We start from the raw sequence: 228,096 nt of genomic DNA, 5'->3' as shown, positions 1-228,096 counted from the left end.
CTCAGCGGCGAGCCGCTATCGCGCTTTTTCGGCCTCAGCACCTGCGCCAATCTCGCGGCACGCCCCGGCGTTTCCATCGAAGCCGATCTCATGGTCGGTGACCACAAATCCATCCCGGTGGAAGTCATCCTGCGGCAGGTCGATTTCGGCGGCCGTCCGCATCACGCCATCGCCGTGCGCGATCTCAGCGCCCGTCGCCTGGCCGAGCAGCACATCCGCTTTCTGGCCCATCACGACGCACTGACCGGCCTGCCCAACCGCGCCAGCTTTGGTCGCCAACTCGATAGCGAGATTGCCCACGCCGCCCGCCAGGGCCAGAGCTTTGCCGTACTCTGCCTCGATCTCGACCGCTTCAAGGAGGTCAACGACCTGTTCGGCCATCCGGTCGGCGACGTGTTGCTGCAACGCGTGGCGCAGTCGCTGCAAAAATCCCTGGCCCCCGATTGCATCGCGGCTCGCCTCGGTGGCGATGAATTCGCCGTCATCATTCCCGACACCGGCAGCCCGGAACGGGCCGGTCGGGTCGCCGAAACCATCCTCGATGGCTTCCGCATTGCCAACAATGAGAGCCCCGAAAGCGCCGCCATCTCGGCCAGCATCGGCATCGCGCTCTATCCCGACGATGCGCTCGACGCCCAGCATTTGATGACCCATGCCGATACCGCGCTCTACCGCGCCAAGCATGACGGCCGCGGCATCTACCGCTTCTTCGAGGCCGAAATGGGCGTCAAGATCCGCGAGCGCCGCCTGCTGGAAAACGACCTGCGTCACGCCATTTCGCGCAACCAGTTGCGGCTGGTCTATCAGCCCCAGATCGACATCAAGAGCGGCGAAGTCAGCGGCTTCGAAGCCCTGGTGCGCTGGGAGCATCCGGTCAATGGCGACATCCCGCCCAGCGACTTCATTCCGATCGCCGAGGAAAGCGGGCTGATCCTGCAGATCGGCGAATGGGTCATGCGCAAGGCCTGTGCCGACGCAGCCCTATGGACGAACCCGCTCTCCATCGCCGTTAACGTCTCCGCCGTGCAGATGCAGAATGCCGGCCTGCCCGACATGATCATGCAGACGCTGCTTCAGACCGGCCTGTCGCCGGCGCGGCTCGAGATCGAGATCACCGAGACGGCCCTGGTGCGCGACATCAAGCGCGCCATCCATAGTCTGCGCCAGATCAAGGCGCTCGGCGTGCGGGTCGCCATGGATGATTTCGGCACCGGCTATTCGTCGCTGGCCAATCTGCGGGCGTTTGCGTTCGACAAGATCAAGATCGACCGTTCATTTATCAAGTCGGTCGACAGCAACGAACAATCGGCCGCTATCGTCCGCGCCGTGCTGGGTCTTGGCGCCGGGCTCAACCTGCCGGTGGTGGCCGAAGGCATTGAACGGATCGAGGAATTGGACTTCCTGCGCGGCGAAACCTGTGCCGAGGCCCAGGGCTTCCTGCTCAGCCGCCCGGCCGATATCGACACCTTCTTGGCCATCACCAGCGGCGAAATCAGGAGCCTGCCCAGCGGTGATCCGCTGCTGCTCGATTTCAAGCGCGTCAGCTGACCAACGAAAAAGGGCCCCGCGATTGCGGGGCCCTTTTCCGTTATTGATGCTTCAACGCTTACTTGCCCAGCGTGCTGGGCCAGGTGCCGTGCAAATCGGTGCCGCGACCGACGATCTCGAAGCCATGCGCGCCGAAGAAGTCGCGCTGGCCCTGAATCAGATTGGCCGTGCCCTGGGCCTGGCGGTAGCTGTCGAAATAGCTCAGCGCAGCGGACAGACAGATCATCGGGAATTCGCCGACGGCGGCGGCAGCCACCACCTTGCGCAAGCTCGGATGGGCATCCTTCATCAGCGTCACGAAGTCCGGCACCACCAGCAGGTTGACATTGCCGCCCTTGGCATAGGCGGCCGACATCTGGTCGAGGAAGCGCGAGCGGATGATGCAGCCGGCGCGCCAGATCTTGGCGATGGTCGCCAGCGGCAGCGCCCAGCCATTTTCTTCCGAAGCCTTGGCGATCACCGCAAAGCCCTGTGCGTAGGACACGATCTTGCCGGCCAGCAGGGCCTTCTCGAGATCGGCCAGCGTCACATCGGTCTTGGCGCGGTTGGGCTTGCCATAGATGGCCTCAGCCGCCACGCGCTCATCCTTGCGCGACGAGATCGACCGGGCAGCGACGGCCCCTTCGATGGCCGTTGCCGGCACGCCCATCTGCTGCGCCACGATGGCGGACCAGACGCCAGTGCCCTTTTGCCCGGCCTTGTCGAGGATCAGGTCGACCAGCGGCTTGCCGCTCTGGTCATCGACGGCGGCCAGCACGTGGCCGGTGATTTCGATCAGATAGGAATTGAGCGGACCCTTGTTCCACTCCTTGAACACTTCGGCGCAAGCCGTCGGGTTCATGCCCAGGCCGTCGCGCATCACGCCATAGACTTCGGCGATCATCTGCATGTCGCCATATTCGATGCCGTTATGAATGGTCTTGACGAAGTGGCCAGCGCCGCCCTCGCCCAGATAGGCGCAGCAGCTTTCGCCGTCGAATTTGGCGGCGATGGCGGTCAGCACCGCTTCGGCATTGTGCCACTGTTCCTTGGAGCCGCCGACCATGATCGACGGACCATGGCGCGCGCCCTCTTCACCACCGGACACGCCGGCACCGAGATAGCCGATGCCCTTGGGGGTGAGGTAGTCGAAGCGCCTCTGGGTATCGGTGAACAGCGAATTGCCGCACTCGATGATGGCGTCGCCCTGTTCCAGATGCGGCAGCAGCTGCTCGATCATGTCGTCGACCGGCTTGCCGGCCTTGACCATGATGATGATCGAGCGCGGTGCCTTCACCGCAGCAACGAAATCGGCCAGCTCGTATTTGGGGATGGTCTTGCCGTCGAGACCCTGGGCCTTGGCTTCGGCCACGAATTCATCGATGCGGCCGGCAGAGCGATTATGGACCGCGATAGTATAGCCTTTTTCGGCAATGTTCAGGGCCAGATTGGAACCCATCACCGCCAGGCCGATCAGGCCGATATCCGCAGTCGACATACAAACGTCCTTCCGAGAATTCTATCGTCTTGTCCATGTCCGCAGTGCATGGCTTACGGTGGCGAACTGACCACAAACCTGACCACTACGGAAGTCGTATTTCGGGAATTTTTGGCCCGATGCAGCGCCTTGTATGGTAGTATGACTTGTCTGGGCAAGCCCCGCTGCGTAGGGTCCCGCCCAAAGTGGAGACTCGCGTGACGCCCCCCAACCCTTTCGATCTCACCGGCAAGCGCGCCCTGGTCACCGGCTCCAGCCGTGGCCTCGGCTATGCAATGGCCGAAGCCCTCGCTGCCGCTGGCGCCGCCGTCATTCTCAATGCGCGTGACACCGAGGCTTTGGGCGCCGCGGCACAGCGTCTTGCCGCCACGGGCGCCACGGTCAATGCCGTCGCCTTTGACGTCACCAGCCGCGACAGTATCAACGAGGCTGTGACCTATATAGAAGACGCCATCGGCCCGATCGACATTCTGGTCAACAATGCGGGCATGCAGTTTCGCTCTAGCCTGGAAGGTTTTCCGCCGGAAAAATTCGACCAGATCATCACCACCAATCTGACCTCGGTGTTTAATGTCAGCCAACCGGTGGCGCGGCATATGATTTCGCGCGGCGCCGGCAAGATCATCAATATCTGCTCGCTGATGTCCGAACTTTCCCGCACATCCATCGCCCCCTATGCAGCGACCAAGGCGGCGGTGGCCAATCTCACGCGCGGCATGGCCGTCGACTGGGCCAAGCACGGTCTCAACATCAACGGCATCGCACCCGGCTTTTTCGCCACCGAACTCAACGAGGCCCTGTTCAAGGACGACAAGTTCAACGCCTGGATCGAAACCAGGACCCCAATGGGTCGCTGGGGCCAGCCCGAGGAACTCGGCGGCGCGGCAGTATTCCTGGCCTCAGAGGCCGCAAGATTTGTGAATGGACACATCCTCTATGTCGACGGCGCCTTCACCGCGACGGTTTGAAGCCGCGCGCATCATCATCGTGATGGGCGTCAGCTCATCGGGCAAATCCACTATCGGCCAGTCCGTGGCGCGGCGGCTGCATGTGCCGTTTCTCGATGGCGATGGCTATCACCCGCCAGCCAATGTCGAAAAAATGCGCGCCGGTACGCCGCTGACCGACGAGGACCGCTGGCCGTGGCTGGAGCGGCTGGCGCAAGCCCTACATGAAGCCGCCGACCGCAAGGGTGCGGCCGTGGGCGCCTGTTCGGCGCTGAAACGGGCTTATCGCGATTATCTCGTTGAACAGGCCGGCGAGCCGATCCTGTTCGTCTATCTGCATGGCGACAAGTCGGTGATCGCCGAGCGCATGGCCAAGCGCCACCACGAATATATGCCGGCCAGCCTGCTCGACAGCCAGTTTGCGACGCTGGAAGTGCCCGATCCCGAGAGCGAGAATGTGCTGGTGCTGCCGGTGACCGACAGCGTCGAAAAGCTGACCATGAGCGTGGTCAAGGGCCTCGACCACCTCAAGAGCTTCAAGCGCTGGCAGTAGACAACTATTCCGCCGGTTTGAGCCGCACGGCGCGCCGCCCCTGGCCATAGGTCACCACGGCGGCGGCGCCCACCACGACGAGCGCCCCGCTGACCGCCCAGGCATCGAGCACGATGCCCAATAGGGCAAAGTCGAACAGGAATGCCCAGATGATGCCGGTATATTCATAGCCGGCCAGCAGTGACACCGGAGCGCGGGCCACCGCTTCGGTGATCAGCACATGGCCAACACCACCGAACAGGCCGGCGCCAATCAGCAGCGCGTAGGTATATGTATCCAGTTGGGCCCAGCCGAACAGCGCCGTCACCAGTCCCACCAGGCTCGCCACCACCGCGAAGGACAGCGCGATGCTGGCGGGCGGGTCCGTGCGGGTCAGATCCTTGACCTGTACGCGCGACAGCGCATTGGTCGCCGCCATGGCGACGCCAGCGAGCACGCCGATCAACGTGCCGTCGCGCAATTCGGCCCCCACCAGCGCCGGGAACAGCATCAGCACGATACCGAGCAGGCCCACCACCACGCCCGTGACCACGGTGGCCCCCGGCCGTTCGCGCAGGAAGACCATCGCTGCGCCGATGGAGAGGATGGGCGTCAGATAGGTGATCGCGGTGGCAATGCCGACCGACAGATAGGCCAGCGAAATGAAGCTGCAGACCATTACGGTCGAGCCAAGAATGCCGCGAATAAGATGCTTGTGGGGGTATTTTGTCCGCATGGAAGTGCGCAACTCGCCGCGCACCCACAGGTAAATCAGGATCGGCCCGAGCGCGACGAAGCTGCGCCAGAATACCAATTGCCCCACCGGCGCGACCTTTGCCGCCTCGTGAATCGTGGCGCTCATCGCGGCCATGATGATGAGCGCGAAGGTGTAGAGCCACAGGGCGGTGACAGAGTTGCTGCGGCGAGTCGAGAGGTGCGGAGCGGTCATGCGCCAGCCATAGCGTTAGAGTGCCGGCCTGTCACGCCGGCGCCTAGCCTGGAATGGTCTCGGCCCGCGACAGGCTGGCGTTGTTGTAGCGGTCGTCGTAGGTGACCTCGGCGCCAACCCAGGCCGGCAGCGGCACCGACTGGTTCTCGTCGCTCAGTTCCACCTCGGCGATGATCAGGCCACGATGCCGGCCGGCAAATTCATCGACCTCCCAGATGAGCCCACCAAACGGCACCAGATAGCGCCGCTTCTCGATGACATGCGGCTCGGCCAGCATCAGCAGTTCGCGCGCCTCATCGATCGGGATTTCATACTCATATTCCGCCCGCGAAATCCCCTCCATGGCCCCTTTGAGGGTCAGCACCGCCCGCGCATCGTCCTTGCTGCGCACCCGCACAGTCGCCTTGGCGTTAGACGACAGATAGCCCTGCCGCAGCAAGGCGCTGCCGGTGGCGGCGGAGCGCCACGCATCCGAGGTCACCAGGAATTTGCGCTCAATCTCGAGACCCATGCCTAAAATCCGAAATTCATCTGGCCCGCCGGCGTGCCGACCGCAACGCCTTCGAGGGCCAGCATTTTCACCTTGGAGATAGCGCCACCCGGCGCCGAGAATCCGCCCGGCTTGCCATCGCCGGCCAGCACCCGATGGCAGGGAATGATCAGCGGAATGGGATTGGCACCCATCGCCGCCCCAACGGCCCGCGACAGCGTCACATCGCCCAGCTGCCGGGCCAGTGCGCCATAGCTGGTGGTCTGGCCCCAGCCGATGGTGCATAGCAAGGCATAAGCCCGCTGATGGAATGCCGGCAGTCCGGTGAGATCGAGCGCAACAGCCGTGAAATCCACCGCCTCACCCTCGGCATAGTCTTCGATGCTATTGATCACGGCTTCGATCACCCGGGTCGGTTCACCGGGTTGTGCCCCATCGCGATTGATCCGCTGCAGCAGCTCGGGGCGCTCCAGCCCCGGCAATTGGACGCGCGCGATCCCGACATCGGTCCAGCCGATGCCGAATTCGCCCAGCGCCGTATCGAAAATTGCCGTTTCCATTGCCTGACCCTGCCCCAATCCTGCTGACACGTCCTGTCATCATCGCGCTCTATTGCCGATGGCACCGCCAACACAGGAGCACCACCATGGCCAGAATCGTTGGCTATATTGCCACCAGTCTCGATGGCTTCATTGCCACGCCGGACGAGAATCTCGACTGGCTGACCCAGCAGCCGGACCTCAACCTTGGTGAGCATGACTATCACAATTTCATCAAGACCATTGCCACCGTGGTCATGGGCCGCGCGACCTATGACTGGCTCGCGCGTTATCCCGGCGCGTGGGAATATGACGGCAAGCGGGTGATCGTCGTCACCTCACGCCCCATCGACAACCCCAAGGGACCTTTGGAGACCCGCACCGATATCGACAGTCTCATCACCGAATTGCGGGCGCTGGACGATGGCGACGTCTGGATGCTCGGCGGCGGCAAGTTGCAGATGGCGTTCATGGAACGCGGCGCGCTCGACGAAATCGAGATCTATGTCATGTCGGAAATCATCGGGAGCGGCATTCCGCTATTTCCCGCCACTGGCCTGCGCGCTTCGCCAAAGCTGATCTCGGCCAAGATGCTGCATCCGGTTTGTGCCCGCCTGCATTATCGCTTCTGAACAGGCAAAGGGCCGCCCGGCAGGACGGCCCTTTCGTTCAGCCGGAAGTGTTGGCTCAGCGCTTAAGCGCGTCGCGGCCGGCATCTTTGACTTCGCCGACCTTCTGCTGAATTTTGCCAGCAGCCTTGTCGAGCTTGCCCTCGGCCTGCAGCTTCTCATTGCCGGTCAGGCCGCCGACGGCATCCTTGACAGCGCCTTTAACCTGTTTGCCAACGCCTTTGACTTCATCTTTGTGCATGGGAAGTTCCTCTAAGTTGCAGACCAACAACGGACCCGCCGAGCAGTCGTTCCGCCAACCGCCGATCACATTGGCGCAACCGAGCTGTCCGCTTGCCGGTGTTGGTCAAATGGCTCCCGTCTGCTACACGGCGCGCCATGCCCGGTCCCATGCCCACATTGCTCGACTATTTCCCGCCGCTTGAGCCCTATCTGAACGTGCTGCACGTCGATGACGACATTCTGGTCGTCGACAAGCAGAGCGGTCTGTTGAGTGTTCCGGGCAAGGACCCGTCCCTGTGGGACTGCATCGAGCATCGCGCCCGCCAGCAATGGGCCACGGCCGGCATGTGCCACCGGCTCGACAAGGATACGTCGGGGGTTCTGGTGCTGGCGCTGAACAAGCGCGCCCATGGCCGCATCGGCAGCCAGTTCGAGCATCGCAAGACCACCAAATCCTATATTGCCCGCGTCGCCGGCATCATCGAGGCCGATACCGGCCTGGTCGATCTGCCATTGGCGACCGATTGGGAGAACAAGCCGCGTCAGCGTGTCGATCACGAGAATGGGCGGCCATCGCAGACCGAATGGACCGTGCTGGAGCGCGAGGCCAACGCTACTCGGGTGCGGCTGCATCCGCTCACTGGGCGCACGCATCAGCTCAGAGTTCACATGAAGGCTATCGGCCATGTGATTCTGGGAGATGCGTTTTATGCCGATGCAGAAACTTTTGCTGCGGCTGATCGGCTGCAACTGCACGCCGCCGAACTGGGCTTCACTCACCCCACCACCGACGAGTTCATGACCTTCGTGGCCCCGACGCCATTCTAAAGCGCCTGACGTTCTGATTGCATCAGAACGTGCGCTTTAGTTCTTTGTTTGCGCATCGGATTCGTCCGAAAACCGCTGCGCACTTTTCGGTCCGATGCTATTCGGGCAGCTCGCCGAGATAGCTGACTTCGATGCGCTGGAACAAATGCCCCGGCTTCATCGTGTCGAGCCATTTGCGGAAGTCGGCGACGTCGCGAAAGCCAGCACGCTGCGCCTCGGCGTCAGTCACATCGTCGGGGCTGATATCGTCAATCGCCCCGATCGACAGCAGGCCAACCTTGGTCTTGAGCGTGCCACCGGCTTTAACGCTCGGGCGGCTCCAGCGACGGAACACCAGATCGACCTTGCCGGCCTTGATGTCTTCGAGCAGGTCGCGCTTGAGCAGCATCAGTCCAACACCCCCTGCGCGGTGATCTCGATGCGCAGGCCCTTGGCCAGCAATTCCTTGACCACCACCGTCGCTCGCACCGGATAGGGCTGCTGGGTAAAGAACTCGCGATAGACCGTGTTCATGCCTTTGGCATCGGCGCTGTCGATGAGGAAAATCTGCAGCATCACCAGATTGGCCAGCGAACCACCGGCGGCCTTGATGCCGATCTCGAGATTCTGGATGCAGCGCCGTGCCTGCGCCTCGATGCCGCCTTCGACGATCTCGCCGGTCACCGGATCTTCGGCAATCGCCACCAGCCAGACCTGCTTGCCCGCCCGCACCGCATCATTGATGGGGGAGGATGAGGGGGCAATGCCGGTTTCGATTTTCTCGATCATCTGGTCTCCGGGGAAGAATTGCGGCGCGCAATTGTCTTGTCCGCCGCCTTGTGACAAACACGATCCGCAAGCGGGCGTGGTGGAATGGTAGACACAAGGGACTTAAAATCCCTCGGCGCTAGCCGTGCGGGTTCGAGTCCCGCCGCCCGCACCAGGACTTCTCCTCAGTCCGTGCCGCCGGAAATCGGGGCGGCATAGGCCACGTCGAGGTCCCACGGGAAGAAAATCCAGGTGTCCTGGCTAACTTCGGTGATGAAGGTGTCGACCATCTCGCGGCCCTTGGGTTTGGCATAGACGGTGGCGAAATGGGCGCCGGGCAGCATTTCGCGGACCACGCGGGCGGTCGAGCCGGTGTCGACCAGATCATCGACGATCAGCACCTTGCCACCATTCCGCGCCATATCGAGGATCGGCTGGCTGATGGTCTTGAGCACCTGAATGCCGCTCTGGCTCTGATGGTCATAGCTCTTGACCGCTACGGTTTCGACCGTGCGGATATTGAGTTCGCGGGCCACGATGGCCGCCGGCACCAGCCCGCCACGGGCAATGGCGATCACGGCATCGAAGGTGCCCATCCCGGCCAGGCGCCAGGCCAGGGCGCGGCTGTCGCGGTGAAACTGGTCCCAGGAGACCGGGAACGACTTCTGGTTCGGGTTGTTCAATTCATGTCTCCTGCGCCGGCGCTGTGCATTGCCGCGGAAAATTCAGAGGATCGTGCTTAGCAAACAAGGACGGCGGAGCCAACAACTCAGCGTGATTATGCCCAGCCTGCGCATGGCCTCAATAGACCTCCTGCTCGGGCATGGCGACTCCGGCCCGGTTGTGGACCTCCGTTACCATCGCCCGCACCTTGCCGGCGGCCTCCTGCAGCCGGTCGGCATCGGACGAGCGCAGCACCAGTTCGGTCATGATCCGGTCATTGCCCATCTGTGGGTAGCTGCCCATTTTCACGTCCGGAAATTGCTCCTGCAAGGCGCCGAGCGGGCCGCCAATGGTCCCCTCGCCCACCGCCGCCTTGATGGTGACCGACATGATCTTCTTGCCGCTCTTGAGCACCGGCACCAGCGCCTCGAGCATGGCCCGCATGATGAGCGGTACCCCGGCCATCACATGCACATTGCCGATGCGGAAGCCGGGCGCAGCGCTGACCGAGTTGACGATCAGCGTCGCGCCTTCGGGAATGCGCGCCATGCGCAGGCGGGCCTCGTTGACCTCGGTGCCGGTCTGCTTCCAGCGCGTCTCCAGCATGGCGCGGGCTTCCGGATTGATCGGCAGCTTTACGCCGAAGGCCTTGGCAATGGCGTCGGCGGTAATGTCGTCATGCGTCGGCCCGATGCCGCCGGTGGTGAACACATAGGTGTAGCGGGCGCGCAGCGCGTTGACGGCGGCGACGATATCGTCGGTTTCGTCGCTCACGACGCGGACTTCCTGCAGCTCGATCCCCAGATCGGTGCAGAAATCGGCGGTGGCGCCAATATTGACGTCCTTGGTCCGGCCCGAAAGGATTTCGTCGCCGATGACGAGGAGTGCGGCGGTGATGGTATCAGGGCTGGACATGAGGCGATTCCGTGGCTTGCTCTCTGCCAGCAATGCCCCCGCAGGATATCGGCGTCAAGCGAACCGCCTTGCCCTTCCAATCCCGGTCCCAAGCGACTAATTTGACTGTAGTTCTCCGGAGTCCTGCATGATTACCTTCGTCGATGCCCCCGCCAAAGCCCGCCGCACCCCCGGTGTCATCCCGCTGCATGGCAGCGAGGGTTTTGCCGGCATGCGCAAAGCCGGCGCGTTGACGGCCAAGGCGCTCGACATTCTCACCGAATATGTCGAGCCGGGCGTGCCCACCTCGACCCTCGACAAGATTGCCTATGAGTTCGCCCGTGATAATGGCGCGGTGCCGGCGACGATCTTCTACAAGGGCTATCGCCACTCGCTCTGCACCTCGATCAACCATGTCGTCTGCCACGGCATTCCCGATGAGCGCCCGATGCGCGAAGGCGATATCGTCAATATCGACCTGACGCTGGTGGTCGATGGCTGGCACGGCGATTCGAGCCGGATGTATCCGGTCGGCGAAATTTCCCGCAAGGCCGAGCGGCTGATCGAAGTGACCTATGCCAGCCTCGAAGCCGGCCTCGCCGTGGCCAAGCCCGGCAACACCACCGGCGATATCGGCGCTGCCATCCAGACGCTGGCCGAGAACGAGCGGATGAGCGTGGTGCGTGACTTCGTCGGGCATGGGCTGGGTCAATTGTTCCATGACGAACCCAATATTCTCCATTTCGGCACGGCCGGCACCGGCGTACCGCTGAAGCCGGGGATGATTTTCACCATCGAGCCGATGATCAATCTCGGCCGTCCGCATGTGAAAATCCTCTCCGATGGCTGGACCGCCGTCACCCGCGACCGGACGCTGTCGGCGCAGTGCGAGCATTCCATCGGCATCACCGAAACCGGCTGCGAAATCTTCACCCTCTCGCCCGGAGGCCTGTTCAATCCCATGGCCGCACGGGTTGCCTGATGGCGGACCAGCCCGAGGAATCACCGGGCAGCCTGGCAGAAGAGGCCTTCGCGCCGCTGCGGCCAGCCCCTGACGATCGGGCCGGACACCGCCAGCGGGTGCGCGAGCGCTTCCTCAAAATCGGCGGCGACGCGCTGGAAGACTACGAACTGCTCGAGCTGGCGTTGCAGTTGGCGATTCCCCGTCGCGACACCAAGGCGCTGGCGAAAACCCTGCTGCGCGAATTCGGCTCGTTCTCCGGCGTGTTCAACGCCAGCCAGGCGCGGCTGGAAAAAATCGACGGGCTGGGGCCAACCTCGGTCGCCCATATCAAGGTGATCCAATCGGTCGCCGCCCGCTTCGGGCGTGGCCGGATCGACCGGGAGAAGCCGATCCTCGGCTCGTGGAACCAGTTGATCGACTATTGCCGCAGCCAGATGGCGTTCGAATCGATCGAGCAGTTCCGCATTCTGTTTCTCGACAAAAAGAACCGGTTGATCGCCGACGAGGTGCAGCAGACCGGCACCGTCGACCATACGCCGGTCTATCCACGCGAAGTCATCCGGCGCACGCTTGAGCTGTCGGCCACGGCGCTGATCCTGGTGCATAACCATCCCTCGGGCGACCCTGCCCCGTCATCGGCAGACGTGCGGATGACCAAGGAAATATCGGACATCGCCAAGCCCCTGGGGATAACTTTGCACGATCACATCATTATCGGGAAATCCAGCCACGCCTCGCTGCGTGCCCTCAAGCTACTCTGAGCGCTCTGGCGCCGCCGGCTGCCCGACTCGAAGTGCCCGGTTCATAGCCTGCTGCAGGCCGCGCACCGCCGCCTTGAGCTGCTTGTTGCCCTTGATCGCTGCCCGCGTCTTCTGGAACGCCTGATGCGCTTTGACGATCACCGCGCCCCGCAGCGTCAGGGCGATATAGTGCTGGCGCAACGGCGTCTGCACATTGCACCAATGCCGCTTTTCGTCGGTGAAGCCGCTGCCCATGTCGAAAATGCGGATGCCGTCATCGAACACGGTCTGCATCACCCGCAGCAGGCACTGCTTGCCGGGCGAGCCCCCCTGGATCGCCGGATCGTCGCTCATCGAGGAAATCAGGCAGAACATGCGGTCGTGATGCACGATATTGTAGCGCACCGCGACGATGTCGCCATTGAGCCGCAGGATGTGGAGCCGTACATCGACGCCCGAACCGGCTTCGGCCATGCTTTGATAGAAGCCGACCAGCCGGTCGAGGATGAAGCTGTCGCGGATGCCCATCACCTTGAAGCGGGCGGAGCGCTGCCGAAACATGATCTCGATGGCGCAGCTGGTGTCGCCGCCATTGCGGATTTCTTCGAAGTCGACCGCGCCCAGCGCCGTCAGCCGGTCGCCTTGCTGGCGGTCATGCTTGCGCCGCGACTTGCTGCGTTGCAGCGTGTCACATTCGGCCCAACTGGAATATTGCGAGCGATGGATTGCCTCGACGGCTAGCGTGCTGCCCAAGCTATCGAACAGGCCGGCATGCCCCCCGACCTCGATGGGTATCGAGCGCAGATAGATCAGATCGGCGCCGCCCAGCTCTCGCGACATCGCCGCCCACAAGGCGTCGCGCTGTTCGGGACTGAGCGCGGCCAGCGCGTCATGATCGGCGATGGGAGCGTAGCAACCGGCGTTGGAGCCGGGAAACCAGGTGAGCACCGGCAAGCCATAGACGCGCTTGCGATGGAGCGGCAACAGGACGATGGCCCGGCCATCGACCCGCCCGACGACATAGCATTGCTGCGCCGGCGGGATTTTGCGGTCGGCGATCCACAGCCGGATGAAATCATAGCCCTGGCCGGGAGATTCGATGCTGGTGGCGGTCAGCGTCCGCCATAGCGCTTCGACATCTTCGATCCGACTGGTCACGGTTGCGCTGAGCTCGCCGTGTGTTCCGGCGAGCGCGCTGGACCGGTAAGGGCCTGTGTCCGCCGTGTCGAGTGTCAGCATCGTTCCCTCGTATCGCAGCCACACTGTGCCGCGGCGGGGTAAACCAGTGCTGAATTTCGGCGTGATGATGCTGGCAAACTCGATGCAGGGTTAAGTCCTGCTTACTTGTCAGCCGAAATTGGCCAGCACGGGGAAGGTTTCGAGGAACCAGTAGGACAGCCGGGTGAAATTGCCGGTGAGGAACAACACGCCGGTTACCACCAGCAGCCCGCCCATGACGCGCTCGACAGTCTGCAAATGCTTCTTGAAGCCCTGGAAGAAGGCGAGGAACGGCCCGATGGCAATGCCGGCGAGGAAGAACGGCACGCCCAGCCCCAGCGAATAAATGCCGAGCAGGCCAGCGCCTTCCCAGGCGGTATTCTTGCTGGCGGAGACCGAGAGCACGGCGGCCAGCACCGGCCCGATGCAGGGGGTCCAGCCAATGGCGAAGGCCAGGCCAAGCAGGAACCCGCCCAGCGGCCCACTGGCCATGCCCGGCCCCTGATGCCGCACCTGCCGGTCGAGCAGGCCGATGCGATAGACCCCAAGGAAATGCAGGCCCATGGCAATGATCATCACGCCGGCAATCGGCGTCAGGATCGGCAGCGCCTGCCGGAACGCCTGGCCGAACGCCGTGGCGGTGGCGCCCAGGGTGATGAACACCGCGGAAAAGCCGAGGATGAAGAACAGCGAGGTGACGGCCACGCGCCGCTGCAACGCCGCCGCGCCTTTGTCATCGGCCCGCAACTGTTCGAAACTCGCCCCGCTCATATAGGTGAGATAGGGCGGTACCAGCGGCAGCACGCAGGGTGACAGAAAACTGAGCACGCCCGCGCCGAACACCAATAGCCAAGAAAATTCCAACTGACTGACGCTCCTTGTTGGGTCCGGTTCTAGCCGCTCGGCCCGGCAAAGCAATGCGCAGGGTGTCGCATCGCCGGTTTGTGATGGGCGTGACCATGCGCCGCCGGGCGCGGTTTCGAAAGAACAGGCGGAAGCCCCGAGGCGACTGCCGCCTCTGAAGTAGAGTAGTAAAAAGTGAGGTGATAGTCGCCTCGGGGCGCCGGGATTTATTGGGAAGGCGAAACCTAAGCCATGAGATTTCAGCCGAAGCATCCCAACTCATGTTCTCCGCGCAGCCCGGAGGGGAGCGCGACCTCCCCTCCCTCCGACAGTCCCTCCGGACACTGGTCGCTGCAGCGCCGCCTGTATCCCGGAGAGATGGGGAGACAATACAGGAGGTTTTGGGGGCGGGGATAAGATGGATAAGTTTTGGCACTTTACCTCCTCCACTAAGCGTCACCCTCGGGCTTGACCCGAGGGTGACGCTTAGTGGAGGGTGAGATTGGTTTGAGCAGGAAGGTGGATCACCGGGACAAGCCCGGTGATGACGGTGGGGAGGGATCGGATACCCTCCAATCGTCATTGCCCGGCTTGTCCGGGCAATCCATCTGTCGCAGTGCTGGCGCTGAGCGCAAGCGCTTGCCCCACGGGCGCTCCCGCCCTATAGCAGCCTCACCCCCTCCGGCTGAGGTGCCTCATCCATGACCGCCCGTCCTATCCGCATCGCCCCATCGATCCTGTCGGCCGATTTTTCGCGCCTTGGCGCAGAAATCACCGCCATCGACGCGGCGGGCGCCGATTACATCCATGTCGACGTCATGGATGGCCATTTCGTGCCCAATATCAGTTTTGGCCCGCTGGTGATGGCCTCGGTGCGCAAGCTCACCACCAAGCTGTTTGATGTGCATCTGATGATCGCGCCGGTGGACCCCTATATTTCGGCCTTTGCCAAGGCCGGCGCCGATATCATCACCGTGCATGCCGAGGCCGGGCCGCATCTGCATCGCACGCTGCAGGCCATTCGCGCCGAGGGCAAGAAGGCCGGGGTGGCGCTCAATCCGGCGACGCCGGTGTCGGCGCTGGAACATGTGATCGGCGATATCGATCTGTTGCTGGTGATGTCGGTCAATCCCGGCTTTGGCGGCCAGAGTTTCATTCCCGAAGCGCTGGTCAAGCTGGCGCAGGCCAAGGCGCTGATCGGTGATCGCGATATCGACCTTGAGGTCGATGGTGGCGTCACCGCCGACAATATCGGCGCCATCGCCAAGGCCGGCTGCAATGTGTTCGTCGCCGGCTCCTCCGTCTATGGTGGCAATGATGCCGCCACCTATGCTCCCCGGATTGCGGCGCTGCGCGCTGCTGCATCCGCCTGAATCAAAATCTGAACCCGAAAGCCTAAACCCATGATCCCGCGTTATTCTCGCCCCGAAATGGTCTCCATCTGGTCGGCCGAGACCCGCTTCGCCATCTGGTTCGAGATCGAGGCGCACGCCACCACCAAGCTGGGTGAACTCGGTGTGGTGCCCAAGGAAGCCGCCCAGAATATTTGGGACGTGATGAATGCCCGCAAAGCCGCCACCGGCGACTATGGCTTCGACGTGGCGCGGATCGACGAAATCGAGCGCACCACCAAGCATGACGTCATCGCCTTCCTGACGCACCTCAGCGAAATCGTCGGCCCCGACGCCCGCTTCATGCATCAGGGCATGACCAGCTCGGACATTCTCGACACCACGCTGTCGGTGCAGATGGCCCGTGCCGCTGATTTGCTGATCGCCGATGTCGATGCCCTGCTCGCCGCGCTCAAGCGCCGCGCCTATGAGCACAAGGACACCATCACCATCGGCCGCAGCCATGGCATCCATGCCGAGCCGACCACCTTTGGCGTCAAGCTGGCCGAAGCCTATGCCGAGTTCACCCGCAACCGCGCGCGTCTTGTGGCAGCACGGGCCGAGATTACCACCGCCGCGATTTCCGGCGCCATTGGCAGCTTTGCCAATATCGACCCGCAGGTTGAAGAATATGTCGCCGAAAAGCTCGGCCTGGCCATCGAGCCGGTGTCGACGCAGGTGATCCCGCGCGACCGTCACGCCATGTTCTTCGCCACGCTGGGCGTCGTCGCCAGCTCGATCGAGCGGGTCGCCGTCGAAATCCGCCATTTGCAGCGCACCGAGGTTCTGGAAGCCGAGGAGTTCTTCTCCCCCGGCCAGAAGGGCTCTTCGGCCATGCCGCATAAGCGCAACCCGGTGCTCACCGAAAACCTCACCGGTCTGGCCCGGCTGGTGCGCGGCATGGTGGTGCCGGCGCTGGAAAACGTGGCGCTGTGGCATGAGCGCGATATTTCGCACTCGTCAGTGGAACGCATGATCGGCCCCGACGCCACCGTGACGCTGGACTTCGCTCTGGCGCGCCTCACCGGCGTCATCGACAAGCTGGTGGTCTATCCCGAGAACATGCGCAAGAATCTCGACCTGCTGGGCGGGCTGCATAATTCGCAGCGCGTGCTGCTGGCGCTGACCCAGGCCGGCTATAGCCGCGAGGACAGCTATGCCGCCGTGCAGCGCAATGCCATGAAGGTGTGGGAACATCGCGGCGACCGCGCCGGGCTGTTTGCCCAGAACCTCAAATCCGACCCCGAAGTGACTCTGTCGGATGAACAAATCGACGCCATGTTCGATGATGGCTATCATCTCAAGCATGTCGACACGATCTTCCAGCGCGTCTTCGACGCCTGACGCCATGATCACCTACGCACGCGAAACCAGCCTTAGTGCTGCTGACTATGTCGCCTGCGTCGGTGCCACCACGCTTGGCCAGGGACGCCCCCTGGCCAATCCAGAGCGGCTGCAGGCCATGCTGGATCACTCCGATCTGCTGGTGACCGCGCGCGACGAGACCGGCGCCCTGCTCGGCCTGTTCCGCGCCATCACCGACTGGCACTGGGTCTGCTATTGCATTGATCTGGCGGTTGTCGAAGGACAGCAGGGCAACCATATCGGCCAGACCCTGCTCGACACAGCGGCGGAACTGCTCGGCCCCAAGGTCAGCATCGTGCTGCTCTCCAAGCCCAACGCCGAGGGCTTTTATCGCCACATCGGCATGACGGAGCCGATGGCGGCCTTCATGCGCCCAAGGACGGACCGCACATGAAAATCTCGGAATGCGACCTGCTGATCCTGCCCGATCTGGGCGACTGCCTGCCCGGCCACTGGCAATTGCGCTGGGCTGACCGCATCGCCAGCGCTGCCATTGTCGACCAGGCCGATTGGCACGAGCCCGACCTCGATGACTGGGCCGAGACCATCAATCAGGCGGCAAGGCTGACCACGCGCCCGGTGGTGCTGGTGGCCCATTCGCTGGCGGTGATTGCGCTGGTGCATGCCGCGCCGCGCCTGCCCGACAATGTGCGCGGCGCCTTTCTCGTGGCGGCGCCCGATATCGAACTCAACCCGGATGCGCCCGAAGCCAGTTTCGGTTTCCGGCCGATTCCGCGCGATCCCCTGCCCTTCCCCTCCATGCTGGTGGCGTCGAGCAATGACCCGCTCTGTTCGCTCGACCGCGCGGTGGAATTTGCCACCTGCTGGGGTTCGGACTTCCATCAGGCCGGTGAGGCCGGGCGCATCGATCTCGCCTCGGGCCACGGTCCCTGGCCCGAGGGTCTGCTGATGTTTACCCGGCTGATGCAGCGACTGCAGGCTTAGTTGATCCGCCGCACGGTGAAGCGCGTCGGCGCTTCCGAACCGGCTACCGGTCGATAATTGCAGGTAAGGCTGGACAGGAATGGCCGCTCCGGATTGAGGATCAGGCCGAGCAGACCCAGCAGCAGATTGGGCCGGCAGGTCATGGTGTCGGCGCTCCAGGCGACGCCATTGCCGCAGGAGGTGCGTCGCAATTGCACGCTGACCTCGGCGCCGCGTCCGCTCCAGTCCAGTCGACCGGCGCAACGCACGCCGCCGCCGGAAACGGCATAGCTGCCGCGCTGCTGCAGGCAGAACTCGAAGCGATATTTGCCGTAGATGTGCCCGGTGCTGCGATAGCAGCCGGAAACGATGGCCCCGCCGGGCAGGTCGGGCACGATCACCCGCGTGTCATTGCCCTGGGCAAAGGCCGTGCCGCCTATCAACATGCCGCCCAGAATGGCGACGATCAGACCAAGATACCGAATAGCGCCGCGCATGTGTCCCCCCCTGCTGGCGCGATACTATGTACCCGGAACGGCACAAAGCAAAGGGGAGCCGATCATGCGATCAGCTCCCCCTGGCAAACTGGTTAGACTGGCTGCGCTTAGCCTTCGGCGGCGATCTGCTCGTTGGCGACCTGCACCAGCTGCGCCATCTTCTGGCGAATCACGTCTTCGCCAATGTCGATATTCTTGGCCTTGAGGTCGCCCGCGACCTTGCGGAACACGTCCTCGTCGCCGGCTTCCTCGAAATCGGCAGCCACCACTTCGGCGGCATAGGCATTGGCAGCATCGCCGGTGAGGCCCAGCAGCTCGGCGGCCCAGATGCCGACCAGCTTGTTGCGGCGGGCTTCCGCCTTGAACTTCTTTTCGGCGTCGAAGGCGAACTTGGCCTCCTGGCCCTTCTGCCGATCGTCGAAATTACTCATGTAACTCTCCCGCTGCGCATAGACATTACCGCCGCTCCGGCGCGTGTCCCTCGACATAAGTGGTTCGGCCTGCCAAATCAACTTGCGCGGATGCTGCGACCTTATGCAGGGGGCGCGCAGCCGCCATCCCCAGCCATAATGCAAAAGGGCTTGCCTTTGCGCCATGATCTGGCGCATGAAGCGGCCAAATCTCCCCCCTCCTGCCAATGGTTGGATTTGCCAATGAACCGTCGTCGCAAAATCTACGAGGGCAAGGCCAAGATCCTTTTTGAAGGTCCTGAGCCGGGCACTCTGGTGCAGTATTTCAAGGACGACACGACCGCCGGTGACGGCGCGCGCCACGAGATCATCGATGGCAAGGGCGTGCTGAACAACCGAATCTCGGAATTTGTGTTCACCAAGCTCAACGGCCTGGGTATCCCGACTCACTTCATCAAGCGCATCAACATGCGCGAGCAGCTGATCAAGGAAGTGGAAATCATCCCACTCGAGATCATCGTGCGCAATTATGCGGCCGGCTCGCTGGTCAAGCGCCTCGGGCTCGAGCCCGGCACCCAGCTGCCGCGTTCGATCATCGAATTCTGCTACAAGGACGATGCTTTGCATGACCCGATGGTCAGCGAAGAGCACATCACCGCTTTCGGCTGGGCAACCCCTGCCGAACTCGACGACATCATGAGCCTCGCCATCCGAGTCAACGACTTCCTGACCGGTCTGTTCATGGGCGTTGGCATCCAGCTCGTCGATTTCAAGATCGAATGCGGGCGCCTGTATGAAGGCGACCTGATGCGCATCGTGCTGGCTGACGAAATCAGCCCGGACAGCTGCCGTCTGTGGGACATCAAGACCCGCAACAAGATGGACAAGGACCGCTTCCGCGAAAACCTTGGCGGGCTGATCGAGAATTACCGCGAAGTCGCCCAGCGGCTTGGCATTCTGGTCGAAACGGACAATGCGCTGACCACTGGTCCGCGTCTGGTTCAATAGGCATAGCATTAGGGTATTGAGATGAAAGCGCGTGTCACCGTCACCCTCAAGGCCGGCGTCCTGGATCCCCAGGGCCAGGCCATTGAAGGCTCGCTGAAGAGCCTCGGCTTTGACGGAGTGTCCTCCGTGCGGCAGGGCAAGGTCTTCGATCTGGTGCTGGAGGGAACCGACGTGGAAGCGGCGCGTTCTGCGCTTACCAGCATGTGTGAAAAGCTGTTGGCCAACACCGTGATCGAAAACTACGCGGTCGAAATCTCAAATTAACGCCTTCAGGCGCTTACTCTTTCCGCGCCGCCTCTTGGCGCAGGACCATTTTGCCATGCTCAAAACCATTTCGCTGTCGGTCATGTTCGTCGCCACCATGGGCCTGCTATTCGCAGCCTATGCCTCGGTGCCGCTGTAAATTTAGCCGCCCTGCCGGATCGACTGACGGCATTTAGCTAAATGCTTACCAGTTCACCATTTGGCTTAATCCTGTCGGCAAGTCGTAACCTCTCAGCATCGCCCCTGGCCGTATAATGCGCCGCAATAATTGCGGAGGGCGGCAGATGGCCGAAACTGACAAGCGACTCGATTGGGTCGACATGGCTAAGGGCCTGTCGATTTTCCTCGTCGTCATGATGTATGCGGCGTCGAGCGTCGGCGAGGATACCGGCGGCGTCGGCGTGCTGCATTGGGCCATCGCCTTTGCCACCCCGTTCCGGATGCCGGAATTCTTCCTGATTTCCGGGCTGTTTCTGTCCCGAGTCATCGACCGCCCCTGGCGCGCCTATGCCGATCGCCGCGTGGTGCATTATCTGTATTTTTACGCGCTGTGGGCGCTGATCCACATCATCTTCAAGGTCGGCCTGCCGAGTACCGATCCGGTCGGCGCCGCCGAGCAGATCGCCTGGGCGGTGATCCAGCCCTATGGCGTGCTGTGGTTCATCTACATGCTGGCCGTGGTCAGCGCCGCCACCAAGCTGCTGCGCGATCTGCGCGCCCCGGTCTGGGCGGTGTTTGCCGTAACGGCGATCCTGCAGATGGCCAACATCCATACCGGCAGCTATCTGGTCGACCAGTTCGCCGAATATTTCGTGTTCTTCTATGCCGGCTTCGTGCTGGCGCCAAAACTGTTCGAGCTGGTCGGCCGCGCTGTGGAGCGTCCGCTGCTGGCGGTCGCGGGGCTGGTCGTCTGGGCCGTGCTCAATGCGGCACTGGTATTCTCGCCGGGCTTCGAGATGCACCCGATCCATCCGGTGATGGGGCTGGCCGGCCTTCCCGGCCTGCATCTGGCGCTGGCGCTGGTGGGCACGGCGGCGCTCTGCGTCTTGGCTGCCCTGTTGGCCCGCTTGCCCTTTATGGACTGGCTGCGCTGGATGGGTTCCAAATCGCTGGTGGTCTATGTGGCCTTCGTGCTGCCGATGGGGATTGCGCGCACCCTGCTGATCAAGCTGGGCGTCGATGACGCAAGTGTGTTGAGTGTGGCCATCATGGCGATTTCCATCGTCTCGCCGCTGGTGCTGCTGTGGATCGTCGAGCGGATCGGCTTTGGCAAGTTCCTGTTCGAGCGTCCCGCCTGGGCCCATCTGCCGGGCACGCAGGGCGCGCGCCGGGGCCGCGATGGCGCCGTGGTGACGCCCGCCGAGTAGCGCCAAAGCGCCATTCCCCCAACGGGGCCGGGATATGCAGTTCCGGCCCTTGCCTTTTCCTGCAAGACTCATCACAAGGGCCTCGCTACCCCCATTTTAGCGAGGACCAGCCGATGAAATCCGCAGTCATCGTCTTCCCCGGTCTCAATCGCGACCGCGACATGATCGCGGCGCTGACCAAGGTTTCCGGTACCGCCCCCCAGACGGTCTGGCATCAGGACGCCGAGCTTCCCGATGTCGATCTGATCGTCATTCCGGGCGGTTTTTCCTACGGCGATTACCTGCGCTGTGGCGCTATCGCCGCGCGCTCCCCGATCATGGACAAGGTGCGCGAACGCGCCGCCAAGGGCGTCAAGGTGCTTGGCGTCTGCAATGGCTTCCAGATCCTGATCGAAGCCGGGCTGCTGCCCGGTGCGCTGATGCGCAATATGAGCCTGAAATTCGTCTGCCGCGAGGTCAAGCTCGAGGTCGCCAATGCGAGCACCGAGTTCACTCGTGGCTATACGCAGGGCCAGATCATCCGCTGCCCGGTAGCCCATCACGACGGCAATTACTTTGCCGATGCCGAGACCGTGGCCCAGATCGAAGGCAATGGCCAGGTGGCGTTCCGCTATGCGGAAGGCACCAACCCCAATGGCTCGATCAACAACATCGCCGGCATTTTTAACGAGCAGAAGAACGTGCTCGGGCTGATGCCGCACCCGGAAAACCTCATCGAAGCCGCGCATGGCGGCAATGATGGACGGGCCCTGTTCTCGGGGCTGCTGGGTCAGGCCGCCTGATGAATGTGCGTGCGCCAATCGCCCCAGCCCGCTTGCTGCTGGGGCTTGGCCTGATATTTGGTGTGGGCGGGCTGGGGCTGCAATTCAGCCTGTCCATGTCGAACATGCTGAGCAGTGGCCGCGACCTGCCCGGCTCGCTCGGCAGCTTCTTTTCGTATTATACGATCCTCACCAACATCGCGCTGGTGCTGATCTATCTCTCCGAAATCCTGCCCGCCCGCTGGCTGGAGCTGTTCCGCAGCCCGCTGCTGCGCGGCTTGATGGCCGCCAATATCGCGCTGGTCAGTATTTTCGTATTCTTCGTGCTGCGGCATTTGTCGGTGCTGACCGACCTCTGGCTGCTGGCCGACAATCTGCTGCATTACCTCTGCCCTCTGCTCTATCTGCTGTGGTGGGGCGTGGCGCAGCGCCATGGCCGGCTGGTCTGGCGCAATCTGCCGCTGATGCTGGTGCCGACGCTGGTGTATTTCGTCTACGCCATGGCGCGCGGCGCCTGGGTGCAGGAATATCCCTATCCCATTCTGAACGCGATTAAGCTGGGCTATCCCCAGGTCGCGCTTAATGCCGTTTACATGACAGCGCTGCTCGCGGTGCTGTGCCTCATCATCATTGGTCTCGACCAATGGCTTGCCCGCCCCTCTCGGACAATTCGCTCATGACCCCCTATCAGAACGACATCACCATCACCCCCCAGCTCGTCGCCGACCATGGCCTCAAGCCGGACGAGTTCGACAAGATCGTGGCGCTGATCGGCCGGCAGCCGACCTATACCGAGCTGGGTATTTTCTCGGCGATGTGGAACGAGCACTGTTCCTACAAGTCGTCCAAGAAGTGGCTCAAGACGCTGCCGACCACCGGGCCGCGCGTCATCCAGGGCCCGGGCGAAAATGCCGGCGTGGTCGATATTGGCGACGGCCAGGCCATCGTCTTCAAGATGGAATCGCACAACCACCCCAGCTTCATCGAGCCCTATCAGGGCGCGGGCACCGGCATGGGCGGCATTCTGCGCGACGTCTTCACCATGGGCGCCCGCCCGGTGGCGGCGATGAACGCCCTGCGCTTTGGTTCGCCCGACCATGAAAAGACCCGCCATCTGGTGTCGGGCGTCGTCTCCGGCATCGGCGGCTATGCCAATGCGTTCGGCGTGCCCACCGTGGGCGGCGAGGTCGAATTCGACGAGCGCTATAACGGCAATATCCTGGTCAACGCCTTCGCGGCGGGCCTGGCCGATACCGACAAGATTTTCTATTCCAAGGCCGAAGGCGTCGGCCTGCCCGTCGTCTATCTCGGGGCCAAGACCGGCCGCGACGGCGTCGGTGGTGCCACCATGGCCTCGGCCGAATTTGGCGACGATATCGAGGAAAAGCGCCCCACCGTTCAGGTTGGCGACCCATTCACCGAAAAGCGCCTGCTCGAAGCCTGCCTCGAACTGATGGCCACCGGTGCGGTGATCGCCATTCAGGATATGGGCGCGGCGGGGCTGACCTGCTCGGCCGTCGAAATGGGCGCCAAGGGCGACCTCGGCATCGAGCTGAACCTCGACATGGTGCCGGTGCGCGAAACCCACATGACGCCTTACGAGATGATGCTGAGCGAAAGCCAGGAGCGCATGCTCATGGTGCTGCATCCGGCCAAGGAAGCCGAAGCCCGCGCCGTGTTCGTGAAGTGGGAACTCGATTTCGCCACGGTCGGCAAGACCACCGACGATCTGCGCTTCCGCGTGATGTGGCAGGGCGAAGAAGTCGCCAATCTGCCGATCAAGGATCTCGGTGACGAAGCCCCCGAATATGACCGCCCCTGGATCGCGCCGACCACGCCAGCCCCGCTGGCGGCCGATGACGTGCCGCAGATGGATGTGGCCGATGCGCTGCTCAAGCTGATGGGTGGCCATCAGGTGGCCTCGCGGCGTTGGGTCTATGAGCAATATGATACGCTGATCCAGGGCAATTCGCTGCAGCGCCCCGGTGGCGATGCCGGCGTGATCCGCGTCGAAGGCCATCCCACCAAGGGCCTGGCCTTCACCTCCGACGTGACGCCGCGCTATTGCGAAGCCGACCCCTATGAGGGCGGCAAGCAGGCCGTGGCCGAAGCCTGGCGCAATCTGACGGCAACCGGCGCCGAGCCGCTGGCCGCCACCGACAACCTCAATTTCGGCAATCCCGAACGCCCCGAAATCATGGGCCAGCTGGTCCATGCCATCAAGGGCATCGGCGAGGCCTGCACGGCACTGGAGTTCCCGATCGTTTCGGGCAACGTCTCGCTCTACAACGAAACCAATGGCCGCGGCATTCTGCCGACCCCGACCATTGGCGGCGTCGGCCTGCTGCCCGATTGGAGCCAGATGGCCCGCATCGGCTTTGCCGCCGAAAATCAGGTGATCCTGCTGGTCGGCGCGCCGCCGAGCCGCGGCACGCATCTGGGCCAGTCGATCTATCTGCGCGACCTGTTCGGCCGCAAGGATGGCCCCGCACCCCATGTCGACCTTGCCCATGAGAAGCGCACTGGCGATTTCGTCCGCAAGCTGATCCGCTCGGGCGTCGCCACCGCCTGCCACGATCTGTCGGATGGCGGGTTGGCGGTTGGCCTGGCCGAAATGGCGGTTGCCTCGGGCATTGGCGCCACCGTGACCGATCTCGAGGATCAGAACCCGGTGCTGCAGTATTTCGGCGAGGATCAGGGTCGCTATCTGCTGACGGTCAAGCTCGACCCGCAGGGCGACGAACTGGCGGCGCTGTGGAAAGAAGCCGAAGCCCTGGGCGAGTTCGCGCCCTGGATCGGCACCACCGGCGGCAGCGATCTGGTGCTTGGCGCCGCCAAGCCAGTCGCCGTGGCCGCACTCAAAGCGGCGCATGAAGGCTGGTTCCCCAGCTTCATGGACGGCGCGGCTGCATAATCAGCGCCTCTGCCTTATGATCGCCGCTCTTTGGAGTGCTTTGCTCCAGGGCGGCGTTCTTTTTTTTCTGGAGATTACGATGCGTTTAAGCCCGGCAATCGGCTGCCTTGCAGCCATTTTCGTTAGCCTCGTGCCGGTGTCCGCCTTTGCTCAGAATCTCACCGTCACCGGCTCGCCGCTGCCGGACCAGCCCTATACGCTGATCTATCCCGAGATGATGGTGGCGAGTGGCGAACCAGGCGGCCCGCTGACCATCAACCACCCCGGCGCGCCGCTGCAATGCGTGCTGACCGTGGTGCCCGTGGAAGACACCGGCTGGACCGCCGAAGGCGCCCTGGCGGCGCTGGACGAGGCCACCGTGACCGCCGGCTGGAGCGACACCTTCCCCGGCTTTGTGCTCGGCGCCCGCTCGATCACCAATTACCAGAGCAATGCCGCCCTGATGTATGAGGGCACCAGCACCGAGTCGCCGCAAGGCGGGCCGCTGACCCTGGTCCACACCGAAACCGTGGCCAACGATAACGGCTATACGCTGGACTGCATTTTCGCCACCGAGGTCGCCGGCGAGGCGCGCCCGATGGTCGATTCCATCATCGCCAACTTCTCCACCGAGCAGGACGCAACCCCGCTCGGCGCCCAATAGCCGCGCCGTATTGAAGGTGCCGCACCCCCATGCCATATCATGGGGGTCGCCGGCCCGTTTGCCGGCCTGTTTGCAGGAGCAAGAGCCATGGCCATGGATGCCAGCGAAATTGAACGCCGGATCAAGGCAGCTCTGCCCGATGCTCAAATCGAGATCCGTGACCTCGCCGGAGACGGCGATCACTATGCTGCCACGGTGATTTCCGAGCAGTTCCGCGGCAAGTCGCGGGTGCAGCAGCATCAACTCGTCTATGCCGCCCTGCAGGGCGACATGGGCGGCGCCCTGCACGCGCTGGCGTTGCAGACCAGCGTACCGGACTAAGCGAGCGTGTCGCTCCGCGATTCTCTCGATTTGATCCGCACCGTCCGGCCAGATGCCGGCACGGCGGCAATCGAGCATGAGATTCTCGCGGAGCGCGCCTCCTCGCTCAGCGCGGCGGAACGCAAGGTGATCGCCACCATTGCGGCTTTGGCCACGGCCGACACTGACCGCGCCGAACGGCTGACCCAAGCCCGCAGCGCCGTCTGGGCCTATTTCGTGCAGCGCGAACTGATCGGCTTTCGGCGGCACACTGATGTGATTCAGGAATTGAGTATTCCCGGCGAAGTCCTTGTCGGGCTTGGCGCAATGCCGGCGCGACGGTGACCCGCGCGGTATTTTTCGATGTCGACGGCGTGCTGGTGCATGGCTATCACGCGCGGCCCGAATTGCAGCGCCACTGGGATGCCAATTTGCTGGCCGACCTCGGGGTCGATCCCGAGCGGTTCCGCGCCGAATTCATCTTCGATATCTTCATCAAGAAGGTGGTGGTCGGCGAGATGTCGCTGATCGAGGCACTGGACCGCCGCCTGCCCGCGCTTGGCTATCGGGGCTCGACCATGGTCTTCGCCCAGTATTGGCTGAGCCGGGACAGCGTGTTGAACCAGCCGCTGCTCGATATCGTGCGCCAACTCAAGGCGCGTGATGATTTGCGGCTCTATATCGCCACCAACCAGGACCATATGCGGGCGCTCTGGCTGTGGCAGTCGCTGGGGCTGAGCGAATTGTTCGAGGACATTTTCTATTCGGCGCGTGCCGGCGTGCGGAAGCCCGAAAAGGGATTCTTTGATTTTATCGAGCACCGCATCGGCCCGCAGTCCGAACCGCCCTTGTTGTTTGACGATACGCCGAAGGTGATCGACGGCGCGCGGCGGCATGGCTGGGAGGCAGTGCAGTTCGACACAATCGAGGATTGCGTCGCTCACCCCTGGATCGCGCAGCGGCTACGCTGACCGGCGCATTTTTCTTGACCAATCCATAGCTGCGCAGCTATACATCAATTCATAGCCAACGAGGTATGGATCGTGATGTTGAACACCCATGATGTGATCTTTCGTTCGCTTGCCGATCCGACTCGCCGGGCGCTGTTCGAGCGGCTGTGCCGCGAAGGGGAGAAGACAGTCGGGGCGCTGACGGCACGCGCCGGGGTGTCGCAGCCCGTGGTGTCCCGCCATCTGGGCGTGCTGAAGCAGGCTGGGCTGGTGCGGGACCGGCAGGACGGCCGGCAGACGCATTACAGCGCCCAGCCCGACGCCCTCGCCCCACTGGTCGACTGGACCAGCCAGATGGCCGGGTTCTGGGAAACCCGGATCGACCACCTCGAAGACCTACTCAAAAGGATGGACCAATGAGCACCACCGCCACCGAGACCCGCACTATTATTGTCGAACGTGAGGTCGCCTTCCCGCCGGAGAAAATCTGGCGCGCTTTGACCCAGCCAGAGCTGATCGCAGAATGGCTGATGCAGAGCGATTTCAAGCCCGTCGCCGGCCACAGCTTCAAGTTCACTGCCGATTGGGGCGGGGTCGACTGCCAGGTCCAGGAGGTCGAGCCGAACAAGATGCTGTCATATAAATGGGACGCCTTTGGCCTTGAAAGCGTCGTCACCTGGACGCTCACCGCCACCAGCACCGGCACCCGCCTGCGTCTGGAACAGTCCGGCTTCCGCCCGGATCAGGAACAGGCCTACCAGGGCGCCATGCAGGCCTGGCCGGAATACTTCGCCGCGATGGAAAAGGTACTCGCCGGCCTCGCGTAAAATCTGCCGGCGCGACGCAGTAACGCGCCGGCGACCATCTCGACAGCGCCCTTTGGCTGTCCTATTTAAGGGGCAGCAGCAACCGGGCCTTGACCCCGGCTATCGAAAGGCTCTTCCCATGACCGACATCAACGCCTTCATCGACGACAAGGTAAAGAACAACGACATCTTCCTGTTCATGAAGGGCTCGCCGGATTTTCCGCAATGCGGCTTTTCCGGCCAGGTCGTGCAGATCCTGAGCTATCTCGGGGTCGAGTATGGCAGCGCCAATGTGCTGGAAAGCGAAGAGCTGCGTGACGGCATCAAGGCCTACAGCAACTGGCCGACCATTCCCCAGCTCTACATCAAGGGCGAATTCGTCGGCGGCGCCGACATCGTGCGCGAGATGTTCCAGGCGGGCGAATTGCAGACCCATCTGCAGACCGCCGGCATCGCGGTCAAGCAGACCGCCTGATCCAACGCCAGCAAAACGACAGCAGCGCCGGGCCTCGTGCCCGGCGTTGCTGTTACTGGGGTCATCACCAGCATTGATGGCGCCCATTCAGCAATATCGCTTTGCGTGATGGCGGCGCAGGGGTAGACAAGGCGTCCACTCTGGATGCGCCTCATGAACTCGTCCGCTCTCCGCCCTGCGGTTCCGCTGCTCGTACTGATCATCGCCGGCTGCGTCATTGCCGCCGTCGGCAATGGCATTCGCAGCAGTTTTGGCCTGTTCACCCTGCCGATGACCGCCGATCTGGGCCTCACGCGCGAACAGTGGGGCATGGCCATGGCCATCCAGAACCTCGCCTGGGGCATCGCCCAGCCCTTCGCCGGCGCCTATGCCGACCGTGTCGGCACCGGACGAACCGTGGCCTTGGGTGGCGTCATCTTTGCGCTCGGCATGCTGGGCATGGCTTTCTCGCCGGACGCCGGCTGGATGATCATCACTGCCGGCGTCATCACCGGTGTCGGTATCGCCATCTGCTCGTTCAGCGTGGTCATGGCGGCCTTTGGCCGCTCGGTGCCTCAGGAAAAGCGCCCGATGATCTTCGGCATCGCCACTGCCGCATCGTCTTTCGGCCAATTCGCCTTCGCCCCGATCAGCCAGGGCTTCATCAATGCCTTTGGCTGGCAGTCGGCATTGATCTATCTGGGCATGGCGCTGCTGCTGATCATTCCGCTGAGCTACGCCCTGCGTGGCCGCACCGAGAACCCGGTGGGCCATGCCGACCTGCCCTTCATGGAAGCGCTGTCGCGGGCCTGGGGCCACGGCTCCTATCGGCTGCTGGTGATCGGCTTTTTCGTCTGCGGCTTCCATCTGGCGTTCATCAACGTCCACATGCCGGCCTATCTGGTGCAATGCGGGTTGTCGCCGGAAGTGGGCAGCTGGACCATCGCCGTCATTGGCCTGTTCAACATCGTCGGCTCGCTACTGGCCGGCTATTTCGGCGGCCGCCTGCCCAAGCAGTTGCTGCTGGCGACCATCTATTTCCTGCGCGCGCTGGCCATCGGGCTGTTCATGCTGTTCCCGGTCACCGAACTGACCGCCTATACCTTCGCCGCTGTCATGGGCCTGCTCTGGCTGTCGACGGTGCCGCTGACCGCCGGCCTCGTTACCCTGTTCTTCGGCGCGCGCTATATGGGCATGCTCTATGGCGTGGCATTTTTCAGCCACCAGCTCGGCTCCTTCATGGGCGTCTGGCTGGGTGGTGCCGTGTTCGACCTGACCGGGCATTATGATCTGGTCTGGTATCTCGGCATCCTGCTCGGCCTGGCATCAGCCGCCATTCACCTGCCGATCAACGAGCGCTCGGTCAGCAATTTCGCCCTCAAGCCGGCCTGAATTCGATCCATCGGCTATTACCGATAAAGTCTTGCAAATGACGCTCTGCAGGTTCATGGTCCCGAGCCATATTGCTGGTGCCCGCCGCTGACGGCGCCCCTATTCCAGGTTCCACTGATGTCCGATCATTTCACGCGGGTGCTTTCGCGCCCCGAATTTATTGCTCTCATCGCCGCGTTAATGGCCCTCAACGCCCTGGCCATCGACGTCATGCTGCCCGCCCTGCCCTATATGGGCGAGGCGCTCGGCGTGGCGAGCGAGAACGAGCGGCAATTCGTCATTACCGCCTATATGCTGGGCATGGGCATCGCCGTGCTGGGCTTTGGCCCGCTGACCGACCGCTTCGGCCGCCGCGCGCCGCTGCTGGTAGGCATGGCTATCTATATCGTCGCCGCCATCGCCGCCATTTTTGCTCCCAATTTCGTCGTGCTGCTGCTGCTGCGCTTCATCCAGGGCATGGGCGCCGCCAGCGTGCGCGTCATCGCCACCGCCGTCGTGCGCGACCGGTATTCGGGCCGCGAGATGGCCGAAGTGATGTCGCTGACCTTCATGGTGTTCATGGCGATCCCGATCATCGCCCCGGGCATCGGCCAGATTCTGCTGCTGACCGGACCGTGGCAGACCATCTTCATCTTCATGGGCCTGCTGGCCGCCGCCTTCTGGCTGTGGACCTATTTCCGCCTGCCCGAGACGCTGCCGCTCAGCGCGCGGCGTCCATTGAGCTTCAGGGCCGTATTCAGCGGCTTCGCCATCGTCTTCACCAACCGCATGGCGATTTCCTATGGCCTGGCCGGCATGTTCCTGTTCGGCGCGCTTTTTGGTTTCATCAGCTCGTCGCAGCAGATCTTCGTCGATGTCTATGGCCTGGGCGTGTATTTTCCCGTTGCCTTCGCCACGATGGCCGGGCTGATGGCGGTCTCCTCCTTCACCAACTCGCAGATCGTGCGTCGCTTCGGCATGCGCCGGCTGTCGCATGGCGCCATGCTGGTATTCTCCAGCGTCAGCGGCATCTGGGTCATCTTCGCGCTGACCGGATTTTTGCCGCTGTGGCTGTTCTTCGTCCTGCTGTTGATCATCATGTTCAGCTTTGGCTGGGCCGCCTCCAACATGAACTCGCTGTCCATGGAGCCGCTCGGCGCTGTGGCCGGCACGGCCTCGGCGGTGTTCGGCTTCATCCAGACCGTGGGCGGCGCGCTGATCGGCAGCTATACCGGCCAGATGTTCAACGGCACCACGCTGCCGACAGCGGTCGGCTATTTCGCCATGGGCACGCTGGCGCTGATCTGCATTCTGGTGGCGGAAAAGGGCCGGCTATTCGGCGTCGGCGAGCAATATGCCCATGAGGGCGCAGTGGTAGAGGTCGGGCACTGAGGGCTCGCTTCATCCACGGATTCCCCTTCTCCCCTTGAGGGAGAAGGTGCCCGAAGGGCGGATGAGGGGTCTCTTTCTTTCAACTCAAAAGCATGGGCGAGCGCAGCACCCCTCACCCTGACCTGCCGCTGAACGCGTCAGGTCTGTCCCTCTCCCTCAAGGGGAGAGGGTGGGCCCGGTGGATGGGGCCATTTCTCTAAAACGTAAACACTTCCCGGCGTAGCTCGTCCCAGCTGGCGCGGTCGGTGGCGACCAGCAACCCGCCTGCGGTGTGGCTGGGCAGATAGGGTGAGCCATCGATACGGGCGGCGTAGGCGCCGGCTTCCTGGCTGATCAGCACACCGGCCAGATGGTCCCAGGGCATCAGCTTGTTGAAGCAGACGAACTGGGTGTGGCCGGAGGCGAAGCTGCGGTATTCGTGGCCGGCGACGCGGAAATTGGCGACCATGCGGGTCTTGTCGAAATTGGCCAGCACCTGAGCCCGCGACGCCTTCGGCATGAAGGCGACCGAGGCAGTACCCACCATCTCGGCCAGCGGCAGCGGCGCAGCGACATGCAGGCGCACGGATTCGCCATTGGGCCGGCGCAGCCAGGCGCCACCGCCCTTTTCCGCCATCACCCAATCATCGCCCATCGGATCATAGATGATGCCGGCAATGGTCTCGCCCTTGGAGACCACGGCAGCCATGGTGGCGAACAGCGGCAGGCCGGCAGCGTAATTGGCGGTGCCGTCGATGGGATCGACCACCACGGCCAGGTCAGCCGTCGCCAGACGCGTCAGCAGCGCCGGATCGGCCGCGACCGATTCCTCGCCGACGAACAGCGCCTCGGGCATCCAGGTGGCCATGCGCGCCTTGATGACGTTCTCGGTGGCGATATCGGCCTCGGTCACCAGATCGATCGCTTCGGTCTTGACGTGAACCATCGAACTGTCGAGCCGGCGAAAGCGCGGCAAGGCTTCGGCTCGCGCCGCATCGCGCAGAATATTGGCCAGTTCCATCACGTCGAAAGTCACGATTCAGTCCTCCTGTCGAACAAGCCGGCGAAGTCGAACAGCTTGGTATCCAGCATGTGGCTGGCGTTGATATTGCCCAAGGCGCGGATCATCACATCCTTGCGGCCGGGCATGCGCTTCTCGATATCGCTGAGCATCGCCTTCATGGCGTTGCGCTCCAGCCCATCCTGGCTGCCGCACAAATCGCAGGGGATGATCGGGAAAGCCATGGCGTCGGAGAATCGCTGCAGATCTTCCTCGGCGCAATAGATCAGCGGGCGCAGCACTTCCATGTCGCCCTCGTCATTGAGCAGGCGCGGTGGCATGGCGGCCAGCCGCCCGCCATGGAACATGTTCATGAAGAAGGTTTCGAGGCTGTCGTCGCGATGGTGGCCCAGCACCAGCGCGGTGCAGCCTTCTTCGCGGGCGATGCGATAGAGATTGCCCCGGCGCAGGCGCGAGCAGAGCGAGCAATAGGTCGCTCCGGCCGGCAGCTTGTCGGTGACGATAGAATAGGTGTCCTTGTATTCGATGCGATGGGGGATGCCGAGATTGCTGAGGAATTCGGGCAGGATGTGCTTGGGGAAATTGGGCTGGCCCTGATCGAGATTGCAGGCCAGCAGTTCCACCGGCAGCATGCCGCGCCATTTGAGGTCCAGCAGCAGCGCCAGCAGGCTATAGCTGTCCTTGCCGCCCGACAGCGCCACCAGCCACTTCTCGCCGGGTCGCACCATGTCGAATTTGTCGAGCGCTTCGCGGGTCTGGCGGATCAGCCGCTTGCGCAGCTTGTTGAACTCGCCACTGCGCGGGGCATTGGCATAGATCGAATGGCCGCCGCTCTCGGCGTCGGCCTGTTCGACATCGATGGGCAGGGCTTCGTTCATCATCGGCCTCAAATGGAAAAGGGGGCGTCGCCGCCCCCTCTTAACGCAGGTGCTCGCTTCGCGCCACTAAACCGGTAGCGGGCTGGTTTCCTGTGCCGTGGCGGCCACGTCATGGCCGATATCATAACGGTCCAGATTATCCTCGAACTCGTGCAGACGCTTCCAGATGGAGCGCAGCTCGGTCAGCGTGGTCCAGTTATTGAGCACCACCGAGAAGGCGCCATCGACCTGCCCATAGGCATTGCTGACCTGGAACAGCAGGCCGACCGAAACCGCCCCGGTAAACATCGCCGGTCCGATCATCAGCAGCGGCGTCATCGAGGTGATCTGGCCATAGGCGTTGGACCACAGGTTGAAATAGCCATAATGCAGGTAGAGGCGGAAATAATTGGTCCGCAGCCCCGTGAACAGGCTGAACAGGGTCTCCGGCTGGGCATGATGAATTTTGTCATCCTCGCCCAGCACCAATTCCTTGCGGAATGCCGCTTCGACCTTCTGGTTCTTGTATTCCAGCCCCGGCAGGAACCAGCCGACGAACCAGGAAATGGCCATGCCACCGACGCTGACCAGCAGGGCGGCCCAGACCAGCGAGCCGGGAATATCGCGAAGCACCGGCAGATCAACCTGCCCGCTCAGCGTCCACAGGATCGGCAGAAAAGCAATCAACGTCAGCAGCGCCCGCAGCAACTGCAGGCCGAGACTTTCCACGATACGGGCGAAGCGGTTCGCGTCTTCCTGAATACGCTGCGAAGCGCCTTCGATTTCGTGTTCAACATGGCGCCAGCGCGGAATGTAGTTTTCGGTAATGGCCTGGCGCCAGCGAAAGCCGTAATGCGAAACGAGGAACGAGCCAAGCGTGCCGGTCAATACGATCGGGACGGCAATCCAGATAAACGTGGTCGGGACCAGCATCGGCACCACGAAGAAGATGTGCCCCCATTGCCATTCCCAGCCAAAGAGCGAGTGCCAGAACTCGGCGACGTCGTGCTCGGACGCTGTCTGCAACAGGTCGTAGAAGCCGCGATACCAGGTATTGACCTGCACCGACAGGTCGACCTGCATCCAGATGATCAGGACAATCAATGTGCCCATGCCATAGGCCCATGGCGCCCAGCGGCGGCTCTTGAAGAAGGCGTGAATCATAACTGCACCCGTTGGGATCGTTCCCGTATGGAACCAGACCAGTCACGGAAACTTGGGCATCAACAAGTCCTAGTTTCGAACCTTAACAAGAATTAATTTCTACCGTGGACGCAAACAAAAAAGGGCCGCTCCAATGGAGCGGCCCTTTCTTAATTCTGGAATTCGGTTTCGCTTAGCGCGAGTAGAATTCGACGACCAGGTTCGGTTCCATCTGGACCGGATACGGCACGTCCGACAGCGTGGGAACGCGGATGAAGGTGGCGGTCATCTTGTTGTGGTCGACTTCGACGTAATCAGGAACGTCGCGCTCGGCCAGCTGGGTGGCTTCGATCAGCACGGTGAGCTGCTTGGAGCGGTCACGCACTTCGACCTTGTCGCCGACCTTGACCTGGTAGGACGGGATGTTGACCCGCTTGCCGTTGATCAGGATGTGGCCATGCGACACGAACTGGCGCGCAGCAAACACGGTGGCGACGAACTTGGCGCGGTAAACAATCGCGTCAAGACGGCTCTCGAGCAGGCCGATCAGGTTCTCGCCGGTGTCGCCCTTGACGCGAGCGGCTTCGCTATAGAGGCGCTTGAAGCTCTTCTCGGTGATCGAACCGTAATAGCCCTTGAGCTTCTGCTTGGCGCGGAGCTGCAGACCGTAGTCCGAGAGCTTGCCCTTGCGGCGCTGGCCATGCTGGCCGGGGCCATAGGCGCGGGCGTTGAGCGGGGACTTCGGACGACCCCAGATGTTTTCGCCGAGACGGCGATCAATTTTGTACTTGGCTGAATGACGCTTCGACATCGCGTATCCTTCTTAACAGTTGAATGGATCGCGCCCTCCTCTGCCATCCTTGCGGAAGGCCGACAGACTCCTAAAATTCAGGAAATCCCGGGTGCGCCTATAGGCCCAAAGGCCTGAATAGGTTCGCGGTTATTATCGGCGGCACGGAAATATGTCAAGCGCAGCGGGCGATCAGGCCATCTTCTTGTCGAGGCTGCGCTGGTCGCGCAGGCTGGGGAAGATGCGGCTCCACAGAATGGCAATGCCGATGGCGCCAATGCCGCCCACGGCCACGGCAGCGACCGGGCCGATAAAATGGGCCACCGTGCCAGCCCGGAACTCGCCCAGCTCGTTGGAGGCGCCAACAAACACGGAGTTGACGGCGTTGACGCGGCCACGGACCTCCTCGGGAGTCCACAGCTGCATGATGGTTTCGCGGATGGTGACGCTGACCATATCGGCCGCTCCCACCAGCGCCAGCGCCGGCACCGAAATCCACACCGTGGTGGAAAGGCCAAACACCAGGGTGAACAGGCCAAACAGCCCGACAAACAGGAACAGCAGCTTGCCGGCATGATCGCGAATCGGGAATCGGGTCAGATACAGCGCCATGCAGATGGCGCCGATGCCCGGCGCGGCGCGCAGCAGGCCCAGCTCCTGCGGCCCGGCATGCAGGATATCCTTGGCATAGACCGGCAACAGCGCCACCGCCCCGCCCATCAATACGGCGAACATGTCGAGCGAGATGGCGCCCAGCACCACCTTGTTGGAGAAAATATAGCGGAAGCCGCCGAAAATGGTCTCGATATTGGTCGCCTGATGCGACTGGCGCTGAGCCGGACGGGGAATCAGCAGCACGCTGACCACGGCCAGCAGCAGCAATGCCGCGCCGGTGCCGAAGGCCACGGTCGGGGCCACCCCATAGAGCAAGCCACCGGCAGCCGGCCCCATGATCGAGGCGAACTGCCAGGCCGAGGCATTGACGGTGATGGCGTTGGACAGCGCCTCGGGCGGCACCAGATTGGGCGCCAGCGACTGTGCGGCCGGGCCCCAGAAGGCGCGAGCGGTGCCGAGCACCACCAGAATGCCAAAAATCGGCCAGACCTCATGCGCCTCGGCATTGACGAAGGCGAGGAAGCCCAGCGCACAGAACAGTTCCACCACCAGACAGATCGCCATGATGCCGCGCCGGTTGAAGCGGTCGGCGGCGAGGCCGGTGACCAGAATCAGCAGCAGCGCCGGCAGGAACAGGCTGAGCCCGACCAGACCGAGCAGGAACACATTGCCGGTCACGTCATAGATCTGCCAGGCGATCGACACCGACATGATCTGCACCGCGAAGCTGACCAGCAAGGTGGTCAGCCAGAAGAAGCGGAAACCGACATAGGTAAAGGCGAGGCGGGACTTGTCTGCTGGGGCCGAGGTGCTCATGCCGAGGAGGTTGCATGACGCCCGATGGCAGTCAAAGGCGGAATGGCGGCAAACCGTTCGGGCGGGATGAAATATGGGGTTTGACGGGCTCGCATTGCTTGGGCGCCCCGATCTGTCCCCTCCCCCTTGAGGGGAGGGTTAGGGTGGGGGTGTCGTGGCCACCAAATATGCCGAGCTGGGGGAGAGCACGACACCCCCACCCCGGCCCTCCCCTCAAGGGGGAGGGAGCGCATCCGGGCTCGCTGACTTCAGCGGCCTACGCCTCGTCCTGGTCCTGCTTTTTCTGCCGGTTGGGGTTGGGGCGCTGGTGGCGGCGGTCGATGGAGGAGATGACGCCGCGCAGGGTGCGGATTTCCTGGCTGGTGAACTTGCCGCGCTCCAGCATGGTGCGCAGATTATTGACCACCGTGGGGCGCTTGTCCTGCGAGGTGAAGAAGCCCGAGCCGTCCAGCGTGGTTTCCAGATGCCCGAACAACCCGACCAGTTCTTCGCGCGGCGCTACTGCGGCCATGGCATGATCAAACGGCAGCTGGGTGCCGAGTTCGCTGTGCCGGCGCCATTCATAGGCCATCAGCAGCACCGCCTGGGCGATGTTGAGCGAGGCGAAGGCCGGTTCTACCGGCAGGGTGACGATGCTATCGGCTAGCGCCACCTCCTCATTGAGCAGGCCCCACTTCTCGCGGCCGAACAACAGGCCGACGCCCTTGCCGGCACCGATCTGCGCCGCCATCTGTTCGGCGGCTTCGTCGGGACCGATCACCGGCTTTTGCAGATCGCGCGAGCGCGCCGTGGTGGCCAGTACCAGCGTCAGATCGGCAATGGCCTCGTCCAGCGTGTCGAACACCCGCACCCGATCAATGACGTGATCGGCGCGCGAGGCGGCGGCGACGGCCCGCTCATTGGGCCAGCCATCGCGCGGGCGCACCAGACGCAGATCCCACAGCCCGAAATTGGCCATGGCCCGGGCGGCGGTGCCGATATTCTCGCCGAGCTGCGGCTCGCACAGAATCACCGCCGGCGATGGCTTCAGCTCGATTTTGATAGAAGTGTCGGTTCCGGCCATGGCGCCCAATCCAGATAGATCAGGCGCTCATAGACCCATTTGCCGGCCCGAGGCAATTCATGCCACGCGATGGCGCGGCAGCAAATCCTTGACCTTGGCCGAACGCTGCCACTCGCGGTCGAGAATGGCGAAGTGCAATTCCTCGTCCCATTCGCCCTGAAACAGCGCGTGTTCGCGGTAATGCGCTTCCAGCCGCATGCCCAATTGCTGCATCAGCTTGATCGAATGGTGATTGCGGCCATCGCTGCGCGCAAAGACACGGTGAATGTGGAAATACTCGAAGGCCAGATCGAACATCGCGCTCACCGCCTCGGTGGCGTAGCCCTGCCCGGCATAGGTCGGATTGATGAGAAAGCGCAGCTCGCCCTGCCCCGCCGTCGCGTCGGCCCAAAGCAGCGAGACATGCCCCAGCAGCGCCCGGTCGCCCTTGCGGACCATAGCCAGCGTCAGCGTATCGCCCGGCCGCTGCAGGCTGACATGGCCACGCATGATATTGAGCGCATCAGCCACCTCGGCCGCATCGCGGGTCCGACTGAAGACATAGCGCTGCATCGAGGGCAGAGCATGATAGGCGCAAAGGCCCTCAACATCGCTGCGTTCAAAACTGCGCAGAATGAGCCGATCGGTCTCGATAGGCAAAGCGAGTGCTGACATAGAAAATTGCTCCCTGAACCGTGTGATGACCCGAAGGCACAACGCGACCGGATTCAGGGTAGTTCCTGCACTGCTCTGGAAAAATCTTCCTCATGAGCGCCAGCGGCCAAACGCTATTGCGGCGCGGTTTCCGCCCGCAAGGCCCGCCATTCCTGCCGCAGGATGGCGTAGACGAACTCCTCGTCCCAACGGCCCTTGAACAAAGCGTGTTCGCGGAAATGGGCTTCGCGCCGCATGCCGAGCCGCTCCATCAGCCGCCAGGAGGATTCGTTGCGGATGTCGCAACGGGCCGCAACCCGGTGGATGTCGCCTTGCCCGAAGGCCAGATCGAGTACCCCATTGGCCGCCTCGGTGGCGTAGCCATGGCCCTGATAATCGGGATCGAAAATCCAGCCGATCTCACCCTGCCGCGCATCGAGCTGGCGCAGGATCAGCGACACCTCGCCGATCAGCCGACCGGTCTGCTGCAGCTCGACGGCAAGGATGATCTTGTCGCCCTCGGCCGCCAGCGCCACCTGGCCGATGCGCTGCTGCACGGCCAAAGCACATTCCTCGCGGCTGAGCGCCACGTCGAACAAATAGCGCGCCACATCCTCGCGCTGCCGATAGCCATAGACGGCGTCGACATCGCCGCGCCGGAACGGGCGCAGCGACAGTCGTTCCGTTGCTATCGGATAGTTTGGATAGAGCGGCATGCCTCCCCCCGCTGCAGCGGCCGCACTTTCGCTAGTGGCGCGGCCGAAGGCAAGGGTGAGGTCGCGTTGCGCTATGCCGGAGCCCGCCCGAACACCAGCGCCGCATTGACGCCGCCGAAACCGAAGGAATTCGACAGGGCGTAATCGATGGCCTTGGGCTTGGCCGTATTGGCCACCAGATCGAACACATCGGCCGCCTCGACCGGATCATCGAGATTGATGGTCGGTGGCAGCAGGCCTTCGCGCAGCGCCTGGATGGAGATGATGGCTTCGAGCGCGCCGGCGGCGCCGAGCAGATGGCCGGTCGCCGACTTGGTGGACGACACCGCCAGATCCTTGCCGCGGCCGGGGAAGACGGCGGCGATGCCGGCGATTTCGGCGTTGTCGCCAACTTCGGTGGAGGTGGCGTGAGCATTGACATAGCCGATCTGGCTCTGGTCGACGCCGGCCATGGTCAGCGCATTGCGCATCGCTACCTGCGCACCGGCCCCATCAGGCGAACCGGCGGTCAGATGATAGGCATCGGCCGAGGTGCCATAGCCGGCCAGAACCGCCAGCGGCGTGGCGCCACGGGCATGGGCATGGCTGAGCTTTTCGATGACCAGCACCGCAGCGCCTTCGGACAGCACGAAGCCGTCATGGCCCTTGTCGAACGGGCGCGACGCCTTGTGCGGCGCATCATCATGGCTGGCGGTCAGCGCGCGCGACGCGCCAAACCCACCCAGCGAAATCGGATCGACCGAGCCTTCGGCCCCGCCAACCACCGCGACTTCAGCCTCGCCAGTCATGATCAGGCGCATGCCATCGCCAATGGCCTGGGCCGAAGCCGCGCAGGCGGTCACCGGCGTGCCGATCGGACCCCGGAAACTGTGCAGGATCGACAGCCAGCCGGCGGCCAGATTGGCGAGGAAGGACGGCACGGTGAAGGGCGAGAGCCGGCGCGGCCCCTTGGTCTGGATGATCTCGACGGCGCGCGCCATCACCGGCGAACCGCCGACGCCTGAGCCGATAATGGTGGCGGTGGCCAGTTGATCTTCCAGCGCGGTCGGGTGCCAGTTGGCCTGGTTCAGCGCTTCGGTGGCGGCACCGATGGCATACTGGATGAACAGGTCCATCTTCTTGATCTCTTTGCCGTCGATAAAATCGGCAGGATCAAAGCCATCGGGATTGGACGCCTTGGACGGCACCAGGCCGGCAATGTGGCTGACGAAGTCAGTGGTATCGAAGCGGTCATTCTGGACGATGCCGCTGCGGCCGGCGACGAGGCCGTTCCACAAGGCGGGCACGCCAACGCCGAGCGGGCTAACGGCGCCCATGCCGGTGACGACGATGGGATCGGCGGGATCTGGCTTCAGCATGGTGTTCCTGTGGGGTCGGCGCAAAGGGAGGGACTGCGCCAGAGGTAGGTGCGCCCATCCGCAGCGTCAACTGGCATGACCCCTTGCCGTTTGGTGCCTTTGCGCTTTTGCCCGCCAATGCTATAGGGCTCGGCGAAGCTGGCCAGAGGGCCAATATGCGGAATTCAGGGAGATTTTTCCGATGAGCAAGATCAAAGTCGCCAACCCGGTCGTCGATCTCGACGGCGACGAAATGACCCGGATTATCTGGCAGGCGATCAAGGACAAGCTCATCCATCCCTATCTCGACCTGCCGGTCGAGTATTACGACCTGAGCGTTGAAAGCCGCGACGCCACCAACGACCAGATCACGGTCGATGCTGCCCATGCCATCCAGAAATATGGCGTCGGCATCAAATGCGCCACCATCACCCCCGATGAGCAGCGCGTCGAGGAATTCGGCCTCAAGAAGATGTGGAAGTCGCCCAACGGCACCATCCGCAACATTCTGGGCGGCGTGATCTTCCGCGAACCCATCATCTGCAAGAACGTGCCGCGTCTGGTGCCCGGCTGGACCCAGCCGATCATCGTCGGCCGTCACGCTTTCGGCGACCAGTACCGCGCCACCGACTTCACCTTCCCCGGCAAGGGCACGCTGACGATCAAGTTCACCGGCGAAGATGGCAAGGTCATCGAGCACGAGGTGTACCAGGCGCCGGGCGCTGGCGTGGCCATGGCCATGTACAACCTCGACGATTCGATCCGCGACTTCGCCTATTCGAGCTTCAACTACGGCCTCGCCCGCGGCGTGCCGGTGTATCTCTCCACCAAGAACACCATCCTCAAGGTCTATGACGGCCGCTTCAAGGATATCTTCCAGGAGATCTACGAAGCCGAGTTCAAGGAAAAGTTCGAAGCTGCCAAGATCTGGTACGAGCACCGCCTGATCGACGACATGGTCGCTTCCGCCCTCAAGTGGTCCGGCGGCTACGTCTGGGCCTGCAAGAACTATGACGGCGACGTGCAGTCCGACATCGTGGCGCAGGGTTTTGGCTCGCTCGGCCTGATGACCTCGGTGCTGGCCACGCCCGATGGCAAGATCGTCGAATCCGAAGCCGCCCACGGCACGGTGACCCGTCACTACCGCCAGCATCAGCAGGGCAAGGAAACCTCCACCAACTCGACCGCGTCGATCTTCGCCTGGACGCGTGGCCTCGCCCACCGCGCCAAGCTGGACGACAACGAGGCGCTGGCCAAGTTTGCCCTGACTCTCGAGAAGGTCGTCGTCGACACCATCGAAGAAGGCAAGATGACCAAGGATCTGTCGCTGCTGGTCGGCCCGGATCAGCCGTGGCTGTCGACCATCGGCTTCCTCGACGCCATCGACCTGAACCTGCAGAAGGCCATGTCGGCCTAAGCCCGTCTGGCTGCCGAGAATTTAAAGGCCGGGTCCATGTGACCCGGCCTTTTTGTTTACTCCGCCCCACTCTTGCGCCAGCGCAGCAGGCCGACGAAGAACAGCCCGCCAATGACGCCGGTGAGCACGCCGATGGGCATGTCCTGCGGCGGCATCAGCGTGCGGGCGGCGATGTCGGCGAGGACGAGGAAGATGGCCCCAACCAGCGCCGAGAGCGGCAGCACCCGGCGATAGTCGCCGCCGACGCCCATGCGCACGATATGAGGGATCATCAGCCCGACAAAGGCGATGACGCCCGAGAAGGCCACGGCCGAGCCGGTCAGCAGGGCGCAGACGACAAAGACGATGAGCCGGAAGCGACCTGCCGCCAGGCCCAGCGTGGTGGCGCTTTCATCACCCAGCGTCATGGCATTGAGATCGCGGGCGCGGAACAGCAGATAGCCGCCGCACACTACCAGCGCCGCCAGCGGGAATGGCAATTGCGGCCATTGGGCGAGGCCTAGCCCGCCCAGCATCCAGAATACTACGGTATGGGCAGCGCGCGGGTCGCCGAGGAAGATGAACAGATTCCCCGCCGAGGTGATGATGAAGCTGACGGCGACCCCGGCCAGCACCAGCCGGCCGGCGCTTTGCGACCGGGTGAGATTGGACACGGCCAACACCAGGCCAGTGGCCACTAGCGCCCCGACAAAGGCGAAGAGCGGCACGGTGATCAGCCCGAGGAACATGCCGGTATGCAGCAGCACGATGATCGCCCCGAAGGCCGCGCCGGAGGAAATGCCGAGCAGATGCGGATCGGCCAGCGGATTGCGGGTCACCGATTGCAGCGCCGCACCGACCACGGCCAGACTCGCCCCGACAATGGCGCCGAGCACGATACGCGGCAGGCGCACCTCCCAGACGATATTCTCGCGGCCCGAAGTCCAGTCAGGGACGACGCTGCCCGGCATGATTTTCGAGGCGATGATGCGCCAGACGGTTTCGACGGGAATGGGCACCGCCCCTGCCCCGACCGCCACCGACATGGTGAGGATGAGCAGGAGGACCAGCCCCACGATGAGGGCTGGCATCCAGTGGATCGCCGCATGGCGGCGGCCGGTGACGAGATGGCGGTGCGACACGACCTACTCCCGGAACGCGGTGGCGAGCCGCTTGATGGCCGCGATATTGCGGGGGCCCGGCGTGGCCTCGACATATTCGAGCACCACGAAGCGGTTATTGGCGACCGCAGGAATGGCGGCGAAGGCCGGATTGGACTGCATGAAGGCGATCTTCTGCTCGGCACTCACCTCGCCATAATTGACGATGACGATGACTTCGGGATTGCGCTCGATCACCGGCTCCCAGCCGATCTCGACCCAGTTTGAGGCCACATCAGCCATGATATTGCTACCGCCCGCCGCTTCGATCAGCGCCGTGGGCATGCCATAGCGGCCAGCGGTGAAGGGCTTGTCCTCGCCCGAGTCATAGACGAACACCGATACCGGGGCCGCGAGCGCCGGCAGGCTGGCCTGGAAATCGACCAATTCCTGCTTGTAGCCGGTGACCAGCCCGGCAGCGCGATCGGCAACGTCGAAGATGGTGCCGAGATTGAGCAGGTCGGCGTAGAAATCATCCATCGACGCCTTGGGCTTCTCCATGATGTGGATGCAGCTCTCGGTGAGTTCGTAAACGGCGATACCGAACGGAGCCAAGGTCTCCGGGGTCACTTCGCCGCCGACCCGCATGCCGTAATTCCAGCCGGCGAAGAGGAAGTCGGTATCGGCGCCGAGCAGCACTTCCCGGCTCGGATATTCCGGCGCCAGTTCGGGCAATTCGGCCACGCCCTCGCGCAGGCTGGCGTCCAGCGTCTTCCAGCCGGACACGCCGGTATAGCCGACCATATGGTCGGTGAGGCCGAGCGCCAGCATCATCTCGGTGAGGTTGACGTCGTTGGAAACGGCGCGCTGCGGCGCGGCCTCAAAGGTCACGTCGCGATTGCAGCTTTGCACCGTCACGGGATAGCCGACAGCAAGGGCCGGCGTGCTGGCGGCGGCAAGCGCGGCGAAGGCAAGGACAAGACGCATCAGAGTCACTCCTGGAGCTGGTTGGGAAGGTAGAAGCTGAGCCGCGGCCGGCCGGTGGCCGGGTGGGCGTCGAGCAGGGTTTCGACGGCGAAGGCCGCGCGAATGGTGGATTGGCTGAGCACCTCGGTCGGCGCGCCGATGGCGGCGACTTGGCCGTGGTCGAGCAGCAGCACCCGATCGGCATGCGACGAGGCCAGCGCGAGATCATGCAGCGAGACGATAACGGTGCAGTCCAGCCGGCTCAGCAGCGCGAGCACTTCGAGCTGGTGGCGGATATCGAGGTGATTGGTCGGCTCGTCCAGAATCAGAAGATCAGGCTGTTGCAGTAAGGCACGGGCAATCATCACTCTTTGGCGTTCACCACCCGACAGCGTGGCCAGATCGCGCGGCGCGAGATGCGTCAGTTCCATCAGCGCCAGCACGGCCTCGACGGCTTCATAATCGCCGTGATCGGTGCCCCAACCGCCGCGATGCGGCGACAGGCCCAGCTCGACAATTTCCGCGACGGTCAGGCCAAAATCACTGGCCGGTTCCTGCAGCACGGTGGCGACACGACGCGCCACGCCCTTGGCCGGCAGCGACCAGATGTCGGCACCATCAAGCCGAACGATCCCGCTGCTTGGCCGGTGATAGCGATAGAGGCAGCGCAGCAGGCTCGATTTGCCGGCGCCATTGGGACCGACCAGCGCCAGCATTTCGCCGGCCCCGACCGTCAGCGACAGCGGGCCGATGATGGGCTGGCCATGGACCGCGCCCCAAATGAGATTATCGATGTCGAGACGGGCCGGCTGCTTGCCAGTGAAGCGCTCAGCCGAAATATCGCCGGATGCCATGGGCAACCTCCGCCAAACGGCAAAGGGGCACGGGCGATCCGAGCAGTGGGCAAGCAGCGATTTTGCAGCAACTGGTCATCATCATCTCCCGCGGCACACCCCGGCCGGGTTGAAAGGAAATGATGACGGCAGGTCTCCTGGCTCGCGGGTCACTGCGGCGCCGGACCTTCCCAGCCTTACGGCCAGTGGTATTCCCGGTGTCGCTATCCGCTCACAGTTGCGGGGGCAGCCACGGTCTTGCGCCCTAATGGGTACGTCGCACCGTGTTCCCTTTTAATCCCATTGCCGGTGAAGGCAGCGGGAACCATCGCGGCCAGTGATGCGGGATTCGCCGGGACGTGGCAAGGTGCCTCAATTCAACCCCAATAGCTGCCAAGGGTGCAGCGGGGCTTTCGAGGGACAGTTTGGATGGGTTGGTTGCGGCGTATTCTGCTGGCTTTGCTGGTGCTGGCAGCGGCGATCTATGTGTTCAACGCCAGTTGGCGCGTCGCCCCGCGCTGCTGACCTGATCGACGGGCTGGCGGTGTGGTCGCGCAAGGGGCTGGTCGATTGTCTGGCGCAATATGTCGGGCTGGGCTGGAGCGGCTATATGCCCCCTGCCTGCCGCGACACCAAGGTGATGGTGCCGCTCAACGCCGCGCCATTCCTCTGGGGCTGGCCCAATCTGTTCCTTGAGCGCATCCGCGATGCCGGCAGCGAGGTGATCCTGCTCGGGCCCTATGCGGCCGGCGATCCCGGCACGGCCGGCATCGACACGCTGGAGCAGCTGGCCCAGCTGCCCGCCAGCTTTGCCGGCTATGTGTGGACCAACCGTATCGAAACCATCGGCCCGGCCTTCGCCGCGCGTTAGTGCCGCTTGCCGCCTATCGTGCCCATCTAGATCAGCGAAATACACCGCCTGAAATATAGTTCAGCCAGAGGCTCCCACCGCGTCGACGGACTCGGAAATGCTTTGTATGGTAGAATGTACTGCCTGAATATTTTCTCTTATTTTGGATGTTGCGATGCCGACCGGCGTCCTGCTCGCCTTTCTGGCCTATGCCATTTTTTCGCTCGCCGACGCTTTGATCAAGGGCATAGGTCCCGGCATTTCGGTGTTCGAAATCGCGTTCTTCACCACATCGTTTTCGATGGTGCCGCTGGTGTTGATCAACCGCCACGAGCGCTGGCGCGAGATGTTTCATCTCAAGCACAAATACCTGTTGCAACTGCGCTGCGTCACCGCCATCTGCGGCACCGCCTGCGTGATGTATGCCTTCACCCACATCCCCTTCGCCGATACCTATGCCATCGCCTTCATGACCCCGATGCTGGTGACCGCCCTGTCGGTTCTGGTGCTCAAGGAGCATGTGCGCCGGCTGCGCTGGGCGCTGCTGCTTGTCGGGTTTCTCGGCGTGCTGCTGGTCATCCGGCCCGGGGTCCGGGCGCTCGAGCTGGGGCATCTGGCGGCGGCGGCCGGGGTCGTATTCGGCTCAATGACCACGATCATCCTGCGCCACATCGCGCCGACCGAGCGGCGGATCAGCATCATGGGAATTTTGGCGCTCTATTCGCTGGTGTTCAATTTCGTGCTGATGCTGCCCAGCTTCGTCTGGCCCAGCTGGGAACAGCTGGCCATCTTCCTGATCATCGGCATGTTTGGCGGCATTGGCGGCATGCTGATCATCCAGGCGACCAAGGTCACCCCGGCCAATCTGATCGCCCCGGTGCAATATAGCCAGCTGATCTGGGCAATCATTCTGGGCGCCGCCTTCTATGGCGAATTCCCCGACTGGGTGGCCGTGGTCGGCATGCTCATCGTGCTGGCGGCGGGGCTGGCGAACGTCCTGACCGACAAGATGAAGATCGTCTGGAAGCCGCGGCTGTTCTTCTTCCGCACCGGGCTTTAGACCCAGAAACGAAAATCCCCGCTTTCGCGGGGATTTTTTTGTTGTCTAGAGCGCGTCGCGCACGGCGGCGATGGCCTCGGCGGCCTTGGAGCCATCCGGTCCGCCGCCCTGGGCCATGTCTGGACGACCGCCGCCGCCCTGCCCACCCAAAGCTGCCGTCGCCAGTTTGATCAGCGTGCCGGCGGCGTAGCGCGACGTCAGATCATCGGTGACGCCGATAGCCACGGTGCCCTTGCCATCGTCGCCCTTGAGCACGACGGTGACGACGCCCGAGCCGATGCGCTGCTTTTCGCTATCGACCAGGCCCTTGACGTCCTTGGCCAGGATGCCTTCGACGGTGCGGCCCACATAGGTCACCCCGTTGACCGTCTCATCGGCTGCGGCCGAGGCGCCCGAACCGGTGCCGCCACCCAGCGCCAGCTTCTTGCGGGCATCGGTCAGTTCGCGCTCGATCTTCTTGATATTATCCTGCAGTGCCCCAATCCGGTCGAGCACTTCATGGCTGCCGGAGCGCAGCAGGCCCGCCGCCGCATTGACGATGGCCACATTGTTATTGCCGCGATGGCGCGCTGCCTTGCCGGTCAGCGCCTCGATGCGGCGCACGCCGGCGCCGACAGCGCTTTCGGCGACGATGGAGACCAGCCCGATATCGCCGGTGCGGCGCACATGGGTGCCGCCGCACAATTCCACCGACCAGCCCAACCCGTTGCCGGTGGGCAGGCCCATGGCGACAACGCGCACTTCATCGCCGTATTTTTCGCCGAACAGGGCGCGCGCGCCCGATTCCTTGGCTTCCTCGACGCCCATCAGGCGGGTTTCGACCGGGGTGTTCTGCAGCACGATGGCGTTGGCGATGTCTTCCACCTGCGCCATTTCCTGCTCGGTGACCGGCTTGGTGTGGACGAAGTCGAAGCGCAGGCGATCGGCCGAAACCATCGAGCCCTTCTGGGCGACGTGATCGCCCAGCACCAGGCGCAGCGCCTCATGCAGCAGATGGGTGGCCGAGTGATTGCTGCGGATGGCGCCGCGGCGCTCCGGATCGACCAGCAGCGTCAACGGCTGGCCCAGCTTGAGGCTGCCGGCGGTGACACGAACCTTATGGGCAAAGACGCCGTGGAATTTCTGCGTGTCGATGACGGTGGCGGTGACGCCCTCGCCCTGGATCACGCCGCTATCGCCGACCTGACCGCCGCTCTCGCCATAAAACGGCGTCTGATTGAGCACGACAAAGCCTTCCTCGCCGGTGGCGAGGGCATCGACTTCCTTGCCGTCCCTGAGCAGCGCCTTGACCTCGCCTTCGGCGGTCTCGGTCTCGTAGCCGAGGAATTCGGTGGGACCGAACTTGTCGGCCAGACCATACCAAACGGTGTCGGTGGCAGCTTCGCCCGAACCCGACCAGCTCTTGCGGGCTTCCGCCTTCTGGGCGGCCATGGCGGAATCAAAGCCCGGCTGATCGACGGTAATGCCGCGCAGGCGCAATGCATCCTCGGTCAGGTCGAGCGGGAAGCCATAGGTGTCGTAGAGCTTGAAGGCGCTGGCGCCGTCGAGCACTGCGCCCTCACCCATTTCCTTGGTCTCGTCGGCCAGGATCTGCAGGCCGCGCCCCAGCGTCTTGAGGAAGCGGCCTTCTTCGAGGCGCACGGTCTCGGCGATCAGGGCTTCGCCACGGCTGAGTTCGGGATAGGCCTGGCCCATCTCGCGCACCAGCGTCGGCACCAGCTTGTAGATCACCGGTTCGTCGCTGCCGAGCAGGGTGGCGTGGCGCATGGCACGGCGCATGATGCGGCGCAGCACATAGCCTCTTCCTTCATTGGAGGGCAGCACGCCTTCGGCAATGAGGAAGCTCATCGAGCGCAAATGGTCGGCAATGACGCGCAGGCTGCGATTGCCTTCGCCATCAATATCGACCCCGGTCGCCGAAGCGGCAGCGCCGATCAGCGACTTGAACAGGTCGATATCGTAATTGTTGTGGACGCCCTGCATCACCGCAGCGACGCGTTCGAGGCCCATGCCGGTATCAATGGACGGATGCGGCAAGGCGCTGCGCGACCCATCACCCTGCTGCTCATACTGCATGAACACCAGGTTCCAGATCTCGATCCAGCGGTCGCCGTCTTCCTCGGGCGAGCCCGGCGGGCCGCCCCAGACCTTGTCGCCATGGTCGTAGAAGATTTCCGAGCACGGACCGCAGGGGCCGGTATCGCCCATCTGCCAGAAATTTGACTTGGCGCCGAGCCGCACAATGCGATCCTCGGACAGGCCGGCAATCTTCTTCCACAGCTCCATCGCCTCGTCATCGTCCTCGTAGACGGTGACCATAAGCTTGTCCTTGGGCAGGCCCCAATCCTTGGTCAGCAGGTCCCAGGCCAGTTCGATGGCCCGATCCTTGAAATAATCGCCAAAGGAGAAATTGCCGAGCATCTCGAAAAAGGTGTGGTGCCGCGCGGTGAAGCCGACATTGTCGAGATCATTGTGTTTGCCGCCGGCGCGGACGCATTTCTGCGCCGTGGTGGCCCGCGAATAGGGGCGCTTCTCGACGCCGGTAAAGGTGTTCTTGAACTGCACCATGCCCGAATTGGTGAACATCAGCGTCGGATCGTTACGCGGCACCAGCGGACTCGACGCCACGGCCTCGTGACCATTGCGGGCAAAGTAGTCGACAAAGCTCGAACGGAGGGCGTTTACGCTGGTCATCTGGAGACTTTCACTCGGGAGTTGGCGCGATGGCGCCGCAGAAAAGGTCGGCAGCTTTCTATCGTGCGGCCAACAGGAATGTCCAGCATTGCTGCCCTATTAGGGCTTGCCGGCAACAAAAAGAGGCACCGCTTGCGCGATGCCTCGAAAAATCCCTGCATGGGAAGGTCGTCTTATTCGCCGTCATCCGCCGCGTCGTCACCACCGGATACCAGCAGCACTTCGCCCAGCAGACCCGAGCTTTCGCGCACGCCACGCTCAATGGTGGCCGCTGCTTCCGGATTATCCTTGAGGAACTGGCGCGCATTCTCGCGGCCCTGTCCCAGACGCTGGCTGTCCCAGGAGAACCAGGCGCCGGACTTTTCAATAATGCCCGCCTTGACGCCCAGATCGAGCAATTCGCCGGTCTTGGAAATGCCTTCGCCATACATGATGTCGAACTCGACCTGACGGAATGGCGGGGCCAGTTTGTTCTTGACCACTTTGACACGGGTCTGGTTGCCGACGATTTCCTCGCGGTCCTTGAGGGCGCCGATACGGCGGATATCAAGGCGTACCGAAGCGTAGAACTTGAGCGCGTTGCCGCCGGTCGTGGTTTCGGGCGAACCATACATCACGCCGATCTTCATGCGGATCTGGTTGATGAAGATGACCAGGCATTTCGACTTGGAGATCGACGAGGTCAGCTTGCGCATGGCCTGGCTCATCAGGCGAGCCTGCAGGCCCGGCAGCGAGTCGCCCATTTCGCCTTCGAGTTCGGCGCGCGGGGTGAGCGCAGCGACCGAATCGATCACCAGCACGTCGATGGCACCGGAGCGCACCAGCGTATCGGTGATTTCGAGCGCCTGCTCGCCGGTATCGGGCTGGGAGATCAGCAGATCATCGACGCTGACGCCGAGCTTGCGGGCATAAATCGGATCGAGCGCATGTTCGGCGTCGACAAAGGCGCAGATGCCGCCGGATTTCTGGGCTTCGGCGATGACATGCAGCGCCAGCGTGGTCTTGCCCGAGCTTTCCGGCCCGAAGATTTCCACGACTCGCCCCTTGGGCAGGCCGCCAATGCCCAGGGCGATGTCGAGACCGAGCGAGCCAGTGGAGATTGCCTCCACTTCGATCGCCGACGCCTCACCCAGGCGCATGATTGAGCCCTTGCCGAAATTGCGCTCAATCTGGCTGAGCGCCGCAGCAAGTGCCTTGTCCTTATCCATCGATCCACCTTCAACTACACGAAGCGACGCGTTCGCCATCTATTCTCTCCTTATTCCACGCTCTTGGAGGCTGCGCAACGCGCGGGCACCGCAGGTGGTCATGCATTGAATGTACGCTATTTGTTCTCATCTTGTTCTTGTGCTGTCAAGGGACAAAATGAGAACATCGGCATCTGGCCACAGAATCGCCCGGCCCTGGCGACAGTCTATGCCGGACCGCCCCGTCAGGCCCGCGCACAATAAGTATGATTTTTGACTTGCCTGACCGTTCCATGTTGCGCTTTATGCCAGCGATCGCGCCATAAGGGCCTAGCGAAGGAGCCGCGCCATGAATTTGATCCAGTTTTTTGATCCAAACGGCGAACGCGCCGTGGGCGCGGTGCAGGACGGGGTGGCCCGCGTCGTTACTGGCGCCACCAGTGTCTACGCGCTGGCCAGCGCAGCCCTCGCCCGCAATATCGGGCTGGGGGCGCTGGTCGCCGAACAGGGGCTTGGCGAGACCGTGGACCGCACCGCCATCCTGGCCGAAGGCCGCATGCTGGCGCCGGTCGACCATCCCGATCCAGCCCATCTCTATCTGACCGGCACCGGCCTCACCCATCTCGGCTCGGCCGCCACGCGCGACGCCATGCACCAGTCCAGCGGCGCCAAAGCCGAAGAGACCCTCACCGACTCGATGAAGATGTTCCGCATGGGCGTCGAAGGCGGCAAGCCGGCCAACGGCCTCAAGGGCGTACAGCCGGAGTGGTTCTACAAGGGCAATGGCTATTCGGTGGTCAATCCGGGCCATCCGATTCCCTCGCCCGGCTTTGCCCTCGACGCCGGCGAGGAGCCGGAAATCGCCGGCATCTATCTCATCGACCAGAACGGCCAGCCGCGCCGGCTGGGCTTTGCCCTGGCCAATGAGTTTTCCGATCACGTGACCGAGCGGATCAACTACCTGTTCCTGGCCCATTCCAAGCTGCGCGCCTGCGCCTTTGGGCCGGAATTGCGGGTCGGCGATCTGCCGGCGCATATCGAAGGCAAGTCGCGCATCTGGCGTGACGGCAAGCTGCTGTGGGAAAAGCCGTTCCTGTCGGGTGAGGATAATATGAGCCACACCATCGCCAATCTGGAATATCACCACTTCAAATATGAGCTGTTCCGCAATCCGGGCGATATTCACGTCCACATGTTCGGCACTGCCACGCTGAGCTTTGCCGACGGCATCAGTACCCAGCCCAACGACATCTTCGAGATCGAAGAGCCCCAGTTCGGCGCGCCGCTGCGCAATGCGGTGCGGGTGGAAACCGAGCATCCGGTAATCGTCGGCAACATCTATTGATCTTGCTGCCACGCCACTAACATGTCAGTTATCCCTCCGCTTGGCGGAGGGATAATATGGCGCGCTGTTTCGAGAAACGCCGGATCGGTCAGACCGATCTGGAGGTGACCACGCTAGGGCTGGGCGGCGCGTCGCTCGCCGGAAACTATACCTCCGTTCCTGCCGATCAGGCCCGTGCAACGATAGCGCACGCGCTGGATGCGGGGATAAATCATTTCGATACCTCCCCCCATTACGGCTTTGGCCGCTCCGAGCATTTATTTGGCGACGTGCTGCGCGAAAGACGCGCTGGCGCGGTGCTGTCCAGCAAGGTCGGCCGCTTGCTGCGGCCCGTGCATGGCACAGCCTGGTCGCGCGACGAATGGATCGATCCGCTGCCGTTCCGGGAGGTCTATGACTATTCCTATGACGGGGTGATGCGCTCCTTCGAGGACAGCCTGCAGCGGCTCGGCGTCGACGCCATCGACATTCTCTATGTGCATGACATTGGCGAAGCCACCCATGGCGTCGAGGGCAACAAGCCGCATTGGGCACAACTGGCCAATGGCGGTTATCGGGCACTGCGCGAATTGCGCGACAGTGGCCTGATCAAGGCCATCGGGCTGGGCGTCAATGAATGGCAAGTACTGATGGACGCCTTTGCGCTGGGCGACTGGGACGTGTTCCTGCTCGCCGGTCGCTATACGCTGCTGGAGCAGACCTCGCTCGAGCCGTTCATGAGCACCTGCCTGCAACGCGGCGCCTCGGTGGTGGTCGGCGGGCCGTTCAATTCGGGCATTCTGGTGGGCGGCGATACCTTCAACTATGCCAAGGCCCCCGACGAGATCGTTGCCAAGGTCAAAGCCATCACCGCGGTCTGCCAGGAGTTTGGTGTGCCGCTGCCCGCCGCGGCGCTGCAATTCCCGCTGACTCATCCGGCGGTGTGCAATGTGCTGCCCGGGCCGCGCTCGCCGGCCGAGCTGGATGGCATTTTGGCGTGGTGGGACGTCAAGGTGCCGAACGAGTTGTGGACCGCGCTGGCGGCCAAGGGCCTGCTGGCGTCCGGCACGCCGATCCCCGGCGGCAGTGCTTGACCATATCTTAGGTCGCGCCTACCATAACCGGACGGCTCTGAAACCTGAAAGTTATTGCCATGCCGACGCCTGCCAATCTTGATGCCACCTTCCAGGCGCTCGCCGATCCGACGCGGCGGGCCATTCTGGCGCGGCTGGCGCAGGGCGAGGCTTCGGTAATGGAACTGGCCGAACCCTTCGCCATGAGCCAGCCGGCGATTTCCAAGCATCTCAAGGTGCTGGAGCATGCCGGGCTGATTTCGCGCAGCCGCGACGCCCAGCGTCGTCCCTGCAAGCTGGAGGCCGCGCCACTGGCCGAGGCGACCGGCTGGCTGATCGAATATCGCAAATTCTGGGAGACGCGGTTCGAGAGCCTCGATAATTTGCTCGATGAGCTGAAGCAACTTGAGGCCATGGCCGGCAATAATAACTGAGGAGACGACGCGATGGGCTTTGCTGGACCCCTGACCGTAACCACGCCAAGCGATACGCAGATCGTCATCACCAGACAGTTTGATGCACCCCGCCATCTGGTGTTTGCCTGCTATACCCAGCCGGCGTTGATACGGCGCTGGCTCAATGGCGCCGAAGGCTGGATCATGACGGTGTGCGAGTTTGAGGCCAAAGTCGGCGGCAAATATCGCTACGAGTGGAAAGCCCCCAGCGACTATGTGATGGCCATGAGCGGCGTGGTCCGCGAGATCGAGCCAGTGTCCCGCGTGGTCAGCGCCGAACTGTTCGAGGATGACTGGACCGGCGGCGAGACGATATCGACACTGACCCTCGCCGAGGAGGGTGAGCGGACGGAACTGGTCAACACCATCACCTATTCGAGCAAGGCAGCGCGCGACGGGGCGCTGGCGACGCCGATGGCCGAGGGCATGGAGTTTGGGTATTCCAAGCTGGATGCGGTGTTGGCGGAACTGGTGGGCTAGGCACTTCTGCACCTATTTAAAACGCGGTGTCATCCCGGCCTTGAGCCGGGATCCATCTCGAGATCTCAGGATGGGCCCCGGCCCAAGGCCGGGGTGACATCGTGGATGGGTGATGGCGACGTTCCCACACACTGCACCAAGGCCCCCTCACCCGGCGCTGCGCGCCGACCTCTCCCCCAGAGGGAGAGGTGAAGGAGACTTAGTTCAAATCCAGAGCATAGGGCTTGAGCAGGTCGAGGGGGATAAGTCCGAGCACGGCTTGATTGGTGGCGCGGAGGAAGACGCGCGGGGCCTGGCTGGCCATATGGGCCTGCAACCAGCGCTGGGCCACGAGGCACCAGCGATTGCCCTCTACCAGCCCGGAGAAGGCGTATTGCGGCATCGGCGTCGACAGATCATTGCCGACCGATTTGGAATAGGCCAGGAACGCCGCGCTGGCCTCGATGCAGACCAGATGATTGGCGGCACCGTCCGGTCCGGCGGCGCAATAGCCGGTGCGGAAAAACCCGGTCAGCGGGTCGCTGGAACAGGGCTGCAGCGGCTCGCCGAGCACATTGAACTCGCCCGGCCCCTCAAAGCGCCCATGGACGTTCACTGGGGATCGCTCTTGCCGACCATCTGCAGCACTTCCTTGACCTTGGTGTTGATCTGGTCGAGCGAATACGGCTTGGGCAGGAATTCGACGCTCTGGTCGTCCTCGATGTCGCGGCGGACGCTTTCCTCGGCATAGCCGGAGACGAAGATCACCTTGAGATCGGGCATGGTCTGGCGCAGATGCTTGAGCAGCGTTGGGCCGTCCATTTCCGGCATCACCACGTCGGAGATCATCAGGTCGATCTTGTAGTCGAGCTCTTCCAGCACTTCGAGCGCTTCCTCGCCGCCATCGGCCTCGAACACCTCATAGCCGGTGGCGCGCAGCGCCTGGGCCGAGAAGGCGCGCACGCTTTCCTCGTCTTCGACCAAGAGGATCCGTTCGTGACCGGTGAGGTCGCGGGCCGGGGCCGCAGCGGCCTTGGCCTGCACTTCGCTGGCCAGTTGCACATGGCGCGGCAGGAAAATCTTGAAGGTGGTGCCGACGCCCACCACCGAGACCGGGTAGATATAGCCCTCGGTCTGCTTGACGATGCCATAGACCGTGGAGAGGCCGAGGCCGGTGCCCTTGCCCAATTCCTTGGTGGTGAAGAACGGCTCGAAAATCTTCTGGATCACCTCCTGGCTCATGCCGGTGCCGGTGTCCTGCACTTCGATCAGCACATAATCGGCCGGGGCCATGCCGTCAAAATTCAGCCGCTCGGTCTCGGAGCGCTCGACATTGGCGGTGCGCAGGGTGATGGAGCCGCCATTGTCCATGGCGTCGCGGGCGTTGACCACCAGATTGATGATCACCTGTTCGAGCTGCACCACGTCGGCGCGCACCGGCCAGATATTGCGGCCATGCTCGACGCTGAGCGTGTTCTTTTCGCCGATCATGCGCTTAAGCAGCACGGTCAAATCATCGACGATCAGCGGCAGTTCCAGCACTTGCGGGCGCAGGGTCTGGCGGCGCGAGAAGGCCAGCAGCTGGCGGGTGAGGCCGGCAGCGCGATTGGCGTTCTGCTTGATCTGCATCAGCTCGCTGAACGAGGGATCGCCCGGCTTGTGCTTGAGCAGCAGCAGGTCGGAAAAGCCGATAATGGCCGTCAGCAGATTGTTGAAGTCATGCGCCACCCCGCCGGCCAGCTGGCCCACGGCCTGCATTTTCTGGCTCTGGGCAAACTGCGCCTCAAGCTTGCGCTGATCGGTCATGTCGAGGGCATAGACATTGACCTGCTCGGGCGAGCCAGCGCTCATTTCGGAGGCCGACAGATAGAGCCGCACGGCATAATCGCCCTCGGCGCTGAGCAGCGCATCGACCGGCTCGACTTCGGAGCGATGCCCGGTGGCATCGGCAATGGCGCGAGCGAATTTCTCGCGGCTGCCTTCGCCGATCAGCTCGCTCAGCGGCTGCAATTCGAGGCTTTTCTCTTCGCCCGCCCATTTGAAGATACGGCCAAACGGGGCGTTGGTGCGGATGATGCGCCCTTCCGCATCCAGCGTGGCGATGGCGAAGGGGGTGTCGTTGAAGAAGCGCGAGAAGCGCACTTCGGCGGCGCGCAGCTCTTCTTCGGTGTCGGGCGCATTGGATTTATCGAGCACCAGCGTGCGCGTCTCGCCCAGTTCGCCATCGGCGAGGCGGGCGGCGCGGTGCAGCAGGCGCACCGGGAAGGTCGTGCCATTGCGGCGCACCAGATCGATATCGATGATCTCGGTGCGGATTTCGCCGTCGCTGCGCCCGCGCATCAGCAGCGTCGCGCCATCGCCGCGGATCAGCTCGGACAGGCTAAGATTGCCGGCATTGAACTCGGCCAGGTCATAGCCGAGCCAATCGGTCAGGGTGGAGTTCAGATACTGGATCTGCCCCTGCGCATCGGCCGAGAAGAAACCAGCCGGCGAATGATCGAGATAATCGATGGCGCGCTGCAGGTCGCGGAAGGCGCTTTCATTATTGTCGCGGTCGCGGGTGATATCCTCCACCGACCAGATCACCAGCGGCTTGGTGGTTTCATCGGATTCCGGCAGCGGGCGCACGCCGACGCGATACCAGAACGGCTTGGCGCTATCGGCCAGCGAGCCGCCCAGCCCGCCGACAATGCGAATATCCTCCACCGCCGCGCGGCCATCCTTGGCGGCGCGCGACAGGCGGTAAATGCCCTCACTGGCATCGGCCTGGCCGGCAAACAGCCGCGGCACGCCGACCGGCAACCCGCTGCTCACCGCGCCGGCAAAGCTGCCATAATGCGAATTGACGTAGGAAATCTTGCCATCGCGATCCGACACCACCGCGCCAAAGGGCAGGCTATCGACCACGGCATTGGAAATGGTGCGCCGCTCTTCGCCATTGGCGAAGCGGAACAAGCCCGCCGCCAGCCCGAACAGGCAGAACACGCCGACCACCGCCAGCACGCCGACAAAGGTCATGATCAGGTCGGCTGGAATATGGTCGCTGAAGAAGGAAACCGCGACCGCAATGCCCACCAGCACCAGGCCAAGCAGGACCACGCGCCACAGCCCGGCGCCGCCGCGCCCTGCGGCCACGAGCGGGTCGGGGTAATTGTCCTCGCCGAGCGGCGTCGTTGCCATGGGTCTAATTGCTCCGTAGCCGGTGAGTCGGGCCGAATCAGGCGCTACACCAAGGTCTAGCAAATGACCCGGCACAGCGGGAGGGCGAACACGCTTTTCAACACGGATGGCAGCAGACATGCCAAAGCGCCGCCTGTGTGCGGTTTTCGAGCGATGATGGCGAGGCGATTGCCTCGATGATTAGTTAGATAGTGAGACAGCCGCCTCGCCACCATGTCGGGATTTTCGCAGGTTGGTTCAGGTACGCCAATGTTGCAGGCGTAGCTGCCGGTTTCCTCTGCGTAGTGGGAGCGACCTCCCATCCCCGACCGTCTCCACGCTCATCACTCGTCATGATCGCGCTCTGGCGTGGGCGATGAGGGGAGTATGCGGGAGGAATGAGGGGCGGGGATAAGATGGATAAGTCTGGAGGCGACTAGATCGCGCCTGTGGCTCCACCCCCTCCTATCCTCCCCCATCAAGGGAGGTATCGATCCCGTATGTGGCACGGCCTTAGCCTAAGCACCGGGCGGCACCTCCCCCTTGATGGGGGAGGTTGGGAGGGGGTGGCGGCCGACCCCGCCTAACTCGACTTCCACCCTGCCCCGCGCTTCAACCGCATGACGAAGCCGATGACTTCGGCGACGGCCTGAAAATGCTCGCCGGGGATGCTGTCATTGATGTCGACGCTGGCGAACAGCGCCCGGGCCAAAGGCGGGTTTTCGACGATGGTGACATCGTGTTCCTCGGCCACGGCGCGGATGCGCAAGGCCACGGCGTCGACGCCCTTGGCCACGCAGAGCGGGGCTTTCATGCCCTTGTCGTATTTCAGCGCCACGGCAAAGTGGGTCGGGTTGGTGATGACCACCGTGGCGTCGGGCACCGCCGACATCATGCGCTGGCGCGCCCGCTCCTGACGCAGCTGGCGCAGCTTGCCCTTGATATGGGGATCGCCTTCCATCTGCTTGTATTCGTCGCGGGTTTCCTGAACCGTCATCATCTGTTTCTTCCACCATTTCTGGCGGACATAGAGAAAATCGGCCGCGGCAATGGCGGTGACAACGGCCAGCACGGCGATGAAAATCTTGATGCCGATATCCTGGAAGTTGATCAGGATCACCATCGGATCGGTCGTCATCATGGTGTCGAGCCGGTCGCGCTCGGGCCACACCACCATCACCACCACCACGCCGACAATGGTGATCTTGGCCAGGCCCTTGCCGAAATTGACCAGCGACTCGCTGGAAAACAGCCGCTTGGCGCCGGCCAACGGCGAAATCTTGGACAGCTTCGGCGTGATCGGCTCGACCGATAGCAGCGGCCGGTGCTGGATCAGATTGGCCAGGATGGCGCAGGTCGACAGCACCGCCAGCGGCACCAGAATGGTGCCGACCAGCGTCAGCGCCAGCCCGTTGAAGAAGGCGCCGAAGCCCGCGCCGCCCAATTCATACTGATCGGCATTCATGAGCAGCAGCTTGAGCGAGCCGGCCAGATTGGCCGCCGTGGCCGGTGCCATCATGGAGAAAATCACCGCGGAGCCGAGCAGCATGAACCAGGTGGTCACCTCCTGGCTCTTGGCGACATCGCCCTTCTTGTGGGCGTCCTCCAATTTTTTCTGGGACGGGTCTTCTGTTTTACTGGCTTGTTCCGGGGCTTCGTCTGACATGGCTCAGCCCCTCCACATCGCCAGATGGTTCTCGAACGAGGTGAGATACCAGCCCATCATCATGGTCAGCAGCAGCGCCATCAGCGTCAGCCCGATCATGATATTGGCCGGCATCAGCACGAAATACACCTGCATCGCCGGCATCAGCCGGGCCAAAATGCCGGCGCCCAGATTGAACACCAGCCCGAAAACGATGAACGGCGCCGACATCTGCACGCCGACGCTGAAGGCGCCGGCCACGGTGCGGATGGCCAATTGCGCCGCATCATCGAACATCAGCGGGGCATCGAGCGGGAACACCATATAGCTGTCATAGGTCGCTGCCAGCGCCACGTGATGCAGATCAGTGGCAAAGATCAGCACCATGCCGAGAAAGCTAAGAAAGCTGCCGAACACCGCGCCCTGCACCCCCGCCTGGGTCGGGTCGGCGGTCATGGCGGCCGACAAGCCGGCCTGAAAGGCAATGATCGCACCGGCCACCTGGGTTGCCATCACGGTGATGCGGACGATCGCCCCCAGAATGATGCCGATCGCCAATTCATGGAAGATCAGGCCGATAATGGCCATCATGTCTTGCGGCATGACCGGCATGGCGTCGCTCAGTAGCGGATAGACCACGAGGGTAAAGGCCAGCGCGAAGCTGAGCCGCATCCGCACCGGGATCATGTTCTCGCCCAGCGCCGGCATCAGCATGAGGATGGCGCCGATGCGCGAGAACAGCAGCAGATAGACGAAGGCGGTATTGGGCAGCCAGTCGAGCCCGATCGTCACCGTCAGCCGCCCACGATGATCATGTCGACCACGCGGTTCATATAGCCGCCCATGGTGGCGCCGAGAAACGGCAGGGTCAGCAGCATGGTGAGGAAAATGGCGATGATCTTGGGGACGAAGACCAGGGTCTGTTCCTGAATCTGGGTCAGTGCCTGGAACAAGGCGATGACGACGCCGACCACCAGCCCGACAATCATCATCGGCGCCGCGACGATGATCAACGTCCAGATGCCGTCACTGGCAATGTCGAGAACGTCCGCGCCGCTCATGATGCTTCCTGCCGGCCGAATCGCCGTGGGGTGATTGTACTCCCGGCCACGAGATTGCGAGAGGGCTGTATGCCCGACCAAACTCGGTGTCATCCCGGCCTTGAGCCGGGACCCAGCCTGAGATCTCGAGATGGGCCCCGGCTCAAGGCCGGGGTGACACCGTGGTTGGGGAGCGCCTTAGATCGGCATCCGCATGATTTCTTCATAGGCGGAGATCACCCGGTCGCGGACGGTGACCATGGATTCGATGGCCATTTCGGTCTCGCTGAGGGCGGTCACCATGTCGACCACATTGGCCTTGCCGTTGACCATGTCGATGGCCATGGCGTCACTGGCGCGGCCGGTGTCGACCACGCCCTGCACCTGCTGAGCCAGCATGTCGGCGAAATTATTGCCCCCGCTGCCGCCGCCCGCGAGCGCGGTCAGATCGGTCTGCGGCTTGGCGGCCTGGGTAACCAGCCGGCTGGCATTGCCATAGGCAGCAGCGGCGGCATTGAACGGGGTGTTGATAGCCACGACTAGCTCCTATCCGGTCAGCCGCGCAAAATGTCGAGCGTGCGCCCGAGCATCTGCCGCGTGACGGTGACGACGTTGAGATTGGCTTCGTAGGTGCGCTGGGCCTCGCGCATGTCCATCGCTTCAATCAGCGGATTGACGTTGGGATATTGCACATAGCCGGTCGGATCGGCGGCCGGGTGGCCAGGCTCGTAGCGCGAAGAAAAATCGCTCATGTCATAGGCCAACCGCCCGACCTCGACGATCTTGCCGCCCACTTCGGCATCGAAGGTGGTCTCGAAGGTCGGGATGCGCCGGCGATAGGGCTCGTCCCCCGGGGCTTTGCCGGCGGAATCGGCATTGGCCAGGTTTTCGGCGATGACGCGCATGCGGGCGGTCTGGGCGTGCAGCCCGGTGGCGGCGATGCGAAGCGAAGAATTGAAATCCATCTGACGCTACCTCTAACCCTGCTTGCCCATGGCGGTTCTCAGGATCTTGATCGACTTCTGGTAGAGGGTGGTGGCGGCCTGATAATCCATCATATTGGTGGTGACCTTCATCATCTCGTCTTCGAGGGTGACGCCATTGCCTTCCGGGGTGATTTCGAAATTGGCCATGCGCTGGGCGCCAAAGGCGCTGCCTTCGCTGCTCGACACCGAAAAATGCATCGGCTGGGTCGCCGAAGTGGTGACGCTGGCGCTGGACAGGCCGCTGACCTGCTTGGCAAAATCATACCGCGCCAGATCGCGGCCGCGATAACCGGGGGTCTCGGCATTGGCCACGTTCTCGGCCAACAGGCCTTGACGGGTCTGATGCCAGCGCATCTTGTCGGTAAGCGCGGTAAAGACCGGCATATTCATCAGGCCCATGGCCGAACTCCCCGCGAGTCTCTAATAAGTGCGCGATGGGCAATTCTTGCCGACCTATGGTTAATCAAGCGTTAACCGACGCGGGTTACGGCAGTTTCAGCCTCGCATTCTGCACATTCGCCAGATGTGATAGGCAAGATATGCCGCCCGGAGTCGGGCGAATCTGAATTTGGAGCCGATATGACGTTCATCACCAGCCTCTTCGGTGGTTCGGGCAATACTGTCCTGACTGCTGTCTTTGCCCTTGGCGCCGTCGTCGTCGCCATCGTGCTGGTGCTGTGGCTGCTCAAGCTGCTGGCCAAGGCCTCCGGCAATGTTACGCGCGGCCGCAACCGGCGGCTGGCGGTGGTGGATTCGCTGGCGCTCGATCCCAAGCGGCAATTGCTGATCATCCGGCGCGACAATGTGGAGCATCTCATTCTGACCGGCGGCGCGCAGGATCTGGTGGTGGAAACCGGCATTGCCGTGGCAGACGCCCCGGCAGCCCAGCCGACCCGCCGCCCGATCCCGATGGTGGCGACGCGCAAGCCGGTCAAGGCCAGCCCTGCCCCGGCGCCGACCGTTGTTGCGCCCGTCGAACCGACCGGCACGGTGGTCGATCAATTGCGTGAACGCGGTCAGCCGCTGAACCAGCGCGCCCACCTGTCGCTGCGCCATACCGGCCTGCTGCGCCCCGTCAGCGACACGGAAATGCCAGTATCCCCGGAAAACTCTGCGCCTCCCGTCATGCCAGCCGCCGACTCAGCTAAAGAGGACAAGGCGCGGCGTGACGTAGAAGGCACCGACCTTGTCGAAGACAATAACGAGGCTCACCGGAACTGAGGCGGCTCCGTCGCGATTGCGGCGGCTGGCACCCTATGCTGGTCTCGTTGCGCTGGCCCTGCTGGCGCTGACTCCAAGCCTTGCCTTGGGGCAGGATGTGTCGATCGATTTCGGTGACGACACCACGCTCACCGAGCGCGCCGTCCAGATCATCGGCCTGATCACCCTGCTGTCGCTGGCCCCATCCATCCTGGTGATGGTGACCAGCTTCACCCGTATCGTGGTGGTGCTCTCCCTCTTGCGCACCGCCATCGGCCTGCAGACCGCCCCGCCCAACTCGGTGATGGTGTCGCTCGCGCTGTTTCTCACCATCTTCGTCATGCAGCCAACGCTGCAGCAATCCTATGACCAGGGCATCGCCCCACTGCTGGCCGGCGAAATCGAAATCGCCGAGGCCTTCGAGCTGAGCAGCGCGCCGCTGCATGAATTCATGCGCAACAATGTGCGCGAGCAGGATCTGACGCTGTTCTACGACCTGACCGACGCCCCGGCGCCGGACGCCCCCGAGGCGGTGCCGCTGCAACTGCTGATTCCGGCCTTCATGATTTCCGAGCTGCGCCGCGCCTTCGAGATCGGCTTCCTGCTGTTCCTGCCCTTTGTGGTCATCGACATGGTGGTCGCCTCGGTGCTGATGAGCATGGGCATGATGATGCTGCCGCCAGTGGTGATTTCACTGCCGTTCAAGCTGATCTTTTTCGTGCTGGTCGATGGCTGGTATCTGGTCGCCGGCTCGCTGGTGCGCAGTTTCGTCAGCGGTTAGCCGGTACTCGCGAGACGAGCCTTTGGCTCGGCGGCATTGAGCGGCGCCAGCGCGCCCTCCCCGCCATAGCTGTCACGATACGAGGCGAGGAAGGCATTGATGCCGTCGACGCCCGCGACCTGATTGGCCACCGCCTTGAATTCGAGGCTGGTGATGGCGACCTGCCCGGTCACCAGATCGAACATCGGCCATTCCGGAGTGACGACCATGGCGTCGCCAAACTTGGCGCGCAGGCGCGACAGGCCAAAATTGTCGCCTGACAGGGCGAAACCAACCGCCGCCTTGATCAGCCCGAGCCGCACCGGCTGGGCCAGTGGCGTGCCGACCGGCTGGTCGGCAAACAGCGCTTCCAGCATTTCGCCGGCACGATCATAGCGCTTGGCCTTCCAATGCGCGTCGATACGCAGCAGCGCGGTATCGCGGCCATCCATATCGCGCAGCAGGTCGAGCGCCAGCTGATCGCGACCGCCATCGATCATGGCGCGGGCTTCTAGAATTTTGCGCTGGCGCTGCAGCGATTCCGGCAGGTCCGGCAGGCGCGTGGCATTGAGCACGCGCATCGCTTCATGCGGCCGGCGGTCGGCCAGATAGATGACGGCCAGATCGGCAGCGATCTGCGTACGGGCCACACCGCGCAGCCGGTTGTCGAGCTGATATTCGAGCAGTTCGGCGGCCTGCGCCAGCAAATCCACCCGCACCAGTCGGCGCGCCAGATTGCGGATCATCTCGTCACCGCGCGCGCCGGGCGGCGTCAGCTGGCGGAAATCATAATACAGGCCCAATGCATCGACCGGCCCCAGCGAGTCGGCGACGCCATCGAGGAACAATTCGCCGAACATACGCTGCGCTTCGTCGCGCAGGGCATTGACCGGCGTGCTTTCCGGGTAATTGGCCACCGCCTGCTGCACGGTTTCAAAGCCCTGCCGATAATCGCCATGGCGGAAATAGAAATCGGCCAGCATCGCCTGCATCTCCGCTTCTAGCGGATTGCCGCGCCACAACAGCGCCTCGGCCGAGAGCGTGCCGGTGGCCTTGGCCAGATCGAGCGTGCCCTGCTGGTCGAGCAGGCGCAGCGTGCGGAAAATGGCTTCGGCGCGGGTAGGCCTGATATCGGCGGCGATCACCTGCCCATAGGTGTCCAGCGCCTCGGCAACCCGCTCGCGCCCCTCATCAATCCGCCCGGAGAGCAGATGATAGAGGCTCACCTGCTCGGGATCGAGCGTGGCGAAATCGATCTGGTCGATGAAGCGCTCGGCCAGCGCCATGTCATTGGTCTCGACGGCGGCACGGGCACCGGCAAAGGAGAATTTGTTGCGCACCCAGAGCGGGTAGCTCTCGATGATGCTGTTAGCCTCGACCGCGTCGGCGCGCGCGCCCTTGAAATCATGGAAATCGGCGCGCGCCATGGTCCGCCACAACAGGGCATCGACCTCCTGGCCCAGCGTCCCATTGAGGATGCCCAGGGCGTCGGCGGGGCGTGAGGCCAGCGTGTCGGCAATCGCCCTGGTAAGGCGCAGCTTGCGGGTCAGTTCCTCGGCCTTGAGGCCGGATTCGAGCACATCCAGCACGCCGAGCGCCTCATGGGCAAAGCCATTGGCGACGTAGTATTGCGCCAGCTCGAGCCGGGCGACATCGCGGTCGCGCCCCTCGGCTTCGGCGGCCACCACCTGCAGCGCCCCGATATGGCTGGTGAGGACACCATAGTCCTTTTCTTCCAGCGCCCGCAGATCGACAAAGCTGGCCCGCAGGCTTTCGGTGACGCCACTGCCGATGCTGCGTGGCGTATCGATGGCCGAGACCGTCAGCCCGCCCGACTGCGAAATCACCGCCAGCTCGTTTTCGATGGCGATGTCGATATCCGGCGATTTCGGCTTGATCACGAGACCATGCACGCTCCGCAACGCCGAAAAATCGACATAGTCGAGCGAGCGGGTCACGCCACGCGCCGGCGGATAGGCCGTGACCACCTTGAGCAGGTCACCCACCACCGGGTCGCGGAAATCATGGATGCGCGCCGGGCGCATGATTTCCGCCGTGATCTCGAAATCGCCTTCCATGTCGCGGCGACGGCTCAGATTGATCGGCTCGGTCGGCGTCAGCATGATATCGCCGAGCGAGAGCACCCAGGCCATGCCTTCCGAACCCAGCGTCGCCAGCCGCTCCTGCGACAGCTCCACCCGAACCACCTGCGTATCGCCCGAAGCCAGCACGGCAAAATCACTGGCCAGTGCATTCAGCTCCTGGGAATCGGCCGGCTGCAGAATGCCGGACACGGTATCAAACATCATCCACACGGTGTCGCCCCGGCGGAACACGGCGGCGGGCGTATCCTGCTCGAAGGGGAACACCACACGCACGGTCGAGCCGAGCACGCTGACAAAGGGCTTGATCGGCTTGGCGGCGCTCCCGGGAAACAGCTTGTCGACCACGGCGCTTTCCGGCCCGCTGCTGGCGAGCACGGGCTCCTCCGCCAGCGCCTCGACCAGGCTGGCGGCGGTGAAGCTGGGCAGGCCGATGCCGGCAATGTCGATATCGAGCACGAATTGGCGCGGCGAATTCTCATAAAAGCGCGGCGTCACCCCTTCGGCCAGGCTCAGCGTGACCAGCGCGCCATCCTCGGTGATGGTGCTGCCCACCGCGGCGACTTCGGGCGGCAGATCCAGCGCCAGATCGCGCAGATCCACCCCGACCGGCCATTCAAAGGCGATCTGGCTGGTTTCGCCATTCTGGCTAAAACTGGCCTCGGTCGGCACCGTCCAGTCGAACTGCACGCGGATAAAGGTGGGGTTGCGCCCGATCCGCACATCGGCTTTTGGATCGAGCGCGATCACATCGGCGGCCTTGCGCTGGCGTTCGGCGGCAATGGCGGCGACACGGGCGCGTTCGGCCAGCTCGTCGATAATGTCCTGCGGCAGCGCCGGCGGCATGCCCTGCCAATCACTCGGCAGCAGATCGATGAACAGCTTTTCGCCGGCCTCGATGCGGTTGAAACTGAATGCCTTGCGCAGACCCATGCGCAGACCCTTCCCATCGGGGTCGATGCGCGCCACCGACAGATACGGCGCCATGGTGGTGCCGACATCGGGCAGGATGACCGCCACCTGCTCCTCGAACTCCAGCGACAGCACGCCGTTTTCGATCCGCATGGTATATTTGGGAAGATTGTCGCGTCCAGGAAAACTCAGGATCAGCCGAGCATAGCCGTCTTCCTGGGTGGCAAAGAGCTGGCCCTGCTGCTGGCCCATGGCCGGCACGACCAGACCCAGCGTTGCCAAGGCAACACCAATCAGCACGACCCGCTTCGCGCGCCGCAAACCAGCCTTGATCGCGGTCTTCACCGGCTTCTGCCCGCCCGACGCACTGACGCGTCTCATGGCGAAGCCTTCGGCTCCGGGGTCATAAAACGCGAGGGTTACACAATACTCTCGCGTCGACCCTAGCGTCCCCGGCTTAACGTCGCCTTACTCCGAAGGGGAAAGCCTTACTGACCCACGATCTGCGGCAGCGCCGCCAGATCATCCGTGGTCATCTCCGTGGCGGGACGGTCGGCGAGCGCCGCCATCTTGACCGTCAGGTCCTGGGCGCGGGCCGGCTCCATTGCCGCCAGGATCGGCGCCATCTTGCGCGGGGCTATGGTCTTGGCCACGCGCAGCAGCACGTCCATGTCGAGATTGTTGAAAATCTTGGCCGCGTCCTTGGGCTTCATCGCTTCATACATCGCCACGATGCCGGCGAACTGGCCCGCCTCCATCTCGGTGCGCTGATCGACCAAAGACGAAATCTGCGCTTCCAGCGCGGCCAGCGTGGCGGCCCGCTCCTCGATGCGCTTCTCGGCAGCATCGACAATGGACGAGCGCAGTGCCAGATCCTGCTCATAGCGCTGCAATTCGGTCCGGCGGGCGGCCAGCCGCTCCAGCACCTGCTGTTCGGTCGCGGTGGTGCCGGACGCGTTGCTCAGCGGCTCGGTGCCGCCATTGGCAGCGAGCTGCATCGGCACCACATCGCCCGATGGCAGGCAATCGGCTTCCATGGCGTTGGCAAAGCTGCCCTCGGGCACTACGGCCGGCTCGGCATGCTCCGCATCCTCGCCGGCCACCGGCTTGAGGATCAGTTCGCCGGTCTCGGTCAGGGTGGCATCGGCTTCGCGGCAATAAACGCCTGAAGCCTTCATCGCCCCCGCCGGCGGCACAGCCCCGGGCCCGGCGATGGCGGGCAGGTCTCCCAAAGCCGCGTCAATCTCCCCAGCCTCGGCCGGCGCGCCCAGCGTTGGCGCGTCATCGGCCAGCGTCGGGCTGGTGTCTTCCATGGTGGGCTCGCCCGCCGGGGTCACCGTCAGATCGGCCTCGGTGGTCGTCCCGGCGTCAGTGCTGGCCCCGGCCGCCTGCGCCACGCCAACACCCGTCAGCACATAGCCGCCATTGGTGACCAGACCCAGAGTCTTGAGCACCAGAAGCGCGGCGATGGCCATGACGACGACCGGCAGCAGGCGAATTTTGGTCACGCGGCAGCTCCACGGCTGCGAACGCGGGCCGACAGCGTCTCGAGGGCCGATTGCACCTTGTTGGGCGGCTCGACCGGCGCGATGGTCTGGCTATGGCGGGCGACGCTGGTGATCTTGGCAATGCGCTCCATCAATACCGTGCCGGCATTGACGTGGTGGGCCAGCTCGATGCCGAAACGCTCGGCCTCTTCCAGCCGCGAATTCAGCGACAGATCGGCCTCGACGGCGGTCTGCTTGAGTTCCTTGATCGCCTGATTGGCGAGATTGGTGGCGCCCACCAGATCGGCCACCATCTGGCGCATCACGTCCTTATCGGCATGCAGGCGTTTGAGGCGCTCATTGAGGATGACGCAATAGCCGATTGTCAGCGCCAGCAGAATGGCGACAGCGCCTTCCACAAACAGGCCTAGGGGCAAGCCGAACATCATCGTCCTTCCAGTTTCTCGTCGATCGCCTCAAAGGCCGCCATGGTGACCTTGGGCTGGTTGAGCGGCCGGGAAACCCGCACCGAAACATGATTTCCGATATGGCCCATAATGGCCTCGGTAAGATCGACATCGCCGCAACGCAGGCGCACCGGATCGGAGGGCGAACGCTCGAACATCACCGTGTCGCCGGGCTTCATCGCCAACACGCGCGACAGCGGCAGGTTCTGCTCATGCAACACGGCTTCGATTTCGACGTCGGCGGCATAGATTTCGGTGGCGAGATGACCTTCCCAGATCGGGTCACGGCCGAATTTTTCGCCCATGAACATCTGCAGCAATTGCTCGCGGATCGGCTCGATGGTGGCGTAGGGCAGCAGGATTTCGATCTTGCCGCCGCGATCATCCATCTCGATGCGCAGCTCGATCAGAATGGCGGCATTGCCGGGCCGGGAAATCGCGGCGAAACGCGGATTGGTCTCCATCCGCTCAAGCTTGAAATTGACATTGGTCACCGGCTCAAAAGCGCGATGGGTGTCCTCAAGAATGATCTCGATCATCTTGCGGGCCAACGCCATTTCGATGGTGGTGTAAGGCCGGCCCTCGACGCGGATATTGCCGCCGATCCGACGCCCGCCCAGCAGCACGTCGATCATCGAATAGATCAGGCTGGAATCGACCGTCAGCAGGCCATAATTCTCCCATTCCTCGGCCTTGATGACCGAGAGAATGGCGGGCAGCGGAATGGAATTGAGGTAATCGCCAAAGCGCACCGAGGAGATCGAATCCATGGTGACTTCGACGTTGTCGCTGGTGAAATTGCGCAACGACGTCGTCGCCAGCCGCACCAGGCGGTCGAAGACGATTTCGAGCATCGGCAGGCGTTCATAGCTCACCAGCGCCGAATTGATCAGCGCCTGGACGCCGGTCAGCTCGACATTGCTGCCGATGCTGGCGTCAAACCCCAGCAGGCTGTCGATTTCGTCCTGGTTGAGCACCCGGTCGGCACCGCCATCGCCATCGGCGTCGGTGCCTTCCAGCATGGCCGCCCATTCGGCAGTGGCCGCAGCGGCCTTCTGCTCGTCGGTCATCTCGTCTTCCGACAATGGCGCGGCCGCGACATCGTCGAGCCCCCAAGTGTCAGCAAGTTTGTCCTGATCGGTAGGGCCTGTCATTACTGCACCAGGATTTCCTTGAACAGGATGGATTCAACGCGGCTGGGATAGATCGCGACATTGACGCGGCGCAGCAGCTCTTCCTTGAGGCGATAGACCCCGGCCGAGCCTTCAAGGTCCGACTTGCGCAGCTCGCGCAGATAGACCTGAAACGCATCGACCACCTTGGCCATACGCGGCTGGATTTCGACCATCATCTCCTGATTGGCGACTTCCAGCGCCAGCTGCAGCTTCATGAAGGCGCTGCCGTCGCCGTCATTTTTGAGATTCACCATCATCGGCGGCAGGTTGAAGATGAAGGTATTGCCCGCAGCCGGCGCAGCGCCATGCCCGCCATCAGCCGCCGCCTGGGCAGCCTCTTCGGTGGGCGCGGCGGACGAACTCAGAAAGACATACAGCCCTGCTCCGGCCAGCAGCACCACGAGCGCCGCGGCACCAATGATGATGAAGAGCTTGGGAATCCCCTTTTTGGCTGGGGCGCTTTCGTCGACTTCTGCTTCAGCGGCCATGCCAACCCTGCCAGATTTGAGGCTTCCCGGGCGATTCCGGTACTGCGCCCAGCTAAGCGCCCGATGGTTAACGATTGGTTACAAACCGACCCAAAGCGGCAAAATTTGCCGGGCAGCTTTTGCCGCATCCGGCAGCATTGATCCGGCAGGCTTAACCAGTACGCACAGCTATCTATCTGATTTTATTAAATATTCCGGTCTGGCATGGTTTCTGCAATGTTAAGGGCGAGGCGGTTGGCTTGGGGAAGTCGGCGGTCTCGGGGACGTTAACTTTCCGGGGATCAGCAATGATCGAAAATGCGCAACTGATCAGCCTCAGCCGGCAGATGGCGCTGCAGCGGCAGATGGATGTGGTGGCCAATAATATGGCCAACATCAACACCACCGGCTTCAAGGGCGAACAGATTCTGTTCGAAGAATTTGTCATGCCGGTCGCCCGCGACCAGAATTTCCCCCGCCTCGACCAGCCCCTCTCTTATGTGCAGGACTGGGCCACCATCCACGATCTGTCCGGCGGCGCCATGGTTCAGACCGGCAGCGAATTCGATGTCGGCCTCAATGGCGACGGCTTCTTTGCCGTGCAGACTCCTGGCGGCGAACGCTTCACCCGCTCCGGCGCCTTCCAGCTCAACGCCAATGGCACGCTGGTCGACCTCAACGGCAATGCCGTGCTCGGCGAGGGTGGCCCGATCCAGTTCGGCCCCGAGGAAACCGATATCCTGATCGCGGCCGACGGCTCGGTCAGCTCCAGCGTCGGCATCAAGGGCCGTCTGCGCATCGTCGAATTCGACAACCCGCAGGCCCTCAGCCGCGAAGGCAATAATCTGTTTTCCGGCGGCGTCCCGGTGGCTGCCACCAATACCCGCGTCATGCAGGGCTTCATCGAGAAGTCCAACGTCTCCGGCGTGAGCGAAATGGCCGAGATGATCCGCGTCACCCGCGCCTATGAATCCGCCGCCAGCCTGGCCCAGAAGCAGGATGAGTTGCGCCGCAACGCCATCCAGCGTCTCGGCGACACGAACGCTTAAGCCTGAGGACCTGCCATGAAAGCTCTTTACATCGCATCGACCGGCATGAGCGCCCAGGAACGCAACGTCGAAGTTATCTCCAACAACATCGCCAACATGCGGACCACGGGCTACAAGCGCCAGCGCGCTGAGTTCGAGGACCTGTTGTATCAGCAGATCACCCGCGCCGGCTCCCCGACCTCCCAGCAGGGCACCATGGTGCCGGCGGGCCTGGAAATCGGTTCGGGCGTGCGCACCGTCTCCACCCCGCGCGTCATGAGCCAGGGTTCGGTCAACATCACCGAGCGCGAGCTCGACGTCGCCATTCGTGGCGAAGGCTTCTTCATGGTGCAGATGCCCGATGGCCGCACCGCCTATACCCGCGACGGCTCATTCGAGCGTTCGGCCGAGGGCGAGATTGTCACCTCGACCGGCTATCCGATCGAACCGGGCATCGTGGTGCCGGGCACCGCCACCTCGATCGCCATCTCGCAGGACGGTATCGTCAGCGCCTATCTCGACAACGAAACCATTCCCACCCAGCTCGGTCAGCTCCAGCTCGCCCGCTTCGTCAACAAGTCGGGCCTGGAAGCACTGGGCGACAATCTGTTTGTCGAAACCGCCGCCAGCGGCCCGGCCCAGGTCGGCGTGCCCCAGGCCGACGGCACCGGCAATCTGCTGCAGAATTACCTGGAAATGGCCAACGTCAATTCCGTCACCGAAATCGCCGACCTCATCGCCGCTCAGCGCGCCTACGAGATGAACGCTCGCGTCATCTCCGGCGCCGACGAGATGATGCAGGCGACGAGCCAGTTGCGCTAAGGGAGCGATGACCATGCTGCGTTTCACTCTCGCCGCCTTGACCAGCCTGCTGCTTGCCAGCGCCGCCTGCGCCGCCCCGGTGCTCAAGGCCGACATCGTCGTCTCGGCGTCGGTCGTCACCGTCGGCGACATGTTCGATGACGCCGGCCTCGCAGCCGAACAGCCGCTGTTCCGCGCCCCCAAGCCGGGCACCAGCGGCCTGGTCAGGCTCGCCGATATCGACACTGCTCTGGGCCGCATCGGCATCGAGCAATTCTCCGCCAATGGCCTAGCCAGCGTTCGCGTCAGCCGCACCGCTGCCATCGTCGATGAGGCCGTGCTCTCCAGCCTGATCGCCGCCGATCTGGCGTCGCGCGGCATCATCACCAGCGACATGACCGTCGACACCATGTTCAGCGGCAGCGTCGCCCCGATCTACGCTGAAGCCGTCGCCCAGCCGGCTAGCCTCATCAACCTGCGCTACCTGCCCGGCAACGGCGCCTTCACCGCCCGCTTCGCCATCGCCGGCCTGGCGCAGCCGCTCGACCTGTCGGGCAGCATTGAGCTGATGGTCGCGGTTCCCCACATCACTGCCAACCTGCCCGCCGGCACGCTGCTCACCGCCGACAATATCCAGTTGCGCCCGGTGCCGCTGAAATTCGTCGAAAGCACCGGCGTGGCCCGGGTGGAAGACCTGATCGGCAAGACCCTGCTGCGCCAGAGCCGCGACGGCATGCTGCTCAAGCCCTCCGATGTGGCGGTGCCGCTGCTGGTCGCCAAGAACGACCTCGTGACCATTTATTTCCGCAAGGGTCCGCTGACCCTGACCGTCAAGGGGCAAGCCATCACCGGCGCTGCCGCTGGCGGCCGGGTGCAGGTGCTCAATCTCATGTCCAAGCGCGTCATCAGCGCCGCCGTGCTCTCTGCCGGCGCCGTCGAAGTCAACGCCGATCCGCTCGCCCTGGCGGGCCTCTAGCAGTCTTCAGGAACCAGTCCCATGAACCTCTTCAAAATCGCCACGCTCCTGACGCTGACCGCCGCTCTCGCCGGCTGCAACACCATGGATCGGCTGGCTTCGGTCGGCAGCGCCCCGCCGCTGACCGCCATCACCAACCCCACCACCATGGCCGGCTACCAGCCGGTGAACATGCCGATGCCCGAGGCCATCGCCGACACCTATCAGGCCAATTCACTGTATCGCACCTCGGCCCGTGGCTTCTTCAAGGATGAGCGCGCCCACCGCATCGGCGACATCCTGACCGTCATGGTCACGGTCAATGACAGCGCCAAAATCGCCAACACCACCCAGTCGACGCGCTCCTCGAGCAACTCCGCCGGCATGGGCGGCATCCTGGGCGCCGCCATCAACGATGTCAGCGCCGGCAGCATCGACCCCTCGGCCGCCATCGAATTCGACTCGGGCATGTCCAATCGCGGCAATGGCTCGGTCAACCGCTCGGAAAGCCTGGCCACCTCGGTTGCCGCCGTGGTCACCCAGATCCTGCCCAATGGCAATCTGGTGATCGAAGGCCGCCAGGAAGTGCGGGTGAATTTCGAAGTCCGCGACCTGATCGTCGCCGGCATCGTCCGCCCCTCCGACATCCAGGCCAACAACACCATCCACTCGTCCAAGATCGCCGAAGCCCGCATCGCCTATGGCGGTCGCGGCCAGATCACCGATGTGCAGCAGCCCCGTTACGGCCAGCAGGCTCTGGACGCCATCCTCCCTTTCTAACCATCCCCGCATTCTCTGCCGCGCATTCCCCCAATGGCGCGGCAGGGCTCCCCGACAGGGCCAGAAGGCCCTGTCCCCAGAGGCGCAGTCCCCCCGGCTGCGCCTCGTCCCCTTTTCGGGTACGGCTCTCGGTGCGACCGCCGATGCAGCCGCACTCTTGATTGCGCTTGGGGCGGATCCCCCTGCGAATGCAGTGTTTGGTAGATGCAGCCTCACCCACGATGTCACCCCGGCCTTGAGCCGGGGCCCATCCCGAGATCGTGCCACAGCCGCAAGGTGGTCGGCCCACCCATCTCAGGATGGGTCCCGGCTCAAGGCCGGGATGACATTGCGTTTGTGGCGAGCCCGGAACACCCCAACTTATCCATCTTATCCCCGCCCCCAAAACCTCCCGCATACTCCCCCTCATCTTCCGGGATACAGGCGGCGCTGCAGCGACCGGTGTCCGGCAAGACGGTCGGGAGGGGGGAGGTCGCGCTCCGCCCTGGGCTGTGCGGATGGGGCTTTCTGGCATGGGGCTACGGGTCCATGCTGGGGCTTGCGGTCTGCCTTCCGAGAAAAACCCGACGCCCCGAGGCGATTGCCGTCTCACTATTTTACATTACATCGAGGCGGTCGCCGCCTCGGGGCTCCGCCTGTTTCCAAGCCGACCGGCTGTTGCCGGGCGGCGCTTCGGCACGCTTGCCCCCTGCGCCGCGCTGTGGAACATCACAGTTTCTATCTTCAGGAGTCTGCCATGTCCTTCCAGAAACTCGATGATCTCGGCCGCAAGCTCGAAGCGCTGGAGCATGCGCTGTCCATTCTGGGGGCCGATGAAGCCACCCATATGGCGGTCGGCGGCGGCGAGAAACGCGCCGAGGCCATGGCCAATCTGGCCGGCATGTATCACGCCCAGGCCACCGCCCCCGAAATCGCCGACTGGATCGACGCGGCCAAGCCCGAAAGCGAAGACCAGACCCTCGCGCTGGCCGAGTTCAAGCGGCAATATATCAACGCCACCTGCCTGCCCACCGCGTTTGTCGAGCGCCGCACCGCCGCCACCATGCGCTCTGAACAGCTATGGCGCGAACTGCGCGCCAAGGGCGATTGGGACAGCTTTCTTCCCGCACTGGAAGGCGTTGTCAGCCTCGTCCGTGAGGAAGCCCAATTGCGCGCCGACGCACTGGGACTGGCGCCCTATGACGCGCTGATGGACCAGTATGATCCCGGCAACCGCACCGCCGAGCTGGATGGCGTGTTCGCCGATCTCAAGAGCTTCCTCAAAGGCTTCGTGCCTGCCGCCCTCACGGCGCAGGAGGCAAGGCTGGCCCGCCGGCCACGCAAGACGCTCAACGGCCCCTACCCGATCGAAAAGCAGCGCGAACTCGGGCTGGCCGCCATGCGCGCCGTCGGGTTTGATTTCACCCATGGCTCGCTCGCCGTCTCGCATCACCCCTTCTGCGGCGGCGTGCCCAGCGACGTGCGCATGACCACGCGCTATCGCACCGATGAATTCCTGTCGTCACTGATGGGCGTGCTGCACGAAACCGGCCACGCGCTTTACGAGCAGGGCCTGCCCAAGGAGTGGTCGCATTGGCCGCTCGGCAAGGCGCGCGGCATGGGCATCCATGAGAGCCAGAGCCTGTTCGTGGAAATGCAGCTCGCCCGCAGCCCCGAATTCTGGGAATTCGCCCTGCCGCTGGTGCATACCCATCTGGGCGATGACGCCATCCACGGCTGGGACATCACCGATATTCTGAGCGAAGTGAATTTCGTGCAGCGCGGCTATATCCGCGTCGATGCCGACGAGGTCACCTACCCGCTGCATGTCATCCTGCGCTACGAGCTGGAGCAGGATCTGGTCAATGGCAAGCTGGAAGCCAGCCAGATTCCCGAGGCATGGGACGCCAAGATGACCGAATATCTCGGCATTTCCACCATCAACGACCCCAAGGATGGCCCAATGCAGGACGTGCATTGGCCCGGCGGCGCCTTCGGCTATTTCCCCAGCTACACGCTGGGCGCCATGATTGCCGCCCAGCAATGGGCGGCGCTGGAAAAGGCGCAGCCCAATCTGCGCAACGACATCGCCGGCGGCGACTTCAGCGGCGTCAATCAGTGGCGCAGCGACAACATCTGGAGCCAGGGCTCGCGCTGGTCGACCCCCGACCTGATCACCCGCGCCACCGGCGAACCGCTGAACGCCGAGTTCTTCAAGACCCATTTGCAGCGGCGCTATCTGGCTTAGGCACCCTTCACCTCTCCCTTGGGGGAGAGGTCGACCCTCTTGGGTCGGGTGAGGGGGCCTTCGCAGAATACGGTATTTAGAAAAGGCCCCCTCACCCGGCGCTGCGCGCCGACCTCTCCCCCCAAAGGGAGAGGTGAGAGGCCAACCTTGACATCCCCGCCCCCTGCCCTATTTTCCCCTCACACGCAGCACTGACCGGACGGTACCCCATGGAATTCACGATGAACGACTGCCTCGCTTGCATCGCTCATCTGGAATCCGCCCATGTTCACCTCCGTTTCCCTGCACCAGCTCACCTATTCGACGCCCGCTAACCAGCCGCTCTTTTCCGGTCTCGACCTCGCCTTTGGCCATCAACGCACCGGGCTGATCGGCCGCAACGGCACGGGCAAATCCACCCTGCTCCGCCTCATTGCCGGACTTATCCAACCCACTGCCGGATCGGTTACAATCCAGGGCAGTATCGGGATGTTGGAACAATCTGTGCAGGTACTGCCCGACGATAGTGTCGCCGACCATCTGGGCGTCAGCGCTGCGCTGGCCCGGCTCGACCGCCTCGAACAGGGCGTTGGCAGCGTCGATGATGCCGGCGAGGCCGATTGGACCCTGCCGGGCCGCATCGAGGCGGCTTTGGCTGAAGTCGGCCTGCCCGCCTATGCGCCCGACCGCCTGCTGACCACGCTGAGTGGCGGCCAACGCACCAGGCTGGCTTTGGCCCGGCTGATCCTGAGCGCTCCGGCCATCATCCTGCTCGATGAGCCGACCAACAATCTCGATGCGGATGGACGGCAGGCGGTGGTCGATCTGCTGCATCGTTGGCGCGGCGCGGCCATTGTCGTCAGCCATGACCGCGCTTTGCTGCGCGAAATGGATGCCATTGTCGAGCTGACCACGCTGGGCGCAAAAACCTATGGCGGCAATTGGGACCACTATGCCGAGCGCAAGGCGCTCGAACTGGCCTCGGCCGAACACGACCTCAGCACCGCTGAACGCAAGGTCGCCGAGATCGACCGCAAAATCCAGGCGGTCGCCGAAAAGCAGGCGCGCAAGGACGGCGCCGGCAAGCGCAAGGCGGCCAAGGGCGATATCCCGAAGATCATGCTGGGCGGCATGAAGGAAAATGCCGAGAACACCAGCGGTGAAGGCGCTCGCCTCGCCAACCGCCTGCGCGGCGATGCTGTCAACGCGGCGAGAGACGCCCGCTCCAAGGTGGAAATCCTGACGCCTTTGTCGGTGACGCTGACCCCGACCGGCCTACCCGCCGGCCGCACTGTGCTGCAGGCCGATGGTCTGAGCGGCGGGCCCGGCACGATCATCCGCGACCTGTCGCTGACGCTGATCGGTCCTGAACGGGTGGCGATTACCGGTCCCAATGGCTCGGGCAAAACCACTTTGCTGCGGCTGCTGACCGGCGCCCTGCCGGCCACCGCCGGCGTGGCCCGCATTCTGGTGCCCCATGCCATGCTCGACCAGAGTGTGAGCCTGCTCGACCCAACGCTGAGCATCCGCGACAATTTCCGCGCGCTCAATCCCGATGCCGACGAAAACACCTGTCGCTCGGCGCTGGCCCGCTTCATGTTCCGCGCCGATGCGGCCTTGCAACTGGCCGGCACGCTGAGCGGCGGCGAAATGCTGCGCGCCGGGCTGGCCTGCACCATTGGCGGCAATCATCCGCCGCAATTGCTGATCCTCGACGAGCCCACCAACCACCTCGATATCCAGGCCATCGAGCAGGTCGAAGCCGGGCTGCGGGGCTATGACGGGGCGCTGCTGGTGGTGAGCCACGACGCCGATTTTCTCGAAGCCATCGGCATGACCCGGAGCATTGCCTTGCCGATGAACGCAAACTGAATTCGCCGCTCAGAAGCCGTTCCAAATCAATCGGCTAATCCTCGTGTCATCGGCAAGAAGCGCTCGGAGGGAGCGCAGCCAAACAGGAGAGACCAAATGATCCGCAAGCTCATCATCGCCACCGTCGCTGTCGTCGCCCTTGCTGGCGCTGCTGCCCCCACCATGGCCAACGACATTTTCATCGACCAGTTCGGCTTCGGCAACGCCGTCGGCGGCGCCCAGAGTGGCTGGAACAACAAGTTTGGCGTCAAGCAGACCGGCAATTGGAACACCGGCATTTCCAACCAGACCGGCGGCAACAATGTCAGCGCCATCGGCCAGCAGGGCAATAACAACTATGGCGATGTCTGGCAGAACGGCTGGAACAATGCCGGCGGCGTCGGCCAGTTCGGCAACAACCACACCGCCGTGATCACCCAGGACGGCAATGGCAACATCGCTGCCGGCGTGCAGGTGGGCAATGGCTGCAACGCCAATGTGGTTCAGCACGGCGCCGGCAACGTCACCGCCTTCGTCCAGGCCTGCCCCTGATCAGTGCTGACATGCATTGCCAATGGCCGGCAGGGCTTTGCCCTCCGGCGCGTTTGAGGAGGAAACCATGACCATCCCAACCCGGCGCAGCAGCGCCATCCTGCTCGGCCTGGCGCTCGCCACCATCGCCGCCGGCGCCGGCCTCGCCAACTCCACCGCCGCCGCCACAAAATGCGGCGTCACCAGCACCACCGAACACGGCATGCTGACCCTCGAAGGCAGCATTCTGAGCCCGGTGGCCGTGAGCGGCGACTACCGCTTCGCCATTCGCAGTTCCAGCAATGGCGGCTCGTCCAATATCAGCCAGGGCGGCCATTTCACCGCCGCCGCCAATGAAGTGACGGCGCTGGGCAAGGTGATGCTCAATGCCGGCGCCAACTATGATGTCAGTCTGGAAATCACCGCCGGCGGCCAAAAAATCATGTGCGATCAGGATGTTGCGAGTCTGACGTGAATCTACACCATCACACTAGCTGAAGGGGCTCCAGGCGACTGGGGCCTCTTTAGTTTGGCGCAAAGAAATCGGTGAACGAAATCTGAATAACCCACTCCAGATCGGTTCAGTCAGCCCCCTCTAAAGTCAAGTCATCGGCTGGAACACCCAGCAAAGCCAAGCACCTCAGGGAGAGAGACATGACCACCAAATTCACCAAAACCGCCGCCGCCGTTTTTGCCGCCATCGTCATCGGCGCTGCCAGCCTCACCGCCCCCGCCATGGCCGCCGGGCAGGTGTCGATCAGTTTCACCCCCAGCGATCCCGACCAGCAGCAGGCGCTGGGCATGGGGCTGCAGATGTTCTCGCTGTTCAAGGGCCTCTCGGCCAGCGGCGCCAATGTCAGCCAGAATGGCAGCTTCAATGCCGCGGGCTTCAACCAGTCCGGTTCCGGCAATCACGGGCTGATCGTGCAGGAGGGCAATGGCCACCAGGGCACCATCCAGCAGAACGGCAACAACAATAATTGTGGCCTGTTCCAGTTCGGCCAGAACACCAATGCCCAGTGCAACCAGAATGGCAATGGCCAGTCGAGCCTGACCACCGTGTTCGGATTTTAAGCGTTAGTTCAAAAACACCGTCACCGTGTCACCCCGCCCTTCGGCGTCGACCACCGATAGCGTCACATAGCCGGGCCCATCGGGCTCCCACAGGCTTTGCCGGGCGAAATCGGGGCGACCGAAGGGCGCACCATTGGCGAAGAAGGTGAAGGGCGGCACGCCGTTGCGCACCTTGATCATCAGCGGCGAGATATCGCCCGAAGCCAGCCCCAGATCGACATCGACGCCATCGCCGGGAAAGGCAATCTGCGGCGCGGCATGACGGGCAACCACCGATTCATTGGGGTGGCGAAAGCGGCGCAGCGGGGCCGGCAGCTCGGTGTTGGAGGCAAAGATGGCGCCGGCCGGGGCGCGCGGCAACGGGGCTTTGCGATTGCCCAGCCGGTCGAAGGCCTCGAACAGGATCGGCGCGGCGCCAAAAATGCCCGACAGGCCCGGCACTGGCGCACCATCGGGGCGGCCGACCCAGACACCGATCACCGTCTTGCCGTCAAAGCCGATCGACCAGGCATCGCGATAGCCATAGGAGGTGCCGGTCTTGTAGGCGATGCGCCCCGGCGAGCCATTGAGCGGCGGCGGCACGTCGGCCAGAATGTCGGCGACATACCAGGCCGAAAGCGGATCGAGCACCGGCGCAGCCAGTTCAGGCAGCGGCGCGGGCCGAATGCCATCATGCAGCTGGATCGGCACCCCGCCATTGCCGATGGCGCCATAGACGGCCACCAGATCGCGCAAGGTGATGCCAACGCCGCCCAAACCAACAGCAAGGCTGGGGGCAGTATCGACCGGCAGACGCGGATCGGCATGGGCCCGGCGCAGGCGCGACACCAATCGGGCCGGGCCGACCGCGTCGAGCACCACCACGGCGGGAATATTCAACGATTCCGTCAGCGCATCGTGAATGGAAACGGTGCCGCGACTAAAGCCGTCGAAATTAACCGGCACGTAGGCGCCAAAGGCGGTGGGGCGATCTTCGATCAGGCTTTGCGGATGGGCCAAGCCCAGTTCGAAGGCGAGGCCATAGATCAATGGTTTGAGCGTCGAGCCGGGCGAGCGGATGGCGTTGGTCATGTCGACATAGCCAGCGCTCTCGGCACTGAACAACCCGGCGGAACCCACCGAGGCGAGGATTTCGCCGCTAGCAATATCGGCGGCGACGATGGCCACCGACACTTTGGGATCGATCAGCCGCGCCCGGCCGGCGGCCAGCCGTTCGAGCGCATCCTGCAGGCGCTTGTCGATGGTGAGGGCCACGCTGCGCGCTGTCGGCTGAGCGCGAGTGGCCTGCTCCGCCATATGGGCGGCCAGCATGGGGAAGTCGCGGCGGGCACTGGGCACCGGCTCGCGCTTGGCGGCAATGGCTTCTTCCTCGGCCAAAGTGCCCAGAGCCACCAGCCGGTCGAGCACCATGTCTCGGCTGCGCTGGGCGGCCAGCGGATCGCGGTCGGGGCGGCGGGCCTCGGGCGATTGCGGCAGGGCCACCAGCAAGGCGGCTTCGGCGGTGGTGAGCCGGGTCGGCTCCTTGCCGAAATAGGCCAGACTCGCGGCGCGAATGCCCTCGATATTGCCGCCATAGGGGGCCAGCGTGAGATAGAGATCGAGGATTTGGTCCTTGTCGAGCGCACGCTCCAGCCGGTCGGCATGCACCATCTGGCGCAGTTTGCCCCAGGCGTCGCGCGTCGGCTGGCCTTCGATCAGTCGGGCCACCTGCATGGTCAGCGTCGAGCCGCCCGACACCACCCTGCCCCCGGCGCCAACGAACTGGCTGGCGGCGCGCAGCATGGACGACCAGGCGATACCGCCATGCTCGGCAAAGCCTCGATCCTCATAAGCGATCAGCATATCGAGAAAGCGCGGATCGACGGCCGTGCGATCCACCGGCAGCCGCCAGCGGCCATCGCGCGTGGTGAAGGGGCGCAGCAACAAGCCGTTGCGGTCCGTGACGGCGACCGACACCGGCATAGTGGCCAGCTCAGGCGTTGGCGGCAGGGTAGAGGCGATGTCCGAAATGACGGAATTAAGCTGGATCGCACTTGCCGCTGCAGCGACAAACAGCGCGAAGCCGGTCAGTGTCAGCCACCGCGCCAGCCCTTTGCGGGGCTGACGCGGCGTTGGTTCGAGCGAATTTACCGCCGTGTCACTCATGGCCCGGTCGGCGTGACCTCGATGCTGCCGGCGGCAGTGTTCGCCCGGAATTCGGGGCGATACATGTCTTCCACCGTGGCGCCGGGCAGCACGAATTGACCGGGCGACACCGCCCGCACCAGATAGGCGGTGGTAAAACTGCCGGAGTCATCAAAGTAGCGGAAGGCGGCAACATATTGGTCGGTGCGCGATTCCACATGGTTGGCGCCGTCGAGATCGAGCCAGCTGAAGTCGGAGACGCCACCGGCAGCCGACAGGTCGGGATTTTCGATCTCGAAGCCCGCCGGCAGCGGATCGGCCAGCAGATACTGGCCCGAGCCAAGATTCTGTGGCCGCACCGTCAGCACCACCACCAACCGCTCATTCTGCGCGATGGGAGCTGCCTCGGGATCAATCGGCGTGCCATCGGGCAGGAAATATTCGCGGATCAGGGTGAAGCCATTGCTGGATTCATCGGGTGGGGTGGCGGGATAGCCGGTCACCGACAGCTTGGCCTCGGTGGCATTGGCGCCCGTGTTGGCAATCTCCACCGGAGTGAAGCCAGCTTGCTCGTAGCGGCGATAGACCTGGCCGGTGAGCGCCTCGCCATCGAGCATGATCGAGCCATCGCTGGCCGCCGCGCCGAGTGCCGCTGCGGCCATAAGGGTCCAGCTATCCTCCTGGGTGGAGGTGTAAGTGGCCCGGTCGCGCAGCTTGGCCAGTTGATTGGCCAACGCGCCCACATCGACGCTTTGCGGCTTGAACTCGGCCGCCAGTGCCAGCACGCCAGCGGTGTCGCGCAAATGGCTGCCATAGTCGCGGCGATATTTGCGCGGGTTGTCGGCTGCGGCCAGCCCGTCCATCGCCGCCGCAAAGGCGGAGTTGGCGCGGGTGGTATCGCCATAAAGCGCCAGAGCGGCACCCAGTTGCGCCTGGGCGAGCGGCGAACCGAAGGCCTTGAGGCGGGCCTCGTGATAGTAGCGCAGATCGCCCATGGCGGCCCAGCCGGCGCGCGCCAGATCGTAGAGCGCATAGGCCACGTCTTCGCCGCCATTGTCGAAATCGGCAGCGTAGGACAGCTGGTTGGACAGGTTATCCAGCGCCATGGTCATGGCCTGTTCCGGCACCGTGTAGCCCCCTGCCTTGGCGCGTAGCAGGAAGTCGGTGACGAAGCCGTCGAGCCATAGATCGCCGCCATCGAATGGCGCCCACAGGCCAAACCCGCCGCCGGAACTCTGCTTGGACAGCAGCGTGGCAATGGCATCGGTGACGGTCTGGCGCAGACTGTCATCGGTTTCGGTACCGATCAGCTTGGCCACATCGTTGAGATAGAGCAGCGGCAGCGCACGGCTCGAAATCTGTTCGGAACAGCCATAGGGATAACGGTCGAGCGACAGCAGCAGGCCGGGCACGTCGAGCCGCGCCAGCGGACCAATCGCCAGCGTGATTGAGCCGGTATTGGCCATCAGGCTGTCAAAGACATCGCTGCCCACGGTGACACTGTCGCCGGCCGGAATCGGCAGCAGGCGGCTGGTGGTCATCGGCGCGCTGGTCGGCCGCACGCCGAGGAGGAGTTCCTTGGTCTGGGTGCTGCCATCGGGCGCGGTAATGGTGACGACGAGCGGCCAATCGCCGATCTGCATGCCGTTCAGCGCCAGATTGAAGGATGTGCGGTCGCCCTTGGCGAGTTCGACATCATTGCTCTCATCGGGGGTGGCAATGCCGTCCCCGGTGGCGAGCGCAACGCCGTAAGTCCCCGCGGCGCCGTCGAGATTATTGACCTCGACCAGCAGGCGCGATTCATCGCCCACGCGGAGGAAGCGCGGCGGGCTGAGGGTGACGACGACCGGATCGCGGACGATCACATCAGCCGAGGCATGGCCAACGGCGGTGTCGGTCCAGGCCATGGCCATGACCCGCACCGTGCCGGAGAAGTCAGGCATGTCGAAGGTGATGCTGGCCTTGCCGTCAGCGTCGACCTGAACGATGCCGGAATGCAGCGCCACCAGGACCGAGGTGGGCGGAGGCGTGCCGAGGCGCGCCCCGCCACCGCCACCGCCGGAGCGCATGGCCCCGGCCAAGCCCTGGGTCGGATCGATCAGCGAGCCATAGAGGTCGCGGATCTCCATGCCAAGCTGACGCTGGCCGAAATACCAGCCGTCAGGGTCCGGCACCTTGAAATTGGTGAGGTTGAGAATGCCCAGATCCACCGCCGCGACGGCGACATACGCCGTCTGGCCGGCGGCCAGATTGCCCAGTTCTACCGTTGTGGTGAAACTCTGGCGCGGCAGGGTGACGTCGGGCGTCGTCAGCTTGACGTCGAGCTGACGGTCGCCGGGGTCGACATCGGCAAAGGCCAGGCCCAAAGCCCGCGAGGGCATGCGCTTTTCGGTGGCGTCGGCGGGGCGATAGAGGATCGCCGTGACATAGGCGCCGAGGCCCCATTCGTCGGTGACCTCCAGCGGCACGGTGGTGCCACCAGCGGGGACTTCCACCGCCTGCATGGCGATGACGCGATTATCCATCACCATCACCAGCGCGGTGCCGGCGAATTGCGGATCGAGCTTGAGCTGTGCGGTTTCGCCGACCCGATAGGCCGGCTTATCGAGCGCCACCTGCAAGGTATCGGGCGTGTCGCTGCCGGCATCGGCGTAATAATAGCCGGCATAGAATTCATAGTTGGACGAGGTGGCGTCCTCACCGGTGCTGGCCACCTCGACGCGGTAGCGGCCCCAATCGACATTGGCGCCGATGGTGACCGGGCCGCCGTCGGGGGTGTCCACGGTGCCGCTGTCGACGTCGCGGCTGGTGGTGATGGCTTCCCACTGCCAAGAACTGCCATTGCGATACCACTGATAGCGGGTTTCGATGCGGGAGATGGTCCAGTTGAGGCCGGACTTGGCCACTGCGTCACCCTCGGGCGAGACGGCGACGATCTGGAACTGGGCCTCACTGCCCTCCTCCAACCCCGAAGGATCAGCGAAGACCGGCTTGATGCCAAGGCGGTCGCCTTCAGCCAGCACCGGCCGGCTGAGACTGCGCTCGATGGTGCGGCCATTGGTGTCGACCAGCCGCAGCAGCAATTGCGCCTGGAGCGGGCGGGTGGTGGCCTGCGGTTCGGGCAGGGTCAGTTCGGCCACGGCATTGCCGGATTCGTCGGTGGTACCGACCACGCCGAGCGGTTCGCGGCTGGTTTCGATGGTGTCGTCAGTCCGGCCGAAAGTGTAGCCGGGGAAGCCGGTCAGCGTCGTCACCGGGCGGATGATCGCGTCGGCCTCGATATCGAGGCCTGGCGCAGTGGCGCCGTAGAGATATTTTGCGGCGACATCGACTTCGGTGACGGCGCCGATTTCCAACGGCGCATCAGCGGCGGTGATATCGAAGGCCAGCCGCTCGGGCTCAAAATCTTCTACGAGGAAGCTGGTGCTCGACAGCGCTGCCGCCTTGGGATCGGCATAGAGCCAAGCGGTCCACGAGCCGCGCATCGCCTCTTCAACCATCGGCAGGGCGACGAAATAGCCGCCGGCGCCTTCATCGCTCAGCACCTGCCGGCTGGCGACCACGCCATCGGGGCGCTCCACCTCAAGGGTCAGCTTGAGGCCAGTGACGGCCTCGGCGCGTTCGTCGCGCAGCAGCGCCGTGAGATACACGGTTTCGCCGGGGCGATAGACGCCGCGTTCAGTGGTGGCGAACAGGTCCAGTGGACCGGGCGACGGTCGGCCCTCGACGCCGCGATCAGTCAGATCGAAGGCCGTACGGCTTAGATCGAGGAAGGCGTAATCGCCAGTGGCAGTTTCGGCCACCAGCAATTGCGGTGCCCTGCCCCCCTTGCCCCGGGCCAGACCGGGCGCGAAGACGGCACGGCCATCAGCATCGGTTGTGGTTTCGCCGAGGATTTCATTATTGACCGCTACCAGCCGAACGCTGGCGCCAGCAATGGGCTGAGCATCGGTGAGACCGCGCACAAAGGCATGCACGCCATCATCGCCGGCAATAGTGGTCAGGCCCAGATCGGTGACGATGAACCACTGCGTGGCCATGCTATCCCAATATTCGGAGACCTTGTCCTTGATCTTGGCCGTGATGACATAGGCGCCGGCCGGCATATCGCCCAGCGTCTCGGCCACCGGAATAGCGGTGGTGGTCAGGGCATTGGGTTCGCCCCGCGCCAGATCGACCTCGCCGGTCCACACCTGCTCGCCGACGCGGTCGGCAATGTCCTCGGCGTCATATTCGGTCAGGCTGCCCTGGAAAATGCCGTCGCGCACGGCGGTGGCAATCGAACGGTCGCCGACGCGATAGATCATGACTTCCGCAGTATCGGCATTGACCGAGGTGATCGGCAGACCGCCGCCGAGGCCGGCGGGCATCACATAGGCATTATTGGCAAAGCCGACAAAGGGCGAGCGGTCGGGAATATAGACGTCGAGCACCACGTCGCGGCCCAGCGTTTCGCCATCGGCAGACGGCAGGCCGGCGCGCAGCCGAATGGAATAGCGCCCGCCATGCTGCAGGCCCTCGACACAAATCTGCTGCTGCTCGGGCTCCACCGCCGCCTGCGGCGTATCGGCCACCACGACAAAAGCCGACAAATCGGTGTGGCCATAGGGCAGTGGATCGGAGAATTCGGCGCAGACGCGGGGCGCGGCGGCATCGGCATCAACCACATGATTGGTCACGCGGAAGCCGTGCTGGGCCACCACATCCTCAAGATGGGTGGCAACGGCCGCATTTGGCGCCAGACTAAGGCTCAGCCGATAGCTGGCGATGGCCTGCCGCCAGTACTCACGATATTCCAAGCCGTTGGCCAGCGCGGCCAGCGCATCGGCGCGATCCTGCTTGTCGCTGGAGCGCAGGAAGGCGTTCATGGCGGCAGAGGTGGCGACCTGTGCCAGGTCGCCGCTCGTCTCGCCCTGGGTCTGGCCGGCAACGGCCTCGGCCCGGCTCAGCGCAGCCTGCGCCAAGGACTGCCACACCGCGCGATCATTGGCATTGACCGCCAGCGCCTGGCGATAGGCCACCATGGCGCTGACCTGATCGCCAGCAGCGGCGGCCTCATCGCCAGCGGCAACAAGATTGACATAGACCCCTTTGGGCGGTGGCGCATCGGTGATGGGGAGGTTGGCAGCGAAACGCTGCGCATTCTCGATAACGGCCTGCGCCGGAAATGGCAGTTCAGCCTGGCGCACGGCCTCGGTGACGGCCGGCGAGGGTGCGCGACTGACGCGTCCAGAGGTGGCCCCGGCAAACTCGGTCTCTTCGCCGACCCTGCCCTTGAGGAAGCACCATTTGGATTGGGTATTGAAGGTGAAGGCCCGGCAGATCTCGTCCTCGGCACAAGCGGAGGTGCAGGCATCGAGATCGGTATCGCGGATAATGGCGTAATCGAAGCCCGGCAGGTCGGTGTGTTCGAGCAGGGTTATCTTCTGGTCGGCGGCCAGCGCGGCGGGGGTTCCGAGCCCCAGCAAGACAGCCAGACCCAGCCAACGCAGATTCGTGGCGAAACGACCCATTCCTACCCTCCCAAGCTCAAGGTGATAATATGGACGAGAAGCTGCGGCGGAAACAAGGCTGCAATACACTTCGAATTTTCACTGCAGCCAGCGCTTTAGCTTCGCCCCACCCATGCGGTGACCACGCATTTGGATACCTAAAGAAAAAGGCCCGCATCGCTGCGGGCCTTTGCCTAAATTTGTGGGCTTATTCGTCCCGATATACCTTTTCGCGACGCTCATGCATTTCCTGGGCTTCCAGGCTGAGCGTGGCGATGGGGCGGGCGTCGAGCCGGGCAATGCCGATGGGCTCGCCGGTTTCCTCGCAATAGCCATAGGTATTGTCGTCGATACGCTTGAGCGCGGCGTCGATCTTGGAGATCAGCTTGCGCTGACGATCGCGCGTCCGCAGTTCAAGCGAGCGATCGCTCTCCGAGCTGGCCCGGTCGGCCATGTCCGGGTGGTTCTGGCTTTCTTCCTGGAGGTTCTCGAGAGTTTCACGGCTCTCGCGGAGGATATCCTCTTTCCACGCGTTGAGCTTTGCCCGGAAATACTCGCGCTGGCGCGGGTTCATGAACGGCTCGTTCTCGTCGGGCCGGTATTCAATCATTTCTGCAACCGAAGACATTAGTAGACTCAACTCCAATGCACCTCTAAGGCGGCCTATATATGCGCGCCAGCCTCCTCCGGCAAGCACGCAAAGCGGCGGTCCTTAACACAGGAAAGCTCCGGCGCGTCAGACGCCTAGCGCGATATTGACAACTTTTTGATGACGGAGGCTCAAATCGCCGGAAATCGTCCGAATTTGGCGAGTTCAACTCTAACCCGCAGCTCGATGTCATCGAGCAGCGAATCAAGGCCCGGCAGCGAGCGATCCCTCATCTCGGAAAGCACTGAAACCATCTGGTCCAACTGGTCAGTGCTAACCCGGCCAATCAACAGGTCACTCTTGATCTCATCGAGCAGGTCGAGCAGCGACGCTCCCCGACGCACCACCTTCTTTTTGGCGGTCAGCGGCTCCTCCACCGCCTGCAGCGCCAGAATGGAGTCGATCCCGGCCATCGCCTGCATCGGCATATTGCCGGCCACGCGCGCCGGCGCCCCACCGCCGGCCGGCACGAAATCCACGCCCGAGCCAGAGCGGCCGGCGGCACTGCCGCGGCCAACGCCTGAGGTTCGGTTAGTGGTATCGATGCGCAAGCTTGGACTCGTTCAGTTAGCGGGTGTCACCGGCAAAATCTGCCGCCAGCAGTTAATAAGACATTAACGCACCCGGCAAGAATTGCTCACCCTACCACATCCGGGACCATTTCGCAGCACTCCCCCGACCAAAAACCCATACATCTCAATAGCCTGCACCCGAAAATCAAAACTGGCACGGTTTTCGCAATGCTGTCGTCGAATGCTGCGCCATGGGGATGGCACGGCCAGACGACGGGGATGCCGGATGACCAAATCACTGCTGCGCACGCTGCTTGCCGGAGCACTCACCATGACCATGGTGCTGCTGCCGACCATCCAGGCCCATGCTGCGGCCGCCCGCATCAAGGACATTGTCGACTTCGAAGGCGTCCGCGAAAACCAGCTGGTCGGCTACGGCCTGGTGGTCGGCCTTAACGGCACCGGCGACAGCCTCAACAACTCCCCCTTCACCAAGCAGTCGCTGCAGTCGATGCTGGAGCGCCTTGGCGTCAACACCGCCGGCGAAAACGTCCGCACCGCCAACGTCGCCGCAGTGATGGTCACGGCCAATCTGCCCCCCTTCGCCACCCAGGGCTCGCGCATGGATGTGTCGGTCGCCGCGCTTGGCGACTCCGACAGCCTGCAGGGCGGCACCCTGCTGGTGACGCCGCTGGTTGGCGCCGATGGTGAGGTCTATGCCATTGCCCAGGGGCCGGTCGCCATCAATGGCTTCAAGGCGCAGGGCGATGCGGCCACCATTATCTCGGGCGTGCCGACCACCGGCCGGATTTCCTCCGGCGCGATGATCGAGCGGGAAATCGACTTTCACCTCGGCAGCCAAACCTCACTGCGGCTGGCCCTGCGCAATCCCGACCTGACCACTGCCCGTCGCATCGCGCTGGCGGTCAATGACTTCATTGGCGCCCCCACGGCCACCCCCGAAGACCCGGCCACGGTGCGCGTCACCCTGCCCCCCGGCTTTAACGGCAATATCGTCGACCTGTTGACCGACATCGAACAGCTGATGGTGGAAACCGACCAGACTGCCAAGATCGTCATCGACGAGAACTCCGGCATCATCGTCATGGGCAAGGATGTGCGGGTCTCAAGCGTGGCCGTGGCGCAGTCCAACCTCACCGTCACCATCGCCGAGAACCCAACTGTGGTGCAGCCCAACCCGCTGAGCCTGGGCGTCACGGCGGTCGAGCCCAGTACCGATCTCAATGCCAACCTCTCCGAGACCGCCTTGGCGATGGTCAATGAGTCGGTGTCGCTACAGGAACTGGTCGACGGCCTCAACGCGCTGGGCATCTCGCCGCGCGACTTGATCGCCATCCTCCAGGCCATCAAGGCCACCGGCGCCCTGCAAGCCGAAATCGAGGTGCTGTGATGGACATCATCAAGCCGCTGCCCGGCTCCAGCCTGACGCCAGGCCAGATCGCCCGCGTGCGCCAGCAGGCCGAAGAATTCGAAGGCGTGTTCCTCAACACGCTGACCAAGGAAATGTTTGCCAGCCTCAAGACCGACGAGAGCGTCATGGGCGGCGGCTTCGGCGAAGAAACCTGGCGCTCGATGCAGTCCGAGCATCTGGCCGGAGCCATGGCCCAGAATGGCGGGTTGGGCATCGCCGAACAACTGCTTCCCGACCTGTTGGCCTTGCAGGAAGCCGCCAATAACCAGAACAAATTGCCCGGAGCCTATAAATGACCGCAGCTGCCCGCCTCGCCGCCCTCGATAGCCTCCCGGCCAACGAACTCTGCCAGATGGCCGAAATTGCCCTGGCCGCCCTGGTCGATGTGATGAACCAGGAAACCACCCTGCTGCGCGCCGGCCATATGCGCCAGGCCGGCATCCTGACCCCGGATAAAACCCGCTTGGCCCAGGACTATGTGGGCTTTGCCCGCTCGGTGCAGCGCCAGGGCGACCGCCTCAAGACTCAGGCGCCGGACGCCATTGAGCGCTTGCGGCTCGGCCATGAGCGACTGGCCACCCAGATGGCGGAAAATCTGCGCGTGCTCGCCACGGCCCGCATGGTCACCGAAGACCTGCTGACCGATGTCGCCAAGGTCGTCGGCCAGCAAAACCGGGCCAAGACCTATGGCCGCGCCGGCACCATCGCAGCAGACCCCGCCAATGCGGCGCGCGGCATCGCAGTCAACCGGGCGCTTTAATTTGGTATTAATTTAAGTCAATTCGTCGCCAACCCAGTAATCAGGGCACAACAACTGCAGCGTAGAGCGGATAGATAGTCTTTATCCATTTGCAGGGACGGTGCCATGATTCTGCCGATCACCACTGACCCGGCCATTGCTGGCGGCGCCCATATGGCCGACTACCGCCACCGCACGACGCCGGGCGCCCGCCCTCTGCTGCATAACAGCACGCCGATGGCCGCAAAAAATGCCGGCGCCGGCAATGACAGCCAATTCGCGCAACCCGATGACCGCAAACCCGCGCCCCAGCCGGAACCAACGCGCCCCGACACCGCCTCGATGTTTGCCGCCGCGGTGATCGCCGGCGCCCTGCCGCCCACGCCGCAGACCATGGAAGAGCTGATCCAGCGCATCGGCATCAGTACGATCCCCGAGGAGTCGCAAGCGCGGCTCAAGGATTTGCTGGCCTAGCCCGCGAGACCCCACCCTACCACTACCGCAGGAGTGGCCCGCGACCTGATCCCGTCAGGTCGCGCAAGGCGTTGGCGCGGCGGCAAAATGCCGGACCGCAATCAGCCCCTCTTTCTGCCGGCAGACCCGGTCAAACCGGGCTTTATGTCTCGTTAACCCAGCAGCGATATTGTTGATTTGAACAGCATCTGCGTCGCCCGTTTAACGAAAATTTATGACGTAACAGTCAAGCATCCAACCGTCTCAGGATGAGGCGTTTTAAAATCGAATCCTAGAAAAGGAAGCCATCATGGCCGATATCAATCTCTCCAAAGCCGTCCGCTCCAACCTTTCGTCGCTGCAGAATACCGCGACCCTGATGGCCAAGACCCAGGACCGCCTGTCGACCGGCAACAAGGTCAACTCGGCGCTGGACAATCCGACCAACTTCTTCACCGCCAGCTCGCTCAACAGCCGCGCCGGCGATCTGAACAATCTGATGGACTCGATGGCCAACGGCATCAAGACCATCGAAGCTGCCAACAATGGCTTGACCTCGATCACTAAAACCCTGGAGTCGATGCAGTCCACTCTGCGTCAGGCTCGTCAGGATAAGTCCTTCCAGACCGAGTCCTTCTCGGTAGCGCTCGGCAATACGCTGACCGGCAGCGAGAAGATGTCTATCTCTGGTGGTCAGTTCGATACCGCGGCCCAGAACATTGACCTCACCAAGGTTGAGTATCGCGCCACACGCACCGGCACGGCCTTCGGCACGGCCAACGCCCTCGCGGCCGATGCCGAGATCACCATCAACGGTAAGAACATCAAGCTTGCCAACGGCACGACCAGCGAAGAGGCAGTGAAGGCCATCAACGATGCCGGCGCCGGCGTTAAGGCAGAACTGGTCACCGACGTCGATGGCGCCACCGCCGGCGACCAGAACGGTATCAAGCTGACTTCGACCAGCACCGGAAGCAACATTCTCGTCGAAGGAGCAACGGCTGCCCTCGGTCTGACCAATGCAACCACATCCAAGGTGGCGGCCACTCAGACCGGCACCGAGTATACTGCGCCGGCCGCCGCCACCAGCCTTACCATCAACGACACTAAGATCGAGATCGCAGCTGGCGCGACGGCTCAGCAGGCTATGGAGGCCATCAACGCCGCCGGTGCCGGTGTCAAAGCCGAAGTGATTGCCGACGTCGACAGCGGGACCGCAGGTAACCAAGCAGGCCTCCGCCTAACTCAGATCGACACCAACTCCGCATTGCGGATTGGCACTTCCGCACTTGGCTTCACTGCCAGCTCAACTGACCCCACGGGCGCAGAGAGCACTCGCGTGACAAAAACTGTCAACGATCTCGTTTCTGAGATTTCCAACAACGCCGTGTTCGATGGCAAGGTTCGCGCCACCAACGACAACGGCAAACTCCGTATCGAGAATCTCTCGACCAAGGAAATGGATATCAAGGGCGTTAATACGAACGGCACGCTTGACGGGATTTCCAGCGCCTCCAAGAAGATCAACGGTAATGACGTGCGTACGGACCTTGCCACCCAGTACAATGAACTTCGCGATCAGCTCGATAAAATGTCGGATGACGCGTCTTTCAACGGTATCAACCTGCTGCGTGGCGACAATCTTAAGATCACGTTCAACGAAAACGGCACGTCTTCCGTCGATATTCAGACTAAGGGCGCCAAGTCGGTCAACGCATCAAATCTGAAGATCGAGACGTCGCTAGAATCCGCTGATTTGGATAGCGATGCTGGAATCGACAAGTTCCTCGACCAGATCAAGGGTGCTTTGAACGCAGTTCGTTCGCAGGCTTCCGCCTTCGGCTCGAACCTGTCGATCGTGCAGAACCGTCAGGACTTCACCAAAAACATGATCAACACGCTGGAAACCGGTGCTGGCAACCTGACCCTGGCCGACATGAACCAGGAAGCTGCCAACATGATGGCTCTCCAGACCCGTCAGTCGCTGGCCTCCTCGACCCTGTCGATGGCCAACCAGGCCGACCAGGGCGTGCTGCAGCTGCTCCGTTAATCGCGGCGGCATCAGCCAATCAGGAAGGCGGGCCCAGGCCCGCCTTCTTCTTTTTGCCCGCCCGGCAGCACTGGGCTACAACAAGCATCAGTTGATTCCGCTCGGAGGCAGGCAAAATGGCGCTCAAGGTTGAATTGCGGCCGGGCGAGAAGCTGCTGGTGGGCAATTGCATCATCACAAATTCCGACCAGCGCACGCGGCTGTTCATCGAGGGACAGGCGCCGATCCTGCGCGAGAAGGACATTCTCACCCCCACCACCGCCGACACCCCGGCCAAGCGGGTCTATCTGGCGGTGCAATTGATGTATATCGAGAACAATACCGAAATTTTGCGGCAGGAATACTTTTCGCTGATCAACGACATCGTCGCCGCGGCCCCCTCAAGTATGGCAATTGTCGACAGGATCAATAACGACATCTTAACTGGCGCCCTGTACAAAGCTCTGAAGTCAGCCAAGCAGCTCATTCAGTTCGAACAGGACCTCTTCCAAAATGCAGCATCACGGGGCGCTCGCCTACCAGCAGACGACCAAAACGGTTGAAACCCCGCGCGAACGTGAAGCCGCGCTGCTGATCAAAGCCGCAGCCGGACTGCAGGCGATCCGCGATGACTGGCCTGCCGATTTCGGGCAGATGAACCGCGCCCTGACCTTCAACCGCAAGCTCTGGACCATTTTCATGAGCGCGGCCAATGGCGAAAACAGCGCCCTGCCCCAGCAGACCCGCCAGAACATCGTCAATCTCGGCCTGTTCGTTCTCAACCAGACCCGCGACATGTTGGTCGAGCCCAATCCGCAGCCACAGTTCCTGGATGGCATGATCAACATCAACCGCCAGCTCGCAGCCGGCCTGCGCGGCAACTGATTAGTGCCGATATCGAGAATTTTCAGGCCTCGCAGCGATGCGGGGCCTTTGCTTTTGGGGAGCCTAACGGCACAGAAAAATCCCCGCTGACGCGGGGATTGGGACATCTGCGAAGGGCGAGTGGGCGCCTTAGAGGAAGTTCACCAGGCTCAGTTTGCTGACCATCGCGGTCGCCTGGTAGCTGGCCTGCAACCGGGTCTGCAGCGCCATGATTTCCATGGCAACGTCTTCCTTGCTCACCGTCTCGATGTCACTCAGCAAATTGTCGAGCTGCGCCTTGTAGTCGACATGCCGCTTGGAGGCGTTTTCCAACGTACCGCGCGCAACGCCCAGCTCCATGGTCAGGATTTCGATGGAGCCGCGCTCGGAATTGTGTCCCTCCGAGAGCGCGCTTTGCTGGCGCGTCGCCATCGCATCAAAGCGGTCGCGATTGCGCTGGTCCTGCGCCGGATCGATCTTGCTGGGGTCGGCGGGGCTGGGATAGCTGGTGGCCGACAAGGCGGCCATGGTGCGCACCAGCGCCAGAAAGCCCGATTCATTGGCCTCCATGCCATAATTCACCCGCGTCGACTCATCGACTTGCGCTGTGACGCTCTGGCGTGGGCTGCCCTCGGCGGCCATCGCCGCGGTCGTGAGCGCTCCGTCGAGCGCCTTGGCGAAATTGTCCGCGGTCTCGGCTGGATTGGCGCCAATGGTGAACTGCCCCGGCCCGGGCTTGCCATTGACCGCAGTCAGCGCCACCTTGCGCTCGACAGTGCTGGGCGCTGGCTCCTTGAGCGTGAACTCAATCATTTCGCCTGGCACCGTGGCCACGGTTGCCGAGAATGCGACCTTGACCGCATTGCCCGGACCACCCGGCGAGGTTGCGGTCATGCTGGCGGTGTTGGCAGGAATCCCGTCAATCTGGAAACCATGCGCCGTCGAGGTCGGCGCCTGTTGTGCCAACGTCACCTCATGGGTGAACACCTCAGGTACCGAGAGCGGCACCGGTACGGCCGTGCTGGTAATGTCCAGCCGGCCCATATTGTCTGCCGATACGGCTGGTGACTGCCCGCCATACCACATCACGGTGTCAGTGGCGGAAGCGACCTTCAGACCAGTCGCGCTTGCCGGATCGCCGTCAACCCGCATCACCGGCTCGCCGGGGCCATTGAAGAAATTCTTCGCCGCGGCAAAGGTTGAGGCAGCTTCCAACTCGCCATCCACGACTGACTTGAGCCTGATGTCGAGCGCTGCGCCGAAGCTGGCGGCATTGGCCTCGGGATCGTCGGTGACGATAAACTGGCCGGGCGCGGCCGGCCCATCCGCCGCCGCAATAGCGGTCATGACAATCTGGGTCGTCGAACCATCGGGCAGCGTGAAGCCCAGGCTGATCGTCTCACCCGGTCGCATCTGCTTGTCGGGGTCGGCGTTGAAGGACAGGGTCCGGGTGTTGCCGAGTTGTGGAGCAGCGGTTGCCGACGCTGCCACCTGGCCCAGATCGACGGCTGCACCAGCATTGCTGGTAACGTTCGACAGCTTGAGGCCGAACGGATGAATACCATCTTCGGTCAGGGTGACGGTGTTGGCGGGGGCCGCTCCGACCGCGCTTATGAGGCGCCCCATGCCCTGGGCACCGGCATCGGCGGCAATGCGCTCGCCCAGAACGGTGTTGTAGCCGACCTTGCCGCCCTGGCCATTGAGCAACACATCGGTGGTGGGGAGCGGCGCTTTATCAGTATTGGAACCGCCGAACAGATAGCGTCCCGCGACCTCGGAATTGAGCAGCGTCACCAGTTCGTCCAGCCGCGCATGGGACAGGCCCGGCAGCGTCGCCATGTTGATGTTGTTGGTGCCGTATTGGCCCTGAGTGGCCGAATTGCGCGCTTCGCCTTCCATCTTGTCGAAGCGCACCATGGTCTGGTCGAGGAAGCTGAGGCGCAGATTGACGGTGTCGATATTGGCGGAAAAGCCCTCGATCTTGGCCAGGCGCGCGCGCACCGACAGCGACATCGGCAGATCGCGGCCCATTTCGGATAGCTTGGATGCCTTGTCGCCGGTGCCGAGCTGCATCTGCAGCGTGGCAAAGCGGTCCTGCATCTTGGAAATGACACCGAACCCGGTCTGCAGCGGGAACATCGACTTGTTGACGATCATCTTACGCTACTCCTTCAAACCGCCGAGAACAGGGTATCGAGCAGTTCCTTGACCACTGACACCACCCGCGCATTGGCGGCATAGGCATTCTGCAATTCCATCAGCCGCGCCATTTCCTCGTCGACATTGACGCCGTATTCGCTTTCCATCTGGTCGATGATGGTGTCGAGCGTGAGCTGGCGGTCGTCTCGCTTGGTCAGCGCGGCATTGATCGTCGAGCCCTGAAAGCCGACCACCTGGGAGATGAACTCGCTCAGATTGCCGCTGAGCTGGAACCGGTTGGCATTTTCGCTCGGCGTGCCGCCCGAGACGAACTTCATCTTTTCCAGCTGGTCGATGACATAGTTGGCGCGGTCGGCATCGCCCAGCGTGCCGCCGACCTCGTGCTGCACGATCAGCCGGTTATCGGTCAGGATGGCGGTATTGACCGAGATGCGTGCGGCAAAACCCTGCCGCTGCGGCGGATTGCCATCGAGATTGTTGGTGAAGGCCGAATTGCCCTGGTCGACAAAGAGGTTGAAGCCCAGCCCAGCGCCCTGCAGGCCTTTTGAGGTTGTCCGCGCGACGGCAGTTTGGATGCTGCTCTTAACCCCGCCATCGTCCATGATGCGCAGATTGCCGGCGTTTTCGGTGACTGCCAGCCCCGGCAGCAGGGTCTTGAGCCGGTCGACGACAGCGGTGTTGCCGGCCGACATGTCGACACCGATAACCCGCTGGCCGGTGGCGTCGATATAGTCGGACGCCTCCTTGGTGTTGACGATGCGCACGCGCTTGTCGACGCCATTTTGCGTATAGTTCAGCAGCACGTCATTGCCGGGCTGCATGTTGGACAGATCAATGTCCATGCCCTTCGTCGCGCCGACCTCCACCGCCGTGCCGGGGGTCTGGATGGTGGAAAAGGCCTGCGCCAGATTGGCGGCGATCTCGTCGAGCTGGTCCTGCGCCTCGACCAGCGTCTTGTCGCGCAGCGTAACCAGCCCGCCCAGTTCCCCGCCCTGCAACACGCCCTGGGTCACCAGATCGATGGTCAGCCCTGACGGCGTCGTCAGCGTCAGTTTCCCCACCCTGGTCAATTCAGGATCGTAGTTGAATTTCGAGTTCGGCGACAGATTGCCGGCGCTCTCGAAGCTGAAGTGGGAAACGCCATTGTCGAGCAGGCCGACGCCCGAGCGCGTCATCAGCGCCACGGTGCCGTTGGGGCGATAATCGGCCTGCACGTCGATGATTTCAGCGACCGAGGACACCAGCCGGTCGCGCTGATCCTGCAGCGCCGCGCGGGCGCTGTCGGTCATGCCCAGATCGAGCAGGCGCTGATTGACCTCGGACAGCGAATTGAGCATGCCGTTGAGATTGTTGACGTTCGAGGCGATCTGCGCCTCGGTCTCCTGCCGCAACCCCTGAATGGTGCCGGACAGCCGGTTGAGGGTTTCGACCATGTTTTCAGCTGCCGACACTGCCTGCGAACGGGCGGTATAGTCGTCCGGGCTGGTGGCGATGCCCTGCAGGGCATTCTTCAAATTGCCGAAGATGGTATCGAGCGAGCCGGCGCTGCCGGGTTTGCCAAGGAAACCCTGCAAGCGATCGAGATAGCCGGCCTGCACGCCCGAATTGGCAGTGTCGGATACCTGGCGGGTATAATAGGTCTGCAGGCTGCTGTTGAACGCCCGATTGGCCCCGACCGTCCGCGCATAGGCGCTGTTCTGGGCGTTGTAATCGACGACGTTCAGCGACTGCTTGTGGTATCCCGGCGTGCCGGAATTGGCGATGTTGCGGCTCAGGATGTCGAGGCCATCCTGATTGACCCGCAAACCCGATACAGCATTGGTGAGAGACGTCGTCAGGCCCATTGTGTGGGACTCCTTACGGAGAAAGCCAAGTCCGGGGCGTCCTGCCCCGAACCCTAGTGTCTAGCCCCGCCTCAGCGGACCATGTTGAGCGCTTCCTGCAGCATCTCGTCGGCGGTGCTGACGATGCGGGTGCCGGCCGCATAGGCCTGCTGCGTCACGATCAGCTTGGTGAATTCGTCCGAAATATCGGTGTTGGAGGCTTCGAGCGCGCCCCCGATAATGCCCGAACCGGAGAGATCAAGAATGGCCTCGCCCGATTCCGAGGTGGAAGAGAACACGCCGCCGTCCAGACGCTTCAGTTTGTTGATGGCGTTGAACTCCGCCGTCACCACCTGTGCCATATCGATGCGCTCGCCATTGGAATAGGTCGCGGTGACGCGGCCATTGTCGTTGATGGCCACCGACACGAACTCGCCGGCGCCATAGCCGTTCTGGTTGAGCGTGGACACGTTGGCGGTGCCGTTGACGTCAGCAAACTGGCTGAGGCCGTTGGTTTCGAAGCGGAACTCGACAGTGCCCACGGCCACGCCGTTGATGGAGAGATTGGTCAACGGCACCGAGGGTTCTGTTGGCGATTTTAGCGAGCCATCCGGGCCGAAGGTGAAGTCATTCGGAACGCGCTTCCACATCTCCGCGCTGCCGGTCGCCCGGCTATCGGACATGTAATAGAGGTTCCAGGTGTCCGTCCCCCCGGCCTGCGAACTCGACACCTTGGCCCAGCGCAGTTGAACGTTGGCCGGGGCGCCGTTCTCGGCATAGACGGTCACGGCGCCGCCAGAGATCGAGTTAGCCAGGAACTGGGTGTTCTTGTCTTCAGCAATGCTATCGATGCTCAGCCGGCTCGGGCCGGTCACCGCCGCGCCAGCAGTCAACCCCGAAGCGGCGTGGGCACTCTCAATCGAGAGGTCGGCGTAGCTGTCTTTACCCAGCGTGATTTTCAGCGCACCACTGGCAATATCAACCGTTGCCGAAGCAGCCGAGGGACCGCCATTTGCGCGAATGGCAGCTTCAAGATTGGTCACTGCCGAATTCAGGTCGCCCGAGACATCCACCGGCTGGTTGGTGCCGGTATAAGGGACCGTCGTATTGAACTCGAAGACCGTGCTTGTGCCGTTAATCTTGAGCGTGACGGTTTCGCCCGGCACAAAAAACGAAGCGGCCGGCACCGTGCCGTCAGGCATAGGCACCGTACCGGTGACACTCGCCGGCGCCCACACCGATCCGGGATAATTGTGTGGCTGCATCAGCTCGCTATTGAAGGTGGCCTTGTCATAGCCGGTGGTCTTGGGCAGCTGCGGCAGGTTGGCCTGATAGTTGATGCGGTTGGACTGCTGCGCAGCCAGGAAGCTGTTGGATAGCTTGATCACCTCGGGCACCGAGCCCGAAATATTGCCGGTCCGGGTATCGATCGGCAGACCCTTGAGATAGTAGCCGGCGCCGTTGACCAGCATGCCGTCCTTGTCGATTTCGAAATCGCCACGGCGGGTGAAGAAGTTGGTATCGGCAAACACCGCCTTGCCGTCCGTCTGGCCGATCTTGGGCTCGACGACGAAGAAGCCGTTGGAGTTCAGCGCGATGAAGGTCTCGTTCGACACCGTCTTGATGTCGCCACCAATATCATTGGTGCCACGCGACTGGGCCAGCACGGCGCCGGGCACCTGGCGCGAAATCGGCGCATCGGCGATCAGATCGAGAAAATCGGTCTCGATGCGCTTATAGCCGGTGGTCTGCGAGTTCGCGATATTGCCCGAAATGTTTTCCAGCGCGTGCGCCTGGGCCCGAAGACCGGTCACTGCACTGGAAAGAGCGCCATAAATGCCCATGAGAAACTCCGTAAACCCAATTCGCGCCGTCAGACGCATTCGACAGGAACGATGCAAGCATGATGCCAACTCGTCCTGACATTGATTTTGCTGGGCTTTCTGCTTTTACCGAGGCCGAATGTGGCGACATCTCGGCAGAAGCGTCCTTGTCACCGGCAGAAATTGCCGCCCGCTTGTGAAGGCGGAGCGCTTGCAGTAAACGCAGGTGGAGTTTTCCCGCGGCGTCATTCCCGCTTGCGTGGGCACGACGTGGTGAGCAGCGATGTTGTTTTCGAGCGCCGATGAGTTTGTGAAATCCCCGCGCCGGGCGGTGACGGTGTTCGGCATGGCCGGCGTCGGCAAGACCCGGCTCAGCGCCATGCTGCGCGCCAGCAACTGGTTCCACTACTCGGCCGATTACCGCATCGGCACGCGCTATATGGGCGAGTACATCGTCGACAATTTCAAGCGCGAGGCGATGAAGGTGCCGTTCCTGGCCGAGCTGCTGCGCTCGGACTCGATCTACATCTCGTCCAACCTGACCTTCGACAATCTCGATCCGCTCTCGACCTATCTCGGCACGCCGGGCAATCCCGACAAGGGCGGGTTGCCGCTGGCCGAATATCAGCGCCGCCAGGAGCAGCATCGCATCGCCGAAGTCGCAGCCCTGCACGATGTGCCGCACTTCATCGAGCGCGCCAAGGCGCTCTATGGCTATGAGGACTTCATCGCCGACACTGGCGGCTCGCTGATCGAGGTTGCCGACCCCACCGATCCCGAAGACCCGGTGATCAAGACGCTCGCGGCCTCGACCATGCTGCTCTATATTCGCGGCACGGCGAAGGACACCGCCGAGCTGGTGCGCCGCTTCCGCCAGTCGCCCAAACCGATGTATTACCGCCCGCCCTTCCTCGTGGAGAAATGGGCCGAGTACAAGCTGATCAACGGCATCATCGAGGATTGCGACGTCGATCCGCTCGGCTTCGGCGCCTGGGGCTTTGAAGCCCTGCTGCATGACCGCCTGCCGCGCTATCAGCAATTGGCCGATAATTTCGGCTATGTGGTGGAGGCCTCCGACCTCGCCATGGTGCGCGACGGCGACGAATTCATCGATCTCATGGCCGCCGCGATCGAGCAGCGAATGCGATAGCGCGTTTCCCACGGGGAGACGCGCATTGTCTGCATCGCAATTCGATCAAACCTGCTCAAGAGGCTGATATGCCTATCAGAATTCCCGACAACCTGCCCGCCCGCAAGACCCTCGAAGACGAGGGCGTCTATGTGATGGATTCCACCCGCGCCGCGCGGCAGGATATCCGCCCGCTCGAAATCGGCCTGCTCAATCTGATGCCCAACAAGGAGCGGACCGAGACCCAGTTCACCCGCCTGATCGGCTCGACCCCGCTGCAGGTCGACCTGACGCTGGTGCGCATCACCGAGCACCAGTCCAAGCACACCTCCGAGGACTATCTCAATACCTTCTACAAGACCTGGGAAGAGGTGCGGGAGCAGAAGTTCGACGGCTTCATCGTCACCGGTGCTCCGATCGCCAACATGCCCTTCGAGGAAGTCCGCTACTGGCCCGAAATGCTCGAAATCATGGATTGGACACAGACCAATGTGCACCACACCATGTTCATCTGCTGGGGCGCCCAGGCGGCATTGCATCATTTCCACAGCGCCAAGCGCTACCGCATGGACGAGAAGGCTTTCGGCGTGTTCCGCCACCAGGTGATCAACCCACGCTCGCCCTTCCTGCGCGGTTTTTCGGACAGCCCGATGATCCCGGTGTCGCGCTATAACGACATCGACCGGACGACGCTGGGCCCCGAACTCGAAGTGCTGATCGACAATTCGGAGATCGGCGTCTCGATGCTGGGTGACCAGAAGCACCGGGCGGTGCATTTCCTCAATCACCTCGAATATGACAACCGTTCGCTGGCCGACGAATATGAGCGCGACGTCAATGCCGGGCTGGACATTCCGGCCCCGGCAAACGTCTATCCCGATGGCGACACCAGCAAGACACCAGAGAACCGCTGGCGCAGCCACGCTCATCTGCTGTTCCAGAACTGGATCAACGAAATCTACCAGACCACGCCCTACGACCGGAACAAGATCGGCCAGTAGGCTTCCCACCCTGTCATCCCAGCCTTGAGCTGGGATGACACAGAGGGCGCTAGCCGCCTACCCGCTTGAACACGCGCCACAAATCCCTATCTTCCGGTCTGATCGAGAGACCCGCGCGTGCCCCAGCTTCCTACGACCATTGTCGACGAATTGGGCATCGCCCTCTCCAATCTGGCCGACACCGCCACCGGCGCGTTCACGCCGACGCTGCGGCTGGGCGTCACCGGCCTCAGCCGTGCCGGCAAAACCATTTTCATCACCGCGCTGGTGCACAATCTGTTGACCGGCGGCCGCCTGCCCGGCTTCACGCCGATGGCCGAGGGCCGCTTTATTGGCGCCAAACTGGCCGAATATCCCGACGCCACCATTCCCCGCTTTGCCTATGAGCAGCATCTCGACGCGCTGACCGGAAAGACCCCGGTCTGGCCCGAAAGTACGCGGCGCATCTCTCAGCTGCGGGTGGTGCTGAAATATCAGTCGAAACGCTGGTATTCCGGCCTGAGTGGCCCCTCGACGCTGAACCTCGATATCGTCGACTATCCCGGTGAGTGGCTGCTCGACCTGCCGCTGCTCGGCCTGTCCTTTGCCGAGTGGAGCACCGAGGCGCTGGAGCGGGCGCACCGTCCCGGCTCGGGCAAGGAAGCCACGCCCTTTCTCGAAGAACTTGCCGGCATCGACCCGCTCAAGCCCGCCAATGACCCCGACGCCGAGCGGCTGGCCACCGCCTTCACCGACTATCTGCGCCGCAGCCGCGAACATGGCGCGCTGTCCACCCTGCCCCCAGGGCGGTTCCTGCTGCCCGGCGACCTGGAAGGCTCGCCCGCCCTCACCTTTGCGCCGCTGCCGCCACCGAGCCAGCGCGTCCGCAATGACAGCCTCTACGCCATGCTGGAGCACCGCTACGAGGCCTATAAGGATCGCATCGTGCGGCCCTTCTTCCGTGATCATTTCGCCCGCCTCGACCGCCAGATCGTGCTGGTCGATACGCTGCGCGCCCTCAATGCCGGCCCCACCGCCGTAGCCGATCTGGAAACCGCGCTGACCGCCGTGCTCGGCTGTTTCCGCCAGGGCGAAACCAATCCGCTGCTACGCCCCTTCGTGCGCAAAATTGATCGCATCCTGTTTGCCGCCACCAAGGCCGACCACGTCCATCACACCAGCCACGACCGGCTCGAGGCCATTCTCAATCGCCTCGTCGCCAATGCCGGCAAGCGCGCGCGCTTCGCCGGGGCCGAGGCCAAATCCATGGCGCTGGCCGGCATTCGCGCGACGCGTGAAGGCAGCATCACCGAAAGCGGCGAAACCCTGCCCACCATTATCGGCACGCCGATGGCAGGCGAGATGCTGGGCAACACCACCTATGACGGCAAAACCGAAATCGCCTTGTTTCCCGGAGACTTGCCGGCACGACCGGATTCATTGTTCGAGGACGGCACACCGGTCGCGCTGAACTTCTTGCGCTTCACCCCGCCGCAACAGCTCGACCGCAACGCCAATGGCGACATCATCCTGCCCCATATCCGCTTCGACCGGGCGCTCGACTATCTTGTGGGAGACTGGCTCGCATGAAACAGCCCATCGCTCGCCCCACCGCCACCGTGACCGACGAAACCATAGCGGTCCGCGCGCCCCGCGCCTTTGAGCCCTCGGCGGTGCAAATCGCCGAACCTAGTTTTGACGCCACGCAAGATGATGACCTGATCGCCCCGCCACCGCGCCGCCTCGGCTGGGTCGGCAAGCTGACCTGGACCACGGCGAGCATTCTGGTGTCGGCCGGCCTCGCCCTGGCCGCCGACCGACTGATCCGCGATCTGTTCGCTCGCTATGAAATTCTGGGCTGGGCCGGGCTGGTGGTCCTGGCGCTGCTGGTGCTGGCGCTCATCGTGCTGGCCGGGCGCGAAATGCTGTCGTTGCGCCGGCTGCGCGTGCTCGATGCGCTGCGCCGGCAAGCCGCCACAGCCACCGCCGACAATGATCAGAAGCTTGCCCACAAGGTCGCCGAGCAGTTGGAGGACATCTACGCCAGCCGCCCCGATCTGGCGCGAGCCCGCGAACACGTCAAACAGAACCTGCCGCATCTGTTCGACGGCCACGAAATCGTCGCCCTCGCCGAACGCAGCCTGATGGCCCCGCTCGACGCCAAGGCCAAGGCCCTCACCGCCTCTTCCGCCCGCCGCGTGGCACTGGTCACCGCCGTGTCGCCGCGCGCCTTGGTCGACATTGCCTTCGTCATCTATGAGAGCTTTCGCCTCTCGGGGGCCATTGCACGGCTCTACGGAGCCCGCCCAGGCTTTTTTGGCTCGTGGAGGCTTACCGGCGCCATCCTGACCCATTTAGCCGTCACCGGCGGCCTGGTGCTCACCGACGGGGTGGTGGAGCAATTGGTCGGCCAGGGTCTGGCAGCCAAGCTCTCCGCCCGGCTGGGCGAAGGCGTGGTCAATGGGCTGATGACTGTGCGCGTCGGCATCGCCGCCATGCGGGTGGTGCGCCCCCTGCCCTTTGAGACCCAGACCCAACCCACCGTGCGCGACTATATTCCCGAGCTGACCAAACTGGCCGGCGACGCGGGCAAAGCCTGAACGTGCTGCAATCTGCCGCGTTGAGCCTGGCCTCCGCCTCGCCGATAGCTTCGGCGCGTCTCCCAACAGTTAGAGTTTGTCCATGACTACCATTGCCGTGCTCATCGGCAGCCTGTCCGCGTCCTCGATCAACCTGAAATACGCCAAGGCGTTGGCCAAGCTGGCCTCTCCGCTGCTGGAGTTCGACTTTGTCGATCTCAGCGCCTTGCCGCACTACAACAATGATCTGTGGGCCAATCCGCCTGCCGCGGTGCTGGACCTCAAGCGCAAGATCGAAGCCGCCGATGGCGTGCTGATCGTGACGCCGGAATATAACCGCTCCTTCTCGGCCGTCATCAAGACCGCACTGGAATGGGGTTCGCGCCCATGGGGCAAAAGCTCCTGGGGCGGCAAGCCCGTGGCCGTCACCGGCACCTCGGGCGGCGCCATCGGCACCGCCGTAGCCCAGACCCAATTGCGCGTGATCCTGCCGCATCTTGACATGGTGCTGATGGGCCAGCCGGAGATTTTCCTGAAATCGTCGCCCGAGCTGATCGACGCGGAGTTCAACATCACCAGCCCCGAGACCAAGGCCCTGCTGCTCGGCTTCGTGCAGAAGTTTGCCGCCTTCGTCGAGCGCCACGGCGATCACGCCGTCAAACTCGCTGCCGAATAAGAAAAAGCCGGGCATTGCCCGGCTTTTTTGTCATTCCTTGGCGGCGCTTGGGGCCAATGTCACCTTGAGCCCGTCCAGCGCGTCGCTCATCAATATCTGGCAACAGAGGCGCGAATTGGCCCGGACATCGCCGACGCTGTCGAGCATGTCCTCTTCCTCGTCGCTGGGCAGGCCGACCACGTCGAGCCAGTCCTGATCGACATAGACATGGCAGGTGGCGCAGCTCAGCGCGCCGCCGCATTCGGCCTTGATGTTGAGGCCCCAGTCACGGATGACCTCCATCACGCGCCAGCCTTCGAGCCCTTCGAGCTCGTGATTTTCACCGGTTTGATCGGTGACCAGAATTTTCATGGTTCAGGCGACACCCAGCTTCTTCTGCAGCTTGGTGGAGCTGGTGGTGTATTGGAAAATCACCCGCTCGCCCGGCGACACAATCGCCTTGGCGGCCTGTGCCATCAGCGCGGCTTCGTGGAAACCGGAGAGGATCAGTTTGAGCTTGCCCGGGTATGAATTGATATCGCCGATGGCAAAAATTCCCGGCACCGAGGTCTGGAACTTCTCGGTATCGACGACGATGGTGTTGTCGTTCAGCTCAAGGCCCCAATCGGCGACCGGACCCAGCTTCATGGTCAGGCCGAAAAACGGCAGCAGCCGCGTCGCCGGCAAGGCCACATCACCGGCATCGGTGGCCAGATGGACGTGATCGATCTGGCCGTCCGCGCCATCAAGGCGGGCAATCTGGCCGGTGAGGAAATTGACTTTCCCCTCGCCCACCAACTCCTGCATCTTGTTGACCGAGGCCGGGGCCGCCTTGAACACGGCGCGACGGTGCACCAGGGTCAGCGAGCGAACGATGGGCTGCAAATTCAGCGTCCAGTCGAGCGCCGAGTCGCCGCCGCCGACGATCACCACGTCCTGGCCCTTGAAGTCGTCCATCTTGCGGACCGAATAGAAAACCGACTTGTTTTCAAAGGCTTCGATGCCATCAACCGGCGGGCGCTTGGGCTGGAACGAGCCACCGCCAGCCGCGATCACCACGACCTTGGCGTAGAAAATCTCGTCGGCGTCGGTTTCCAGCTTGAACGAGCCGTCGTCCAGCTTCTGGATCGAATTGACCATCCGGTTGAAATGAAATTCGGGCGCAAACGGCGCAATCTGGGCCATCAGATTGTCGGTCAGATGCTGGCCGGTGATCACAGGGAAGCCGGGGATATCGTAGATCGGCTTCTCGGGATACAGCTCGGCGCACTGCCCGCCGGGGCGGTCCAGAATGTCGATGAAATGGCATTTGAGATCGAGCAGCCCGAGTTCGAAGGCCGCGAACAGCCCGCAGGGGCCCGCGCCGATCACAACGACATCGGTGGTAATTTCAGTGCTCATAACAATCTCAATGTGTCCCGGCGCGCATGACAAATGCCGCCGTGAATAGTTGATAAACGCGTTCCACTTACCTCAGGAGACGCGACGAAGGAAGGGGCGCGTCCCGAGCGGAATTTCCGTGGTGCCGGCCGGCTGGTAGAAAATCGCCACCTCAGGCAGCCGGTTTTCGATCAGGGCCTGCCGCGTCGGCTCGTGAGTGACCACGAATGCGGTGATGCCGCAGCGGCGCATCAGCGGAATCTGATCCTGCAAAACGTCGCCAACGGCCCTGATTTCATTACCGTATTGGTAGCGTTCACGCAACAAACGGGCGGTGGAATAGCCGCGCCCATCGGTGAATGCAGGAAATTTGATCGCCACTGAGGCAAAGCGTCCCAGGTCCTGCTCGACACTCTCGACGGGGTCGCCCGGTGACACCAGCAGCCCGAGCGGATGCGGGTTGGCAAGAAACGCGGCGCGATTGGTCAGGAACACCGCCAGCGGCACATGCAGATAGCTGGCCGTGGCCGCATCGCTGTCCTCGGTCCAGTCATGGAACGGATCGGCGATGAAGCCGCCATCCTTCCACAAATTATGCCGGGCTGCCTGCATCGGCGAGGCGATAGCGCCGCTGAAATCGTAATGGATGCCGCATTCCTTCTTGTTGAGGCCGCGCCACCGTCCAGCGCGCGGGTCTTCGCCCTCGGCCACCACCGAGGTGCAGGGCGCGCAGCCAATCGACTTGTAGCCCTTGGCGAACAACGGATGCTCGGGCAGACCGTGCTCGATCTTGTACTGATTGACATCGGCATCATTGAAATAGGCCAGCGGATTGACCTTGATGCGCTCGTCGGTGGTCAGCTCGAAATGCGGCAGCACGCCGCGCTCCTTGGTCTGGAAGCGCTTCCGGCCCGTGACCCAGCCACCATACTGCTCGGTGATCGGCTCCAGCGGCTCGGTCTTGCGAATATGGCAGCAAGAATCGGGGTCAGTCTCCCAGAGGTCGCCCTTGGGATCGAAGCGCGCCACATCGGCGGGGCTGGGATGGATGGCGTGGACATTGATCAGGCCGAGATGCTGCTTGAGCGTTTCCACATAGGCCAGCGTCTCGGCAAAATGCTTGCCGGTTTCGAGGAAATACACCGGCATCGACGGATCGACCTGCGCCACCAGATGCAGCAGCACGGCTGAATCCGCGCCGAAGGACGAGACAATCGCCAGATCGCCCGGCAGCACCTCGCTGGTGGCATAGCGCAGCACCCCCACCGCATCCATTTCGTCAAACATGCCATTGAGCGCCACAATGCCAAGAGCACGCAGCTTGTCATGCGAGGGGGCGTGGGCGGGGTTAGGCAAGGCCATGAATAGTCTCCAAGAACACCGGACTTCCCCTCGCCCCTTGAGGGAGAGGGACTGCTGATCCGCGTTCAGCGGAGCAGCAGGGTGAGGGGTGCTGCGCTCCCCCATGCTTCAACGTCGCGGCGGCCGCAAAACCCCTCATCCGCCCCTTCGGGGCAGCTTCTCCCTCAAGGGGAGAAGGGAAGAGAGAAACCTCAAGCATTGCCATAAAGCGCCTGCTTGAACGGAGCTTCACCCAACCGGCGATACGCGGCGATGAAGGTTTCCTCTGGCCCACGGCGGTTGGCGATATAGGTGTCCACCAAAGTTTCGATCGCCGCCGGCACCTGCTCGGCTTCAAAGCCGGGGCCGATGATCTTGCCCACGGCAGCCTGCTCGGTGGCGTCGCCGCCCAGGGTGATCTGGTACAGCTCGCCGCCCTTTTTCTCGACGCCCAAAATCCCGATATGGCCGACGTGATGATGCCCGCAGGCATTGATGCAGCCGGAAATCTTGATCTTGAGCTCGCCGATTTCGGCCTGCCGCTCGGGCGACGCGAACTGGCGGGCGATGTCCTGCGCGATGGGGATCGAGCGGGCATTGGCCAGGGCGCAGAAATCGAGCCCGGGGCAGCAGATCATGTCGGTGATCAGCCCGGCATTGCCATCGGCAAAGCCGGTTGCGACCAGTGCATCAAACACGGCGCGCAGATCGGCGAGCGCCACATGCGGCAGCACCAGATTTTGCTCATGAGTGACGCGCAGCTCGCCGTAGGCATAGGCCTCGGCGATATCGGCGATGTCATCCATCTGCTTGTCGGTGGCATCGCCCGGTGCGCCGCCCACCGGCTTCAGCGAAATCGTCACCGAGGCATAGCCCGGTTCGCGGTGGGCATTGATGTTGCGGTCGAGCCAACGGCCATAGGCCGGGTCGATGATCGACTGGTAAGCCACCTCGATCTTGGTGACACTCTGCGGCTTGAGCGGCGGCGGCGCGAAATAGGTGGTGATGCGGTCGACTTCGTCTGCGGGCAGCGTCAGCACGCCGCCGCGCAATTCAGCGAATTCGGCTTCGACCTGCCCCTTGATGGTCTCGAGCCCTTCCTCATGCACCAGGATCTTGATGCGCGCCTTGAACTTGTTGTCGCGGCGTCCATAGCGGTTGTAAACGCGCATGATCGCTTCGAGATAGGCCAGCAGATTTTCGTTGGGCACATAGCTGTTGATCAGCTTGCCGATCATCGGCGTGCGCCCCAACCCGCCGCCAACCCATACTTCCCAGCCGATCTCGCCGGCCCCATTGGTGGCGGCCTGCAAGCCGATATCGTGGAAGCGGATGGCGGCGCGATCGCTGGTCGCGCCGGTGATGGCAATCTTGAACTTGCGCGGCAGATAGGAAAATTCGGGATGCAGGCTCGACCATTGCCGCAGGATTTCGGCGATGGGCCGCGGATCGATGATTTCATCGGCAGCGGCGCCGGCGAAATGATCAGCGGTGACGTTGCGAATGCAATTGCCCGAGGTCTGGATGGCGTGCATTTCTACGCTCGCCAGCTCCTCAAGGATCTTCGGCACATCACGCAGCTTGGGCCAGTTGAACTGGATATTCTGCCGCGTAGTGAAGTGGCCGTAGCTGCGATCATAGGTGCGGGCGATATGGGCAAATTTGCGCATCTGCCGCGAGGACAGCGTGCCATAGGGCACGGCGATGCGCAGCATATAGGCATGCAATTGCAGATAGAGCCCGTTCATCAGCCGCAGCGGCCGGAACTGCTCTTCGCTCATTTCGCCCGACAGGCGACGCTTCACTTGATCGGCAAATTGCGCGGTGCGCCCGGCCACGAAAGCCGAGTCGAATTCGTCATATCGATACATAACCGTCCTCATCCAGATGCTGGCGGTTGTGGCTTGCGCCGTTCAAACTATAGGGCGCGGTGGGTCCCGCGGCCCTGATCCGTTCGCGCAGGCGCTTAGGCACGATGGCTCCGGCCTCCACGGTCACATCTTCGATTTCCAGACTCACGATGCGGCCAGTCGCCTTGCTCGCTGCCAGTGCCGCATCACGCTCTTCCGTCTCGTCCTTGGAAAACAGCCGCGCTGCCTGCAGATCGACCGCCCATAGTCCGGTTTCGCTCAGATAAACCGTGGCGCCGGAGGTCAGTTCGTTGCCCGTCAGAATTTCCATGTCACGCGGCCTCGGATTTACTGGGAAGGGCAAAGGGGGTGGCAGCGGCCCAATCGCCTGCCGCCACGGCTTCACCGACAAAGATGATCGCCGGGCCGTCACTGAAGGCCAACTCGCCCGAGGCGAGGCTGGCCAGCGTGCCGGCATAGGTGGATTTGTCGGCCCGGCCGGCATTGACCACGACGCCCACCGGCAGGCTCGCCGCCGCACCATTGGCAATCAGACGTGCCGCGACGTCGTTGGCGATGGACTTGCCCATATAGAGCGCCAGCGTCAGCCCCGAGCGGGCTAGCGCCGCCCAATGGGTGAGGTCGCTATCGTCGGCGCCATGCGCCGTGGCCATGACAAAGCCGCTCGATACTTTGCGCAGCGTCACCGGGGTTGCCGTATCGGCAGCGGCGGCCAATGCGGCACTGATGCCGGGGACGATCTGGAAGGCGATATTGGCCTGGCGCAAGGCGGCGATTTCTTCGCCGGCCCGGCCAAAGATCATCGGATCGCCCGATTTGAGCCGCGCCACGCGCTTGCCCTGCAAGGCCAGCCGCACCAGCAGATTGTTGATCTGCGCCTGCGAAAAACTGTGATGGCCCTTGGCCTTGCCGACATCGATACGCTCGGCATCGCGGCGGCCCATATCGACCACCACGCCGGGCACCAGCTGATCATGCACGATCACATCGGCCTCCTGCAGCAGCCGCTGGGCGCGCAGGGTGAGCAAATCTTCCGAGCCGGGACCGGCCCCGATCAGCCAGACCATGCCGGCGCTATTGCCTTGCGCATGGCTGGCCAGCAGCGCTTCGCCGGCAGCCTGCCCCTGCCCCGCAAGCTCGGCAACTTCAATCGCCGGCGAGGTGACCAGCGCCTCATAGAAGCGTCGGCGGGCGGCGTTGTCGTCAATCAGGCGTTCGGCGGAATGCCGTAACCGCCCGGCCAGACTCGCAATTTTACCGAGGCGCGGCGACAGCATGGCCTCGATGCGCGCCCGCACCAGCCGCGCCAGCACCGGCGCATCGCCCTCGGTGGAGATGGCCACGGTCAGCGGCGCGCGGTCGACAATGGAGGGGGTATAGAAATCGCATTCACCCGGCACATCGACCACATTGAGGGGAATGTTTCTGGCCCGCGCAGTGGCTTTGGCCAGTTCGGCATCCGGCCCGGTGGCGGCGACAAAGACCAGCGCCACGCCATCGAGATCGGACGGCACGAAACCGCGCTCGACCAACTCGATATCAAACCCGCTGAAATCGGCTTCAAACTGAGGGGAGATAATCACGACCTGCGCGGTCGTCTTAATTACCAGGCGGGCTTTGTTGAGGGCTTCGTCGTTACCGCCGATGATGGCGATGCGCTGACCCTGTACCTTGTAGCTCAACGGAAATGTGTTGAGGTGACCCATTGGAACCCTTGCCTGACTAGGCAGGAAAATAATCCAAACCGGTCACTTGCAGCAAGGTGTTGAAATTCAATAGCTTTTTTATTTCCCTTCCGCGGTCGCGCGTGGAACGCCACTGATGGGAATGGGCAAACGCCGCTAAATGAATCTGTGGCGGGGAGCGCCCAAGCAAATTTTGCTTCGCTCGAAGGGGCGCTGCGCGCGATCCATCCGCCCCCAGGTGGCGTGGTTGGTGGGCCTAGCCCTGACGGCTCGGCACGTGGACGACAAGCCCTTCGAGCTCGTCCTTGACCTTGATCTGGCAGCTCAGCCGGCTACTCGTTTTCACGTCGAAGGCGAAATCGAGCATGTCTTCTTCCATCATCGAGGGGCCGCCGACCGTTTCGGTCCAGGCGTCATCGACATAGACATGGCAGGTGGCGCAGGTGCAGGCGCCGCCGCATTCGGCGACGATGCCGGGCACGCCATTCATAATAGCGGTCTCCATCACCGTGGCGCCGTTTTCACCCTCGGTTTCGATGCGTTCGCCGTCCGCTTGGACGAATGTAATCTTGGTCATGGGTCTCGGGCTTGCTGTTCGTAACCGATATAGGGGATGGGGCAGCGGTTTGGAACCACCGTGCGACAACACGCACCGCGTTCACAACCCCAGCAGCCCCTCCAGATAATGCCGCTCAATGCCGAACATCGCCTTGGTCTCGGCGATCTGCTTGAGCACCGCGTCACGGTCACGGCCGAAGCGGCCATCCTTTTCGGCGACGATCAGATTGTTCTTGGGCGTATGCGCGTCGGAGACGAACTCGAAAATCTTGGTGCGATAGCCGCTCAGCTCGAGCAGCAGCGCCCGCAGCGTATCGGTGACCATCTCGGCCTGCCGCTCCATGAAGATGCCGTGGCGCAACAGCACCGCAAGCTTGTCTTCGGGCTTGCCCGCTTCCATCTGGCGGCGGATCTGCTTGTGGCAGCAGGGCGCCACCGCGATCAAAGCCGCACCGGCGGCAATGCCCTTGAAGATGGCGTCGTCGGTGGCCGTGTCACACGCATGCAGCGCGATGACGGCGTCGGCGCCGCTGGCGTCAGAATCAAGAATGGAGCCAGAGACGAAGCTCAGCCCGCTAAAACCGGAGGCAGCGGCGGTGGCGTTGCCATCTTCCACCAGCTTCTCGCGCAGCTCGACGCCAATGATCTCGGCGGAGCGGTTGGCGACATTGGCCAGATAGTCATACAGCGCGAAATCGAGATAGCCCTTGCCGGCGCCCATATCGATAATGCGCGGATTCTCTGCTTTAAGCACCTGAATCAGTGGCGCGAAGATTTCGACCATCTTGTTGATTTGACGGAACTTGTCCTGCGCATCATTGCGCACCGCGCCATCCTTGCCGGTGATGCCCAGCGCATGCAGATACGGCTTGTCGGTGACGGTCAGCGGGCGGTTCTTGGCACGATCATGCCCGGTGGCAGGCGCTTCGCGGCCGCTCACTTGAGTGCGCTTGAGGCGAATCTTGTCGCCATTGCGCTCAAAGCTCAGATCGAACTCGGTGGTCGCCAGCTGGGCGCTGCGGAATTCTTGCCTGAGCCCGCTGCGCAGCAAAGCCAGCGCTTCGGGCTGGATGAAATTCTTGATGATGTCGCGTGTCTTGTAGCGATAGGTGAAGGAGAATTTGTCGCCCCCCTTCACACTGATCTTCTTGATCTCGACCGACTTCAGCTCCGGCTCGTCGCCGTGATAGCCGCCCAGCTTCATCCGGATCAGCGACCCATCCATGAAGGCGGCCTTGACCGCATTCAACAGCTCTTCGACGCGATCGGGGGCGCTCAATGTCGTTCCTTGGTGGTGAGGAAGCGGATTTTCGGGAAATCCTGCTTAGCGCGGTCGGCCCACCAGGCGTTCTGCGCCAGAAATACCGGCGCGCCGGTGCGGTCCTCGGCGATGTTCATTTTCTGCGCGGTGATGAAGCGGTTGAGTTCGGCCGGCTCGTCACTTTCGATCCAGCGGGCCACCTCATAATTGAGGCTCTCGAAGGTGATCGGCACGCCATATTCCTTGCCGACGCGCGAGCTGAGCACTTCGAGCTGCAGTTGACCCACCACGCCGACGATCCAGTCGGCGCCAACCATGCGGCGGAACACCTGGGTCACGCCCTCCTCGGAGAGGTCGGACAGCGCCTTGGCCATCTGCTTGGTCTTCATGTGATCAGTCAGACGGACGCGGCGGATGATTTCCGGCGCGAAATTGGGAATGCCCGTCACATTGATCGTCGCGCCTTCGGTCAGCGTATCGCCAACCGACAGCGTGCCGTGATTGGGAATGCCGACAATATCGCCGGCGACCGCGGAATCGGCCAGTTCGCGATCATGCCCGAAAAAGAACATCGGGTTGGAGACGGCCATATCCTTGCCCGAACGCACATTCTTGAGCCGCATGCCACGGACAAACGTCCCCGAGCACAGCCGCACAAAGGCGATGCGGTCGCGGTGGTTGGCGTCCATATTCGCCTGCACCTTGAACACGAAGCCGGTGACCTTCTTGTCCGATGGATCGATCGGCGCCGGAATCGCCGGTTGCGGGCGCGGCTCGGGGCCCCACTCGCCCAGCGTGCGCAGCAGCTCAGCCACGGAAATGCCCTTGAGCGCCGAACCGAACAGCACCGGGCTGAGATGGCCGGCATGAAAAGTCTTGAGATCGAACACCGGCAGCATGGCGCGCGCCATCTCCAGCGTCTCCAGCGCAATCATGAATATCGGATCGTCGACCAGCGCTTCATTGTCGAGCAGGTCTTCCAGCGCGTCATATTCGGCGATGATCTTGCCCTGCGGGCTGAGCACGCGCTTTTCCAGCAGGTCGAGATAACCCCGGAAATCGACGCCCTGCCCGATCGGCCACAGCACCGGCGTCAGATCGAGCGCCAGCTTGCTCTGGATTTCATCGATCAGGTCGAGCGGGCTCAGGCCCTCGCGGTCGATCTTGTTGATGAAGGTGATGATCGGGATGTCGCGCAGACGGCAGACTTCAAACAGCTTGAGCGTCTGCGCCTCGATGCCCTTGGCCGAGTCGATGACCATGATGGCCGCGTCGACAGCGGTCAGCGTGCGATAGGTGTCCTCGGAAAAGTCCGAGTGGCCCGGCGTATCGAGCAGGTTCAGCGTCAGCCCGTCATAGTCGAAGGTCATCACCGACGAGGTGATGGAAATGCCGCGCTGCTGCTCCATCTCCATCCAGTCCGACCGCGTGGCGCGCACGCCCGATTTGCCGCGCACCAGCCCGGCCGACTGGATCGCACCAGCGGCCGCGAGCAACCGTTCGGTCAGCGTGGTCTTGCCCGCGTCCGGGTGCGAAATGATGGCAAAGGTACGGCGGGTGCGGAACGGCTCGGCGGTCGAGCGGGCTGCGACCTCGGCGGCAGTGGATGGGGTCATGGGAACTGCTGGACGGTTAGGCCGCAACACAGGCGGCGCGTCGATATTGCGCGCTGTATAAGGGAAGCCAGGAAACGGGTCAAATGTGGCGGGGTGTCCGCCCCATTTGATTCCCTCGCATCACTCGGGCGCGTCGGCCAGCTTGCGGGCGATAAAGGCGCGCACCTCTTCAATGGCGACCGCCATGTCGGCAATGTGTTCAGGAGCCAGGGGGCGGCCGGCCTGGATTTCGACTTCGGCGGCCTTGGCCAGATCGGCAATGGTCCAGGCGCCGACGCCGCTGGCCGCACCCTTGATCGAATGCAGGTTCAGCGCCAGATCGTCATAGCTGCTCGCCAGTTCGAGCCGGGTGAAATAGGTGCTGATCGTGGTGTCGAACAGCCGCAGGATTTCATATTCGAGATATTCATCGCCAAGGCATTGCTTGGCCAGATGAACCATGTCGATGGGGCGCATGGCCCGCGCATGGGGGGCCTGATCGAGATCATCGATCGCTGCGGATTGCTGCGCCATTCTTGGCTCCTGTACTCGTGCGGCGACGCGTCCGAAACAGCCGGACAATACCACGCCTCCAACGTAAATCGGCCGGGTGAACAGGTGATTAAGCCACATCTTCGCCTTTGTTTGCGGTTTGTGATGGCGCCGACCTTCCCCAAAAAATTAACCTTTGGGTAAGTTTGCGCTCGGTTTGCGTAAAATTGAATGTATTAATGGGCTTTGAACCAGCGCGCGGCGGCGACGGTTGGGGAATGATGCGGGGCATTTGCATCGAATTGTTTCCAAATGACCACCAGCCCGGAAACGGGTGGAGAGTCATGACAACTTCCATCGTCCGCCTGATCGCTGTGAAGCCGACGCGAGAGTTGTAAAGAGTATGGCGAAGAATCTGACCCCCAGTAACGATCCCGCCGCGCTGGCCTTCTCAGCCGTCGAAGATGCCCTCAAGGAGTCGGTGTTCAACCTCGACAGCACTCCCCCGCAGGCTACGGAAAAGAAGCCGTCAGATAGCGCCCGCTCCGAGCGTCTGCGCGCCGCCGACAAGATCGCCCAGCAGGCCGGCAGCGTCGCCAATGACGACCGCTTCCCCACCTCCAAGCTGCTCTACAATCTGCAGAATCGCTCCTCGGCCGCCCCGGCCTGGATTGCGCTGGTGCTGTCGATTGTCTGGCTAGCCGTCGCCGGCGCCGTCGCCTGGCTGCGCTATGGCCCGCAAATGGGCAATTTCGGCCAGTTCATGGGCACCATCGACTTCATTGCTCTGGTCGCCATCCTGTTCCTGCCCGTGCTCGGCTTTTTTGCCGTCGCCACCCTGTTCCGCCGCGCGCAGGATCTGCGCAACGCCGCCTCTTCCATCACCCAGGCCGCCATTCGCCTGGCCGAGCCCGAAGTCACCGCCGCCGACAAGGTCGCTTCCGTCGGCCAAGCCGTGCGCCGCGAAGTCAATGCACTGGGCGATGGGCTGGAACGCGCGTTGTCGCGTGCCGGCGAACTCGAAGTGATGATCCACAACGAAGTCACCGCGCTCGAACGCACCTATTCGGACAATGAATCGCGCATGCGTGCGCTGATCGCCGAACTGGCCAGCCAGCGCGAAAGCGTGCTCACCAATACCGAGCGCGTGCGCGAAGCCATCACCGAGAGCCATACCGGTCTGGTGTTTGACCTCGACATGATCAGCCAGCGCATTTCTGGCACCATCGTTGAAAGCGGGGGCAATCTGACCCGCGCGCTTGAAACCGCCGGCAACACGCTGACCAATTCCTTTGGCGAGCGCACCGAGAGCTTTGTTGCGCTGGTCGACAATCGCACCACCGACTTCATCTCCTCGCTCGATGACAGCGCCAGCCGCCTGGCCCTGACCTTCGAGGACCAGACGGGCGCCATGGCCCGCACGCTCGACGCGCGCGCCGCCGACCTCAATGCCGGCGTTGAAAGCCGCATCGCCTCGCTGACCGACGCGCTGGACAGCCATTCGCACTCGATTGCCGATGCCATCGATTCGCGCACCCAGCAGATCGAAGCCCGCACCGCCGCCCTCACCGGCTCGTTCGAAGACCGCACCGGCGCGATTGCCGGGCTGATCGAACAGCGCACCGGCGAACTCTCGGCTGCTCTTGATGAGCGCACTCAATCGCTGTCGACGCTGCTGACCGATGGCGGCGCCTCGCTGCTCGACCAGTTGCGCGAACGCGGCCACGAAGTCACCGGCGGGCTGGACATGATCGGCCAGCGCATTGCCGACGACATTACCGGCCGCTCGCGCGAAGCCGAGGTCCTGCTCAGCGCCCTCACCCGTCAGCTCGACGAATCCGTTTCCATCCAGCTCAACGCCATGGATAGCCGCCTGCAATCGGCGGTCATCGAAATCAACGGCGCGCTGGACGACACTTCGGAACGCGCCCGCATCACGCTGGCCACCGCCGGCCAGGATTCGCTGGGCCAGTTCGACGCCCGCCTCAATGAAATCGCCGCCATTCTGGATACCCGCCTGCATTCGCTGGACGGCGTCATCGGCGACAAGGGCGACAATCTCATTGCCCGCCTCGAAGCGCAGGGCACCAGCTTTGCCGCCCGCGCCAATGTGCTCGAAATGGCACTCAACGAGGAATCGGGTCGCTTCAACGATGTCGTGGCCGACCGCACCCGCGAGCTGAGCGAAGTGCTCGGCGCCCGCACCAAGGCCATTACCGAAAGCCTGACCAATCGCAGCCGCGAAATCTCGGATTCGCTGGAAGGCCATGCCGGCATCATCGCCGAAGCCCTAGACGGTCGCACCAAGGCGATTGACGACATTCTGGCCACCCGCACCAGCGAACTGACCGGTGCGCTCGACGCCCGTACTGGCGAACTCGCCAGCACGCTTGAAACCCGCGCACTCGAACTCGACGAAACCCTGGGCGGCCGCAGCCGCGACATGAGCGAAGCCATCCGCCTGCGCAGCCAGGAACTCGGCGAAACCCTGTCGAGCAGCACCAGCGCCTTCGATCAGGCGATTGCCGGCCGCACCCAGCGCCTCGCCGATACGCTGAGCCAAAAGACCACCACGCTGTCGCTCGAACTCGAGCAGCGCACCGGCGCCCTGGCCAGCCAGCTCGACGAACGCACCACTTCGCTGGTCACTCAGCTTGATGACCGTACCGGCACCATGGTCACCCAGCTCGATGAGCGCACCACCACCATGGTCAGCCAGCTCGACGAGCGTACTGCCACCCTGGCCGATCAGCTCGATGGCCGCACGGCCTCGCTGGTCACCCAGCTCGACGACCGCACCGGCACCATGGCCAGCCAGCTCGATGAGCGCACGGCCTCCATGGTCAGCCAGCTGGAAGAACGCACCACCCTGCTCGCGTCGAAAATCGGCGAGCGCACCAGCACGCTGACCGGCGAACTCGACAGCCGCTCGGCCGAACTGCGTGCAACCCTTGATGGCGGCACCCAGCATCTGGCCCAGACCGTCGGCACCCGTACCCAGCAATTGTCCGAAGCCCTCGGCAACCGCACCCAGGCGCTCAGCGACACGCTGGCGACCCACACCGCCTCGATCGGCGAAACCATCGGCCTACGCACCAGCGAACTGGCCGACACCATTGCCCAGCAGGGCGAGGAAGCCCGCGCCAAGATCGACGGCTCGCTACGCACCGCCACCGACACTATGGGCGAGCGCGTCACCACCATGTCGTCGCTGATCACCGACAAGGTGGCCGAGCTGAACAGCAATCTCGGCCAGGGCCTCGACAGCGCCATCGCCCGCATTTCCGATGCCGAAAACGGCGTCACCGCGCGCATCGATGCCGCCAGCAACACAGTTGGCGAAAGCGCCCGCCGCGCCGCCGACCTCATCGAGACCGGCGTCAACTCGGCCCGCAAGGCGATCACCGACATGGTGGATTCGCGTCTGGGCACCCTCCCCGAGGCGATCACCGCTCGCGCCGACATCACCGCCGAGCGCCTCGCCGCCCTCAATGCCTCGATCAACACCTCCATCACCCAGTCGATGGCCGATCTCGAAGCCGGCGCCGACCGCATCGAAGAAACCATCGCCACCCGCATCACCGCGGCGACGCAGAATATCGCGTCCGACATCACCAACACGGCCAACCACATGGACTCGGCCGTCCGCATCGCGCTGGAGCAGATCCGCGTGGCCGCGACCGATATCGACCAGCTGCTGACGGTCAAGGCCGTCGACGCCGTCGACACCATCGAGACCCGCCTGACCACCATCAATCGCTCGGTCGAGCAGCACACCAATGCCTTTGCCGCACTGGTCAGCGAAAAGTCCGATCAGTTGCAGGGCGCCCTCAACAGCCATGGCAATCTGCTGCGTGACGCCCTGGGCGAAAACGCCAAGGAAGCCGAGGCCATCATGGCCGTGTCGACCTCCCGCATCCTCACCGATGTCACGGCGGCACTGGGCAAGCTCAACGACTCCAATCTGCTGCTGCAGCGCGTGCTCGACGCCTCCACGGCCAATCTTGCGAACCTGGAAACCAGCGTCGCCCAGCAGACCTCGACCTATTCCAGCACCGTGCGCGAGGCCATCGGCCAGACCGAACAGGCCGGCACCATGGTCAGCCAGCATGTGGAGGCCCTGCAGGCCACCATTCGCGGCATGGTCGGCGAATTCTCCAGCGTGCTGGGCCGTCTCGATGGCGAAGCCGCCAACATGGCCCAGGCCACCAATGCCCTGGCCCTCACCAGCGACGATGCCCTGCAGACGCTGGAAGACCGCCGTGGTGCCATGGATGCGCTGGCACAGAGCTTTGCCTCGCGCGCCGACGATATCGATGGCCGCATGCGCATGTTCGCCCAGTCGATTGCCGATACCGTCAACGATACCGAACGCCGCCTGATTGGTGCCCGCCGCGCCATGGACGAGGCGCTCACCGCCACCACCGGCACGGTTGTGGAAACCCTGGAGCAGACCACCGGCACCATCACCGAAGCCATCCAGGCCTCGACCAATAGCGTCACCGACGCGCTCTACTCCACCAATGAGCGCTTCACCTCGACCCTGTCGAGCAATGCCAGCCAGGTCGATGGCGCCGTGCAGCGCGCCGCCGATGCCGCTGCCACCGCCCTCAACCAGACCGCCTCCACGGTGCGCCTGGCCCTCAGCGACCAGACCAACCAGGTCAACAGCGCCCTCGAGGACAATGCTCACCGCGTCAGCGATGTGCTGGCCGCAACCGCTAGCAATGTCACCGATGTGCTCAACGCCACCACCGGCACGCTGGCCGACACCATCAACGACAGCTCGGCCTCGGTGCGCAGCGCCGTCACCGCCAATATCGGCCAGCTCCGCTCCGCCATCGACCAGACCACCGGCACCTTCCGCCAGGCGCTGGACGAGACTTCGGGCGAGGTCAGCGACCGTCTCGGCGAATTCCGCGGTGCTGCCGATGCAGAAGGCCGCCGCGCCAATGCTGCCCTGCAGCAGGCCCAGCAGCACATGGTCGCCGAAATGCAGCGCGCCATCGAAGAAGCCACCCTGCGCTTCAACGACACCGCCCGCGCCATGCGCGAGACGGCCAAGGAAGTGGGCAGCGAGCTGGAAGCCACCCGCGCCGAACTGGCGCGCGGCGTCAACGAACTGCCCGAGGAAACCCGCGCCAGCGCCGCTGCCATGCGCCGCGTCGTGGCCGAGCAGATCGAAGCGCTGAGCGAACTCAATGCCATCGTGCGCAGCCAGCCGGCGACGCATGATCTCAATGATCGTCGCCCCTCGCCGCGCCCTGCCCCGCGTGCCGAAGCCCCGGCCTATCAGCCGCCGCGTCAGCCCGAGCCGGCCCCCGCACGCGAGGCCTATCGCCCCGAGCCGGCCCGCCAGACGCTGGCCGACCCGATCCGCACCATGGAGCGTCCGCCCGAGCCCGTGCAGCAGCCGGCCCCCCAGCCCGTCGCCGAAGCCGAAGCAGCGCCTGCCGAGGCCGGTGGATGGCTGCGTGACGTGCTGCGCAACGCCACGGCCAAGCAGCAGAGCAGCCAGCCCCAGCAGCCGCAGAACGGCTTGTCGGGCCTGACCGAAGAGATCGCTCGCTCGATCGACGACGCGGCGCTGGGCGATGCCTGGGCCCGCTATCAGGCTGGCGAGTCCAATGTGTTCTCGCGCCGCATCTACACCCTGGCTGGCCAGGGCACTTATGATGACGTGCGCAAGAAGCTGCAGCGCGAGCCCGACTTCGCCCGCACCGCACAGGCCTATATGAGCGAATTCGAACAGTTGCTGAAGCGCGCCGCCGCGGGCGCCCACCCCGCTGCCGAGACCCGCGAATATCTGCTCAGCGATCGCGGCAAGGTCTACACCACCCTTGCCCACGCCAGCGGCCGCCTGAGCTAAGCTCAGCCTCCAGATCAAAAAACGGCCCCGGGAAACCGGGGCCGTTTTTGTTTGGGGAGATGAAAGGAGACCGGGGCGGGAGCAACGCTCCCCTCACCCGGTCTGGATCGTGTCATCCTTGGGCTGCACCATGCGGAGGGAAAGCCAGATGCAGAGCGCGCCGACGATGGCGGCCAGGGCCGAGAAGAAATAGGCGTGGGCGCCGAACAGGCCGACCGCCCAGCCAAAACCCACCAGCGCCGCCACCGACGCCACCTGTTGCGCCACCGTGAACAGGCTCTGCGTTTCGGCGGCAATGTCCTCGCTGGTCCAGTTGGCAATGAAATGCACGCAGCCGAGATAGCCCAGCGCGAAACTGAGGCCATGGGTGAGCTGCAGCAGTATCAGCACCGCGACCGGCGGCGAAAACGCCATCGCACCCCAGCGCAGCACCGAGGCCAGCGCCGCAATGAGAATCATATGCCTCGCCGAGACGCGCCCGCCAAAGCGCCGCCACGCAAACATCATCGCCGCCTCGGAAGCCGAGCCCAACGCGATCAGCGGACCGATAATGCTTTCGGAAATGCCCTGCTCCTTCCACAGCAGCGAGCCGAAGGCATTCAGAATATGGTGCGTGCCATAGATGAGGGAAAACCCGACCAGCGGCAGGAAGAACCAGGGCTTGACGATGATCTCGGTCAGCTTGCCCGCCACCGGCCGCACCCCGGCAATCGTCGGTTGCCCCGGCGGCGCGCGAAACGCCGGCAATTGCAGCGACACGACGGCGCGCAGCAAAGCCAGGCCGACAAAGAGCGGCACGAAAATATCCGAGCCGTACCACACCACCAGAAACCCGGTCAGCGCGTTGAACAGCATATAGCCCACCGTGCCCCAGGCGCGGATGGTACCGAAATCGCTGCCATTGCGACGCGTCATTCGCATGGTGGCGGCGTCGAGCACCGGCCCCACGGCGCCGCCCGGCAGGCTGGCCAGGGTCCAGAACAACAGGATGCCCCAGAATTCATTGACGAAAAACAGCCCGATCGGGACGATGCCGGCAATCAGCGCGCCGATGATGATGACCTGCCGCCAGTCCTTGGCCCGGTCAGCGACCCGGCCGACGATCAGGTTGAGCGCCAGAATGGCGAAGACCGGCACGGCATTAATCAGGCCAATCTGCTCGGGCGAGATGCCCTTTTCGCTCAGCCAGATCGGCAGGAACATCACGGCCGCGCCCGGCCCCATGAAATAGGTGAAATAGAACGCCGTGGTGCGCAATTCGGGCGTCATACGGGCAGGCGCCGCAGGCAGCGACATGGCTAATACTCGGAAAATGAGCGCGCTCAGCAGCGCCGGTGACAAATCAGGAGCTGGTCAGACCCCGACCAGCCATATCGATTTCAGCAAGGCAGTCAATGTGCGTCCTTGGGCGGGCGGATGCGCAGCGAAACCAGCACGCAAACCACGCCCAGAACCGCCACCACGGCCGAAGCCAAGAAGGCCGCGCTGCCAAAATGCACCACCAGCCAGCCAAAAGCGGCGAGCGACAGCACCGAGGCGCCCTGCTGCAGCATATTGGCAAAGCCCTGCGCCTCGGCAGCATTGGATTCGTCGGTCCAGTTGGCGATGAAATGCACCACGCCGAAATAGCCGACGCCAAAGCTGATGGCATGCAGCATCTGCACGAAGAACAGCAGCACCACCGGCGGATTGAACGCCATCACCATGAAGCGCAACAGCGAGGCGATGCAGGCGGCCAGGATCATGTTGCGCGCCGTGATGCGACCGCCAAAACGCCGCCACGCGAACATCACGATGGCCTCGGCAAAGGCCGCCACCGCCAGCAGCGGGCCGATGAAATAGTCGGGCACCCCGTTCTGCACCCACAACAACCCGCCAAAGCCGCCGATCAGCGCATGGCTGGAGTTGATCAGCGCAAAAGCCAGCAGCGGCAGCACGAACCACAGTTTCAGCGAGTCGCGCAGCTTTGGCCCGGGACCGGCCTGGCCCAGCGTTTTCTGATGATCCGGCGCGCGAAAGCGCGGCAGCAGCAGGCCAATCACCGCGCGCAGCAGCGACATGGCGACGAACAGCGGCACGAAGGCCTCGGCCCCGAACACCGCCAGCAGCGTGCCGATGCCGCCGGCGCCCACCACATAGCCCACCGTGGCCCAGGCGCGGATGGTACCGAAATCGCTGCCATTGCGCCGCGTCATCCGCACCGTCGCCGCATCGATGATCGGCGGGATCAGGCCGTTGCTCATGGTGCACAGCGCCCAGACCAGAACGATGCCCCAGAATTCATTGACGAAGAACAGCCCGATCGGGACCGCCGCGCCGATCAGCGACAGGATGATGATGACATTGCGCCAGTCCTTGGCGCGATCGGCCAAGCGCCCCACCAGCATATTGACGGCCAGCAGGCACAGCATGGGAACGGCATTGACGATGCCGATCTGGTCGGCCGGCAGCCCGCGCTGGCTCAGCCAGATGCCAAGAAACACCGAACTGACTGCGCCGGGCAGATAGACGGTGAACTGGTATAGCGAAGCGCGCAGCTCGGGGCTGGCCGAACGCGTAAGTGCCGCAGGCATGGGGAATAAACTCCGGGCAAATCAGCGCCCAGAACCCTTCGTGCCCCGCATTGTCCGACATTACAAGAGGGAGCAGGTCACGGCCGGCGGCCAACCGCGAACCTCGCCCCACCCACGGCATCACCCCGGCCTTGAGCCGAGGCCCATCCTGAGATCGTGCCGGTGAATAGATCTCAGGCTAGATCCCGGCTCAAGGCCAGGATGACAGCGCGTTTGGATACTATGACCGACCGCCGAACCTAACGTCGCCCTCAGCCCACAGCCTTGCGCAGGCGGAATTTCTTGGGTTCGCCGACCACCATCTCGGTCCATTTCACCAGCTCGAACGCACCATCGAAATTCTCGACAATGGCGGTGCAGCTTTCGACCCAGTCGCCGGTATTGATGTAGTGAATGCCCAGCCGGTCATGCATGTCGGCAAAGTGGATATGGCCGCAGATGACGCCATCGACGCCGGTTTCCTTGGCCTCATGCACCAGCGCTTCCTCGAAGCGCCCGATCACCGAGACGGCGTTCTTGACCTTCTGCTTGGCCCAGGCGCTCAGCGACCAATATTGCAGGCCCAACCGGCGCCGCACCCAGTTGATGGCGATATTGATGCGCAGGGCAGCGTTGTAGGCCCAGTCGCCGACATGGGCGAGCCATTTGGCATGCATCACCACCACGTCGAACTGGTCGCCATGGATCACCAGGTAGGTCTTGCCCGAGGCCGAGGTGTGGATGGTGCGGTCGACAAATTCGACCTCGCCGAAATAGGTGCCGAGATATTCGCGCAGAAACTCGTCGTGATTGCCCGGCAGGTAGATGATGCGCGTACCGGCATTGGCCTTGTCGAGCAGGATCTGCACCAGCACATTATACTCGGTCGGCCAGCGCCAGGTTTTGGCCAGCCGCCAACCATCGAGGATGTCGCCGACCAGATAAATGGTCTCGGCGTCATGCGCACGCAGGAATTCGATGAGTTGTCCGACCCGGATTGGCTTCATGCCCAGGTGTACGTCCGAAATGAATATCGCCCGGACCTGTCGGACTTCGCGGTCATCCGCCATCAAGCAAAAACTCCTGCTTCAAGGAGGCGCACTTTATCCGCGCTTGGCCCGGGAGGGAACCGCTGATGACGAGAAGGTGGGGAAAGCCTGGGGACTGGCGTTCCGGGCGCTTAGCGAATCCCTGTCTTCAGTGCCACGATCCGGTCGTAGCTGGCTTCGATGCGCGCAGCGAAAGCAGGATCGGCCTCGGCTTCGGCAACCAGAATGTCGAGAATTTCCTGCCCCAGGCTAGCGCGATATTTCGCTGTGTTGGAGAACAACAGCACATCCATGCCGGCCCGCACCGCCATGGTGACGGTCTGCTCCAGCGTGAAATGATCGCGGATCGCACCCATTTCCAGATCGTCGCTGATAACGACGCCATCAAAGCCGAGGTCCTTCCGCAGCACGCCGTCGATCCATTGCGGCGACAGCGATGACGGGGTCTTGGCCCCCGCATCGGCATAATCGGCATGATAGAGATGGCCCACCATCACCATATCGACCAGATCATCGGCCAGCAGCAGGCGATAGGGCTCGAGTTCGCTCTCCTGCCAGGTCTGGGTGATGTCGACAAAGCCTTCATGGCTGTCAGCAGTCGAGGAACCGTGGCCGGGAAAATGCTTGAGCGCCGTCAGCAGGCCCGCCGCGCGATGCGCCTTGATGAAGGCCGCATCATAGGCCGCCACGGTCGCGGCATCGCTGCCATAAGCCCGGCCGAATTTGGCGATCACCTGATTGTTGGGGTTGAGCTTGATATCGGCCACCGGGCCGAAATTGACGGTAAATCCCAGCTCGGCGATGGCCTCGGCCATGCCGGCATAGATGGCTTCGGCCTCGGCCGGCGTGTTATTGGCGGCGATACTGGCGGCAGTGGGGATTTCCTTGAACCCCACATCCTTGGTCAGCCGCTCGACCGCCCCGCCCTCCTGATCAAGGGTGATGAAGGGCGGCAACTCAGGCGATGCGTCGCGGAACGCCGCATTCATCGCCGCCACGGCCGGCAGGCTCTTCACATTGGTCTTGAGCATCATGATGCCGCCCAGTCGACCGGCGGCCAGTTCCTCGCGCAACGCCGCGACCGGCGCTGCATCGACGCTCGTGCCCTGAAAGCCCACCACGATCATCTGCCCGGCCATCTGTTCCAGGGTCGCGGCGCTGCTGGTGGCGACAGGCAGCACCAGCAGGGCAAAGGCAGCGGCAAGGCAGCGGAAATACAACATCACTTGGGGGGCCGTCCGGACTCGAATCACTATGTGACGATGACCGGCTAAAGCAGCCAAAACAATGGCAGCCCCCGCGACTCCCCCATTTGGGGGATGTGCCACGTTGAACTATGTGGCAATTTAAAGATTGGTGACTAGGGGCGTGGACCGTTTTTCAACCTTTCGGTCCACAACGTCGTTACCTCGGGCGGGGAACTTGGGAGCCCCGCCCTACTCATTTTCCAGCACCAGAAATTTTTGAGCGTTGTCGCGCTAAGCGCCTCACTGGCTGCGTGCTGCATGGCATGGGCGCATCTTGAGATATCGCCCCAACCACGGTGTGGTGGGCCCATCCTGAGATCGCGCCGATGGCCCCATCTCACCGCACTCGCCCTATCACCACGCCACAAAAAAAGGCCGCCCGCCCGGAGCACGTCCGGGCGGGCGACCTATATCAGTCCGTAAAACCCCTAGCGGTTCTGCCGATTCTCGATCAGTTCATTGACCACGCCGGGGTCAGCCAGCGTCGACGTATCGCCGAGCGAGCCGAACTCGTTCTCGGCAACCTTGCGCAGGATGCGGCGCATGATTTTGCCGGAGCGGGTCTTGGGCAGGCCCGGCGCCCACTGCAGCAGGTCCGGCGTGGCGATCGGCCCGATCTGCTTGCGCACCCAGGCCTTGAGCTCGGCCTTGAGCGTATCGTCGCCCACTTCGCCTTCCATCAGGCTGACATAGCAATAAATGCCCTGCCCCTTGATGTCGTGCGGATAGCCGACCACAGCCGCTTCGCTGACCTTGGGATGGCTGACCAGCGCGCTTTCGACTTCGGCGGTGCCCATGCGGTGGCCGGATACGTTGATCACGTCATCGACGCGACCGGTGATCCACAGATAGCCATCCTCATCCCGGCGGCAGCCGTCGCCGCTGAAATAATAGCCCTTATAGGTCTCGAAATAGGTCGAGACAAACCGGTCATGATCGCCCCAGATGGTGCGCGCCTGCCCCGGCCAGCTATCCTTGATCGCCAGCACGCCTTCGGCCACCGTCTCGGTTTGCAGCACGCCCTCGGGCGACAGCACCACCGGCTGGACGCCGAAGAATGGCAGGGTTGCCGAACCCGGCTTGGTGGCGGTCGCGCCGGGCAGCGGGGTGATCATCACGCCGCCGGTCTCGGTCTGCCACCAGGTATCGACGATGCCGCAGCGGCCGCGTCCGACATTCTTGTGATACCACATCCAGGCTTCCGGATTGATCGGCTCGCCCACCGTGCCCAACAGGCGCAGCGAGCTGAGATCGGCCTTTTCCAGATATTCGGTGCCAGCGCCCATCAGGGCACGGATCGCCGTGGGGGCGGTGTGGAAGATATTGACCTTGTGCTTGTCGACCACATCCCAGAACCGGCCCACATTGGGATAGTTCGGAATGCCTTCGAACATCAGCGTGGTCGCGCCATTGGCCAGCGGGCCATAGACGATATAGGTGTGCCCGGTGACCCAGCCGACGTCGGCCGTGCACCAGAACACCTCGCCCGGGCGATAGTCGAAATTCAGCTCATGGGTGAGCGAAGCCCACACAATATAGCCGCCGGTGGTGTGCAGCACGCCCTTGGGCTTGCCGGTCGAACCGGAGGTGTAGAGCACGAACAGCGGATCTTCCGCATTCATCGGCTCGGGCGCGCAATCGGCAGAGACATTGGTCTCCGCTTCATGCAGCCAGACGTCGCGGCCTGCAGTCATCGGCACATCGGCGCCGGTGCTGCGCACCACGATGACCGATTCAGCCGTCGAATGGCCTTCCAGGGCCTTGTCGACATTGGTCTTGAGCGGAATCGTCTTGCCACCGCGACGACCTTCGTCGGCGGTGATGACCACCTTGGACTGGCAGTCATCTATGCGGCCGGCCAGGGCTTCAGGCGAGAAGCCACCAAACACCACCGAATGCACCGCGCCGATCCGGGCGCAGGCCAGCATGGCGTAGCTCGCAGCCGGAATCATCGGCATGTAGATGGTGACGCGGTCGCCCTTCTTGACGCCCTGGGCCTTGAGCACGTTGGCGAAGCGGCAGACCCGCTCATGCAGCTGCTTATAGGTGATCTTCTCATCGGTGCCGGGCGTGTCACCCTCCCAGATGATCGCCACCTCATCGCCCCGCGTCGCCAGATGCCGGTCGATGCAGTTGGCGGAAATGTTGAGCACCCCGTCCTCGAACCATTTGATCGAGACATCGGGATAGGCAAAACTGGTGTTCTTCACTTTGGTGAAGGGCGTGATCCAGTCGATGCGCTGCGCCTGCTCGGCCCAGAACCCGTTGGGGTCGCTGATCGAACGCGCATACATCGCGTCATACTGGCTCTTGGTAACATGGGTGCGTGCGATCGCAGCCGCACTCGGCTGAAATACGAGCTGCTCGCTCATACTGTCCTCCTTGGTCTCTCCCGGACCCGTTCTACTGGTCAGGTCCGCGCCGGGCAAGGCCTTGGGCTCGCGACTTAATGCGTAGTTCCCCCCTATTTGCCGCTAGGCAGCATTAACTGCACCTGGGATCGATGCTTCGGCCGCTCCGGTCGCTCTGCTATGGTCTAGCTTCACTGGATAAAACCTCGGCAATGAGCGTCACCACCTTCCATTCTGCAACCGCCAGCGCCCCCATTGCCGCGCCGCGCCCGCGCATTCTGCGCCCGGCCAGCTATGCCGATATTCCGCTGGTGCATGCCCGGCTGCACGAAGCCATCCTGACTTCGCCTTTTTACAACGACCAGTTCAAGGCCTATGAAACCGCGCGCCTCACCAGGAGCTATCTGGCAAGCCTTATCGACGCCGATCCGCACCACGTCATGCTGCTGCTCCGCGAGGGCGAGATTGGCGGCTTCATGATCTCGGGACCGGAACTGGGGACGCTGTGGCTCTACTGGTCCTATATTTTCCCTGAAAACCGGCGCTCGACCCTGGCCGTCACCGCCTTGCGTGCCTTTATCGCCCATTGGGACAATGGCCGCTTCCACAAGATCGCCACCTATACCAAGCCCGCCAATATCGCCTCGACCACCATTCTGAGCCGCATGGGATTCCAGCACCTCATCACGCTGCCACAGCATATTTTCGGCGAAGATTATCAACTGTTGGAGCGCCCGCTGACCAAGCTGGAGCCGGGCTATGACCATGGCACCAGCGGCGGCCTGCTGAACCGGCTCGCGCGCGCGCTGAAGCTGGCCGTCCTGCGCTAGCTATTCCGCCGGCACCGCATCGGCACGGCGATTACGGAACCATTGCAGGATGGACACATCCATCTGGGCGGTGCGCAGGGCAATCCACCACAAGCCCACCGACCACACCGAAATGGCGATGATGGCCGCCAGGGCCGCTCCCATCAGGCCTAGCGGCGGTACCAGCAGCCAGTTGCCCAGCACCAGCGCGCCGATGCCCACGCCAACCGTCGGCAGGCTGGCATAGGGCCGGTCGTGGATCGACAGCACCAGCGAGGCCGGCCCCATCACCGAACGGACCACCAGCGCCAGGCACAACACCGCCAGCGGCGCGGCGCCGACCGAAAAGCTCGGCCCGAACAGCATCAGCGCAAAGGGGCCCACCAGCGCCACCAGCCCGAACAGCACAATCGAAATAATGCTGGCAACGAAATTGGCGTCACCCACCTTGCGCTTGAAGGCCTGCCGGTCGGCCTTGGCCTCGCTCTCGAACATGTCGGGCATGGTCACCGCATAGACCGCCGCCACGCCGAATGAGATCAGCGAAAAAATGCGGGTGCAGACGCCAAAGATCGCCAGTTCTTCGCGGCTGAGCGTATGGCTGAGCAACAGCAGATCGATATCGAAGAAAAAATCGGTGGCCAGCGAGATCAGGACCCAGGGCAGCGCGAAGCGCCACCACCGCCGCTGCTCCAGTGGCTGGGTGGGCATGGTGTCGGATATGCGGTCGAACGAGGTGACGACGAAGCCGAAATGCACCAGCGCGATAACGACGTAGCCGATGGCGATCAGCCACAGCATCGCCGAAAAGCCCTCCACCGGCGTGGCAAAGCCCAGGGTGACGAGAAACGCCCCCATCACGATCATCGGCCGGAACATGGTATCGGCAAAAAACCCGGCGAAGGGCCGCTTGAGCCCGACCAGCAGCGCGCCGTTGACATAGACCAGCGCCGTGCCGAAGGCGAGCAGCACCACCGGCACGAAATGATCGGCCAGCACGCTGCTCCCCTGCCCGATCCAGCCCAGCACCGGCCGCCCGAGCAGCAGTAGCAGCGCCAACGCCCCCACCACATGCCCATAAGAGTGGCTCAGAAACACAATGAACTGGCGGCGCTGCCCCCGCGCCCGGTACTCGGCGGCGAAATAGGTGCCCACCGTATGAAAGCCCAGCGGCATCGCCACCGCGATCAGATTGACCGCCGCGATAACGATCAGATATTCGCCGAGCAGTTCCGGCCCCCATAGCCGCGCAATCAGCGCCTGCACCAGGAAGATCAGCCCCGCCCCGGCCAGCCGCGCGCCGAAGATGATGCCGGACTGCGATGCCAGGCGGCGGTGCAGGCTCATTCGCCCGCCTCGTCACTGCTGGCTTTGGTCTGGGTCGGCCTGGTCTTGGGGTTGCGCCAGCCATCAATGGCCCGTTGCAGCGCATGCACGGCGTCGCGGGCGGCAAAGGCACCGGCACCCATCAGATAGGCCAGCTTCCGGCTGGCATAATTGGCCACCGGCGGCACGGGCTGGATCACCCCCGCCGTCCCCACCATGCCCTTCTTGAACTGGTGCAGCCCCTGAAAACCATCGGTGCCGCCGAGATCGTACCAACCGGCCGTGGTGTTGTCGCGTAGCCAGCGGATGATGTGCCAATGCATGAAATAGCCGGCCCGCAGCGGCAGCGCCTTGTCATTGGTGGCGCCATAGAGATAGACGGCCCGGTCGCCCGCCTTGAAAATCAGCGCGCCGGCCACCAGCTCGCCCTCGTGGCGCACGAAAAACAGTTCGGGCCGCAATGCGGGCACCTCGATATTCATCAGGTCCGATAGCGTTTCATAGGCCGAATGATCGGAGAACTGCTTGCGGTCGGTCATCGCCGTATAGAGCGTGGTGAACGCTTCGATCTGTTCGGGGCCGGCATGCTCGAAACTGAGCCCGGATTTTTCCGATTTATTGAGTTGCCGCCGCCAGGTCTGCTGCAGGCTCTTGCGCTGCTCGTCGTCGCTAAGGCGCAGATTGACGATATAGCGACTGGGAAAGCCCAGCACCGAGCCGCGCTTGAAGCCGCGCGCCACCAGCCGCTCATATTCCCCATTGACCGGTGTGATTGAAGCCCTGGGCAGCACCGACAGCATCTGCCCGCGCCGCTCGGCATATTCGGCCACCATGGCCTCGACCATGCCGGCATGGATGGCCGCGGCTTCGGGATGGGCCGCATCGGCCAGCATCGGCGCCCATTTGGCAACGGCGATATGGCCTAGCCCCAGCGGCAGCCGCTGCACCATCACCAGCGCGCCGCCAACCACCGCTCCATCGAGCAGAAACAGCATCGGCTCCTGCTTGGCCGAGGGCCAGCGCGTCACCGCGAAGGCATGCAGCTGTTCCTGGCAGACCTCGTCGAAACCGGCGATAATCCGGTCCCACTCGCCGCCATCCACCAGGCGCGTTTCCAGCCGGGCAAACCGGCCGACGGCACCGAGCGTCGCGCTGGCATCGTCGGCATGGGTCAGTCTATCGGCAATCAGGGACATCGAACCAGTTCCCGCTCAGATCAATTGAGCGGGACGCTAGTCCCATGAAGTGAGCAAATCCCTATTGCTGCTCGGCAAATGCCGCAAAGTTCAAGCCGTGGTTACCAAAGGCTATTGCGCGACAACCGCAGCTTCACTCACCACCGCATGCGGCGTGTAGATGAACGGGATTTCCGGGATCGCAACGAAAGCGCCAAGGCCTTCGAGGGTCATGCGGATCGCCACAAACAGGATGATCACCAGGCCGACCCAGGCAATCCAGCGATGCTTGTGCAACAGGCCGGCGATAAAGGTCGCCGCCACGCCCATCATCACCACCGACAGCGCCAGACCGAAAATCAGCGCTTCGATGTGATGTGCAGCCGCACCGGCCACAGCCAGCACGTTGTCGAGCGACATCGAGACGTCGGCAATGATGATCTGGATGACCGCCTGGCGCAGCGTCTTGCGCGGCTTGCCGGCGACAGTACCATCGGCATTGAGATCAGCGTCCTGCAGCGCTTCCTGCGCGTCGTGCTCTTCCTCCTGCGAGGTGCTCAGCTCGCGGAACATCTTCCAGCACACATAGAGCAGCAGCAGGCCACCGGCGATCAGCAGGCCGCCACCAAGCGCCAGCAATTCCGTGGTGATCAGCGCGAAGAAAATACGCAGCAGCGTCGCTGCCAGAATACCGATCAGAATCGCCTTGCGCCGCACATCGGTCGCCAGGCCGGCAGCCGCCAGCCCGATTACCACCGCATTGTCGCCGGCGAGGACGAGGTCAATCAGGATAACCTGAACTAGCGAGCTTAGAAAACTCGGGTCGATGCCGAACATGGGTGGAGCGTCCTTGTGAAAGGCTGGGGGAGTTTTGCCCTATAGACCTCCACCCGCAGGCTGAAAAGTCCGCTTCGTGCGAAATAAACGAAAGTCTGAGGATTTGTGATGGTTTGAGCACGATTTGACAGCTTGGTGACAGACTGGACCACCAAACGCGCAATGCTGCGCTTCCATTGCCATCTGGTCACGGACCGGAGCCGCAATACCCGGAAAAGCAAAAGGCCCCGCGTTGCGGGGCCTTATTGGAGCTTTGGTGGGCGAGCACGGATTCGAACCGTGGACCCGACGATTAAGAGTCGTCTGCTCTACCAGCTGAGCTACTCGCCCCTACTGGAGCTTCCAAAGTAGGCGCTGTCTAGCAAAGGCTTTTCGCGCTGGCAAGCGCTCCCTTTCACTTTCCTCATCGCAATGCTTTGCTAGAATGTCGCAGGCGCGTCGAGCGCCAGCAAAACCAGGGGTTACGACCATTCCAGATTTTTTGAGCATCCCCCTCGCCTGGCTTGCCAGCAACGCCATCAGCCTGCTGGTCGCCCTCGCCGTGCTTGTTGCCGGCTGGTATCTGGCCCGCCTTGCGGCTCGCGCGATCCGGCAATTGCTGCCGCGCGCGTCCGGCGTCGACAACAATTTCGCCCCGCTGCTGTCGCAGGTGGCGCGCTACGGCATCATTATTTTCGCATTGATGACTGCGCTGAACCTGCTCGGCGTTTCCAATGCCTCGATTCTCACCGTGCTTGGCGCCGCCGGACTGGCCATCGCCCTGGCGCTGCAAGGCACGCTGGCCAATATCGCGGCGGGAATCATGCTGATCTGGCTGCGCCCCATCGCCATCGGCGAATTCATTCAGGGCGACGGCGTGGCCGGGGTCGTGGTGGAAATCGGCCTGTTCGGCACGCGGCTGCGCTCCTCGAGCGGGCTCTACATCTTCACGCCCAACCAGAAGCTATGGTCCTCGGCCATCACCAATCACAGCCGCGAGCCGCACCGGCGCATCGACGTCAATATCAGCGTGCCCGACAGCATCGACATCGCCAAATCGCGCAACATCCTGCTGCGCATCGCCAATGCCGATAAGCGGGTGCAGGCCAAGCCCGAGCCCAATGTGCATGTGGAAAGCTTTTCCGGCGCCGCAGTGAACCTGCAATTGCGCGCCTGGGTCGCCACCCCCAATTATCTGGCAACGCTCTATGCGCTGACCGAAGAAGCCAAGATCGCGCTGAACCGCGAACTGGTTGGCAGCAAGGCCGATAAGGCCGGCATCACCGTAACCCCTAACCCCGCCAATCCGAGCCCCGAAACCCAGGCGGGAAACTAGCCGATACGAAGACGCTGGCGGGCTTGGCCGGCCAGCGTCTTGGTTAGCTTATTCGTAGTTGGCGCGACGCTCGCGGAAGGCCGACAGGCTGAACACATTATCGGCCATCGAGATCGGCTCCTGCTGCACTTCGTCCATCAGGGTGATGGTCCGTTCGATGATGTAACGAAACTGGCGCGAGCGGCTATCCGCGCCCTGCAGAATCGTCACGGCACGTTGCAAATGGTCACGGGCAAGGACGTAAGTCGGGGGCATGGGAGGCTCCTAGGGAATCGTTTTGGGAGGTTGTGACGCGAGCCACAAGGTGCCCGGACATGCCTTCTTCAAACTTGCTGGGGCCGGTTGCATTTAGTTCAAATGCGACCGATCTGGCGGTTTTGCCGGAGACCCCCCGAAATCCAGCCTCCTCGCCGCGTCGATGATTTTATTGACCTGTGCAAAAACCATGTACGTGAAATTTCGCGTCGCCGCGCGACCCCACCCCAGCCACCGCGACACCCCTCCGGGCTAATTTTCCGGCCCCGGCGATTCGTTTCCAGCCGCTTTGCCGATGCGCTTTTCGGCCCGGGGTGGCTAGGATCGGCCTGTCCAACAGTGAGTCGCTTTGCCGTGTCCGCTCCCCAGCTCTCCCCCATCGCCGCCGCCCTGTCCGAAACCGTGCCCTTTGTCGGCCCCGAGACCATTGTCCGCCGCAGCGGCGTGCCGTTGCGGGCGCGAATCGGCGCCAATGAAAGCCCGTTCGGCCCGGCGCCATCGGTGCTCGCGGCCATGACGGCGGCAGCAGCGGAGAGCTGGCATTATGGCGACCCGGAAAATCACGATCTGCGCGCCGCCATTGCCGAGCATCTGGGCATCGACTTTGCCAATGTGATGCCGGGCGAAGGGGTGGACGCGATCCTCGGCATGGCCGTGCGGCTGTTTGCAGCCCCCGGCAGCACGGTGGTCACCTCGCTGGGCGGCTACCCCACCTTCAACTACCACATCCTCGGCTACGGGGCGCAGATGCACACCGTGTCCTATATCGGCGACCGCGAAGACATCGACGCCCTGGCCCGCGCCGCCCGCGACACCAATGCGTCGATGGTTTACCTCGCCAACCCGGACAATCCGATGGGCAGCTGGTGGGATGCCGCCTCCGTGGAACGCTTCATCGCCGCCGTTCCCGACACCACCATGATCATTCTCGACGAGGCCTATGGCGAATTCGCCCCGCCGGGCACGCTGCCGCCGCTCGACATGACGCGGCGCAATCTGCTGCGCATGCGCACCTTCTCCAAGGCCTATGGCCTGGCCGGTGCCCGCGTCGGCTATGTCATCGGCGAAGCCCGCAACATTTCGGCCTTCAACCGCATCCGCAATCATTTCGGCATTTCCAACGTCGCCCAGGCCGCCGGCATCGCCGCCTTGGCCGATACGGCGCACCTGGCGCAGTCACTGGCGGCCGTTCGGGCCTCGCTGGGGGACACGGCCGCCATCGTACTGCGCCACGGCCTCACCCCGCTTCCCACCGCCACCAATTTCCTGGCTGTCGATTGCAACCGCGACGCCGCCCATGCCCAGGCGATTCTCGACGGCCTGGCCCAACACGGAATCTTCGTCCGCAAACCGGCGGTAGCCGGCCTCAACCGCTGCATCCGCATCAGCGCCGGCACGGCGGCCGATCGGGCGCTGCTGGATGAAGCGCTGGGAACGGTGCTGGCGGAACTGCGGTAAGCGACACCCGATCGCGCAGGTCTGCGGCACCTGCACCAGCCCCTCCCCACCCACGGTGTCACCCCGGCCTTGAGCCGGGGCCCATCCCCCGATCAGGCCAGCACACCCATCTCAGGATGGGTCCCGGCTCAAGGCCGGGATGACACTGCGTTTAGATATTGGAATGGTGTATTGGCCCGCGTCGGGCGAGGTGGGTTGGAGCTCATTTGCATAGCGGTGCTCATCACCAATCGCAGTGGCAGTCCCCTGCCCGCCCCCATGCGTCCCCTCGCCCCTCCGGGGAGAGGGCCAGGGGTGCGGTGCTACCACCACACCCCATTGCATAACGAAACGCCCAGCCTCAATCAGCCAGCCATCGCCCCCTGCGCCGAAGCGCCACGATCAATCAGCAGCCGATTATACGCATTGAGATACGCCCGCGCCGACGCCACCAGCGTATCCGGCTCCGCCGCATTGCCCGAGACGATCCGGCCATTCATTTCCAGCCGCACATGGGCGCTGGCCTGCGCGTCGGTGCCGCCGGTCACGCCGTCCACGGCATAGAGCACCAGATGCGGCTCCTGCCCCACGGCCTGCTTGATGGCGTTGAAAATGGCGTCGACCGAGCCGGTGCCTTCATAGCTGACGCTGGTTTCCTCGCCGTCGATGGAGAGCGTCATATTGGCCTTGTGCACGCCACCGGTCTTGGACACGACTTCCATATCGACCAGCTTGATGCGGTCGCCGACCGAGCCGACTTCGTCATCGACCAGCGCCACGATATCGGCGTCATAGACATGCTTCTTGCGGTCGGCCAGATCCTTGAAGCGCACAAAGGCCTCCTGGAACGAGTTGTCGCCCAGTTCATAGCCCAGCTCGCGCAGCTTGTCCTTGAACGCGGCGCGGCCCGAATGCTTGCCCATCACCAGCGTCGTCGCCTTGATGCCAACGCTGGCCGGGGTCATGATTTCATAGGTTTCGGCATTCTTGAGCATGCCGTCCTGATGGATGCCGCTCTCATGCGCGAACGCATTCTTGCCGACGATGGCCTTGTTATACTGCACCGGGAAATTGGCCGCCGCCGAGACGATCTTGCTGGCGCGGGCCAGATGGGTGCTGTCGATTTCGGTGTGGTAGGGCAGAATATCGCCGCGCGTGCGCAGCGCCATGACGATCTCTTCCAGCGCGGCATTGCCGGCGCGTTCGCCCAGCCCGTTAATGGTGCATTCCACCTGCCGCGCGCCGCCGCGCACGGCGGCCAGCGAATTGGCGACGGCGAGGCCCAGATCATTGTGGCAATGCGCCGAGAAGATCGCCTTGTCGGCGCCCGGCACCGAAGTGATGATGGTACGGAACATCGCCTCGTGCTCGTCGGGCACGGCATAGCCGACCGTATCGGGCAGGTTGATGGTGGTGGCGCCGGCCTTGATGGCGGTTTCGACGCAGCGCTTGAGGAATTCCAGCGGCGTGCGGGTGGCGTCCATTGCCGACCATTCCACATCGTCGATCAGGTTGCGCGCATGCGCCACCGTCTTGGCGATGATCTCGATCACCTCGTCCTCGGTCTTCTTCATCTGGTGAGCCAGATGGATCGGCGAGGTGGAAACGAAGGTATGGATGCGGCCGCGCTGCGCGTGGCGCACCGCTTCGCCGGCCCGCTCGATATCGGCGGTGATGGCGCGGGCCAGCCCGGCCACGGTGGCGCGCTTGACCTGCTTGGCCACGGCCACCACCGAGTCGAAATCGCCCACCGAGGCAATCGGGAAACCGGCTTCGATGATATCGACGCCCATGTCGTCGAGCGCTTCGGCGACCTGCAGCTTTTCTTCCAGCGTCATGGTGGCGCCGGGCGATTGCTCACCATCGCGCAGCGTGGTGTCGAAGATGAAAACGCGGTCTTTATTGGTGTCGGTTACGGCGGACATTATCGGTCATTCCTATCGGGCGGCCCAGAGGTCGTGCCTCTGCAGGCCGGACATTTACTGTTCGGCTGATGGCGATATCCCCTGACGACCCGCTCGGTTACGAGCTGCCGGTGATCAGGGGCTGATAAGAAGGAGGAGCAGTGCAGCGGGCAGCAATAGCAGGCCAGCAGCAATCGTCAGGACGCGGGCGCGTTCCTGGCGTTGTGTCATGGCGATGGCAATTGCGCGCTTGCGCTGCATGGATTTAGTCCCGAGTTCGATGTGAGCATGCGCGAAACCAACGGAAGGTGCAAGCCCAAGGCACAGTTTTTTGGCGCACTCGATCAATTCACCACCCAAGGTGAACCAGAGCCTCAATCCCCTAGATCGAGCACGCCCTCACCCACGATCACCGCATGCCCGCCAATGCCGCCATGCACCAGCACGTCATTTTCTTTTTTGAGCTGGATGGTGATGCGGCAGGGCCGCCCCATTTCATGGCCTTGCCGCAGCACGAAATCGGCCTGCCCGCTGGCCAGATTGGCGTGCTCGGACAGCAGCCCGATCAGCGCCGCCGCGGCCGAGCCGGTGCCGGGGTCTTCACCGACATCCATGCCGAACATGCGGGCGGCCAGATCGTTGTCGGCTTCCTCGGGCGTCTGGGTGAACACATAGGCCGAGTGGTGGTCATGCGCGAAGACGCTGTTCCAGATGCCGGCATTGACCTTGATCCGGCGCAGCACCGCCGCATTGCGCACCGGCACCAGATGAAAGGTGACACCGGCGGAAAACACCGCCGGCTGATACAGCTCACAGCCGATATCTTCGACCTCGATGCCCAGCGCCTGCGCCAGGCCGAGCCGGTCATTCAGCGGCGCCAGACGCACCGGCAGGCGTGGCAGCGCAAACCGCGCCTCGCCCGAGCGCTTGTCGGCCTTCTCGAACAAAGCGGTGATCAGCCCGACTTTTTCTTCCAGCCGGACGGCGCTGACCTTGTTGTGCAGCCCCAGCACCACCGCCGCACCCACCGTGGGATGGCCGGCAAAGGGCAGCTCGGTATGCGGCGTGAAAATCCGGATCGCCGCCGTGTTGCGCTCGGCCTGCGGCTTGAGGATGAACACCGTCTCGCTGAGGTTGAACTCGCGCGCAATGGCCTGCATTTCGCCATCGAGCAACCCATTGGCGTTGGTCACCACCGCCAGCTGGTTGCCCTTGAGCCGCTCGCGGGTGAACACGTCGAGCAACAGATAATTGAGCTTCACGCCACACCCTCAAATATAGCCGGACCGGATCGTCCGCATCCCATCTACCGCCCTGGCGTTTGCCCGCAGGGACTATTCTTTCGGCAGGGCAAACAAAACCTTGTCGAGCCCGAGATGATCGCACAGCGCATCGACGGCCACGCCATGATCGCTGCGCCCCGGCAAGCCCGAAATCGTCAGGCAGCCGATAATCCCGGCGCCCTGGACCCGGATCGGAAAGCCGCCCCCGGCAATCACATAATCGGCCGGATCGGCACCGGCCTGCGGCGCGAACGGCGCTTCGCCCCGCTCCAGCACCAGCCGATAGCTGGCGCGCTGAAACCGGCGCACGCTGTTGATCTTGCGCCGCACCCATTCGGCATTGTCGGCGCTGGTGCCGGCGGTGGCGGCAAAAAACATCTGCCGGTCCCAGCTGCGGATATCCACCACCAGCCCCAGCCCCTCGGCCAGCGCCCGCGCGCGAATGGCCGAGCCCAGCTCAAACGCCACATTCTCATCGAACTGGCTCAGCACCAATTGCTGTTCCTGGTGCTTCACCAGCGCGATGTCGGTATCTGTGGCCATATCGGCTCCCCCCTGCGACTCGAATATGCGCCGCGAGCCTAGAGCAGCCGCGCCGGGCTGAGTAGAGCCAGCCCACAAAAGAAAACGGGGGCCGAAGCCCCCGTTTGGACGGGACTAGTTCTCCGGCGCGGCTCGGAGAACAGGCGGCCTGCGCCAAATGTCCGCTTAAGTAACGTAGAAATTGTCTTCGTTCTCTGGACACTCTTCTCTAAGCAGGACAGCGCATCTCATGACGGAACTATCCGACGTGCCGCCACTTTCCGTTGAATGCCCACAGCGGTCACAGGTGACACGCACACCGTCTACGGGACCGTAGTCACCATCGACTTCGGTGTAGTCTGTGGAGGTCGAAACTCTCATAACCAGCCCCGATAAAGTTGCTTGTAATGCAAGCCTATCCTTAAAGGTACGCAGGTCAACTAAGTAAAAGCGGGGGCCCAAGGCCCCCCACAAAAGAAAACGGGGGCCGAAGCCCCCGTCCTAATTCTTAGTTCTTTGCCTTGTCGACCAGCGCGCCGGCCTTGATCCAGGGCATCATGTCGCGCAGCTTGGCGCCGACTTCCTCGATCGGATGCTCGTCGGCCAGGCGACGGGTCGCCTTGAAGCGGGCGCCGCCAGCCTTGATTTCCTGCATCCACTCGGAGGTGAACTTGCCGGTCTGGATGTCGGTCAGGATGCGCTTCATCTCGGCCTTGGTTTCCGAGGTGATGACGCGCGGGCCCGAGACATACTCGCCCCACTCGGCGGTGTTCGAGATCGAGTAGTTCATGTTGGCGATGCCGCCCTGGTAGATCAGGTCGACGATCAGCTTCACTTCATGCAGGCACTCGAAATAGGCCATTTCAGGCGCATAGCCGGCTTCCACCAGCGTCTCGAAGCCAGCACGGATCAGCTCGACCACGCCACCGCAGAGCACAGCCTGCTCGCCGAACAGATCGGTTTCGCATTCTTCGCGGAAATTGGTCTCGATGACGCCCGAACGGCCGCCGCCAACACCCGAAGCATAGGCCAGCGCGATGTCATGGGCATTGCCCGACGCGTCCTGATGCACAGCGATCAGGCACGGCACGCCGCCACCCTTCTGGTATTCGCCACGCACGGTGTGGCCCGGGCCCTTCGGCGCGATCATGATCACGTCGACGGTCGACTTGGGCTCGATCAGGTTGAAGTGGACGTTGAGGCCATGCGCGAAAGCCAGCGCCGCGCCGTCACGGATGTTGGGCTCGATATGCTCTTTGTAGATATCGGCCTGCAGCTCGTCCGGGGTCAGCATCATGATGACGTCGGCCCACTTGGAGGCGTCGGCAACCGACATGACCTTGAGGCCTTCGCCCTCGGCCTTCTTGGCCGACGGGGAACCGGGGCGCAGCGCCACGACGACGTCGGTGACGCCCGAGTCGCGCAGGTTCAGCACATGGGCGTGGCCCTGCGAACCGTAGCCGACAATGGCCACTTTCCGGGATTTGATGATGTTGAGATCGGCATCACGATCATAATAAACGCGCATGGGGTTCTCCTGAATATGCAGATTTATAGGTTGGCTTTCGCCCCGTAGAGGGCGAGGAACTGATCCGTCGCGGCCTTTACATCGGCCTCGATATTGGATTCGATATTGCTCTGGGTGAGCGATTTATCGCCCAGCAACAGGCGGATTTGCACGTCGCGCACCACCAGGCCGAAAAAGGTCCGATAGGCGTCTTCGCTGGAGTCGAAGCGCAGCAGCCGCGCATCGCGCCCCGCTTCGAGGATCGGCTTGAGCCGCCGGCGAATGGCCAGCGGACCATTTTCCAGCACGATGGCGCCGAGCCGGTCTTTTTCCTGCGCCGCATGGGTCACGGCGGTGCGGTTCAGCGTCACCGACACCTCGCCCACGATCACCGTCAGCAGGTCGCGCGCGAACTGCTCGATGCTCAGGCGCAGGGCCTTGGCATTGAGATGGCTGCGATCCACCAGCGGCATCCGCACCTTGGCCGCCTGCCACTGCACGGTCGCCGTCAGCAGACCGTCACGGTCGCCGAACCACTTATAGAGCGTTTCCTTGGAGCACGAGGCGCGGCGCGCCACCGCCGTCATGGTCAGCCCATCGCCATTTTCCACGAGCAGATCCAGCGCCGCGGTCAGCACAGCCTGCTGACGCGGAGTGAAAATCTCTTCGTTGACCTTGATGGTCAGTGGCACGGGTGTATCCTGACGCTTCCAGCCGAACGGTTTCGGCCATTTCCGTCCGCAGGCGTACCGTACGGTACGGTTCTGTGCAAGCCCCTATTTGCACTCTCCGCAGGGATTCGTAGCGTCCGCGGCACCCATCCTGAGCCCCGCTTTGGCGCTGCTCCGCCGGCCCCCACCCCATAGGCGCCCTGCCCGCCGACGCCGGCAGCGCTGTCGCCGCCTGCCGCAGGCACAGATCTGATTGTCGGTATCGTTCATGTAACCTGAACAATTGCGAATTTGTTACCAAATTATACAGCACATTTCCGTCACTGTTCGCGATTGACGCACAATGCGTCGCCCATTCAGGGGGGCGTCGAACGCCACCTCATACCCTACATGTTGGTCACCCCAACGGGTTCGACGCCGCATGCATCCCGCTTCTGAGGATGTGAGCGCAAAACCCAAATGTGCCTGACCGCACTGAATGCGCCGCTGCCGAAAAGCAGATTCGCTTCCCGTCAGACGCAGCATGATCGGAGTATATAGATTGTCTCGTAAGTCCTATTTGAGTGCCAGCCTCGCCGCCCTTGTTACCGGTCTGATGCTGTCTGCCGGTAGCGCCGCTGCCCAGCAGTCGCCTGCCGATGTCATCGAAGCGGCGTTCCCCTTCGAAAAGTCCGTATTGGTGGAAGGCCTCAGCGCGCCCCACGAAATCAAGCTTGGCACTGATGGCCAGCTCTGGGTCACCGAGCGCATCGGCAAGCGCCTGATCCGGGTGAACCCCGAGACCGGCGCCACCAAGTCCGCCTTTGAATTCGCTATTCCCGACGTGCTCGATGGCGCCCAGACCGGCGTAATGGGCTTTGCCTTCCACCCCGATTTCGGCAAGGGCAGCGACCAGATTTTCGTCGTCCATACCTATGAAGACGCCGACCGCACCGATCCGACCCACCCCGATGCGAGCGATCCGTATCACAAGCTGTTCCAGAAGGTCGTCGCCCTCGATTGGGATGCCGCCACTGAAACCGTGACCGGCTCGACCGACGTGCTGACCGGCATTCCGGCCAATAACGATCACAATTCGGGCCGCATTGTCTTCGGCCAGGATGGCAAGCTGTATCTGACCGTGGGTGACCAGGGTCACAACCAGCTGGTCAACTACACCCGTCCGATCGAATCCCAGCGCCTGCCGACCGCCGCCGAACTGGCTGAAGGCGATCACTTCGCCTATCAGGGCAAGGTCTTGCGCTTCAACGTCGACGGTTCGGTTCCCTCCGACAACCCGACGCTCGATGGCGTGCAGAGCCACATTTTCACGCTCGGCCACCGCAACGCCCAGGGCATCACCGTGGCGCCCGATGGCACCATCTATGCCAATGAGCACGGCCCCAGCAGCGACGACGAAATCAACGTTCTGGTTTCCGGCGGCAATTACGGCTGGCCCAACGTCTCGGGTCTCGTCGATGACAGCCACTATGCCTATGGCAACTGGTCCGCTGCCAGCGTCGATCCGTCGACCCTGACCTTCAACCAGCCAGAAGACGGCTTCCCGGCTGAAGTCAGCGTCGAAAAGGAAAGCGACTGGGCCGGCGCGGCAGACATGAAGCTTCCGCTCGCCACCCTGTTCACCGTAGCCGCCGATGAAGAAATCAATTTCGGCTATTTCGAGCGCCCGACCGTCGGCCCGTCCTCCATCGCTTACTATGAAGGCGATGCGGTTCCCGAGCTGGCCAATCGCCTGCTCTCCACCGCGATGAAGCACGGCGCCATCTACACCATCGACCCGGTGGCCACTGGCGACGACGCCAAGTTCACCAAGTACTATCTTGGCCAGAACCGCCTGCGTGACCTCGACATCGCCGATGGCGGCAAGACCATCTACCTCGTCACCGACTCGGGCGGCGGCGTGCTGAATGCGGCAGGCGAAGCCGCCTCCGAGCTGGAGAACCCCGGCGCGATCCTGGTCTACACGGCCAAGTAACACCACAAATCCTGCGGGTCAGGGCGGCAACGCTCTGGCCCGTTTTTTATTGCCTGATCGCTACCCCAGATGCTCGGCAAAAAACGCCAGCGTCGCTGTGCGCATCCGCGCCGTTTCCTGGTGGCCGATGCCCGGCTCGCTCACCAGTTCCAACATATCGGGCGTGTCCGCATAGGCGGCCTGCAGCTCCTCCCACGCCACCGCGAAGGCGGCCGGCGGGGTCAGGCTGTCGTCTTCGCCAATGGTCACCAATTGCGGGCGCGGCGCGACCAGAGCAGCAATACTGCCGCCATCGGCCTCGTTCAGCAGCCCCGGCACGGTGAGATAAATGCCGTGGCCGTCATGCGCGCCCAGCGCGATCATGGTGCGGAAATCGGCGAAACAGCAGAGCTGCGCCACCGCAGCGATCCGCCCATCCATCGCCGCCAGCCAATAGCTCAGCGTACAACCCATCGAAATGCCGAAGGCGCCAATGCGCGCCGGATCGACATCGTCGCGCCCCGCCAGATAGGTCAGCGCCGCCGCGTGATCGGACAGCATTTCTCCGAATAGCGACTTGCCGTGCCAGAGCAGCGCCTTGGCCGCGAAATTCTCGCTGACCGTCGCCCGTTCACCGAAGGTCGGCATATCGATGCACAGCGTCACATAGCCGGCCCGGGCAAAAGCCGGTCCCGGCGGATCGAGCAGGCAGGGCCGGCCATCGAGCAATTCACTGGCGCCGATATCGTAGCGCCCGCCATGCGCATGGCCGTAAAGAATCGCCGGCCGGCGCTGGCCATTGTCGATGGGCCGGGTCAGCAGGCCCCGCACCTCGGTCTCGCCGAGCCGCAGCACCAGATGCTCGACCACATAATTATCCACCGCCTCTTCGCGGCGCGACACCAGCTCCACCGCCGGCTCGGCCAGGCCGATCAATTCCCGCAATCTCGTCCGGCTGATCGCCAAATCCTAGTCCTCCCTGACGCTGCGTCGCGTCCCGACCCAGCTGTTGAACCGCGCCAGCGCCAGGCCAAAACCGATCAGCAGCAGCCCCCCGCCCAAAATCGACAACGGCTGCGCGCCCAGCACCATGAACCATTGGGTGAAGAAGTGAATAGCGCCGAAGATCGCCACGATATTGACCACCCAGCGCCGATTGGCGAACACCGCCCAGCTGCCGAAGGCCAAGAGCGCCAGCGCCCAGGCGACGGCAAAGCCGGTGCTCGACCAGCCCAGCGCCTCATCGCCGGCGAGCGAGCCGATAAAGAAGGCAACATTGACCAGGATGATCGCCGTCCGCATGGCGATGATGGCCAGCCGCTCATAGGCGGCCGGCAGTCGCAGCGACAGCAGATAGAGCCCCAGCACCAGCGCCGACAGCGCCACGATGGCCAAGGTGAGAAAATGCGTCGGCGCCATCATCTCCATATCGAGGGTGATGGTGGCCGCAAAGGCCAGCACCGCCAGCGCGGTCAGCAGTCCCGACAGCGCAAACACCGCGGCCACCGCCAGTCCCAGCGTCAGTGCCGCCCGCACCCAGACCAGTTCGCCCCACAGCGCAAAAATGCCGCTGACCAGCGCCAGCGCGCCGATCACCATGACGATCTGCGCAAACACCGCCCAGCGCTCGATGCGCAGCAGCAGCAGGCAGAAGCCGGCCACGAACAGCATCGCCCCCAGCGCAATGGCCGTCCCGACCGTCGGCACCAGCACGCCAACGCCGGTGGCCACCGCCGCCGCCCCCAGCGCCAGCAGCACATTGGTGCCAAGCAGCCCGGTATCGGCCGCCGCGAAGCCTTTCAGCCGCTCGGCCTCCGCCGCCGAGAGCTTGCCATCGGCAACCAGGGTGTCCAGATCGAGCGTAATCTTCATGCCAGTCTCCCTATCCGGCGCGGACCCTAGAGCAAGCTGCCCGACCGGAACAGCACATCGGGGCAAAACTTTGCGCCATCAACATCCTGCGCAACACACTGTTTTGTCCATCGGCACTTGCCGATGGAGTACAAAGAGATCATCTATGCGGCGCCACCCCCGGTCGAGCCAACAAAGAGCCGTTCATGTCCCAGCTGTTTTCCCCCACCACCCTGCGCGACCTTCCCCTGCGCAACCGCACGGTCGTCGCGCCGATGTGCCAGTATTCGGCGCAGGATGGTTTCGCCAATGACTGGCATTTCGCCCATCTCGGACGCTTTGCCATTGGCGGCTTCGGGCTGGTGATTCTGGAAGCCTCGGCCGTCACCCCCGAAGGCCGCATCAGCTATGGCGATCTGGGCCTGTGGAAGGACGAGCACATCGCCCCCCTCGCCCGCATCGTTGATTTCCTGCACAGCCAGGGCGCCGCCGCCGGCATCCAGCTCGCCCATGCCGGGCGCAAGGCCTCGACGCCCGTGCCGTGGCGCAAGGGCTTTAACGAGACCGAGCAGGAAAAGATCGACCTGCATTTCGAAGCCTGGACCCCAGTCGCCCCCAGCGCCGAGATCCACGCGGAAAACAAGAATTTCACCACCCCCACGGCGCTGGACGAAGCCGGCATTCGCCACGTCATCGACTCCTTCGTCGCCGCCGCACGCCGCGCCGACCGGGCCGGCTTCGACACCATCGAAATCCACGCCGCCCACGGCTACCTGCTCAACGAGTTCCTCTCTCCCCTCGCCAACAAGCGCACCGACCGCTATGGCGGCTCCCGCGAAAACCGCATGCGCCTGCTGCTCGAAGTCACCGAAGCGGTGCGCTCCGTCTGGCCGGCGGGCAAGCCGCTGCTGGTGCGCCTCTCGGTCAGCGACTGGCATCCCGATGGCTGGCAAGTCGAAGACAGCATCGCCCTGACCCGCGAACTCAAGGCCCTGGGCGTCGACGCCATCCACGCCTCCAGCGGCGGCTTTGAAGGCGCGCAAATTGCCGTGGCCGCCGAATACCAGGTGCCCTTCGCCACCGCCCTCCGCAATGAAGGCGGCCTGCCCACCATCGCCGTGGGCCTGCTCGGCGACGCAGCCCGCGCCGAAGAAATTCTGACCAGCGGCGAAGCCGATTTCATCGCTTTAGCCCGCGGCGCGCTCGATGATCCCAACTGGCCGCTGCATGCGCAGCACGCATTGGGCGCCACCGATTATGCGCTGTGGCCCAAACAGACCGACCGCGTGCGCGAGCGCGACCGCGTGCTGGGCCGGGGCGGCTACACCGCCTCCTGATCCCCCAGCTATTGATCGCGGCAACGCAAAATTGCCGCGATTGGTCTTGCACTGTAGGCCACCGCCGAACCGGGAGACGTGCAATGGATACCAAAGCCGCAATCCTCGCCCTGATGAGCATGTGGGGGGTCGGCGCCTGCGCCACCCTGCCCGCCGCAGCGCAGGACATGGACGCTGCCGCCGAGGCCGAGCCGGGTGAGGATAATCCGCTGCTCAACAAGGTCTGGGTCCGCAGCGACGCCGATGCGGCCCTGCCCGGCCCGATGCAGATCTTTCTCGGCGACGGGACGCTGGTCAGCGACAGCTGCTGGGAAACCTACCGCCTGTCGAAATGGCAGCAGGTCTCCGACAGCGCCATTTCCTGGGAAGAGGACGGCATGACCATCAATGCCGATATTGCCAGCCTTACCGCCGACGAATTGGTGCTCAGCCTCAAGCTGGGCAGCGACGTGCAGGAGCAGCGCTTCGTCCTGGCCACCGTCCCCTATGTGTGCCCGGATATGGTGAAGTAGGGCCCGCGCCCTACAGCACCACCTGCGTCCCGATCTCCACCACGCGTCCGGTGGGAATATGGAAATATTCCGTCGCGTCGCTGGCATTGCGCGCCAGCCGCACGAATAGCCGGTCCTGCCAGAAGCGCAGCAGATTGCCGCGATTTTCGCCCAGCTTCAGCGAGCGCCGCGACAGGAAAAACGAGGTCGACATGATGTCGAACTTCCAGCCCAGCTTGCGGCCCAGCGCCAGGGCCTTCGGAATATTGGGGCTTTCCATATAGCCGAAGGTGACGATCACCCGGCTGAACAGCTCGTTATAAGCGTCGATGGTCACCTTCTCGTCGTCCGGCACGCGCGGCGACACTGAGGTGCGCACGGTCAGGATCACATTCTGCTCATGCAGCACCTTGTAGTGCTTGAGACTATGCAGCAATGCCGTCGGCGCGCCTTCGATATCGCTGGTCAAAAACACCGCCGTGCCCGGCACCAGAGTCGGCTTTTTCTTGGCCAGATTATCGACCAGGAACTGCAGTGGCACCTCGTCGCGGCGCGTCTTCTCCGACAGCCGCCGCCGACCCGCCATCCAGCTCCACATCACCACGCCTACCAGCATCGCCACCACCGCCGGCACCCAGCCGCCCTGGAACAGCTTGGTGGCATTGGCGACGAAAAACCCGCCATCGATCAGCGCGAAGACAATACCGAAACTGATCACCGCCAGCGGGTGCCATTTCCAGTTGCGCCACATCACCACCACCAGCAGCGTCAGCGTCATCACCATGACGCCCGACACCGCAATGCCATAGGCATGCGACAGCGCGCTTGAGCTGCCAAACGCCAGCACCAGCAGCAACACCCCGAACATCAGCAAGGTGTTGATCTGCGGCATATAAATCTGCCCGCTTTGCGTCGCCGAAGTGTGCTGCACCAGCATGCGCGGCATCATGTTCAGCGCAATGGCCTGCTGCGCCAGGCTGAACGTGCCCGAAATCACCGCCTGGCTGGCAATGATCGTCGCCGCCGTCGCCAGAATAACGAAGGGCCCGATGGCCCATTCGGGCTGCATTTCAAAAATCGGGCTGCCGACATGATCGGCCCCGACCTGCAGCACAAACGCCCCCTGCCCGAAATAATTCAGCAGCAGGCAGGGAAACACCAGCGCGAACCAGACAATGACAATCGGCTTGCGGCCGAAATGGCCCAGATCGACATAAAGCGCTTCCGCCCCGGTCACCGCCAGAAAAGTAGCGCCCAGCACCACAAAGGCCAATTCGGGATGCATGGCCACGAACTGCGCGCCGAGTAGCGGATTGAGCGCCCACAGCACTTCGGGATTCTGCACGATATGGCTCAGCCCGGACACGCCCAGCACCAGGAACCACAGCCCGGTCACCGGCCCGAACACCACCGACACTTTTGCCGTGCCGAAGCGCTGCACCGCAAACAGCCCGACAATGATCACCAGCGTCATCGGCACGATGAAGCGTTCGAGATGCGGCGCCACCAGCTTGACGCCTTCCACGGCCGACAGCACCGACATCGCCGGCGTAATGATGGCATCGCCGAAGAACATCGCCGCGCCCATCACCCCGAGCACGGTGATCCACACCGGCGGCTTGGTGAACGTCTTGCGCGCCAGCGCCATCAGCGACAGCGTGCCGCCTTCGCCGTTGTTATCGGCGCGGGTGACGAAGAACACATATTTGAGCGTCACCGTCAGGGTGAGCCCCCAGACGATCAGCGACAGCAGACCCAACACTTCTGCGGCCGTGGAGGTCTGCCCCGCCCGGATATTGATGGCCTCGCGAAAGGCATAGATCGGGCTGGTGCCAATATCGCCGAACACGACGCCCAAAGCGCCCATCAGCAAAAGTGGCAGGTCTTTTCGGGCGGGAGTTTCGCTCGTGAGCGGCTTGGCCTCGACACCGGCGCCGGTGGCGCCAGTCGAATTCGTCTGCGTCATGAACCTTGTGCTCTCCGCTCATAGGCGGGCGCCGCTATACACCCCGCCATCGTCACACACAACACTCGGCTATCACAATGGTTCAAACCAACAAGGGCCGCCCTTGCGGACGACCCTTGTGGTGAATGACGATTTTGGAGATCGTATAGCGCGTTTCATCGCTTCGCCGAGGCGCCGGCTCCTTCGCCTCCCTCCCCCTTGAGGGGAGGGACCGAGGGTGGGGGTCCATCATGGGTCCACCAAACCACCCCCTCCCCGACCCTCCCCTCAAGGGGGAGGGCGCGACGAAGGCTAGTTCGGTGAAACTTTGAAGACCTCTAAATCTTACTCAGCAGCCTGGGCGATGTCGGCATCGTCGGCACGCGCGGCCTTGGTGGCGTTGCCCCACCAGGTCAGCTGGTCCAGCATGTCCTTGGTCGAATTGCCGATCGAGGCTTCCAGCTCGTTCAGCGTCTTGGTGCCGCCGAAACCAGGGTGGACCGCCGCGAAGTCAGCACCGCCGATATGCACGGCCGAACGGGTCGAAACCATCTGCAACTCGATGCCGATGGTGCGCAGGTGTTCAGCAGCACGCGTGCCGCCAACACTGCCATAGGCAACCATGCCAAATGGCTTCTTGGTCCACTCGGTATAAGCCTGATCAAGGGCATTCTTCAGGGCGCCGGTGATCGAGCGGTTGTACTCGGCAACGACGAAGACATAGCCGTCGAATTCGCCGATCTTGTTCTGCCACTTGACGGCGTTCTGGTTGGCCGACGGCATCCAGGCATTGGAGGCCATTTCGTCGAAGAACGGCAGGTCGAAGTCGCGCAGGTCAACGATCTCTGCGCTCAGCTCGGCGCGCTCGTTGATCTTTTCGGCGATCCACTTGGCCGGAACGTCGCCAAAGCGGGTCGGGCGGGTGGACGAGATAATGACGGCAATCTTGAGTTTGGACATTTGAGCCCTCCTTGGTAACAAATCGTAACTGAGGCGATATATGTGCCTGCACCGAAAACCCGCAAGGAGGCACCAAATTGTGGTGCGGCGACAGATCCATGCCTAGGGCACATTTCTGTAAGTATAGGGAAAGTCTGGGTTTTATGGTCATTCTCGACCAAATGAGTAGGGTGTCAGCACGAATGGGCACGAGCCGCTGACGCACTGTTCACCGGAGCCACTGCAATCGCCACGCCCCGTCTGCGCCCGCATAAGAATCCATCTTGCGGGCCGCCTCTACTAGGGATTTACTCTGTCGCGAGGCCGTTTCAAATAACGAGGGACATGATGAAGACTCTTTCGACCGCCTTGGCGCTGTCGATACTTGGGTTCGGCACCATAGAGGCGCTGGCGCTGGACCGCAGGGTACAAATCAACAACAAATCATCCTATGATATCGTCGAGTTCTACGCCTCGAACACCGACAGCAAGTCATGGGAAGAAGATATCCTCGGCCGCAACATCCTGCCGGCCGGCAATAGCGTCGTGATCAATATCGACGATGGCACCGGCTACTGCAAATACGACTTCCTCGCCGTCTTCGCCGATGGTGACGAGGTGACCTCGTCCGACAACAATGTCTGCGAACTCAGCCAGTTCAATTTTACCAATTGAGCTATGCCGGCGGGCGCGGGGTGAGGGGTAACTGGTCAGAGCAAGCACCCAGCTTCAACTTGCCGGCTTGGCTAAATCCAACCCACCCACGGTGTCACCCCGGCCCTGAGCCGGGGCCCATCCTGAGATCGCGTATCGACAACCATGTCAGGATGGATCCCGGCTCAGGGCCGGGATGACACCGAGTTAATAGGTCGGTTCTGCTCAATTGCGCCCGGTTCCAGCACCGCCCGATACTGCTGCACCGCCTCGGCAAAGCCCAACAGCAGCGCATCCGCCGTCAACCCATGGCCGATCGACACTTCCGCCACCCCAGGCACCGCCGATTGAAACGCCGGCAGATTGGCCAGCGTCAGATCATGCCCGGCATTGACGCCCAGCCCGGCCCGCGCCGCTGCCTGCGCGGTATGCGCCAGCGCCGCCAGCTCACGCACCGCCCGGTCGGGATCGTCATAGCAGCCACCATAGGGGCCGGTATAAAGCTCGATCCGATCAGCGCCGGTCGCCTTGGCCGCCGCCACGCCTTCAACGCCCGCATCGGGATCGCAAAACAGCGAAATCCGCCGGTTGGGCGCCTTGAGCCGCTGCACCACCGAGGTTAGAAAATTGCCCTTGCCGCGAAAGTCCCAGCCATGGTCCGAGGTCGCCTGCGCCGGATCGTCCGGCACCAGCGTTACCTGCTGCGGCTTGACCGCATCGACCAGCGCAAAGAAATCCTCGCTCGGATAGCCTTCGATATTGAACTCGGCCGTCGGGTATTCTTCCGCCAGCAACTCGGCCAGATCGAACACGTCGGTCTTGCGAATATGCCGCTCATCGGGGCGCGGATGCACCGTCACCCCGCTGGCCCCGGCATCGAGCACCACCCGCGCCAGCCCGACCACGCTCGGCCATGGCAGATTGCGACGATTGCGCAACTGCGCCACGGCATTGAGATTGACGGAAAGCAAAGTCATGGTCGCGCCTTCAAACGATAATGGGCCAGCCATACACCACGCCAGCCGACCCGCCCACAGCAACCTTGGGCGGAGATCGGCCGGTTTTGGTTACATGCTCTGCGGACCGCGCGAGATGGCAGCAAGCCCCGTGCGCACCACTTCGACCAGCCCGAGCGGCTGCATCAGCGCGATGAAGCTGTCGATCTTGGCCGGCTTGCCGGTCACTTCAAAGACAAAGCTTTCGACGCTGGCATCGACGATCTGCGCGCGGAAGGCATCAGCCAGCCGCAGCGTTTCCGCCCGATGCTCGCCCGAGCCGGCCACCTTGATCAGCGCCAGCTCACGCTCGAGCGACGCGCCCTCGGCGGTCAGGTCATGCACCTTGTGCACCGGCACCAGCCGCTCCAGCTGCAGCTTGATCTGGATCAGCGTGCGCGGCGTGGCAATGACGACAACGGTGATGCGACTAAGTCGACGGCCGTGTTCGGTCTCACTGACGGTCAGGCTTTCAATATTGTAGCCGCGCGCCGAAAACAGCCCGACCACCCGCGCCAGAATCCCCGGCTCGTTATCGACCAGCACCGACAGCGTGTGGCGCTCGATCTCCTGGGTTTCCTTGGTCAGGAAATACGCCGACCCCGTCGGCTGCAAATGTGCGTTCATGGTTTTGTTCCTCAAAGCTTGGTTGACCCCAGACATCCCCCACACTCGGTGTCATCCCGGCCTTGAGCCGGGACCCATCTTGAGATCTCAGGATGGGCCCCGGGTCGAGCCCGGGGTGACACGGTGGGTGTGGCTGCAATCAGACCAAAGCCCGTCCCTTCTCGTCGATGATGTCCCCGATATTGGCCGTATCGGGCAAAATGATCTCGTTATGCGGCTTGCCGGATGGGATCATCGGCAGGCAGTTCTCGTCCTTCTCGACCAGCACGTCGAACAGCACCGGACCGTCATAATCCAGCATCTCGGCAATCGCCGCATCCAGCTCGGCCGGATTGCTGCAACGAATGCCCTTGCCGCCATAGGCTTCCGCCAGCTTGACGAAGTCGGGCAGCGATTCCGAATAGGAATGCGCATAACGCGAACCATGCAGCAGGTCCTGCCACTGCCGGACCATGCCCATGCGCTCGTTGTTGAGAATGAAGATCTTGATCGGCAGGCGATATTGCACCGCCGTCGACATTTCCTGCATCGTCATCTGCACCGAGGCTTCGCCGGCAATGTCGATCACCAGTGCATCGGGATGCGCCACCTGCACGCCGACAGCGGCCGGCAGGCCATAGCCCATGGTGCCGAGCCCGCCCGAGGTCATCCAGCGGTTCGGCTGATCAAAATGGAAATGCTGCGCCGCCCACATCTGATGCTGGCCGACTTCGGTGGTGATATACACCTCCTTGGCCTGCTTCTTGGTCGCTGCATACAGCCGCTCGATGGCGTATTGCGGCTTGATCACCGTGTCCGAGTTTTTATACCCGAGCGAATCCACCGCGCGCCAGGTCTCGATCTGCTTCCACCACGGCGCCAGCGCCTCGCTGCGCGGCTGATTGGTCTTGCTGCGCCAGACGCGCACCATCTCGCTGAGCACCCGCGCACAGTCGCCGATGATCGGCACGTCGACATTGACCACCTTGTTGATCGAGCTGGGATCGATATCGACATGGATCTTGCGGCTGTTGGGCGAGAACGCGTCGATCCGCCCGGTGATGCGGTCGTCAAACCGCGCCCCGATATTGATCATCACGTCGCAATCATGCATCGCCAGATTGGCTTCATACGTGCCGTGCATGCCCAGCATGCCCATCCACTGCTTGTTGGATGCCGGAAACGCGCCCAGGCCCATCAGCGTGGAAGTCACCGGAAAACCGGTGAGCTCGGCCAGCTCGCGCAGCTGCTCGGACGCTTCCGGCCCGGCATTGATCACGCCGCCGCCGGTGTAGAAGATCGGCCGCTCGGCCTTGAGCATCAGCTCCACCGCCGCCTCGATGGCCGCCGCATCGCCATCCATCTGCGGACGATAGCTCTGGTGGCGCAGCGTATCGTGGTCGGGCTGGTAATAATCGCCAACCGCAAACTGCACGTCCTTGGGAATATCGATCACCACCGGGCCGGGGCGACCGGTCGTGGCGATGCGGAAGGCTTCATGCATGATGCGCGGCAGGTCTTCGACGCGCTTCACCAGGTAATTATACTTGGTGCAGCTGCGGGTGATGCCGACCGTATCGCATTCCTGGAACGCGTCGGTGCCGATCAGCGTCGTCGGCACCTGGGCGGTGATGCAGACCAGCGGGATCGAGTCCATCAACGCGTCGGTGAGGCCGGTGACCGCATTGGTCGCGCCGGGGCCGGAGGTGACCAGCACCACGCCGGGCTTGCCGGTCGAGCGCGCATAGCCTTCGGCCATATGGGTCGCGCCCTGCTCGTGCCGCACCAGAATATGCTGCAAGGCGTCCTGCTGGAACATCGCGTCATAGATCGGCAGGGCCGCGCCGCCCGGATAGCCGAAAATATGCTCGACCCCCTGATCAATCAGCGCCTGGATCACCATTTCGGCGCCGGTCATTTTCTCGCCCATTATAAAGTCCTTCCTCGATCCCACTTGGCCCAGTCTCACAGCGGCGAAAACCGGGCAATAAAAAAGGCCCCATTCGGGACCTGTTTTCGGCGCACCAGCTTACGCGCGGGGTTTCACCCCACGTTGCCGATGCGCCTGCCTACTACGAGAATGAGTGCCCGCACGGGACCTCTCCAAATTAAAATTCTGCGGCATTGATAGGTTCATTGCCGCGAAGCTGTCAAGGCCGGATCGCAGCCCCTGCCGCCCCACCAATGACGAAAAGCCGGGGGAGTGCGGCAATTGCGGCACGCAAAACACGTGGCCAATGGCCCAGACAATGCTATGGCCCCGGAGACAGTTTTATGACGGTTTGAATAGACATGGCCAAAAGCGCCCTCGATCAGGACTTGCAGCGGGTTTCCGGGCTGGAAGACGCCACCCACGATCTGGCCCGCTCCATCGCGGCGCCGGGCCTTGCCCTGGTCTTCCTGCTGCTGGCAGCGGTCTGGGCCAGCTTCGTCGTCACCGATGGCCCGATGAGCTATCTGGTGGTCATCGCCGCCGCCATCGCCGGCTATATGGCGCTCAATGTCGGCGCCAATGACGTTGCCAACAATATGGGCCCCGCCGTCGGCTCCAAGGCCCTCACCATGGGCGGCGCACTGGCCATCGCTGTGATCTTCGAGGCCTCGGGCGCCCTGCTCGCCGGCGGCGACGTGGTCAATACCGTGGCCCGCGACCTGCTGACCAGCGACTCCATTCCCGCCGAACAATTCGTGCTGCTGATGATGGCGGCGCTGCTCGCCTCGGCCCTCTGGGTCAATCTGGCCACCTATATCGGCGCCCCGGTCTCCACCACCCATGCCGTGGTTGGCGGCGTGGTCGGCGCCGGCGTTGCGGCGGCCGGCTTTAGCGCCGTCGCCTGGCCCACCATCGGCACCATCGCCGCCAGCTGGGTGATTTCGCCCGTGCTCGGCGGCATCGCTGCGGCAATGCTGCTGTCGCTGATCAACTACACCATCACCGACCGCATCGACAAAGTGTCCGCCGCCCGCGTCTGGGTGCCGATCCTGGTCGCCGGCATGACCGGCATTTTCGCCATGTATATCGCCACCAAGGGCCTGAGCCGGGTGTGGACGCCGAGCATGCCCGCCGTGATCGCGCTGGGCATCGCCTTCGCCGCGCTCGGCTGGATCGGCGCCATGCCGCTGGTGCGTTACCAGTCCATGGGCCTGGAAAACCGCAAGAAGCATGTCGCGACCCTGTTCCGCCTGCCGCTGGTCGCTGCCGCCGCCGTGCTGTCCTTTGCCCATGGCGCCAATGACGTAGCCAATGCGGTCGGCCCGTTCGCGGCCATCGTCACGACGCTACAGTCGGGTCATATGGAATCCGCCGGCGTCGCCCTGCCGCTCTGGGTGCTGGCCATCGGCGCCATCGGCATCTCGCTGGGGCTGGCTTTGTTCGGCCCCCGCCTGATCCGCACCGTCGGCGAGCAGATCACCAAGCTCAATGAAATCCGCGCCTTCTGCGTGGCGCTCTCGGCGGCGGTGACGGTGCTGGTCGCCTCGGCACTGGGCCTGCCGGTCTCGTCCACCCACATCGCCGTGGGCGGCATTTTCGGTGTCGGGTTCCTGCGCGAATATTATTCCCGCCGCGACCTCGACTACGCCGCCGTGCCGATCCACGCCAAGCATATCGACCCGGCCGCCCTCAACGCCACGCCCGAAGCCGCCCTCTCCAAGGAACGCAAGAGCGAGCGCCGCAAGCTGGTCCGCCGCCAGCACGTCACCGGCATCGCCGCCGCCTGGATCGTCACCGTCCCCGCCTCGGCGGTGCTGGCTGCACTGTTGTTCTGGGGCCTCGACATGCTCATCGGCGCCTGAGGCAGCGCGCTGCCAACAACCCTCCCCCCCCCCCGATGTCACCCCGGCCTTGAGCCGGGGCCCATCCCGAGATTGAGCCGCTACCGCTCGGGCCCGGTCGCCACATCAGGCAAACCCCAGCATCGCACCCCTCACCCTAACCCTCTCCCCTGAGGGGCGAGGGGACTGATCGAGTGTGGTGCCAGATTTGTGCCTAACCACCAGGCAAAATCCCCTCGCCCCTCAGGGGAGAGGGTTAGGGTGAGGGGTGAACAAGCCTCCGCGCACGCTCACTTCCAGCATGCGCAAAAGCCAAAACCACTGCCCTGTGCCAACAAATTACAGACGCCCCGCCCGCAACCGCGCCTTCAGCGCCGCCGCCAGTCGCGACAGGGCCGGATCATTCAGCAGCCGCCGCGCTTCGGGCAGCACGGCCCAATGGCGCAGGCGCTGGTCCATTTCCTTCCACACATCGAGCTGGGTCTCCACATGCAGCGGATAGAGATCGACATCCACCAGGCTCGAGCCATCGGTGTTGGCGCTGGTGCGGTAGCTGCCGATCGGCGTGGTGTCGATCTGACCGGTCACCCCCGCCTCTTCCAGCGCTTCCGCCGCGGCGCTTTCCCAGGCCGTCATGCCAAGCTCGATATCGCCCTTGGGAAAAATCCAGCGCCCGGTGCGCCGTGAGGTGATCAGCAGAAACACCGTCCGCCCCTCGACCATGGCGTAGGGCAGCGCCCCGGCCTGTCGCTGGCCCGGCGTGGTTTCGACCTTCGGACTCCAGTTGCTGAGAAATTCGCGCAGCATCGGCTGGCCTCCGTCTATGGGAGTTTTCTAATCGCACGGTCAGCGCCTGCGAGTCGATGCGGCTCCGCGCCTCTGCCCAGCAAAAAGGGCCCCGTAGGGCCCTTCGATGTCTGCTGGCGCTGCTTTAGTCGAGCAGGGTCAGGTTGACCGCCGATTCCTTGCCGTCGCGGCCGGTCTCGAGCTCATAGGTCACCTTGTCGTTCTCATAGAGCCCCTGCAGGCCCGAGCGCTGGACAGCGGAAATATGCACGAAGGCATCCTTGCCGCCACCCTCGGGCGAGATAAAGCCGAAGCCCTTGGTGGTATTGAAGAATTTAACAGTACCGGTGATGACAGCCATAGCATGTCCTCTTGCGTAGTCGCCGCCGAGACGGCTGAGGTTGAAAACGGACCGTGAAGTCCGGTCTAAACGATTCACCGATCAGACGTAGCCAAGGTTCCGACTTTATGCCGGTCGTTCAGATAGCGCGCGATAGTGACGTCGAAGTCAAAATTATGGCTGCCATCTTTGGGCAATTCAAGGCGATTTCGCTGGTCGATGACTGGTCATAGAGAAGCCCTCGATCCAGGAGGGACTCCGGATCGAGGGCCAGGGCGCCCGAAGGCGCGTGCAGCATGGGGCGATGCTGCAACGTCGTTAGCCGCGCGGGCAGGTGTCGCGGTAGGTCCTGCCATTGCGGCCCTGATAGATACACATGTTGCTCGAGTTATCGACACGGCCGATCACGTCGCCAACAGCTGCGCCGGCGACAGCGCCAACGCCCGCGCCGACCAACGTCCCTACAGCACTCCCGCCCGTCACGCCGGCACCGATAACGGCACCGCCCAGCCCGCCAACCACAGCACCTTGCTGGGTGGTGGTGCAGGCAGCCAGCGACAGGCAGGTCGCGGCGATGATCAAAATCTTATGCATGTGGTAACCCTCCAAAACTCATCGAGGGCAAGAACTCGCGGCCAGGCTTTTGGTTCCGCGATGAGTTTGACAAAATTTGAAAATAAATCAGCCGCGTCGCCAGACTAGCGCCGCTGCAGCCACCGTCAACCAGCCGGTGATCATGCCCAGCCCACCCAGCGGCGCCGCACCGGCAAACAGTCCATGCCCCTGCCATTCCCGCATCCCCAGGTCGCCGATAAACACCAGCGTGCCCAGCGCCAGCAGCGCCGCCGCCGCGCTCAGCACCCGGCCGCGCCCCGCCAGCCCCAGCGCCAGCAGCGCCGGCCCATGCGCCAGCCCGATAGCGGCAATCGCCGCCAGATTGCGCGACAGCTCGCCATGGGAAGCGCCTGCTGCCGCCACCACGCCGATGGCGCCAATGATTCCGGCCGCCGCCAGGGTCAGGCGCGGTAAAACTATATTGGGGTCAGTCATTTGTCTGGTCTCCGGCCAGCCCTCTTTCGTTAGCTTGCCGTTTCATCTACGAGGGAGAGTGAGATTTGGTGGATACCGGGACTGTAGCTGACGCAGGCTGCACCTCAACCTATTCCGGAGCAATCCCCACAAGCAGGATATTTGAGATGAACGAGCCAGCCACGGCTGCGCCCGGCGCAGTCGCCGTCAGCCATTCCCCCGCCGGCACCTGGGGCGCCGAGCTGCGCGCCACCTTTGCGCTGGCCTGGCCGCTGGTCGTTGCCCAGCTGGCGCAGAACGCGCTGACCGCCACCGACGTCATCATGCTGGGCTGGCTCGGCCCGACCTATCTGGCCGGCGGCACGCTGGCCACCACCTTCATCATGCCGTTCCTGGTGTGCGGCATCGGCATTGTCGGGGCCGTCGCCCCGCTGGTGGCGCAGGCGCGCGGCGCCCGTGACATCAAGGCGGTGCGCCGTGTCGTCCGGCAGGGCCTGTGGGCGGCGATTGCGCTGGCCATCCTGTTCATCCCCATCCTCTGGCAGATCCGCCATATCTATGCCGCGCTCGGCCAGGACCCGGTCACCACGCTGATGGCCGAGCAATATATTCACGCCGGCGTCTGGATGCTGTTTCCGGCGCTCGCCATCATCGCCCTGCGCTCACTGCTCTCGGCCTTCGACGCCACCCGCATCATCCTGCTGATCACCGTCGGCGGCGTGCTGTTCAACGCCTTCGTCAATTATGCGCTGATCTTCGGCAATTTCGGCTTTCCGCGCCTCGAACTGCGCGGCGCCGCCATCGCCACCGTGCTGGCCAATATCGTCATGTTTGTCCTGATGCTGGCCTATGTGCTGCGCCAGCGCCGCTTCAAGCGCTTCTATGTGCTGATGCGCTTCTGGAAGCCCGATTGGCCGCGCTTCCGCGAAATCTTCCGCATCGGCACCCCCATCGGGCTCACCGTGCTGGCCGAAGTCGGCCTGTTCACCGCCGCGGCCCTGCTGATGGGCCTGCTCGGCACCGACGAAGTCGCCGCCCACGCCATCGCCCTGCAATGCGCCTCCATGGCCTTCATGGTGCCGCTGGGGCTCGGCATTGCCGCCACGGTGCGGGTGGGCATGGCCTATGGTCGCGGCGATCCCGAGGGCGTCCGCAAGGCCGGCTGGACCGCCTTTGCCCTGGGCACCTCCTTCATGGTGGTGTCCTGCACCCTGTTCCTGACGCTGGGCCCGTCCATCGTCTCGCTGTTCCTTGATCCGCGCGTCCCCGAAAACGCCAACGCCCTGATGCTGGCCGGCACCTTCCTCGTCGTTGCCGGCCTGTTCCAGCTCGTCGATGGCGCACAGGTCGTCGCCGCCCACGCGCTACGCGGGCTCAGCGACACCAAGATCCCGATGGTCTTCGCCATTCTGGGCTATTGGGCCGTCGGCTTCCCCCTGGCCTGGGTTCTCGGCTTTGTCGTCGGCTGGCGCGGCGTCGGCATCTGGCTCGGCCTCGCCGCCGGCCTCGCCGCTGTCGCCATCGTCCTCGTCGCCCGCTTCGCCATGCGCGAACGCCTCGGCCTCCTCCGCCCGCACTGAGAAGTCCTCGCTGCTAGCGAGCCCCAATGCCATCCCCTCCCCCTTGAGGGGAGGGTTAGGGTGGGGGTGTCGTGGGATCCACACACCCCGTGTCAGTGAAAGCGACACCCACCCACCAACGGCGAGATTAGACGAACCCGCGTTTCAGCTCCCCCGCCGCGGCCAATCCGCAAACCGATTGCGAAACCACGTCCGCTGCCTTTTCGCATATTGCTGGGTGGCAATCGTCGCCAACCCAATCGCCTCGTCCCGGCGCAAAACCCCATCGAGCCAGTCGCCGATTTCGCGCACCCCAATCGCTTTCATCACCGGTAATGCCGGGTCGAGATCGAGCGCGCGAAGCGCTTCCACCTCCGCCACCGCCCCACCGTCAAACATCTGCTCAAACCGCATCGCGATGCGCTGCCGCAGTACATCCCGCTCCGGGTCCAAAATCAGCTTTTCCAGCAAGAAATCTGCCAGCATGCTGGCAGCGCTTGCTTGCTGGAAATCCGACAGTTTTCGACCCGTATGGCGCTTGACCGCCAGCGCCCGGATCAGCCGCTGCGGGTCCACCACCTTGAGCCGCGCCGCCGCCGCCGGGTCCTCCCGCTCCAGCAGCGCCAGCCGTTGCTCGGCATCAAGCGCTTGAATCTCTTGTTGAACTTGCAGCGTCACCGCTGCCGGAACCGCCGGCACATCGGCAAAGCCATTGAGCAACGCATCGAAATACAGCCCGGTCCCACCCACGAAAATCAAGGGCCGCGCCGGATCAACCTGCTCGATAACGGCCCCAACCGCCTGCAGCCATTGTCCAGTCGAAAACCGCTGTGCTGCTGGTACGCTGCCATAGAGGCGATGCTCCGCCTGCGCCGTCTCCGCATCACTCGGCCGCGCCGTAACCACTTGCAACGTATCGTAAATCTGCATCGAGTCGGCATTGACGATCACGCCATCCCGCTCCCGCGCCATGGCCAACGCCAGCGCCGACTTGCCGCTGGCAGTCGGACCCGCTATCAAAACGGCGCGCCTGCGGGCTGTCAATTTTTCCTCCTATGAAAAGACCCCATGCCCGTCCTTTGCCTCATCGCCAACCCCACCGATTCCGAACTTGATCCGGCTCTGGCCGCCGCCGTCATACAGCAGACGGGCGGTGAGCTGAACTGGCTAAACCACTCTATTGCCTGCGAGATCATCGACCCGAAGTCAACCGACGCCCTCGCCATCGCGCGCGAAGTCATCGGCACGCAGCGGGTCGACGCCGCCCTGGTGCCGAGCGAAAACCGCCGCAAGCAGATCCTCGTCGCCGACATGGATTCCACCATGATCAACGAGGAATGCATCGACGAACTCGCCGCCGCCCTCGGCATCAAGGACCAGGTCGCCGAAATCACCGACCGCGCCATGCGCGGCGAGCTCGATTTCGGCCAGGCCCTCGACACCCGCGTCGCCCTGCTTAAAGGCTTGGAAAGACACGTCATTGAGGAAGTCCGCCGGGAGCATATCACGCTGGCGCCGGGTGGCCGCGCTTTGATCCAGACCATGAAGGAATATGGCGCCTATACCTCGCTGGTTTCGGGCGGCTTCACCTTCTTTGCCGACTATTTCGCCAAGCGTATCGGCTTCCACGAAGCCATTGCCAACACTCTCGAATTTGACGGCGACCGCCTCACTGGCACGGTCAGCAAGCCCATCGTCGACAAGGCCACCAAGCGCGACCGCCTGACCGCCCTGGCAGCCGAGCGCAACCTGCCGCTGAGCCAGACCATCGCCGTTGGCGACGGCGCCAACGACCTCGACATGATCGCCATCGCTGGCTTCGGCGTCGCCCTGCATGCCAAGCCCGCCGTTGCCGCCCAGGCCGGCATCCGCATCGACCACGGCGATTTGACCGCCCTGCTCTATCTGCAGGGTTTCAACGAGGACGATATCGTCCGCTAAAGCTCGACAGCGACAACAAAAAAGGCCGGCGCTCAGCGCCGGCCTTTTCATTTGCGAGCCTAAAACCTACTGCGCTACGGCAGCGGGTGCCTCGGCAGGCGCCGGAACTTCGGTGCCAATCGTCGGGGTCAGCTCCGAGCCATCTTCCAGCGTGATGCTAGGGATGGTGCTCTCCTCGATGCCCAAGCCATCCAGTGCCGGCCCGCTGCTGGCTGGTGCCGTGATCGGCGCGGCCGTGGGCTGGATCGGCGTCGCCAGATTAGTGTTGGCGGCCGGCATTTCGCCATTAGAACCGAAATAGCGGAAGAACTCGCTTTCGGGCGATAGCAGCATGGTCGTGCCGGTATTCACCAGCGCGGTACGATAGGCTTCCATCGAGCGATAGAACTCGAAGAATTCCTGATCCTGACCATAGGCGGCAGCAAACAGCCGGTTGCGTTCCGCATCGCCCGTACCACGGATAATTTCCGCGTCACGGGTGGCAGCGGCGACGATTTCGACGGCCTGACGGTCGGCGATGGCGCGCAGGCTCTGGGCCTGTTCCTGGCCACGAGCACGCAGCAGCGCGGCTTCGGCAAGGCGTTCGGCCCTCATCCGCTCAAAGGTGGTCGCCGACACGTCGGCTTCCAGATCGGTGCGCAGGATACGCACGTCAACGACAGTGATGCCAAGCTCTTCCAGATCCGGGCGGATCAGGTCGCGGGCTTCAGCCATCATCTGCGGGCGCTGTTCGGACAAAGCGGCATTGAACTCGCGCAGACCATAGACCTGACGCAGGGCCGAATCGAAACGAGTGCCGATACGATCCTCGGCCACCGACAGCTGACCCAGAGCGCGTTCACGGAACAGGCGCGGGTTGGAGATGCGGTAGGTGAGGAAAGCGTCCACCTGATAGAAGGCGTTGCCGGAGACCTGCACGCGCATATTGGCGATGTCGTAGCGCAGCAGGCGATCTTCGACGATCTGCACGCTGTCGACGATATCGGTCGGGATCTTGAAGTAGATCCCCGGCTCGGTGCGCACATCGGTAATCTGGCCGAAGCGCATGACGATAGCCTGCTCGCGCTCGTTGACCACGTAGATGGTGGAGAAGAAGACGTAGAGGGCGCCCAGAATGACAACGCCAAGAATGATCAGACGATTGTTCATGACTTAGTTCCCCGTCGTGCTGGTATTGGCGCCGGGGCGCAGTTCAGGCAGTGGCAGATAGGGGATCACCCCCTGCCCGCCGGCTCCGGTCTCGACCAGCACTTTTTCCGAGTTGCCGATAACCTGTTCCATGGTTTCAAGGAACAGGCGCTTGCGGGTCACTTCGGGGGCGTTGACATATTCGGCATAGATGGCGTTGAAGCGCTCGGATTCACCGGTTGCTTCCTGCACCACGCGGTTGGTGTAGGCGGCCCCTTCTTCGCGCAGTGCCGCTGCCCGGCCACGGGCATCGCCGAGCAGGGTGTTGGCATAGGAACGCGCTTCTTCCTGCAGGCGGGTCTCGTCCTGACGGGCACGCTGCACTTCGTTAAAGGCGTCGATAACTTCGGCCGGCGGGCCGGCATTTTCGATCAGCAACTGGCTGACCTGCACGCCCATGCCGTAGCTTTCCAAAATCCCCTGCGTGATGGTGAACACCTCGCCGGCAATGCCCTGGCGGTCATCGCTATAGATGTCCTGTGCCGGGCGGCGGCCAACCACTTCGCGCATCGCGCTTTCGGCGGCATAACGCACCATGGATTCGGGATCGCGCACGTTGAACAGATAGGCCACGGCGTCATTGACCGACCACAGCACCGAGAACTGCACGTTGACGATGTTCTGGTCGCCCGACAGCATCAGGCCTTCAGCGCGTGAATTCGACGACGCGCTGGTATTGGCAACACCGATCTGGGTCTGGTTTTCGGTAACGGCAACCTTTTCCACAGTCTCGATGGGCCAGAGATGGAAATGCAGGCCCGGCATGGACAGGTCTGGCTTGGGCGCGCCGAAGCGCAACTCGACGCCGACTTCCTGCGGATCGACGGTGTAGATCGCGTTGAGGCCCCAAAAGGCGACCAGCGCGAGGAGCCCACCGACCAAAGCCCACCGGCCACCCGGAATGCCGCCGCTGAACTGATCGCGACCGCGATTGAGAATATCCTCGAGGTTGGGCGTATTGCCGCCACCTGGGCGGCGCGGACCACCGCTACCACCGCCACCGGGCGCTTGCCCCCAGGGGCCGCCATTATTATTGCGGCCACCTCCGCCTCCGTTATTCTCCCACGGCATCATGTCTCTTTCAGTTATACGCTGCGTTGAGGACTTATATAGGCAAGGGGCTCACGCGATCAATGCGCAGTGGCCGTCCGGCGATCATACACTTTGACCCGGTAGGTGGCTTCATCCTTGGGGGACGGCGTCACCTCGGGCAGATCCACTACCACCCATTGCTCGGGCGCAATGGTCGGGAACACCACATCGCCGGCCGGAGCCAGGTCGATATGGCTGATATAGAGCCGGTCGGCCCGGTCCATCAGCTGGGCATATAGCTCGCCACCACCGATAACCATGATCTCATCAACACCATCGACCTCGGCGATCTGGCGCGCCTGCTCGATGGCTGCATCGATGCTGTGCACCACCAGAACGCCTTCGGGCTGATAGTCCTGCTGGCGGGTGATGACGATATTGGCCCGGCCCGGCAGCGGGCGGCCCACCGTCTCAAATTGCTTGCGCCCCATGACGATCGGCTTGCCCATCGTCGCACTCTTGAAGAAGGCCATGTCGGACGGCACGCGCCAGGGAATGGTCTGGTCACTGCCGATGACCCCGTTTTCCGCCACGCCGGCGATCATGGCGATGCGGATCATCACGCGGCTCCCAGCTGCAGCAACTCAGCGCCTTCGACGCGCACCTTGGTCCATTCGTCCTGCATGATTCCGCCCTGTGATTTGTAGAACTCGATGGAGGGCTCGTTCCAGTCGAGCACCCACCATTCAAAGCGCCCCAGCCCTTCGGCCACGCAGCGTTGGGCCAGATTGACCAGCAGCGCCTTGCCGATACCCTTGCCGCGCAACTCCGGACTGACGAACAGATCTTCCAGCCAGATGCCATGCCGCCCCTGAAAGGTGGAATAGGTATAGAACCAGAGCGTGAAGCCGACCGGCTCACCCTCCCATTCGGCGATCTCACAAAACACCTTAGGCGCGGCGCCGAACAGGTCGCGGACGATATCGGCCTCGCTCGCCTTGGCCTCGTGGCTGAGTTTTTCATATTCAGCCAGCGCGGCTATGAAGCGGATAATCAGCCCGGCATCGGCTTCGGTGGCGGGGCGAATAGAAAGTTGGTCGGTCAAATCGCGCCCTTTCACGGCGTCTCAGTTCGGCGGCTGCCGTTCGAGGATCAGAATATCCAGCTCCTTGTCGGGCCAGAAATCGGTCTTGACCATTTCGAAGCTGGTCGGGCCGATCTTCTTGATGCCATCGCCGCAGAACGACACCAGATTGTCGGTGCTGCCCTTGTCGATGACCAGGCGGAAGGTGCCGATGCTGCCACCGCTCCAATTGCCGCCGGTGGTCAGGATGTAGGAAATCCAGTGTTCGTAAAACGGCGCACCCCAGGGTTCATCTGGATTGGGCAGCGTCTTGCGCACCGCTGCGACAAAGGCATCATCGGTACAGTATTTGGTCCGGTATTCCGACGCCGGGTCGTATCCCTCAAATGGCTCGCTGAGGAAGGTGACGCCCACCGTGCCGCCGACGCTGGGCTTGTAGCGGTGTTCCACCGTGACCGTTTTACCGGCCGGAAAGTGGCCTTCCCAAGTGTAGGTCGCCTTATAGGTCCAGGCCGGATAATAGTGCTTTTCCCAGCCCTGCCCGGCATCATATGCATCCGGCACCAGCAGTCCCAGATGCAGCAGGCGGTCGCGGGTTTCGGCGTCGAGCGCATCGGTCGCGTCGCTCGCCCGTTCGGAGATCGGCACCAGCGGCAGGCCGAGTTGCTTGATGGTCTTGGTCCGGTCGACGCCATGCGCATAGGCATATTCATGCAGCGTCGCCTCGACCGGCGTGCCGTTGAAGGTGGTTTTGAACTCGAACAGATTGTCGTCGGGCCCGCTGGGAAAGGCCACCGGCGAAAAGAAATTCGGCACGATATCGGGCATCGGGAAGGCGACCAGGATGTCCTGGTCGGTCTCGCCGCTATTGCGGAACTGATAGACCACGCGGATTTCGTCCTGCGAGATGAAAAGGTCTTCCCGCTCCATCACGATGTCCTGGCTGCTGATAAACTCCAGCCCGCCGGTGGTCAAAACGGCCGAGGTATCGTTGGCAAGCGCCGGCGCGCTGACCAGCAGCGACAGCCCCAAAACTGCTATGGACTTCATCGCCCGCCTCCAGATCATCAAGTCGTTTCAATAACTTGCTAGGTGCCGCAGACTCTCCTCCGATACCTGAGCTTACACCGCCACCGCTGCCTTGATATGGGGATGCGGATCGTAGCCCTCGAAGGTGAAATCCTCGAACACGAAATCCTCCAGCCGCATCACCGCCGGATTGATCTTGAGGGTCGGCAGCGGCCGAGGCTCGCGCGATAGTTGCAGCTGGGCCTGCTCGAAATGGTTCGAGTAGAGATGCACGTCGCCGAAGGTATGGACGAAATCGCCGACCTCTAGCCCGGTCACCTGCGCCACCATATGGGTCAGCAGCGCATAGGAGGCGATGTTGAACGGCACGCCGAGAAACGTATCGGCCGAGCGCTGGTAAAGCTGGCAGCTCAATTTGCCATTGGCCACATAGAACTGGAACAGGCAGTGGCAGGGCGGCAGCGCCATCTCGTCGACTTCGGCGGGATTCCACGCCGACACGATATGACGCCGAGAATCCGGCTTGGTTTTGATGGATTCAATGACATTGGCGATCTGGTCGATCTCGCGGCCATTCGGCGCCGGCCAGCTGCGCCACTGGCTGCCATAGACCGGCCCAAGATCGCCGTTTTCGTCGGCCCACTCGTCCCAGATCTTGACGCCATGCTCCTGCAGCCAGCGCACATTGGTCTCGCCGCGGATGAACCACAGCAATTCATAGACGATGGATTTGAGGTGCAGTTTCTTGGTCGTCAGCAGGGGAAAACCCTGGCTGAGATCAAAGCGCATCTGGTAGCCGAATAGCGAGCGCGTGCCGGTGCCGGTACGGTCGGACTTGTCGGTCCCGGTTTCGAGAATGTCGGCGAGAAGTTTCAGATAGGGCTGCATGGCCTCACCCTAGTGCGATTCGCCCGGCGCTGCCCCCGTGCCGAGCCGAGTTTCCACGATCCGCAATAGCAGGTCGATCTGCTCCTGCTGTTTGGCGATCAGCTGCTTGAGATCGTCATTGCGCATCTGGTCGACCTTGTCATGCAGCGCCATGATCTCGATTTCGGCCTTCAGATTGCACTCATAATCATGGCCGGTCACCAGCCGGTCCTTCGCCGCCTGCCGGTTCTGGCTCATCATGATCACCGGGGCCTGCACCGCCGCCAGCATCGACAGCAGCAGATTGAGAAAGATAAACGGATAGGGGTCAGGCGCCGTCTGGGTCAGCAGCAGGTTGAACCCCACCCAGGCCAGCAGCACCACGCCAAAGCTGATGAGAAAGGTCCACGACCCGCCAAAGGCGGCGACCCCATCGGCCAGGCGCTGGCCAAAGGTCGATTTCTCATCGAATACCGCACTGGTATCGAGCGCCAGCGCCTTCTTGCTGAGCGCCTGCTGCAGCACCTGCCGCTCTGTCTTCGACAGCGCTGTCTCGCCCTTGCCCAGAAACCGCTCGGCGGCGTGGATCAATCTGTCAGTCGAATTGTCGGTCATAGTGCTTCTCTTGGCTTGTCATCGTCAGCCTACACCGATTTTCTGTTTGCAGCGGAAAACGGAAAGCGCCCCGCCGCCTCAGGTAATAGAATACCCCATCGCGTCCTGACAGGCGGTGTCAGCAGGACGGTCTAGCATCGCCCCGAAACCAAGGAGAGACGAGCATGAGCATTGAACATCTCAATCCTGCCGGAATGTACCGCAGCCCGGTGTTCTCGCAGGGCATCATCCTGCCGGCGGGTGCGCGGCTGTTGCTGATCGGCGGGCAGAACGCTGTCGACGCCAATGGGCAGATTGTCGGCAAGGGTGACGTGGCCGCGCAAGCCCAAAAGGCGCTGAGCAATATGCAGCTGGTGCTGGCCGCCGCCGGGGCGGGGCTGGAGGATCTGGTGAAGGTGACTGTCATCATCCATCAGGATGCGGATCTGCAGGCCGCGTTTCGCAGCTGGATGGCGGTGTGGGGCCAGCGCACCAACCCGCCGACCGTGACCGGCATGCGCGTCGCCGGCCTCGCCAACCCCGATTTCCTTATCGAGATCGAGGCGCAGGCCGTCTTGCCATGAGCCCGGTGCTGCGCCCGTTGCGGCCGCGCCAGGACATGCCCGATTTCGTCCGTGAGGCGCTGGAAGCGCGCGGCCTGCGCGAGCAATATGATGCGAGGCCGCCCTATCAGCGCAACGATTATCTGCTGTGGATCAACAAGGTCAGACGCGACGACACCAAGCAAAAACACCTGGCGCAGATGCTCGATGAGCTGGAGGCCGGTGGCGTCTATATGTGCATGGCCTGGAACGGCTGAGCATTCAGCACCAGTTTTGCTGGCGCCCACCCCAGCGATGCGCCAGTCCCTCGGCTACCAGGGTATCGCCCAGCGACCGCCCTTGGCGCTCGACGATCCGCAGCTTGCGGCCATAGCGGTCTTCATCGCGATCGGCCGCCTGCAAGTCGAACGGCCCGGCATTCAACAGTTCCTGCAGCCGTGTCGTAGCCCGTTGTCCGAGCGCCTTCTCGGCCGCGCAGCTCGGCTGGCCCACTTCGGGCGTATCGATATCGGCGATGCGGATCTTGGTGCCATCGAGCCAGAAGGTATCGCCGTCGACCACGCAATTGATGCGGCCGCCGCCCGAGCAAATCGGGAAGCTCCGGGACGGCACGTTCGCCACCAACGCCCTAGGTGCGGGCGCCTCGAGCAACCAATCGGACAGATTGAGGCCAGGCAGCGCCCCCAAAGCGATTCCGCCCACCCCGCCGCCGATGGCAAAGGCCAGCAGCAGCAGCGGCCAGCCGGCCGTAGCGCCACGCCGCGTGCCGTTGCGCCAACGCCTGACTGTTCTCGATATCGCCATGCCCCGGCCCTCCTGTCAGTTGGGTGACAGCATGGCGAGCAGGCGTTAAGCCCGGTTGAACACCTGTGGGAAAAGCGCCAATCGCATCAGCGCGTAGCGGCAGCCGGCACAAAAATGCCCATACCCTCTTTCAGCCCCGCCCGGTCCGGCCTATATAGGGAGTGCTCGCAAGAGCTATGGCGATAAATTGTCATCGTAATAAACCTTTCGGACCCGGGGGCAGTACCCGGCGCCTCCACCATCTTCCCCGGAAACGGGGCAGCCAATGGGGGCGAAACAGGATCGACGAGGGCGTAAAGGGTGTGCTTTTGCTCGGTGAGGTACCACCGTTATCGGTCCGAAACTTATAGTTGCAAATGACAACCATAAGGCTCCAGTCGCTCTCGCTGCGTAAGCAGTGCTAGCATTGGGAAATTAAGTCCTCCGCTCCTAGCCGGGCGACAGGCGGGGTCCGCAGGCACCTGGCAACAGAAGCCTGCACCTAACCTCCCTTTCGATGCCTTTATCCTTGAATTCTCGCGGAACGTGAGGCTGATATGGATCGTTCGGGATTCGATGCCCAAGACTAACCTACGACCTGGAAGATTGCTCATGGCCGAAGATCACATGCGATACGACATTCTCGCCCAGGAAGCCCTGCGCGGCGTCGTGCGCAAGGTGCTGGCCGAGGTTGCCAAAACCGGACTGCCCGGTGAACATCACTTCTTCATTTCCTTCGTCACTCGCGCCCCTGGCGTGCGCCTGAGCGAGAAACTGCTCGGCCAGTATGACAAGGAAATGACCATCGTCATCCAGAACCAGTATTGGGACCTGAGGGTTTCCGAAACCGGCTTTGAAGTCGGCCTGTCGTTTGACGGCATCCCCGAAACGCTGGTGATCCCCTTCTCAGCCGTCAAAGGCTTCTTCGATCCGTCCGTGCAGTTCGGCCTGCAGTTCGATCCCGCAACCGCGCCCGGCGCTGCTGCGGTTGAAGCCGGCGCCGACGCCGAGCTGGAAGCCACCGCCAGCGCGCCCAGCGGTACCGAAGAAAACGCCGGCGAAAAAGTCGTCAGCCTCGACGCTTTCCGCAAGAAGCCCTGACCTGCACCGATGGACAAGCGCTCCCTGTCCATCGCCGGCCACCGCACCTCCATCGCGCTTGAGCCTGAATTCTGGGCCGCGCTCGACGCCATGGCGGCCGAGCAGGCCCAGACCATGGCCGGCCTGATCCGCCACATCGACGAAAACCGGCAGACCAATAATCTGTCGTCGGCCGCGCGGCTGGCGGTGTTAAGTTGGTATCAGAGCAAGATTGAAGCGGGCGGGCTTTAGCCTGATCGCCGACCAACCCTCTCCCCCCTAAAACAGCGGCTGCCCCATTCCCGAGGATGGGCCCATCGGCTGGAGTCCAAGGTCCAGCGGGCGCTGGACCGACAGATTGAACGGCGTCGGAGGCGGCGGGCGCTGCAGTTGCAATTGTTCCTACTCCAGCCGCCTTGCCTCTTCCTCGGCGGCCAATCTTGCGGCTTCCTCTGCGGCCAGTTTTGCGGCGGCCTCAGCTGCCTTGCGCCGCTGTTCCTCGATCAGCCGATTGCGCTCCTCGGCGGCGGCGCGTTGCCGCTCGGCATCCTCGGCGCGCAGGATTTCGAGGCGATCAACCTCAAGCTCGTTGGCGCGGACCAGAATAGCCCCGATCATCTCGCCCAGATCCAGCGTCACCTCCGGTGCCGGCAACGTGCCGCCCAGCCGGGTGATAATGCGCGAGGTGTCCGGCCCGACCAGGCCATTTTCGTCCTCAAAACCGCGCGGCGTCATGACGAAACTGCCATTGAGGCCGAGCGAATTCAGCGCCAGATTGACACTTCCGGCCAGCCCGGCACCATCGCCCTCGACAATGAAATTGGCCAGCCGGACCACGCCGCCGGCAATGGTGAAGGCCCCGGTGGCAGCGGGCGCATTGAACGGCCCCTGCCCCAGCGCCAGCCCCATGATTGCCGCCATGGCGTCGGCGTCCATATTGAGCACGTCGGTCAATCGGGCGACGGTAGGGAACACATTGGGCGACAATTGCGTGGCCGAAAAATCGCTCAGGGTGAAATTGCCCTCGCCCGAGGCCACTGCCAACACCTCGCCAATGCTGGCGCCGGTGCCCTCAAAGCGCATGCCACCGGCCAGCACTCCATCGAGCATCGTGCCGACCGGTGCAGGCGCCAGCGCGTCGACGGGCATGCCTGTGATCGTCATCCGGCCGCTGACCGTCTTGTCCACCAACGGCCCAGCGCAGCACACCACCATATCGAGGCCCAACTGCCCCGCGCCGGCCACCGCCTCAAACCGCGCCAGCCGCAGCCTGGTTTCGTCCCAACTCAATTCAAAACTGGTCTTGCCCAGCCGCTCGATGCCGCCAGCCGAAACGGCCCCTGCCGTCACCGCCACGGTGCCACGCGTCTGGCGCGCCTGATCGCCCAGCGCAATCGGGCCTTCCGGCCATATCCCGCCACCGCTCACCAGCGCCGCCCGACCAAACAACGTCGCCGCCAGCCCCTCTACAGAGACGGTATCAATCGCCACATCGCCCGCCACCGCGGCTGTGGTGCCAGTGCGCGACAGTGACAATTCGCCGGCAAAGCCGGTGTCGCCCGAAGTTCCGGTGATGTCGGTCAGCCGCGCCAACCGGCTGCCTTCAAAATGCAACTGCGCCGTGCCCGTGGCCATCGGCAGGCTCAGCCCGCGCGCGCCAACAATCCGCGCCAGACCGCCGGCATCGGCCAGCGCGATATCCAGCCGACCGGTGCCCTGAATTTCGCCATTGCCGGCCGCCAGCAGCGTGCCGGCATAGCTGACGCTCTCATCGCCCAGGCTGGCGGTCAGGCTGGTTTGGAGGCTGTCGCGAGGCGTGCCCTCGAAGCCGAGACTGACCAGCATCGAGCCATCGCCGCCAAACAGCGCTGTATCGCCAAAGCCGATCTGCCGGGTCAGCCCGGCAATGTCGGTCGATTCCAGCGCCCCGATGATGCTGAGCGGCGCCGTGATCAGGCCGCCAATGCCCCCGCCGAGTTCAGCCCGCAGATTGAGATCGCTGGCGCCGAGCTTGCCGCCCAAGGTCACCGTTTGCGCGCGGTCGAATATGCCGCCGATATCGACGGTCAAATCCGCCGGCGCCGACAGCGCCAGAAAATCGCGCCAGCTTTGCGGCATGTCCAGCAGATCATACAGCCCCAGCAGCGCCGGCGCATCAGCGACGGCAATGCGCAGCGTGCCCGAACCCGAGAGGTCCGGCGCCACCGCGGTGCCACCGGCGGTCAGCTTTGCATCAAGACCGATGCCGCCCCATGCCTCGGCCGCCAGCCGCGAAAAGCTGACCATGTTGTTGCGCCACTGGCCCTCAGCCACCAATTCCCTGCCGTCGAAGCCCAGCACGCGCGCTTCCTTGCCGGTCAGCGAAAAGCTGCCAAAGGGAAAACTGATGCCAAAGGATGGCTCGGCCGCAACATTGGGCAGCAGCGCCGCCAGCATGGCGCTGCCCGGCCGGCCCAGCGCGTCGAAATGCGCCACCAGATCGAGGCGCTTTTCCTCGCCAAACCCCAGCCGGATTTCGACGCCATGGCTGCGCTCGGCCAGCGTCACCACGCCGCCGACAAGCCCCAGCGCGTCCCCGGCCAGCATCACCTTGCCATCCAGCCTGCCCGGCTGGTTGAACAGTGGATTGTCATCGGACGGCTTGCGCCACAGCGCCGCCAGCCCGTCGAGCCGGGCACTGTTCAGCGAGACCTGACCCTGGAAGGCCGGGCGCTCCTTCTCGCTGGTCAATTGGCCACTGGCGCGCAGCTCTGTATCGCCGGGCAACTGGCCGATAAACTGCTCGATCTGCCAGACCCGGCCATCGGTCCTGGCGTCCATCCGCACATTGCGCAGCGCGAAGCCGCGCAGGGTCACTTCAGCCAGATCGATACCCACCCGCCCCGCCATCGGCGGGATGATCGGCGCCGGCAGTTCCGCCAGCAGCCGCACCGCCTCATAGGGCAATGTCGATGCATCTTCCTTGGCGTCGCGCGGCGGCAGCGAGAAGACGCCGCCCGAAATCACCGCATCGAAACTATGGGCTGCACCCAGCTGAATGCTCGCCGCCCCGGTCAGCCGCGTGCCGGCGCGGTTCTCGTCGGGGCGCAGCGTATAGCCGGACAGCACGATGCGGTCGGTCGAGCCGGTGACCTTGCTTTCCAGCACCAGATCGCCGCGAATATCGGTGGCCACCGTGGTAGCCGGCGGCTTCTGGCGATAGGTGACGGCGCCGTCAAATTTGGGCGCCATGCCGGGCGCCAGCGTGCCTTCGGCAGACAGCGAAAACGCCGCCGAAACCGGCTGCACGAACATCGACACCTGCGCCTTGCCACTCGCATCTGCCGCCGCCGAGTTGAAGCGCAGGCCATAGCTTTGGCCGCGAAAGGCGCCTGTGCCCTGAAATGCGAACGGGCCGTTCAAATTGCCAAGCTTGAATTCGCCGCTGACCTTGTCGGCCACAAAAGTCTCGCCGGAGCGGCGATCCATCAGCCGAATGGTGGCCCCGACGACGCTGGCCTGCCCCAACCCGACGCTGCCATTGCCGCCAACCACCGAAACGCCGCTGCCGAAAAAGCCGCTTTCATCAATGGTGAAATCGATCACCGGCTGGCGCAGCACCAGACGGGTGACGTTGTAATTATCGCGCAGGAAATCCATCAGCGAGAATTCGGCTTCGACGCTGTCGACGGTCGCCGCCGGCTCCTCGGGCGAGCCCACCAGCACATTGGAAAACAGCAGGCGCGGCTGCGGCAGCAGGGTGAACTCAATATCGCCGCGCACCGTCACCGGCGTGCCCAGCACGCTGGTCGCCAGTTCCTCCATCCGGGTGCGATAATCGCTCCATTGGATGAAGTACGGCACGATGAAAGCCCCGGCGAGCACGATGATCGCCAGCGTTCCGACAATGATGTAGATGCGGTTCAGCACTGCACGCGGCCACCCGATTTCCCGCGGCAGAGTGTAGGCAAGCACGCGCCCCGCGCAACCCCGCCATTGCCTTGAATACACGACACGAAATGGCGGCGGCGATTAAATAGCGATGACCGGGCGTCGCCGCCCGGCCATCCATGGCAATTCGGCAGGATCAGAGCGCGCCGATCGACCAGAAGAAGGTCTCGCCCGAGGAGTCGTCCACGCCATCATTGTCGGTGATGACATAGCCATGGCCGGCGGCGTCGACAGCGAAACTCTCCACCTTGTCGACCACATAGCCATTATTGGCCTTGAGGTCGGGAACCAGGTCTCGCACCAGTTCCTTGCTGACGGTCGGCAACTCGCCGCCCAGCGGGGCCGCGACCAGTTCGCTTACCGGCACGCGGTAGATTGCCTTGAGGGCTGCATTGTCGGCGATCTGGTTGTCGCGCTCGATGATGTAGGCGTAGTCGCCCTGCACGGTGATTTCGCTGAGCCCGACCCAGGTGCCTTCGGCGGCCGCCTCGAGCGGATAATGCACCGCGCCCCATTCTTTGGCTTCGGTGTTGTAGGAAACCAGCTTCACCAGACCCTTGGGATCATCCTTCCATTCGCGCTGAATGGCGATCCACAGCGTGTCGCCAATTTTGGCAATGCCTTCCGAACCCGAACGGGTCTCGCCGGCCAGTAGCGCTGCCGGGAAAGCGACCTCATCCTCGATCTCGCCATCCGCATTGACGTGGAACAGCGCATGCGGCGTCAACTTGGCGGTGTCGCCTTCCGAAGCCAGCCAGAAACCGCCTTCGCCGTCCAGCGTGATGCCTTCCAGGTCGAGCTTCTGGGCCGGCACGCCATTGCGGGTAACCACGGTCTTCTTGACGATGCGGGCCGGCTTGGCCGTCGCGTCAATGGTGTAGACCGCCGCTTCGCTGAACGCGCTGTCGCTGACGGCATAGAGAATGCCCGACTGTTCGGCATCACCCACGGCGCCGGACAACGCGGCCCAGCCGATCGGTTTACCGTCGGCATCGAGATCCGACATGATCTGGGGATAGGCCGGCTCGCCTTCAGCGAGTTCAAAGATCATCACATGCGAACCAGCCAGCCCGTCGGGCGACAGATCGGTCTCGTTGGCCGTGACATAGAGATTGCGCGACGGAATGGCCAAGGCGCCTTCCGGGCCAATGCCCGAGGGCACGGACTGCCAATATTCGGGCTCGCCACCGGTGTCCTTGTAGATCGCCACCAGCGAGGAACGCTCCTGGTTGACGAAGATGAAGTTGGTGTCGCCGAACTTGCCCACTTCCATGCCTTCGGGCTCGACACCTTTGGCGTCCGAGCGGCCTTCCGGATAGTGGCCGAGCTGGGCGGCGATATATTCCATCGACGACCCGCTCTCATAGAGTTCGGTGCCGTCCTTGTGGAAGATGGTGAAACCGCGCGAGCCGCCTTCGTAGTCGCCTTCATTGGCGATGACGACGCGGTCACTATCGAGCCACTGGATTGCGTCGGGCTCGCGCTTGCGGCCATGCTGGCTCTCGGTGAAGCTCAGACGACCATCTTCGGTGGCGTCGATGCCGTCCAGGTCAACACTGCCGGCGCTGAAATCGCTGATGATTTTGCCGGTTTCGCCATTGAGGATGACGATGTGGTTGTTTTCCTGCAGCGTCACCGCCAATTCGTTGAGGCTGTTGAAGTCGGTATATTCCGGTTCGGCATCATCGCCGGCGAAATCAGCAACACCGGCCAGTTCGGTGACCCGCATGGTGCCGCAATCGACGCTGCCGCCGGCCACGTCGAAGAAGGTGATATTGCCGCTGGGCAGTTGCGGGATCACGCCGTCATTGAGGTCTTCGTCGCGCTGGTTTTCCATCGAAATGGCAATCAGCGAAGCGTCGAAATTCTTGGCAATGGCGTCGGGCTGGCCGCCCAGATCGCAGGTCGCCTCGATGGTCTTGGTGGCAATGTCGATGATCGCCAGATAACCCGTAGGGGCGGTGAAGTCTGTCGTGGTGTCCGAGGTCACCAGCGCCTTGCCGCCGATCACCGCCACCGAGGTAGGGCCGCCATCCAGCGCCACGAAGCCGGCCGGCTTGGGCGCGGTCGGGTCGGTGATATCGATGAAGCCAATGCCACCCAGCAGCGCATTGGAATAAACCAGCGTCATGCCGTCTTCGGTTGCGGTGATGATTTCGGCCGAGTTCTCGGCCCCCTCTTCGGCATCGGGCGTATTCAGTGCGACCGGGAAGCTGGCAATGCGGTTGAAATACTCGGCAGCGGCGACCGTACCGGTCGTGGCCAGCAACGCCGCCGTGATGGCGGCCAGGTATTTTGGCTTGAACATGATGGAGCCTCGGTTGGAATAGGCTCCGCATAGGGTGGGCACGAGACAGTCCCATGACGCCACCATGACGGATCGGTGACAGCGCCCGCGTTCTATACACCGCACCCGCCAATCCCTATATTGCCCAACGAGAACAAAATAAGATTCGTCAATGCCCGCGCAGTGCGTCCTGCCCCGGACGCCGCGATGGAAAGGCCCTCAATGTCCGGTGATGCTCACCCACTCGATCGCCCCGCTGCCGGGTCGATTACCAGCCAGTTCAAACGGAACCAGGCGCCCGACTATCTGAGCGGCCTCAATGAGGAACAGCGCGATGCCGTGGAGTCCATCGAAGGCCCGTTGCTTGTGCTGGCCGGCGCCGGCACCGGCAAAACACGGGTACTGACCACCCGCATCGCCCACATCATCAATACCAACCGCGCCTGGCCAGGCCAGATCCTATCGGTGACCTTTACCAACAAGGCCGCCCGGGAAATGAAGGAGCGCATCGAAAAGCTCGTGCCGCGGCTCGATGCCATGCCCTGGATGGGCACCTTCCACTCGATCGGCGCCCGCATCCTGCGTCAGCACGCCGGGCTGGTGGGCCTGACCAGCTCCTTCACCATCGTGGATACCGACGATCAAATCCGGCTGATCAAGCAGTTGCTCGTCGCCGACAATATCGATGAGAAGCGTTGGCCCGCCAAGCAGTTCGCCGGAATGATGGATGGATGGAAGAACAAGGGCCTGCTGCCAAAGGATGTGTCGCCGGCCGATAGCGGCAGCTATGCCAATGGTCGTGGCGGCAAGCTCTACGCCGCCTACCAGGCCCGGCTTAAAGCGCTGAACGCCGCCGATTTTGGCGACCTGCTGCTGGAGTGTATCCGGCTGTTCAAGGAAAATCCGGACGTGCTGGCGGAGTACCATCGCAAGTTCAAATACATGCTGGTGGACGAATATCAGGACAGCAACGTCGCCCAATATCTCTGGCTGCGCCTGCTGGCTCAGGGGAAACCAGCCAGCGAAGCCAATATCTGCGTCGTGGGCGACGACGATCAGTCGATCTATGGCTGGCGTGGCGCCGAGGTCGACAACATCCTGCGCTTCGAAAAGGACTTTCCGGGCGCCAAGGTCATAAAGCTCGAGCGCAACTACCGCTCGACCTCGAACATCCTCAAGGCCGCCTCCAACATCATCGCCTTCAACGAAAGCCGCCTCGGCAAGACGCTGCAGACCGATGTGGGCGAAACTGGCGAGCCAGTCTCTGTCACCCAAGTCTGGGACAGCGAGGAAGAGGCGCGCACGGTCGGCGAAGAGATCGAACAATATCAGCGCGGGGGCGAGAGCCTCAACTCCATGGCAATTCTGGTCCGTGCCTCCTTTCAGATGCGCGAGTTCGAAGAGCGCTTCATTACCCTCGGCCTCAATTACCGCGTCATCGGCGGCCCGCGCTTTTACGAGCGCAAGGAAATCCGGGACGCTCTGGCCTATCTGCGTCTCGTCGCCCAACCTGCCGACGATCTTGCCTTCGAACGCATCATCAATGTTCCCAAGCGCGGCATAGGCGACGCCACGCTAAAAATGCTGATGGAGACGGCGCGGCACCAGAACATGCCGCTGCTGGCAGCCACCCGCCTGCTGCTCGAAACCGAGGAACTCAAGTCCAAGCAGCGCACGACCTTGGGTAGCCTGGTAGGCCAGTTCGAAGACTGGGCGTTCCGCACCGCGACGTTGCAGCCTTTCGAACTCGTTGAGCAGATCCTCGAAGAGAGCGGCTACACCGACATGCTCAGCGCCGACAAATCCGTTGAGTCCGAGGGCCGCAAGGAAAACCTCAAGGAACTGAGCCGCGCCATGGGAGAATTCGACACCCTTGGTGGCTTCCTCGAACACATCGCCCTGGTCATGGACCGCGATAACGCCGATGCCGCCGACGCCGTCACCATCATGACCCTGCATGGCGCCAAGGGGCTTGAGTTCAACACTGTCTTCCTGCCCGGCTGGGAAGAAGGCACCTTCCCCAGCCAGCGGTCGATGGATGAAAGCGGCCGAGCTGGGCTCGAGGAGGAACGTCGTCTCGCCTATGTCGGCATCACCCGTGGCCGCAAGCGCGTGCGCATCTCCGCCGCGCAAAACCGCCGCATCCACGGCCTTTGGCAATCGGCCATTCCTTCCCGCTTTCTCGATGAACTCCCCGCCGATGCGGTGGAAGTCACCGATACCGGCTCATCCTATGGCGGCTATGGCTATGGCGGCTATGGCTATGGCGGCGGCGCCAGCAGCCGCTTCAACAAGGCCGACCCATTCGAGAGTGTCTACGAAACCCCCGGCTGGGCTCGCGCCCGCGCCCAACAGGCCAGCCGCAAGGGCGGCGGCCCGCTGACCATCGATGGCGATCTCGTAGCCCGCTCGGTTGACCTGGGCAATGACCGCTCGGCCTTCGGCATGGGCGAGCGGGTGTTCCACCTCAAATTTGGCTACGGCGCCATTGCCGATATCGAGGGCAACAAGCTGACCATCGATTTTGAAAAGGCCGGCCGCAAGAAGGTGCTGGAGAGTTTTATCAAGAAGGCATAAGCCCGATTCCGCCCAGCGGCTCGGTTTCGATCTGCTGGTCAAAGCCGGCAATGAGCGGCCGCGCCTTGGCGATAGTGGCCTGCACCTGCGGCAGCTTGAGCGATGCGGCGTGGCTGTCCTTGCTGTCCCAAACTTCGGTGATCCAGATGCCCTCAGCGCTGACCAGATCGCGAGCGATGACATAGCTACGGCAGCCCGGCATGGGCGCGTTGCCCTCAAGCATGATCGCGAGCAATTCCTCGCGCTTGCCCGGCGGTGCCAGCATCCTGCCCATCAATCCAAACATTGCCTGCCTCCATCAAATCTGGCGCATCCCGGCCGATGCGGGGATAAGTCAGATTGACCTAGCGATGGACTTATCGCAACTAGGCGCTGAACAGAGGATTTCCCCATGGCCGTCGACCAGCTCTCCGCCCCGCTCACCAAGGATCAGGCCTATGCCCTGGTCGATGCCGTCATGGAGCGGGACGATCTGGCGCTGACCGCCTCGGCGCATGAGAATGAAGAGACCGGGGAATGGTTTTTCGAAGCAACCTGCGAGAGCCCGCCCAATGTAGATGCCTTTGTTGAGCTGGCGCGGCAGACCCTGGGCGGCGTGGTGGAATTTTCCGTCGCCCCCATCGATCCCGACATCAACTGGGTCGCCAAGTCGCTGGAAGGCCTGGCACCGGTCATCGCGGGTGGCTTTTACGTTTATGGCAGCCATGAAACCGGGCCAATTCCCGAAGGGCTGACCCCGATGAAAATCGATGCGGCACAAGCCTTTGGCACCGGTCACCACGAAACCACCACCGGGTGCCTCGAAGCCATCGACAAAGTGCTCAAGCGCCGCTCGCCGCAGCGCATGATCGACGTCGGCACCGGCACCGGCGTGCTCGCCATCGCGCTGGCCAAGCGGACCCAGCTGACGGTGATCGCCAGCGATATCGACCCAATTTCGGTGACCACCACCATCGACAATGCCGTCCACAACGGTGTCGGTCCGCAGATCGTCGCGCTGGAAGCGACCGGCGTCGACCACCCCGAAATCCAGAAAAATGCGCCTTATGATCTGCTCGTGGCCAATATTCTGGCCGGCCCGCTAATGGCGCTGGCCCCGGCCATGGCCGCTGTGGCCCAGCCCGGCGCGACGGTAATCCTGTCCGGTATCTTGGAGCATCAGGCCCCCGGCGTCATCGATGCCTATACGCGCGAAGGGCTGGTGCTGAACGAGCAGTTGCAGCGCAAGGAATGGTCGACGCTGATCCTCGAACGGCCCTGACGCCTTTCCACCCACAGTGTCACCCCGGCCTTGAGCCGGGGCCCATCCCCAGATCACCCTGCCTAAAAAGCAAAATCCCCGAAGCGGGCTCCGGGGATCGACAGTGTCGTCAGCAATTCCTGCGGCATCCTTACGGACGCTTGGTGAACGCGCCGATCAGCTGGTGCTGCATGCGATAGCTGACCTGGCGGTTCGATTCACGACCACGGGCGTCGAGGACGGAGCCCAGGGCCTTGCGGAAATCGTTCTTGCTCTCGGTCATTTTCTGTCTCCATGCACGCGATGACGGAAGTCTGTTGCCGCCGTCATGCTCTGTTTAGGCTGGCGGGTAGGATTTGGTTAGGTCCTTTGTCTCAGACCAGCCCTGCGTCCCCCGCAAGTCCCGTTACTATTTGGTAAATTTGTTGTTCAGGCGCGGGTAGCTGCGCTCGAAGCGCTCGACATAGAGGCGTGCTTCGCGCTCGCGGCCGGCGATCAGCGCGTCAAATGCCCGCGCTACGAAATTCTTGTCCTTGCCCATCTTCGTTCTCCTTGGTTCTGCGACTAAGGTAGGCGGTAGTGGGCGATATGCCATGCCCAAAGCCGCACAACAGCCATGTCCGGGGCGCAGCCCGGCGCAAGGAACCGATCCGTTCATGACCGCAAAGAGCTTTCCAGCCACCATTTTCCAGAGCTTTGAGGAAAAAACCGACAGCAAGACAGTCGCTCCGCGTCTTGCCGCATTGCGCGAAGCGATGAGTCAGGCCGGGGTGGATGGCTTCCTCATCCCCCGCGCTGACGCGCATCGTGGCGAATCGGTGCCGGCCAGCGAAGCACGACTGGCCTGGCTTACCGGCTTTACCGGTTCGGCCGGGCTGGCCATGGTGGGCGCCAAGAAGGCCGGCTTGTTCGTCGATAGCCGCTATACGCTGCAGGCTCCGGCCCAGACCGATACCGCTAAATTCACCGTTCATGAGTGGCTGCTGGGCGGGTTGTCGCCCCAGGTGGCCGACTATGTGCCCAAGCTCGGCACCATTGCCTATGATCCCTGGCTGCATACGCCCGGCGAAATCCGCGACCTGGCCGCCAAGCTCGAGGGCCGGGCGAAACTAGTGCCCGGCCCCAATTTGGTTGACACCGTCTGGCCCGACCGCCCGGCCCCCCCAGTCTCGACCATCGAATTTCTCGGCCACAACCGGGCCGGCCAGGCTGCCCCCGACAAGATTTCCGAAATCCAGGCGGCACTGGCCGCCGACCATGCCGACGCAACCGTGCTGACGCTGCCGGAATCGATCTGCTGGCTGTTCAACATGCGCGGCCGCGACGTGCCTAACACCCCCTTCGTGCTCGGCTTTGCCATCGTGCCGCAAAAGGGCCAGCCGACGCTTTATCTCGACCCGGCCAAGATCACCGATGCGGTGCATACCGCACTGGACGGCGTGGCCAAGCTGGCCAGCAGCCCGTCCCTGCCAGCCGCGCTGGCCAAGCTGGGCAAGGCCGGCAAGACCGTGCTGATCGACCCTGCCAGCGCGCCCGAGGCCATCGTAGCAGCGCTGAGCGAGGCCGGCGCAACGCTGGTCGAAAAGCGCGACCCGGTCTTGCTGCCGAAATCGCGCAAGAACCCGGCCGAGCTGGCCGGCATGCGCGAAGCGCATGTTTTGGACGGGGTGGCCATGGCCAAATTCCTCGCCTGGTTCGATGCGACGGCGCCGGGCGGCGAATTGACTGAAATCGGCATCGTCACCGCCCTGGAGGCCTTCCGCCGCGAGGACGAGAGCTGCGTCGACGCCAGCTTCGATACGATTTCCGGCGCCGGCCCCAATGGCGCCATCGTCCACTACCGGGTGACCACCAAGACCGACCGCCGGCTCAACCCCGGCGAACTCATGCTGGTGGATAGCGGCGCACAATATCTGGCCGGCACCACCGACATTACCCGCACCCTATCCACCGGCACCCCGACCGCGGAACAGCGCGACCGCTACACCCGGGTGCTCAAGGGCATGATCGCCATTTCCATGGCGCGCTTCCCCAAGGCCACCACCGGCGCCCAGCTCGATATTCTGGCGCGCCAGTTTCTCTGGCAGGCGGGCGTCACCTATAATCACGGCACCGGCCACGGCGTCGGCGCCTATCTCGGCGTACATGAAGGCCCGGTGGGGATTTCGCCGCGTTACACCATCCCGTTCGAAGCGGGCAACGTCATCTCCAACGAGCCGGGCTACTACAAGACCGGCGAATACGGCATCCGCGTCGAAAACCTGATCACCGTGATCGAGAGCACCGAATTCCCCGGCTATTTCGAGTTTGAAACCCTGACCCTGGCCCCGATCGACAAGCGCCTGATCGACACCGCACTGCTGACGAATGATGAGCGGGCGTGGCTGGATGATTATCACCAGCGGGTGTGGGCCGAGATCGGGCCCAAGGTCACGGGCAATGTGCGGGACTGGCTGAAGGGCGCGACGGCGGCGGTTTAGGACGGCTGCCCACCCACCGGCGTCACCCTCCCCTTGCGGGAAGGGACAGCGAGATAGGGACTTAGCCCAGCGCTAAGTCCTTGATCGAGCTGGGTGGGGGTTTGGCTCCGCAAGCTCAGCGCCCGCGCCCCCACCCTTGATCCCTCCCCGCAAGGGGGAGGGTGTCGACTGAAAGGATGCCGCCTAATACGCCGCTGCCGCCTCGGCAAAAATCTCGCTCAGACGATAGAGATTATCCGGGCTGGTCGATACCACATCGTCGATCTTCCAGCCGTCTTCCAGCACCAGCTCATAGACGAGGCGGCGGCGCTGGCCGAAATTCTTGAAGCTGACCTCCACCGTGGCCGCATCGCCATCCATGGCGGGCGTGCCGATCACCAGATCGGTGACCTCATAGTCCTGACCATCGATATAGGGATCAAAGCTGATGGCGCCCATTTCGCCTTCGGGGGTGATTTCGGCGTCATTGTCGTAGAGCGCCTGCAGCGCCTCGGAACGGAACTGGGTCTCGTCCTCGTAAAAATCGCCACTGAAATAGGGCTCGTAAAAGGCTTCGAGCAGCGCTTCTGGCGATTCATAGGGTTGGGCGGCAGCGAACCCGGTCAGGGTCAAGAACAGGCCGGCGGCGAGTGCGGCTAGGCGCATGGTGATTCTCCAGGTGACGCTAATTGAACCAGAAGGCGTAGTTGAGCCAGTCAGCCCCAAAACTGCGATTGGCGGCAGCAAAGCTCTGCGCATCGGCCACCGGCCCATCCCGCAGGAAGGGCAGTGCGCCGGACCCGGTGAGCAGTAGCACCAGATCGGTTTCCGTCGCCGTCTCGAAATAGGCTTTCAGATCAAAGCCCTGCTTGAAGCGCCAATGCGGCACCAGCAGCTCGCCGGCGAACACCTGATCAAGCGTATCCAGCGTGGCGAGCCAGGCGTCGACGATCTCCTGCGTCACCGCCATGTCGGGCACGATGGAGGTCTGGCGTGGGGACGGCACCAGCTCGCGATTGTCATCTGTTTCGGCGAGGATGGCTTCCCAGTTGCGGCGGGAAAAGCCGGTGATGGCTTTCAGCCGCTCCAGCACTCCGGCCAGCCGCGCGCTGTCGGTCACCGAGAAATCCAGCGTGTGGATGGCGGCGATCAAATCGGCAATGTCGCCATCGCTCTGCGCATCCATGAACAGCGAGCCGCCAACGGCAAAATCCTGCATCGGCAGTCCGGCCTTGGGAAATATCCGGTGCAGATAGGCATTGAACAAGCCGGAGAAATCATGCGCCAGCAGCAGGTCGATCGGCGCCGCGACAATCTGGGTATAGCCGGCAAACCATAGCGCGTCGGCGCGATCGAAACCGATGCTGGTATCCGCGACCGCTTGCGATGGGGCATCGGCAAAGGGGATATCGGCGAAATAACCGACTGAAACAAGCAAGGCGCCCAGCGTTTCATGCGCGTCCGCCGTGCCATTACCATCGAGATCAATGCGCACCCTGAGCGGATCGATGCTGATGACGTAATCGCCCGCCGCGCCGGCATTTTCGAAATGTCCGCATGCCGTATCCAGCGCCGTCACGAAATCGGCGAGGATGGCGTATAGCTGCTCATAACTGAGCGGCTTCGGATCAGGATTGGCGGGGCCGCCGGGCGTATCGTCAGGCCCCACCCCCAGCAATCTGGCCGCAATGGGCATGCCGGGCGTAGCGGCGCCATGACGGTGAAACGCCTGCGCCGCCGCTTCCACGCCATCCACCAAACTCAGCAGCCCGGCGGCGAAACAGGCGTCAGAATGGCGTTCGCCACATTGTCGGAGGACGGTGTCGCGCGCCTCCCCCAGCGTGCCGTCATAGAGGCGCTGGGCGAGTTGATCGCCGGACTCGCTGGCCTGCGCCGCCACGGGCAGCAGCAGGGCGGCGACGGCCGCAGTTCTCAATCCTCGCACGGCCTAATCCCCGTGTGGCTATTTGCCGACGCGCACGAACCACTCATCCTCGCTGATCACCTCGACGCCCAGCGCCTCGGCAGTTTTCAGCTTGGACCCGGCGCCCGGCCCGGCAATCAGAATGTCGGTCTTGGCCGACACCGACCCGGCCACCTTGGCGCCCAGCCGTTCAGCCATAGCCTTGGCCTCCGATCGTGTCATTTTTTCGAGGGAACCGGTGAACACCACCGTCTTTCCCGCCACTACGCTATCGGCCGAAACCTGCACCACATAAGGCTTGGGCTGCACCTGGGCGAGTAGCGCCTCCACCACATCGTCATTGCGCTGATTGCCGAAGAAATCGACCAGCGCCTTGATCACCGTGCCACCAATGCCATCGACCGAAGGGAACACCGTCAGCGGGTCCTCGGCGGCAGCGGTTGCCTTCCCGACGCGCATCAATTCTTCCATGGTCGAGAAGGTCCGCGCCAGCATCGCCGCCGTGGTTTCCCCGATATGGCGGATGCCCAGCGCGAAGATGAACCGGTCCAGCTCCGGATTGCGCCGCGCATCAATGGCAGCGAACAGCTTGTCGAGCCCCTCATAATTGCGGTCCTCAACGCTACGGACATTTTTGCGCGTCTTGCCCGAAGCGGCTTCGCGCGCGAGCGCCTGCTCTTCGCGCCGCGTCGCCATGGCATGGGTGACCTCGGCCCGGCGATCCTTGAGGGTGAAGATATCGGCGGCGGTCTTGATCAGGCCGGCATTGAAGAACAGGTCGATGTTTTCCGCGCCCAGGCCTTCGATATCCAGCGCCCCGCGCGACACAAAATGGCGCAGCCGTTCGATGGCCTGCGCCGGGCAGATCAATTCGCCGGTGCAGCGGCGGCGGGAATCTTCCTTGCCGGTCTTCTCGTTCAGCTCGCGCGTGGCCGGCGAGCCGCAAACTGGGCAGGTCTGGGGAAATTCATAGGGCACCGCGTCAGCTGGGCGCTTCTCCAGCACCACGCTGACGATCTGGGGAATGACGTCGCCGGCCCGCTGAATGACCACGGTATCGCCGAGGCGAATATCAATGCCCTCGCGGATCGGCAGGCCAAAGCTGTCGAAACCCTTGATATAGTCCTCATTGTGCAGCGTGACGTTTTCCACCACCACGCCGCCGACAGTAACCGGCTCCAGCCGCGCTACCGGTGCCAGCGTTCCGGTGCGACCGACCTGAATGTCGATCTTCTTGATGACAGTGGTCGCCTGTTCGGCCGGGAATTTATGCGCCACGGCCCAGCGCGGCTCACCGGTAACGAAGCCCCAGCGGCGCTGCAATTCGAGCTGGTCGACCTTGTAGACCACACCGTCAATATCGTAGCCGAGCGAGGAGCGCTGCTCTTCGATGAGCCGATATTGCGCGATCAGTTCGTCCACCGAATTGGCCCGCACCATCAGCGGGCTGACCTGAAAGCCCCATTCGGCAAATTTCTGCACCGCCTCATATTGCGTCGGCGCCGGGTCTGCCGTGATGGCGCCCCAGGCATAGGCGAAAAAGCGCAGATTGCGGCTGGCGGTGACCGAGGCGTCCTTCTGGCGCAGCGAGCCGGCTGCGGTATTGCGCGGATTGACATAATCCTGACCGCCAGCGGCAGCGGAACGGGCTTTCAATGCCTGGAATTCGGCATAGGTCATATAGACCTCGCCGCGAATTTCGATGTTCTCGGGCCAGCCCGAGCCGGCGAGCCGTTCGGGAATATCCTTGATAGTGCGCAGATTGGCGGTGATATCCTCGCCTACCGCACCGTCGCCGCGCGTCGCGCCCTGCACGAAGACGCCATTTTCATAGCGCAGCGAAGCGGAGAGCCCGTCGATCTTGGGCTCGGCGGTGAAAGCGATTTCGAGGTCCTTGTCGCGCTCGAAAAAGCGCCGGCCACGGGTGATGAAATCGACCACGTCTTCGTCGCTATAGGCCTTGGCGAGGCTGAGCATCGGCACGGCGTGGCGCACCTTGGCAAAGCCTTCCGCGGGCGGCGCGCCGACGGAGTTGGACGGACTGTCATCGCGCACCAGCGCCGGAAAGGCTTCCTCGATAGCGTCATTGCGCCGGCGCATCCCATCATAGGCAGCGTCGGTGATCTCGGGGGCGTCGTTCTGGTGATAGGCGACATCGGCGGCGGCAACGGCCTCGGCCAGCCGCGCCAGCTCAGCCTGCGCCTCGGCTTCGGTCAGCTCATCAACGGGTTTTTGCGACAGGTCGGTCATGAAATACTCGGCGGCCAGTACTGTTGGTTGTGAAGAGGATACCCCCTCCTAACCTCCCCCTGATAGGGGGCGGTACACATCGAGGATCGGGCTCCATCGTGCCACGCCCACCGCGCGGCGCCTCCCCCTTGTCAGGGGGAGGTTGGGAGGGGGTATGTTGAGCTATCCCCTAACCCACTTCGCTCAGCAGCTTGCTGGCGGCGGCGCGGGCTTCGTCGGTCACCTGGGCGCCGGCCAGCATGCGGGCGACTTCTTCCTGGCGGGCGGCATTGTCCAGCGGCTTGACGTGGGTGCGCATGAACGCGCCTTCCTTGACCGCCTGCTTTTCGATCAGCAGATGGCGCTGGGCCCGTGCCGCCACCTGGGGGGCATGGGTTACCGCCAGCACCTGCACCTTGCCGGCAAGGCGCGCCAGCCGGCGGCCGATAGCGTCGGCGACCGCGCCACCGACGCCGGTGTCGATTTCGTCAAAAATCAGCACCGGAGCCGAGCCCCGGTCGGCCAGCACCACTTTGAGCGCCAGCAGGAACCGGCTGAGTTCGCCGCCCGAAGCCACCTTGAGCAACGGGCCGGCGGCGGTGCCGGGATTGGTCTGGACGTGAAAGGCGATCTGGTCAAAGCCGGAAGCGGCGATGCGGGCGGTGTCGATCTGGTGGTCGACGATGAATTTGGCTGCGCCCAGCTTGAGGTCGGGCAGCTCAAGGCCCACCGCCTTGCCCAGCGCCGCAGCGGCCTTGGCGCGCCCGGCGCTCAGCGTCGTGGCGAGCTTGCGATAGGTGTCCATCGCTTTGGCTTCAGCGGCTTGGAGGGCCGTCAGCCGCGTCTCGCCGCTTTGCAGGGTTTCGAGATCGTCGCGATATTTGGCAAGCACGTCGGCCAACCCGTCGCAGCTGGTCTGGTGCTTGCGGGCGGCGGCGCGCAGAGCGAACAGGCGTTCCTCGACGCTTTCCAGCTCGGCCGGATCATAGGCCATTTCACGCTTGAGGTCTTCGAGGGCGTCGCCGGTGTGGTCGAGGGCGGCGAGCGAGGCGTCGAGGGAATCAACGATGGGCTGGAACAGGCTGGAGCCACCATCGATCTTGCGCATCAGCCGGCGCATCAGGCTGGCCAGGGCCGGCGCGGGCGCCGACGGGCCGTTGAGCATGCCGTCGATTTCGATGACATCGGCGGCGGACCGCTCGACCTGCTGCAAATGCTGGCGGCGCTCGGCCAGTTCGTCCTCTTCCCCGGTCGCTGGCTTGAGCTTGCCCAGTTCTTCCACCGTATGGCGGGCATAGTCCTCGGCGGCCAGCGCCTGGGCCACCAGCGCCTGCTGCGCCACCACGGCGTCCTGAGCGTCGGCCAGATCCTGCCAGGCGTCGCGCAGCTTGCCGACCTGGCCTTCCAGCTCGCCAAAAGCGTCGAGAGTGGCGCGGTGAGTGGCACCATCGACCAATGCCCGGTCGTCATGCTGGCCGTGGATTTCCACGATCTGCCCGCCGACCTTTTGCAGCAAGGCGGCGGAAACCGGCTGATCATTGATGAAGGCGCGGGTGCGGCCATCGGCAAACTGTACCCGGCGCAGGATCACGTCTTCGTCGTCGGGAATGGCATTGTCACGCAGCGCCGCGCGGGCCGGATGATCGGCGGCCAGTTGCAGCACGGCAACCACCTGCCCGCTCTCCTGCCCGCTGCGCACCAGCGAGGCGTCGCCGCGCCCGCCCAGCGCCAGGGTCAGGGCGTCGAGCAGAATGGATTTTCCGGCACCGGTCTCGCCGGTGAGGACGGTCATGCCACCATCGAGCGCCAGATCGAGCTGGTCGATAAGAACAATGTTGCGAACCGAGAGCGCGTTCAGCATGCGCGGGTTATTCCCAAACTTCGGCCGCCAAGCGGCGCAGATCTTGTCTTAGTCTTACCATCAGGGCGTCATGCCTGCGAAAGCGGGAATCCCCCTTTCGCACAGGGAGATTCCCGCCGCTGCGGGACTGACGTCGAGGATTCGGCCAGATCACGCCAAGCAATCCACACAAACGAACCGGGGCGCATCTTAGCGCCCCGGAACAAACTAGCAACAAATTACTTCAACGACGTTATTTCTTCAGCCCGGCCATCCAGCTGCCATTGTTGACAGCGGGGGCGAGGCCCTGCTTGCCCAGCAGTTCGAAGGCCTGCTTGTACCAGGTGCTGGACGGATAATTGTGGCCCAGCACGGCGGCAGCAGTCGCGGCTTCGTTGGTCAGGCCCAGCGACAGATAGGCTTCGGTCAGGCGGAACAGGGCTTCCTCGATGTGAGTCGAAGTCTGCCAGGTTTCCACCACCACGCGGAAGCGGTTGATGGCCGCGGTGTACTGGCCCTGCCCCAGATAGTAACGGCCAACCGACATTTCCTTGCCCGCCAGCTGGTCAAACGCCACCAGCAGCTTTTCCTTGGCGTCGTTGGCGTATTCGGACTTGGGATAGTTGGAAATCACCAAGCTGTAGGTGTCGATGGCATCACGCGACAATTGCTGGTCGCGGGTGATGTCCTTGATCTGGGCGAAATAGGAATTGGCTTTGAGATACAGCACATAGGCTGCGTCCTTGCCATTCGGATACAGCGCCATAAAGCGGTCGGCGGCGAGAATCGCCTCGTTCAGCTTGCCGCTGCGGTAATTGGCATAGACCTGCATCAGCTTGGACTTTTCCACCATCGGATCGCGCGGGTGCTGGCGATCCAGCTGCTCCAGCGATTTGATCGCGGTGGCGAAATACTGGCGATCCATATCGTCCAGCGCCTTCTGATACAGCGTGGCGGCCGGAATGATCGGCTCTTCCTTGTTCTTGACTGGCCCGAACAGGCTGCAGCCGGCGAGCACCGCCACCATCACGGCAACGGTGAGGAACCGGGCGGCCCGGCTGGTGAAACCACCAATTGCGTCAACTGTCACGAACTGCCCCGTCCTTATAACGAAAACCGCATTGCGGCGGCGTAGTTAGTAAATGGATCAAAACTGTGGCGCTACGCCTCGCCCCCCTTCGGGGGTCAGCGCACGGACCGCAGGTAATGATTGACCTCCAACCCATCCGGCTGGTCTTCGAAGGCTTCGAATTCCAGTGGCAGGTCCTCTGCGCCGACTATCTCATAGTTGGCTTCGCTGGAAAAGAGACCGGTCAGCACATGGGCATTAAGCGCATGCCCACCCTTATAGGAGCGGAAGCGCCCCCAGATCGGCAGCCCACCCAGCGACAGATCGCCAATGGCGTCGAGCAACTTGTGGCGGACGAACTCGTCCTCATAGCGCAGCCCGCCCGGATTGAGGATACGATCCTCGTGTACCGTGATGGAATTGTCGAGGCTGGAGCCCAGCGCATAGCCGGCCTGGCGCAGAATCTTGGCATCGCGCACGAAACCGAAAGTGCGGGCGCGCGACACGTCTTCATAATAGCGGCGCGGCGTCCAGTCGAAGATCATGCGCTGGCGGCCGATGACCTTGCTGTCAAAATCGATCTCGAGATCAAGCGCCCGCCCATTATAGGGCTCGAGGGCAGCGAAAGCGTCATTGTTGCGCACGGTGACGGCGCGGATGACCTTGAGGAATTTTCGCTGCGCCGGCTGGATGTCGAGACCGACCTGCAGGATAGCTTCGGCAAAGGGGCGCGCGCTGCCGTCCAGAATGGGGCATTCGCCGCCATCGAGGGTAATGAGAGCATTATCGACGCCCATTCCGCTAAGGGCCGAGGTGACATGCTCGATGGTGGCGACGCTGATGCTGCCACCCAGATCGAGCGTGGTGCAGAGCGTCGTGCGGGTCACGCGCGAAAAATGCACCTGTACGGGTACGGTGGTGGTGCCATCGCCCAGCTCGCGGCAGATGGTGATGCCAGAATCAGCCGGGCCCGGCTTGATCGTCATGGTCACCGGCTGCCCGCTATGGACACCATAGCCAGAAAAGCTGATCGCAGCCGAAAGGGTACGCTGGCGCGTGGACAGTTTGTGCATACGCAATATTACTCCGACCCCAGGCCCTGAACGTCCGGCACTGTGTTAGCCAAAAAAAACTCGGTGCGAAAGTCGCACCGAGTAATGTTTTCTCGAATTGGCGGCGCGCCGTTAACCGTGCTTGCGCAGGAAAGCCGGGATTTCGAGGCTCTCCTTCTGCGGCGCCGGGGCCGGCTGGCGACCATGAGCATCAAGGTTGCCACGGGCACCGTCCAGCGGCGCACCGGCACGCGAAGCCCTTGCGCCGCCTGCCTCTATGGCACTGCGGGCAGCGGCGTCGTCAGCGGCGGCGTAGGAAATTTCTTCGCGCGGAGCCGGCTGGGGCTGACCCAGATTAAGACCGACATTGGAGGCCAGCTTCTTGAACAGAGCGCGCGCATTGCGCGGTTCTGCCTCAGGACGTTCCTGCGCTTCCTGTGTCCGCCTCGCAACAATCGGCAGCTCCTCGGTGCGCGGCATGCGGCGCTGACCCTCGGGGCGCGCCGCGTGCGACGGCACATAGACGCTTGGCACCGGCTGTTCTTCCATGGCGACCGGCTCGTCGGCCTCATGCAGGCTCTCAGTGGCGGAAGGCGTATAGGGCTCGACGAAGACGCCATCGTCTTCATGACCATAATGGGCCGGCGCGGAGTCGGCGTGGAACGCCTCGGCCACGGCCGCTTCGACCTGATGCTCGATCGCCTGCGACATGGCCGGCGTGGTCACGGACGCCCGTTCGACCTGCACGCGAGTCGGCTCGACCGGCACATGACGACGCACTTCCAGCGGAGTGCGCGACGCATGCGGCTTAGCCGGCTCGAGGGCCTGCACCATGGTGGCGTCGGTACCGGTGGCCACGACGGACACGCGCAGCGTGCCGGTGAGGCTCGGATCGTAGGTCGCGCCCAGGATGATATTGCAATCGGGGTCGACTTCCTCGCGGATGCGGCTGGCCGCTTCATCGACTTCATACAGTGTCAGGTCCGGACCGCCGGTGATGGAGATCAGCAGACCGCGCGCGCCCTGCATCGACACATCGTCAAGCAGCGGATTGGCAATGGCGGCTTCGGCGGCGTGACGGGCACGATCTTCGCCCGAGGCTTCGCCGGTCCCCATCATCGCCTTGCCCATGCCGCGCATCACGGCGCGCACGTCGGCGAAGTCGAGGTTGATCAGGCCTTCCTTGACCATCAAATCGGTGATGCAGGCGACGCCGGAGAACAGCACCTGATCGGCCATCGCAAACGCGTCGGCAAAGGTGGTCTTCTCGTTGGCAACGCGGAACAGGTTCTGGTTGGGGATGACGATCAGCGTATCGACATGGCGATGCAGCTCATCGATGCCATCGTCAGCCAGACGGGTGCGACGATTGCCTTCGAAGTTGAAGGGCTTGGTGACCACGCCAACGGTCAGAATGCCTTGCTCGCGCGCTGCCCGAGCCACAACGGGCGCAGCGCCGGTACCGGTACCACCGCCCATGCCGCAGGTGATGAACACCATGTGCGAGCCACTGAGATGGTCGTTGATCTCGTCCCAGCTCTCTTCGGCGGCCGCACGACCCACTTCGGGATGCGAGCCAGCGCCGAGGCCTTCGGTAACACCGACGCCGAGCTGGATGATGCGCTGGGCCTTGGACAGGGCCAGAGCCTGGGCGTCGGTATTGGCGACGACAAAGTCGACCCCATCGAGCCCGGACTCGATCATATTGTTAACGGCGTTACCGCCGCCACCGCCAACACCGAAGACGGTGATGCGTGGCTTGAGTTCCTGAATATCCGGGATGGTGAGGTTGATGGTCATGAATGGCCTCATAGTGGCGTGGTTGGTAAAGATTTACCCTCCCAAACGTTAACCGGCCCCTAACAATTGTCTCACGGGTGTTAACGTGAACGCAATTTGCGACACAGGGGCGTTACGGATTGACCCAATGTTAACCACGCCGCCCCCGGATCGGCTTGACAGGCTTCATATAACCATTTAGCAATATAACATATTGGTTCTGGATAAAGTTCCGGACGTTAAGAGGAGAACGATCATGACCAAGCTCATGCCCTGCCTGTGGTTCGATGACCGCATCGACGACGCCATCAAATTTTACACCGAGACCTTCAAGAGCGCCAAGGTGCTCGAGGTGACCCACCAGGACCCGAACGGGCCGGCCTTCACCGCCATTATCGAGCTGGAGGGACACAAATTCATGCTGCTCAATGGCGGGCCGCAATTCAAATTCACCGAAGCGGTCAGCTTCATGATTGAATGCGCCGATCAGGCCGAAGTCGACTATTTCTGGAACGCCTTCGTCAGCAATGGCGGCGCGGAAAGCATGTGCGGCTGGTGTAAGGACCGCTTCGGCCTGTCCTGGCAGGTGGTGCCCAAGCAGATGTACACCACAGTCCTCGGGCACGACAAAGCCGCCGCCGGCCGCGCCACTCAGGCGATGCTGAAGATGAAGAAGCTCGTCATCGCCGACCTGGAAAAGGCCTATGCCGGAGGGTAACGCCTCTCCGATGCCAGCGCGTCTTGAGTCATTGCCCCAACCACGGTGTCACCCCGGCCTTGCGCCGGGGCCCATCTTGAGTGCTCGCCGCTACAGCCAGCCGCGGCGCTTGAAATACAGGAACGGCAGCACTGCTGAGGCCACCATCAGCCCCAGCGAGAAGGGATAGCCAAAATCCCAATGCAGTTCGGGCATGATGTCGAAGTTCATGCCATAGACCGAACCGATCAGCGTCGGCGGCAGCAGCACCACCGCCACGACCGAGAAAATCTTGATGATCTGGTTCTGCTCAAGATTGATCAGCCCCAGCGTCGCATCGAGCAGGAAATTGATCTTGTTGGACAGCGTCCGCGCATGCTCGCCCAGCGACAGCGCATCGCGCTGGATCAGCTTGGACAGCTGGCGGGCCTCGCGGGCCGCCTTGGTCGCGCCCTCGTTGGAGGCACCGTGATAGGCGGTCAGCCGCGACACGCTGACCAGGCTTTCCTGCACCATGGTCAGCAATTCGGCCTTGCCGCCGATCTGCTCGATGATCGAGCGCAGATCCTGCTGGAATTTTTCAGCGGTGGAATTCTTCTTGCGGAACACATCGCGGGAAATCTGGTCGATCTCATTGCCCAGCCGCTCCAGCGCATCGGCCGTGCGGTCGGTCATCGCCTCCAGCAGCCCCAGGAACACGTCGGCGCCGGTCTTGCAGGCGACGCTTTTGGGCTTCTGCGCCCGAGACGTATAGGCGAGGAACGGCTTGGGATCGGCGAAGCGCACGCTGACCAGCGTGGTGCCCTTGAGAATGAAGGTGATCGCCGTCTTGACCGGATCGTCGGTATCGAGGCCCGACAGCGCCGTCATGGTCATGAACTCGGCGCCGTCCTCGGTATAGAGCCGGGCCGACAGCTCGATCTCTTCCATCTCGGCCTGGGTCGGAATCTCGATGCCCAACAGGCCGTTGACCAGCGCTTCTTCCTCTGGCGTGGGATGAAGCAGGTCCAGCCACACCAGATTGGTGGCCGTGCTCAGTTCGGCAGTGGGGACTTCAACCAGCCGGGCAAGGTTATTCTGATAGCTGCGCAACATAGGCTAACTCCTGGGCAATGACCGCACCCGGCCCGCCCAGCAGCAATGCCGTCAGCAGCGGGAGGCGATAAGCAGAGGCGACGTCGAACTTCGACTGTCGGGGTTCATGAGTGTTTCTCGATAATGCAATGGCGAGGCCATCAAGACGGCCTCTGTTGCGCCGACCACGACCCCATGTCAACCGCGCCTAGAAACTGCTGCGCAGCCAATTGCCGACGCGGGAGAAATAGCCATCGGTACCGATCAGCTTGCGGCTGCCGCGCGGCTCGGCATATTCCTTGGCGCAGACCTGCGGATAGATCAGCATGCCGGCGACGGTGGCGAAGGCCGCGCCCTTGGCCATTTCCGGCAGGCCGGCAATGCCCATCGGCCGGCCGGTGCGCACATTGCGGGCCAGGGTGCGACGCGCCACTTCGGGCAGGCCGGTCATTTCGCTGGCGCCACCGGTGAGCACGAAACGGCGGCCGCAGACATCCATCATGCCGGTGGCCTGCATCCGGTCACGGATGGCGGTGAGGATTTCCTCGATACGCGGGCGCATGATGCGGGTGAGCACCGAACGGGCCACCTGCCCCGGCGCTTCGTCATGGCTGGCGCCAACCGGCTGGATGGCGATGAGGTCGCGCTCATCGGCCTGACCGGGCAGCACCGAACCGTAAAATGTCTTGAGCCGCTCGGCATCGGCCACACTGACCGAGAGCTGGCGGGCAATATCGAGGGTCAGATGATGGCCGCCAATGGCAATGGCATCGGCGTAAACCAGATGGCCGTCATTGAACACTGAGACAGTGGTGGTCGCACCACCAAAGTCGATGCAGGCCACGCCGAGCTGGGCTTCGTCATCGACCAGTGTGGCGAGGCCGGAAGCGTAGGGCGTGGCGATCAGCGCTTCGATCTGCAAATGGCAGCGATGCAGCACCAGTTCGAGATTGCGCATCGCCAGCGTTTCCGAACTGACCACGGCGACATCGACGCCGAGCTTGTCGCCGACCATGCCCTTGGGGTCACGGATGCCCTTCTGCCCGTCGAGGGAATAGCCTATCGGCAGCGCATGAATGATCGACCGCTCGGGGCGGACGCTGCGCTCGTTGACAGCGCGCAGCACGCGATGGATGTCGCCCTTTTCCACTTCCTGGCCATCGAGCGAGACGGCGGCAGAGAAGGTTTCCGAGCCGAGCCGGCCGGCGGTGACGTTGACGATGACGGTTTCCAGCGTCAGCCCAGCCGCCCGTTCGGCCATGCCGACGACCGAGCGGATGGCCTGTTCGGCCTTTTCGATATCGGTGACCACGCCGCTCTTGACCCCCGAGGACGGGCCATAGCCAAAGCCGATCACTTCGGCCTGATGGGTCCGGCCACGCAGCGCCTTGCCTTCGGCGCGCGGGGTGAGCCGGGCGATCACGCAGCAAATCTTGGTCGACCCGATATCGAGCACGGCGACCAGCGAGGTCTTGCCGGGCTGAACGGGGCGAAGCCGGGAGGTCATGGCATCGGTCATCATTGCTGGGTGGTCGCTTGGCCAAGAGTGAGGGAGGGAAGCGTGCGGGGTGGCATCGGATAGGGCTGACCCGACCGCGCACGCTCGATGATGGCGGCCTTGCGGGCCTTTTCATCGGCGGCCAGTTCGGCATCGGTTTTGGTCGGGCGCACCGCCACCAAACTGTCCACGCGCATGTCGATGACCGTCAGGTCGCGGTCGAGCAACTGAAAATTGGCCTGGTAGGCTTCGAGGTTGCGCAGCGCGCGCGCCACGCCCAGCTCGGGCAGCTGCACCCGCAGCCCGGTGTCGTAGATCAGGTCCCAGCGTCGGTCGGCAATGCGCGACAGCGCCACCAGATCGGCCTTGAGCGCCGGATGCTGGTCGAGCGCGCGGATCATCACCATGGCATCGTCATTGGCACCGTCGCCCACGACCAGCGGCAGATCGTGATAGGCGCCACGATCCTCACCAATCTGCTCGCCGGTCGCATCAACCACAAAGGTGATGCCATCGACGCGCCAGCGCGCCACCGGCAGCTTTTCGGTGACGGAGACAATGACGTCACCCGGATAGGTTTTGCGCACGGTGACGCTGGCGATGGCCGGCAGGTCGCCCACCCGCTGGCGCGCCGCTTCGACATCGAAGGCGACCGTGGAGGTATAGGGCTCGATGCCAAGCGCGTCGAAAATGGCCTGTTCGCTGGTCAGCGTCTGGCCGGAAATGGAGATTTCGCCGATGGCGAGGCCCGAGGCGGCAAAGCGCCCCTGCGCCACATCGCCCAGCGTGGCGGCGGCCATGCCGATGGGCGCGCGCAATTCATAAAGGCCGACAGCGGTCACCAGCAGCGCCGCGATGGCAGCGCCGCGCAACATGGCCTTGCGGTGCAACACCCAGGCACGGCCGAGATTATTGGCGAGCTTGCGCCGGGGCGAACGGACAGGAACAGGCAATGCACGAGGATCGATCATCCGCGCGCCAGCGAGAAAGGTCTCGCTTTTTACCTGTTGCAACTCGCGTCCTCCACCATCCAGGCGACTAGATCTTCATAGGAGTGCCCGGCATGCAAAGCCTGTTCGGGCACCAGCGACGTCTCGGTCATGCCCGGCTGGGTATTGATCTCAAGGCAGACCAGTTCCCCATCGGGACCGGCAGCGTCGTTGTAGCGGAAGTCCGCCCGCGTCACGCCCCGGCAACCAAGAGCCGCATGCGCGGCTAGACTCAGCTTTTGCACTTTGTCGTAAATTTTCGGTTGCAGCTGGGCCGGAATAATGTGGACTGAACCGCCTTTAGCGTATTTGGCCTCATAATTGTAAAAGCCCAGATCGGTAACGATCTCGGTGACGCCCAGCGCCACGTCGCCCATCACCGCGCAGGTTAGCTCACGCCCGGGGATATAACGCTCCACCATCACCATCTCGCCCGAGTTCCAGTCCTCGCGCAGGATCTCCTGCGGCGGGTGGCTGGTGCCGGTCTTGACGATGAACACGCCAAAGCTCGACCCGTCGGCAATCGGCTTGATGACGTAAGGTGGCGGCATGACATGGGCCCGCGCCGCTTCGGCCCGCGACACGATGACGTGGTCGGTCACCGGGATGCCGGCGGCCTTGAACATGATCTTGGACTGGTGCTTGTCCATCGCCAGCGCCGAGGCCAGCACGCCTGAATGGGTATAAGGGATCTGCAGCAGCTCCAGCACGCCCTGGATCATGCCGCTTTCGCCGAAGGTGCCATGCAGCGAATTGAACGCCACATCGGGCTTAAGTGCTGTCAGCACATTGAAAATATCGCGATTAACATCGACTTCGCTGACCTGATAGCCGGCATTACGCAGCGCGGCGGCACAGCCGGCGCCCGAGGCGAGCGATACCGGGCGTTCATTGGACCAGCCGCCCATGAGGACGGCGACGTGTTTGGTCATGGCTGGGTCCGATCTTGATTATGGGTATGAAGCAAGGCGGTCACACCGCCCCCGTGAACACATCGCCATCGAGGAATTCGCGAACTTCCTGGCCGGGCAGGAAATGGCCCATGCGGCGAATTTCCCATTGTAATTCAATGCCCGAATTGGCGCGGACCTTGTTGCGCACCGTCTCGCCCAGCGTTTCGATATCGAGCGCGGTGGCGTTGTCGACGTTGAGCAGGAAGTTGGCGTGGAGTTCGCTCATCTGCGCGCCGCCGACCTTGAGGCCCCTGCCCCCGGCGGCGTCGACCAGTTTCCAGCTCGAATGGCCTTCGGGATTTTTGAAAGTGGAGCCGCCAGTCTTGGCTTTTGTCGGCTGACTGCTCTCTCTTTTCTCGGTGATTTCTCGCATATTCTGCAAGATTTCTTCCGGTTTTCCTGCAAATCCCCGGTACACTGCCGAGGTGAACACCGCCCCGCGCGGACCGTTCGACTTGCGGTAGTGGTAGCCCATCTCGGCATTGCTCAGGGTGACGATGTCGCCCTGCCTAGTCACGGCGCGCAGCTCGACCATGCGGTCGCGGGTTTCGGTGCCGTAGCAGCCGGCATTCATATAGAGCGCCCCGCCAATGCCGCCGGGAATGCCGCGATAAAAACTCAGCCCGTCAACGCCGGCCTCGGCGGCAGCCGTGGCGACCTTGACGTCGGGCAGCGCGACGCCGACGCGGATCTGGTGATCGTCCAGCACTTCGACCTGGCCAAAGCCCTTGGCCGAGAGGCGGATCACCACGCCGTCGAGCCCGCCATCGCGGATCAGCAGGTTTGAGCCCAGCCCGATCACCGTAGTACAGATTTCGGCGGGCAGGTTCTTGAGGAAAAACGCCAGATCGGCTTCATCGGCCGGAGTGAAGAACAATTGCGCCGGACCGCCGACGCGGAACCAGGTGACTTCGCTCAGCAGCTGATTGGGGATCAGCCGACCGCGGACTTCGGCAATCCAGGGCTGCAGCTGCGGGATCAGATCGGGATAGCTCATTTTGCCTCCTGGCCCAGCAGCGCGCCGAGTTCGCCCGGCAGCGCGGCGGCCCATTGAGTGATATTGCCGGCGCCCAGACAGACGACATAGTCGCCATCCTCGGCGCGGCTGGCGATCAGCCTGGCGAGGTCTTCGGAGCGGTCGAGCACACGGGCGTCGCGGTGGCCCAGGGCGATGATGCGATGCACCAGTTCCTCATGGGTCACGCCCTCGATCGGCTGTTCGCCGGCGGCATAGACCGGAGCGACCAGCACGGTATCGGCATCGTTGAAGCAGGCGGCGAAATCGTCGAACAGATCATGCAGGCGCGAATAGCGATGCGGCTGCACCACGGCGATGACATCGCGGCGGGTCGACTGCCGCGCCGCGCGCAGGGCCGAGGCGATTTCGACCGGGTGATGGCCGTAATCATCGATGATGGTGATGCCGCCGACTTCGCCAGTCTTGGTGAAGCGGCGCTTGACGCCCGAGAAGCCTTTGAGCCCCCTACGGATGGCATCGGCCGGCACGCGCAGTTGATCGGCCACGGCGATGGCAGCGGTGGCGTTGAGCGCATTGTGCTCGCCCGGCATCGGCAGTTCGAGCCCATCGATGCGCAATTGCGTCTGGCGGATGCGGTCACGGATTTCGATGGCGAAATGGCTGACGCCATTGATGGTCTGCAGATCGACCAGCCGCACGTCGGCCTGCGGGTTGGTGCCATAGGTGATGACGCGGCGGTCCTGAATTTCGCCGACCAGCACCTGCACCACCGGATGGTCGAGGCACATCACGGCAAAGCCGTAGAAGGGTACGTTCTCGACAAACTGGCGGAAGGCGCGTTTGACGCCGTCGAAATCCTTGTAGTGGTCGAGATGCTCGGGATCGATATTGGTGACCACAGCCACGTCGGCGGGCAGCTTGACGAAAGTGCCGTCGCTTTCGTCGGCCTCCACCACCATCCAGTCGCCGCCGCCCAGCCGGGCATTGGTGCCATAGGCGTTGATGATGCCGCCATTGATGACGGTCGGATCGAGTTCGCCGGCATCGAGCAGGGTCGCCACCAGCGTCGTCGTGGTGGTCTTGCCATGGGTGCCGCCAATGGCGATGGCGTTCTTGAAGCGCATGATCTCGGCGAGCATCTCGGCGCGACGCACCACCGGCAGCGCCCGGGCGCGCGCGGCCATCAGCTCGGGATTGTCCTTCTTGATCGCCGAGGAAATCACCACGACTTCGGCTTCACCCAGATTATCGCCTGACTGGCCGATATGGATAGTGATGCCCATGTCGCGCAGCCGCTGCACATTGGGGTTGAGCGAGGCGTCCGAGCCCTGCACGATATAGCCCTGATTGTGCAGAATTTCGGCGATGCCGCTCATGCCGATGCCGCCAATGCCGACAAAGTGCACTGGGCCTAGAGTTTCCGGCATATTCATGAGCGCGTATCCACTTCGAGGTTTCGGCCGGAAAGCATTTCGGCGAGGTCCGCCAGCTTCTCGACGGCGCGCGGCTGGCCCAGCGAACGGGCGGCGGCGGCGGCATTAATCAGGCTGGCAGGGTCGGTTAACAGGTCCGTGAGGCGAGTGCCTAGCGATTGAGGCGACAGCGTGGCCTGCTCTTCCACCCACCCGCCCCCGGCGGCTTCCACCACCAGCGCATTATTCTTCTGGTCGGCATCGATGGCGCCGGGCAGCGGCACCAGAATGGCCGGTCGGCCCAGCACTGTCAGCTCGGCAATGGTCGAGGCGCCGGAGCGGCCAATCACCAGATGGCTGCGCGAAATCCGCTCCGGCAGATCGGCGAAGAACGATGCCAGCTCCACATTGACCTTGGCCCGCCGATACATCTCGGCCACCCGGTCAAGGTCCTCGGCGCGGCATTGCTGCACGATCTGCAGCCGTTGGCGCAGCGCCTCGGGGATCAGTGCGATGGCAGCCGGCACGATGTCGGACAGCGCCTTGGCGCCCTGGCTGCCGCCGAAGATCACCAGACGAATGGGGCTGGTGACGGTGAGCTCGGGAGAGGGCGTGATCGATACGGCGCGCACCCGGTCGCGCACCGGATTGCCGGTGACGATTTTTTCCAGATTCAGCGTCTCGGAAAACTTGGTCTGGGCAAAGCTCATGGCGAGCAGGTCGGCAAACCGCCCCAGCGCCCGATTGGCCCGGCCCATCACCGCATTCTGCTCATGCAGAATGCCGGGAATGCCGAGGAAATGGGCGGCAATGAAGGGCGGAAAGGTAGGATAGCCACCAAAGCCGATCACGCAGTCGGGCTTGCTCCGGCGCAGCTTGCCAAAGGCCACGGCAATGCCGCCGACAATGGTCAGGCCCCCGGTGATGAATTTGATCGGGTTGCGCAGCGACGGCGTGGCCGAGGGTACTATATGGATGGCACTGGCCGGGAAATCGGCGCCGTAGCTTTCGACGCGATGATCGGTCATCAGCTCGACCAGATGGCCGCGTCGCCCCAGCTCCTGCGCCAGCGCCATGGCCGGGAAGAGATGTCCACCCGTGCCGCCTGCCATCAAAACAAATTTCTTCATTCTGCGGGCGCCAGCGGCGCGATGGCGCTCTTGTAGCTGGGGATGCCGGTGGCCATGCGTTCCTCGGGTTTGGTGCGGGTAAAAGCGAGCATCAGCCCCATGCCGAAGGCGATGGCGATCATCGAGGTGCCGCCATAGGAAACGAAGGGCAAGGTCATGCCCTTGGGCGGCATGAGATTGAGATTCACGGCTAGGTTGATACCCGATTGCATGGCGAACTGGATGGCCAAAGTCGATGCGGCAAGACGCGCAAACAGGCTGGTCTGCCTTTGTGCTCCCATCATGGCGCGCAGCACGATGAAGGCGATCAGCCCCACCAGCACCAGACAGAACAGGATGCCGAATTCGCCCGCCGCCGCCGAGAACACATAGTCGGCATGAGCATCGGGAATGAGCTTCTTGGCGATGGATTCGCCCGGCCCGCGGCCGAACCAGCCACCTTCGAGCAGCGACTGCAGGGCGCGGTCGATCTGGTAGGTATTGCCGCCGCCCTCGGGGTTGAGGAAGGTATCGATACGGCGCGACACGTGCGGGAAAAACACATAGGCGCCAAACAGCAGCGCCAGGGCCGAGCCGGCCATACCAAAAATGATGAACCAGGAAATTCCGGCCAGGAACAGCAGTACCGCCCAGGTGGCAACCACCAGTGCGGTCTGCCCGATATCGGGCTGCAGCAGCAGGCCGGCGACAATCGCCAGCATGATCACCGAGGCCAGGATTTTACCCGGCACGTTTTTGTGGATCATCGATTCCGAGAACAGCCAGGCGCCCAGCACGGCAAAGGCCGGCTTGACGAATTCGGAGGGCTGGATCGACTGGCCGGCAAAGGAAATCCAGCGCCGCGCGCCCTTGACCTCGGTGCCGAAGCGCAAAGTGGCCCACAGCAGCGCCAGGCTGATCACCAGCGTGACCAAGGCGCCGATGCGCGCCTGCCGGTGGGTGAGGAACGAGGTCGCCACCATCACCGCCAGTGTCGGGATGCAGAACATGGCGTGGCGGATGACGAAGTGCCAGGGCGACAGGCCCAGCCGCTCGGCCACTGGCGGGCTGGCCGCGAAGCTCAGCACCATGCCGCAGGTCATCAGCAGGATCAGGGCCCCAAGCAGTTCCCGGTCAATCGACCACCACCACTCGGCCAGAGGCGTCTTTTCAGCACGGGAGAACATCATCACAAGGCCGGGGCTACTCGATACAAACTAGCTGCAATTGTAACAGCCGGTTGGTTACCGATTTCCAAATCAGCATTGCGTTTTGCAAAAGAAAGGCCCCGCAAACGGGTCGCGGGGCCTCACGGATCAAGGAAGCGGCAGCTTAATAGACATAGACCTTCAGCCGCGAACCGGAACGATCGACGCCCAGCACCCGCTCCGCGTTGTAGGGCGAACGGCTCAGCGCTGCGTTGATCAGCGCATCCGAGCGCACGGCCTGCTGCAACTGACCATGCTTGTGCTGCCCCCGGATCATCTGGGAGATCTTCTGCCGGTCATCGGGGCACAGCTGCACTGCGATGATTTCGATATTGGAGGCACGCTCCCAACCCGAGAACGAGGTGCCTTCGAACAGGCCCCACGCTTTGGTCGGATCAGCGCCGGCACAGACAGCGGCACCACCGCCGCCACTGCCACCCCGAACGGCCACAGCATTGCCGCCGTTGCCACCGCCATTGCCGCCGTTACCGTTGCCACCGCCGTTATCGCCACCACCGCCGCCACCGCCATTCCCGCCACCGCCATTCCCGCCGCCGCCGTTGCCGCCGCCGCCATTATTGCCAACACCGACGCCGACATTGACCAGCCCCTTGCTGCCGCCGACATTGGCATCGACGGTCACGCCGCCATTGAGCAGGCCAACATTGGCGTCGACGAGGCCCTTGCTGCCGCCAAGGCTGACATTGGCATCAACCAGCGAGCCACCGGAATTCGGCAGCACACTGGCATCCAGCAGATTGCCGTTGCCACCGCCGAGCCCAAGATTGATCGCCCCGGAATCCCCGGCCGACCCATTACTCAAGGTGATGAGCGCGCCGCTATCACCCCCGCCGACCAGACCCAAAAGGCTCTGTGCCGACGCCGCCGGCGCAAATGCCGTCGCCGTAAGCATCGCGGCAGCAATAACCGTAAGAACACGATTTTTCATGGCAAAATCTCCAATAAAAAGCTGCGAAATGATCGGACTCAATCACTTACGCTCGCAAGCCCCCCCTGAAGACGGAATGTAAAGGCTAACTATGCTTCAGCTATTTTAGCTTAAGTTTATGAAACTTGCCGCCAGAACGCTGAAATGCCAGAGTTAAATCGTTTTAATAGTTGAAAATGAAGGATAACTTTCGGGACTAGACCTTCGTCTAACGTCCCAAGCCCGCAAATGGCGATGCGAGCGCCAAGGCGAGGCCGACGCGGCGGCGGCTGGCGGCATTTGTGGTGTTCGTTTTGCGCTGGATCGCGCAGGGACTCCGCCACGGAAGCGGCGGCGTGAGGGGCGGGGCCGAAGGCCGCGCCGCCCCTCAGCGTCTAGCGCAGCTTGAGGCTGCTCAGCCCGATCAGGGCCAGCACGAAGGAGATGATCCAGAAGCGGATCACCACCTGGCTTTCAGTCCAGCCGAGGTGCTCGAAATGGTGATGGATCGGCGCCATGCGGAACACCCGCTTGCCGGTCAGCTTGAACGACACCACCTGCACGATGACCGAAACGGTCTCCAGCACGAACAGCCCGCCAATGATGGCCAGCACGATTTCATGCTTGGTGGCGACGGCGATGGAGCCGAGCGCGCCGCCCAGGGCCAGCGAACCGGTGTCGCCCATGAAGATCTGCGCCGGGGGCGCATTGAACCACAAAAAGCCCAGCCCGGCGCCGATCAGCGCGCCGCACACCACCGACAATTCGCCGGTGCCAGGCACATAGTTGAGCAGCAGATAATCGGAGAAGCTCACGCTACCGACGAGATAGGCGATCAGCGCGAAACAGGCGGCGGCGACCATCACCGGCACGATGGCCAGACCATCCAGCCCATCGGTAAGATTGACCGAATTGCCGGCGGCGACGACGACGAAACCGCCGAACAGGATGTAGAAATAGCCCAGATTGAGCGCCAGATCCTTGACGAAGGGGAACAGCAGCGAGGTGCCATAGGAGCCCTGCGCCAGCTGGGAAATGGCAAAGGCCGCGATGCCGCCGATCAGTGCTTCGAGCAACAGGCGCTGCTTGCCGCCAAAGCCCTTGTGGCTCATGCGCTTGACCTTGAGATAGTCGTCGTAAAAGCCGATGGCGCCAAAGCCCACGGTGACGAACAGCACCACCCAGACATAGCCATTGCTGAGATTGGCCCAGAGCAGCGTCGAAAACACCGCGCCGGACAGGATCATCAGCCCGCCCATAGTCGGCGTGCCCTTCTTGGTCAGCAAATGCCCGGCCGGACCGTCTTCGCGGATCGGCTGGCCCTTGCCCTGCTTCAGGCGAAGCAGCGCGATCATGCCGGGACCGAACATGAACACGAAGAACAGCGCCGTGATCACCGCGCCGGCGGTGCGGAAGGTGATGTAGCGGAAAACGTTGAACGCCGAGAGCGCGTCACCCAACTGGCCGAGAAAATACAACATGAAAGGGAGGGTCCTTGTTGGGTGGGATCAGTTGTCGTCAAACCGATGGCGGATCTTGTCCACGATGCTGTTCAGCCCCACGCCGTTGGACCCTTTGACCATAACTGCATCGCCATAGGCAAGATCGTTGAGCACGATCTCCGCCATATCCGCTGCCGTCTGGGCATGGGCGGTCACCCGGTCTGGGCCGAGCGCAGCGGCCAATGCGGTCATTTCCGCGCCCACCAGATAGACAAGCTCGGCGCCTGAAGCGATCACCGCCGGCGCGAGGCTGGCATGCAGATTTGCCGATTGCGGACCCAGCTCAAGCATGTCGCCGAGAATGATTGCCTTGCGCCCCCCCAGCGCCGGCTGGGCCGCGAACACGTCGAGCGCCGCCGCCATCGAGGCGGTATTGGCATTGTAGCTTTCGTCGATCAGCAGCAGCGGCTTGGCCGTGGGGCCGAGCCGGCTCTGCGCCCCCCGCCCTGCCTGCGCACCAAAACCGGCCAGCGCCCGTAGCGCTACCTCCGGCTCGACGCCGGCCAGATAGGCCACGGCCAGCGCCGCAGTGGCGTTGGCGATCATGTGGCGGCCGGGCACATTGAGCAGCAGTGCATGGCGCTCGCCCTGATGGATGACGGTGGCAAAGCTGCGGCCGGCGACGATTTCCACATCGACAATCTGCCAGTCGGCACCCTCGGTCTCGCCATAGGTCACCACGCGCGCCACGCCCGCTGCCTCGGCCTCTGCGAGCAGCAGGTCGATCTGCGGGTGGTCGGCATTGAGCACAGCAGTGCCGCCCGCTTCGAGGCCGGCGAAGATTTCCGCCTTGGCGCGGGCAATGCCATCCAGCGAGCCGAAGGCTTCGAGATGCGCCGGGGCGACGGTGGTGATGACGGCAATATGCGGCCGCACCAGCTGCGACAGCGGCCGGATTTCGTCGGGCGCACTCATGCCCATTTCGAAAACGCCGAACTGCGCCGTCTCGGGCAGCCGCGCCAGCATCAGCGGCACGCCCCAGTGATTGTTGAAGCTCTTGATCGAGGCATGGGTCTGCCCCGCCGCCTCGAACACCACGCGGATGGCTTCCTTGGTGGTGGTCTTGCCGACGCTGCCGGTCACCCCGACGATGATGGCGCGGCTGCGCGCGCGGGCGGCGCGGGCAATATTGGAGAGCCCCTCCAGCGCATCCGGCACGACAATGCGGCGTTCTCCCACGCCCCGGCTGACCAACGCGGCACTCGCGCCATTGGCCAGCGCCATCTCGACGAAATCATGGCCGTCGAAGCGGTCGCCCTTGATGGCGACGAACAGCGCATCGGGCCCGAGTTCGCGGGAGTCGATGGAGATGGAATTGATCGGGGTGGACGGATCGAGCTCCGTGCTGCCGCCGGTCGCAGCGAGGATGGCGTCGATGGTGTAGAGGGGCTGGGTCATGAATAAATTTTGCCGCTGGCTGCACCTCTCCCTCTGGGGGAGAGGTCGACCCTCTTGGGTCGGGTGAGGGGGCCTTTGCCGAGTGAAATGCGTGGGACAGGCCCCCTCACCCGGCGCTGCGCGCCGACCTCTCCCCCAAAGGGAGAGGTGCAGCAAGGTGCCTGCCAACCGCGCACTGCCCTACCCCTTGATCGCTGCGGCCACCGCTTCGTGGTCGGAAAAATGCGTCTTGGTGGTGCCGACGATCTGGTAATCCTCGTGGCCCTTGCCGGCCACCAGCAATACATCGCCGGGCTGCAGCGCCTTGACCGCCGTGGCGATCGCCGTCTTGCGGTCGCCGATTTCGCGGGCGCCCTTGGCCGCCGCGAGAATTTCGGCGCGGATGGTCTTGGCGTCCTCGGTGCGTGGATTGTCGTCGGTGACGATGACGTCGTCGGCCAGGTCGCTGGCGATGGCGCCCATTTGGGGGCGCTTACCCTTGTCGCGGTCGCCGCCGCAGCCAAACACCACCCGTAGCGTGTTGGTGGCATAGGGGCGCAGGGCCTCCAGCGCGGTGCGCAGCGCGTCGGGCGTGTGCGAATAGTCGACAAAGATCGCCGCGCCATTATGCTCGGCCACCAGCTCCAGCCGGCCCTTGGCGCCCTTGAGTTCGCTCAACGCCGGAAAGGCCTGTGCCTTGTCGACGCCGGTCGACATGGCCAGCGCCGCCGCGACGATGGCATTGGAAACCTGGAACTCGCCGGTCAGCGGCAGATGGAAGCTGAGCTTTTCGCCGACATGGCGGACTTCGACGCGCTGGCCATAGCCTTCCGGCTGGATCGACAGCACTTCGATATAGGCGCCCTCGCGGCCCACCGTCAGCAATGTGGCCCCGGCGCTGAGCGCCGCGAACATGAAGGGCTCGTATTCGGGATCATCGACATTGACCACCGCCGGGCCGCTATCGACCAGCAGATCGGTGAACAGCCGCAGCTTGGCATCGCGATAGGCATCCATATCGGCATGATAATCGAGATGGTCGCGGCTGAGATTGGTGAAGGCCACCGCCTCAAAATGCATGCCGTCGAGCCGGCGCTGATCGAGCCCATGGCTGGAGGCTTCCAGCGCCACATGATCGATGCCCTGGGCTTTGAGCGCCCGCATCGACTGGTGCAGCGTGCGCGAATCCGGGGTGGTCAGGCTACCCTCGATCAACCGGTTGGCGGTTTCGACGCCCAGCGTACCGATACTACCGCCGGGAATGCCGGCATAGCCCCAGATCTGGCGCACGAAGGAGGCGACCGAGGTCTTGCCATTGGTGCCGGTGACGGCAACGGTGATTTCCGGCTGCGGCTCGAAAATGCGCGAGGCGGCGCGTGCATACGCGGCGCGCACATCCTTGACGATGATCACCGGCACGCCGGGATCGCCGACCGGAGCAGTATCGCTGATCACCGCCAGCGCCCCACGCCGCACCGCGTCGGGGACGAACTGGTTGCCATGCACATTGGCGCCCGGCAGCGCGAAGAAGATATCGCCGGGTTCGATGCGGCGGCTGTCGGAATTCAGCCCGAAAACCGCCCCCAAACCCTTCTTGGGCCGGGCGCCGGAGCCTTCGAGCAGCTGTGTTACGCTGAGTGACACGGGGTGGAGTCCTTCGGGATCAAGCTATCTGAGAACACGTGGAACGAGATTGGTATCCAGCATTTCGGAGAAATCTGGGGCAACTCCCAACATTGGCGCAACCCGCTGCACAATGCGGCCGGTGACATTGCCCGCGTTCCAGCCGGCCGTGGTGCCCGATTGCGGATTTTCCGCCTTGGGCTCATCGACCATGATCAGCATGGCGTAACGCGGATTGTCCATCGGGAAGGCCGAGGCGAAGAAATTGGTGACCTTGCTCGACGAGTAGCGCCCATCCACCACTTTTTCGGCCGTGCCGGTCTTGCCGCCAACGCGGTAGCCCAATGACGCCTTGTTGGTCTGCGAGCCGGAACCCTCCAGGGCGTTGAGGCGCATCAGATAGCGGATATCCGCGCTGGTCTCCGGCCGCAGCACCCGCCGATATAGCGCTTCGGCCTCGGCCACATCGCGCTTGTAGAGCGTGGGGGCGATATAGTTGCCGCCATTAACGAAGGCGGCATAGGCCGTGACCATGTGCAGTGGCGACACCGACAGGCCGTGGCCGAACGACGCCGTGGCCGAGCCCACTTCGGACAATTCCTTGGGCACCGTCGGCAGGCGCATTTCCGGCAGCTCGAACGGCACGCGCTGATCGAAGCCCATGGTGGTGAGGAAGGCGCGGAAATTATCCTTGCCCATCGCCTGCATGACGCGGATCGTGCCGATATTGGAGGAGTATTTATACACCTCCGGCAGGCTGAGAATGCGATGCTTGCCGTGGAAATCGTCGATGGTGAAACGGCCAAAGCGAATGCCGAAGCGCGCGTCGAACTGGTCGTTGATCCGCACCGCGCCGCTATCGAGCGCGCCGGCCATGGTCACGGTCTTGAAGATCGAGCCCGGCTCGAAAATGCCGGCGGTGATGCGGTTGAAGCTGTCCTTGACCAGCGCCGATTTGGGATCGTTCGGGTCGAAGTCAGGCACCGACACCAGGCCGACGATCTCGCCGGTATAGATGTCCATCATCACCCCAGCCGCAGCGACCGCCTGGTAGCGGGTCATGGCATCCAGCATCTGCTCATGCATGACGTGCTGCACGCGCATGTCGACGCTCAGCTCCACCGGCGCCAGCGCATTGCCGCGCGCCAGCCCCAGCTCCTGCAGCAGCGCCACGTCTTCGCCATCCATATGCCGCTCGATGCCGGCAATGCCCTGATTGTCGATATTGGTCGAGCCCAGGATATGGCTGGCTTCGCTCATGCCCGGATAGAAGCGCTTGGATTCGGTGATGAAGTCGATGCCGGGAATACCCAGCCGCATGATGCGTTCCTGGATCGCCGGCGACAGCTCGCGCTGCACCCAGACGAAGCCCTTGTCGCCGGTCAGCCGGGTGCGCAGCCACGCCTCGCTGAGGTCGGGCAGCACGGTACGCAGCTTGGTCACCGCCTCTTCGACATCGATGATACGACGCGGTTCGGCGAACAGCGACGGCACGCGAATATCGACGGCCATTTCGAGACCGTTACGGTCCAGAATCGGCGGGCGGGTCGCGGTGATGACGTCGCGCGCCTGCCCTTCAATGGTGGAATCCGACACCACCATGCCCAATTGCACCAGTCGGCCGCCGACCAGGCCAAAGCCCAGCACCAGCGCCAGCACCATCCAGCGGATGCGGGCCTGGGTGAGATTGCCGCGCGCCTTGCGGGCGCCGTCGAGCGAGATGGTAAAACCGCTGCCCTCAGTCGTGGCCGCCATTATTCGATACCCTCCAGTTCGAGGATGGCGTCGATCGGATCGACACCGGCTTCCAGCGACTCAAACAGGGAGTCCATGGCGGCGCTGTTCGGCTTGGCCGGGCGCATCGGCAGCGCGTCAAACGCGCCGAACTGCTCCTGCTTGACCGGCACGATGGCCAGCGCCAGTTGATGCCGCTGCACGATCGGGTCGATATGGCCCGGCTGGCTGAGCACCGCCTCGTCGGCCTTGACCAGCGACAGCTCGCCCTCCTGGCTATCGATCAGCGCAATCAGCGCCGTGCGTTCGCTGGCGGTATTCTCGATGGAGAATTTGAGCGCATAGACGCCGGACAGCATGAACACGCTGGTGAAAATCAGGATGATATTGAGATTGCGGATCATGCTTCACCCCTGATCCGGGGCACGCCAAGACCGTCGAACTTGACCGGACGCGACGCCGCGTCGGACCGGCTGGCAGCGCGCAGCATGGCCGAGCGGGCGCGCGGATTGCGGCTCACTTCGGCTTCGCCGGCCTTGACCGCCTTGGCCACCTCGACCCAGCGGCGCGCTTCGGAGACCACCTGCGGCAAATGCCGCGACTGGGCCGGGCCGGATTTGTCGGGATCAAAGAAGCGTTTGACGATGCGGTCTTCCAGCGAATGGAAGGTCACCACCACCAGCCGCCCGCCCTCGTCCAGCAGGCGCTCGGCGGCGAACAGCGCTTCGACCAGCTGATCGAACTCGGCATTGACGGCAATGCGCAGCGCCTGGAACGAGCGGGTCGCCGGATGGGCGTCACCCGGCTTGCGGCCGATGGATTTTTCGATGATGCGGGCCAGCTCCAGCGTCGTCTGGATCGGCGCGATTTCACGCGCCGCGACGATGAACTGGGCAATGCGGCGCGATTTGCGCTCTTCGCCAAAGGCATAGAGCAGATTGGCCAGCGGCTCGACATCCAGCGTATTGACCAGGTCGGCGGCGCTCTGGCCGGCCCCACTCATCCGCATGTCGAGCGGCCCGTCGCGCATGAAGGAAAAGCCGCGCTCGGCCTGATCGAGCTGCATAGAGGAGACGCCGATATCGAGCACAACGCCATTGATCGAGCCATGCTCGGCGGCGAGGCTGTCGAGTGCGGAAAACGTGCCGGGGACAAAGACGAAGCGCTCGCCGAACTCGGCAGTCAGCGCATCGGCAAACGGCTGGACCGACGGATCGCGGTCAATGGCAATGACACTGGCGCCCGCTTCCAGCAGCGCACGCGAATAGCCGCCCGCGCCAAACGTGCCGTCGATAATGCGCTTGCCCGCCAAAGGCGACAGCGCAGCTAAAACTTCGTCCAGCAGGACGGGAACATGCGGGCCAGCATTGGGGCTGGTTTCGGGCATGGAACGCTTGCCCATAGAGGCCACTACTCCACATCCCGGCCGAGAAAGCCGGTTGGTAAATTCCCCAGCACTTTGAATGAGGACGCTTAAGATTCTGTTTCCCATTAGCGGTTTGGCACACCGATCTTCGCCCGCCAGCAACGCTACAGTCCAAAATCACCGGGGAAAGGCCATTGCCTATTGCGAGGGTCCGGGTTCTGCGCCATGAACAGAGACACAGCTGGAGCCTGCCTTGCCCATTTCAACCAACGCCTTCGTGCGGTCCACTGTAATGCTGTTGTTGATCGGCCTTTTGGCGCTGGTCGGCATTGTCGGGACTACAATCTGGCTGGTTGAACGCACCCAGGTTTACTTCGATGAAATTGTCGAAGCCCGCGATACACGCGCCACGGCGGTGGATCTGCGCACTGCCTTGCAGGACGCCGAGACTGGCCAGCGCGGTTTCTTGATCACGCAGGACGAAGCCTATCTGGAGCCCTACGCGGCAGCGCTGACGCTGATCGAGACCAAATACGCCAGTCTGACGGCGATGCTGGCCCCCTACCCCGAGGTCACTGACTCGCTGGCCGAGCTGCGCACCGATATCGACGTCAAGCTGAACGAAATGGCCCGCACCATCGAGCTGGTGCGCACCGGTCAGGCCGAGCAGGCCATCGCCATCGTCGACACCAATGCCGGCAAGGCCGCCATGGACCGCGCCCGGGTGTTGTTCGATTCGCTGATCGGCGGCGCCGACGACCGGCTGACCGAGGGCGTGACCGACCAGCGTAGTACCGCCACCGCCCTGCGCTGGGTCACCGTCATCGCCGCCTTCGTCATCTTCACCGTGGTCGGCGGTTCGGCCTGGACGGTGATGGTCTATACGCGCGAGCTCGCCAGTGCTCGCGCCGAAATCGAGGCGGCCAATCTCGGCCTCGAAGACCGGGTGCGCGAGCGCACCGCCGATCTCGGCCGCGCCAATGAGGAAATCCAGCGCTTCGCCTATATCGTGACCCATGATCTGCGCGCCCCGCTGGTCAATATCATGGGCTTCACCAGCGAGCTGGAAACCAGCGTCGCCCAGCTCGAAGACTATATGAAGGACCGCCCCGATGACGGCGATCCCAAATTCGCCGAGGCCAGGGTCGCCGCGACCGAGGACCTGCCCGAGGCCATCACCTTCATCCGCGCCGCCACCCGCAAGATGGACGGGCTGATCAACGCCATCCTCAAGATTTCCCGCGAAGGCCGCCGCCGGCTGAAGCCCGAAACCCTCGACCTGACCGAGATCGCCGAAACCACCGTCGCCAGCGTGCAACATCAGGTGGTCGAGAATGGCGGCTCGGTGACTGTCGACGTGAAGGCCCCGCGCATCATGTCCGACCGGTTGTCGCTCGAGCAGGTGCTGGGCAATCTGCTCGACAATGCGGTCAAGTATCAGCAGCCTGACCGGCCGCTAGCGGTGACCCTGCGCGCCCGCCCCGCCCCCGGCAATCACATCGAAATCGAGGTCGAGGACAATGGTCGCGGCATCGCCGCCACCGACCACGAACGCGTGTTCGAGCTGTTCCGCCGCGCCGGCACCCAGACCCAGCCGGGCGAAGGCATTGGCCTCGCCCATGTGCGCACCATGGTAAGAAGCCTCGGGGGCGACATCATCCTGCGCTCGCAACCGGGCGTTGGCACCACGTTCACCATCACCCTGCCGCGCGATCTGCGCCTCTATCTCGGGAGTCAAACGACATGAGCCATGACGGCAAGCCGGTCACCATCATCATGATCGAGGACGATGAGGGGCATGCCCGCCTTATCGAGAAAAACATCCGTCGCGCCGGGGTGGCCAACCAGATCGTCGCCTTCACCAATGGCACCGAAGCGCTGGCCTATCTGATGGGCCCGGACGGCACCGGCGCCATCAACAAGGGCCGCCAACTGCTGGTGCTGCTCGACCTCAACCTGCCCGACATGACCGGCGTCGACATCCTCGAAAAGGTCAAGGGCAACGAACACACGCGGCGCTCACCCGTGGTCGTACTGACCACCACCGACGACCAGCGCGAAATCCAGCGCTGCTACGATCTGGGCGCCAATGTCTATATCACCAAGCCGGTTGACTATGACGGATTCGCCAATGCGATCCGTCAGCTCGGCCTGTTCTTCTCGGTGATGCAAGTGCCGGAATCCGATTGACCATGCCCAGCCGGTCGCCATGCGTGCTTTATGTCGATGACGATACCGGCCTCGCCCGATTGGTGCAGAAGGCGCTGGAGCGACGTAACTTCATCGTCGAACACGCCGTGGATGGTGCCGAGGGCCTGGCCCGCATCCGGCAGGGCGGCATCGACGTCGTGGTGCTCGACCACTATCTGCCCGGCGGCACCGGCCTCGACGTGCTAGCGCAGATGGTCGGCCTGCCCGACCGGCCGGCGGTGGTCTATGTCACCGGCACCATCGAAACCGATGTCGCCATCGCCGCGCTCAAGGCCGGCGCCGACGATTATGTCCTCAAGACCGTCGATGACGATTTCCGCGAGCTGCTGGGCAGCGCTGTCGAGCAGGCCGTCCAGGTGATGCAGCTCAACCGCGCCAAGGCGCAGGCGGTGCAGGAGATTCGTGAAGCGCGGGAGCGCGCCGAAATCCTGCTCGGCGAGGTGAACCACCGTGTCGCCAATAGCCTGGCCATGGTCGCCGCCCTGGTCGGGCTGCAGGCCAATGCCGTATCCAATGAAGAGGCGAAAAACGCCTTGGCCGAGACCCAGGCCCGCATCCAGGCCATCGCCGGCGTGCATCGCCACCTCTACACCACCGACGACGTCCGCTCGGTGCAGATCGGCGACTATCTGCATGGCCTCGGCGCCGAGCTGGAAGCCACCATGCGCGCCACCGGCAACGACGCCCGCATTCTGGTGACTGCCGATAACCTCGCCATTGCCACCGAAAAAGCGGCCTCCATCGGCGTCATCGTCACCGAACTGGTCACCAACGCCATCAAATACGCCTATGCCGGCCTTGGCCGCGGCGACATCCGCATCACCATGACCCGCTGTGACGGCCAGTCCATCGCACTGATCGTGGCCGATGACGGCATCGGCTGGGACGGCACCGGAAAACCGCAGGGCACGGGCCTCGGCAGCCGCATCGTCAAAGCCATGGCCCAAAGCCTGGGCGCCACGGTGGACTACGAAACCGCCGCCCCCGGCACACGGGTGGTCGTGCGATTTTTGGGGTGAAGGCCACCACCCGAAAGGAAAACGCCAGTTGACCTATAAGCCGGGTTCTGTAGGGCCCCAGGCCGAGGCCTGCGACGTGGTGACCATTCATCTCTAACGCCTGTTACCAGACGCCTAGTGCAACCAACCCGGATGATCTGGCCTCAAAACAAGCTGGGGCATAAAGCCCCGCGTCATCCCTATTTGGTCTTGCTCCCGGTGGGGTTTACCGTGCGATCCCTGTTGCCAGGCACCCGGTGCGCTCTTACCGCACCCTTTCACCCTTACCTGCCCGAAGGCTGGCGGTTTACTTTCTGTGGCACTTTCCCTGGGGTCGCCCCCGCCGGCCGTTAACCGGCACCGTGTTTCGAAGGAGCCCGGACTTTCCTCCAGCAATGGGTTACCCCACTGCCAGCGGTCACCCGGTCAACTGGCAGGCGCTGTTGTGCGGGAGCGCGCTCTGGGCGTCAAGCCGTTCGCGGGGCGTTATGCGACGGGATTCGCAGTCAGCTGCGGCAAAAGCGGCGGCTTGGTCAGCGCCTGGTAGGCCAGGTTGATCGCCTTCATCCGGTCGGTCGCCACATCGATCAGCGCTTCGGGCACGCCCTTGGCGATCAGCCGGTCGGGGTGATGCTCGGCTACCAGCAGGCGATAGACCCGGCGGATTTCGGCAGGATCGGCATTGGGCGCCAGCCCCAGCACGGCATAGGGGTCGACGCCAGCTTCCAGCCGCACATGCTGGCTGGCCAACTGTTCGAAGCGCACATCGTCAAAACCGAAAATGTCGCTGACCGATTTGAGATATTCCAGCTCGGCCTCATGCACCATGCCATCGGCGGTGGCGATGTAGAACAGGCTGTCGAGCACATGCTCCAGCGTATCGGGGCTATCGGCGAAAAACCGCGTCACCTTGCGGGCATAGGCGTCGTAGCCGGCCACATCCTGCTTGGCGAGATTGAACACCCGGGCCACCTGCTCTTCATGCCCTGCAGCGATTTCCACCGTGGCGCGGAAGGCGCGCTCTTCGGACGCCGTCACCACGCCATCGGCGACCGCCATCTTGGCGGCCAGCGCGATCAGCGCCAGGGTAAAGGCAGCATCGCGCCCACCCGGCAACCAATTGTCGGGGTCGAGGGCATTGACCAGCGATCCCGCTAGGCCAGTGCGTTGGCTGAACGAGCCGACCAGCTCGCCGAGTCTCTGCCACATGTCCGTCGTCTCGCTAGGCTGGCGCATGCACTTGTCTATCCGCCGCGCGGTTGGAGGGAATCGAACAGCCGCCCTGCCCGATTAAGACCACCACGATACCGGCTGGCCGCCGCCCGGTCCATCACCGAGGACGCAGGGCGGCCTTGCCTCAGTTGCCGAAGAAGAATGGCGGGTCCACTTCGCGGGCGATGACGCGATTGCGCGGCTGGTTGGGGGCCTGATCGAGGAAGAAGCCGTTGGGATCATAATCGGGCTGCACAACGGGAGCGCTGCCCTGCTGCTGGCGCCGGGCCAGAAACTCCGAAAGCGGGCCGCTTTCCCAGTCTTCGAGGTCGGCAGCGGTGATCGCGGACGGCGCCGTGACGCTGGGCGGAATGACCACGGCAGGCTGGGCGTTGGCCAGCGGCGGCGCGACCGGCCGGGGCCGCATCGATAGCGGCATCGGCACCGGCGCGATCTTGGGCGGCAGGGCTGCGACCTCCACCGGGTCGGTATTGACCACTGGTGGCGCTGCCGGGGTAGCGACCGCAGGCTTGGGCGCTGGCGCACTGGGCTGGACCGGCGCAGTCGCAACCGGCGCGTCAGCACCAGTAATATAACTGGGCAGCGGACGACCCGATTGCACGAAGCTGTCGACCGCATCGCCTGTCTGCGCCGCCGGCTGGATCACCACCGGCGCAACGGATGCTGCTTCCTCCGCATCGGGGCGCTGCTCCAGCGGCGCCGGCACCGGCGCTTCGGGCTCGATCACCGCGATTTGGGGCGGCGCCGAACGATCTGGCCCACCCATGAACTGCGCCGACAGCAAATCCGCTGCCGGCACGCCGACAACGAGAAGAACCCCGGCCCAAGCCAGGCCATTGGTGATGCGACGGTCGATCTTCATGGTTCTACGTCCCGATTTGCTCCGCCCGCAGGGCGAAAGAGCCGGATTTTCGTGGCCATTTTATGAAATGGCGGTCAAAGCCCAGCAATGCGGCCTGCGAGCTGAACCGAAGCTGAATGACGCCGTTCCGCTTCCCGACCCACAGACCAGACGCTGATGGCACCAGATCATGGTGAACGTATGGTTAAAGGCTGGTGGGCTGGATCGGCGTGTTTGGCCCCACCCCACCCTCATTCCCTCCCCATCGAGGTGAGGGAGGCGCAGGTTGCGGTGTCAGTGCTCATCGTCTCCCTCCCCCTTGTGGGGAGGGATCAAGGGTGGGGGTGTCACACGCACCGGCCTTACTGAGTGGCGTGTCCCCCTACCCCTACGGCCGCCGGCCCAAGATTCGCCCCAGCGCCAGCGCCAGCGGCGAGCGGTTATGGGTGTAGATATGGAACTCCGTGACGCCCTCATCCAGCAATTCGGTCACCTGCTCGGCCGCCACGGCCGAAGCCACCAGCGCGTGGGTTTCCGGCTCGTCATCCAGCCCGTCAAAGCGTTCGGCCAGCCAGGCTGGAATCGACGTGCCGCAGCGCCCGGCGAAATTGGCGATCTGCTTGAAGCTGTGGATCGGCTGGATGCCCGGCACGATCGGCGCGGTGATCCCGGCAGCGCGGGCGCGTTCGAGATAGCGCAGATAATCGCCATTGGAGAAGAACATCTGGGTGATAGCCCGGTCGGCGCCGGCATCCAGCTTGCGCTTGAGATTGTCGATCTCGGTCGCCCAGTCCGGGCTTTGCGGATGCTTTTCCGGATAGGCGGCCACCGAAATATCGAAATCGCCAATACGGCGCAGCCCGCCCACAAGATCGGCGGCGTTCTGATAGCCGTCGGGATGCGGCGTGAAGGGCTGGCCCACCCCCTCCGGGGGATCGCCACGCAAAGCGACGATGCGGTTGATACCCGCCTCCTGATAGCCGCGCACCACCGCGTCGACCTCGTCACGCGTGGCCCCGACACAGGTCAGATGCGCCGCCGCATCGACGCCGGTATCGGCCTTGATGCGGCTGACCATGCGCAGAGTGCGCTCACGGGTGGAGCCACCGGCGCCATAGGTCACCGAGACGAAACGCGGCCGCAACGGCGCCAGCTTGTGCACGCTGTCCCAGAATTTTTCTTCCATGACGTCGGTCTTGGGCGGGAAGAACTCAAAGGAAATCTGCAGCTCCGGGCGCTGGTCTGCCGTCAGCCGGCTGGCGCGAAGATTGTCGTCGAGCATAATCGTTCCGTTCAGGTCTTGTCGCTGAGGCGCCACAGGCAAACCGTCAGTCCGCGTTCACTGTTATTGCTGGGAAACTCGCGCACCGCCGCAACCTCAAGGCCGGCGGCAGCGGCCCAGCCGCTCATCTGTGTTTGCGACAGGCCGAGCCGCCGGTGGGCATGCTCGCTGCGCAGGAATTCGAGGTCATGCGGGGCAAAATCGACAATGATCATCTCCCCGCCGGGCTTGAGCAGGCGTCGCGCCTGCGCCAGCATGCGGCCCGGGTCGTCGAAATAATGCAGCACCTGATGGATGACGATGACATCCGCCGGCCCGGCATTGAGTTCGACATCGCCGATATCGCCGAGCCGAACCTGGGCATGGCTGATGCCCGAACTGGCCAGGCGCGAGCGTGCCACCGCCAGCATTTCGCGGCTCGCATCGATGCCGATACCGCGCTTGTAAGCGTCGGACAGCACCTCCAGCATGCGGCCAGTGCCGGTGCCCAGATCGATCAGCGTCTCGACCTTGCGGCCATCCAGCGCCGCCACCACGGCGGCTTCCACCGCCGCTTCGGGGACATGCAGCCGCTGCTGCAAATCCCAGCTGCCGGCAACCTTGGCGAAATATTCGGTGGCCCGCGATTGCTGGCCGGCGCGCACCGCCTGCTGCCGCTCGATATCGCGGCTGCGGTCGGGATCATTGCAATCGACGCGGGCAATCAGCCAGCTCGCCAGCGCCGCGCCATGGCCTTCCTGCGCCAGCCCGTAATAGGCCCAGGCCCCCTCGGCATTGCGCTCGATCAGCCCGGCATCGGCCAGGAGCTTGAGATGGCGCGACACGCGGGGCTGGCTTTGCTTGAGGATTTCGGTCAAGTCCTTGACCGAGTGATCGCCATCCGCCAGCAGCGCCAGCAGGCGCAGCCGCGTGCCCTCGCCCGCCGCCTTCAATACGCTCACCAATTCATCCAAAGCCGCCATCCACTCCCTCACGAGATATAAAGATATCTTTATATTGATTTTGAGGAGCAGGTCCAGAGGGATGTGCGGGTTATGCGATGGATACACGGGGAGCAACGCACCCGCCTTCCGCTGAAAACAAAAAGGCCCCACTTTCGCGGGGCCTCCATGCCATCAAATCAAACGCGAAGATTAAGCGACCGCGGTCCGGCCTTCGCTGACGGCGCGCTTGCGGAAGGAATGCGCCCGCCACAGCTCGAAAATGCCGATGGCTTCGTCCGTATCGATCGCTTCGAAGCGGCTCACCACCATGGCCTTGTCGGCTTCGCTCGGCAGGTCGCGCCACGGCAACGTCGCCACAATCGCCTCGAACAGATCCGAGGCCAGGCCCGCCGCCTTCAGCGCCACGGTTATCGCCACATAATCCTGGCCGGCAAGCCATTTGACGAACACTTCGGGGCCGACGCGCAGGATCACGGTGAGCGCGGCTGCGGCGTGGTGGCCGTAGCCGAAGCGGGCGAAACGGGCCAGCGCCCGGTCGTCGAGCTGCTTGCGGTCGCTCAGGGCCTTCACCTGATTGTAGGCGACCTTCCATTCGGTGGCCGAGAAGCCGGCGCGGTTGCGCATCCGGTTATACACCACGGCGTTGACCTTGCCGGCCGCCACCGGATCGATGCCACGATTTACCTCGCCCAGCGTTTCCAGCACCTTGCTGGCCACCGAGTCGATTTCCCCGCGCAGCGACTTCCAGTCAATCTCGGGACGGTTGCGCAAATCGGCGGCGATTTCAGCGTCCCGCGCGGCGCGCTCTACCAGCTTTTCCAGCGTTGCCTTGTCGAACTCGGCGCTGCTGTTGCGAACCAGGCGCACCACAGATGAAGTCTCGCCATGCGCGACAATCGCCTCGCCCACCCGCTCGGGCACCTTGGCCCGTCCGGCAATGGCGATGCGATGCTCTTCGCTCTGGCGGCCGATGATGTCGATCAGATCATCGTCGGAGAGCACGGTGGAGAATTCGAGCAGCGGCCTTGCCACTTCGATAGTGTCATTGGCCAGCATGACCACCACCGTGCCTGGCGCCCGCTCCAGCGGCGCCAGCAGCTGGGCGACATGCGCCCGCGCTTCGACCTCGACCAGTTCGGCCAATTGACACAGCACTTCGTCATACTGGGCAACCTGGTCGTCGTCGCAGCGATCCGACACATAGCTGAAGAGCTGCGCCATGTTGCGGAACAATTGCTCGCGCTCGGAATGGTTATCCTCGCCATTCAGCACCCGGAAACTCGAAAACGCCCGTTGGCCCTGGTCAAGTTCGCTCATTTTCACGCACTCCCGGCTTCTGCCGTCACTCTAGAGCCTGAACATGCGCCGTCAGTGTCTTGCACGCCCTGAAGGCGAACAGCGAGATTTGATTCAAATTTTAGGGGATGTGGACAAAGTTTAGGGCCCGGGAACTGTTTCCAGTTCACACGGGCCCCACAGGTCCCTTTCGGGATGTGTTCTCTACATAGTCCAATGCGGGCACAAATTCAAGATAAGACCAGCCCCAGGGCATGCCCAAGACCTTGCTCGACACGTGCCATATCATCCCGCGACAAGAACTCGCGCAGATAGGTTTGCCCAGATTTTACGCGGTCCAGCCGCGTGAACGATACGTGGGAAACAGTATCGCAAATTGCCCAGGTGGCGATCGTCAGGGCCCGATACACACCGTCGGCGAATGGCACATGAGACGGCTCAAGCGAACGCGGCTGCGTAGCGGAAAATGGGACAACAACACATCGCCCCGCCCTATTATAGGATCGCGGAGAGACAACAACCACACGCCGCACCTTACGCATCTCGGGATCTACGCCGGCCATATTGTAGTCGCAGAGTAAAATCTGCCTGCGTTCTGGCGTGAATTGTATCATGATAGCCCCCAGCAACAATCTCGCCGAGGATCAATTCTGCCGCAAGGGGCTTGGCGTGGACTTTCGCCCACGCCATCGTCTGCCAAACAGCCTTACTCAGCCGCGACGTTTTCCTGCGTGGAAATGCTGTCCTTGACCTGTGCGGACAGCGCGGCGCGAGCCGTGCGGATGCCTTCGGCGTAATCCGGGTGGATCAGGTGGAAATGCGCCAACTGACGCTCGATGATCGCATCCGGAACCCCGGCCATTGCTGCGGCCAGATTGTCGTACAACCGGCCCTTCTGGGCGTCATCGAACAGCGCCCACAGCGCGCGCGGCTGGCCGTAATCATCATTGCCGTCGCGGTGATTGTAGCGGTCCGCATCGCCATTGAGACGCAGCGGCGGCTCCTGGATCGACTTGTCTTCCACCGGGCCACCAAAGCTGTTGGGCTCGTAGTAAACGTCCGGATTGCCGGTCTTGAGACCGCCATCGACGTTCATCTGCCCGCCGCGATGATAGTGATGCACCGGCGACTTGGGCTGGTTGACCGGGATCGAGTTGTAATGCGTGCCCAGGCGGTAGCGCTGCGCGTCGGCATAGGAGAACACCCGCGCCTGCAACATCTTGTCGGGCGAATAGCCGATGCCCGGCACCTTGTTGGAGGGCGAGAACGCCGCCTGCTCGATTTCGGCGAAGTAGTTCTCGGCATTGCGGTTCAGCTCGACCACGCCGACCTCGATCAGCGGATAGTCGGCATGCGGCCACACCTTGGTCAGGTCGAACGGATTATAGCTCGTCTGGTCCGCGTCGCTCTCGGGCATGATCTGCACATTCATGGTCCAGCGCGGGAACTCGCCCCGGTCGATGGTGCCGAACAGATGCTCCTGATAGCTCTCGCGACTCTGGCCGATGATCTTTTCGGCTTCGGCATTGGTGTAATGCTTGTGGCCCTGCTGGGTCTTGAAGTGGAACTTCACCCAGAAGCGCTCGCCGTCCTGGTTCCAGAACGAATAGGTGTGGCTGCCATAGCCATTCATGAACATCGGCGCCACCGGCAGGCCGCGATCCGAGAACAGCGTGGTCAGCTGATGCAGGCTTTCCGGGCTCTGGCTCCAGAAATCCCACATCGCCGTGGCCGAGCGCAGATTGGTCTTGGGATGGCGCTTCTGGGTGTGGATGAAGTCGGGGAACTTCAGCGGATCGCGCACGAAGAATACCGGGGTATTGTTGCCCACCAGGTCCCAATTGCCCTCATCGGTATAGAATTTCAGCGAGAAACCGCGCACGTCGCGCTCGGCATCCGCCGCACCGGCTTCGCCGGCCACGGTGGAAAACCGGATCAGCAGATCGGTCTGCTTGCCCACTTCGCCAAACACCTTGGCGATGGTGTATTTGGAAATGTCATTGGTGATGGTCAGCGTACCAAACGCGCCCCAGCCCTTGGCATGCACCGCGCGCTCAGGAATCCGCTCGCGATTCTGGTGCGCCAGCTTTTCCATCAGCTGATAGTCCTGCATCAGCAGCGGACCGCGCGGACCGGCCGATTCCGAATTCTGGTTGTCAGGCACGGGCGCGCCAGCGCTTGTGGTCATTCTGATCTTGTCGCTCATGTCGGCGCTCCTTGTAACGATTCTAAACTCATCTCCCGTTGTGCCTCACACACCACCATTAGGCAAATTGATTGATCCTCTCATTGTGATAAGCTGTGCCTATCATGACAATTTCCCTTAAGCAGATGCGCTATGCCGTGGCGGTGGCCGAAACCGGCCATTTCGGTCGCGCCGCCGCCTCCTGCAGCATCAGCCAGCCGGCACTGAGCCAGCAAATACAGAGCCTCGAAGAGCTTTGCGGCACCCCGCTATTTGACCGGCTGCGCACCGGGGCGCGGCTCACCCCGTTCGGCGCCGAATTCGTCGCCCGCGCCCGCCAGGTGCTGGACCGGGCCGATAGCCTCAACGCCTTCGCCTATCACCAGGCCGGCCATCCGGCCCGCCCGATCCGCTTCGGCCTGATCCCCACCGTCGCGCCCTATCTGCTACCCGATATTTTCCCCGCCCTCACCCAGGGCCTGCCCGGCATGACGTTCATCGTCAGCGAAAACCGCACCGACGCGCTGCTCGCCGGTCTTGCCGATGGCAGCCTCGACGTCGCCCTGATCGGCACCGATCCGCCCGGCAGTGGCCCGCGCCTGGTGCAGCGTCCCCTGTTTGACGACGCCTTCGTGCTGGCCACCAGCCGCAACGAGGCCACCACCACCCCGGTTTCGCTCGCCAGCCTCGACCCCGACCGCATTCTGCTGCTCGATGAGGGGCACTGTTTCCGCGACCAGACCATTGCCGCCTGCCGGCTGGAAAGCGACACGTCCGGCCGCACCTTTGCCGCCACCTCGCTGTCGACCATTGTCGAATTCGTCGCCAATGGTCAGGGGGTGACGCTGCTGCCAGCCATCGCCCTGCGCAAGGAAGCGACCGACCCGCGCATCGCCATCCACAGCCTGATCTCGCCCGGCGCCGGGCGGCTGCTGTCGCTGGTCTGGCGCGAGGCGACGCCCTTCGGCCAGATCTTTGAGACCATGGCCGAACTGATCCGCACCACGCGGCGGCTGTGAGCTTTAAGCCGCGACGGCCCCTTTGCGGCGGCGAAAGCTGTCATAGCTGAACACCATCAGCGACACCCAGATCAGCCCGAAGCTGAACAGCCGAATCGCGTTGAGATGCTCGCCGAACAGATAGATCGCCAGCAGAAACTGGATCGACGGGGCGATATATTGCAGCATGCCGATGGTGGTCAGCCGCAGGCGGCGCACCGCCAGGGCGAACAGCAGCAGCGGAATTGCCGTGGCCGGCCCGGTCAGCACCAGCAGCGTCATGTGATAGGGATCGGCGTGAATGCCCGGCCCGGTGGTCACCAGGCTATACAGCACATAGCCCACCGCCAATGGCGTCAGCAGCGCCGTCTCGGCAAACAGGCCCGAGGCCGGCCCAAGATGGGCAGTCTTGCGGATATAGCCGTAAAACCCGAAAGACAGCGCCAATCCCAGCGAAATATAGGGAATATTGCCCAGCCCGACGGCCTGAATGGCGATGGCCACTGCCGCGATGCCGATGGAAATCGTCTGCAGCCGGTTTTGGCGCTCGCCCAGCAGCAGCATGCCCATCAGCACATTGACCAACGGGTTGATGAAATAGCCAAAGCTGGCTTCCAGCACCTGCCCCGTTTCTACCGCCCAGACATAAAGCAGCCAATTGCCCGCCAGCAGCACCGAGGACAGCAGCGTGCCCAACACGCGCCGCCGGTCCTTGAACAGCTCCCGCACGTCGCCAAAGCCACCGGAAAAGACGAGGATGACGGTCAGCAGCACCAGCGACCACACGGTCCGCTCGGCGACGATCAGCACCGAACCGGCCGCTTCGACTTGCCGGAACAGCAGTGGCAGGAAACCCCACATCGTATAGGCCGCCAGCGCCGCCAGAATGCCGTTGCGGCCATCATGCGCGGTCGCGCTGGATGGCGCCGCGGCCGCCTCCGGGGTAATCGCCGCCGGGGCAGATTCGGGAAGGGACATAAAAAAACTCCGCATCCGGTCGGATGCCTGAAAGCCTTCTGATAGCAGTGCCGGAGCGCGTCGGCCAATCAGAGTTTGTGATCGGCGGGCCTTGCAAAGCTGATGGTCTTGGCCAACCTTCTAAAGGTCGGCGCGGCAGGCCTCGAGCGCTGAGCCCGCCCTTACCACGACCACCAGCAGGAGCATATCATGCGGAAGATCGTCACCTGGGTTCTCATCGCCAACGGCGCGCAAGCGCGGATTGTCGAAAATACCGGCCCGGGCAAAGGACTCCGACAGGTCGACGGGCTGGATTGGTCCATTGATCCGCTGCAGGCGCAGGACATCGTCAGCGACAAGCCCGGCCGCGGCCGCTCCTCCGGCGGCGCCCGCAGCGCCATGGAGCCACGCACCGACCCGGTGGACTATCGCGAAACCGAATTCCTCAAAACCGTCGCCGCCACGCTCGACCGCCAGCACCAGCAGGGCGCCTTCGACCGCCTGATCCTCGCCGCCGCCCCCATCGCCCTGGGCGATCTGCGCAAGGCGATCTCTCCCACCGTCAAGAAAACCATCGTCGGCGAGCTGAACAAGGACCTGACCAACACCCCCACCGCCCAACTGGACCAGCATTTCGACGGGATTCTGGCGGCTTAGCTTTGCTGGGAATTCCCCCACCCACGGTGTCACCCCGGCCTTGAGCCGGGGCCCATCCTGAGATCGCGCAAGTGGGTACATCTCGGAATAACTGGAACCACAAACGCCCAGTCGACACCCTCCCCCTTGCGGGGAGGGATCAAGGGTGGGGGGTGGTTTGGCCCCAATATCGGGGCTCTCGCACCCCCACCCGGCTCGATCACGGTGGGTGCCCATTCACTCGTCGCCGTCGCCCTCATCCTCATCATCCCCCTCGATGGCATCGAGGAATTCCAGCAGCATGGCGTTGACCAGTTCCGGCCGCTCAATGCTGGGGATATGCGCCACGCCTTCCAGCATGGCGGCGAAGGTGTTGGGCATTTCCTCCGACAAATGCTCGTGCCGGTCGATCAGCGCGGTGAAATCCTCGTCGCCCACCAGCAACAGCGTCGGCGCGCCAACGGCGCTGACCCGGCGCCAGGCATCGGGCGGGGCTTCTTCCTGAGTCAGCCGGGGCTGATTAAGCGCCAGCGCATTCATCTCGAGGAACAGCTCGCGCGCTGCGCCGCCAACGCGGCCGCTGCTGGCGCGCGGCCCATCGAGCCATTCATGCGCCTGCACCCGGTTGAGCATATCGGCATCGCCGCGCTCCCAGGCATCTTCCTCGGCGTCCTCGATCATTTGCTCGACTTCGGTGGCGCTCCAGGGCGCACCGGTGACCGAGGTGCCGATCAGCACCAGCCCTATCACCCGACCCGGATGGCGCAGCGCGAAATCCAGCGCCAGCCCGCCGCCCAGCGAACTGCCGACCAGCACGGCGGCATGAATATCGAAGGCCTGCAGCACCGCTTCGAGATCGTCGATATGGCTGAACGCCTCGTCGGCGCTGACGCTCTCGCCATAGCCGCGCCGGTCATAGGCGATGGCGTGCCAGCCCGCTTCGGCCACCACGTCCATCTGGCTGTCCCACATCCGTTTGTCGCAGACCCCGGCATGCAGAAACACCACCGGCAGGCCGCCGGCACCGAGTTGCCGGCCGGCGAGTTTCGCCTTGCCGACGGAAACTGAAAATGTTTCGCCCACCACGGCTAATCTCCCTGTGGTGTGTGCGCAGTCCTATTGCTGGACCAGCACGCAGAACGCGAATTCCTCGTCGCGCGCCCAGCAGCCGGGGCTGGCATCGACGGGCCGGAATTCGTGCAATTCCTGGGGCAACTGCCCCGGCCTGGCATCGGCCGCCACGATGAAAGCCGATCCCACGCCGTCCTGTTCCAGCGTGAAGGCAAATATACTTCCGTCCGGCAGGCCAAAAGTCAGCCCCCCGCCATCCAGCACCACATCGCAATCAAAGGTGTCGTAGCCGGTGACGGTACACTGCGCTGGCTCGGCCGCTGCCAGTGTCACCATTGCGCCCCAGATCAGGGTCGCCGTCAGAAGTCTCATCTTACCCCCAAAGCCCGTGAGGCCTGCCCGCAGGCGCCCGGCAATCACCACCATATCGCCTATTATGTCGCATAGTTTTGCCAGGCCCGCACCATCCCTGCGAGCGCATGGTTTCCAAGGCAAACGGGCGCTCCACAGCAGTGGAGCGCCCGGCAGAACTTAGCGCGTCAGCGGCTTGTAGGTGGCGCGCTTGGGATTGACCGCGTCGGCGCCAAGCCGGCGGATCTTGTCGGCTTCATAGTCGGCGAAGTTGCCTTCGAACCATTCCACATGGCTGTCGCCTTCAAAGGCCAGCATATGGGTCGCCAGACGGTCGAGGAACATGCGATCGTGGCTGATGATCACGGCGCAGCCGGCGAATTCCTCGAGCGCTTCTTCCAGCGCAGCGAGGGTTTCGGTGTCCAGATCATTGGTCGGCTCGTCAAGCAGCAGCACGTTGCTGCCCGACTTGAGCATCTTGGCCAGATGCACGCGGTTACGCTGCCCACCCGAGAGGTTGCCCACCTTCTGCTGCTGATCGCCGCCCTTGAAGTTGAACGACGAGGTATAGGCGCGCGCGTTCACTTCGCGCTTGCCCAGCATCAGCACTTCATCGCCTTCCGAGATTTCCTCGTAGACGGTCTTGTTGGCGTTGAGGCTATCGCGGCTCTGGTCGACGTAACCGAGATGCACATTCTCGGCGACGGTGACGGTGCCCGAGTCAGGCTGTTCCTGCCCGGTCAGCATCTTGAACAAGGTGGTCTTGCCGGCGCCATTCGGCCCGATAATGCCCACAATACCGCCCGGGGGCAGCTTGAAGGTCAAATTGTCGATCAGCAGCCGATCGCCAAACGACTTGGAGAGATTTTCCACGTCGATCACATTGTGGCCAAGCCGTTCGCCGGGCGGAATGATGATCTGCGCGGTGTGCGACAGCGTACGCGCTTCGTTGATCTTGACCAGTTCGTCATAGGCTTTGAGACGGGCGCGGGACTTGGTCTGGCGCGCCTGCGGGCTCTGGCCCATCCATTCCTTTTCGCGCTCGAGCACCTTGGAGCGTGCTGCGTCCTCGCTCTTTTCCTGGGCAAAGCGCTTGGCCTTGGCCCCGAGATAGGCCGAGTAATTGCCTTCATAGGCAACGCCGCGACCACGATCGAGCTCGAGAATCCAGCCGGTGACATTGTCGAGGAAGTAGCGATCGTGGGTGATGATCAGCACGGCGCCGGCGAACTCACGCAGATGGCGTTCCAGCCACGCAGTGGTTTCGGCGTCGAGATGGTTGGTCGGCTCGTCAAGCAGCAGCAGATCGGGCTTGCTCAACAGCAGCGCGCACAGCGCCACGCGGCGGCGTTCGCCACCCGACAGCTTGGTCACGTCGGCATCGCCCGGCGGGCAACCCAGCGCTTCCATCGCCACTTCGACCTGCGATTCGAGATCCCACAGATTTTCCGCGTCGATCTGGTCCTGCAGCTTGCTGGCCTCGTCGGCGGTCTCGTCGGAATAGTCCATCATCAGCTCGTTGTAACGATCGATGACGGCCTTCTTTTCCTTGACGCCAACCATGACGTTGCCGAGCACGTTCAGCGCCGGGTCCAGCTCGGGCTCCTGCGACAGATAGCCGACCTTGGCGCCCTTTTCGGCCCAGGCTTCGCCCTGGAACTCGGTATCGACGCCGGCCATGATCTTGAGCAGCGTCGACTTACCCGAGCCGTTGGGACCCAGCACGCCGATCTTGGCGTCGGGGTAGAAACTGAGATGGATATTATCCAGCACCTTTTTGCCGCCGGCATAGGATTTGGACATTCCGTGCATGTGGTAGATGAACTGGCGAGCCATAGGCTTGCTGACCCTCTTCGCAGTGTTGGGAGATTTGGCCGTCTATGTAAGGCAAGCCGACGCACTGGGCAACGGGTAGCGCGCCGCATCACCCCTCCCTGCTGCCCGGAACGCGGAACGTTTCCCTCCCGCCGGCATTGAGCAGGCTCATTGGGGGAAATGGCCTGTGTCTGAACATCATCTGCAGCATCCGGACGAGCGGCCGAATACGGCGATTTTTCAAGGCATCGCCACCTTCGCCCTGATGGCCGCCCTACTCTATCTGGGCGCCGGCATTCTGGTGCCGCTGGTGCTGGCCATTCTGCTCGCCTTTGCCCTGGCCCCATTGGTCACCTGGTTCAATCGCCGCCTGCATCTGCCCGATGCGCTGGCGGTGATCCTGGCCGTGGTGCTGGCGCTTGGCCTGCTTGGCAGCTTTGCCTACATCGCCGGCAATCAGGTGATCAAGCTGGCGCAGGAACTGCCCGGCTATCAGGAAACCATCTCGACCAAGATCGCCGCGCTGCAGGCCCAGTTCGGCGGTGGCGGCTTCCTCGAACAAATCAGCAATACCCTCGGCGAGCTCAGCGCCCGGCTGTCCGGCACCAGCGCCGACGAACCGCGCCGCGCCGGCGCACCCTTGCCGGTCACCATTTCCAACGAAATCGGCCCGCTCGGCATTGTCAGCTCCCTGCTCGGCTCGATCATCGGTCCGGTGGCCACCGTCGCTATCGTCGCCGTCTTCCTGATTTTCCTGCTGCTGGGCCGGGGCGATCTGCAGGAGCGCTTCATTCGGCTGGTCAGCGCCGGCCGCTACTCCAAGACCAATATCGCCATCGCCGACGCCAGCCGCCGGGTCGGCCGCTATCTGCTGATCCAGCTGGCAGTCAACGTCACCTATGGCATCATTTTCGGCCTCGGCCTGTGGCTCATCGGCGTCCCCAGCGCCGTGCTCTGGGGGCTGCTGATCATCCTCTTCCGCTACATCCCCTTTGTCGGCGCGCTGATCATCGCCACCGTGCCCTTCCTGCTGGCCTTCGCCGTCGATCCCGGCTGGAGCATGCTCTTGATGTCGGTCGGCCTGTTCCTGGCGCTCGACCTGACCACCGCCAATGTCATCGAGCCGCGTCTTTACGGCTCCAGCACCGGCGTCTCCCCCATCGCCATCCTGCTCTCGGCCATGTTCTGGGCCACCCTCTGGGGCCCGGTCGGGCTGATCCTCGCCACGCCAATGACGGTGTGCCTCGTGGTCATCGGCCGCCATCTGCCGCAATTCCAGTTCCTCGAAACCATGCTCGGCAGCGAACCCGTGCTCTCCCCCGCCGAACGCCTCTACCAGCGCATGCTCAAGGGCGACGCCGAGGACGCCATCGATCTGAGCGAGGACTTTATCGAGGATCACGACACCAATCGCTATCTGAGCGAGGTGATGATGCCGGCGTTGACGCTGGCCAATAACGAGCTGTCCGACCGCCCGGAAGCCCTGCCGCAGCGCCGCCAACTGGTGCAATCCTTCGACGCCATCATCGCCGAAATCGCCGACATCGACAGGCCCGACCAGAGCAAGATCCTGCTGATCGGCGGCCGCACCGAAATCGACGAATGCGCTGCCACCCTCTTGGCCCTGAATCTGGCCGAGGAAAACCTGCCCAGCCGCGTGTTGCCGCCTCTGGCCATCCGTCAGGAAGCCATCGGCCGGCTCGATCTGGAGGGGGTGGAGGTGATCGCGCTGGTATTCATGGGCGAGGATATCCGCGCCCAGGTGCGCTACGTCTCGCGCCGCATCAACCGCATGGCGCCCGATATCCGCATCCTGGTCTGCGCGCTCACCGCCCTCAATCTCGAGGAAACGCCGGATACCCTGCATGTCAACGCCATCTTCCGCACCCTCGATGACGCGGTGGAAAGCACCGTCATCGGCCAGATGCGCCAGCAGGCCGCCACCCGCGCCGTCAGCAACAAGAAGCAGCCCTTTGCCGGCGCTGGTCGCGGCGATGACGCGCTCGGCCAGGCCATCCAGCAAATCGCCGATGAGTTCGACATTCCCGTCGCCGCCATCAACCTGCTCAATGACGAGCGCCATATCGAGGATGACGGCGCCTACCTGCTCACCAGCATCGTCGCCGAAACCGCCGCCCCGCTGATCGTCCATTCCGCCGCGCCGCACCCACTGGTCGGCGAAAATGTCTATCTGCAAACCAATGGCATCGACCTTTATGCCGGCGCCCCGCTGATCCTGCCCGACGG

Annotated in this window: 211 protein-coding genes, 2 tRNA genes, 2 other RNA genes and 1 riboswitch (2 of these 216 cut by a window edge); of the genes, 83 read left to right on the top strand and 132 right to left on the bottom strand. The window is 63.2% G+C overall.

Features of this window, described 5'->3' with window-relative positions:
• Positions 1-1,548, top strand: partial view of an EAL domain-containing protein gene (locus tag ACX3OW_RS07405; RefSeq protein ID WP_459095117.1) — the 3' portion only. Its footprint begins 861 nt before the window's first position; only the last 1,548 of its 2,409 coding nucleotides appear in the window; its start codon lies off the left edge, out of view; its stop codon occupies positions 1,546-1,548.
• Positions 1,549-1,606: 58 nt separating this feature from the next.
• Here ACX3OW_RS07405 and gndA read toward each other — a convergent pair whose 3' ends face one another.
• Positions 1,607-3,025, bottom strand: a complete 1,419-nt coding sequence (gene gndA, locus ACX3OW_RS07400; protein WP_459095116.1) for an NADP-dependent phosphogluconate dehydrogenase — start codon at positions 3,023-3,025, stop codon at positions 1,607-1,609.
• Between the two features lie 197 nt (positions 3,026-3,222).
• Here gndA and ACX3OW_RS07395 point away from each other — a divergent pair, with 197 nt between their 5' ends.
• The gene (locus ACX3OW_RS07395) at positions 3,223-3,993 is read left to right on the top strand and encodes an SDR family oxidoreductase (protein WP_459095115.1); all 771 of its coding nucleotides are present in this window, start codon (positions 3,223-3,225) and stop codon (positions 3,991-3,993) included.
• The gene (locus tag ACX3OW_RS07390) at positions 3,962-4,525 is read left to right on the top strand and encodes a gluconokinase (protein ID WP_459095114.1); all 564 of its coding nucleotides are present in this window, start codon (positions 3,962-3,964) and stop codon (positions 4,523-4,525) included. Before ACX3OW_RS07395 ends, ACX3OW_RS07390 begins: the two co-directional genes overlap by 32 nt.
• 4 nt (positions 4,526-4,529) lie before the next feature.
• Here the strand turns inward: ACX3OW_RS07390 and ACX3OW_RS07385 are convergent, their stop codons facing one another.
• The 3 genes from ACX3OW_RS07385 to ACX3OW_RS07375 are packed head-to-tail and all read right to left on the bottom strand — an operon-like array spanning position 4,530 to position 6,503.
• On the bottom strand, positions 4,530-5,453 hold the full coding sequence (locus ACX3OW_RS07385) for a DMT family transporter (RefSeq protein ID WP_459095113.1): 924 nt from the start codon (positions 5,451-5,453) through the stop codon (positions 4,530-4,532).
• A 43-nt stretch (positions 5,454-5,496) separates the two neighbouring features.
• Positions 5,497-5,964: a CYTH domain-containing protein gene (locus ACX3OW_RS07380; protein WP_459095112.1), complete on the bottom strand. Its 468-nt coding sequence runs from the start codon at positions 5,962-5,964 to the stop codon at positions 5,497-5,499.
• 2 nt (positions 5,965-5,966) lie between these two features.
• Positions 5,967-6,503: a methylated-DNA--[protein]-cysteine S-methyltransferase gene (locus tag ACX3OW_RS07375; protein WP_459095111.1), complete on the bottom strand. Its 537-nt coding sequence runs from the start codon at positions 6,501-6,503 to the stop codon at positions 5,967-5,969.
• 86 nt (positions 6,504-6,589) lie between these two features.
• Between ACX3OW_RS07375 and ACX3OW_RS07370 the strand changes: the two genes are divergently transcribed.
• Positions 6,590-7,114 (top strand): dihydrofolate reductase family protein, encoded by a 525-nt coding sequence (locus ACX3OW_RS07370; protein ID WP_459095110.1) that lies wholly within the window; start codon positions 6,590-6,592, stop codon positions 7,112-7,114.
• Between the two features lie 55 nt (positions 7,115-7,169).
• On the opposite strand, the gene ACX3OW_RS07365 is transcribed toward ACX3OW_RS07370, so the two are convergent.
• A complete protein-coding gene (locus ACX3OW_RS07365) occupies positions 7,170-7,352 on the bottom strand; it encodes a CsbD family protein (protein WP_459095109.1) in 183 nt (60 codons plus the stop codon).
• 149 nt (positions 7,353-7,501) lie between these two features.
• Between ACX3OW_RS07365 and ACX3OW_RS07360 the strand changes: the two genes are divergently transcribed.
• Positions 7,502-8,161: an RluA family pseudouridine synthase gene (locus tag ACX3OW_RS07360; protein WP_459095108.1), complete on the top strand. Its 660-nt coding sequence runs from the start codon at positions 7,502-7,504 to the stop codon at positions 8,159-8,161.
• A 97-nt stretch (positions 8,162-8,258) separates the two neighbouring features.
• Here ACX3OW_RS07360 and ACX3OW_RS07355 read toward each other — a convergent pair whose 3' ends face one another.
• Together ACX3OW_RS07355 and ACX3OW_RS07350 are read right to left on the bottom strand one after the other, a co-directional pair.
• The gene (locus ACX3OW_RS07355) at positions 8,259-8,549 is read right to left on the bottom strand and encodes an ASCH domain-containing protein (RefSeq protein ID WP_459095107.1); all 291 of its coding nucleotides are present in this window, start codon (positions 8,547-8,549) and stop codon (positions 8,259-8,261) included.
• On the bottom strand, positions 8,549-8,929 hold the full coding sequence (locus ACX3OW_RS07350; protein WP_459095106.1) for a RidA family protein: 381 nt from the start codon (positions 8,927-8,929) through the stop codon (positions 8,549-8,551). Before ACX3OW_RS07350 ends, ACX3OW_RS07355 begins: the two co-directional genes overlap by 1 nt.
• Before the next feature lie 70 nt (positions 8,930-8,999).
• Between ACX3OW_RS07350 and ACX3OW_RS07345 the strand changes: the two genes are divergently transcribed.
• Positions 9,000-9,083, top strand: a tRNA-Leu gene (locus ACX3OW_RS07345).
• Between the two features lie 10 nt (positions 9,084-9,093).
• Here ACX3OW_RS07345 and gpt read toward each other — a convergent pair.
• Positions 9,094-9,591 (bottom strand): xanthine phosphoribosyltransferase, encoded by a 498-nt coding sequence (gene gpt / locus ACX3OW_RS07340; RefSeq protein ID WP_459095105.1) that lies wholly within the window; start codon positions 9,589-9,591, stop codon positions 9,094-9,096.
• Between the two features lie 118 nt (positions 9,592-9,709).
• Positions 9,710-10,486, bottom strand: coding sequence for a competence/damage-inducible protein A (locus tag ACX3OW_RS07335; protein WP_459095104.1), 777 nt, complete (start codon positions 10,484-10,486; stop codon positions 9,710-9,712).
• 127 nt (positions 10,487-10,613) lie between these two features.
• On the opposite strand from ACX3OW_RS07335, the gene map reads away from it, so the two are divergent.
• Positions 10,614-11,447: a type I methionyl aminopeptidase gene (gene map / locus ACX3OW_RS07330; protein WP_459095103.1), complete on the top strand. Its 834-nt coding sequence runs from the start codon at positions 10,614-10,616 to the stop codon at positions 11,445-11,447.
• Positions 11,447-12,190: a RadC family protein gene (gene radC, locus ACX3OW_RS07325; protein WP_459095102.1), complete on the top strand. Its 744-nt coding sequence runs from the start codon at positions 11,447-11,449 to the stop codon at positions 12,188-12,190. Before map ends, radC begins: the two co-directional genes overlap by 1 nt.
• Here radC and ACX3OW_RS07320 read toward each other — a convergent pair.
• On the bottom strand, positions 12,182-13,327 hold the full coding sequence (locus ACX3OW_RS07320; RefSeq protein WP_459095101.1) for a GNAT family N-acetyltransferase: 1,146 nt from the start codon (positions 13,325-13,327) through the stop codon (positions 12,182-12,184). The two genes, radC and ACX3OW_RS07320, sit on opposite strands and share 9 nt — an antisense overlap.
• A 189-nt stretch (positions 13,328-13,516) precedes the next feature.
• Complete coding sequence (locus ACX3OW_RS07315) at positions 13,517-14,251, bottom strand: cytochrome c biogenesis CcdA family protein (RefSeq protein ID WP_459095100.1); 735 nt, start codon at positions 14,249-14,251, stop codon at positions 13,517-13,519.
• A 680-nt stretch (positions 14,252-14,931) separates the two neighbouring features.
• Here ACX3OW_RS07315 and rpe point away from each other — a divergent pair.
• From rpe to ACX3OW_RS07295, 4 genes are read left to right on the top strand one after another with little or no spacing between them, the layout of a single operon-like run.
• Positions 14,932-15,603: a ribulose-phosphate 3-epimerase gene (rpe, locus tag ACX3OW_RS07310; RefSeq protein WP_459095099.1), complete on the top strand. Its 672-nt coding sequence runs from the start codon at positions 14,932-14,934 to the stop codon at positions 15,601-15,603.
• 30 nt (positions 15,604-15,633) lie between these two features.
• Positions 15,634-16,965, top strand: a complete 1,332-nt coding sequence (gene purB / locus ACX3OW_RS07305) for an adenylosuccinate lyase (protein WP_459095098.1) — start codon at positions 15,634-15,636, stop codon at positions 16,963-16,965.
• A gap of 4 nt (positions 16,966-16,969) precedes the next feature.
• Positions 16,970-17,380 carry a GNAT family N-acetyltransferase gene (locus ACX3OW_RS07300; RefSeq protein ID WP_459095097.1) on the top strand — a complete coding sequence of 137 codons (411 nt, stop codon included), beginning with the start codon at positions 16,970-16,972 and terminating at the stop codon, positions 17,378-17,380.
• The gene (locus tag ACX3OW_RS07295) at positions 17,377-17,931 is read left to right on the top strand and encodes an RBBP9/YdeN family alpha/beta hydrolase (RefSeq protein WP_459095096.1); all 555 of its coding nucleotides are present in this window, start codon (positions 17,377-17,379) and stop codon (positions 17,929-17,931) included. Before ACX3OW_RS07300 ends, ACX3OW_RS07295 begins: the two co-directional genes overlap by 4 nt.
• Here the strand turns inward: ACX3OW_RS07295 and ACX3OW_RS07290 are convergent.
• Positions 17,928-18,407: a hypothetical protein gene (locus ACX3OW_RS07290; RefSeq protein ID WP_459095095.1), complete on the bottom strand. Its 480-nt coding sequence runs from the start codon at positions 18,405-18,407 to the stop codon at positions 17,928-17,930. The genes ACX3OW_RS07295 and ACX3OW_RS07290 overlap by 4 nt on opposite strands.
• 107 nt (positions 18,408-18,514) lie before the next feature.
• The gene (locus ACX3OW_RS07285; RefSeq protein WP_459095094.1) at positions 18,515-18,838 is read right to left on the bottom strand and encodes a DUF1476 domain-containing protein; all 324 of its coding nucleotides are present in this window, start codon (positions 18,836-18,838) and stop codon (positions 18,515-18,517) included.
• Positions 18,839-19,060: 222 nt separating this feature from the next.
• Here ACX3OW_RS07285 and purC point away from each other — a divergent pair, with 222 nt between their 5' ends.
• The 15 genes from purC to ACX3OW_RS07210 all read left to right on the top strand — a co-directional run bounded on the left by purC (position 19,061) and on the right by ACX3OW_RS07210 (position 31,047).
• On the top strand, positions 19,061-19,825 hold the full coding sequence (purC, locus tag ACX3OW_RS07280) for a phosphoribosylaminoimidazolesuccinocarboxamide synthase (protein ID WP_459095093.1): 765 nt from the start codon (positions 19,061-19,063) through the stop codon (positions 19,823-19,825).
• Positions 19,826-19,846: 21 nt separating this feature from the next.
• Complete coding sequence (purS, locus tag ACX3OW_RS07275) at positions 19,847-20,089, top strand: phosphoribosylformylglycinamidine synthase subunit PurS (protein WP_459095092.1); 243 nt, start codon at positions 19,847-19,849, stop codon at positions 20,087-20,089.
• A 284-nt stretch (positions 20,090-20,373) separates the two neighbouring features.
• Positions 20,374-21,456, top strand: coding sequence for an acyltransferase family protein (locus ACX3OW_RS07270; protein WP_459095091.1), 1,083 nt, complete (start codon positions 20,374-20,376; stop codon positions 21,454-21,456).
• A 113-nt stretch (positions 21,457-21,569) separates the two neighbouring features.
• Positions 21,570-22,238, top strand: a complete 669-nt coding sequence (purQ, locus tag ACX3OW_RS07265) for a phosphoribosylformylglycinamidine synthase subunit PurQ (RefSeq protein WP_459095090.1) — start codon at positions 21,570-21,572, stop codon at positions 22,236-22,238.
• Positions 22,238-22,897, top strand: coding sequence for a Pr6Pr family membrane protein (locus ACX3OW_RS07260; RefSeq protein ID WP_459095089.1), 660 nt, complete (start codon positions 22,238-22,240; stop codon positions 22,895-22,897). Before purQ ends, ACX3OW_RS07260 begins: the two co-directional genes overlap by 1 nt.
• A complete protein-coding gene (purL, locus tag ACX3OW_RS07255) occupies positions 22,894-25,131 on the top strand; it encodes a phosphoribosylformylglycinamidine synthase subunit PurL (protein WP_459095088.1) in 2,238 nt (745 codons plus the stop codon). Before ACX3OW_RS07260 ends, purL begins: the two co-directional genes overlap by 4 nt.
• Before the next feature lie 79 nt (positions 25,132-25,210).
• Entirely contained in the window at positions 25,211-25,774 is a 564-nt protein-coding gene (locus tag ACX3OW_RS07250; RefSeq protein WP_459095087.1) for a hypothetical protein, read from the top strand.
• 87 nt (positions 25,775-25,861) lie between these two features.
• On the top strand, positions 25,862-26,095 hold the full coding sequence (locus ACX3OW_RS07245) for a BolA family protein (RefSeq protein ID WP_459095086.1): 234 nt from the start codon (positions 25,862-25,864) through the stop codon (positions 26,093-26,095).
• 6 nt (positions 26,096-26,101) lie between these two features.
• The gene (locus ACX3OW_RS07240) at positions 26,102-26,419 is read left to right on the top strand and encodes a DUF6665 family protein (RefSeq protein ID WP_459095085.1); all 318 of its coding nucleotides are present in this window, start codon (positions 26,102-26,104) and stop codon (positions 26,417-26,419) included.
• Positions 26,416-27,045, top strand: coding sequence for an HAD family hydrolase (locus tag ACX3OW_RS07235; protein WP_459095084.1), 630 nt, complete (start codon positions 26,416-26,418; stop codon positions 27,043-27,045). Before ACX3OW_RS07240 ends, ACX3OW_RS07235 begins: the two co-directional genes overlap by 4 nt.
• Before the next feature lie 75 nt (positions 27,046-27,120).
• Positions 27,121-27,444, top strand: a complete 324-nt coding sequence (locus ACX3OW_RS07230) for an ArsR/SmtB family transcription factor (RefSeq protein WP_459095470.1) — start codon at positions 27,121-27,123, stop codon at positions 27,442-27,444.
• Positions 27,441-27,851 (top strand): SRPBCC family protein, encoded by a 411-nt coding sequence (locus ACX3OW_RS07225; RefSeq protein WP_459095083.1) that lies wholly within the window; start codon positions 27,441-27,443, stop codon positions 27,849-27,851. Before ACX3OW_RS07230 ends, ACX3OW_RS07225 begins: the two co-directional genes overlap by 4 nt.
• 118 nt (positions 27,852-27,969) lie before the next feature.
• Positions 27,970-28,305, top strand: coding sequence for a Grx4 family monothiol glutaredoxin (gene grxD / locus ACX3OW_RS07220; protein WP_459095082.1), 336 nt, complete (start codon positions 27,970-27,972; stop codon positions 28,303-28,305).
• Positions 28,306-28,458: 153 nt separating this feature from the next.
• Positions 28,459-29,676, top strand: a complete 1,218-nt coding sequence (locus ACX3OW_RS07215) for an MFS transporter (RefSeq protein ID WP_459095081.1) — start codon at positions 28,459-28,461, stop codon at positions 29,674-29,676.
• Between the two features lie 117 nt (positions 29,677-29,793).
• On the top strand, positions 29,794-31,047 hold the full coding sequence (locus ACX3OW_RS07210) for a multidrug effflux MFS transporter (RefSeq protein ID WP_459095080.1): 1,254 nt from the start codon (positions 29,794-29,796) through the stop codon (positions 31,045-31,047).
• 196 nt (positions 31,048-31,243) lie between these two features.
• Here ACX3OW_RS07210 and ACX3OW_RS07205 read toward each other — a convergent pair whose 3' ends face one another.
• The 9 genes from ACX3OW_RS07205 to fabF all read right to left on the bottom strand — a co-directional run bounded on the left by ACX3OW_RS07205 (position 31,244) and on the right by fabF (position 40,038).
• On the bottom strand, positions 31,244-32,047 hold the full coding sequence (locus ACX3OW_RS07205; RefSeq protein ID WP_459095469.1) for an inositol monophosphatase family protein: 804 nt from the start codon (positions 32,045-32,047) through the stop codon (positions 31,244-31,246).
• Positions 32,048-32,058: 11 nt separating this feature from the next.
• The gene (gene ttcA, locus ACX3OW_RS07200) at positions 32,059-32,925 is read right to left on the bottom strand and encodes a tRNA 2-thiocytidine(32) synthetase TtcA (protein ID WP_459095079.1); all 867 of its coding nucleotides are present in this window, start codon (positions 32,923-32,925) and stop codon (positions 32,059-32,061) included.
• A gap of 66 nt (positions 32,926-32,991) precedes the next feature.
• Positions 32,992-34,068, bottom strand: coding sequence for a putative transporter (locus ACX3OW_RS07195; RefSeq protein WP_459095078.1), 1,077 nt, complete (start codon positions 34,066-34,068; stop codon positions 32,992-32,994).
• A gap of 172 nt (positions 34,069-34,240) precedes the next feature.
• Positions 34,241-34,858, bottom strand: coding sequence for a 30S ribosomal protein S4 (rpsD, locus tag ACX3OW_RS07190; protein ID WP_459095077.1), 618 nt, complete (start codon positions 34,856-34,858; stop codon positions 34,241-34,243).
• Positions 34,859-35,029: 171 nt separating this feature from the next.
• Positions 35,030-36,268, bottom strand: coding sequence for an MFS transporter (locus tag ACX3OW_RS07185; RefSeq protein ID WP_459095076.1), 1,239 nt, complete (start codon positions 36,266-36,268; stop codon positions 35,030-35,032).
• Between the two features lie 256 nt (positions 36,269-36,524).
• On the bottom strand, positions 36,525-37,331 hold the full coding sequence (locus ACX3OW_RS07180) for an RNA methyltransferase (protein ID WP_459095075.1): 807 nt from the start codon (positions 37,329-37,331) through the stop codon (positions 36,525-36,527).
• A gap of 57 nt (positions 37,332-37,388) precedes the next feature.
• Positions 37,389-37,985, bottom strand: coding sequence for a GNAT family N-acetyltransferase (locus tag ACX3OW_RS07175; RefSeq protein ID WP_459095074.1), 597 nt, complete (start codon positions 37,983-37,985; stop codon positions 37,389-37,391).
• 113 nt (positions 37,986-38,098) lie between these two features.
• A complete protein-coding gene (locus tag ACX3OW_RS07170; protein WP_459095073.1) occupies positions 38,099-38,680 on the bottom strand; it encodes a GNAT family N-acetyltransferase in 582 nt (193 codons plus the stop codon).
• Between the two features lie 71 nt (positions 38,681-38,751).
• Complete coding sequence (gene fabF, locus ACX3OW_RS07165; protein WP_459095072.1) at positions 38,752-40,038, bottom strand: beta-ketoacyl-ACP synthase II; 1,287 nt, start codon at positions 40,036-40,038, stop codon at positions 38,752-38,754.
• A gap of 181 nt (positions 40,039-40,219) precedes the next feature.
• Here fabF and ACX3OW_RS07160 point away from each other — a divergent pair, with 181 nt between their 5' ends.
• Complete coding sequence (locus ACX3OW_RS07160) at positions 40,220-41,434, top strand: NADP-dependent isocitrate dehydrogenase (RefSeq protein WP_459095071.1); 1,215 nt, start codon at positions 40,220-40,222, stop codon at positions 41,432-41,434.
• 56 nt (positions 41,435-41,490) lie between these two features.
• Here ACX3OW_RS07160 and ACX3OW_RS07155 read toward each other — a convergent pair whose 3' ends face one another.
• Genes ACX3OW_RS07155 through ACX3OW_RS07145 form a run of 3 tightly spaced genes read right to left on the bottom strand, consistent with a single transcriptional unit; the run spans position 41,491 to position 44,333 of the window.
• Positions 41,491-42,504: a FecCD family ABC transporter permease gene (locus ACX3OW_RS07155; RefSeq protein WP_459095468.1), complete on the bottom strand. Its 1,014-nt coding sequence runs from the start codon at positions 42,502-42,504 to the stop codon at positions 41,491-41,493.
• A gap of 54 nt (positions 42,505-42,558) precedes the next feature.
• A complete protein-coding gene (locus ACX3OW_RS07150; RefSeq protein WP_459095070.1) occupies positions 42,559-43,500 on the bottom strand; it encodes an ABC transporter substrate-binding protein in 942 nt (313 codons plus the stop codon).
• A 5-nt stretch (positions 43,501-43,505) separates the two neighbouring features.
• The gene (locus ACX3OW_RS07145) at positions 43,506-44,333 is read right to left on the bottom strand and encodes an ABC transporter ATP-binding protein (protein WP_459095069.1); all 828 of its coding nucleotides are present in this window, start codon (positions 44,331-44,333) and stop codon (positions 43,506-43,508) included.
• 110 nt (positions 44,334-44,443) lie between these two features.
• Positions 44,444-44,657, bottom strand: a riboswitch (cobalamin riboswitch).
• Positions 44,658-44,796: 139 nt separating this feature from the next.
• On the opposite strand from ACX3OW_RS07145, the gene ACX3OW_RS07140 reads away from it, so the two are divergent.
• Entirely contained in the window at positions 44,797-45,183 is a 387-nt protein-coding gene (locus ACX3OW_RS07140) for a PI-PLC domain-containing protein (RefSeq protein WP_459095068.1), read from the top strand.
• A gap of 154 nt (positions 45,184-45,337) precedes the next feature.
• Positions 45,338-46,222, top strand: a complete 885-nt coding sequence (locus ACX3OW_RS07135; RefSeq protein WP_459095067.1) for a DMT family transporter — start codon at positions 45,338-45,340, stop codon at positions 46,220-46,222.
• Positions 46,223-46,267: 45 nt separating this feature from the next.
• Here ACX3OW_RS07135 and alaS read toward each other — a convergent pair whose 3' ends face one another.
• Both alaS and recA read right to left on the bottom strand, forming a co-directional pair.
• Positions 46,268-48,916, bottom strand: a complete 2,649-nt coding sequence (alaS, locus tag ACX3OW_RS07130; protein ID WP_459095066.1) for an alanine--tRNA ligase — start codon at positions 48,914-48,916, stop codon at positions 46,268-46,270.
• A 173-nt stretch (positions 48,917-49,089) separates the two neighbouring features.
• Positions 49,090-50,163: a recombinase RecA gene (recA, locus tag ACX3OW_RS07125; protein ID WP_459095065.1), complete on the bottom strand. Its 1,074-nt coding sequence runs from the start codon at positions 50,161-50,163 to the stop codon at positions 49,090-49,092.
• 289 nt (positions 50,164-50,452) lie between these two features.
• On the opposite strand from recA, the gene araD1 reads away from it, so the two are divergent.
• Genes araD1 through ACX3OW_RS07105 form a run of 4 tightly spaced genes read left to right on the top strand, consistent with a single transcriptional unit; the run spans position 50,453 to position 53,435 of the window.
• Positions 50,453-51,448 carry an AraD1 family protein gene (gene araD1 / locus ACX3OW_RS07120; protein WP_459095064.1) on the top strand — a complete coding sequence of 332 codons (996 nt, stop codon included), beginning with the start codon at positions 50,453-50,455 and terminating at the stop codon, positions 51,446-51,448.
• Positions 51,449-51,504: 56 nt separating this feature from the next.
• Complete coding sequence (locus tag ACX3OW_RS07115; RefSeq protein WP_459095063.1) at positions 51,505-52,521, top strand: aldo/keto reductase; 1,017 nt, start codon at positions 51,505-51,507, stop codon at positions 52,519-52,521.
• A 59-nt stretch (positions 52,522-52,580) separates the two neighbouring features.
• Positions 52,581-52,934 carry an ArsR/SmtB family transcription factor gene (locus tag ACX3OW_RS07110; protein ID WP_459095062.1) on the top strand — a complete coding sequence of 118 codons (354 nt, stop codon included), beginning with the start codon at positions 52,581-52,583 and terminating at the stop codon, positions 52,932-52,934.
• A 12-nt stretch (positions 52,935-52,946) separates the two neighbouring features.
• Positions 52,947-53,435 carry an SRPBCC family protein gene (locus ACX3OW_RS07105; RefSeq protein WP_459095061.1) on the top strand — a complete coding sequence of 163 codons (489 nt, stop codon included), beginning with the start codon at positions 52,947-52,949 and terminating at the stop codon, positions 53,433-53,435.
• A 199-nt stretch (positions 53,436-53,634) separates the two neighbouring features.
• Here ACX3OW_RS07105 and ACX3OW_RS07100 read toward each other — a convergent pair whose 3' ends face one another.
• The 8 genes from ACX3OW_RS07100 to flgB all read right to left on the bottom strand — a co-directional run bounded on the left by ACX3OW_RS07100 (position 53,635) and on the right by flgB (position 60,643).
• Positions 53,635-54,030: a DUF2237 family protein gene (locus ACX3OW_RS07100; protein ID WP_459095060.1), complete on the bottom strand. Its 396-nt coding sequence runs from the start codon at positions 54,028-54,030 to the stop codon at positions 53,635-53,637.
• Entirely contained in the window at positions 54,027-56,594 is a 2,568-nt protein-coding gene (gene cckA, locus ACX3OW_RS07095) for a cell cycle histidine kinase CckA (protein WP_459095059.1), read from the bottom strand. The genes ACX3OW_RS07100 and cckA overlap by 4 nt, the downstream gene beginning before the upstream one ends.
• 562 nt (positions 56,595-57,156) lie before the next feature.
• Entirely contained in the window at positions 57,157-58,239 is a 1,083-nt protein-coding gene (flhB, locus tag ACX3OW_RS07090) for a flagellar biosynthesis protein FlhB (RefSeq protein WP_459095058.1), read from the bottom strand.
• A 3-nt stretch (positions 58,240-58,242) separates the two neighbouring features.
• Complete coding sequence (gene fliR / locus ACX3OW_RS07085; protein ID WP_459095057.1) at positions 58,243-59,010, bottom strand: flagellar biosynthetic protein FliR; 768 nt, start codon at positions 59,008-59,010, stop codon at positions 58,243-58,245.
• A 2-nt stretch (positions 59,011-59,012) separates the two neighbouring features.
• Entirely contained in the window at positions 59,013-59,279 is a 267-nt protein-coding gene (gene fliQ, locus ACX3OW_RS07080) for a flagellar biosynthesis protein FliQ (RefSeq protein ID WP_459095056.1), read from the bottom strand.
• Positions 59,280-59,456: 177 nt separating this feature from the next.
• Positions 59,457-59,795 (bottom strand): flagellar hook-basal body complex protein FliE, encoded by a 339-nt coding sequence (fliE, locus tag ACX3OW_RS07075; protein ID WP_459095055.1) that lies wholly within the window; start codon positions 59,793-59,795, stop codon positions 59,457-59,459.
• Positions 59,796-59,812: 17 nt separating this feature from the next.
• Positions 59,813-60,223, bottom strand: coding sequence for a flagellar basal body rod protein FlgC (flgC, locus tag ACX3OW_RS07070; protein ID WP_459095054.1), 411 nt, complete (start codon positions 60,221-60,223; stop codon positions 59,813-59,815).
• A gap of 12 nt (positions 60,224-60,235) precedes the next feature.
• On the bottom strand, positions 60,236-60,643 hold the full coding sequence (gene flgB, locus ACX3OW_RS07065) for a flagellar basal body rod protein FlgB (protein ID WP_459095053.1): 408 nt from the start codon (positions 60,641-60,643) through the stop codon (positions 60,236-60,238).
• 180 nt (positions 60,644-60,823) lie between these two features.
• On the opposite strand from flgB, the gene ACX3OW_RS07060 reads away from it, so the two are divergent.
• Both ACX3OW_RS07060 and fliP read left to right on the top strand, forming a co-directional pair.
• The gene (locus ACX3OW_RS07060; RefSeq protein WP_459095052.1) at positions 60,824-61,465 is read left to right on the top strand and encodes a hypothetical protein; all 642 of its coding nucleotides are present in this window, start codon (positions 60,824-60,826) and stop codon (positions 61,463-61,465) included.
• Positions 61,431-62,225, top strand: a complete 795-nt coding sequence (fliP, locus tag ACX3OW_RS07055) for a flagellar type III secretion system pore protein FliP (protein ID WP_459095051.1) — start codon at positions 61,431-61,433, stop codon at positions 62,223-62,225. Before ACX3OW_RS07060 ends, fliP begins: the two co-directional genes overlap by 35 nt.
• Here the strand turns inward: fliP and ACX3OW_RS07050 are convergent.
• The 5 genes from ACX3OW_RS07050 to ACX3OW_RS07030 form a co-directional block, all read right to left on the bottom strand.
• Positions 62,222-65,599: a tetratricopeptide repeat protein gene (locus ACX3OW_RS07050; protein WP_459095050.1), complete on the bottom strand. Its 3,378-nt coding sequence runs from the start codon at positions 65,597-65,599 to the stop codon at positions 62,222-62,224. The genes fliP and ACX3OW_RS07050 overlap by 4 nt on opposite strands.
• Positions 65,600-65,706: 107 nt before the next feature.
• A complete protein-coding gene (locus ACX3OW_RS07045; protein ID WP_459095049.1) occupies positions 65,707-66,726 on the bottom strand; it encodes a MotE family protein in 1,020 nt (339 codons plus the stop codon).
• Positions 66,723-67,151, bottom strand: coding sequence for a DUF6468 domain-containing protein (locus ACX3OW_RS07040; RefSeq protein WP_459095048.1), 429 nt, complete (start codon positions 67,149-67,151; stop codon positions 66,723-66,725). The genes ACX3OW_RS07045 and ACX3OW_RS07040 overlap by 4 nt, the downstream gene beginning before the upstream one ends.
• Positions 67,151-68,326 carry a flagellar motor switch protein FliM gene (fliM, locus tag ACX3OW_RS07035; protein ID WP_459095047.1) on the bottom strand — a complete coding sequence of 392 codons (1,176 nt, stop codon included), beginning with the start codon at positions 68,324-68,326 and terminating at the stop codon, positions 67,151-67,153. Before fliM ends, ACX3OW_RS07040 begins: the two co-directional genes overlap by 1 nt.
• Positions 68,326-68,835, bottom strand: a complete 510-nt coding sequence (locus tag ACX3OW_RS07030; RefSeq protein WP_459095046.1) for a flagellar basal body-associated FliL family protein — start codon at positions 68,833-68,835, stop codon at positions 68,326-68,328. Before ACX3OW_RS07030 ends, fliM begins: the two co-directional genes overlap by 1 nt.
• Positions 68,836-69,125: 290 nt before the next feature.
• On the opposite strand from ACX3OW_RS07030, the gene flgF reads away from it, so the two are divergent.
• The 9 genes from flgF to ACX3OW_RS06985 all read left to right on the top strand — a co-directional run bounded on the left by flgF (position 69,126) and on the right by ACX3OW_RS06985 (position 78,040).
• Entirely contained in the window at positions 69,126-69,863 is a 738-nt protein-coding gene (gene flgF / locus ACX3OW_RS07025; protein WP_459095467.1) for a flagellar basal-body rod protein FlgF, read from the top strand.
• 15 nt (positions 69,864-69,878) lie between these two features.
• Positions 69,879-70,664: a flagellar basal-body rod protein FlgG gene (gene flgG, locus ACX3OW_RS07020; RefSeq protein WP_459095045.1), complete on the top strand. Its 786-nt coding sequence runs from the start codon at positions 69,879-69,881 to the stop codon at positions 70,662-70,664.
• A gap of 13 nt (positions 70,665-70,677) precedes the next feature.
• Positions 70,678-71,619 (top strand): flagellar basal body P-ring formation chaperone FlgA, encoded by a 942-nt coding sequence (gene flgA, locus ACX3OW_RS07015; protein ID WP_459095044.1) that lies wholly within the window; start codon positions 70,678-70,680, stop codon positions 71,617-71,619.
• Between the two features lie 21 nt (positions 71,620-71,640).
• Positions 71,641-72,378, top strand: a complete 738-nt coding sequence (gene flgH / locus ACX3OW_RS07010; protein ID WP_459095043.1) for a flagellar basal body L-ring protein FlgH — start codon at positions 71,641-71,643, stop codon at positions 72,376-72,378.
• A gap of 736 nt (positions 72,379-73,114) precedes the next feature.
• Positions 73,115-74,605, top strand: coding sequence for a carboxypeptidase M32 (locus tag ACX3OW_RS07005; protein ID WP_459095042.1), 1,491 nt, complete (start codon positions 73,115-73,117; stop codon positions 74,603-74,605).
• A 264-nt stretch (positions 74,606-74,869) separates the two neighbouring features.
• On the top strand, positions 74,870-76,456 hold the full coding sequence (locus ACX3OW_RS07000) for an ABC-F family ATP-binding cassette domain-containing protein (protein ID WP_459095041.1): 1,587 nt from the start codon (positions 74,870-74,872) through the stop codon (positions 76,454-76,456).
• A 96-nt stretch (positions 76,457-76,552) separates the two neighbouring features.
• Positions 76,553-76,987: a curlin gene (locus ACX3OW_RS06995; protein WP_459095040.1), complete on the top strand. Its 435-nt coding sequence runs from the start codon at positions 76,553-76,555 to the stop codon at positions 76,985-76,987.
• Between the two features lie 67 nt (positions 76,988-77,054).
• A complete protein-coding gene (gene csgH, locus ACX3OW_RS06990) occupies positions 77,055-77,441 on the top strand; it encodes a curli-like amyloid fiber formation chaperone CsgH (RefSeq protein WP_459095039.1) in 387 nt (128 codons plus the stop codon).
• 179 nt (positions 77,442-77,620) lie between these two features.
• On the top strand, positions 77,621-78,040 hold the full coding sequence (locus tag ACX3OW_RS06985; protein ID WP_459095038.1) for a curlin: 420 nt from the start codon (positions 77,621-77,623) through the stop codon (positions 78,038-78,040).
• Positions 78,041-78,043: 3 nt separating this feature from the next.
• Here the strand turns inward: ACX3OW_RS06985 and pbpC are convergent, their stop codons facing one another.
• From pbpC to ACX3OW_RS06965, 4 genes are all read right to left on the bottom strand, one after another.
• Positions 78,044-80,185 (bottom strand): penicillin-binding protein 1C, encoded by a 2,142-nt coding sequence (gene pbpC, locus ACX3OW_RS06980; protein WP_459095037.1) that lies wholly within the window; start codon positions 80,183-80,185, stop codon positions 78,044-78,046.
• Positions 80,182-85,677 (bottom strand): alpha-2-macroglobulin family protein, encoded by a 5,496-nt coding sequence (locus tag ACX3OW_RS06975; protein ID WP_459095036.1) that lies wholly within the window; start codon positions 85,675-85,677, stop codon positions 80,182-80,184. Before ACX3OW_RS06975 ends, pbpC begins: the two co-directional genes overlap by 4 nt.
• A 187-nt stretch (positions 85,678-85,864) precedes the next feature.
• A complete protein-coding gene (gene dksA, locus ACX3OW_RS06970; RefSeq protein ID WP_459095035.1) occupies positions 85,865-86,284 on the bottom strand; it encodes an RNA polymerase-binding protein DksA in 420 nt (139 codons plus the stop codon).
• Positions 86,285-86,436: 152 nt separating this feature from the next.
• On the bottom strand, positions 86,437-86,856 hold the full coding sequence (locus ACX3OW_RS06965; RefSeq protein WP_459095034.1) for a flagellar assembly protein FliX: 420 nt from the start codon (positions 86,854-86,856) through the stop codon (positions 86,437-86,439).
• A gap of 292 nt (positions 86,857-87,148) precedes the next feature.
• On the opposite strand from ACX3OW_RS06965, the gene ACX3OW_RS06960 reads away from it, so the two are divergent.
• From ACX3OW_RS06960 to flaF, 7 genes are all read left to right on the top strand, one after another.
• Positions 87,149-88,228, top strand: a complete 1,080-nt coding sequence (locus ACX3OW_RS06960; protein WP_459095466.1) for a flagellar basal body P-ring protein FlgI — start codon at positions 87,149-87,151, stop codon at positions 88,226-88,228.
• The gene (locus ACX3OW_RS06955) at positions 88,228-88,545 is read left to right on the top strand and encodes a rod-binding protein (RefSeq protein WP_459095033.1); all 318 of its coding nucleotides are present in this window, start codon (positions 88,228-88,230) and stop codon (positions 88,543-88,545) included. Before ACX3OW_RS06960 ends, ACX3OW_RS06955 begins: the two co-directional genes overlap by 1 nt.
• Positions 88,542-89,009, top strand: a complete 468-nt coding sequence (locus tag ACX3OW_RS06950) for a flagellar protein FlgN (protein ID WP_459095032.1) — start codon at positions 88,542-88,544, stop codon at positions 89,007-89,009. The genes ACX3OW_RS06955 and ACX3OW_RS06950 overlap by 4 nt, the downstream gene beginning before the upstream one ends.
• A gap of 105 nt (positions 89,010-89,114) precedes the next feature.
• Positions 89,115-89,462, top strand: coding sequence for a hypothetical protein (locus ACX3OW_RS06945; protein ID WP_459095031.1), 348 nt, complete (start codon positions 89,115-89,117; stop codon positions 89,460-89,462).
• A 289-nt stretch (positions 89,463-89,751) separates the two neighbouring features.
• The gene (locus tag ACX3OW_RS06940; protein WP_459095030.1) at positions 89,752-91,491 is read left to right on the top strand and encodes a flagellin N-terminal helical domain-containing protein; all 1,740 of its coding nucleotides are present in this window, start codon (positions 89,752-89,754) and stop codon (positions 91,489-91,491) included.
• Between the two features lie 116 nt (positions 91,492-91,607).
• Positions 91,608-92,033, top strand: coding sequence for a flagellar biosynthesis repressor FlbT (flbT, locus tag ACX3OW_RS06935; protein WP_459095029.1), 426 nt, complete (start codon positions 91,608-91,610; stop codon positions 92,031-92,033).
• Entirely contained in the window at positions 91,984-92,355 is a 372-nt protein-coding gene (flaF, locus tag ACX3OW_RS06930; RefSeq protein ID WP_459095028.1) for a flagellar biosynthesis regulator FlaF, read from the top strand. Before flbT ends, flaF begins: the two co-directional genes overlap by 50 nt.
• A 129-nt stretch (positions 92,356-92,484) precedes the next feature.
• Here the strand turns inward: flaF and ACX3OW_RS06925 are convergent, their stop codons facing one another.
• From ACX3OW_RS06925 to ACX3OW_RS06915, 3 genes are all read right to left on the bottom strand, one after another.
• The gene (locus ACX3OW_RS06925) at positions 92,485-94,491 is read right to left on the bottom strand and encodes a hypothetical protein (protein ID WP_459095027.1); all 2,007 of its coding nucleotides are present in this window, start codon (positions 94,489-94,491) and stop codon (positions 92,485-92,487) included.
• 14 nt (positions 94,492-94,505) lie between these two features.
• Positions 94,506-96,338, bottom strand: a complete 1,833-nt coding sequence (flgK, locus tag ACX3OW_RS06920; RefSeq protein ID WP_459095026.1) for a flagellar hook-associated protein FlgK — start codon at positions 96,336-96,338, stop codon at positions 94,506-94,508.
• Positions 96,339-96,409: 71 nt separating this feature from the next.
• Positions 96,410-98,161: a flagellar hook protein FlgE gene (locus ACX3OW_RS06915; RefSeq protein ID WP_459095025.1), complete on the bottom strand. Its 1,752-nt coding sequence runs from the start codon at positions 98,159-98,161 to the stop codon at positions 96,410-96,412.
• 262 nt (positions 98,162-98,423) lie between these two features.
• On the opposite strand from ACX3OW_RS06915, the gene ACX3OW_RS06910 reads away from it, so the two are divergent.
• The 5 genes from ACX3OW_RS06910 (at position 98,424) to ACX3OW_RS06890 (ending at position 103,504) form a co-directional block, all read left to right on the top strand.
• A complete protein-coding gene (locus ACX3OW_RS06910) occupies positions 98,424-99,290 on the top strand; it encodes an ATPase (RefSeq protein ID WP_459095024.1) in 867 nt (288 codons plus the stop codon).
• Positions 99,291-99,358: 68 nt separating this feature from the next.
• Positions 99,359-100,270 carry a homoserine O-succinyltransferase gene (locus ACX3OW_RS06905; RefSeq protein WP_459095023.1) on the top strand — a complete coding sequence of 304 codons (912 nt, stop codon included), beginning with the start codon at positions 99,359-99,361 and terminating at the stop codon, positions 100,268-100,270.
• Positions 100,271-100,387: 117 nt separating this feature from the next.
• Complete coding sequence (locus tag ACX3OW_RS06900) at positions 100,388-101,839, top strand: YcjX family GTP-binding protein (protein ID WP_459095022.1); 1,452 nt, start codon at positions 100,388-100,390, stop codon at positions 101,837-101,839.
• Positions 101,836-102,849 carry a YcjF family protein gene (locus tag ACX3OW_RS06895; RefSeq protein ID WP_459095021.1) on the top strand — a complete coding sequence of 338 codons (1,014 nt, stop codon included), beginning with the start codon at positions 101,836-101,838 and terminating at the stop codon, positions 102,847-102,849. The genes ACX3OW_RS06900 and ACX3OW_RS06895 overlap by 4 nt, the downstream gene beginning before the upstream one ends.
• Before the next feature lie 82 nt (positions 102,850-102,931).
• Complete coding sequence (locus ACX3OW_RS06890; RefSeq protein ID WP_459095020.1) at positions 102,932-103,504, top strand: NADPH-dependent FMN reductase; 573 nt, start codon at positions 102,932-102,934, stop codon at positions 103,502-103,504.
• A 30-nt stretch (positions 103,505-103,534) separates the two neighbouring features.
• Here the strand turns inward: ACX3OW_RS06890 and ACX3OW_RS06885 are convergent, their stop codons facing one another.
• The 10 genes from ACX3OW_RS06885 to ACX3OW_RS06840 form a co-directional block, all read right to left on the bottom strand.
• The gene (locus tag ACX3OW_RS06885) at positions 103,535-103,855 is read right to left on the bottom strand and encodes a 2Fe-2S iron-sulfur cluster-binding protein (RefSeq protein WP_459095019.1); all 321 of its coding nucleotides are present in this window, start codon (positions 103,853-103,855) and stop codon (positions 103,535-103,537) included.
• A gap of 3 nt (positions 103,856-103,858) precedes the next feature.
• Positions 103,859-104,884, bottom strand: coding sequence for an NAD(P)/FAD-dependent oxidoreductase (locus ACX3OW_RS06880; protein ID WP_459095018.1), 1,026 nt, complete (start codon positions 104,882-104,884; stop codon positions 103,859-103,861).
• Positions 104,885-104,956: 72 nt separating this feature from the next.
• On the bottom strand, positions 104,957-106,225 hold the full coding sequence (locus ACX3OW_RS06875) for a phosphoadenylyl-sulfate reductase (RefSeq protein WP_459095017.1): 1,269 nt from the start codon (positions 106,223-106,225) through the stop codon (positions 104,957-104,959).
• A gap of 191 nt (positions 106,226-106,416) precedes the next feature.
• Entirely contained in the window at positions 106,417-108,075 is a 1,659-nt protein-coding gene (locus tag ACX3OW_RS06870) for a nitrite/sulfite reductase (protein WP_459095016.1), read from the bottom strand.
• Positions 108,062-108,385, bottom strand: coding sequence for a DUF2849 domain-containing protein (locus ACX3OW_RS06865; RefSeq protein ID WP_459095015.1), 324 nt, complete (start codon positions 108,383-108,385; stop codon positions 108,062-108,064). The genes ACX3OW_RS06870 and ACX3OW_RS06865 overlap by 14 nt, the downstream gene beginning before the upstream one ends.
• Position 108,386: 1 nt before the next feature.
• Positions 108,387-109,781 (bottom strand): siroheme synthase CysG, encoded by a 1,395-nt coding sequence (gene cysG, locus ACX3OW_RS06860; RefSeq protein WP_459095014.1) that lies wholly within the window; start codon positions 109,779-109,781, stop codon positions 108,387-108,389.
• Between the two features lie 235 nt (positions 109,782-110,016).
• The gene (locus ACX3OW_RS06855) at positions 110,017-110,337 is read right to left on the bottom strand and encodes a 2Fe-2S iron-sulfur cluster-binding protein (protein WP_459095013.1); all 321 of its coding nucleotides are present in this window, start codon (positions 110,335-110,337) and stop codon (positions 110,017-110,019) included.
• Between the two features lie 81 nt (positions 110,338-110,418).
• Entirely contained in the window at positions 110,419-111,597 is a 1,179-nt protein-coding gene (locus tag ACX3OW_RS06850) for a class I SAM-dependent methyltransferase (RefSeq protein WP_459095012.1), read from the bottom strand.
• Positions 111,594-113,195, bottom strand: a complete 1,602-nt coding sequence (locus ACX3OW_RS06845; protein ID WP_459095011.1) for a peptide chain release factor 3 — start codon at positions 113,193-113,195, stop codon at positions 111,594-111,596. Before ACX3OW_RS06845 ends, ACX3OW_RS06850 begins: the two co-directional genes overlap by 4 nt.
• A 120-nt stretch (positions 113,196-113,315) precedes the next feature.
• Entirely contained in the window at positions 113,316-113,708 is a 393-nt protein-coding gene (locus ACX3OW_RS06840; protein WP_459095010.1) for an Hpt domain-containing protein, read from the bottom strand.
• 361 nt (positions 113,709-114,069) lie between these two features.
• Here ACX3OW_RS06840 and ACX3OW_RS06835 point away from each other — a divergent pair, with 361 nt between their 5' ends.
• The gene (locus ACX3OW_RS06835; protein ID WP_459095009.1) at positions 114,070-119,535 is read left to right on the top strand and encodes an apolipoprotein A1/A4/E domain-containing protein; all 5,466 of its coding nucleotides are present in this window, start codon (positions 114,070-114,072) and stop codon (positions 119,533-119,535) included.
• 93 nt (positions 119,536-119,628) lie between these two features.
• Here ACX3OW_RS06835 and ACX3OW_RS06830 read toward each other — a convergent pair whose 3' ends face one another.
• The 5 genes from ACX3OW_RS06830 to acs all read right to left on the bottom strand — a co-directional run bounded on the left by ACX3OW_RS06830 (position 119,629) and on the right by acs (position 126,755).
• The gene (locus ACX3OW_RS06830) at positions 119,629-120,831 is read right to left on the bottom strand and encodes an MFS transporter (RefSeq protein WP_459095008.1); all 1,203 of its coding nucleotides are present in this window, start codon (positions 120,829-120,831) and stop codon (positions 119,629-119,631) included.
• Between the two features lie 95 nt (positions 120,832-120,926).
• Entirely contained in the window at positions 120,927-122,108 is a 1,182-nt protein-coding gene (locus ACX3OW_RS06825; protein ID WP_459095007.1) for an MFS transporter, read from the bottom strand.
• A gap of 251 nt (positions 122,109-122,359) precedes the next feature.
• On the bottom strand, positions 122,360-123,157 hold the full coding sequence (locus tag ACX3OW_RS06820; RefSeq protein ID WP_459095006.1) for a UDP-2,3-diacylglucosamine diphosphatase: 798 nt from the start codon (positions 123,155-123,157) through the stop codon (positions 122,360-122,362).
• A gap of 110 nt (positions 123,158-123,267) precedes the next feature.
• On the bottom strand, positions 123,268-124,359 hold the full coding sequence (locus tag ACX3OW_RS06815; protein ID WP_459095465.1) for a glycoside hydrolase family 3 N-terminal domain-containing protein: 1,092 nt from the start codon (positions 124,357-124,359) through the stop codon (positions 123,268-123,270).
• 452 nt (positions 124,360-124,811) lie between these two features.
• Positions 124,812-126,755 carry an acetate--CoA ligase gene (gene acs / locus ACX3OW_RS06810; protein ID WP_459095005.1) on the bottom strand — a complete coding sequence of 648 codons (1,944 nt, stop codon included), beginning with the start codon at positions 126,753-126,755 and terminating at the stop codon, positions 124,812-124,814.
• Positions 126,756-126,946: 191 nt separating this feature from the next.
• On the opposite strand from acs, the gene ACX3OW_RS06805 reads away from it, so the two are divergent.
• On the top strand, positions 126,947-127,564 hold the full coding sequence (locus ACX3OW_RS06805; RefSeq protein WP_459095004.1) for a GNAT family N-acetyltransferase: 618 nt from the start codon (positions 126,947-126,949) through the stop codon (positions 127,562-127,564).
• Here the strand turns inward: ACX3OW_RS06805 and ACX3OW_RS06800 are convergent, their stop codons facing one another.
• The 4 genes from ACX3OW_RS06800 to ACX3OW_RS06785 all read right to left on the bottom strand — a co-directional run bounded on the left by ACX3OW_RS06800 (position 127,565) and on the right by ACX3OW_RS06785 (position 131,211).
• Entirely contained in the window at positions 127,565-128,890 is a 1,326-nt protein-coding gene (locus tag ACX3OW_RS06800) for a lipopolysaccharide biosynthesis protein (protein WP_459095003.1), read from the bottom strand.
• Positions 128,887-130,065, bottom strand: coding sequence for a lipid II:glycine glycyltransferase FemX (locus ACX3OW_RS06795; protein WP_459095002.1), 1,179 nt, complete (start codon positions 130,063-130,065; stop codon positions 128,887-128,889). Before ACX3OW_RS06795 ends, ACX3OW_RS06800 begins: the two co-directional genes overlap by 4 nt.
• Positions 130,066-130,176: 111 nt before the next feature.
• The gene (locus tag ACX3OW_RS06790) at positions 130,177-130,881 is read right to left on the bottom strand and encodes a YjbE family putative metal transport protein (RefSeq protein ID WP_459095001.1); all 705 of its coding nucleotides are present in this window, start codon (positions 130,879-130,881) and stop codon (positions 130,177-130,179) included.
• 254 nt (positions 130,882-131,135) lie between these two features.
• A tRNA-Lys gene (locus tag ACX3OW_RS06785) sits at positions 131,136-131,211 on the bottom strand.
• Positions 131,212-131,362: 151 nt separating this feature from the next.
• Between ACX3OW_RS06785 and ACX3OW_RS06780 the strand changes: the two genes are divergently transcribed.
• On the top strand, positions 131,363-132,196 hold the full coding sequence (locus ACX3OW_RS06780) for a mechanosensitive ion channel family protein (RefSeq protein ID WP_459095000.1): 834 nt from the start codon (positions 131,363-131,365) through the stop codon (positions 132,194-132,196).
• A 48-nt stretch (positions 132,197-132,244) separates the two neighbouring features.
• Here ACX3OW_RS06780 and ACX3OW_RS06775 read toward each other — a convergent pair whose 3' ends face one another.
• Positions 132,245-132,451, bottom strand: a complete 207-nt coding sequence (locus ACX3OW_RS06775) for a hypothetical protein (protein ID WP_459094999.1) — start codon at positions 132,449-132,451, stop codon at positions 132,245-132,247.
• A 354-nt stretch (positions 132,452-132,805) separates the two neighbouring features.
• On the opposite strand from ACX3OW_RS06775, the gene ACX3OW_RS06770 reads away from it, so the two are divergent.
• On the top strand, positions 132,806-133,909 hold the full coding sequence (locus tag ACX3OW_RS06770) for a pyridoxal phosphate-dependent aminotransferase (protein WP_459094998.1): 1,104 nt from the start codon (positions 132,806-132,808) through the stop codon (positions 133,907-133,909).
• A gap of 344 nt (positions 133,910-134,253) precedes the next feature.
• Here the strand turns inward: ACX3OW_RS06770 and ACX3OW_RS06765 are convergent, their stop codons facing one another.
• From ACX3OW_RS06765 to ACX3OW_RS06740, 6 genes are all read right to left on the bottom strand, one after another.
• A complete protein-coding gene (locus ACX3OW_RS06765; RefSeq protein WP_459094997.1) occupies positions 134,254-135,813 on the bottom strand; it encodes a 2-isopropylmalate synthase in 1,560 nt (519 codons plus the stop codon).
• A gap of 114 nt (positions 135,814-135,927) precedes the next feature.
• Positions 135,928-136,140 carry a hypothetical protein gene (locus ACX3OW_RS06760; RefSeq protein ID WP_459094996.1) on the bottom strand — a complete coding sequence of 71 codons (213 nt, stop codon included), beginning with the start codon at positions 136,138-136,140 and terminating at the stop codon, positions 135,928-135,930.
• A 26-nt stretch (positions 136,141-136,166) separates the two neighbouring features.
• Positions 136,167-137,054: a PhzF family phenazine biosynthesis protein gene (locus ACX3OW_RS06755; protein WP_459094995.1), complete on the bottom strand. Its 888-nt coding sequence runs from the start codon at positions 137,052-137,054 to the stop codon at positions 136,167-136,169.
• A 72-nt stretch (positions 137,055-137,126) separates the two neighbouring features.
• The gene (locus ACX3OW_RS06750) at positions 137,127-137,618 is read right to left on the bottom strand and encodes a heme-degrading domain-containing protein (protein WP_459094994.1); all 492 of its coding nucleotides are present in this window, start codon (positions 137,616-137,618) and stop codon (positions 137,127-137,129) included.
• Positions 137,619-138,105: 487 nt separating this feature from the next.
• Complete coding sequence (ilvC, locus tag ACX3OW_RS06745; RefSeq protein ID WP_459094993.1) at positions 138,106-139,125, bottom strand: ketol-acid reductoisomerase; 1,020 nt, start codon at positions 139,123-139,125, stop codon at positions 138,106-138,108.
• A gap of 23 nt (positions 139,126-139,148) precedes the next feature.
• Positions 139,149-139,796, bottom strand: a complete 648-nt coding sequence (locus tag ACX3OW_RS06740; protein ID WP_459094992.1) for a TetR/AcrR family transcriptional regulator — start codon at positions 139,794-139,796, stop codon at positions 139,149-139,151.
• A gap of 520 nt (positions 139,797-140,316) precedes the next feature.
• Between ACX3OW_RS06740 and ACX3OW_RS06735 the strand changes: the two genes are divergently transcribed.
• Positions 140,317-141,750: a glucose/sorbosone family PQQ-dependent dehydrogenase gene (locus ACX3OW_RS06735; protein ID WP_459094991.1), complete on the top strand. Its 1,434-nt coding sequence runs from the start codon at positions 140,317-140,319 to the stop codon at positions 141,748-141,750.
• 60 nt (positions 141,751-141,810) lie between these two features.
• Here ACX3OW_RS06735 and ACX3OW_RS06730 read toward each other — a convergent pair whose 3' ends face one another.
• Positions 141,811-142,695, bottom strand: coding sequence for an alpha/beta hydrolase family protein (locus ACX3OW_RS06730; RefSeq protein WP_459094990.1), 885 nt, complete (start codon positions 142,693-142,695; stop codon positions 141,811-141,813).
• A gap of 3 nt (positions 142,696-142,698) precedes the next feature.
• Positions 142,699-143,601, bottom strand: coding sequence for a hypothetical protein (locus tag ACX3OW_RS06725; RefSeq protein WP_459094989.1), 903 nt, complete (start codon positions 143,599-143,601; stop codon positions 142,699-142,701).
• Positions 143,602-143,786: 185 nt separating this feature from the next.
• Between ACX3OW_RS06725 and ACX3OW_RS06720 the strand changes: the two genes are divergently transcribed.
• Both ACX3OW_RS06720 and ACX3OW_RS06715 read left to right on the top strand, forming a co-directional pair.
• Positions 143,787-144,917, top strand: a complete 1,131-nt coding sequence (locus tag ACX3OW_RS06720) for an NADH:flavin oxidoreductase/NADH oxidase (RefSeq protein ID WP_459094988.1) — start codon at positions 143,787-143,789, stop codon at positions 144,915-144,917.
• A gap of 83 nt (positions 144,918-145,000) precedes the next feature.
• Positions 145,001-145,429: a hypothetical protein gene (locus tag ACX3OW_RS06715; RefSeq protein WP_459094987.1), complete on the top strand. Its 429-nt coding sequence runs from the start codon at positions 145,001-145,003 to the stop codon at positions 145,427-145,429.
• Positions 145,430-145,439: 10 nt separating this feature from the next.
• Here the strand turns inward: ACX3OW_RS06715 and ACX3OW_RS06710 are convergent, their stop codons facing one another.
• The gene (locus ACX3OW_RS06710) at positions 145,440-147,374 is read right to left on the bottom strand and encodes a potassium transporter Kup (RefSeq protein ID WP_459094986.1); all 1,935 of its coding nucleotides are present in this window, start codon (positions 147,372-147,374) and stop codon (positions 145,440-145,442) included.
• A 324-nt stretch (positions 147,375-147,698) separates the two neighbouring features.
• A complete protein-coding gene (locus ACX3OW_RS06705; protein ID WP_459094985.1) occupies positions 147,699-148,313 on the bottom strand; it encodes an NADPH-dependent FMN reductase in 615 nt (204 codons plus the stop codon).
• Between the two features lie 327 nt (positions 148,314-148,640).
• Between ACX3OW_RS06705 and ACX3OW_RS06700 the strand changes: the two genes are divergently transcribed.
• A complete protein-coding gene (locus ACX3OW_RS06700) occupies positions 148,641-148,967 on the top strand; it encodes a hypothetical protein (RefSeq protein ID WP_459094984.1) in 327 nt (108 codons plus the stop codon).
• Between the two features lie 164 nt (positions 148,968-149,131).
• Here ACX3OW_RS06700 and ACX3OW_RS06695 read toward each other — a convergent pair whose 3' ends face one another.
• The 3 genes from ACX3OW_RS06695 to ACX3OW_RS06685 form a co-directional block, all read right to left on the bottom strand.
• The gene (locus tag ACX3OW_RS06695; protein ID WP_459094983.1) at positions 149,132-149,923 is read right to left on the bottom strand and encodes a pyridoxine 5'-phosphate synthase; all 792 of its coding nucleotides are present in this window, start codon (positions 149,921-149,923) and stop codon (positions 149,132-149,134) included.
• 90 nt (positions 149,924-150,013) lie between these two features.
• Complete coding sequence (ilvN, locus tag ACX3OW_RS06690; protein WP_459094982.1) at positions 150,014-150,568, bottom strand: acetolactate synthase small subunit; 555 nt, start codon at positions 150,566-150,568, stop codon at positions 150,014-150,016.
• A gap of 139 nt (positions 150,569-150,707) precedes the next feature.
• The gene (locus ACX3OW_RS06685; protein WP_459094981.1) at positions 150,708-152,477 is read right to left on the bottom strand and encodes an acetolactate synthase 3 large subunit; all 1,770 of its coding nucleotides are present in this window, start codon (positions 152,475-152,477) and stop codon (positions 150,708-150,710) included.
• Between the two features lie 362 nt (positions 152,478-152,839).
• Here ACX3OW_RS06685 and ACX3OW_RS06680 point away from each other — a divergent pair, with 362 nt between their 5' ends.
• A complete protein-coding gene (locus ACX3OW_RS06680; protein WP_459094980.1) occupies positions 152,840-154,342 on the top strand; it encodes an inorganic phosphate transporter in 1,503 nt (500 codons plus the stop codon).
• Positions 154,343-154,660: 318 nt separating this feature from the next.
• Here the strand turns inward: ACX3OW_RS06680 and ACX3OW_RS06675 are convergent, their stop codons facing one another.
• The 4 genes from ACX3OW_RS06675 to ACX3OW_RS06660 all read right to left on the bottom strand — a co-directional run bounded on the left by ACX3OW_RS06675 (position 154,661) and on the right by ACX3OW_RS06660 (position 156,497).
• Positions 154,661-155,128 carry an NUDIX hydrolase gene (locus tag ACX3OW_RS06675; RefSeq protein WP_459094979.1) on the bottom strand — a complete coding sequence of 156 codons (468 nt, stop codon included), beginning with the start codon at positions 155,126-155,128 and terminating at the stop codon, positions 154,661-154,663.
• Between the two features lie 124 nt (positions 155,129-155,252).
• A complete protein-coding gene (locus ACX3OW_RS06670) occupies positions 155,253-155,468 on the bottom strand; it encodes a cold-shock protein (RefSeq protein WP_459094978.1) in 216 nt (71 codons plus the stop codon).
• A gap of 297 nt (positions 155,469-155,765) precedes the next feature.
• Positions 155,766-156,041: a glycine zipper domain-containing protein gene (locus ACX3OW_RS06665; protein ID WP_459094977.1), complete on the bottom strand. Its 276-nt coding sequence runs from the start codon at positions 156,039-156,041 to the stop codon at positions 155,766-155,768.
• An 87-nt stretch (positions 156,042-156,128) separates the two neighbouring features.
• Positions 156,129-156,497 (bottom strand): DUF423 domain-containing protein, encoded by a 369-nt coding sequence (locus ACX3OW_RS06660; protein ID WP_459094976.1) that lies wholly within the window; start codon positions 156,495-156,497, stop codon positions 156,129-156,131.
• Between the two features lie 146 nt (positions 156,498-156,643).
• Here ACX3OW_RS06660 and ACX3OW_RS06655 point away from each other — a divergent pair, with 146 nt between their 5' ends.
• Positions 156,644-158,056, top strand: a complete 1,413-nt coding sequence (locus ACX3OW_RS06655) for an MATE family efflux transporter (protein WP_459094975.1) — start codon at positions 156,644-156,646, stop codon at positions 158,054-158,056.
• Positions 158,057-158,200: 144 nt separating this feature from the next.
• Here the strand turns inward: ACX3OW_RS06655 and miaA are convergent, their stop codons facing one another.
• A complete protein-coding gene (gene miaA, locus ACX3OW_RS06650; RefSeq protein WP_459094974.1) occupies positions 158,201-159,079 on the bottom strand; it encodes a tRNA (adenosine(37)-N6)-dimethylallyltransferase MiaA in 879 nt (292 codons plus the stop codon).
• 24 nt (positions 159,080-159,103) lie between these two features.
• Here miaA and serB point away from each other — a divergent pair, with 24 nt between their 5' ends.
• Positions 159,104-159,976 carry a phosphoserine phosphatase SerB gene (gene serB / locus ACX3OW_RS06645; RefSeq protein WP_459094973.1) on the top strand — a complete coding sequence of 291 codons (873 nt, stop codon included), beginning with the start codon at positions 159,104-159,106 and terminating at the stop codon, positions 159,974-159,976.
• A gap of 66 nt (positions 159,977-160,042) precedes the next feature.
• Here serB and hflC read toward each other — a convergent pair whose 3' ends face one another.
• From hflC to ACX3OW_RS06610, 7 genes are all read right to left on the bottom strand, one after another.
• On the bottom strand, positions 160,043-161,125 hold the full coding sequence (gene hflC, locus ACX3OW_RS06640) for a protease modulator HflC (RefSeq protein WP_459094972.1): 1,083 nt from the start codon (positions 161,123-161,125) through the stop codon (positions 160,043-160,045).
• 3 nt (positions 161,126-161,128) lie between these two features.
• The gene (hflK, locus tag ACX3OW_RS06635; RefSeq protein ID WP_459095464.1) at positions 161,129-162,235 is read right to left on the bottom strand and encodes an FtsH protease activity modulator HflK; all 1,107 of its coding nucleotides are present in this window, start codon (positions 162,233-162,235) and stop codon (positions 161,129-161,131) included.
• A 59-nt stretch (positions 162,236-162,294) separates the two neighbouring features.
• Positions 162,295-162,816, bottom strand: coding sequence for a dihydrofolate reductase (locus ACX3OW_RS06630; RefSeq protein ID WP_459094971.1), 522 nt, complete (start codon positions 162,814-162,816; stop codon positions 162,295-162,297).
• Positions 162,816-163,301 carry a GNAT family N-acetyltransferase gene (locus ACX3OW_RS06625; RefSeq protein ID WP_459094970.1) on the bottom strand — a complete coding sequence of 162 codons (486 nt, stop codon included), beginning with the start codon at positions 163,299-163,301 and terminating at the stop codon, positions 162,816-162,818. Before ACX3OW_RS06625 ends, ACX3OW_RS06630 begins: the two co-directional genes overlap by 1 nt.
• A 21-nt stretch (positions 163,302-163,322) precedes the next feature.
• Entirely contained in the window at positions 163,323-164,330 is a 1,008-nt protein-coding gene (locus tag ACX3OW_RS06620) for a DUF4424 domain-containing protein (protein WP_459094969.1), read from the bottom strand.
• A gap of 72 nt (positions 164,331-164,402) precedes the next feature.
• Entirely contained in the window at positions 164,403-165,197 is a 795-nt protein-coding gene (locus ACX3OW_RS06615; protein ID WP_459094968.1) for a thymidylate synthase, read from the bottom strand.
• Positions 165,198-165,206: 9 nt separating this feature from the next.
• Positions 165,207-165,791: a DUF1003 domain-containing protein gene (locus tag ACX3OW_RS06610; protein ID WP_459094967.1), complete on the bottom strand. Its 585-nt coding sequence runs from the start codon at positions 165,789-165,791 to the stop codon at positions 165,207-165,209.
• Between the two features lie 164 nt (positions 165,792-165,955).
• Between ACX3OW_RS06610 and ACX3OW_RS06605 the strand changes: the two genes are divergently transcribed.
• The gene (locus ACX3OW_RS06605; protein WP_459094966.1) at positions 165,956-166,354 is read left to right on the top strand and encodes a RidA family protein; all 399 of its coding nucleotides are present in this window, start codon (positions 165,956-165,958) and stop codon (positions 166,352-166,354) included.
• Positions 166,351-166,590 carry a YdeI/OmpD-associated family protein gene (locus ACX3OW_RS06600; RefSeq protein ID WP_459094965.1) on the top strand — a complete coding sequence of 80 codons (240 nt, stop codon included), beginning with the start codon at positions 166,351-166,353 and terminating at the stop codon, positions 166,588-166,590. Before ACX3OW_RS06605 ends, ACX3OW_RS06600 begins: the two co-directional genes overlap by 4 nt.
• 4 nt (positions 166,591-166,594) lie before the next feature.
• Here ACX3OW_RS06600 and ACX3OW_RS06595 read toward each other — a convergent pair whose 3' ends face one another.
• Positions 166,595-167,137, bottom strand: a complete 543-nt coding sequence (locus ACX3OW_RS06595) for a thermonuclease family protein (RefSeq protein WP_459094964.1) — start codon at positions 167,135-167,137, stop codon at positions 166,595-166,597.
• A gap of 124 nt (positions 167,138-167,261) precedes the next feature.
• On the opposite strand from ACX3OW_RS06595, the gene ssrA reads away from it, so the two are divergent.
• The 3 genes from ssrA (at position 167,262) to ACX3OW_RS06580 (ending at position 168,448) form a co-directional block, all read left to right on the top strand.
• Positions 167,262-167,619: a transfer-messenger RNA gene (ssrA, locus tag ACX3OW_RS06590) on the top strand.
• 109 nt (positions 167,620-167,728) lie between these two features.
• On the top strand, positions 167,729-168,217 hold the full coding sequence (locus ACX3OW_RS06585; RefSeq protein ID WP_459094963.1) for an SspB family protein: 489 nt from the start codon (positions 167,729-167,731) through the stop codon (positions 168,215-168,217).
• 9 nt (positions 168,218-168,226) lie between these two features.
• Entirely contained in the window at positions 168,227-168,448 is a 222-nt protein-coding gene (locus tag ACX3OW_RS06580) for a ribbon-helix-helix domain-containing protein (protein WP_459094962.1), read from the top strand.
• Positions 168,449-168,598: 150 nt separating this feature from the next.
• On the opposite strand, the gene ACX3OW_RS06575 is transcribed toward ACX3OW_RS06580, so the two are convergent.
• Complete coding sequence (locus tag ACX3OW_RS06575) at positions 168,599-172,105, bottom strand: AsmA family protein (RefSeq protein ID WP_459094961.1); 3,507 nt, start codon at positions 172,103-172,105, stop codon at positions 168,599-168,601.
• Between the two features lie 157 nt (positions 172,106-172,262).
• Positions 172,263-174,434 (bottom strand): esterase-like activity of phytase family protein, encoded by a 2,172-nt coding sequence (locus ACX3OW_RS06570; RefSeq protein ID WP_459094960.1) that lies wholly within the window; start codon positions 174,432-174,434, stop codon positions 172,263-172,265.
• Positions 174,435-174,635: 201 nt separating this feature from the next.
• Between ACX3OW_RS06570 and ACX3OW_RS06565 the strand changes: the two genes are divergently transcribed.
• Complete coding sequence (locus ACX3OW_RS06565; RefSeq protein WP_459094959.1) at positions 174,636-176,990, top strand: ATP-dependent helicase; 2,355 nt, start codon at positions 174,636-174,638, stop codon at positions 176,988-176,990.
• Here the strand turns inward: ACX3OW_RS06565 and ACX3OW_RS06560 are convergent.
• Positions 176,977-177,276: a putative quinol monooxygenase gene (locus tag ACX3OW_RS06560; RefSeq protein ID WP_459094958.1), complete on the bottom strand. Its 300-nt coding sequence runs from the start codon at positions 177,274-177,276 to the stop codon at positions 176,977-176,979. The genes ACX3OW_RS06565 and ACX3OW_RS06560 overlap by 14 nt on opposite strands.
• Positions 177,277-177,381: 105 nt before the next feature.
• On the opposite strand from ACX3OW_RS06560, the gene ACX3OW_RS06555 reads away from it, so the two are divergent.
• Complete coding sequence (locus ACX3OW_RS06555) at positions 177,382-178,251, top strand: 50S ribosomal protein L11 methyltransferase (RefSeq protein WP_459094957.1); 870 nt, start codon at positions 177,382-177,384, stop codon at positions 178,249-178,251.
• A gap of 130 nt (positions 178,252-178,381) precedes the next feature.
• Here the strand turns inward: ACX3OW_RS06555 and ACX3OW_RS06550 are convergent, their stop codons facing one another.
• A complete protein-coding gene (locus tag ACX3OW_RS06550; protein ID WP_459094956.1) occupies positions 178,382-178,513 on the bottom strand; it encodes a hypothetical protein in 132 nt (43 codons plus the stop codon).
• A gap of 126 nt (positions 178,514-178,639) precedes the next feature.
• Positions 178,640-178,771 (bottom strand): hypothetical protein, encoded by a 132-nt coding sequence (locus ACX3OW_RS06545; RefSeq protein WP_459094955.1) that lies wholly within the window; start codon positions 178,769-178,771, stop codon positions 178,640-178,642.
• 115 nt (positions 178,772-178,886) lie between these two features.
• Between ACX3OW_RS06545 and ACX3OW_RS06540 the strand changes: the two genes are divergently transcribed.
• On the top strand, positions 178,887-180,710 hold the full coding sequence (locus tag ACX3OW_RS06540) for an aminopeptidase P family protein (RefSeq protein ID WP_459094954.1): 1,824 nt from the start codon (positions 178,887-178,889) through the stop codon (positions 180,708-180,710).
• Positions 180,711-180,893: 183 nt separating this feature from the next.
• Here ACX3OW_RS06540 and ACX3OW_RS06535 read toward each other — a convergent pair whose 3' ends face one another.
• The 7 genes from ACX3OW_RS06535 to ftsZ all read right to left on the bottom strand — a co-directional run bounded on the left by ACX3OW_RS06535 (position 180,894) and on the right by ftsZ (position 190,603).
• A complete protein-coding gene (locus ACX3OW_RS06535; protein WP_459094953.1) occupies positions 180,894-181,355 on the bottom strand; it encodes a YqhG/Tai3 family protein in 462 nt (153 codons plus the stop codon).
• A gap of 19 nt (positions 181,356-181,374) precedes the next feature.
• A complete protein-coding gene (locus tag ACX3OW_RS06530) occupies positions 181,375-182,634 on the bottom strand; it encodes a hypothetical protein (RefSeq protein ID WP_459094952.1) in 1,260 nt (419 codons plus the stop codon).
• A gap of 18 nt (positions 182,635-182,652) precedes the next feature.
• On the bottom strand, positions 182,653-184,854 hold the full coding sequence (gene ligA, locus ACX3OW_RS06525; RefSeq protein ID WP_459095463.1) for an NAD-dependent DNA ligase LigA: 2,202 nt from the start codon (positions 184,852-184,854) through the stop codon (positions 182,653-182,655).
• Positions 184,855-185,032: 178 nt separating this feature from the next.
• Positions 185,033-186,703 carry a DNA repair protein RecN gene (gene recN / locus ACX3OW_RS06520; RefSeq protein WP_459094951.1) on the bottom strand — a complete coding sequence of 557 codons (1,671 nt, stop codon included), beginning with the start codon at positions 186,701-186,703 and terminating at the stop codon, positions 185,033-185,035.
• Positions 186,704-186,935: 232 nt separating this feature from the next.
• The gene (locus tag ACX3OW_RS06515) at positions 186,936-187,772 is read right to left on the bottom strand and encodes an outer membrane protein assembly factor BamD (RefSeq protein ID WP_459094950.1); all 837 of its coding nucleotides are present in this window, start codon (positions 187,770-187,772) and stop codon (positions 186,936-186,938) included.
• A 95-nt stretch (positions 187,773-187,867) separates the two neighbouring features.
• Positions 187,868-188,824 carry a UDP-3-O-acyl-N-acetylglucosamine deacetylase gene (gene lpxC / locus ACX3OW_RS06510; protein ID WP_459094949.1) on the bottom strand — a complete coding sequence of 319 codons (957 nt, stop codon included), beginning with the start codon at positions 188,822-188,824 and terminating at the stop codon, positions 187,868-187,870.
• A 111-nt stretch (positions 188,825-188,935) separates the two neighbouring features.
• Positions 188,936-190,603: a cell division protein FtsZ gene (gene ftsZ / locus ACX3OW_RS06505; RefSeq protein ID WP_459094948.1), complete on the bottom strand. Its 1,668-nt coding sequence runs from the start codon at positions 190,601-190,603 to the stop codon at positions 188,936-188,938.
• Between the two features lie 235 nt (positions 190,604-190,838).
• Between ftsZ and ACX3OW_RS06500 the strand changes: the two genes are divergently transcribed.
• Positions 190,839-191,300: a VOC family protein gene (locus ACX3OW_RS06500; RefSeq protein WP_459094947.1), complete on the top strand. Its 462-nt coding sequence runs from the start codon at positions 190,839-190,841 to the stop codon at positions 191,298-191,300.
• Positions 191,301-191,390: 90 nt separating this feature from the next.
• Here ACX3OW_RS06500 and ACX3OW_RS06495 read toward each other — a convergent pair whose 3' ends face one another.
• The 15 genes from ACX3OW_RS06495 to rsmH all read right to left on the bottom strand — a co-directional run bounded on the left by ACX3OW_RS06495 (position 191,391) and on the right by rsmH (position 209,067).
• On the bottom strand, positions 191,391-192,374 hold the full coding sequence (locus ACX3OW_RS06495) for a magnesium transporter CorA family protein (RefSeq protein WP_459094946.1): 984 nt from the start codon (positions 192,372-192,374) through the stop codon (positions 191,391-191,393).
• 187 nt (positions 192,375-192,561) lie between these two features.
• Positions 192,562-193,875, bottom strand: coding sequence for a cell division protein FtsA (gene ftsA / locus ACX3OW_RS06490; protein ID WP_459094945.1), 1,314 nt, complete (start codon positions 193,873-193,875; stop codon positions 192,562-192,564).
• On the bottom strand, positions 193,872-194,864 hold the full coding sequence (locus tag ACX3OW_RS06485) for a cell division protein FtsQ/DivIB (RefSeq protein WP_459094944.1): 993 nt from the start codon (positions 194,862-194,864) through the stop codon (positions 193,872-193,874). Before ACX3OW_RS06485 ends, ftsA begins: the two co-directional genes overlap by 4 nt.
• Positions 194,852-195,772 carry a D-alanine--D-alanine ligase gene (locus ACX3OW_RS06480; protein WP_459094943.1) on the bottom strand — a complete coding sequence of 307 codons (921 nt, stop codon included), beginning with the start codon at positions 195,770-195,772 and terminating at the stop codon, positions 194,852-194,854. Before ACX3OW_RS06480 ends, ACX3OW_RS06485 begins: the two co-directional genes overlap by 13 nt.
• Positions 195,773-195,812: 40 nt before the next feature.
• Complete coding sequence (gene murB, locus ACX3OW_RS06475; protein WP_459094942.1) at positions 195,813-196,790, bottom strand: UDP-N-acetylmuramate dehydrogenase; 978 nt, start codon at positions 196,788-196,790, stop codon at positions 195,813-195,815.
• Positions 196,787-198,205, bottom strand: a complete 1,419-nt coding sequence (gene murC / locus ACX3OW_RS06470) for a UDP-N-acetylmuramate--L-alanine ligase (RefSeq protein ID WP_459094941.1) — start codon at positions 198,203-198,205, stop codon at positions 196,787-196,789. Before murC ends, murB begins: the two co-directional genes overlap by 4 nt.
• Positions 198,202-199,314: an undecaprenyldiphospho-muramoylpentapeptide beta-N-acetylglucosaminyltransferase gene (murG, locus tag ACX3OW_RS06465; RefSeq protein WP_459094940.1), complete on the bottom strand. Its 1,113-nt coding sequence runs from the start codon at positions 199,312-199,314 to the stop codon at positions 198,202-198,204. The genes murC and murG overlap by 4 nt, the downstream gene beginning before the upstream one ends.
• Complete coding sequence (locus ACX3OW_RS06460; protein ID WP_459095462.1) at positions 199,311-200,480, bottom strand: FtsW/RodA/SpoVE family cell cycle protein; 1,170 nt, start codon at positions 200,478-200,480, stop codon at positions 199,311-199,313. The genes murG and ACX3OW_RS06460 overlap by 4 nt, the downstream gene beginning before the upstream one ends.
• 145 nt (positions 200,481-200,625) lie before the next feature.
• Positions 200,626-201,450: a hypothetical protein gene (locus tag ACX3OW_RS06455; protein ID WP_459094939.1), complete on the bottom strand. Its 825-nt coding sequence runs from the start codon at positions 201,448-201,450 to the stop codon at positions 200,626-200,628.
• 374 nt (positions 201,451-201,824) lie between these two features.
• Positions 201,825-202,910: a phospho-N-acetylmuramoyl-pentapeptide-transferase gene (mraY, locus tag ACX3OW_RS06450; RefSeq protein WP_459094938.1), complete on the bottom strand. Its 1,086-nt coding sequence runs from the start codon at positions 202,908-202,910 to the stop codon at positions 201,825-201,827.
• Between the two features lie 27 nt (positions 202,911-202,937).
• Entirely contained in the window at positions 202,938-204,329 is a 1,392-nt protein-coding gene (locus tag ACX3OW_RS06445; protein ID WP_459094937.1) for a UDP-N-acetylmuramoyl-tripeptide--D-alanyl-D-alanine ligase, read from the bottom strand.
• A gap of 180 nt (positions 204,330-204,509) precedes the next feature.
• Positions 204,510-205,952: a UDP-N-acetylmuramoyl-L-alanyl-D-glutamate--2,6-diaminopimelate ligase gene (locus ACX3OW_RS06440; RefSeq protein WP_459094936.1), complete on the bottom strand. Its 1,443-nt coding sequence runs from the start codon at positions 205,950-205,952 to the stop codon at positions 204,510-204,512.
• A 24-nt stretch (positions 205,953-205,976) separates the two neighbouring features.
• Positions 205,977-207,686, bottom strand: coding sequence for a peptidoglycan D,D-transpeptidase FtsI family protein (locus tag ACX3OW_RS06435; protein ID WP_459094935.1), 1,710 nt, complete (start codon positions 207,684-207,686; stop codon positions 205,977-205,979).
• Complete coding sequence (locus tag ACX3OW_RS06430; protein ID WP_459094934.1) at positions 207,686-208,069, bottom strand: hypothetical protein; 384 nt, start codon at positions 208,067-208,069, stop codon at positions 207,686-207,688. The genes ACX3OW_RS06435 and ACX3OW_RS06430 overlap by 1 nt, the downstream gene beginning before the upstream one ends.
• Entirely contained in the window at positions 208,066-209,067 is a 1,002-nt protein-coding gene (gene rsmH / locus ACX3OW_RS06425; protein WP_459094933.1) for a 16S rRNA (cytosine(1402)-N(4))-methyltransferase RsmH, read from the bottom strand. The genes ACX3OW_RS06430 and rsmH overlap by 4 nt, the downstream gene beginning before the upstream one ends.
• 217 nt (positions 209,068-209,284) lie before the next feature.
• On the opposite strand from rsmH, the gene ACX3OW_RS06420 reads away from it, so the two are divergent.
• From ACX3OW_RS06420 to ACX3OW_RS06410, 3 genes are read left to right on the top strand one after another with little or no spacing between them, the layout of a single operon-like run.
• Positions 209,285-210,778: a sensor histidine kinase gene (locus ACX3OW_RS06420; protein ID WP_459094932.1), complete on the top strand. Its 1,494-nt coding sequence runs from the start codon at positions 209,285-209,287 to the stop codon at positions 210,776-210,778.
• A complete protein-coding gene (locus ACX3OW_RS06415) occupies positions 210,775-211,221 on the top strand; it encodes a response regulator (protein WP_459094931.1) in 447 nt (148 codons plus the stop codon). The genes ACX3OW_RS06420 and ACX3OW_RS06415 overlap by 4 nt, the downstream gene beginning before the upstream one ends.
• A gap of 2 nt (positions 211,222-211,223) precedes the next feature.
• A complete protein-coding gene (locus tag ACX3OW_RS06410; protein ID WP_459095461.1) occupies positions 211,224-212,261 on the top strand; it encodes a sensor histidine kinase in 1,038 nt (345 codons plus the stop codon).
• A 20-nt stretch (positions 212,262-212,281) separates the two neighbouring features.
• On the opposite strand, the gene rnpB is transcribed toward ACX3OW_RS06410, so the two are convergent.
• The 8 genes from rnpB to ACX3OW_RS06370 form a co-directional block, all read right to left on the bottom strand.
• Positions 212,282-212,674, bottom strand: an RNA gene (rnpB, locus tag ACX3OW_RS06405) — RNase P RNA component class A.
• A 52-nt stretch (positions 212,675-212,726) separates the two neighbouring features.
• Positions 212,727-213,449, bottom strand: coding sequence for a TerB family tellurite resistance protein (locus ACX3OW_RS06400; protein WP_459094930.1), 723 nt, complete (start codon positions 213,447-213,449; stop codon positions 212,727-212,729).
• 148 nt (positions 213,450-213,597) lie between these two features.
• Positions 213,598-214,335: a hypothetical protein gene (locus tag ACX3OW_RS06395; protein WP_459094929.1), complete on the bottom strand. Its 738-nt coding sequence runs from the start codon at positions 214,333-214,335 to the stop codon at positions 213,598-213,600.
• A 367-nt stretch (positions 214,336-214,702) separates the two neighbouring features.
• Positions 214,703-215,596 (bottom strand): methylenetetrahydrofolate reductase [NAD(P)H], encoded by an 894-nt coding sequence (gene metF / locus ACX3OW_RS06390; protein WP_459094928.1) that lies wholly within the window; start codon positions 215,594-215,596, stop codon positions 214,703-214,705.
• 11 nt (positions 215,597-215,607) lie between these two features.
• Positions 215,608-216,537: an ArsR/SmtB family transcription factor gene (locus ACX3OW_RS06385; RefSeq protein ID WP_459094927.1), complete on the bottom strand. Its 930-nt coding sequence runs from the start codon at positions 216,535-216,537 to the stop codon at positions 215,608-215,610.
• Positions 216,538-216,729: 192 nt separating this feature from the next.
• Positions 216,730-217,857 carry a DUF2336 domain-containing protein gene (locus ACX3OW_RS06380; protein WP_459094926.1) on the bottom strand — a complete coding sequence of 376 codons (1,128 nt, stop codon included), beginning with the start codon at positions 217,855-217,857 and terminating at the stop codon, positions 216,730-216,732.
• A gap of 209 nt (positions 217,858-218,066) precedes the next feature.
• Complete coding sequence (locus tag ACX3OW_RS06375; RefSeq protein ID WP_459094925.1) at positions 218,067-218,450, bottom strand: type II toxin-antitoxin system PemK/MazF family toxin; 384 nt, start codon at positions 218,448-218,450, stop codon at positions 218,067-218,069.
• Between the two features lie 92 nt (positions 218,451-218,542).
• A complete protein-coding gene (locus ACX3OW_RS06370) occupies positions 218,543-220,042 on the bottom strand; it encodes a catalase (protein WP_459094924.1) in 1,500 nt (499 codons plus the stop codon).
• A gap of 104 nt (positions 220,043-220,146) precedes the next feature.
• On the opposite strand from ACX3OW_RS06370, the gene ACX3OW_RS06365 reads away from it, so the two are divergent.
• Entirely contained in the window at positions 220,147-221,040 is an 894-nt protein-coding gene (locus tag ACX3OW_RS06365) for a hydrogen peroxide-inducible genes activator (protein WP_459094923.1), read from the top strand.
• Between the two features lie 3 nt (positions 221,041-221,043).
• Here ACX3OW_RS06365 and rarD read toward each other — a convergent pair whose 3' ends face one another.
• Positions 221,044-221,997: an EamA family transporter RarD gene (gene rarD / locus ACX3OW_RS06360; protein WP_459094922.1), complete on the bottom strand. Its 954-nt coding sequence runs from the start codon at positions 221,995-221,997 to the stop codon at positions 221,044-221,046.
• Positions 221,998-222,186: 189 nt separating this feature from the next.
• Between rarD and ACX3OW_RS06355 the strand changes: the two genes are divergently transcribed.
• Entirely contained in the window at positions 222,187-222,633 is a 447-nt protein-coding gene (locus ACX3OW_RS06355) for a host attachment protein (protein ID WP_459094921.1), read from the top strand.
• Between the two features lie 216 nt (positions 222,634-222,849).
• On the opposite strand, the gene ACX3OW_RS06350 is transcribed toward ACX3OW_RS06355, so the two are convergent.
• From ACX3OW_RS06350 to ettA, 3 genes are all read right to left on the bottom strand, one after another.
• Complete coding sequence (locus ACX3OW_RS06350; RefSeq protein WP_459094920.1) at positions 222,850-223,698, bottom strand: alpha/beta fold hydrolase; 849 nt, start codon at positions 223,696-223,698, stop codon at positions 222,850-222,852.
• 30 nt (positions 223,699-223,728) lie between these two features.
• Entirely contained in the window at positions 223,729-224,055 is a 327-nt protein-coding gene (locus ACX3OW_RS06345) for a hypothetical protein (RefSeq protein ID WP_459094919.1), read from the bottom strand.
• A gap of 159 nt (positions 224,056-224,214) precedes the next feature.
• The gene (ettA, locus tag ACX3OW_RS06340) at positions 224,215-225,870 is read right to left on the bottom strand and encodes an energy-dependent translational throttle protein EttA (protein WP_459094918.1); all 1,656 of its coding nucleotides are present in this window, start codon (positions 225,868-225,870) and stop codon (positions 224,215-224,217) included.
• A 166-nt stretch (positions 225,871-226,036) separates the two neighbouring features.
• Between ettA and ACX3OW_RS06335 the strand changes: the two genes are divergently transcribed.
• Positions 226,037-228,096 carry the 5' portion of an AI-2E family transporter gene (locus tag ACX3OW_RS06335; protein ID WP_459094917.1) on the top strand. Its footprint extends 175 nt past the window's final position, so 2,060 of the gene's 2,235 nt are visible here — the first part of the coding sequence; the start codon lies at positions 226,037-226,039; its stop codon lies off the right edge, out of view.

This window comes from Devosia sp. A449, assembly GCF_054489375.1.
Note: the sequence above shows the minus strand (reverse complement) of the source record. Positions and strands in the feature narration are given on the sequence as shown.

What these genes read in the sequence shown, in the direction of transcription:
- gndA (WP_459095116.1), bottom strand. Translation starts at nt 3,025, where the DNA reads ATGTCGACTGCGGATATCGGCCTGATCGGCCTGGCGGTGATGGGTTCC.
- ACX3OW_RS07390 (WP_459095114.1), top strand. Translation starts at nt 3,962, where the DNA reads ATGTCGACGGCGCCTTCACCGCGACGGTTTGAAGCCGCGCGCATCATC.
- ACX3OW_RS07385 (WP_459095113.1), bottom strand. Translation starts at nt 5,453, where the DNA reads ATGACCGCTCCGCACCTCTCGACTCGCCGCAGCAACTCTGTCACCGCC.
- ACX3OW_RS07380 (WP_459095112.1), bottom strand. Translation starts at nt 5,964, where the DNA reads ATGGGTCTCGAGATTGAGCGCAAATTCCTGGTGACCTCGGATGCGTGG.
- ACX3OW_RS07375 (WP_459095111.1), bottom strand. Translation starts at nt 6,503, where the DNA reads ATGGAAACGGCAATTTTCGATACGGCGCTGGGCGAATTCGGCATCGGC.
- ACX3OW_RS07370 (WP_459095110.1), top strand. Translation starts at nt 6,590, where the DNA reads ATGGCCAGAATCGTTGGCTATATTGCCACCAGTCTCGATGGCTTCATT.
- ACX3OW_RS07365 (WP_459095109.1), bottom strand. Translation starts at nt 7,352, where the DNA reads ATGCACAAAGATGAAGTCAAAGGCGTTGGCAAACAGGTTAAAGGCGCT.
- ACX3OW_RS07360 (WP_459095108.1), top strand. Translation starts at nt 7,502, where the DNA reads ATGCCCACATTGCTCGACTATTTCCCGCCGCTTGAGCCCTATCTGAAC.
- ACX3OW_RS07355 (WP_459095107.1), bottom strand. Translation starts at nt 8,549, where the DNA reads ATGCTGCTCAAGCGCGACCTGCTCGAAGACATCAAGGCCGGCAAGGTC.
- ACX3OW_RS07350 (WP_459095106.1), bottom strand. Translation starts at nt 8,929, where the DNA reads ATGATCGAGAAAATCGAAACCGGCATTGCCCCCTCATCCTCCCCCATC.
- ACX3OW_RS07335 (WP_459095104.1), bottom strand. Translation starts at nt 10,486, where the DNA reads ATGTCCAGCCCTGATACCATCACCGCCGCACTCCTCGTCATCGGCGAC.
- map (WP_459095103.1), top strand. Translation starts at nt 10,614, where the DNA reads ATGATTACCTTCGTCGATGCCCCCGCCAAAGCCCGCCGCACCCCCGGT.
- radC (WP_459095102.1), top strand. Translation starts at nt 11,447, where the DNA reads ATGGCGGACCAGCCCGAGGAATCACCGGGCAGCCTGGCAGAAGAGGCC.
- rpe (WP_459095099.1), top strand. Translation starts at nt 14,932, where the DNA reads ATGACCGCCCGTCCTATCCGCATCGCCCCATCGATCCTGTCGGCCGAT.
- purB (WP_459095098.1), top strand. Translation starts at nt 15,634, where the DNA reads ATGATCCCGCGTTATTCTCGCCCCGAAATGGTCTCCATCTGGTCGGCC.
- ACX3OW_RS07300 (WP_459095097.1), top strand. Translation starts at nt 16,970, where the DNA reads ATGATCACCTACGCACGCGAAACCAGCCTTAGTGCTGCTGACTATGTC.
- ACX3OW_RS07295 (WP_459095096.1), top strand. Translation starts at nt 17,377, where the DNA reads ATGAAAATCTCGGAATGCGACCTGCTGATCCTGCCCGATCTGGGCGAC.
- ACX3OW_RS07290 (WP_459095095.1), bottom strand. Translation starts at nt 18,407, where the DNA reads ATGCGCGGCGCTATTCGGTATCTTGGTCTGATCGTCGCCATTCTGGGC.
- ACX3OW_RS07285 (WP_459095094.1), bottom strand. Translation starts at nt 18,838, where the DNA reads ATGAGTAATTTCGACGATCGGCAGAAGGGCCAGGAGGCCAAGTTCGCC.
- purC (WP_459095093.1), top strand. Translation starts at nt 19,061, where the DNA reads ATGAACCGTCGTCGCAAAATCTACGAGGGCAAGGCCAAGATCCTTTTT.
- purS (WP_459095092.1), top strand. Translation starts at nt 19,847, where the DNA reads ATGAAAGCGCGTGTCACCGTCACCCTCAAGGCCGGCGTCCTGGATCCC.
- ACX3OW_RS07270 (WP_459095091.1), top strand. Translation starts at nt 20,374, where the DNA reads ATGGCCGAAACTGACAAGCGACTCGATTGGGTCGACATGGCTAAGGGC.
- purQ (WP_459095090.1), top strand. Translation starts at nt 21,570, where the DNA reads ATGAAATCCGCAGTCATCGTCTTCCCCGGTCTCAATCGCGACCGCGAC.
- ACX3OW_RS07260 (WP_459095089.1), top strand. Translation starts at nt 22,238, where the DNA reads ATGAATGTGCGTGCGCCAATCGCCCCAGCCCGCTTGCTGCTGGGGCTT.
- purL (WP_459095088.1), top strand. Translation starts at nt 22,894, where the DNA reads ATGACCCCCTATCAGAACGACATCACCATCACCCCCCAGCTCGTCGCC.
- ACX3OW_RS07250 (WP_459095087.1), top strand. Translation starts at nt 25,211, where the DNA reads ATGCGTTTAAGCCCGGCAATCGGCTGCCTTGCAGCCATTTTCGTTAGC.
- ACX3OW_RS07245 (WP_459095086.1), top strand. Translation starts at nt 25,862, where the DNA reads ATGGCCATGGATGCCAGCGAAATTGAACGCCGGATCAAGGCAGCTCTG.
- ACX3OW_RS07230 (WP_459095470.1), top strand. Translation starts at nt 27,121, where the DNA reads ATGTTGAACACCCATGATGTGATCTTTCGTTCGCTTGCCGATCCGACT.
- ACX3OW_RS07225 (WP_459095083.1), top strand. Translation starts at nt 27,441, where the DNA reads ATGAGCACCACCGCCACCGAGACCCGCACTATTATTGTCGAACGTGAG.
- grxD (WP_459095082.1), top strand. Translation starts at nt 27,970, where the DNA reads ATGACCGACATCAACGCCTTCATCGACGACAAGGTAAAGAACAACGAC.
- ACX3OW_RS07215 (WP_459095081.1), top strand. Translation starts at nt 28,459, where the DNA reads ATGAACTCGTCCGCTCTCCGCCCTGCGGTTCCGCTGCTCGTACTGATC.
- ACX3OW_RS07210 (WP_459095080.1), top strand. Translation starts at nt 29,794, where the DNA reads ATGTCCGATCATTTCACGCGGGTGCTTTCGCGCCCCGAATTTATTGCT.
- ACX3OW_RS07205 (WP_459095469.1), bottom strand. Translation starts at nt 32,047, where the DNA reads ATGGAACTGGCCAATATTCTGCGCGATGCGGCGCGAGCCGAAGCCTTG.
- ttcA (WP_459095079.1), bottom strand. Translation starts at nt 32,925, where the DNA reads ATGAACGAAGCCCTGCCCATCGATGTCGAACAGGCCGACGCCGAGAGC.
- ACX3OW_RS07195 (WP_459095078.1), bottom strand. Translation starts at nt 34,068, where the DNA reads ATGATTCACGCCTTCTTCAAGAGCCGCCGCTGGGCGCCATGGGCCTAT.
- rpsD (WP_459095077.1), bottom strand. Translation starts at nt 34,858, where the DNA reads ATGTCGAAGCGTCATTCAGCCAAGTACAAAATTGATCGCCGTCTCGGC.
- ACX3OW_RS07185 (WP_459095076.1), bottom strand. Translation starts at nt 36,268, where the DNA reads ATGAGCACCTCGGCCCCAGCAGACAAGTCCCGCCTCGCCTTTACCTAT.
- ACX3OW_RS07180 (WP_459095075.1), bottom strand. Translation starts at nt 37,331, where the DNA reads ATGGCCGGAACCGACACTTCTATCAAAATCGAGCTGAAGCCATCGCCG.
- ACX3OW_RS07175 (WP_459095074.1), bottom strand. Translation starts at nt 37,985, where the DNA reads ATGTCAGCACTCGCTTTGCCTATCGAGACCGATCGGCTCATTCTGCGC.
- ACX3OW_RS07170 (WP_459095073.1), bottom strand. Translation starts at nt 38,680, where the DNA reads ATGCCGCTCTATCCAAACTATCCGATAGCAACGGAACGACTGTCGCTG.
- fabF (WP_459095072.1), bottom strand. Translation starts at nt 40,038, where the DNA reads ATGCTGAAGCCAGATCCCGCCGATCCCATCGTCGTCACCGGCATGGGC.
- ACX3OW_RS07160 (WP_459095071.1), top strand. Translation starts at nt 40,220, where the DNA reads ATGAGCAAGATCAAAGTCGCCAACCCGGTCGTCGATCTCGACGGCGAC.
- ACX3OW_RS07155 (WP_459095468.1), bottom strand. Translation starts at nt 42,504, where the DNA reads ATGCCAGCCCTCATCGTGGGGCTGGTCCTCCTGCTCATCCTCACCATG.
- ACX3OW_RS07150 (WP_459095070.1), bottom strand. Translation starts at nt 43,500, where the DNA reads ATGCGTCTTGTCCTTGCCTTCGCCGCGCTTGCCGCCGCCAGCACGCCG.
- ACX3OW_RS07145 (WP_459095069.1), bottom strand. Translation starts at nt 44,333, where the DNA reads ATGGCATCCGGCGATATTTCGGCTGAGCGCTTCACTGGCAAGCAGCCG.
- ACX3OW_RS07140 (WP_459095068.1), top strand. Translation starts at nt 44,797, where the DNA reads ATGTGTTCAACGCCAGTTGGCGCGTCGCCCCGCGCTGCTGACCTGATC.
- ACX3OW_RS07135 (WP_459095067.1), top strand. Translation starts at nt 45,338, where the DNA reads ATGCCGACCGGCGTCCTGCTCGCCTTTCTGGCCTATGCCATTTTTTCG.
- alaS (WP_459095066.1), bottom strand. Translation starts at nt 48,916, where the DNA reads ATGACCAGCGTAAACGCCCTCCGTTCGAGCTTTGTCGACTACTTTGCC.
- recA (WP_459095065.1), bottom strand. Translation starts at nt 50,163, where the DNA reads ATGGCGAACGCGTCGCTTCGTGTAGTTGAAGGTGGATCGATGGATAAG.
- araD1 (WP_459095064.1), top strand. Translation starts at nt 50,453, where the DNA reads ATGAATTTGATCCAGTTTTTTGATCCAAACGGCGAACGCGCCGTGGGC.
- ACX3OW_RS07115 (WP_459095063.1), top strand. Translation starts at nt 51,505, where the DNA reads ATGGCGCGCTGTTTCGAGAAACGCCGGATCGGTCAGACCGATCTGGAG.
- ACX3OW_RS07110 (WP_459095062.1), top strand. Translation starts at nt 52,581, where the DNA reads ATGCCGACGCCTGCCAATCTTGATGCCACCTTCCAGGCGCTCGCCGAT.
- ACX3OW_RS07105 (WP_459095061.1), top strand. Translation starts at nt 52,947, where the DNA reads ATGGGCTTTGCTGGACCCCTGACCGTAACCACGCCAAGCGATACGCAG.
- cckA (WP_459095059.1), bottom strand. Translation starts at nt 56,594, where the DNA reads ATGGCAACGACGCCGCTCGGCGAGGACAATTACCCCGACCCGCTCGTG.
- flhB (WP_459095058.1), bottom strand. Translation starts at nt 58,239, where the DNA reads ATGTCAGACGAAGCCCCGGAACAAGCCAGTAAAACAGAAGACCCGTCC.
- fliQ (WP_459095056.1), bottom strand. Translation starts at nt 59,279, where the DNA reads ATGAGCGGCGCGGACGTTCTCGACATTGCCAGTGACGGCATCTGGACG.
- flgC (WP_459095054.1), bottom strand. Translation starts at nt 60,223, where the DNA reads ATGGATTTCAATTCTTCGCTTCGCATCGCCGCCACCGGGCTGCACGCC.
- flgB (WP_459095053.1), bottom strand. Translation starts at nt 60,643, where the DNA reads ATGGGCCTGATGAATATGCCGGTCTTTACCGCGCTTACCGACAAGATG.
- ACX3OW_RS07060 (WP_459095052.1), top strand. Translation starts at nt 60,824, where the DNA reads ATGACGTTCATCACCAGCCTCTTCGGTGGTTCGGGCAATACTGTCCTG.
- ACX3OW_RS07050 (WP_459095050.1), bottom strand. Translation starts at nt 65,599, where the DNA reads ATGAGACGCGTCAGTGCGTCGGGCGGGCAGAAGCCGGTGAAGACCGCG.
- ACX3OW_RS07040 (WP_459095048.1), bottom strand. Translation starts at nt 67,151, where the DNA reads ATGTTCGGCTTGCCCCTAGGCCTGTTTGTGGAAGGCGCTGTCGCCATT.
- fliM (WP_459095047.1), bottom strand. Translation starts at nt 68,326, where the DNA reads ATGACAGGCCCTACCGATCAGGACAAACTTGCTGACACTTGGGGGCTC.
- ACX3OW_RS07030 (WP_459095046.1), bottom strand. Translation starts at nt 68,835, where the DNA reads ATGGCCGCTGAAGCAGAAGTCGACGAAAGCGCCCCAGCCAAAAAGGGG.
- flgG (WP_459095045.1), top strand. Translation starts at nt 69,879, where the DNA reads ATGAAAGCTCTTTACATCGCATCGACCGGCATGAGCGCCCAGGAACGC.
- flgA (WP_459095044.1), top strand. Translation starts at nt 70,678, where the DNA reads ATGCTGCGTTTCACTCTCGCCGCCTTGACCAGCCTGCTGCTTGCCAGC.
- flgH (WP_459095043.1), top strand. Translation starts at nt 71,641, where the DNA reads ATGAACCTCTTCAAAATCGCCACGCTCCTGACGCTGACCGCCGCTCTC.
- ACX3OW_RS07005 (WP_459095042.1), top strand. Translation starts at nt 73,115, where the DNA reads ATGTCCTTCCAGAAACTCGATGATCTCGGCCGCAAGCTCGAAGCGCTG.
- ACX3OW_RS07000 (WP_459095041.1), top strand. Translation starts at nt 74,870, where the DNA reads ATGTTCACCTCCGTTTCCCTGCACCAGCTCACCTATTCGACGCCCGCT.
- ACX3OW_RS06995 (WP_459095040.1), top strand. Translation starts at nt 76,553, where the DNA reads ATGATCCGCAAGCTCATCATCGCCACCGTCGCTGTCGTCGCCCTTGCT.
- csgH (WP_459095039.1), top strand. Translation starts at nt 77,055, where the DNA reads ATGACCATCCCAACCCGGCGCAGCAGCGCCATCCTGCTCGGCCTGGCG.
- ACX3OW_RS06985 (WP_459095038.1), top strand. Translation starts at nt 77,621, where the DNA reads ATGACCACCAAATTCACCAAAACCGCCGCCGCCGTTTTTGCCGCCATC.
- pbpC (WP_459095037.1), bottom strand. Translation starts at nt 80,185, where the DNA reads ATGAGTGACACGGCGGTAAATTCGCTCGAACCAACGCCGCGTCAGCCC.
- ACX3OW_RS06975 (WP_459095036.1), bottom strand. Translation starts at nt 85,677, where the DNA reads ATGGGTCGTTTCGCCACGAATCTGCGTTGGCTGGGTCTGGCTGTCTTG.
- dksA (WP_459095035.1), bottom strand. Translation starts at nt 86,284, where the DNA reads ATGTCTTCGGTTGCAGAAATGATTGAATACCGGCCCGACGAGAACGAG.
- ACX3OW_RS06960 (WP_459095466.1), top strand. Translation starts at nt 87,149, where the DNA reads ATGACCATGGTGCTGCTGCCGACCATCCAGGCCCATGCTGCGGCCGCC.
- ACX3OW_RS06955 (WP_459095033.1), top strand. Translation starts at nt 88,228, where the DNA reads ATGGACATCATCAAGCCGCTGCCCGGCTCCAGCCTGACGCCAGGCCAG.
- ACX3OW_RS06950 (WP_459095032.1), top strand. Translation starts at nt 88,542, where the DNA reads ATGACCGCAGCTGCCCGCCTCGCCGCCCTCGATAGCCTCCCGGCCAAC.
- ACX3OW_RS06945 (WP_459095031.1), top strand. Translation starts at nt 89,115, where the DNA reads ATGATTCTGCCGATCACCACTGACCCGGCCATTGCTGGCGGCGCCCAT.
- ACX3OW_RS06940 (WP_459095030.1), top strand. Translation starts at nt 89,752, where the DNA reads ATGGCCGATATCAATCTCTCCAAAGCCGTCCGCTCCAACCTTTCGTCG.
- flbT (WP_459095029.1), top strand. Translation starts at nt 91,608, where the DNA reads ATGGCGCTCAAGGTTGAATTGCGGCCGGGCGAGAAGCTGCTGGTGGGC.
- flaF (WP_459095028.1), top strand. Translation starts at nt 91,984, where the DNA reads ATGCAGCATCACGGGGCGCTCGCCTACCAGCAGACGACCAAAACGGTT.
- ACX3OW_RS06925 (WP_459095027.1), bottom strand. Translation starts at nt 94,491, where the DNA reads ATGATCGTCAACAAGTCGATGTTCCCGCTGCAGACCGGGTTCGGTGTC.
- flgK (WP_459095026.1), bottom strand. Translation starts at nt 96,338, where the DNA reads ATGGGCCTGACGACGTCTCTCACCAATGCTGTATCGGGTTTGCGGGTC.
- ACX3OW_RS06915 (WP_459095025.1), bottom strand. Translation starts at nt 98,161, where the DNA reads ATGGGCATTTATGGCGCTCTTTCCAGTGCAGTGACCGGTCTTCGGGCC.
- ACX3OW_RS06910 (WP_459095024.1), top strand. Translation starts at nt 98,424, where the DNA reads ATGTTGTTTTCGAGCGCCGATGAGTTTGTGAAATCCCCGCGCCGGGCG.
- ACX3OW_RS06905 (WP_459095023.1), top strand. Translation starts at nt 99,359, where the DNA reads ATGCCTATCAGAATTCCCGACAACCTGCCCGCCCGCAAGACCCTCGAA.
- ACX3OW_RS06895 (WP_459095021.1), top strand. Translation starts at nt 101,836, where the DNA reads ATGAAACAGCCCATCGCTCGCCCCACCGCCACCGTGACCGACGAAACC.
- ACX3OW_RS06890 (WP_459095020.1), top strand. Translation starts at nt 102,932, where the DNA reads ATGACTACCATTGCCGTGCTCATCGGCAGCCTGTCCGCGTCCTCGATC.
- ACX3OW_RS06885 (WP_459095019.1), bottom strand. Translation starts at nt 103,855, where the DNA reads ATGAAAATTCTGGTCACCGATCAAACCGGTGAAAATCACGAGCTCGAA.
- ACX3OW_RS06880 (WP_459095018.1), bottom strand. Translation starts at nt 104,884, where the DNA reads ATGAGCACTGAAATTACCACCGATGTCGTTGTGATCGGCGCGGGCCCC.
- ACX3OW_RS06875 (WP_459095017.1), bottom strand. Translation starts at nt 106,225, where the DNA reads ATGGCCTTGCCTAACCCCGCCCACGCCCCCTCGCATGACAAGCTGCGT.
- ACX3OW_RS06870 (WP_459095016.1), bottom strand. Translation starts at nt 108,075, where the DNA reads ATGTATCGATATGACGAATTCGACTCGGCTTTCGTGGCCGGGCGCACC.
- ACX3OW_RS06865 (WP_459095015.1), bottom strand. Translation starts at nt 108,385, where the DNA reads ATGGAAATTCTGACGGGCAACGAACTGACCTCCGGCGCCACGGTTTAT.
- cysG (WP_459095014.1), bottom strand. Translation starts at nt 109,781, where the DNA reads ATGGGTCACCTCAACACATTTCCGTTGAGCTACAAGGTACAGGGTCAG.
- ACX3OW_RS06855 (WP_459095013.1), bottom strand. Translation starts at nt 110,337, where the DNA reads ATGACCAAGATTACATTCGTCCAAGCGGACGGCGAACGCATCGAAACC.
- ACX3OW_RS06845 (WP_459095011.1), bottom strand. Translation starts at nt 113,195, where the DNA reads ATGACCCCATCCACTGCCGCCGAGGTCGCAGCCCGCTCGACCGCCGAG.
- ACX3OW_RS06840 (WP_459095010.1), bottom strand. Translation starts at nt 113,708, where the DNA reads ATGGCGCAGCAATCCGCAGCGATCGATGATCTCGATCAGGCCCCCCAT.
- ACX3OW_RS06835 (WP_459095009.1), top strand. Translation starts at nt 114,070, where the DNA reads ATGGCGAAGAATCTGACCCCCAGTAACGATCCCGCCGCGCTGGCCTTC.
- ACX3OW_RS06830 (WP_459095008.1), bottom strand. Translation starts at nt 120,831, where the DNA reads ATGTCGCTGCCTGCGGCGCCTGCCCGTATGACGCCCGAATTGCGCACC.
- ACX3OW_RS06825 (WP_459095007.1), bottom strand. Translation starts at nt 122,108, where the DNA reads ATGCCTGCGGCACTTACGCGTTCGGCCAGCCCCGAGCTGCGCGCTTCG.
- ACX3OW_RS06820 (WP_459095006.1), bottom strand. Translation starts at nt 123,157, where the DNA reads ATGGCGGATGACCGCGAAGTCCGACAGGTCCGGGCGATATTCATTTCG.
- ACX3OW_RS06815 (WP_459095465.1), bottom strand. Translation starts at nt 124,359, where the DNA reads ATGTTGTATTTCCGCTGCCTTGCCGCTGCCTTTGCCCTGCTGGTGCTG.
- acs (WP_459095005.1), bottom strand. Translation starts at nt 126,755, where the DNA reads ATGAGCGAGCAGCTCGTATTTCAGCCGAGTGCGGCTGCGATCGCACGC.
- ACX3OW_RS06805 (WP_459095004.1), top strand. Translation starts at nt 126,947, where the DNA reads ATGAGCGTCACCACCTTCCATTCTGCAACCGCCAGCGCCCCCATTGCC.
- ACX3OW_RS06800 (WP_459095003.1), bottom strand. Translation starts at nt 128,890, where the DNA reads ATGAGCCTGCACCGCCGCCTGGCATCGCAGTCCGGCATCATCTTCGGC.
- ACX3OW_RS06795 (WP_459095002.1), bottom strand. Translation starts at nt 130,065, where the DNA reads ATGTCCCTGATTGCCGATAGACTGACCCATGCCGACGATGCCAGCGCG.
- ACX3OW_RS06790 (WP_459095001.1), bottom strand. Translation starts at nt 130,881, where the DNA reads ATGTTCGGCATCGACCCGAGTTTTCTAAGCTCGCTAGTTCAGGTTATC.
- ACX3OW_RS06775 (WP_459094999.1), bottom strand. Translation starts at nt 132,451, where the DNA reads ATGCCCCCGACTTACGTCCTTGCCCGTGACCATTTGCAACGTGCCGTG.
- ACX3OW_RS06765 (WP_459094997.1), bottom strand. Translation starts at nt 135,813, where the DNA reads ATGTCCGCCGTAACCGACACCAATAAAGACCGCGTTTTCATCTTCGAC.
- ACX3OW_RS06750 (WP_459094994.1), bottom strand. Translation starts at nt 137,618, where the DNA reads ATGGCCACAGATACCGACATCGCGCTGGTGAAGCACCAGGAACAGCAA.
- ilvC (WP_459094993.1), bottom strand. Translation starts at nt 139,125, where the DNA reads ATGCGCGTTTATTATGATCGTGATGCCGATCTCAACATCATCAAATCC.
- ACX3OW_RS06725 (WP_459094989.1), bottom strand. Translation starts at nt 143,601, where the DNA reads ATGAAGATTACGCTCGATCTGGACACCCTGGTTGCCGATGGCAAGCTC.
- ACX3OW_RS06720 (WP_459094988.1), top strand. Translation starts at nt 143,787, where the DNA reads ATGTCCCAGCTGTTTTCCCCCACCACCCTGCGCGACCTTCCCCTGCGC.
- ACX3OW_RS06715 (WP_459094987.1), top strand. Translation starts at nt 145,001, where the DNA reads ATGGATACCAAAGCCGCAATCCTCGCCCTGATGAGCATGTGGGGGGTC.
- ACX3OW_RS06710 (WP_459094986.1), bottom strand. Translation starts at nt 147,374, where the DNA reads ATGACGCAGACGAATTCGACTGGCGCCACCGGCGCCGGTGTCGAGGCC.
- ACX3OW_RS06705 (WP_459094985.1), bottom strand. Translation starts at nt 148,313, where the DNA reads ATGTCCAAACTCAAGATTGCCGTCATTATCTCGTCCACCCGCCCGACC.
- ACX3OW_RS06700 (WP_459094984.1), top strand. Translation starts at nt 148,641, where the DNA reads ATGAAGACTCTTTCGACCGCCTTGGCGCTGTCGATACTTGGGTTCGGC.
- ACX3OW_RS06695 (WP_459094983.1), bottom strand. Translation starts at nt 149,923, where the DNA reads ATGACTTTGCTTTCCGTCAATCTCAATGCCGTGGCGCAGTTGCGCAAT.
- ilvN (WP_459094982.1), bottom strand. Translation starts at nt 150,568, where the DNA reads ATGAACGCACATTTGCAGCCGACGGGGTCGGCGTATTTCCTGACCAAG.
- ACX3OW_RS06685 (WP_459094981.1), bottom strand. Translation starts at nt 152,477, where the DNA reads ATGGGCGAGAAAATGACCGGCGCCGAAATGGTGATCCAGGCGCTGATT.
- ACX3OW_RS06680 (WP_459094980.1), top strand. Translation starts at nt 152,840, where the DNA reads ATGGCCAAAAGCGCCCTCGATCAGGACTTGCAGCGGGTTTCCGGGCTG.
- ACX3OW_RS06675 (WP_459094979.1), bottom strand. Translation starts at nt 155,128, where the DNA reads ATGCTGCGCGAATTTCTCAGCAACTGGAGTCCGAAGGTCGAAACCACG.
- ACX3OW_RS06670 (WP_459094978.1), bottom strand. Translation starts at nt 155,468, where the DNA reads ATGGCTGTCATCACCGGTACTGTTAAATTCTTCAATACCACCAAGGGC.
- ACX3OW_RS06665 (WP_459094977.1), bottom strand. Translation starts at nt 156,041, where the DNA reads ATGCATAAGATTTTGATCATCGCCGCGACCTGCCTGTCGCTGGCTGCC.
- ACX3OW_RS06660 (WP_459094976.1), bottom strand. Translation starts at nt 156,497, where the DNA reads ATGACTGACCCCAATATAGTTTTACCGCGCCTGACCCTGGCGGCGGCC.
- ACX3OW_RS06655 (WP_459094975.1), top strand. Translation starts at nt 156,644, where the DNA reads ATGAACGAGCCAGCCACGGCTGCGCCCGGCGCAGTCGCCGTCAGCCAT.
- serB (WP_459094973.1), top strand. Translation starts at nt 159,104, where the DNA reads ATGCCCGTCCTTTGCCTCATCGCCAACCCCACCGATTCCGAACTTGAT.
- hflC (WP_459094972.1), bottom strand. Translation starts at nt 161,125, where the DNA reads ATGAACAATCGTCTGATCATTCTTGGCGTTGTCATTCTGGGCGCCCTC.
- hflK (WP_459095464.1), bottom strand. Translation starts at nt 162,235, where the DNA reads ATGCCGTGGGAGAATAACGGAGGCGGAGGTGGCCGCAATAATAATGGC.
- ACX3OW_RS06630 (WP_459094971.1), bottom strand. Translation starts at nt 162,816, where the DNA reads ATGATCCGCATCGCCATGATCGCCGGCGTGGCGGAAAACGGGGTCATC.
- ACX3OW_RS06620 (WP_459094969.1), bottom strand. Translation starts at nt 164,330, where the DNA reads ATGAAGTCCATAGCAGTTTTGGGGCTGTCGCTGCTGGTCAGCGCGCCG.
- ACX3OW_RS06615 (WP_459094968.1), bottom strand. Translation starts at nt 165,197, where the DNA reads ATGCAGCCCTATCTGAAACTTCTCGCCGACATTCTCGAAACCGGGACC.
- ACX3OW_RS06610 (WP_459094967.1), bottom strand. Translation starts at nt 165,791, where the DNA reads ATGACCGACAATTCGACTGACAGATTGATCCACGCCGCCGAGCGGTTT.
- ACX3OW_RS06605 (WP_459094966.1), top strand. Translation starts at nt 165,956, where the DNA reads ATGAGCATTGAACATCTCAATCCTGCCGGAATGTACCGCAGCCCGGTG.
- ACX3OW_RS06600 (WP_459094965.1), top strand. Translation starts at nt 166,351, where the DNA reads ATGAGCCCGGTGCTGCGCCCGTTGCGGCCGCGCCAGGACATGCCCGAT.
- ACX3OW_RS06595 (WP_459094964.1), bottom strand. Translation starts at nt 167,137, where the DNA reads ATGGCGATATCGAGAACAGTCAGGCGTTGGCGCAACGGCACGCGGCGT.
- ACX3OW_RS06585 (WP_459094963.1), top strand. Translation starts at nt 167,729, where the DNA reads ATGGCCGAAGATCACATGCGATACGACATTCTCGCCCAGGAAGCCCTG.
- ACX3OW_RS06580 (WP_459094962.1), top strand. Translation starts at nt 168,227, where the DNA reads ATGGACAAGCGCTCCCTGTCCATCGCCGGCCACCGCACCTCCATCGCG.
- ACX3OW_RS06570 (WP_459094960.1), bottom strand. Translation starts at nt 174,434, where the DNA reads ATGTTCAAGCCAAAATACCTGGCCGCCATCACGGCGGCGTTGCTGGCC.
- ACX3OW_RS06565 (WP_459094959.1), top strand. Translation starts at nt 174,636, where the DNA reads ATGTCCGGTGATGCTCACCCACTCGATCGCCCCGCTGCCGGGTCGATT.
- ACX3OW_RS06560 (WP_459094958.1), bottom strand. Translation starts at nt 177,276, where the DNA reads ATGTTTGGATTGATGGGCAGGATGCTGGCACCGCCGGGCAAGCGCGAG.
- ACX3OW_RS06555 (WP_459094957.1), top strand. Translation starts at nt 177,382, where the DNA reads ATGGCCGTCGACCAGCTCTCCGCCCCGCTCACCAAGGATCAGGCCTAT.
- ACX3OW_RS06550 (WP_459094956.1), bottom strand. Translation starts at nt 178,513, where the DNA reads ATGACCGAGAGCAAGAACGATTTCCGCAAGGCCCTGGGCTCCGTCCTC.
- ACX3OW_RS06545 (WP_459094955.1), bottom strand. Translation starts at nt 178,771, where the DNA reads ATGGGCAAGGACAAGAATTTCGTAGCGCGGGCATTTGACGCGCTGATC.
- ACX3OW_RS06540 (WP_459094954.1), top strand. Translation starts at nt 178,887, where the DNA reads ATGACCGCAAAGAGCTTTCCAGCCACCATTTTCCAGAGCTTTGAGGAA.
- ACX3OW_RS06535 (WP_459094953.1), bottom strand. Translation starts at nt 181,355, where the DNA reads ATGCGCCTAGCCGCACTCGCCGCCGGCCTGTTCTTGACCCTGACCGGG.
- recN (WP_459094951.1), bottom strand. Translation starts at nt 186,703, where the DNA reads ATGCTGAACGCGCTCTCGGTTCGCAACATTGTTCTTATCGACCAGCTC.
- lpxC (WP_459094949.1), bottom strand. Translation starts at nt 188,824, where the DNA reads ATGCACAAACTGTCCACGCGCCAGCGTACCCTTTCGGCTGCGATCAGC.
- ftsZ (WP_459094948.1), bottom strand. Translation starts at nt 190,603, where the DNA reads ATGACCATCAACCTCACCATCCCGGATATTCAGGAACTCAAGCCACGC.
- ACX3OW_RS06500 (WP_459094947.1), top strand. Translation starts at nt 190,839, where the DNA reads ATGACCAAGCTCATGCCCTGCCTGTGGTTCGATGACCGCATCGACGAC.
- ACX3OW_RS06495 (WP_459094946.1), bottom strand. Translation starts at nt 192,374, where the DNA reads ATGTTGCGCAGCTATCAGAATAACCTTGCCCGGCTGGTTGAAGTCCCC.
- ftsA (WP_459094945.1), bottom strand. Translation starts at nt 193,875, where the DNA reads ATGATGACCGATGCCATGACCTCCCGGCTTCGCCCCGTTCAGCCCGGC.
- ACX3OW_RS06480 (WP_459094943.1), bottom strand. Translation starts at nt 195,772, where the DNA reads ATGACCAAACACGTCGCCGTCCTCATGGGCGGCTGGTCCAATGAACGC.
- murB (WP_459094942.1), bottom strand. Translation starts at nt 196,790, where the DNA reads ATGAGCTATCCCGATCTGATCCCGCAGCTGCAGCCCTGGATTGCCGAA.
- murC (WP_459094941.1), bottom strand. Translation starts at nt 198,205, where the DNA reads ATGAATATGCCGGAAACTCTAGGCCCAGTGCACTTTGTCGGCATTGGC.
- murG (WP_459094940.1), bottom strand. Translation starts at nt 199,314, where the DNA reads ATGAAGAAATTTGTTTTGATGGCAGGCGGCACGGGTGGACATCTCTTC.
- ACX3OW_RS06460 (WP_459095462.1), bottom strand. Translation starts at nt 200,480, where the DNA reads ATGTTCTCCCGTGCTGAAAAGACGCCTCTGGCCGAGTGGTGGTGGTCG.
- ACX3OW_RS06455 (WP_459094939.1), bottom strand. Translation starts at nt 201,450, where the DNA reads ATGAAAAATCGTGTTCTTACGGTTATTGCTGCCGCGATGCTTACGGCG.
- mraY (WP_459094938.1), bottom strand. Translation starts at nt 202,910, where the DNA reads ATGTTGTATTTTCTCGGCCAGTTGGGTGACGCGCTCTCGGCGTTCAAC.
- ACX3OW_RS06445 (WP_459094937.1), bottom strand. Translation starts at nt 204,329, where the DNA reads ATGACCCAGCCCCTCTACACCATCGACGCCATCCTCGCTGCGACCGGC.
- ACX3OW_RS06435 (WP_459094935.1), bottom strand. Translation starts at nt 207,686, where the DNA reads ATGGCGGCCACGACTGAGGGCAGCGGTTTTACCATCTCGCTCGACGGC.
- ACX3OW_RS06430 (WP_459094934.1), bottom strand. Translation starts at nt 208,069, where the DNA reads ATGATCCGCAATCTCAATATCATCCTGATTTTCACCAGCGTGTTCATG.
- rsmH (WP_459094933.1), bottom strand. Translation starts at nt 209,067, where the DNA reads ATGGGCAAGCGTTCCATGCCCGAAACCAGCCCCAATGCTGGCCCGCAT.
- ACX3OW_RS06415 (WP_459094931.1), top strand. Translation starts at nt 210,775, where the DNA reads ATGAGCCATGACGGCAAGCCGGTCACCATCATCATGATCGAGGACGAT.
- ACX3OW_RS06410 (WP_459095461.1), top strand. Translation starts at nt 211,224, where the DNA reads ATGCCCAGCCGGTCGCCATGCGTGCTTTATGTCGATGACGATACCGGC.
- ACX3OW_RS06400 (WP_459094930.1), bottom strand. Translation starts at nt 213,449, where the DNA reads ATGTGGCAGAGACTCGGCGAGCTGGTCGGCTCGTTCAGCCAACGCACT.
- ACX3OW_RS06395 (WP_459094929.1), bottom strand. Translation starts at nt 214,335, where the DNA reads ATGAAGATCGACCGTCGCATCACCAATGGCCTGGCTTGGGCCGGGGTT.
- metF (WP_459094928.1), bottom strand. Translation starts at nt 215,596, where the DNA reads ATGCTCGACGACAATCTTCGCGCCAGCCGGCTGACGGCAGACCAGCGC.
- ACX3OW_RS06380 (WP_459094926.1), bottom strand. Translation starts at nt 217,857, where the DNA reads ATGAGCGAACTTGACCAGGGCCAACGGGCGTTTTCGAGTTTCCGGGTG.
- ACX3OW_RS06375 (WP_459094925.1), bottom strand. Translation starts at nt 218,450, where the DNA reads ATGATACAATTCACGCCAGAACGCAGGCAGATTTTACTCTGCGACTAC.
- ACX3OW_RS06370 (WP_459094924.1), bottom strand. Translation starts at nt 220,042, where the DNA reads ATGAGCGACAAGATCAGAATGACCACAAGCGCTGGCGCGCCCGTGCCT.
- ACX3OW_RS06365 (WP_459094923.1), top strand. Translation starts at nt 220,147, where the DNA reads ATGACAATTTCCCTTAAGCAGATGCGCTATGCCGTGGCGGTGGCCGAA.
- rarD (WP_459094922.1), bottom strand. Translation starts at nt 221,997, where the DNA reads ATGTCCCTTCCCGAATCTGCCCCGGCGGCGATTACCCCGGAGGCGGCC.
- ACX3OW_RS06355 (WP_459094921.1), top strand. Translation starts at nt 222,187, where the DNA reads ATGCGGAAGATCGTCACCTGGGTTCTCATCGCCAACGGCGCGCAAGCG.
- ACX3OW_RS06345 (WP_459094919.1), bottom strand. Translation starts at nt 224,055, where the DNA reads ATGAGACTTCTGACGGCGACCCTGATCTGGGGCGCAATGGTGACACTG.
- ettA (WP_459094918.1), bottom strand. Translation starts at nt 225,870, where the DNA reads ATGGCTCGCCAGTTCATCTACCACATGCACGGAATGTCCAAATCCTAT.